Source organism: Plesiomonas sp. PI-19 (assembly GCF_021368255.1).
Lineage (GTDB): Bacteria > Pseudomonadota > Gammaproteobacteria > Enterobacterales > CAMTGL01 > Plesiomonas > Plesiomonas shigelloides.
The window spans coordinates 955,738-1,186,423 of record NZ_JAJNMQ010000001.1 but is presented as its reverse complement, the minus strand read 5'-3'; the positions used below and the strand labels follow the sequence as shown (position 1 = coordinate 1,186,423).

General features: G+C 50.7%; 191 protein-coding genes, 8 tRNA genes, 3 rRNA genes and 1 pseudogene (1 of these 203 cut by a window edge). 71 read left to right on the top strand and 132 right to left on the bottom strand.

The window, feature by feature from the left end; all coding sequences use genetic code 11:
* Nucleotides 1-177: 177 nt before the first annotated feature.
* Nucleotides 178-594, bottom strand: a complete 417-nt coding sequence (locus LQ901_RS05395) for an H-NS family nucleoid-associated regulatory protein (protein ID WP_010863794.1) — start codon at nucleotides 592-594, stop codon at nucleotides 178-180.
* 348 nt (nucleotides 595-942) lie between these two features.
* Nucleotides 943-2,064, bottom strand: coding sequence for a 23S rRNA (guanine(1835)-N(2))-methyltransferase RlmG (rlmG, locus tag LQ901_RS05390; RefSeq protein WP_112866942.1), 1,122 nt, complete (start codon nucleotides 2,062-2,064; stop codon nucleotides 943-945).
* 314 nt (nucleotides 2,065-2,378) lie between these two features.
* Between rlmG and LQ901_RS05385 the strand changes: the two genes are divergently transcribed.
* Nucleotides 2,379-3,701: a Na+/H+ antiporter family protein gene (locus tag LQ901_RS05385; protein ID WP_010863796.1), complete on the top strand. Its 1,323-nt coding sequence runs from the start codon at nucleotides 2,379-2,381 to the stop codon at nucleotides 3,699-3,701.
* A gap of 74 nt (nucleotides 3,702-3,775) precedes the next feature.
* Here LQ901_RS05385 and LQ901_RS05380 read toward each other — a convergent pair whose 3' ends face one another.
* From LQ901_RS05380 to LQ901_RS05345, 8 genes are all read right to left on the bottom strand, one after another.
* Nucleotides 3,776-4,372, bottom strand: coding sequence for an antibiotic biosynthesis monooxygenase (locus LQ901_RS05380; protein WP_152136218.1), 597 nt, complete (start codon nucleotides 4,370-4,372; stop codon nucleotides 3,776-3,778).
* Between the two features lie 114 nt (nucleotides 4,373-4,486).
* Nucleotides 4,487-6,067 (bottom strand): multicopper oxidase family protein, encoded by a 1,581-nt coding sequence (locus tag LQ901_RS05375; RefSeq protein WP_178088369.1) that lies wholly within the window; start codon nucleotides 6,065-6,067, stop codon nucleotides 4,487-4,489.
* Nucleotides 6,068-6,423: 356 nt separating this feature from the next.
* Complete coding sequence (locus LQ901_RS05370; RefSeq protein WP_112866967.1) at nucleotides 6,424-7,389, bottom strand: DUF808 domain-containing protein; 966 nt, start codon at nucleotides 7,387-7,389, stop codon at nucleotides 6,424-6,426.
* 373 nt (nucleotides 7,390-7,762) lie between these two features.
* Nucleotides 7,763-10,024 carry a response regulator gene (locus LQ901_RS05365; RefSeq protein ID WP_152136216.1) on the bottom strand — a complete coding sequence of 754 codons (2,262 nt, stop codon included), beginning with the start codon at nucleotides 10,022-10,024 and terminating at the stop codon, nucleotides 7,763-7,765.
* A gap of 16 nt (nucleotides 10,025-10,040) precedes the next feature.
* Nucleotides 10,041-10,568 (bottom strand): molybdopterin-dependent oxidoreductase, encoded by a 528-nt coding sequence (locus tag LQ901_RS05360; RefSeq protein ID WP_225624416.1) that lies wholly within the window; start codon nucleotides 10,566-10,568, stop codon nucleotides 10,041-10,043.
* Between the two features lie 26 nt (nucleotides 10,569-10,594).
* Nucleotides 10,595-10,969 (bottom strand): Hpt domain-containing protein, encoded by a 375-nt coding sequence (locus LQ901_RS05355; protein WP_052181210.1) that lies wholly within the window; start codon nucleotides 10,967-10,969, stop codon nucleotides 10,595-10,597.
* A gap of 375 nt (nucleotides 10,970-11,344) precedes the next feature.
* Nucleotides 11,345-12,580 (bottom strand): peptidase T, encoded by a 1,236-nt coding sequence (pepT, locus tag LQ901_RS05350; protein WP_152136214.1) that lies wholly within the window; start codon nucleotides 12,578-12,580, stop codon nucleotides 11,345-11,347.
* A 67-nt stretch (nucleotides 12,581-12,647) separates the two neighbouring features.
* Nucleotides 12,648-13,340 carry a DUF2987 domain-containing protein gene (locus tag LQ901_RS05345; protein ID WP_064977828.1) on the bottom strand — a complete coding sequence of 231 codons (693 nt, stop codon included), beginning with the start codon at nucleotides 13,338-13,340 and terminating at the stop codon, nucleotides 12,648-12,650.
* Between the two features lie 452 nt (nucleotides 13,341-13,792).
* Between LQ901_RS05345 and potA the strand changes: the two genes are divergently transcribed.
* From potA to potD, 4 genes are all read left to right on the top strand, one after another.
* The gene (gene potA / locus LQ901_RS05340; RefSeq protein ID WP_010863805.1) at nucleotides 13,793-14,911 is read left to right on the top strand and encodes a spermidine/putrescine ABC transporter ATP-binding protein PotA; all 1,119 of its coding nucleotides are present in this window, start codon (nucleotides 13,793-13,795) and stop codon (nucleotides 14,909-14,911) included.
* Nucleotides 14,895-15,752, top strand: a complete 858-nt coding sequence (gene potB / locus LQ901_RS05335) for a spermidine/putrescine ABC transporter permease PotB (RefSeq protein ID WP_010863806.1) — start codon at nucleotides 14,895-14,897, stop codon at nucleotides 15,750-15,752. The genes potA and potB overlap by 17 nt, the downstream gene beginning before the upstream one ends.
* On the top strand, nucleotides 15,749-16,522 hold the full coding sequence (potC, locus tag LQ901_RS05330; protein ID WP_010863807.1) for a spermidine/putrescine ABC transporter permease PotC: 774 nt from the start codon (nucleotides 15,749-15,751) through the stop codon (nucleotides 16,520-16,522). Before potB ends, potC begins: the two co-directional genes overlap by 4 nt.
* Before the next feature lie 114 nt (nucleotides 16,523-16,636).
* On the top strand, nucleotides 16,637-17,689 hold the full coding sequence (gene potD, locus LQ901_RS05325) for a spermidine/putrescine ABC transporter substrate-binding protein PotD (protein WP_010863808.1): 1,053 nt from the start codon (nucleotides 16,637-16,639) through the stop codon (nucleotides 17,687-17,689).
* A 199-nt stretch (nucleotides 17,690-17,888) separates the two neighbouring features.
* Here the strand turns inward: potD and cobB are convergent, their stop codons facing one another.
* The gene (gene cobB / locus LQ901_RS05320; RefSeq protein ID WP_010863809.1) at nucleotides 17,889-18,614 is read right to left on the bottom strand and encodes a Sir2 family NAD+-dependent deacetylase; all 726 of its coding nucleotides are present in this window, start codon (nucleotides 18,612-18,614) and stop codon (nucleotides 17,889-17,891) included.
* A gap of 458 nt (nucleotides 18,615-19,072) precedes the next feature.
* Nucleotides 19,073-19,984 (bottom strand): N-acetylglucosamine kinase, encoded by a 912-nt coding sequence (gene nagK, locus LQ901_RS05315; protein WP_010863810.1) that lies wholly within the window; start codon nucleotides 19,982-19,984, stop codon nucleotides 19,073-19,075.
* Between the two features lie 338 nt (nucleotides 19,985-20,322).
* On the opposite strand from nagK, the gene ribA reads away from it, so the two are divergent.
* Both ribA and LQ901_RS05305 read left to right on the top strand, forming a co-directional pair.
* Nucleotides 20,323-20,913: a GTP cyclohydrolase II gene (gene ribA / locus LQ901_RS05310; protein WP_010863811.1), complete on the top strand. Its 591-nt coding sequence runs from the start codon at nucleotides 20,323-20,325 to the stop codon at nucleotides 20,911-20,913.
* A 332-nt stretch (nucleotides 20,914-21,245) separates the two neighbouring features.
* Nucleotides 21,246-21,434 (top strand): hypothetical protein, encoded by a 189-nt coding sequence (locus LQ901_RS05305; protein ID WP_010863812.1) that lies wholly within the window; start codon nucleotides 21,246-21,248, stop codon nucleotides 21,432-21,434.
* A 409-nt stretch (nucleotides 21,435-21,843) separates the two neighbouring features.
* On the opposite strand, the gene LQ901_RS05300 is transcribed toward LQ901_RS05305, so the two are convergent.
* The 8 genes from LQ901_RS05300 to LQ901_RS05265 form a co-directional block, all read right to left on the bottom strand.
* Nucleotides 21,844-21,920, bottom strand: a tRNA-Met gene (locus LQ901_RS05300).
* 49 nt (nucleotides 21,921-21,969) lie between these two features.
* Nucleotides 21,970-22,046, bottom strand: a tRNA-Met gene (locus tag LQ901_RS05295).
* Nucleotides 22,047-22,095: 49 nt separating this feature from the next.
* Nucleotides 22,096-22,172 (bottom strand) — tRNA-Met (locus tag LQ901_RS05290).
* A gap of 44 nt (nucleotides 22,173-22,216) precedes the next feature.
* A tRNA-Met gene (locus LQ901_RS05285) sits at nucleotides 22,217-22,293 on the bottom strand.
* A gap of 49 nt (nucleotides 22,294-22,342) precedes the next feature.
* Nucleotides 22,343-22,419, bottom strand: a tRNA-Met gene (locus LQ901_RS05280).
* 47 nt (nucleotides 22,420-22,466) lie between these two features.
* A tRNA-Met gene (locus LQ901_RS05275) sits at nucleotides 22,467-22,543 on the bottom strand.
* Between the two features lie 28 nt (nucleotides 22,544-22,571).
* A tRNA-Cys gene (locus LQ901_RS05270) sits at nucleotides 22,572-22,645 on the bottom strand.
* A gap of 4 nt (nucleotides 22,646-22,649) precedes the next feature.
* Nucleotides 22,650-22,725: transfer RNA gene (locus tag LQ901_RS05265), tRNA-Gly, on the bottom strand.
* Between the two features lie 368 nt (nucleotides 22,726-23,093).
* Here LQ901_RS05265 and LQ901_RS05260 point away from each other — a divergent pair.
* Together LQ901_RS05260 and pfkB are read left to right on the top strand one after the other, a co-directional pair.
* Nucleotides 23,094-24,083 carry a VirK/YbjX family protein gene (locus LQ901_RS05260; protein ID WP_082935524.1) on the top strand — a complete coding sequence of 330 codons (990 nt, stop codon included), beginning with the start codon at nucleotides 23,094-23,096 and terminating at the stop codon, nucleotides 24,081-24,083.
* Between the two features lie 170 nt (nucleotides 24,084-24,253).
* A complete protein-coding gene (gene pfkB, locus LQ901_RS05255) occupies nucleotides 24,254-25,186 on the top strand; it encodes a 1-phosphofructokinase (RefSeq protein ID WP_064977831.1) in 933 nt (310 codons plus the stop codon).
* Nucleotides 25,187-25,356: 170 nt separating this feature from the next.
* Here the strand turns inward: pfkB and LQ901_RS05250 are convergent, their stop codons facing one another.
* Complete coding sequence (locus LQ901_RS05250) at nucleotides 25,357-27,012, bottom strand: ATP-dependent endonuclease (RefSeq protein ID WP_064977832.1); 1,656 nt, start codon at nucleotides 27,010-27,012, stop codon at nucleotides 25,357-25,359.
* Nucleotides 27,013-27,241: 229 nt separating this feature from the next.
* Here LQ901_RS05250 and LQ901_RS05245 point away from each other — a divergent pair, with 229 nt between their 5' ends.
* The 3 genes from LQ901_RS05245 (at nucleotide 27,242) to hcr (ending at nucleotide 31,367) form a co-directional block, all read left to right on the top strand.
* Nucleotides 27,242-28,141 (top strand): lysine exporter LysO family protein, encoded by a 900-nt coding sequence (locus LQ901_RS05245; RefSeq protein ID WP_064977833.1) that lies wholly within the window; start codon nucleotides 27,242-27,244, stop codon nucleotides 28,139-28,141.
* A gap of 328 nt (nucleotides 28,142-28,469) precedes the next feature.
* The gene (gene hcp, locus LQ901_RS05240; RefSeq protein WP_010863823.1) at nucleotides 28,470-30,128 is read left to right on the top strand and encodes a hydroxylamine reductase; all 1,659 of its coding nucleotides are present in this window, start codon (nucleotides 28,470-28,472) and stop codon (nucleotides 30,126-30,128) included.
* A 114-nt stretch (nucleotides 30,129-30,242) separates the two neighbouring features.
* Complete coding sequence (gene hcr / locus LQ901_RS05235; protein WP_255698156.1) at nucleotides 30,243-31,367, top strand: NADH oxidoreductase; 1,125 nt, start codon at nucleotides 30,243-30,245, stop codon at nucleotides 31,365-31,367.
* A gap of 165 nt (nucleotides 31,368-31,532) precedes the next feature.
* On the opposite strand, the gene kch is transcribed toward hcr, so the two are convergent.
* The 4 genes from kch to LQ901_RS05215 form a co-directional block, all read right to left on the bottom strand.
* Nucleotides 31,533-32,798, bottom strand: coding sequence for a voltage-gated potassium channel protein (kch, locus tag LQ901_RS05230; RefSeq protein WP_071849712.1), 1,266 nt, complete (start codon nucleotides 32,796-32,798; stop codon nucleotides 31,533-31,535).
* A 185-nt stretch (nucleotides 32,799-32,983) separates the two neighbouring features.
* On the bottom strand, nucleotides 32,984-33,436 hold the full coding sequence (locus tag LQ901_RS05225) for a nuclear transport factor 2 family protein (RefSeq protein ID WP_064977836.1): 453 nt from the start codon (nucleotides 33,434-33,436) through the stop codon (nucleotides 32,984-32,986).
* A 165-nt stretch (nucleotides 33,437-33,601) separates the two neighbouring features.
* On the bottom strand, nucleotides 33,602-34,852 hold the full coding sequence (locus LQ901_RS05220; RefSeq protein WP_039044817.1) for a uracil-xanthine permease family protein: 1,251 nt from the start codon (nucleotides 34,850-34,852) through the stop codon (nucleotides 33,602-33,604).
* Nucleotides 34,853-35,217: 365 nt separating this feature from the next.
* Nucleotides 35,218-35,559: a Grx4 family monothiol glutaredoxin gene (locus LQ901_RS05215; RefSeq protein WP_170919720.1), complete on the bottom strand. Its 342-nt coding sequence runs from the start codon at nucleotides 35,557-35,559 to the stop codon at nucleotides 35,218-35,220.
* 399 nt (nucleotides 35,560-35,958) lie between these two features.
* Here LQ901_RS05215 and sodB point away from each other — a divergent pair, with 399 nt between their 5' ends.
* The 3 genes from sodB to LQ901_RS05200 all read left to right on the top strand — a co-directional run bounded on the left by sodB (nucleotide 35,959) and on the right by LQ901_RS05200 (nucleotide 40,263).
* Nucleotides 35,959-36,540, top strand: coding sequence for a superoxide dismutase [Fe] (gene sodB / locus LQ901_RS05210; RefSeq protein ID WP_010863829.1), 582 nt, complete (start codon nucleotides 35,959-35,961; stop codon nucleotides 36,538-36,540).
* A 288-nt stretch (nucleotides 36,541-36,828) separates the two neighbouring features.
* Nucleotides 36,829-37,545, top strand: a complete 717-nt coding sequence (gene aphA, locus LQ901_RS05205; protein WP_010863830.1) for an acid phosphatase AphA — start codon at nucleotides 36,829-36,831, stop codon at nucleotides 37,543-37,545.
* Between the two features lie 540 nt (nucleotides 37,546-38,085).
* Complete coding sequence (locus tag LQ901_RS05200) at nucleotides 38,086-40,263, top strand: hypothetical protein (RefSeq protein WP_152136208.1); 2,178 nt, start codon at nucleotides 38,086-38,088, stop codon at nucleotides 40,261-40,263.
* A 111-nt stretch (nucleotides 40,264-40,374) separates the two neighbouring features.
* Here the strand turns inward: LQ901_RS05200 and pnuC are convergent, their stop codons facing one another.
* The 4 genes from pnuC to miaE form a co-directional block, all read right to left on the bottom strand.
* Nucleotides 40,375-41,103 (bottom strand): nicotinamide riboside transporter PnuC, encoded by a 729-nt coding sequence (gene pnuC / locus LQ901_RS05195; protein ID WP_152136207.1) that lies wholly within the window; start codon nucleotides 41,101-41,103, stop codon nucleotides 40,375-40,377.
* A complete protein-coding gene (locus LQ901_RS05190) occupies nucleotides 41,103-41,852 on the bottom strand; it encodes a nucleoside phosphorylase (RefSeq protein WP_152128310.1) in 750 nt (249 codons plus the stop codon). Before LQ901_RS05190 ends, pnuC begins: the two co-directional genes overlap by 1 nt.
* 127 nt (nucleotides 41,853-41,979) lie before the next feature.
* On the bottom strand, nucleotides 41,980-42,672 hold the full coding sequence (locus LQ901_RS05185; protein WP_081632875.1) for a Crp/Fnr family transcriptional regulator: 693 nt from the start codon (nucleotides 42,670-42,672) through the stop codon (nucleotides 41,980-41,982).
* Between the two features lie 458 nt (nucleotides 42,673-43,130).
* Nucleotides 43,131-43,895: a tRNA isopentenyl-2-thiomethyl-A-37 hydroxylase MiaE gene (gene miaE, locus LQ901_RS05180; protein WP_064977840.1), complete on the bottom strand. Its 765-nt coding sequence runs from the start codon at nucleotides 43,893-43,895 to the stop codon at nucleotides 43,131-43,133.
* Nucleotides 43,896-44,112: 217 nt separating this feature from the next.
* Between miaE and LQ901_RS05175 the strand changes: the two genes are divergently transcribed.
* The gene (locus tag LQ901_RS05175; RefSeq protein WP_064977841.1) at nucleotides 44,113-44,889 is read left to right on the top strand and encodes a hypothetical protein; all 777 of its coding nucleotides are present in this window, start codon (nucleotides 44,113-44,115) and stop codon (nucleotides 44,887-44,889) included.
* On the opposite strand, the gene catB is transcribed toward LQ901_RS05175, so the two are convergent.
* Nucleotides 44,841-45,494 (bottom strand): type B chloramphenicol O-acetyltransferase, encoded by a 654-nt coding sequence (catB, locus tag LQ901_RS05170; RefSeq protein ID WP_064977842.1) that lies wholly within the window; start codon nucleotides 45,492-45,494, stop codon nucleotides 44,841-44,843. The genes LQ901_RS05175 and catB overlap by 49 nt on opposite strands.
* 418 nt (nucleotides 45,495-45,912) lie before the next feature.
* On the opposite strand from catB, the gene LQ901_RS05165 reads away from it, so the two are divergent.
* The gene (locus tag LQ901_RS05165) at nucleotides 45,913-47,070 is read left to right on the top strand and encodes an iron-containing alcohol dehydrogenase (RefSeq protein ID WP_152136206.1); all 1,158 of its coding nucleotides are present in this window, start codon (nucleotides 45,913-45,915) and stop codon (nucleotides 47,068-47,070) included.
* A 313-nt stretch (nucleotides 47,071-47,383) separates the two neighbouring features.
* Nucleotides 47,384-48,106, top strand: coding sequence for a DUF3581 family protein (locus LQ901_RS05160; protein WP_039044826.1), 723 nt, complete (start codon nucleotides 47,384-47,386; stop codon nucleotides 48,104-48,106).
* Nucleotides 48,107-48,313: 207 nt separating this feature from the next.
* On the opposite strand, the gene LQ901_RS05155 is transcribed toward LQ901_RS05160, so the two are convergent.
* Nucleotides 48,314-48,733 carry a thioesterase family protein gene (locus LQ901_RS05155; protein ID WP_039044953.1) on the bottom strand — a complete coding sequence of 140 codons (420 nt, stop codon included), beginning with the start codon at nucleotides 48,731-48,733 and terminating at the stop codon, nucleotides 48,314-48,316.
* 190 nt (nucleotides 48,734-48,923) lie between these two features.
* Nucleotides 48,924-49,406, bottom strand: coding sequence for a hypothetical protein (locus tag LQ901_RS05150; protein ID WP_064977844.1), 483 nt, complete (start codon nucleotides 49,404-49,406; stop codon nucleotides 48,924-48,926).
* A gap of 598 nt (nucleotides 49,407-50,004) precedes the next feature.
* On the opposite strand from LQ901_RS05150, the gene ccoN reads away from it, so the two are divergent.
* From ccoN to uspE, 10 genes are all read left to right on the top strand, one after another.
* Nucleotides 50,005-51,447 carry a cytochrome-c oxidase, cbb3-type subunit I gene (ccoN, locus tag LQ901_RS05145; RefSeq protein WP_233672023.1) on the top strand — a complete coding sequence of 481 codons (1,443 nt, stop codon included), beginning with the start codon at nucleotides 50,005-50,007 and terminating at the stop codon, nucleotides 51,445-51,447.
* 15 nt (nucleotides 51,448-51,462) lie between these two features.
* The gene (ccoO, locus tag LQ901_RS05140; protein ID WP_010863843.1) at nucleotides 51,463-52,080 is read left to right on the top strand and encodes a cytochrome-c oxidase, cbb3-type subunit II; all 618 of its coding nucleotides are present in this window, start codon (nucleotides 51,463-51,465) and stop codon (nucleotides 52,078-52,080) included.
* A gap of 11 nt (nucleotides 52,081-52,091) precedes the next feature.
* On the top strand, nucleotides 52,092-52,277 hold the full coding sequence (locus LQ901_RS05135) for a CcoQ/FixQ family Cbb3-type cytochrome c oxidase assembly chaperone (protein ID WP_010863844.1): 186 nt from the start codon (nucleotides 52,092-52,094) through the stop codon (nucleotides 52,275-52,277).
* On the top strand, nucleotides 52,274-53,296 hold the full coding sequence (gene ccoP, locus LQ901_RS05130) for a cytochrome-c oxidase, cbb3-type subunit III (RefSeq protein ID WP_064977845.1): 1,023 nt from the start codon (nucleotides 52,274-52,276) through the stop codon (nucleotides 53,294-53,296). Before LQ901_RS05135 ends, ccoP begins: the two co-directional genes overlap by 4 nt.
* Before the next feature lie 185 nt (nucleotides 53,297-53,481).
* Nucleotides 53,482-53,970 carry a FixH family protein gene (locus tag LQ901_RS05125; protein ID WP_233672022.1) on the top strand — a complete coding sequence of 163 codons (489 nt, stop codon included), beginning with the start codon at nucleotides 53,482-53,484 and terminating at the stop codon, nucleotides 53,968-53,970.
* 18 nt (nucleotides 53,971-53,988) lie between these two features.
* Nucleotides 53,989-56,448, top strand: coding sequence for a heavy metal translocating P-type ATPase (locus tag LQ901_RS05120; RefSeq protein WP_233672021.1), 2,460 nt, complete (start codon nucleotides 53,989-53,991; stop codon nucleotides 56,446-56,448).
* Between the two features lie 6 nt (nucleotides 56,449-56,454).
* Nucleotides 56,455-56,679: a cbb3-type cytochrome oxidase assembly protein CcoS gene (gene ccoS / locus LQ901_RS05115; protein WP_010863848.1), complete on the top strand. Its 225-nt coding sequence runs from the start codon at nucleotides 56,455-56,457 to the stop codon at nucleotides 56,677-56,679.
* Nucleotides 56,676-57,359, top strand: a complete 684-nt coding sequence (locus LQ901_RS05110; protein ID WP_233672020.1) for a sulfite exporter TauE/SafE family protein — start codon at nucleotides 56,676-56,678, stop codon at nucleotides 57,357-57,359. Before ccoS ends, LQ901_RS05110 begins: the two co-directional genes overlap by 4 nt.
* Nucleotides 57,360-57,424: 65 nt before the next feature.
* A complete protein-coding gene (locus LQ901_RS05105; protein ID WP_010863850.1) occupies nucleotides 57,425-58,174 on the top strand; it encodes an FNR family transcription factor in 750 nt (249 codons plus the stop codon).
* A 142-nt stretch (nucleotides 58,175-58,316) separates the two neighbouring features.
* Nucleotides 58,317-59,264 (top strand): universal stress protein UspE, encoded by a 948-nt coding sequence (gene uspE, locus LQ901_RS05100; RefSeq protein ID WP_010863851.1) that lies wholly within the window; start codon nucleotides 58,317-58,319, stop codon nucleotides 59,262-59,264.
* A 146-nt stretch (nucleotides 59,265-59,410) separates the two neighbouring features.
* Here uspE and LQ901_RS05095 read toward each other — a convergent pair whose 3' ends face one another.
* Entirely contained in the window at nucleotides 59,411-60,331 is a 921-nt protein-coding gene (locus tag LQ901_RS05095; protein WP_255698148.1) for a cation diffusion facilitator family transporter, read from the bottom strand.
* A gap of 530 nt (nucleotides 60,332-60,861) precedes the next feature.
* Nucleotides 60,862-61,578: an SIMPL domain-containing protein gene (locus LQ901_RS05090; protein ID WP_233672018.1), complete on the bottom strand. Its 717-nt coding sequence runs from the start codon at nucleotides 61,576-61,578 to the stop codon at nucleotides 60,862-60,864.
* A 481-nt stretch (nucleotides 61,579-62,059) separates the two neighbouring features.
* Between LQ901_RS05090 and ttcA the strand changes: the two genes are divergently transcribed.
* Nucleotides 62,060-62,992, top strand: a complete 933-nt coding sequence (gene ttcA, locus LQ901_RS05085; protein ID WP_010863854.1) for a tRNA 2-thiocytidine(32) synthetase TtcA — start codon at nucleotides 62,060-62,062, stop codon at nucleotides 62,990-62,992.
* 99 nt (nucleotides 62,993-63,091) lie between these two features.
* Here ttcA and efp read toward each other — a convergent pair whose 3' ends face one another.
* Both efp and earP read right to left on the bottom strand, forming a co-directional pair.
* Complete coding sequence (gene efp / locus LQ901_RS05080; RefSeq protein ID WP_233672017.1) at nucleotides 63,092-63,661, bottom strand: elongation factor P; 570 nt, start codon at nucleotides 63,659-63,661, stop codon at nucleotides 63,092-63,094.
* A 44-nt stretch (nucleotides 63,662-63,705) separates the two neighbouring features.
* Nucleotides 63,706-64,851, bottom strand: a complete 1,146-nt coding sequence (gene earP / locus LQ901_RS05075) for an elongation factor P maturation arginine rhamnosyltransferase EarP (protein WP_064977849.1) — start codon at nucleotides 64,849-64,851, stop codon at nucleotides 63,706-63,708.
* Between the two features lie 233 nt (nucleotides 64,852-65,084).
* Here earP and LQ901_RS05070 point away from each other — a divergent pair, with 233 nt between their 5' ends.
* Nucleotides 65,085-66,680, top strand: a complete 1,596-nt coding sequence (locus LQ901_RS05070; RefSeq protein ID WP_039044833.1) for an ABC-F family ATPase — start codon at nucleotides 65,085-65,087, stop codon at nucleotides 66,678-66,680.
* A 64-nt stretch (nucleotides 66,681-66,744) separates the two neighbouring features.
* Here LQ901_RS05070 and LQ901_RS05065 read toward each other — a convergent pair whose 3' ends face one another.
* The 7 genes from LQ901_RS05065 to lolC all read right to left on the bottom strand — a co-directional run bounded on the left by LQ901_RS05065 (nucleotide 66,745) and on the right by lolC (nucleotide 74,450).
* Nucleotides 66,745-68,772, bottom strand: a complete 2,028-nt coding sequence (locus LQ901_RS05065) for an EAL domain-containing protein (RefSeq protein WP_178090352.1) — start codon at nucleotides 68,770-68,772, stop codon at nucleotides 66,745-66,747.
* Nucleotides 68,773-69,096: 324 nt separating this feature from the next.
* Complete coding sequence (locus LQ901_RS05060) at nucleotides 69,097-69,633, bottom strand: YaeQ family protein (protein ID WP_010863866.1); 537 nt, start codon at nucleotides 69,631-69,633, stop codon at nucleotides 69,097-69,099.
* Nucleotides 69,634-69,821: 188 nt separating this feature from the next.
* Nucleotides 69,822-70,280: an NfeD family protein gene (locus tag LQ901_RS05055; RefSeq protein WP_233672016.1), complete on the bottom strand. Its 459-nt coding sequence runs from the start codon at nucleotides 70,278-70,280 to the stop codon at nucleotides 69,822-69,824.
* On the bottom strand, nucleotides 70,277-71,185 hold the full coding sequence (locus LQ901_RS05050) for an SPFH domain-containing protein (RefSeq protein WP_369795339.1): 909 nt from the start codon (nucleotides 71,183-71,185) through the stop codon (nucleotides 70,277-70,279). The genes LQ901_RS05055 and LQ901_RS05050 overlap by 4 nt, the downstream gene beginning before the upstream one ends.
* A 118-nt stretch (nucleotides 71,186-71,303) precedes the next feature.
* Nucleotides 71,304-72,548: a lipoprotein-releasing ABC transporter permease subunit LolE gene (gene lolE, locus LQ901_RS05045; protein ID WP_039044835.1), complete on the bottom strand. Its 1,245-nt coding sequence runs from the start codon at nucleotides 72,546-72,548 to the stop codon at nucleotides 71,304-71,306.
* Nucleotides 72,548-73,252 (bottom strand): lipoprotein-releasing ABC transporter ATP-binding protein LolD, encoded by a 705-nt coding sequence (gene lolD, locus LQ901_RS05040; RefSeq protein WP_010863870.1) that lies wholly within the window; start codon nucleotides 73,250-73,252, stop codon nucleotides 72,548-72,550. The genes lolE and lolD overlap by 1 nt, the downstream gene beginning before the upstream one ends.
* Nucleotides 73,245-74,450, bottom strand: a complete 1,206-nt coding sequence (gene lolC / locus LQ901_RS05035; RefSeq protein WP_064977891.1) for a lipoprotein-releasing ABC transporter permease subunit LolC — start codon at nucleotides 74,448-74,450, stop codon at nucleotides 73,245-73,247. Before lolC ends, lolD begins: the two co-directional genes overlap by 8 nt.
* 289 nt (nucleotides 74,451-74,739) lie before the next feature.
* Between lolC and LQ901_RS05030 the strand changes: the two genes are divergently transcribed.
* On the top strand, nucleotides 74,740-75,306 hold the full coding sequence (locus tag LQ901_RS05030; RefSeq protein WP_064977892.1) for a PilZ domain-containing protein: 567 nt from the start codon (nucleotides 74,740-74,742) through the stop codon (nucleotides 75,304-75,306).
* 3 nt (nucleotides 75,307-75,309) lie between these two features.
* The gene (gene mfd / locus LQ901_RS05025; RefSeq protein ID WP_064977893.1) at nucleotides 75,310-78,780 is read left to right on the top strand and encodes a transcription-repair coupling factor; all 3,471 of its coding nucleotides are present in this window, start codon (nucleotides 75,310-75,312) and stop codon (nucleotides 78,778-78,780) included.
* Nucleotides 78,781-78,967: 187 nt separating this feature from the next.
* Here mfd and LQ901_RS05020 read toward each other — a convergent pair whose 3' ends face one another.
* From LQ901_RS05020 to hinT, 9 genes are all read right to left on the bottom strand, one after another.
* The gene (locus LQ901_RS05020; RefSeq protein WP_064977894.1) at nucleotides 78,968-80,260 is read right to left on the bottom strand and encodes an NAD(P)/FAD-dependent oxidoreductase; all 1,293 of its coding nucleotides are present in this window, start codon (nucleotides 80,258-80,260) and stop codon (nucleotides 78,968-78,970) included.
* Nucleotides 80,261-80,391: 131 nt separating this feature from the next.
* Nucleotides 80,392-80,934 (bottom strand): alpha/beta hydrolase YcfP, encoded by a 543-nt coding sequence (ycfP, locus tag LQ901_RS05015; RefSeq protein WP_010863875.1) that lies wholly within the window; start codon nucleotides 80,932-80,934, stop codon nucleotides 80,392-80,394.
* 362 nt (nucleotides 80,935-81,296) lie between these two features.
* Nucleotides 81,297-82,148 (bottom strand): glyoxalase III HchA, encoded by an 852-nt coding sequence (gene hchA / locus LQ901_RS05010; RefSeq protein ID WP_064977895.1) that lies wholly within the window; start codon nucleotides 82,146-82,148, stop codon nucleotides 81,297-81,299.
* A gap of 344 nt (nucleotides 82,149-82,492) precedes the next feature.
* Nucleotides 82,493-83,101 carry a sugar O-acetyltransferase gene (locus tag LQ901_RS05005; protein ID WP_010863877.1) on the bottom strand — a complete coding sequence of 203 codons (609 nt, stop codon included), beginning with the start codon at nucleotides 83,099-83,101 and terminating at the stop codon, nucleotides 82,493-82,495.
* Nucleotides 83,102-83,158: 57 nt separating this feature from the next.
* A complete protein-coding gene (locus LQ901_RS05000; protein WP_064977896.1) occupies nucleotides 83,159-84,685 on the bottom strand; it encodes an EAL domain-containing protein in 1,527 nt (508 codons plus the stop codon).
* Between the two features lie 524 nt (nucleotides 84,686-85,209).
* Entirely contained in the window at nucleotides 85,210-86,241 is a 1,032-nt protein-coding gene (gene nagZ, locus LQ901_RS04995) for a beta-N-acetylhexosaminidase (protein WP_064977897.1), read from the bottom strand.
* 185 nt (nucleotides 86,242-86,426) lie between these two features.
* Entirely contained in the window at nucleotides 86,427-87,365 is a 939-nt protein-coding gene (locus LQ901_RS04990; RefSeq protein ID WP_064977898.1) for a phosphotransferase, read from the bottom strand.
* On the bottom strand, nucleotides 87,362-87,811 hold the full coding sequence (locus tag LQ901_RS04985; RefSeq protein WP_178088367.1) for a YcfL family protein: 450 nt from the start codon (nucleotides 87,809-87,811) through the stop codon (nucleotides 87,362-87,364). Before LQ901_RS04985 ends, LQ901_RS04990 begins: the two co-directional genes overlap by 4 nt.
* Before the next feature lie 153 nt (nucleotides 87,812-87,964).
* On the bottom strand, nucleotides 87,965-88,315 hold the full coding sequence (gene hinT, locus LQ901_RS04980) for a purine nucleoside phosphoramidase (protein WP_010863882.1): 351 nt from the start codon (nucleotides 88,313-88,315) through the stop codon (nucleotides 87,965-87,967).
* A 308-nt stretch (nucleotides 88,316-88,623) separates the two neighbouring features.
* Between hinT and LQ901_RS04975 the strand changes: the two genes are divergently transcribed.
* Nucleotides 88,624-90,621, top strand: a complete 1,998-nt coding sequence (locus LQ901_RS04975) for a methyl-accepting chemotaxis protein (protein ID WP_167550136.1) — start codon at nucleotides 88,624-88,626, stop codon at nucleotides 90,619-90,621.
* Nucleotides 90,622-90,908: 287 nt separating this feature from the next.
* Nucleotides 90,909-92,258, top strand: a complete 1,350-nt coding sequence (locus LQ901_RS04970) for a dihydroorotase (protein WP_233672015.1) — start codon at nucleotides 90,909-90,911, stop codon at nucleotides 92,256-92,258.
* 168 nt (nucleotides 92,259-92,426) lie between these two features.
* Here the strand turns inward: LQ901_RS04970 and ptsG are convergent, their stop codons facing one another.
* The 14 genes from ptsG to yceD form a co-directional block, all read right to left on the bottom strand.
* Complete coding sequence (gene ptsG / locus LQ901_RS04965; protein ID WP_010863885.1) at nucleotides 92,427-93,884, bottom strand: PTS glucose transporter subunit IIBC; 1,458 nt, start codon at nucleotides 93,882-93,884, stop codon at nucleotides 92,427-92,429.
* 942 nt (nucleotides 93,885-94,826) lie between these two features.
* On the bottom strand, nucleotides 94,827-95,615 hold the full coding sequence (locus tag LQ901_RS04960) for a YchF/TatD family DNA exonuclease (protein ID WP_064977901.1): 789 nt from the start codon (nucleotides 95,613-95,615) through the stop codon (nucleotides 94,827-94,829).
* A 10-nt stretch (nucleotides 95,616-95,625) separates the two neighbouring features.
* A complete protein-coding gene (gene holB, locus LQ901_RS04955; protein WP_233672014.1) occupies nucleotides 95,626-96,606 on the bottom strand; it encodes a DNA polymerase III subunit delta' in 981 nt (326 codons plus the stop codon).
* A 1-nt stretch (nucleotide 96,607) separates the two neighbouring features.
* Nucleotides 96,608-97,243 (bottom strand): dTMP kinase, encoded by a 636-nt coding sequence (gene tmk, locus LQ901_RS04950; RefSeq protein ID WP_112865763.1) that lies wholly within the window; start codon nucleotides 97,241-97,243, stop codon nucleotides 96,608-96,610.
* Entirely contained in the window at nucleotides 97,240-98,256 is a 1,017-nt protein-coding gene (mltG, locus tag LQ901_RS04945; protein WP_064977903.1) for an endolytic transglycosylase MltG, read from the bottom strand. Before mltG ends, tmk begins: the two co-directional genes overlap by 4 nt.
* Nucleotides 98,256-99,065, bottom strand: coding sequence for an aminodeoxychorismate lyase (gene pabC / locus LQ901_RS04940; protein WP_370635677.1), 810 nt, complete (start codon nucleotides 99,063-99,065; stop codon nucleotides 98,256-98,258). Before pabC ends, mltG begins: the two co-directional genes overlap by 1 nt.
* Nucleotides 99,066-99,251: 186 nt before the next feature.
* On the bottom strand, nucleotides 99,252-100,490 hold the full coding sequence (gene fabF / locus LQ901_RS04935; RefSeq protein WP_010863891.1) for a beta-ketoacyl-ACP synthase II: 1,239 nt from the start codon (nucleotides 100,488-100,490) through the stop codon (nucleotides 99,252-99,254).
* Nucleotides 100,491-100,569: 79 nt separating this feature from the next.
* Complete coding sequence (gene acpP, locus LQ901_RS04930) at nucleotides 100,570-100,803, bottom strand: acyl carrier protein (protein ID WP_010863892.1); 234 nt, start codon at nucleotides 100,801-100,803, stop codon at nucleotides 100,570-100,572.
* 158 nt (nucleotides 100,804-100,961) lie between these two features.
* Nucleotides 100,962-101,696: a 3-oxoacyl-ACP reductase FabG gene (fabG, locus tag LQ901_RS04925; RefSeq protein WP_010863893.1), complete on the bottom strand. Its 735-nt coding sequence runs from the start codon at nucleotides 101,694-101,696 to the stop codon at nucleotides 100,962-100,964.
* 67 nt (nucleotides 101,697-101,763) lie between these two features.
* Entirely contained in the window at nucleotides 101,764-102,693 is a 930-nt protein-coding gene (gene fabD / locus LQ901_RS04920; RefSeq protein ID WP_233672012.1) for an ACP S-malonyltransferase, read from the bottom strand.
* A gap of 219 nt (nucleotides 102,694-102,912) precedes the next feature.
* Nucleotides 102,913-103,872, bottom strand: coding sequence for a beta-ketoacyl-ACP synthase III (locus tag LQ901_RS04915; protein WP_010863895.1), 960 nt, complete (start codon nucleotides 103,870-103,872; stop codon nucleotides 102,913-102,915).
* A 6-nt stretch (nucleotides 103,873-103,878) separates the two neighbouring features.
* Complete coding sequence (gene plsX, locus LQ901_RS04910) at nucleotides 103,879-104,904, bottom strand: phosphate acyltransferase PlsX (RefSeq protein ID WP_233672011.1); 1,026 nt, start codon at nucleotides 104,902-104,904, stop codon at nucleotides 103,879-103,881.
* A gap of 16 nt (nucleotides 104,905-104,920) precedes the next feature.
* A complete protein-coding gene (gene rpmF / locus LQ901_RS04905; RefSeq protein ID WP_010863897.1) occupies nucleotides 104,921-105,088 on the bottom strand; it encodes a 50S ribosomal protein L32 in 168 nt (55 codons plus the stop codon).
* A 19-nt stretch (nucleotides 105,089-105,107) separates the two neighbouring features.
* Nucleotides 105,108-105,629: a 23S rRNA accumulation protein YceD gene (gene yceD / locus LQ901_RS04900; protein ID WP_010863898.1), complete on the bottom strand. Its 522-nt coding sequence runs from the start codon at nucleotides 105,627-105,629 to the stop codon at nucleotides 105,108-105,110.
* A 155-nt stretch (nucleotides 105,630-105,784) separates the two neighbouring features.
* Here yceD and LQ901_RS04895 point away from each other — a divergent pair, with 155 nt between their 5' ends.
* Entirely contained in the window at nucleotides 105,785-106,372 is a 588-nt protein-coding gene (locus LQ901_RS04895) for a nucleoside triphosphate pyrophosphatase (protein ID WP_233672010.1), read from the top strand.
* 208 nt (nucleotides 106,373-106,580) lie between these two features.
* On the opposite strand, the gene rluC is transcribed toward LQ901_RS04895, so the two are convergent.
* Nucleotides 106,581-107,543, bottom strand: coding sequence for a 23S rRNA pseudouridine(955/2504/2580) synthase RluC (gene rluC / locus LQ901_RS04890; RefSeq protein WP_047709051.1), 963 nt, complete (start codon nucleotides 107,541-107,543; stop codon nucleotides 106,581-106,583).
* A gap of 489 nt (nucleotides 107,544-108,032) precedes the next feature.
* Between rluC and rne the strand changes: the two genes are divergently transcribed.
* Nucleotides 108,033-111,551, top strand: coding sequence for a ribonuclease E (gene rne / locus LQ901_RS04885; RefSeq protein WP_233672009.1), 3,519 nt, complete (start codon nucleotides 108,033-108,035; stop codon nucleotides 111,549-111,551).
* A 198-nt stretch (nucleotides 111,552-111,749) separates the two neighbouring features.
* On the opposite strand, the gene LQ901_RS04880 is transcribed toward rne, so the two are convergent.
* The 6 genes from LQ901_RS04880 to apbC form a co-directional block, all read right to left on the bottom strand.
* Nucleotides 111,750-112,553 (bottom strand): hypothetical protein, encoded by an 804-nt coding sequence (locus LQ901_RS04880; protein ID WP_064977909.1) that lies wholly within the window; start codon nucleotides 112,551-112,553, stop codon nucleotides 111,750-111,752.
* Nucleotides 112,554-112,759: 206 nt separating this feature from the next.
* Nucleotides 112,760-113,851 (bottom strand): anhydro-N-acetylmuramic acid kinase, encoded by a 1,092-nt coding sequence (locus tag LQ901_RS04875; protein ID WP_233672008.1) that lies wholly within the window; start codon nucleotides 113,849-113,851, stop codon nucleotides 112,760-112,762.
* A 116-nt stretch (nucleotides 113,852-113,967) separates the two neighbouring features.
* Nucleotides 113,968-115,944 (bottom strand): AsmA family protein, encoded by a 1,977-nt coding sequence (locus LQ901_RS04870; RefSeq protein WP_233672007.1) that lies wholly within the window; start codon nucleotides 115,942-115,944, stop codon nucleotides 113,968-113,970.
* Nucleotides 115,945-116,004: 60 nt separating this feature from the next.
* Nucleotides 116,005-116,586, bottom strand: coding sequence for a dCTP deaminase (dcd, locus tag LQ901_RS04865; protein WP_039044857.1), 582 nt, complete (start codon nucleotides 116,584-116,586; stop codon nucleotides 116,005-116,007).
* Nucleotides 116,587-116,751: 165 nt separating this feature from the next.
* Nucleotides 116,752-117,396 carry a uridine kinase gene (gene udk / locus LQ901_RS04860; RefSeq protein WP_010863906.1) on the bottom strand — a complete coding sequence of 215 codons (645 nt, stop codon included), beginning with the start codon at nucleotides 117,394-117,396 and terminating at the stop codon, nucleotides 116,752-116,754.
* Nucleotides 117,397-117,480: 84 nt separating this feature from the next.
* A complete protein-coding gene (gene apbC, locus LQ901_RS04855; protein WP_233672006.1) occupies nucleotides 117,481-118,593 on the bottom strand; it encodes an iron-sulfur cluster carrier protein ApbC in 1,113 nt (370 codons plus the stop codon).
* Between the two features lie 265 nt (nucleotides 118,594-118,858).
* On the opposite strand from apbC, the gene metG reads away from it, so the two are divergent.
* Nucleotides 118,859-120,904, top strand: coding sequence for a methionine--tRNA ligase (gene metG, locus LQ901_RS04850; protein WP_233672005.1), 2,046 nt, complete (start codon nucleotides 118,859-118,861; stop codon nucleotides 120,902-120,904).
* A gap of 109 nt (nucleotides 120,905-121,013) precedes the next feature.
* On the opposite strand, the gene LQ901_RS04845 is transcribed toward metG, so the two are convergent.
* The 16 genes and pseudogenes from LQ901_RS04845 to ylqF form a co-directional block, all read right to left on the bottom strand.
* Complete coding sequence (locus tag LQ901_RS04845) at nucleotides 121,014-121,976, bottom strand: D-2-hydroxyacid dehydrogenase (protein ID WP_233672004.1); 963 nt, start codon at nucleotides 121,974-121,976, stop codon at nucleotides 121,014-121,016.
* 191 nt (nucleotides 121,977-122,167) lie between these two features.
* Complete coding sequence (gene hybE / locus LQ901_RS04840; protein WP_010863910.1) at nucleotides 122,168-122,701, bottom strand: [NiFe]-hydrogenase assembly chaperone HybE; 534 nt, start codon at nucleotides 122,699-122,701, stop codon at nucleotides 122,168-122,170.
* Between the two features lie 30 nt (nucleotides 122,702-122,731).
* Nucleotides 122,732-122,932 carry a rubredoxin gene (locus LQ901_RS04835; RefSeq protein WP_010863911.1) on the bottom strand — a complete coding sequence of 67 codons (201 nt, stop codon included), beginning with the start codon at nucleotides 122,930-122,932 and terminating at the stop codon, nucleotides 122,732-122,734.
* Nucleotides 122,925-123,785: a hydrogenase expression/formation protein gene (locus tag LQ901_RS04830; protein WP_233672003.1), complete on the bottom strand. Its 861-nt coding sequence runs from the start codon at nucleotides 123,783-123,785 to the stop codon at nucleotides 122,925-122,927. The genes LQ901_RS04835 and LQ901_RS04830 overlap by 8 nt, the downstream gene beginning before the upstream one ends.
* Entirely contained in the window at nucleotides 123,778-124,212 is a 435-nt protein-coding gene (locus LQ901_RS04825) for a hydrogenase-1 operon protein HyaE (RefSeq protein WP_233672002.1), read from the bottom strand. The genes LQ901_RS04830 and LQ901_RS04825 overlap by 8 nt, the downstream gene beginning before the upstream one ends.
* Nucleotides 124,199-124,840 carry a hydrogenase 1 maturation protease gene (hyaD, locus tag LQ901_RS04820; RefSeq protein WP_072033075.1) on the bottom strand — a complete coding sequence of 214 codons (642 nt, stop codon included), beginning with the start codon at nucleotides 124,838-124,840 and terminating at the stop codon, nucleotides 124,199-124,201. The genes LQ901_RS04825 and hyaD overlap by 14 nt, the downstream gene beginning before the upstream one ends.
* A 113-nt stretch (nucleotides 124,841-124,953) precedes the next feature.
* Nucleotides 124,954-125,694, bottom strand: a pseudogene (gene cybH, locus LQ901_RS04815) (Ni/Fe-hydrogenase, b-type cytochrome subunit); the annotation flags it as partial.
* Between the two features lie 29 nt (nucleotides 125,695-125,723).
* On the bottom strand, nucleotides 125,724-127,517 hold the full coding sequence (gene hyaB / locus LQ901_RS04810) for a Ni/Fe-hydrogenase large subunit (RefSeq protein WP_233672001.1): 1,794 nt from the start codon (nucleotides 127,515-127,517) through the stop codon (nucleotides 125,724-125,726).
* A gap of 11 nt (nucleotides 127,518-127,528) precedes the next feature.
* Nucleotides 127,529-128,656, bottom strand: coding sequence for a hydrogenase small subunit (locus LQ901_RS04805; RefSeq protein WP_233672000.1), 1,128 nt, complete (start codon nucleotides 128,654-128,656; stop codon nucleotides 127,529-127,531).
* A gap of 210 nt (nucleotides 128,657-128,866) precedes the next feature.
* Nucleotides 128,867-129,898, bottom strand: coding sequence for a lipoate--protein ligase (locus LQ901_RS04800; RefSeq protein ID WP_233671999.1), 1,032 nt, complete (start codon nucleotides 129,896-129,898; stop codon nucleotides 128,867-128,869).
* 150 nt (nucleotides 129,899-130,048) lie between these two features.
* Complete coding sequence (gene hdhA, locus LQ901_RS04795; RefSeq protein WP_010863919.1) at nucleotides 130,049-130,816, bottom strand: 7-alpha-hydroxysteroid dehydrogenase; 768 nt, start codon at nucleotides 130,814-130,816, stop codon at nucleotides 130,049-130,051.
* Between the two features lie 98 nt (nucleotides 130,817-130,914).
* The gene (locus tag LQ901_RS04790) at nucleotides 130,915-131,478 is read right to left on the bottom strand and encodes an ABC-type transport auxiliary lipoprotein family protein (RefSeq protein WP_233671998.1); all 564 of its coding nucleotides are present in this window, start codon (nucleotides 131,476-131,478) and stop codon (nucleotides 130,915-130,917) included.
* 15 nt (nucleotides 131,479-131,493) lie between these two features.
* Nucleotides 131,494-133,131 carry an intermembrane transport protein PqiB gene (pqiB, locus tag LQ901_RS04785; RefSeq protein ID WP_152128274.1) on the bottom strand — a complete coding sequence of 546 codons (1,638 nt, stop codon included), beginning with the start codon at nucleotides 133,129-133,131 and terminating at the stop codon, nucleotides 131,494-131,496.
* Nucleotides 133,121-134,350 (bottom strand): PqiA/YebS family transporter subunit, encoded by a 1,230-nt coding sequence (locus tag LQ901_RS04780; protein ID WP_233671997.1) that lies wholly within the window; start codon nucleotides 134,348-134,350, stop codon nucleotides 133,121-133,123. The genes pqiB and LQ901_RS04780 overlap by 11 nt, the downstream gene beginning before the upstream one ends.
* Before the next feature lie 367 nt (nucleotides 134,351-134,717).
* A complete protein-coding gene (locus LQ901_RS04775) occupies nucleotides 134,718-136,292 on the bottom strand; it encodes a lytic polysaccharide monooxygenase (protein WP_233671996.1) in 1,575 nt (524 codons plus the stop codon).
* 440 nt (nucleotides 136,293-136,732) lie between these two features.
* Entirely contained in the window at nucleotides 136,733-137,653 is a 921-nt protein-coding gene (ylqF, locus tag LQ901_RS04770; RefSeq protein WP_233671995.1) for a ribosome biogenesis GTPase YlqF, read from the bottom strand.
* Between the two features lie 481 nt (nucleotides 137,654-138,134).
* Here ylqF and LQ901_RS04765 point away from each other — a divergent pair, with 481 nt between their 5' ends.
* Both LQ901_RS04765 and pykF read left to right on the top strand, forming a co-directional pair.
* Nucleotides 138,135-138,308: a hypothetical protein gene (locus tag LQ901_RS04765; protein ID WP_156121220.1), complete on the top strand. Its 174-nt coding sequence runs from the start codon at nucleotides 138,135-138,137 to the stop codon at nucleotides 138,306-138,308.
* Between the two features lie 567 nt (nucleotides 138,309-138,875).
* Nucleotides 138,876-140,288: a pyruvate kinase PykF gene (gene pykF, locus LQ901_RS04760; RefSeq protein WP_039044867.1), complete on the top strand. Its 1,413-nt coding sequence runs from the start codon at nucleotides 138,876-138,878 to the stop codon at nucleotides 140,286-140,288.
* Between the two features lie 119 nt (nucleotides 140,289-140,407).
* On the opposite strand, the gene LQ901_RS04755 is transcribed toward pykF, so the two are convergent.
* Nucleotides 140,408-140,794 carry a hypothetical protein gene (locus LQ901_RS04755; RefSeq protein ID WP_010863926.1) on the bottom strand — a complete coding sequence of 129 codons (387 nt, stop codon included), beginning with the start codon at nucleotides 140,792-140,794 and terminating at the stop codon, nucleotides 140,408-140,410.
* A 472-nt stretch (nucleotides 140,795-141,266) separates the two neighbouring features.
* Here LQ901_RS04755 and LQ901_RS04750 point away from each other — a divergent pair, with 472 nt between their 5' ends.
* Nucleotides 141,267-142,601: an NCS2 family permease gene (locus tag LQ901_RS04750; protein WP_036769848.1), complete on the top strand. Its 1,335-nt coding sequence runs from the start codon at nucleotides 141,267-141,269 to the stop codon at nucleotides 142,599-142,601.
* Between the two features lie 122 nt (nucleotides 142,602-142,723).
* Here the strand turns inward: LQ901_RS04750 and LQ901_RS04745 are convergent, their stop codons facing one another.
* Complete coding sequence (locus tag LQ901_RS04745) at nucleotides 142,724-142,981, bottom strand: YoaH family protein (RefSeq protein ID WP_064977921.1); 258 nt, start codon at nucleotides 142,979-142,981, stop codon at nucleotides 142,724-142,726.
* Nucleotides 142,982-143,142: 161 nt separating this feature from the next.
* Complete coding sequence (locus LQ901_RS04740) at nucleotides 143,143-144,657, bottom strand: fumarate hydratase (RefSeq protein ID WP_152137078.1); 1,515 nt, start codon at nucleotides 144,655-144,657, stop codon at nucleotides 143,143-143,145.
* A 203-nt stretch (nucleotides 144,658-144,860) separates the two neighbouring features.
* Here LQ901_RS04740 and pabB point away from each other — a divergent pair, with 203 nt between their 5' ends.
* From pabB to LQ901_RS04720, 4 genes are all read left to right on the top strand, one after another.
* The gene (gene pabB / locus LQ901_RS04735) at nucleotides 144,861-146,414 is read left to right on the top strand and encodes an aminodeoxychorismate synthase component 1 (RefSeq protein ID WP_064977923.1); all 1,554 of its coding nucleotides are present in this window, start codon (nucleotides 144,861-144,863) and stop codon (nucleotides 146,412-146,414) included.
* On the top strand, nucleotides 146,380-146,952 hold the full coding sequence (locus LQ901_RS04730) for a CoA pyrophosphatase (RefSeq protein ID WP_064977924.1): 573 nt from the start codon (nucleotides 146,380-146,382) through the stop codon (nucleotides 146,950-146,952). The genes pabB and LQ901_RS04730 overlap by 35 nt, the downstream gene beginning before the upstream one ends.
* 200 nt (nucleotides 146,953-147,152) lie before the next feature.
* Nucleotides 147,153-148,427 carry an HAAAP family serine/threonine permease gene (locus LQ901_RS04725; protein WP_039044871.1) on the top strand — a complete coding sequence of 425 codons (1,275 nt, stop codon included), beginning with the start codon at nucleotides 147,153-147,155 and terminating at the stop codon, nucleotides 148,425-148,427.
* Nucleotides 148,428-148,606: 179 nt separating this feature from the next.
* Nucleotides 148,607-149,974 carry an L-serine ammonia-lyase gene (locus LQ901_RS04720; protein WP_010863933.1) on the top strand — a complete coding sequence of 456 codons (1,368 nt, stop codon included), beginning with the start codon at nucleotides 148,607-148,609 and terminating at the stop codon, nucleotides 149,972-149,974.
* Nucleotides 149,975-150,094: 120 nt separating this feature from the next.
* Here the strand turns inward: LQ901_RS04720 and LQ901_RS04715 are convergent, their stop codons facing one another.
* Nucleotides 150,095-151,330: a methyltransferase gene (locus LQ901_RS04715; protein WP_064977925.1), complete on the bottom strand. Its 1,236-nt coding sequence runs from the start codon at nucleotides 151,328-151,330 to the stop codon at nucleotides 150,095-150,097.
* Between the two features lie 393 nt (nucleotides 151,331-151,723).
* The gene (gene cysB, locus LQ901_RS04710) at nucleotides 151,724-152,698 is read right to left on the bottom strand and encodes an HTH-type transcriptional regulator CysB (RefSeq protein ID WP_010863935.1); all 975 of its coding nucleotides are present in this window, start codon (nucleotides 152,696-152,698) and stop codon (nucleotides 151,724-151,726) included.
* Nucleotides 152,699-152,989: 291 nt separating this feature from the next.
* Between cysB and LQ901_RS04705 the strand changes: the two genes are divergently transcribed.
* Complete coding sequence (locus LQ901_RS04705) at nucleotides 152,990-153,751, top strand: hypothetical protein (RefSeq protein WP_010863936.1); 762 nt, start codon at nucleotides 152,990-152,992, stop codon at nucleotides 153,749-153,751.
* Between the two features lie 574 nt (nucleotides 153,752-154,325).
* Here the strand turns inward: LQ901_RS04705 and topA are convergent.
* The gene (gene topA, locus LQ901_RS04700; RefSeq protein ID WP_039044872.1) at nucleotides 154,326-156,941 is read right to left on the bottom strand and encodes a type I DNA topoisomerase; all 2,616 of its coding nucleotides are present in this window, start codon (nucleotides 156,939-156,941) and stop codon (nucleotides 154,326-154,328) included.
* A 292-nt stretch (nucleotides 156,942-157,233) separates the two neighbouring features.
* On the opposite strand from topA, the gene astB reads away from it, so the two are divergent.
* Both astB and LQ901_RS04690 read left to right on the top strand, forming a co-directional pair.
* Nucleotides 157,234-158,607, top strand: a complete 1,374-nt coding sequence (gene astB, locus LQ901_RS04695; RefSeq protein ID WP_064977926.1) for an N-succinylarginine dihydrolase — start codon at nucleotides 157,234-157,236, stop codon at nucleotides 158,605-158,607.
* A 109-nt stretch (nucleotides 158,608-158,716) separates the two neighbouring features.
* Complete coding sequence (locus LQ901_RS04690; RefSeq protein ID WP_039044963.1) at nucleotides 158,717-158,983, top strand: YciN family protein; 267 nt, start codon at nucleotides 158,717-158,719, stop codon at nucleotides 158,981-158,983.
* Nucleotides 158,984-159,093: 110 nt separating this feature from the next.
* Here LQ901_RS04690 and LQ901_RS04685 read toward each other — a convergent pair whose 3' ends face one another.
* Entirely contained in the window at nucleotides 159,094-159,516 is a 423-nt protein-coding gene (locus LQ901_RS04685) for a DUF805 domain-containing protein (RefSeq protein ID WP_255698126.1), read from the bottom strand.
* Nucleotides 159,517-159,710: 194 nt separating this feature from the next.
* Nucleotides 159,711-160,775, bottom strand: coding sequence for a protease SohB (gene sohB / locus LQ901_RS04680; RefSeq protein ID WP_064977927.1), 1,065 nt, complete (start codon nucleotides 160,773-160,775; stop codon nucleotides 159,711-159,713).
* A gap of 145 nt (nucleotides 160,776-160,920) precedes the next feature.
* Between sohB and LQ901_RS04675 the strand changes: the two genes are divergently transcribed.
* On the top strand, nucleotides 160,921-161,682 hold the full coding sequence (locus LQ901_RS04675; protein ID WP_230403001.1) for a YciK family oxidoreductase: 762 nt from the start codon (nucleotides 160,921-160,923) through the stop codon (nucleotides 161,680-161,682).
* Nucleotides 161,683-161,903: 221 nt separating this feature from the next.
* The gene (locus LQ901_RS04670; protein ID WP_064977929.1) at nucleotides 161,904-162,476 is read left to right on the top strand and encodes a hypothetical protein; all 573 of its coding nucleotides are present in this window, start codon (nucleotides 161,904-161,906) and stop codon (nucleotides 162,474-162,476) included.
* Nucleotides 162,477-162,568: 92 nt separating this feature from the next.
* Here LQ901_RS04670 and rluB read toward each other — a convergent pair whose 3' ends face one another.
* The 3 genes from rluB to LQ901_RS04655 all read right to left on the bottom strand — a co-directional run bounded on the left by rluB (nucleotide 162,569) and on the right by LQ901_RS04655 (nucleotide 165,114).
* Nucleotides 162,569-163,438 carry a 23S rRNA pseudouridine(2605) synthase RluB gene (gene rluB, locus LQ901_RS04665; RefSeq protein ID WP_064977930.1) on the bottom strand — a complete coding sequence of 290 codons (870 nt, stop codon included), beginning with the start codon at nucleotides 163,436-163,438 and terminating at the stop codon, nucleotides 162,569-162,571.
* Nucleotides 163,439-163,568: 130 nt separating this feature from the next.
* The gene (locus LQ901_RS04660) at nucleotides 163,569-164,189 is read right to left on the bottom strand and encodes an L-threonylcarbamoyladenylate synthase (RefSeq protein ID WP_010863945.1); all 621 of its coding nucleotides are present in this window, start codon (nucleotides 164,187-164,189) and stop codon (nucleotides 163,569-163,571) included.
* Between the two features lies 1 nt (nucleotide 164,190).
* Complete coding sequence (locus tag LQ901_RS04655; RefSeq protein ID WP_082935536.1) at nucleotides 164,191-165,114, bottom strand: PHP domain-containing protein; 924 nt, start codon at nucleotides 165,112-165,114, stop codon at nucleotides 164,191-164,193.
* A gap of 541 nt (nucleotides 165,115-165,655) precedes the next feature.
* Here LQ901_RS04655 and LQ901_RS04650 point away from each other — a divergent pair.
* From LQ901_RS04650 to LQ901_RS04615, 8 genes are all read left to right on the top strand, one after another.
* Nucleotides 165,656-167,284: an anthranilate synthase component 1 gene (locus tag LQ901_RS04650; RefSeq protein ID WP_152136174.1), complete on the top strand. Its 1,629-nt coding sequence runs from the start codon at nucleotides 165,656-165,658 to the stop codon at nucleotides 167,282-167,284.
* Nucleotides 167,278-167,946: an aminodeoxychorismate/anthranilate synthase component II gene (locus tag LQ901_RS04645; protein WP_304610495.1), complete on the top strand. Its 669-nt coding sequence runs from the start codon at nucleotides 167,278-167,280 to the stop codon at nucleotides 167,944-167,946. Before LQ901_RS04650 ends, LQ901_RS04645 begins: the two co-directional genes overlap by 7 nt.
* Nucleotides 167,947-168,012: 66 nt before the next feature.
* Nucleotides 168,013-169,011, top strand: coding sequence for an anthranilate phosphoribosyltransferase (trpD, locus tag LQ901_RS04640; RefSeq protein ID WP_064977932.1), 999 nt, complete (start codon nucleotides 168,013-168,015; stop codon nucleotides 169,009-169,011).
* A gap of 2 nt (nucleotides 169,012-169,013) precedes the next feature.
* A complete protein-coding gene (trpCF, locus tag LQ901_RS04635) occupies nucleotides 169,014-170,399 on the top strand; it encodes a bifunctional indole-3-glycerol-phosphate synthase TrpC/phosphoribosylanthranilate isomerase TrpF (RefSeq protein WP_064977933.1) in 1,386 nt (461 codons plus the stop codon).
* A complete protein-coding gene (trpB, locus tag LQ901_RS04630) occupies nucleotides 170,396-171,589 on the top strand; it encodes a tryptophan synthase subunit beta (RefSeq protein WP_064977934.1) in 1,194 nt (397 codons plus the stop codon). Before trpCF ends, trpB begins: the two co-directional genes overlap by 4 nt.
* Complete coding sequence (gene trpA, locus LQ901_RS04625) at nucleotides 171,586-172,395, top strand: tryptophan synthase subunit alpha (RefSeq protein WP_064977935.1); 810 nt, start codon at nucleotides 171,586-171,588, stop codon at nucleotides 172,393-172,395. Before trpB ends, trpA begins: the two co-directional genes overlap by 4 nt.
* Before the next feature lie 347 nt (nucleotides 172,396-172,742).
* Nucleotides 172,743-173,120 (top strand): YkgJ family cysteine cluster protein, encoded by a 378-nt coding sequence (locus LQ901_RS04620; protein ID WP_010863953.1) that lies wholly within the window; start codon nucleotides 172,743-172,745, stop codon nucleotides 173,118-173,120.
* Between the two features lie 150 nt (nucleotides 173,121-173,270).
* Complete coding sequence (locus LQ901_RS04615; RefSeq protein WP_064977936.1) at nucleotides 173,271-173,996, top strand: YciC family protein; 726 nt, start codon at nucleotides 173,271-173,273, stop codon at nucleotides 173,994-173,996.
* A 173-nt stretch (nucleotides 173,997-174,169) separates the two neighbouring features.
* Here the strand turns inward: LQ901_RS04615 and LQ901_RS04610 are convergent, their stop codons facing one another.
* Together LQ901_RS04610 and LQ901_RS04605 are read right to left on the bottom strand one after the other, a co-directional pair.
* Nucleotides 174,170-175,888 carry a SulP family inorganic anion transporter gene (locus tag LQ901_RS04610; RefSeq protein ID WP_064977937.1) on the bottom strand — a complete coding sequence of 573 codons (1,719 nt, stop codon included), beginning with the start codon at nucleotides 175,886-175,888 and terminating at the stop codon, nucleotides 174,170-174,172.
* A gap of 240 nt (nucleotides 175,889-176,128) precedes the next feature.
* Complete coding sequence (locus tag LQ901_RS04605; protein WP_167550137.1) at nucleotides 176,129-178,177, bottom strand: S9 family peptidase; 2,049 nt, start codon at nucleotides 178,175-178,177, stop codon at nucleotides 176,129-176,131.
* A 95-nt stretch (nucleotides 178,178-178,272) separates the two neighbouring features.
* Here LQ901_RS04605 and LQ901_RS04600 point away from each other — a divergent pair, with 95 nt between their 5' ends.
* The 5 genes from LQ901_RS04600 to LQ901_RS04580 all read left to right on the top strand — a co-directional run bounded on the left by LQ901_RS04600 (nucleotide 178,273) and on the right by LQ901_RS04580 (nucleotide 183,433).
* On the top strand, nucleotides 178,273-179,148 hold the full coding sequence (locus LQ901_RS04600) for an NAD(P)-dependent oxidoreductase (protein WP_064977938.1): 876 nt from the start codon (nucleotides 178,273-178,275) through the stop codon (nucleotides 179,146-179,148).
* 122 nt (nucleotides 179,149-179,270) lie between these two features.
* Nucleotides 179,271-179,840, top strand: a complete 570-nt coding sequence (locus tag LQ901_RS04595; protein ID WP_064977939.1) for a septation protein A — start codon at nucleotides 179,271-179,273, stop codon at nucleotides 179,838-179,840.
* Nucleotides 179,841-179,950: 110 nt separating this feature from the next.
* Nucleotides 179,951-180,391, top strand: a complete 441-nt coding sequence (gene yciA / locus LQ901_RS04590; protein ID WP_010863959.1) for an acyl-CoA thioester hydrolase YciA — start codon at nucleotides 179,951-179,953, stop codon at nucleotides 180,389-180,391.
* A 236-nt stretch (nucleotides 180,392-180,627) separates the two neighbouring features.
* Nucleotides 180,628-181,029, top strand: coding sequence for a MerR family DNA-binding transcriptional regulator (locus LQ901_RS04585; RefSeq protein WP_010863960.1), 402 nt, complete (start codon nucleotides 180,628-180,630; stop codon nucleotides 181,027-181,029).
* Nucleotides 181,030-181,540: 511 nt separating this feature from the next.
* Complete coding sequence (locus LQ901_RS04580; protein WP_039044884.1) at nucleotides 181,541-183,433, top strand: methyl-accepting chemotaxis protein; 1,893 nt, start codon at nucleotides 181,541-181,543, stop codon at nucleotides 183,431-183,433.
* 180 nt (nucleotides 183,434-183,613) lie between these two features.
* On the opposite strand, the gene nuoN is transcribed toward LQ901_RS04580, so the two are convergent.
* The 14 genes from nuoN to LQ901_RS04510 all read right to left on the bottom strand — a co-directional run bounded on the left by nuoN (nucleotide 183,614) and on the right by LQ901_RS04510 (nucleotide 199,474).
* Nucleotides 183,614-185,077 carry an NADH-quinone oxidoreductase subunit NuoN gene (gene nuoN / locus LQ901_RS04575; protein ID WP_152136171.1) on the bottom strand — a complete coding sequence of 488 codons (1,464 nt, stop codon included), beginning with the start codon at nucleotides 185,075-185,077 and terminating at the stop codon, nucleotides 183,614-183,616.
* A gap of 4 nt (nucleotides 185,078-185,081) precedes the next feature.
* Nucleotides 185,082-186,599 carry an NADH-quinone oxidoreductase subunit M gene (nuoM, locus tag LQ901_RS04570; RefSeq protein WP_152136170.1) on the bottom strand — a complete coding sequence of 506 codons (1,518 nt, stop codon included), beginning with the start codon at nucleotides 186,597-186,599 and terminating at the stop codon, nucleotides 185,082-185,084.
* A gap of 21 nt (nucleotides 186,600-186,620) precedes the next feature.
* Complete coding sequence (gene nuoL / locus LQ901_RS04565; RefSeq protein WP_115149841.1) at nucleotides 186,621-188,462, bottom strand: NADH-quinone oxidoreductase subunit L; 1,842 nt, start codon at nucleotides 188,460-188,462, stop codon at nucleotides 186,621-186,623.
* Nucleotides 188,459-188,776 carry an NADH-quinone oxidoreductase subunit NuoK gene (nuoK, locus tag LQ901_RS04560; protein WP_010863965.1) on the bottom strand — a complete coding sequence of 106 codons (318 nt, stop codon included), beginning with the start codon at nucleotides 188,774-188,776 and terminating at the stop codon, nucleotides 188,459-188,461. Before nuoK ends, nuoL begins: the two co-directional genes overlap by 4 nt.
* Complete coding sequence (gene nuoJ / locus LQ901_RS04555; RefSeq protein WP_010863966.1) at nucleotides 188,773-189,294, bottom strand: NADH-quinone oxidoreductase subunit J; 522 nt, start codon at nucleotides 189,292-189,294, stop codon at nucleotides 188,773-188,775. The genes nuoK and nuoJ overlap by 4 nt, the downstream gene beginning before the upstream one ends.
* 10 nt (nucleotides 189,295-189,304) lie before the next feature.
* The gene (gene nuoI, locus LQ901_RS04550) at nucleotides 189,305-189,844 is read right to left on the bottom strand and encodes an NADH-quinone oxidoreductase subunit NuoI (RefSeq protein ID WP_010863967.1); all 540 of its coding nucleotides are present in this window, start codon (nucleotides 189,842-189,844) and stop codon (nucleotides 189,305-189,307) included.
* 23 nt (nucleotides 189,845-189,867) lie between these two features.
* Entirely contained in the window at nucleotides 189,868-190,845 is a 978-nt protein-coding gene (gene nuoH, locus LQ901_RS04545) for an NADH-quinone oxidoreductase subunit NuoH (RefSeq protein ID WP_116546484.1), read from the bottom strand.
* A complete protein-coding gene (gene nuoG / locus LQ901_RS04540) occupies nucleotides 190,842-193,568 on the bottom strand; it encodes an NADH-quinone oxidoreductase subunit NuoG (RefSeq protein WP_233671993.1) in 2,727 nt (908 codons plus the stop codon). Before nuoG ends, nuoH begins: the two co-directional genes overlap by 4 nt.
* A gap of 99 nt (nucleotides 193,569-193,667) precedes the next feature.
* Nucleotides 193,668-195,008: an NADH-quinone oxidoreductase subunit NuoF gene (nuoF, locus tag LQ901_RS04535; RefSeq protein ID WP_115149844.1), complete on the bottom strand. Its 1,341-nt coding sequence runs from the start codon at nucleotides 195,006-195,008 to the stop codon at nucleotides 193,668-193,670.
* Nucleotides 195,005-195,505 carry an NADH-quinone oxidoreductase subunit NuoE gene (nuoE, locus tag LQ901_RS04530; RefSeq protein ID WP_152136168.1) on the bottom strand — a complete coding sequence of 167 codons (501 nt, stop codon included), beginning with the start codon at nucleotides 195,503-195,505 and terminating at the stop codon, nucleotides 195,005-195,007. Before nuoE ends, nuoF begins: the two co-directional genes overlap by 4 nt.
* A gap of 2 nt (nucleotides 195,506-195,507) precedes the next feature.
* Nucleotides 195,508-197,304 (bottom strand): NADH-quinone oxidoreductase subunit C/D, encoded by a 1,797-nt coding sequence (gene nuoC / locus LQ901_RS04525; RefSeq protein ID WP_152137084.1) that lies wholly within the window; start codon nucleotides 197,302-197,304, stop codon nucleotides 195,508-195,510.
* 26 nt (nucleotides 197,305-197,330) lie between these two features.
* Nucleotides 197,331-198,005: an NADH-quinone oxidoreductase subunit B family protein gene (locus LQ901_RS04520; RefSeq protein WP_010863973.1), complete on the bottom strand. Its 675-nt coding sequence runs from the start codon at nucleotides 198,003-198,005 to the stop codon at nucleotides 197,331-197,333.
* Between the two features lie 16 nt (nucleotides 198,006-198,021).
* The gene (locus LQ901_RS04515) at nucleotides 198,022-198,438 is read right to left on the bottom strand and encodes an NADH-quinone oxidoreductase subunit A (protein ID WP_064977949.1); all 417 of its coding nucleotides are present in this window, start codon (nucleotides 198,436-198,438) and stop codon (nucleotides 198,022-198,024) included.
* A 406-nt stretch (nucleotides 198,439-198,844) separates the two neighbouring features.
* On the bottom strand, nucleotides 198,845-199,474 hold the full coding sequence (locus LQ901_RS04510; protein ID WP_010863975.1) for a TfoX/Sxy family DNA transformation protein: 630 nt from the start codon (nucleotides 199,472-199,474) through the stop codon (nucleotides 198,845-198,847).
* Nucleotides 199,475-200,145: 671 nt separating this feature from the next.
* Here LQ901_RS04510 and ompA point away from each other — a divergent pair.
* On the top strand, nucleotides 200,146-201,207 hold the full coding sequence (gene ompA, locus LQ901_RS04505; RefSeq protein ID WP_139799983.1) for a porin OmpA: 1,062 nt from the start codon (nucleotides 200,146-200,148) through the stop codon (nucleotides 201,205-201,207).
* Between the two features lie 40 nt (nucleotides 201,208-201,247).
* Here ompA and matP read toward each other — a convergent pair whose 3' ends face one another.
* A complete protein-coding gene (gene matP, locus LQ901_RS04500) occupies nucleotides 201,248-201,697 on the bottom strand; it encodes a macrodomain Ter protein MatP (protein WP_152144607.1) in 450 nt (149 codons plus the stop codon).
* 140 nt (nucleotides 201,698-201,837) lie between these two features.
* On the opposite strand from matP, the gene LQ901_RS04495 reads away from it, so the two are divergent.
* A complete protein-coding gene (locus tag LQ901_RS04495) occupies nucleotides 201,838-203,601 on the top strand; it encodes a Lon protease family protein (protein WP_233671992.1) in 1,764 nt (587 codons plus the stop codon).
* Nucleotides 203,602-203,669: 68 nt separating this feature from the next.
* Nucleotides 203,670-204,188 (top strand): bifunctional 3-hydroxydecanoyl-ACP dehydratase/trans-2-decenoyl-ACP isomerase, encoded by a 519-nt coding sequence (gene fabA / locus LQ901_RS04490; RefSeq protein ID WP_152137083.1) that lies wholly within the window; start codon nucleotides 203,670-203,672, stop codon nucleotides 204,186-204,188.
* Between the two features lie 356 nt (nucleotides 204,189-204,544).
* On the opposite strand, the gene rrf is transcribed toward fabA, so the two are convergent.
* The 3 genes from rrf to LQ901_RS04475 all read right to left on the bottom strand — a co-directional run bounded on the left by rrf (nucleotide 204,545) and on the right by LQ901_RS04475 (nucleotide 209,438).
* Nucleotides 204,545-204,660 (bottom strand): 5S ribosomal RNA (gene rrf, locus LQ901_RS04485).
* A 141-nt stretch (nucleotides 204,661-204,801) separates the two neighbouring features.
* Nucleotides 204,802-207,705: ribosomal RNA gene (locus LQ901_RS04480) — 23S ribosomal RNA — on the bottom strand.
* 191 nt (nucleotides 207,706-207,896) lie between these two features.
* Nucleotides 207,897-209,438, bottom strand: a 16S ribosomal RNA gene (locus LQ901_RS04475).
* The 16S, 23S and 5S rRNA genes sit together here, the layout of an rRNA operon.
* A gap of 677 nt (nucleotides 209,439-210,115) precedes the next feature.
* On the opposite strand from LQ901_RS04475, the gene LQ901_RS04470 reads away from it, so the two are divergent.
* Together LQ901_RS04470 and LQ901_RS04465 are read left to right on the top strand one after the other, a co-directional pair.
* Nucleotides 210,116-210,784: a VWA domain-containing protein gene (locus LQ901_RS04470; protein WP_010863980.1), complete on the top strand. Its 669-nt coding sequence runs from the start codon at nucleotides 210,116-210,118 to the stop codon at nucleotides 210,782-210,784.
* On the top strand, nucleotides 210,781-211,863 hold the full coding sequence (locus LQ901_RS04465) for a hypothetical protein (RefSeq protein ID WP_064977952.1): 1,083 nt from the start codon (nucleotides 210,781-210,783) through the stop codon (nucleotides 211,861-211,863). Before LQ901_RS04470 ends, LQ901_RS04465 begins: the two co-directional genes overlap by 4 nt.
* Nucleotides 211,864-212,013: 150 nt before the next feature.
* Here the strand turns inward: LQ901_RS04465 and LQ901_RS04460 are convergent, their stop codons facing one another.
* The 6 genes from LQ901_RS04460 to LQ901_RS04440 form a co-directional block, all read right to left on the bottom strand.
* Nucleotides 212,014-212,553: a DUF1097 domain-containing protein gene (locus LQ901_RS04460; RefSeq protein WP_010863982.1), complete on the bottom strand. Its 540-nt coding sequence runs from the start codon at nucleotides 212,551-212,553 to the stop codon at nucleotides 212,014-212,016.
* 170 nt (nucleotides 212,554-212,723) lie between these two features.
* Nucleotides 212,724-213,266, bottom strand: coding sequence for a cell division protein ZapC (locus LQ901_RS04455; protein WP_010863983.1), 543 nt, complete (start codon nucleotides 213,264-213,266; stop codon nucleotides 212,724-212,726).
* Between the two features lie 123 nt (nucleotides 213,267-213,389).
* A complete protein-coding gene (gene pyrD / locus LQ901_RS04450; protein WP_064977953.1) occupies nucleotides 213,390-214,400 on the bottom strand; it encodes a quinone-dependent dihydroorotate dehydrogenase in 1,011 nt (336 codons plus the stop codon).
* Between the two features lie 219 nt (nucleotides 214,401-214,619).
* On the bottom strand, nucleotides 214,620-214,835 hold the full coding sequence (locus tag LQ901_RS16875; RefSeq protein WP_010863985.1) for a DUF2835 family protein: 216 nt from the start codon (nucleotides 214,833-214,835) through the stop codon (nucleotides 214,620-214,622).
* A gap of 85 nt (nucleotides 214,836-214,920) precedes the next feature.
* Nucleotides 214,921-217,527 (bottom strand): aminopeptidase N, encoded by a 2,607-nt coding sequence (pepN, locus tag LQ901_RS04445; RefSeq protein ID WP_370635676.1) that lies wholly within the window; start codon nucleotides 217,525-217,527, stop codon nucleotides 214,921-214,923.
* A gap of 189 nt (nucleotides 217,528-217,716) precedes the next feature.
* Nucleotides 217,717-218,268: an NUDIX hydrolase gene (locus LQ901_RS04440; RefSeq protein ID WP_039046725.1), complete on the bottom strand. Its 552-nt coding sequence runs from the start codon at nucleotides 218,266-218,268 to the stop codon at nucleotides 217,717-217,719.
* A 225-nt stretch (nucleotides 218,269-218,493) separates the two neighbouring features.
* Between LQ901_RS04440 and pncB the strand changes: the two genes are divergently transcribed.
* Together pncB and LQ901_RS04430 are read left to right on the top strand one after the other, a co-directional pair.
* Nucleotides 218,494-219,699 (top strand): nicotinate phosphoribosyltransferase, encoded by a 1,206-nt coding sequence (gene pncB / locus LQ901_RS04435; RefSeq protein ID WP_152136307.1) that lies wholly within the window; start codon nucleotides 218,494-218,496, stop codon nucleotides 219,697-219,699.
* A 141-nt stretch (nucleotides 219,700-219,840) separates the two neighbouring features.
* A complete protein-coding gene (locus LQ901_RS04430; protein ID WP_178088378.1) occupies nucleotides 219,841-221,184 on the top strand; it encodes a DEAD/DEAH box helicase in 1,344 nt (447 codons plus the stop codon).
* Between the two features lie 147 nt (nucleotides 221,185-221,331).
* Here LQ901_RS04430 and pntB read toward each other — a convergent pair whose 3' ends face one another.
* From pntB to LQ901_RS04400, 6 genes are all read right to left on the bottom strand, one after another.
* A complete protein-coding gene (gene pntB, locus LQ901_RS04425) occupies nucleotides 221,332-222,708 on the bottom strand; it encodes a Re/Si-specific NAD(P)(+) transhydrogenase subunit beta (RefSeq protein ID WP_010863990.1) in 1,377 nt (458 codons plus the stop codon).
* Between the two features lie 10 nt (nucleotides 222,709-222,718).
* Nucleotides 222,719-224,254, bottom strand: a complete 1,536-nt coding sequence (gene pntA, locus LQ901_RS04420; protein WP_010863991.1) for a Re/Si-specific NAD(P)(+) transhydrogenase subunit alpha — start codon at nucleotides 224,252-224,254, stop codon at nucleotides 222,719-222,721.
* 434 nt (nucleotides 224,255-224,688) lie between these two features.
* A complete protein-coding gene (locus LQ901_RS04415; RefSeq protein WP_010863992.1) occupies nucleotides 224,689-225,360 on the bottom strand; it encodes a hypothetical protein in 672 nt (223 codons plus the stop codon).
* Between the two features lie 362 nt (nucleotides 225,361-225,722).
* Nucleotides 225,723-227,744 (bottom strand): carboxy terminal-processing peptidase, encoded by a 2,022-nt coding sequence (gene prc / locus LQ901_RS04410; protein ID WP_039046728.1) that lies wholly within the window; start codon nucleotides 227,742-227,744, stop codon nucleotides 225,723-225,725.
* Nucleotides 227,745-227,764: 20 nt separating this feature from the next.
* Nucleotides 227,765-228,436 (bottom strand): RNA chaperone ProQ, encoded by a 672-nt coding sequence (gene proQ / locus LQ901_RS04405; protein ID WP_010863994.1) that lies wholly within the window; start codon nucleotides 228,434-228,436, stop codon nucleotides 227,765-227,767.
* An 80-nt stretch (nucleotides 228,437-228,516) separates the two neighbouring features.
* The gene (locus LQ901_RS04400) at nucleotides 228,517-228,987 is read right to left on the bottom strand and encodes a GAF domain-containing protein (protein ID WP_010863995.1); all 471 of its coding nucleotides are present in this window, start codon (nucleotides 228,985-228,987) and stop codon (nucleotides 228,517-228,519) included.
* Nucleotides 228,988-229,159: 172 nt separating this feature from the next.
* Between LQ901_RS04400 and yebS the strand changes: the two genes are divergently transcribed.
* On the top strand, nucleotides 229,160-230,398 hold the full coding sequence (yebS, locus tag LQ901_RS04395) for a membrane integrity lipid transport subunit YebS (RefSeq protein ID WP_064977958.1): 1,239 nt from the start codon (nucleotides 229,160-229,162) through the stop codon (nucleotides 230,396-230,398).
* Nucleotides 230,370-230,686: the start of a PqiB family protein gene (locus LQ901_RS04390; protein ID WP_064977959.1), read on the top strand. Its footprint extends 2,332 nt past the window's final position; only the first 317 of its 2,649 coding nucleotides appear in the window; it begins with the start codon at nucleotides 230,370-230,372; its stop codon lies off the right edge, out of view. The genes yebS and LQ901_RS04390 overlap by 29 nt, the downstream gene beginning before the upstream one ends.

Genomic DNA, 230,686 nt, shown 5'->3' with positions numbered 1-230,686 from the left:
ATGACGAACGGATGGGGAGACTGTTGCCAGCACCGCAGCTAACACTACATTACCGCGCACCACATTACCGCGATTTAGCGCTATGGCTTACTTAGTCATAGCTCTCTGCGGTAGTCAGGTACGTTTAACCCAGCCATTCGCCACTGAAACATTATCCGTTTGCAGACGCGGTCAAACTTACAGAGTTTTGATCAGGAAAGTATCCAGAGACTCACCTTTCTCCAGCGCTTTAGCAATTACGCTCGGAGTACGGCCTTGGCCAGTCCAGGTTTTAACTTCGCCGTTTTCATCCAAGTATTCGTACTTAGGTGCACGTGGCGCGCGCTTACCCTGCTTCTTCGCTGGCTCTTTTGCCACGATATCCAGCAGATCGTTCAGATCAATACCGTCTTCTTTCAGCATTTCGCGGTATTGTTCCAGCTTACGCGCACGCTCTTCTTCTTGCGCTTTCAGCGTGGACAGCTCTTCACGACGTTCTTCAACAACGACGGTCAGCTTTTCCAGTACAGATTCTAAAGTTTCCAGATCCACTTCGCGAGCAAATGCACGCAGAGAACGAATGTTTTTAAATAAGCTAATAATTTCTTGTGACATAATGAATGCAACTAACAGATATTGTTCTAATAGTAAGCCATCATAGATAATGATGACTGCGAGACTTCTATAATAGAACGAATTTCAGCATCTGCCAATATATACCGTCGATTAAATTGCAATTCACCCATTCAGATAACCCTGATGAATATCAGGAATTGAAAATATCTACGATATTTCGACGGCAATCATCGTTTAAATGCCGCAGTGCACTCATCCGATCAGCATTAACAAATGCACGACATTTGATCAGGCGCAAAGTATCACGCCACAAAAACCAAACAAATACGGCGCTGCTCACGCAACGCCGTACCGATTTAGCTCTAGCATCATCCGACAAGCCGTCTTTTATTTCTCTGACTGCAGGATGACAAATTTCTTATTTCCAGCCACTGTCGTGCACTGATTAAACAGACGACGTAATTTCAGATGGTATGCCAGATGACGGTTACCAATAATGCGCAACCAGCCCCCTTTTTTCAGACAACGACGCGCATCGCGAAACATCTGCCATGCAATATGATCCGTAATTGACTGTAATTGGTGGAATGGTGGGTTACATAATATCAACTGAATCGAATTAGCAGGAATATCTTCCAGACTATTTCCGACAATAAAACGACAGCGTGACATAAATTCCGGGTGGTTTTCCTGAATATTTATCCGGCTGGACTGCACCGCCATATAAGATTCATCAATGAAAATAACATCCGCATCTGGATTTTGCTTTAATGCGGTGAGGCCAATCACGCCATTGCCGCAACCCAAGTCCACCAGCGTACCGCTCATGCCTGAAGGAATATGTTGCATGAAAAAACGCGCCCCAATATCCAGTGATGCGCGAGAAAACACGTTTGCATGATTATGAATGCGCTCGCCGCTGCCTTCCAAGGTCCACACCGTTGGATAAGGCGATACCGGCGCACTCAGAGCCAGATCTGGCGTGGCGTACACGAGGCGTGCTTTTTTCCATGCCAAACTGGTACGCGTAGGGCCAATAATGCGCTCAAACAGCTTCAAGGTAGAGGTATGAATATCGCGCGCTTTCGCTGCCGCCAAAATCTGCGTCTGTGGCCCCATCACCGCCTTTAGCATCAATAATTGATGCTCTAGTAAGGCTAAGGTTTTCGGGATCTTAATCACCACCAACGCTGGATTTTCCGGTAGGGCCTGCAAGGTATCTTGCCAAGTCACACAATCAGCTGGCAGCTCATTACGAACCAGATTGCGCAGCAAAGCCTGTTGGCTAATATAGGAGTCGCCAATACTGATCGGATGATGCGAATGCAAAGCACAAGTCAGTGCGCCAAACTGATCATTAAAAATCAGTACCGGCCCATCCGGTTGCACGCCCTCTAATTCCTGCAACAGATATTCATCCGCCGCTTCCCAGGCCTGTAACTCGGCAGACTCCTCTTCCGGATAACGCTCCAGCTGCAAGCTTACGTTGCCCGACACAAAATGGCCCATTCGATCTCCGCCCATTCAAAACAAGAAAAGTACTGCATTTTAGCCTGAATTCAGCGCAATGTATTGAGATTGATTCTGCTGCGCGGCCAAGAATCGCGATAGTGATGCAAAAAAAGGCAATTATAAAAAACAAACCTTAAAATACAGTTAGTTAGATATTGGCTTTTTGCAAACAGTAGGCGATTGCGACAGCAAAAATCACGACTTGCCTCAATATAACTACTCGGATGTCAAAATTTATGCTCGACAAATGCCAGTGAATACGGAATCTTAACCGGTATTCTACAACTTCACTGAATGATATCCTTTCTCCTATGAATGCTGTTGTTATTGCCGTCAGTATTATGCTCTTGCTGAGCCTGATGCGGGTAAACGTCGTGATTGCGCTGACATTTTCAGCCATTATCGGCGGCCTGCTAAGTGGCATGAGTCTGACACAAACAGTTGAAACGTTTACCGGTGGTCTGGGTGGTGGTGCTGAAATTGCCCTGAGCTACGCCATGCTGGGTACGTTTGCTGTCGCGATTTCCCGCTCCGGTATTACCGATGTTTTGGCACAATATGTCATCAAACGTCTTGGCCGTGAAGCCAGCGCCAATAAGGTGTTCTGGTTCAAGTATATGCTGCTGCTGGCCATTACCCTGATTGCGATTTCTTCGCAAAACGCCATCCCTATCCACATTGCGTTTATCCCTATTCTGATCCCGCCGTTGCTGCATGTGATGGCACAGTTGAAGTTAGATCGCCGCGCTGTGGCTTGTGCCATTACCTTTGGTTTGACCGCGCCGTACATGATCTTGCCGGTGGGTTTTGGCGGTATTTTCCTCAACAACATTTTGCTGCAAAACCTGAATAACAATGGCCTGAGTGTTACTGCAGCTCAAGTTCCTAGCGCGATGGCGCTGCCCGTTGCCGGTATGGTGGTAGGTTTGTTCACCGCGCTGTTCATCAGCTACCGCAAGCCTCGTCATTATGATGTTGAGAAAATTCTGGCTGCCGAGCCTGAGAAAAAAGAAATCCAAACGCGTCATTTGTGGGTTGCTGGCGTTGCGATTTTAGGTGCCCTGAGTGTGCAGCTGTACACGAACTCCATCATTCTGGGTGCGCTGATGGGCTTTATCGTGTTCATCGTTGGCGGTGTGATCAACTGGCGTGACACACAGGATGTGTTTAGCCGTGGCGTACAGATGATGGCGATGATTGGCTTTATCATGATCACCGCATCTGGCTTTGCCGCTGTCATGAAAGCCACCGGTAGCGTGGAAACACTGGTGCATTCCATTACCGATGTGATTGGTCATAACCGCGCGCTGGGTGCGTTCCTGATGCTGGTTGTAGGTTTACTGATCACTATGGGGATCGGCTCCTCTTTCTCGACCGTACCGATTATTGCCACTATCTATGTGCCACTGTGCATTTCGTTTGGCTTTTCGCCAATGGCGACTATCGCGTTGGTAGGTGTGGCAGGCGCACTGGGCGATGCAGGTTCACCGGCCTCTGATTCCACATTGGGCCCAACATCTGGCTTGAACATGGATGATCAGCACGACCACATCTGGGATACCGTGGTGCCAACCTTTATTCACTACAACATCCCGCTGCTGATTTTCGGCTGGATTGCCGCCATGATTTTGTAATTACGAAGACATTAATTACGACGATCATGCAAGATAAGGCCGCTAATATGCCAAGTGTTAGCGGCCTTTTTAGATCATGGCTTCTGCTGCGCGCTGTTATGTGACAGTTGTTTGCCCTGCGCCGTAGGCCTAGGCCACAGCCAAAATTTGAACAACCGCGTATACCAAGGCAACAGTAGGTATGAAACGAACAGTACCGTTAATCCGGTAATAAACAAAAAGATCACCGGAGTGACCCAGTGCAGATGCAAACTGTGGATCAAATACGAAAAAATCTGTACTGAGGGATAAATCGCCAGCCACGTTAAGAACACCATTTTGTGCCGGTTCGGTGGTCTACTGGAAGTCAGCGCGGGAAGCGTAAACCAGATCTCTTGCCCACGCTGAATCTCCACTTCACTGCCTGTACTCAATTTTTCCATAGGCACAGTCCAGCGGCGACGTAATCCCGAATTAAGCCACGCCTCATACTGTTCGCGCGAAGCAAAGTTAAACGTCACTTTAAACTCAGGCTGCGCTTGATCTGGACGTACGACCCTCGCGCCCAGAAATCCAGCAAATGACTGCGTATCATGCAGTAAATGCTCCACCAATTTTTCAAATGCAAACTCATTCCCGGGGATCACTTTATGACTGATCACCGAGGAGATAATGTGATGATTTTCTTCCACATGTCACCCGTGGTACTTGATGTGCACCAAGCCTGTTACAACAGATAAAAGGCCACTGCACACCGGTGACCTTTTATTTTCCTCTCACCGCAACCTATTATTCTTTCAGCGGTTTTACTCAGTAGCGCGATACTGGATCACCCGCAACATACCGGACACCATGTGGTACATGTTATGGCAATGGAACACCCAACGCCCCGGATTATCCGAATAAAACTCCAACGCCACCTTGGCCATTGGCGGTACCGAGATGGTGTCCATCAAGGCCGAATGATTGGCATCCCGCATATGTGGATCCAATACGCGGAAGAAGTGACCATGCAAATGCATCGGGTGATACATCATGGTTTCGTTGATCACTTCCAAGACCACGCGCCGTTTCTGAGAAATATCAACCGGCGCAGCATCAGGATAATATTCTCCGTTGATACTCCAATGGTAGGTTTTCATATCACCATTGAGCCGCATAGCAATTCGCTCTTGCGGTACATCTGGCATAGTTGTCGGTAACATGGAACGGATCACCCACGCATTAGCTAACCGTAATTGAGCGCGTGTTGCGATGCTATCTGCCGGCGTTGGCGCTGCAAACTCTGCCGGCAACGCCACATCACCAACCCGTAAGATCGCCAACGCGCCGGTTGTTTGCCCGACCGCCTCGCCCACAATCCGATAAATTCCCGGTTTACCAGCGGTGATCAGCGCATCATAGCGTTCAGCCGTCGCCATCAAGATGGCATCCGACGCCAGTGGCTGCACAATGTTGCCATCTTTAGCAATCACCTGCAGTTCATGCCCCTGCACCGACAAGCAAAAATAAGAAGATGAAGAGCCGTTGATAACACGCAGCCGGATACGCTCACCGGGCTTCGCCTCCACGATAAATGGCTTTTCTGGCAAGCAGCCATTAAGAGGGAAACGGGTATATTGCACATCCACACCAAATTTTTTGCCGCCCGGGTACGGAAAAACGGCTTCTTTCGGCGGTAATGTTGGCGCTATGGCCGCCTCTGGCGCTGGCTTATGCTGTAACGCATCCAGCACTTGATACGGATCAGCGGATAATCGGTCTTCCATAAACAGCACCGCTTCTTTGTCGTAAACAAACGGCTCATCAGGATCTTCCAAAATCAACGGGCCCGCTAAGCCCTGCTGATCTTGCAAGCCAAAATGCGAGTGATACCAGTAGGTACCTCCCTGCACTACCGGCCAGCTGTAGGTGGTCTCTACACCTTGCGGGAGCGGCACTTGCGAAACATTCGGCACCCCATCCATCAAGTTAGGCACTAAAATGCCATGCCAATGCACGGTGGTCGGCTCTTTCATCCGGTTACGCACGGTGGTGTAAAAGATATCCCCTTTTTTGAGCCGAATTTCCGGTCCACATGGCTGATCATTAATCTGAATCAACTGGCAGCCTTGCGGCATTTTTGGCCCGTAGGCGATATCCAAGCTAAATTGCTGCCATGGGAAATGGCCGGATAACGGCGTCGGGATCGCCGCTTTTCCCTCACCCGCAGGCGCTGAAGATGGCATGCATGCCGCTCTAACACTTGACGACAAAGCCAATAGCGGCTGTGCCGCCAGCATTGCGCCTGTCACCCCTAACAGCTTACGACGAGTCAAATTGCAGGTGCCTGACTCCTGCGTTGAGGCCGTTGCACTGGTACGATGGAAAATAGATTTGATATTCATCTGGACAACCAAAAATACAGTCAATATTGTCATGCTGCGCCACACAGCTAACTGCATATAAATCCATCAGATAGTGAGCTAGCGGCGTGCAGCATCGTTGTTGGTAGGATAACGCTGAGGGATTTGTCGGGTTATCAGGCTATGTAAGCAAAAACCGCAAACCGTATTGGCAATTACAACTGGCAATATCCGGTATTCATCCGCTACAACCCGCAATATCAAGGCCCGTAATCAAGGAGTTACAACGAACTAGGTGAGACTGTAAGTAAAAATCGCAGAAAGGAAGGGTATAGCAACACAAACAAAAAAGCCGAAGAGCACCACGCACTCTCCGGCCTGTATTCAGGGAGTTTTCGTTAGAATAAGCGTTTTTTAATCTGCCCCAACGCGCTCACTACCACAAAAACCACCATGCCGACCAATACACCAAACAGTGCATTCAGGAACATTGGCATCAGCGCTGTTAATACGCTCCCCATAGAGCCCATCAATGTCAGTGACGCAGTCAAATCCAACATAGCCACCGACACAAAATGCAAGCCGTGCGCCACAATGCCGCCACCGACCATAAACATGGCGACGGTACCAATCACCGTCAGCGAACGCATCAAATACGGTGCTGCCATCAAAATGCCATAGCCCACTTTGTGCAATACCCGTACCGGTAAACTGTTACCGGGGATGCGCGCCAGATACAAACCACCATCATCCAGCTTCACAATCACCGCCACAATGCCATACACCCCAACGGTCATGACAATCGCTACTGCCGCCAATACCGAGAACTGCACAGTCAAAGAGTAAGCAGCCACCGTACCAAGAGCTATCGCGATGATCTCAGCCGATAAGATGAAATCGGTAGTAATCGCGCCTTTCACTTTTTGCTGTTCAAAACGCCGACGCCCTTCATCACTGGCCGCAGCTTGTAATAAAGCAGCATTTTCATCTTCTGCATCAGCATGCCCAGCATTGTCCGCGTCTGCTGTATGTGTCAGTGAGTGCCAGATTTTTTCAAACCCTTCAAAACACAAAAACATACCGCCCAACATCAACAGCGGCGTAATAGCCCAAGGGATAATGGCGCTGATCAATAATGCGGCCGGCACCAAAATTAACTTATTACGAAACGAACCTTTTGCAACTGCCCACACAACCGGTAGTTCACGATCAGCATTCACTCCGGAAACTTGTTGCGCATTCAGCGCCAAGTCGTCACCCAATACACCGGCGGTTTTCTTCGCCGCCACTTTAGTCATGGCAGCGACATCATCCAAAATACCTGCAATATCATCCAGCAATGCGAAAAAACTTGCTCCAGCCAAGGGAAACCCCGCTTTCATCTCAAAAAATAATAAAAGGCGATCCCGCACGAGATCACCTAACACCCTCGGTAGTGGCTACGTACTCACTGATATTCTCCATTTTCATCTGGTTTTTCATGTAAATAGGCAGCGCTGCCATGTACATAATGTGAAAAATGAGCTGTTGAGCACCGCGGACAATACGCCAGCCGACAGATTAATTATGGTGATGGTTATTTGTCGGCTGCACGACCAAGGTCACAGAAAGTATAACGGGAATCCACCATTGATTCATATGATAAAAATCAGAGTGTCGCTATATTAAGGTTGATGTAAAAACTGTTGGCATAAAGAGCTTGCCGCAAACGAAGCAGTTAAGACGCAAACGAAGCAGTTAAGACGCAATCGCTGAGTCTTTCAATAAAGTCCGGTTAATCGTGTCATTCAAACGGCTCATCGTCAGGGGTTTGGTGCAGTAATCAACCATCCCAGCGCTCAGGCAATCATTGCGCACCCCAATCGTGGCATCCGCCGTCAGCGCAATGATGCGCGGTGCAGTGCTACCCAATTCGCGGATAATGATTTGAGTGGTTTCAATACCGCCCATGCCGGGCATGTGTAAATCCATAAACACAATATCGTAGTGTTTTTGTCGCACCTTCTCACAGGCTTCTTCGCCACTGGTGGCGGTATCCACCTCATGCCCCATTTTACGAAGCATCGACTTCACCACCATCAGGTTCACTTTGTTATCATCAACCACCAGCAGCTGTTTAGCACTGTAGATTTTCTCGATTTCCGCACTTTCATGCGGAGCGCAATGATATTCACGAGCATCAAAGTGCTTAGCGATAACCGCTTGTAAACCTTGTGCTTTCAGCGGTTTAGTCAGGTAGTCATCCATCCCAGCCGCCAAATACATTTCACGTGAATCTTCCATCGCATCGGCGGTCAGAGCGATGATCACTACTTTTTCACCACGCTCATTTTTCATTTTGCGGATCACGGCAGCCGCCTCTAGGCCGCTCATCAGTGGCATTTGAATATCCATCAAAATCAGATCAAAGACTTCGTCGCGCACTTTATCGATAGCAATGCAGCCATTCTCCGCAGTTTGGACCTTATGACCGTGACTGATCAGCAGCGTAGAGATAAATTTGCGGTTGGCGGCGCTGTCATCCACCAGCAAGATCCGGATTTGCGGGATGCACTGCTCACAGGCCATGTTTTTGCACTTCTCGTTAGGCGGCGACATATCCTGTTTCGGGGCATCTCTAGTAATAAACGAGAATGTAAAACAGCTCCCTTTGCCAAGCTCACTGGTGAGGGTGATATTCCCTTTCATCAATTTGGCAAGACTCTTGGAAATCTCAAGCCCTAAACCCGAACCGCCATAAAAACGGTTGGTGGACAGCTCTGCTTGTGAAAAACGCTGAAAGAGTTTGGGGATCACATCGGGGGCGATACCGATACCGCTGTCAGTTACGGCAATATCAATGCGGTAATTACCGCCACTGATCGCCTTACTACGCACATCCATGCGGATAAAGCCTTTTTCGGTAAACTTGACGGCATTACTGAGCAAGTTCATTACAATTTGCCGGATCCGGATCGGATCCACTTCAACCCAAGTCGGTAAATCCGGTTGCAGATTTAAGGTGAACTCCAACCCTTTCTGGCTTGCGGCATTGAATACCAAGCGATGAGCATTAATCAGTAAGCTCGACAGCGAACAGGCCGACACATCAAGCCGGACATGCCCCGCTTCCAACTTAGACACATCCAGAATATCGTTCAGTAATCCCAGCAAATGCTCGGCGGAGTCGCGCGCTGTTGCCAAATAATCGGCTTGTTGAGAATTCAGAGTGCTATCTTCCAGCAAAGAAATCATGCCAATCACCCCATTCATTGGGGTTCGGATCTCGTGGCTCATATTAGCCAAAAATACACTCTTCGCTCGGTTACCGGCTTCTGCTTGGAAACGGGATTCTTCCAGTTTTTCGGTTAGGCGTAACAACTCCAAATTGTGCTTTTTACTGCGCTGCAATTGACGCCAGGCCAATAAGGCAAACGCAATAATCAGCACAAACTGCAAGGAGGCAATCGCAGTAGTGGTGACAATCTGGTTACTGACGGTCTGATTACGGCTTTCATCGAAATCCGTAAACGAGACATTCACTTGCAAGATGGTTTTTTGAATCAGTGGGTGCAAACGCGCCAATGCCAGCTCTAGCTGTTTAAAGCGCACCGGATCATATTGCACGTCAACATCCGGCCCTAAAATAGTGTCGGCATAGGCAATAAATTCCGGTAGTTCATGTTTGATTTGCTGATAAATCGGCTGGCCATTGAGAATTTCACGGCTATCACTGCCATGCAACGCCAAATTGATGCGGCTAACAAAGGTGTCATAGCGAAGCTGTAATGCCTGCATGGCATCCGGACTGCCCTGTTCATTTTGTACTTTCAGTAACTGGTACTGCAGACGATAAAACTCATTCTGCAACTGAAAGTAGGTCCACATCAGGTTATCGTCACCAATACTGGCAGTCCGTTTCAGATCATCAAACTGCCGATACTGGATAAAGGCGATGCTGAAGAAACTCCCCAGCAGCACCAAGCAAATCACGACCAGCAGCCGATAATTGGTTCTCATGCAGGCATACTCTACACTACTCGACCTTCATGGATGTCACTTGCCACGCGCAGCGACTGTAATAAGACTTGGTTTTCAACTCAGGATTGGCATCAAACGGATAAATCACAAACAGTGGGCCTTTGTCGCGCACACTGAGCATTTTGCCATCAATTTTGCGCGCTAAAATCACATTGTATTTGGCTAAATCCGACACGGGCAGTGTCGACTCATAGTCATTCAATGCGGTAAAGGTCAGCGTTTTTCCTGATGCCTGCACCGCAGCCAACACATCTTTAATTAGCGGCCCTTCGAAAGTTTTCTCACCTTCATACCATGGTGTGGTGGTGGTAATGGTGTACTGCGGCAACGCATCTAACAGTGCATTATCAAAAACGGCGCTATCACCCACATTGGTTTTAGCAATAGAGCCGGAAACCGTCAGGACCGGATCGCCCGTCACCGCCTCAAGCGCTTGTGCCGAAGTCGACACAGTGCTGGAAACAAGGCCGGTCACAGCCATCAGCCCGGCCAACAACCATGAACGCAACATAATCACACTCATCAGGATTTCCCCCTTGGGAGTAATGGCTAGTTTTCTAGGTACGCCAGCAACGCATCGCGCGTTGGTCCAGCAAAATCCAAAAAGTTGTCGTAATCCGGCACGCACTGCTCCCCTGCACCTTTGCGGCACAGCGTTTCAACACTTAAAGCAGCTTGATACAAACGCAACGCGCCTAATGAACCGGAGCTGCTTTTAATGCAATGCGCTAACTTGCCCAACGCTACCCAATCATTTTGATGACGAGCCTGCTGCATCTGCTCGACATGTTCACCCAGCTCAGTGAGATAAACCTCAATCACTTCTTTCAGCACATCGGCTCCGATTTCGTGTTTCAGCTCACCCAGCACCTGTAAATCTATCCATTCAGCGTCTGCCAGTTCTGATTTTTGCAGCTGCATCATATTCTCTCCCACCTGCTGTCGCGCCATCCGTATCACATGTCTGTATTGATGTGTCTGCCATGTGAACCGATGCAAATATATTCTCTATATCTCTTCTCTGCGCCTGCCTGTCGGCTGATTCCATGCGCCTAACACCTCAACTCAGTCGTAGGCTTAGCACCTTAATAGGATTGTATTAAGTATTGCTGCTTTAACTAACAAGATAGCATTGGATAACAAAATATTCACACTGTCACGATGTAGAAATGCGCGGTAACGCCGGCTAAATAAATACCAGAGAGTATTGGGAAATCGAGCTTGATGGGCGCTGGATGCACCAAAGAAAAAGCCGCTGAAATCAGCGGCTTTAGAGACGAAAAAGGATATGTAGCTCGCTTATGCGTTACGCGCACGCTCAGCAGTCAACGCCGCAATTCGGGCGATCACGTCAACAGCGCTTTCCATGCCTTCAACCGTCACAAACTCATGTTTACTGTGGAAATTATAACCACCGGTGAAGATATTCGGGCATGGTAACCCGCGATACGAAAGCTGCGCACCATCGGTACCACCGCGGATAGGTTTTTCGCATACGGTAACGCCACACTCTTGCATCGCTTGACGCGCAATGTCGATGATGTGCGGATGCTTAAGCACCTTGTCACGCATGTTGCGGTAGGCATCGCTAAAGCTGATAGTGGCGTGGCAGCCGTTTCGCATACCTGCATTTAAACTGTCAACTTTGTCTTGCAGCAGACGCTTACGCGCCGCGAAATTATCGCTATCGAAATCGCGAATGATGTAATGCAGCTCCGCTTTTTCCACAGTGCCTTTAAATTGATTCAGATGGAAAAAGCCTTCATAGCCTTCGGTATGCTCTGGCGTTTCTTCTACCGGCATGCTGGCATGAAACTGAGCGGCTAATGTTAGTGCATTGACCATCACATCTTTGGCTGAGCCTGGGTGAACGTTGTTACCTTGAATATGGATCACTGCGCTGGCGGCATTGAAGTTTTCATACTCCAACTCACCAACCGCACCGCCATCAATGGTATAAGCCCAATCAGCCGCAAAACGTTTAACGTCGAAATACTGCGCGCCACGGCCAATCTCTTCATCAGGGATGAAGCCCACACGAATATCGCCGTGCGGAATATTGCTCTCTTTCAGACGCATAATGGCAGTCATGATTTCAGCAATACCGGCTTTATCGTCTGCACCCAGCAAAGTTTTGCCGTCAGTGGTGATCAGCGTTTTACCATGCAGCTCGTGCAAAACAGGGAACATCACCGGCGAGAGGATCTCGTCACCGATGCCCAGAGCAATGTCGCCGCCACGGTAGTTATCCACGATTTGCGGGTTAACGTTTTTGCCAGAAAAATCGGGCGAGGTATCCAGATGCGCAATAAAGCCGATGGTCGGCACCTTCCAATCCACATTGGTCGGCAACGTAGCCATCAGGCAACCGTGTTCATCCAAATGAATATCTGTTAGCCCCATCTCCTGCAATTCGTCCTGCAGCGCATGCGCCAATTTCATCTGCCCTTCGGTGCTGGGAACATGCCGGCTACTGGCTTTAGATTGCGTATCGAAAGAAACGTAAAAGAAAAATCTGTCTAACAGTCTATCCATCTTTGTCTGTGCCTCGTATTTAGTCCCTCTATTATGCAAAGAGCGCACAGGCAAGAATTGCGGCAAGTCAGTTTTTTGTCGAATGCTGCTGAATAAACGGTGTTATTTTTTCTGGAATGGCCGGAAATGTAAGTAAATCTGTCTCTATATTTACCATTTGTTCCGTATTCAGGGTCAAAATATGATTTTTTATATAAAGCGGATTTTTTGATGTAGTTCCAAGAACTTTGCCATCCGCCACCGAAAAGTGCAGCACTAACCCCGAGACATGCGGCATATAACGGCGGGTGACAAAAGTGCCAAGGCGTTGATAAACCTCGTTCATATCTTTTACCAATGCGGCCAGTTGCTTACCTTCTATCTGCGTCGTCATCGGCAACGTGCTAACCACTTGTACAGACAAACTGCACGGCTGCTCCGCGTTGATATCCATCGTCAAATTTGGGTTAAGGCTGCGCAAATTGGTATCCAGCGGGATTTTGATCTCCTGATCTGCACCGGGCTGCAACACTTCCTGATGCCGACCGGATGACATCACAATCTGGCGAATCTGGCAGGTTTGGCCGTTTTGCGGGTTAACCAGGAAATACGCAAGACGCGCTTGCAGCGCGGGCTTATCTGCCGCCGCTATACGCATTGGGTCGTCATAAAAATTCTTATATTCAAAGACCTGCGTGACAGCTTGCACAGCAGTACAGGGTAACAACGTTAATGCAGCAGCCACATATGCGGTCATTCGCGCAGAAAAGAAGAATGCCATCAGTCCCTTTACTCCCTTGTCAGTATGACTTCCTTGTATACGGCATAATAACAGAGCGAACGGTTTTCCACCGCTCTTCCTGCGTTTTCTAAGTGATAGCCGAATAAGTCATAGTTGTGTAAGTGATGGTTGTATCGTGATAGGTAAAACCCATGTAACACGTAATCAATGAGTTACACGTCAAGTTGAAAATGGCGGTGACATCACGTGGCACTGCAAGGTGCCGGTTTGTACCGCGAAACGTCCAATGGCAAATTTATGGGCGCAAACTATCATTTGAGCTTTCGCAGTGAAAAGAGGAAAATTGCGCCGATAAGGGGAAAACGCCTTTTATTTCTGGGCAGTTACCATTATCATTCGCGCTCTTTTTTATATCCAGTGGCGTCTTTGGTTAACAGTCTTTTCCAAAGACGGTTCTATCTGTACACATTAAGGATAGAGTAAGAAACTAAATGACTGAACAACGCTCTCGTACGCCGGTAGTAGAACTCCGAGCAATTTGTAAGGGATTCGACGGCAGGGACATCATCTCGAATCTCGATCTCACCATCAACCATGGTGAATTTCTGACCATTCTCGGTCCTTCCGGTTGTGGTAAAACCACCGTACTCCGCCTGATTGCGGGTCTGGAAGACGCCGACTCCGGCCACATTATTCTCGATAACCAGGACATCACCGACATTCCGGCGGAACACCGTCACGTGAATACGGTTTTTCAAAGCTATGCCCTGTTCCCGCACATGTCGGTATTTGAGAACGTGGCTTTTGGTCTGCGGATGCAAAAAGTCCCTGCTGCGGAGATCGAGCCTCGGGTGATGGACGCCCTGCGCATGGTTCAGCTGGATGAATTTGCCGATCGTAGTCCGCATCAGCTTTCTGGTGGTCAACAGCAACGTGTGGCAATTGCCCGCGCGGTGGTGAACAAGCCAAAAGTACTGCTGCTGGATGAATCACTTTCCGCACTGGATTACAAACTGCGTAAGCAGATGCAAAACGAATTGAAAGCCCTGCAGCGTAAGCTGGGGATCACCTTCATTTTCGTTACCCATGATCAGGAAGAAGCCCTGACCATGTCAGATCGTATCATCGTGATGCGTGATGGCCGTATTGAACAAGACGGTACGCCACGTGAGATTTACGAAGAGCCACGCAACCTGTTTGTGGCGCGCTTTATCGGTGAAATCAACGTGTTCGACGCGCAGATTATCCGCCGTGTGGATGACGAGCGTGTACTGGCCAACGTTGAAGGCCGTGAATGTCATATTCATAACGTGATGATGGATGTACAGGCGGGTGACAAAGTGCACGTGCTGCTGCGCCCAGAAGATTTGCGTATCGAAGAGATCCACGACAGCGAACAAATCGATGGCATCATAGGCTATGTACGCGAGCGTAACTATAAAGGCATGACACTGGACTCAACCGTCGAGCTGGAAAGCGGTAAGTCAGTGATGGTCAGCGAGTTCTTCAACGAAGACGATCCAGATGTGGATCACTCCCTTGACCAGAAAGTGGCCGTGACCTGGGTAGAGAGCTGGGAGGTGGTACTCGCCGATGAAGACGACGCGTAAGTTTCAGAATTTCGTCATTGCGACGATCGTCGGCTGGCTGACTATTTTTGTCTTTATTCCCAACCTGATGATCATCGCCACCAGTTTTCTGGTGCGGGATGACGCAAACCTGATCCAGCTGACCTTTACGCTGGATAACTATACCCGTTTGTTCGATCCGCTGTATGCGGAGGTCATGTGGCACTCGCTTTCTATGGCGATGCTGGCCACGGCCTTGTGTCTGATCATCGGTTACCCGTTTGCGTATATTATTGCCAAAATGAAGCCGAAGTGGCGTCCGATCATGCTGTTTTTGGTGATTGTTCCTTTTTGGACCAACTCCCTGATCCGGACCTACGGGCTGAAAATTTTTATCGGCACCAAAGGGCTGCTGAACACCATTTTGCTCTCCATTGGCTTGATTGATAAACCGCTGAAGCTGATGTACACCGAACAGGCCGTGATCATGGGTCTGGTGTATATCCTGTTGCCGTTTATGATCCTGCCGCTCTACTCCAGCATCGAAAAGCTGGATCATGCTTATATCGAAGCGGCCAAAGATCTGGGTGCCAGCAAGTTCCAGACCTTTATCCGCGTGATTTTGCCATTGACCATGCCAGGCATTGTTGCCGGTTGCGTATTGGTACTGTTGCCTGCGATGGGCATGTTCTACGTTTCTGACCTGCTGGGCGGAGCCAAGAACTTGTTGATCGGTAACGTGATCAAAAGCCAGTTCCTCAACATCCGTGACTGGCCGTTTGGCGCAGCAACCAGCGTAACGCTGACGGTATTGATGGGCTTGCTACTGCTGGTGTATTACCGCGTTGGTAAGCTGCTGAACAGAAAAGGTGAGTTAGAATGATCGGTCGACTGCTACGTGGCAGCTTTATGGTGACGGTCTATGCCTATCTGTATATCCCGATTGGCATTCTGATCGCGAACTCGTTTAACAGCTCGAAATACGGCATTAAATGGGAAGGTTTCAGCCTTAACTGGTATGAGCGCCTGTTTAACAATGACAGCTTAATTCAGGCCGCGAGCCACTCGCTGACTATCTCTATTTTGTCGGCAACCTGCTCAACCCTGATTGGCGCGATGACTGCGGTGGCGCTGTTTCGCTATCGTTTTCGCGGCAAGCCGTTTGTCAGCGGCATGCTGTTTGTGGTGATGATGTCGCCAGATATCGTGATGGCCATTTCACTGTTAGCACTGTTTGTGGTAGTTGGCGTATCACTGGGCTTTTGGTCACTGCTGTTCGCCCACATCACATTCTGCTTGCCGTTTGTGGTGGTTACCGTGTATTCGCGTCTGAAAGGCTTTGATGTGCGGATGTTGGAAGCGGCCAAAGACTTAGGCGCCAGTGAAACCGTGATCTTACGTAAGATCTTGCTACCACTGGCAATGCCTGCGGTAGCTGCCGGTTGGTTGCTGAGCTTTACCCTATCGTTAGATGACGTGGTGGTCTCTTCATTTGTAACCGGCCCAACCTATGAAATCTTGCCATTGAAAATTTACTCAATGGTGAAGGTAGGCGTGTCACCGGAAGTGAATGCGTTGGCGACACTGATGCTGGGCGGCTCGTTGATTTTGATTATCACCAGCCAGCTGTTACTGCGTAAAAAACATGCCTGATCTGCGGATGCAGATTAAGCTGTAAACAGGCGATACCTGTTACTTATCCATATCTGCGGGGGGAGAAATGGCTCTACCCCGCTTTTTTAACCTTAACTTATAGGAGAGTCTTGAATGAAACGATGGTCACGTCTTCTTGCTGTGGGGATGATGGCGCTCGGCATTCAAGTTGCGAATGCGGCAGACAACGACAATAACGTAGTGTACTTCTACAACTGGTCGGAATATATCCCATCTGGTCTGTTGGAAGAGTTCACTCAGGAAACGGGGATCAAGGTGATCTATTCCACCTATGAATCCAACGAAACCATGTATGCCAAGCTGAAAACGCTGAATAAAGAAAACGCATACGATTTGGTCGTGCCGTCTACCTATTATGTCGATAAAATGCGCAAAGAAGGCATGCTGCAAAAGATCGACAAGAGCCAGCTGCCAAACTATAAGAACTTGGATCCCGCTCTGCTGAACAAGCCGTTTGACCCGAATAACGATTACTCCATTCCTTATATTTGGGGTGCGACCGGTATCGGCGTGAATACGGATGCAATTGATCCGAAAACCGTGACATCTTGGGCCGATCTGTGGAAGCCGGAATACGCCGGTAGCCTGCTGATGATGGATGATGCGCGTGAGTTCTTCCACGTTGCACTGCGCAAGCTGGGCTACTCTGCTAACACCACAGATCCAAAGCAGATTGAAGAAGCCTACCATGAGCTGCAAAAGCTGATGCCAAACGTGCTGACCTTCAACTCTGACTTCCCTGCGAATCCTTATATCGCCGGTGAAGTGAATCTGGGTATGCTGTGGAACGGCTCTGCCTATATGGCGCGCCAAGAAGGCACCCCAGTACAGATCGTATGGCCAAAAGAAGGCGCTATCTTCTGGATGGACAGCTTGGCTATCCCTGCTGACGCCCGTAACAAAGAAGGAGCACTGAAGCTGATCAACTTCCTGATGCGTCCTGATGTAGCGGCAAAAGTCGCGAAAGAAATTGGTTATCCAACACCAGTCAAAGCTGCCCAGCCTCTGCTGCCAAAAGAGATGGTAGAAGACAAAACCATTTACCCTGATGAAAAAACCATCATGGCTGGTGAGTGGCAAAGTGATGTGGGTTCAGCCAACGAACTGTACGAAACCTATTTCCAGAAGCTGAAAGCTGGTCGTTAATCGTCTGATTTCAGTTCACTGATTTAGCTATGACTAAAAAACCGAGCTCTGCTCGGTTTTTTTATCTGCCCTACTCGCATCCCTTCACGAAAATGTGATTCGTGTTTTACGGACGCTTCGCCGATTTTTGGCAAAAGCGGACATTTGGCGAAAGCGGATGTTGTGCAAAAAATTGCCCCAACTCACCCCGCTCTTGCTATTAGCGATATTCGCCCGCCAATAGCTGATTCACAAAAGCTGGCACCACGTCACTGGCTTTGCCATACAGCTTCTCAGCAAACTCATTTTCCACAAGGCTCGGCTCTAAATTTAGCTCAACGGTGTGCGCACCCGCCAAGCGCGCCTCATGCACAAACCCCGCAGCCGGATACACATTGCCCGACGTGCCAATCGCAATAAACAAGTCAGCCTGCGCTAACGCGGTGTAAATCTTATCCATCCCAATTGGCATCTCACCAAACCACACCACGTGTGGACGTAGCGGTGAAGGAATTTGGCAACAGTGACAATGATCATCGGTATGTAAATCACCGCGCCACTCAATGGTTTGCCCTGACTCCGGACAACGCGCTTTGAGCAATTCACCGTGCATATGGATAATCCGGCGATTTCCAGCACGTTCGTGCAAGTTATCGATGTTTTGCGTCACTAGCAGGAAGTTATCCCCCAGCGCCGCTTCCAAAGTCGCCAGCGCCACGTGCGCAGGATTTGGCTCTAAGTCTTCCGACAACAGCTCTTGACGACGTAGGTTGTAAAAATGCTGCACCTGCTCTGGATCGCGCAAATAACCTTCAGGAGTGGCGACATCTTCAATCCGATGGTTTTCCCACAACCCATTTTGATCGCGAAAAGTCCGGATCCCGGATTCGGCGGAAATCCCGGCGCCAGTCAATACGACAACCTTGCCGATATGCTGATGCTGCATAATTTTACTCCCTAGATTCATTTCACCGTGCGTGTCACCGCATTCCCCGCGGCCAAGATTACAAGACGAACGACGCTGACATTGAAACTGCCAGAGATGCCGCCGCCGACGGACGCGTGTTGTCATCAGGTGTGTCATTTACATTCAGTACCACGAGTATCTTGCGTGCCGTTTGTTGTTCTACCATCAAGATGCGCAAACCACGGCCGCAATAAGTAGAGCTATTACCATGTCACTGTTAGGGATAAAAATAAAGTTCGCCTTTAGTCCATAATAAATCTGCACACACTCGGTAACCCATCCGCAGACAAAGAAAAACCCGAACACACACCAAGGTCAGTATTCGGGTTTGAGTCGTGCGAAAAACGGCCAAGCCGCAACGATATTTACACAGAACGTGTAGTTCTGCTGACGTTACCGATGTAATGCCAAGCTCGTCGCTTACCGTGACTACGCTATTAGGCCAAATTTAAGAAAGCGGCCCCGCGCACGCCCCCCGCGTCACCGTGACGTGCTTTAATGATTTTTGGCAACTTAGCCACATGCAACAGGTGCGCTGGTAAACGCTTTGGCAACTCTTGGTAAATTAGCTCAAAATTAGACAAACCGCCGCCTAGCACCACCACATGTGGGTCAAGGCAGGTAAAGATGTTCGCCAAGCAAATCGCCAACAGCTCCATGAACCGCTCAACGTGCTGCACGGCGCGGCGCTCACCTTGTTCATAGTGAGCTATGATTTCAGGGGCAGACAGTTTTTCTGAGAAATAGTGGTCATACAGCTGCTCAAAACCGCGCCCAGACAGGTAGTTGTCAATACAACCGCTGTTTTTACAGCCGCACGGGAAAATCGGCGCATTTTCCATACCGAGCAATTTCAATGCATCGTATGGCAAACGGGTATGCCCAATTTCACCCGCAATATTGGCGCGACCAGAGTGCACCTTGCCATTGAAAATCAACCCGCCCCCAACTCCGGTACCCAAAATCAGTCCCAATACGGACGGCTCACCGCGCAGATCTTCATCCCACGCTTCGGATAATGCGAAGCAGTTGGCATCATTTTCAATTTTTACCGGACGCTGCAAGCGCTCTTCCAGATCGCGTTGCAGAGTGTGCCCCATCGCCGCCGGAATATTGGAGGTAAGAAGCTTACCGGTTTCGACATCCGCAATCCCTGGGATCCCAATTCCAACCGTACCTTTGACGCCAAACTCGGCATCAGCATTGTTCACCAGCGTCACAATAGCGTCCAGAAAAGCGGCATAGCTTTCGGTTGGCGTTGCCACGCGCTCACGCGCAACCCGTACCAAATCTGCATCAAAAGCGCCAAACTCAATTTTGGTGCCGCCGATATCAAAGCCGTAATACATTGCTCCACTCCCTTTTTTACACAGCATTGTATGCGCTGCTGCCGTCCGTGTTTGTTAGCGGTTTACGGCATATCCCCTGAAAAAATGCAACGCATGATCCATTAATAATCAATAGGTTAATTATTGCATAAAATCTGATTATCTTACGTAAGAAACTCACTGCAACATCCAATATCATGCTCTGTTTCGCAATTTATTCCATGCCCTGCGTAGAAGAGAAAGTCAGGGTATGGCATGCCGCACAGGATCTTTGAGAATCTTCAGGACGTTACATTAAATGCTGGTCAAGCACCGCAACTGACAGTAGGATCTAAAAGATAATATTGCAGGAGTCCAACATGAAGTTAAAACGGGTGGCGGAAGCCGTATTACCGACGCCTTGGGGCGATTTTCAGATGATTGGCTTTGAAGAGCTGGCAACCGGCAAAGATCATCTGGCACTGGTTTTCGGTGACATTTCGGGTGATGAGCCAGTTCTGGCCCGTGTGCACTCCGAATGTCTGACGGGCGATGCGCTGTTCAGTTTGCGTTGCGATTGTGGTTTTCAGCTGCACGCCGCTCTAACACAAATTGCCGAAGCCGGACGTGGCGTTCTGATTTATCACCGTCAGGAAGGCCGTGGCATTGGTCTGCTGAATAAAGTGCGCGCGTATGCACTGCAAGATCAAGGAGCCGACACGGTAGAAGCCAACCATCAACTCGGCTTCGCTGCTGATGAGCGTGACTTCACGTTATGCGCCGATATGTTTACCCTGTTGGGTGTACAGCATGTGCGTTTGCTGACCAATAATCCGAAGAAAGTGAATATCCTCACTGAAACCGGTATTGATATTGTTGAGCGAGTTCCGCTGCTGGTGGGGAAAAACCCGAAAAACGAACACTATCTGGCGACCAAAGCCCTGAAAATGGGTCATATGCTCGATCGCTAATACCGCCTATCCTGCTGCAGGATAATGTTTTATTACTATACGCTATGTTATTTACACTGGCTCTCAGCGAACATAGCGGTTATCCTGCATCGGCAGCAGCACGTTTTGTCAAAATCACCTCAGCGTATCATCGCGTTCTCAACCGTGAACCTGAGATGAGTAGCATTGGCACTATTTGAATACGTAAACCCCTTACGAAATGTCGTCGTGCTGCACCGCTTAACGCTATACACATGCATTGCTAGGCATCACGAGATATCGATTGTTATAGCTGCATTTTGCCCTTTTCTTTTCGACTTTCAGACACCATCATGCGGGTGTGAGACTAATTTATGACAGCTAAGTTTTTGATACTGTTATTTATTTTTTTCTGTTTTCTGCTGATAGCCAATATAGTGCAACGCAAAAAAAAGAAACAAGACTTGATCCGGAAAATGCGTATGAAACAGCAAATGCGCCAAGATCAACTCAATGAGCAAAAGCGAAAATGGGATCGGATGATGGGGCGTGAAAAGCGCTGATCACGGTAGGATCATTCGTGCATTGCCTTCCGTCACTTTCGTCATAAGCGAAAAGTAATCTCGCAGTGACGGATGATCCACTCGACTATTCTCAAACAAATACTAAAGTGACAGACAGTTCGATTTAAACCAAAGCACAAATGATAGCTGATTGTTGTTTGTTATACAGCAATATCCATGCATTAAGAAATCACAATAACTTATCTCGAAGGGAAGTCTCGCAGACAAGCAACCTCCTTGCAGCTCTCTTACTTTTCTCTTCTCCATTTGTTCTCTATCCACAGGCTTAGCGATCTTGGCGATAAACGAAAATTTCGCATCTTTACACGAAAGACACCTTATTAGCCTCGCAGGATATACGAAAAACAAATACAAAAAAGCCCACTGAGTTTTCAGTGGGCTTTAAATGTGGTTGCGGGAGCTGGATTTGAACCAACGACCTTCGGGTTATGAGCCCGACGAGCTACCAAACTGCTCCATCCCGCGCCAAATTCTTTCTTTTTCTTGTCTATCACCCATCGGTGACGCATAAAACTGGTTGCGGGAGCTGGATTTGAACCAACGACCTTCGGGTTATGAGCCCGACGAGCTACCAAGCTGCTCCATCCCGCGCCAAATTCTTTCTTTTTCTTGTCTGCCACCCATCGGTGGCACATAAAACTGGTTGCGGGGGCTGGATTTGAACCAACGACCTTCGGGTTATGAGCCCGACGAGCTACCAAACTGCTCCACCCCGCGACAGATTCTTTCTTCGCGTGTCACCCATCGGTGACTGATAAAATTGGTTGCGGGAGCTGGATTTGAACCAACGACCTTCGGGTTATGAGCCCGACGAGCTACCAAACTGCTCCATCCCGCGCCAAATTCTTTCTTTTTCTTGTCTGTCACCCATCAGTGACACATAAAACTGGTTGCGGGGGCTGGATTTGAACCAACGACCTTCGGGTTATGAGCCCGACGAGCTACCAAACTGCTCCACCCCGCGACAGATTCTTTCTTCGCGACAAACCGCTAGTGCGTTTTGTTTAAAACTGGTTGCGGGAGCTGGATTTGAACCAACGACCTTCGGGTTATGAGCCCGACGAGCTACCAAGCTGCTCCATCCCGCGACTGATGTAAAACTATGATGAGAGAAATTGGAGGCGCGTTCCGGAGTCGAACCGGACTAGGCGGATTTGCAATCCGCTACATAACCGCTTTGTTAACGCGCCTTTTTGGAGCGGGAAACGAGACTCGAACTCGCGACCCCGACCTTGGCAAGGTCGTGCTCTACCAACTGAGCTATTCCCGCATATCGCTTTCAATTACCACTTTTTATTTTCCCTTTAACATCAAAACGTTATGTTTTCATGTCCCCGGGAACGGATGCAGATACTACCTGATTCCTGCGTTATGTCAACACCCGAAACCAGAATTAACGGCCATCTGGCTGACATTCATGCACAATGTGCAGTTTTCAAGCAAAAAAGTCTAGAAGAGCGGTAAAAATCACATTAATCGTGTTTTGTGACGACTTTTATCTCTTTCTATACCGCTATCGCATGCGGTGTCTATCTGATTGTTCAGATATGCAACAAACCTCAGTTCAGTTGTCCTACCGTTTAGGTGACAGCGCGTATATATGGCGCCATTGTTCCACGGCTATACGACAGAGACGTTATGAACCACCTGCTTTTTTCACCTGAACTTTGCCCTTCCCTACGTAATACTGATACCCCAATAACGTCTGCCGGTGTGCGGATGCTGTTTAACCTCAGTAGTGGTCGCCTGACTCAGCAAGGTTGTTTGCATCATCCTAAAAATCGGATCAAGTTTTTCCTGCGCTCATTGCTCACCTTTCCGTGGACGCTACGCTGGCTGAGTACGATTGGCCAAACCGATGCGCTGTGCTCGTTGGCGCAAAAAGAGCCGTCGGTTGCCTTACGTTTGCATCGCCCTTACTTAAGCCGAGGCTTGAATCTGAGCCAGCGCCTAAATTTACTCAGCCAGCACTATCAACTGCTGCTAAATCATCTGCCAAGTGATGTGGTACAAGCGTGCTTGTCCAATGAGGGTTTTACGCTGGCAGAGCTGGAAGGCAAATCAGGGGAGTTTTATCCGGTACAGATCTCCGCGCTGCACTCATTTGATAAAGAAGGCGAGCTATCTTTACGCTTATACAACCCGCAGGGACAAGTACTAGTCACCGTCACCTTCAATTTGATTGAGCTGGAAGGTCGCCCGGCTATCTATATTGGTGGCTTACAGGGACCGCGCCAAAGTACGCCTCATGAAGTGATCAAAGTCGCAACCAAAGATTTACACGGTTTGTTCCCGAAAAAATTGGCGATTGATGCCCTCGCAGCCTTTGTCATGGCTCTGGATGGTCAGCAAATTATCGCCACCAGCAACCAGACGCATATCTACCGTTCACTGCGCTATCGCAAGACCATTCAAGCGGATTACGACAGTTTCTGGGAAACGTTTGCCGGCGAAGCACTCAACTCCGGCCATTACCGATTGGCACTGCCTCTGCCGCGCAAAGCACTGCAAGATGTGGTGAGTAAAAAACGCGGCGAATATCAGCGCCGTTATGCACTAATAGATCACATGAGTAACGAAATTACTCTAAAAATGCATAATAAATCTGCTATTATCCGCACGCCCTGAGCGCAAGGCTAAAAAAGCGATTGCGCGCATTATAATCAGCTAGTGCTGATTCGGTTCAGCCTGTACTATAATAAAGAACTGAACAACTGGCGGTATTACATTGATTGCGGAACATCAGTGACAGTGCTGTGACGTTGTCACTGATTTTTACTTTTTAGGAGTCATCGCGGATGCAGCGCGTCATTGCGGTAACGTTAAATCCGGCTATCGACCTCACCGGTAACATTGATGAATTACACCCGGGTGAGCTGAATCTGGTTAATGATTTCAGCCGTCACTGTGCGGGCAAAGGGATCAATGTCGCTCGTATTTTGGCCGATCTGGGTGCCGACGTTACAGTCACCGGCTTTCTCGGCAATAACAACCAGATGGGATTTGAGAGCCTGTTTGAGCAAAAAGGACTGAAAGATCAGTTCTTGCGCGTCGACGGCCGAACTCGAGTCAACATTAAGCTGGCTGAAAGTAATACCCGCACAACCGAGATTAACTTTCCCGGCTTCCATGTTGATACGGCCATTCAGCAACGTTTGTTCGATCAGCTGCGCCATCAGGCGGGCCCTGACTCGTTGTTTATCCTCAGTGGCAGCCTGCCACAAGGTGTCGAGCCGTGGTTCTATGCCGAATTGATCCGCGCCCTGCGTGCCAAAGGCGCGACGGTTTACTTCGACTCCAGTTCAGCCGCGCTGACGGAGGGGGTAAAAGCCGGTCCACATTTGATCAAACCGAACCTGAAAGAGCTGTCGCACTGGTGCGGTAAAGAGATCACCACCTTAGAACAAGCTCTGCCATTCGCTCATCAGTTACACCAAAACGGTGTAGCGCAGGTGGTGATTTCGGCCAGCTGTCAGGGGGCGATCACGGTCAGTGGACAAGGCGTCTTCCGTAGCATGCCGCCGAAGGTCAATGTGGTCTCTGAAGTGGGTGCCGGTGATACTTTGGTAGCCGGTCTGGCTTGGGCGGCCATTAAAGGCTGGGATATTGCCCAAGGGCTGCGTTTTGCCACTGCGCTGGCAAGCTGGACGGTTTCCGATCATGGCGTGCATGTTCCGTCTATGGAAGCGCTGGACTATGTGCTGAACAACACGCAAGTCGAATCGCTCTAAGGCTATGCGATCTTAAGATTTAGCGCCTAAGCCGTGCGGAATTATCCATAGACAATCCGTGACCGACGATACAAAACAGGAGACCTGAGGTCTCCTGTTTTATTTTGCGCGCCTTATCTTTTACTTCACGACGTTTTGCCGCTAGTTTTGCCTTACGCAGTGCCTCGCGCTTAACCGGCTCGTCCGCGTGATAACCAAACCACCCGTGAGAACATCTGTCGCAACAGACGTGGCACAGAATCGGCTCCGCGCTGCTCCGCCGCTTCCACAATCGCCAGTGCCAAATCTGGTTTCGAGCTTTTGTGGATCGCTTTATCGATCACTCGCCTTGGAGACATCGGAATGCCCTGTGGAATTTGCGCTACTTGGTGAAAAACGCTAGCAAATCCTTCCCGATATAGATACATCTCCATATCCGACACCGGTAAGAAGGTTAACCGCTCTCGCTCAGTGTCATTGTTACGCAGCGCGCCTCGCACCGTTGCGGCATATTTTTTCCCCGCATCATCACCATCGGTCAGCACGTGCCATTCAATCCCCATCCCGCGGGCAAATTTGATCAGCGGCTTTAAGCCACACTGCGCAAACTCGATGATTTTGATCCCTTCCGAATGGAAATGATAACCAGACAAGCTCGCCAGCTGAGTCAGCAACCACACCTCCGTCTCCCCTTCCACCAACAGCCAACTGCGTGCAAATAAAGAAGCTGCGCGGTTAAAGCAGATATGGAAAGCGATGCGGCGGCTGTCCTCACGACTGAGCATGCCAGGGAATACCCGATACGCTGAAACCTTGTTGGAGTTACGCACTAGGCGGCAAATACGCTCCACCGGCACATAGGAAAGCAGCTCACCCGAGTTGGTGGTAGTCAGACGCTGCAACGGCAATTCAGATAGCACGCCCCATGCCACCGACAACATGATCGGGTGCAATCGGGTTTCTGGATCTTCGATGATCAGCAGTGGCCTTGCCTCTGGCGCAAGCGCGTCGATGCCGCGCGAATGCAGTAAGCTGGCAAACATACCCAAAAACAGCAGACGAATATTGCGATTTTCTGGCCGTTTCGCCAATCCACGCAAAATCTCCAATGATTGCCATGAGTTATGCTGCGTTAAATCAGGAATACGGCGCCGTTTTTGCGGCAAAGGGGCTGAGTCATGAATGGCAAAATAGTGCTCTAACAGTTGGCGCGCGGCCTCCAAGCCTTCACGGATCTCACGGTTGGTAATATTTTCTGGGCATTCACTTAAGCTGTGCGCTAACCGGTCGGTTATCTCAGAAAAACCTTCAAGCGGAACCCCGTTCTCGGTCAACTCCTGCGCCCGATGGCGCACCTGCCGCGCATCGCGTAAACGCAGAACCGGATGCAAGCGGATCAGTTGCCGGATCAGCACATCAATATTAGCCACGTGAATCGAACGCCCTGCAGCATCGATGAAATTGCGCCACGTCGCGACGCTACCGTCTTCGCACCACTCGCCTTCGAGGCGAAAGTGGATCCGGTGCAGGTTATCGACCCCGAGCATACACACTGGGCTAAATAGCTGGTATTTGTCCGCAGACCAATGCCCCACGGTGTGCTCGCAAAAGGTCAGTACAATGTGCAGATGACGCTCTTTGGCCGTCTCTTCTCCCGGCGGGTGATAAAAATCACTGACCTGAAAACGATACAACTCTTGCGCAGGCGAAAGGATCAGGCGCAAGGCATCCAACAAACTGGATTTACCCCATGCGTTTTCCCCGATTAGCACCGTGTTGTCATCCAGCTGCAGTGACAGGCGGTTGATCCCACGAAACCCTACCATCTCAATCCGTTCGAGAAACATCACTCATCCCCATTGCCTGCAATGTAGTTAGCATTATAAGACAGCCTAGCTCGGTCAAGTCTTTTGGTATTTCATCCTGTGGCATCTCACAGATATTGGTAATAATTTGGCGACGTTCCCGCCAAGTGCGTTATAACATGCTATCTCTGACACATTTCTTTACACGAGTAACCGTTTGCTATAGCTTGGTACAGATATGTCTGTCTGATTTATGGTTAAGGGTTAAAGGATGTACTCCGGCCTTCTGATTGTAATTGTTCCGCTGTTAATCGGTTATTTGCTCCCCGTTCGTCATCCGCGTTTTGCCCCTTGGATCAGCAAAGTCTGTGGTTGGATGGTGTACATCATTCTGTTTTTGATGGGCGCCAGTCTCTCTTACTTGGATAATTTGACCAGTAACCTACAGCACATTTTTAGCACCGCTGTGGTCTTTTTTGTCTGCATCTGCGTTATCAATATGCTGGCGCTGTGCATCATGGATAAGCGCTGGGAATGGCGAGTCAAACTGCACCAGCAAAAACTGCCTTCGCGCCTGCGGATGGCGGTTGATTCTTTGCAACTGCTCGGGGTGGTCGCCGGCGGTTTTATTCTCGGTTTGCTGACGCAACCTTTACTGGCCAATGCCGGAAAAGCTAGTGAATATGCGCTGATATTCCTGCTCTGGCTGATCGGCATGCAACTGCGCAACAGTAATATGCCGCTGCGCCAAATCCTGCTTAATCGCCGTGGATTGGTGATTGCTGTAGTGGTGTTTTTCAGTTCATTAGGCGGTGGCGCACTGGCCGCTTGGTTACTGGGTCTACCTTGGAATACCGGTTTAGCGATCGCTTCCGGTTTTGGCTGGTATTCACTATCAGGCATTATGCTGACTGATGCGCTGGGGCCGGTGTTAGGCAGCGCAGCATTCTTTAATGATCTGCTGCGTGAGTTAGTCGCGATTATGCTGATCCCATCGTTGATACGCCGTTATACCTCCACTGCCGTAGGCATTGGTGGCGCTACTGCCATGGACTTCACCCTTCCGGTTATCCAGCGCGCAGGCAGCGTTGATTTAGTGCCCGCCGCGATTGTCAGTGGCTTTTTACTCAGCCTGAGCGCTCCGGTATTAATGGCGCTATTTGCGCTCTAATAATAAACGCCAAATCTACTGACTGAACTTATCAGCATAAACTTCAGGATGCCGTTATCTCTGCAAAATGCAGCAAAGTACAGCGGCTTCCTGAAGTTTACCTCACTCATCCTACCTTCCCTTTCGTTTATCTGCTTGTTTTTTCTTCTTTCTTCGCTTCACTACACTGATTACGCCAACGCTTGGTGATGTTTCACCGCATGCGATTTTTATCGGCTAAATTGATGTACATCAATTGACCATTAAGTTGCATTTGAAATGTAATTTTATTACCCCTATCCTCGCCCAATAAGAAGCATACTAAATACACCTTATAAAGGGGATAGCAATGTACTGCGTACAATGTGAGCAAACTATACGAACTCCAGCCGGCAATGGCTGCTCCTACGCACAGGGTATGTGCGGTAAAACCGCCGAAACCTCTGACCTGCAAGACTTGCTGGTTGCAGTGCTGGAAGGCTTGTCCGCTTGGGCCTTAAAAGCGCGTGAACTGAATATTATTGATGATGCTATCGATGCGTTTGTCCCAAAGGCATTTTTCTCTACCCTGACCAACGTTAACTTCGATTCTGCGCGTATCATCGAATACACCGAACAAGCCATTGCCATGCGTGAAGCATTAGCTGCACGTTGCCGACAGGTTGAACCGAATGCCCATGTTGAGCTGCCCGTTGCCGCAATTACTTTGAGCGATCTGAGCATGCCAGCGCTGCTGGCACAATCCGCTGACTATGCCCTGAACAAAGACAAAGCCGAATGTGGCGATGATATCCACGGCTTGCGCATGCTGTGCCTGTACGGCCTCAAAGGTGCGGCCGCCTATCTGGAGCATGCCCGCGTATTAGAACAACAAGATCGCGCTATTTACGCGCAGTTCCACGCGTTTATGGCGTGGTTAGGCAGCAATCCTACCGATGTCGGGACCCTGCTGGATAACGCCATGGCAATTGGCCGCATGAACTTTGATGTAATGGCGATGCTGGATACCGGTGAAACCGCACTGTACGGCAACCCAGTGCCAACGCAGGTAAACGTGCGTCCGGTAAAAGGCAAAGCGATTTTGATCTCCGGTCACGACCTCAAAGATCTCAAAGCCCTGCTGGAGCAAACCGAAGGCACCGGCATCAATGTGTACACCAACGGTGAAATGCTGCCAGCTCACGGTTATCCCGAGCTAAAAAAATACACTCATCTGGCCGGTAACTACGGTAGTGCTTGGCAAAACCAGCAAGCGGAATTTGCACGCTTCCCAGGCCCTATCATCATGACCTCCAACTGCATTATCGATCCGAATGTGGGTAACTATGCTGATCGTATCTGGACTCGCAGCATTGTCGGCTGGCCAGGTGTACAGCATTTGGAAGGCGAAGATTTCTCTGCCGTGATCGCGCAAGCGCAAGCCATGCCAGGCTTCCTGCATACCGAAATCGAACAGCTGATCACCGTGGGCTTTGGTCGGGAAACCCTGCTCGGTGCAGCCGATACCGTGATCGATATGGTCGCCGCCAAGCAACTGCGTCATGTTTTCTTGGTGGGAGGCTGTGATGGTAGCCGTGGTGAGCGCCATTACTACACCGATTTTGCCCGCGCCGTACCGCAAGATTGCCTGATCATGACGCTGGCATGCGGTAAATATCGCTTCAACACCTTGGATTTCGGCACCATCGGCGCGCTGCCGCGCTTGCTGGATGTCGGTCAGTGTAACGATGCCTACTCCGCCATCATGCTGGCCGTGCGTTTGGCTGAGAAGCTGGGCTGTGGCGTGAACGATCTGCCATTGACGTTGGTACTGTCATGGTTCGAGCAAAAAGCCATTGTGATCTTGCTGACTCTGCTGGCGCTCGGAGTGAAAAATATCTATACCGGCCCAACCGCGCCAGCATTCTTAACCGACAATTTGCTCGCCATTTTGAACGAAAAGTTTGGCATGCGCCCAATCACCACCGTGGAAGCTGACTTAGCCGAGATGCTGCCAACCGCCGGATAACCGTGCGCACAGGCTAGAATAACGGCTTATCTCTCGGCTTTTTCGCCAACGCCTCACAAAGGCCGCAATGCGGCCTTTATCATCTCTTTTGTTCATTTTGCCGGAATTAGTCCCATGACGTTGACTGAAACTCGCGCCCCTACCGCCTCGAACACCCATAATACATCCGCTGCCGATTTCAGCGCCGCAGTACAGGATCTGTGCCACCATCCAATGCAGGTGCTAGATATCCATCAAGAAACCCGAGATGTCTGGACTCTTAGCCTTCAACCAACAACGCCTTATGCCTATCAGCCCGGTCAATATACACTGGTGCGTATTGGCCATGAAAGTCATACCGTTCGCGCATACACCTTGTCTTCTTCGCCTGATGTTTCCACCAATTTAAGTATTACCGTGCGCCGTATTGCGAACGGGCAAGGCTCGACATGGCTTACCAATGAAGTGAACGTCGGAGATACGCTGTGGCTTAGTAATGCCCAAGGTGAGTTTACCTGTGCATCGCACCCTGACAATGCACACTATTTGATGTTGGGAGCCGGTTGCGGGATCACGCCGCTGATGTCAATGGCGCGCTGGCTGTTAGCGTTTCGCCCACAGACGCACATCACGTTGCTGTATCATGCCAGTGATGTTGAAGATCTGATTTTCGCCAACCATTGGCAGCAACTGGCCGCCCGCTTTCCACAGCAACTCACGGTTCATCTACTGGCCCGTCAGCCGTATTGGCCTGATGATCTGCGTTCACGGCTAAATCAAGCTACCTTGGAAATGCTGGTACCGGACATCCATAAGCGGATTGTGATGACTTGCGGCCCTGAGGGCTACATGCAAAGCGCGGTACAACTGGCTAAAACGTTAGGTGTACCGGCGGAGCAGATCCATCAAGAAGCCTTTTTCACTGCAACTGCCAGTGAAGCAGTCACTCTTACAGATAACGAAAACGCCTGTTCTTTTAATGAACACATCGCCGCCCCTAACACGGTGCGTATGCATATTCGCCATGCCTTGCGTGACATCGATGTGCCAGAGGGTACGTCACTCCTTGCCGCCATGGAGCAGCATAATCTACCGGTATTTGCCGCTTGTCGCGCCGGAGTTTGCGGCTCATGCAAAGTGCAAATTATCGAAGGCGAGGTCGACACCACCAGCCAAAGTGGACTGACGCAAGCAGAGATCGAGCAAGGTTATGTATTGGCGTGCAGCTGCCGAATTAGACAGAACATCACTTTGGCCTAAGTGAATATCTTACTGACATCTCACTAAGCCAATAAATAAGCCAAGTTATCCGCAGATTTTCTGCGCGGCACTCACCGTGAGCAAACCACCTTCGAGATCCCGTACAAAAAAACGGCCAACATTGTTGTTGGCCGTTTTCTTACGCAAACAGTAAAAGTATCCGTATTACTTTTTGTCGGATGGCTCACTGCTGGTAGCACTATCGTCACTGTTTTTGTCGCTGTCTTTATCAGTAAAGATACCGTGTCCTGAGTTGAGTAGCATCGAAACCAACATATTATTGTCGATTTCTTCACCGTTTAAGATCCGAGCTAGAATCTCGCTACCAAATAATTGCGGCGACAAAATGATATCTGGCTGAACTTTTTTAATCTTATTCAGGTTTTTGCTGTCACTGACCGCCAATACCGTTTTCACGTCTTTGCTCAAATCTTTGGCTGACAAGACCACAAACGCGTTATCGGCATCATTATCGCTCAAGGCCAAAATCGCTCGGCAGCTATCGATACCGGCTTTTTTCAGCACAGCGCTGTCATTACTGTCACCAGAGATAATATCGAACTTGCCACCTAAACGCTGCTCCAGTTGATTGGCTTCATCCTCCGACAAATTAGTGATAACGGTAACATTTTGACCACGTTGCTTGAGCTGCAAAATAGTATTGATCGCCAAAATGGAATGTCCGCAGACAATAAAGTGATCTTTACGATTCATAGTATGCTTGTTCCCTTTCACTAGTCGGTTCAGCCCTCCACTGATCAGTGGGCCGAAAATAGAAGTCATGGATGTCGCAAATACGGTAATGCCAGAAATGATGACCGAGATGGTAAATAATCGCGCCGCCTCAGATACCGGCACGATATCCCCGTAGCCCACGGTGGTCATGGTCTCTATCGAGAAATAAAATGCCGTCATCAGACTATGAATTTTAGGGTTAAATCCTTCCCCTAAATACAGCGAGCCATAGGTTGAGTAAAACAACAAAGTCGCAAAACTGATGAAGGCAAAAATACTACCGGCAGTAGCACTGCTATGGGAAAAATCTTTACGCAGTAAAACCAGCACCAGAATAGAAAAAATACAAAATCCGATACTGAATTTTAAATAAGGATAAAAATGAATAGTGTAGATCAGCGTGATCAATAGCAGAATAATACTAATAGCCCACGCAAGTTTGGCCCGAAATAGCAAACCTAACGAGTTCAGGACGAGGAATACCCCCAACATAAACAGCGGGGCATTTGCCAATAATGACAAATTCAAACCAGAGAAGGCATGGATATGGAAAATATCCAGCAGATTGACCGACATGCCATAGATGGTTTTAAAAATCAGCAACCCATTCAGCAACACGGCCAATGCCGCAATGTCATGCCGAACGGCCATCCACAAATTTACCGTTGTTCGTTTAAATACAGCCCAGTGACTCACTGATACCTCTGCAACCACAAATACTGTTTATCAATTTCTCGCCGATTCAGCACCGATCTGACTCGCCCGATGCCCGAAGCATGCGCGTTATACTAGATGAGGTTATCCGCAGCAATCAAAAGCTTTTCACTGGATTATGTAACGATTAATCACAAAATCATAGCTAACATTGAGGTCTAAATCCGTCAGTCATTACGGTTAAAACCCGCAATTTTCCCCTTCATATAATGCACTACACGGCTGATCAGCGGGATATGCTCATATAACATGGCTCCCATGTCATAGTAGTTACGCTGAAAAATGATCCGTTCGCCTTCCAATCGCAAGTGTGAAGCTCCTTCCACGGAAATATCATCCCCTTGCTCCAAATTGGCATGGGCGTAACTGAGCTCCCAGAGGATAAACACATCATTATCACTGCTAAAGGCACGAATAACTTTTACGCGGTGATAATAGGTTTGCTCAATGATGCGAAAAAAATAGACCTGCAGCTCTTGTACGCTGTAGATTTGCTGTACTGGGTCCATAAACACCACATCATCGGCATACAAATCAGGGAAATGCGCGATTTTCTCGGCAGTCAGTTCGGCATACGCGGCGCTGAATTTATCAATCATGGCTTGATGTTGCGCTAACATTCTCCCCTCCTGTTGATAACATCACCGTTAAAAGTATATGCCATCTCCCGCCAAGTGCCGTTAACCGCCAGACAAATCGCTCACCATACACAATAAAAACCACGCAATAAAAAACCGCCTCATGGGCGGCTTTTTATCTGACTCGTTTTGATTTATACCATCAGCTTACTTCACTTCCTCAATAGAGGAGTTATCCGAGCCTTCGGTATTCACTTGATGCGGTAAAATCAGGTTCAGTAACACCGCCACCAGCGATGCCAGACCTACACCTGCCAGCGCAAAGCTGCCGATTTTCAGCTCCAGCGAGCCAATACCGATCGTCAAGGTAATTGCTACGATGGCGATATTGCGGGAAGCGCCTAAATCCACTTTCGCATCAACCAGCGTTTTCAAACCAATTGCCGCGATAGAGCCGAACAGCAGCAGCATGATCCCGCCCATCACAGGCATCGGGATTGAGGTCAGCAGCGCATTGAACTTACCGAAGAATGCCAAGATGATGGCAAAAATCGCCGCCCACGTCATGGTACGCACATTGAAGTTACGGGTGATCATCACTGCACCAGTCACTTCCGCATAGGTGGTCACTGGTGGGCCACCAATCAGACCAGCAAAGCATACGCCCAAACCATCACCAAACAGCGTGCGGTGCAAGCCCGGAGTCTTGGTGTAATCCTTACCGGTTACGCCACCAATCGCCATGACGCCACCGATATGCTCGATACAAGGCGCAATCGCCACCGGTAACATGAAGAGCGCCGCCGCCCAGTTCACTTCCGGCGTAATAAAGGTTGGCACCGCCAACCATGCCGCGGATTGCAGACCGGTGAAATCCACCATGCCAGAGAATGATGCTACGGAATACCCCACCACGACACCGGATAAAATCGGCAGTAAGCGCAGCCAGCCTTTACAAAAGACTGCAGTAACCAGCGTGGTCGCCAGCGATACGCCAGCCAGCGCCAGTGCAGTATCCAACGGGATGATCTGCTCACCGTTCACACGGCCCATCGCCATGTTACAGGCCACTTGCGCCACTGATAGACCGATAACCATGATCACAGGCCCAATCACTACTGGCGGCAACAAGCGGTGCACAAAGCCCACCCCTTTGGAGCGGATAATGCCAGCAAACAGGAAGTACATCAGGCCGGCCATGCACAGGCCAAACATAGTGGATGGCACACCCCAGGTTTGGGTGGCATAGATAATCGGGGCAATAAAGGCAAAACTCGATCCCAGAAAGATCGGCACTTGATTACGCGTTGATAACTGAAATAACAGTGTTCCCACGCCGGCGCCCAACAGGGCCATTGAAGGGTTCAATCCCGTCAACAGAGGAACGAGCACCATAGCACCGAAGGCGACAAACAGAATTTGCAACCCGGCAATACTTTGCTTTATCTGGGAGAACATGCGGATCCTTAGCAACAACAATATAAGGCAATAACGTGACTTAACCCTCGGGGGTTACCGAGTGGATAAATCCGGATCCTGCTTGTAAAACGGTGTGATAGGAATAAAGGGTGCGAAAGGAATATCTCGATACCCAGTAAGGCACAAAACTCGCGATAGATCGCTCATTACACCTTACCGTGTTTCAGGATGTTACAGAGAAAACATCCACCGACACTCAATATCAGCAACACACAAGCATCGAGAATCAGATACTACTCGATTCAGCGGCAAATGGCAAACGTTTGCAGCAAAATAGAAAAAAACGGCACCTTGTAAGGCACCGTTTCCATAAAAATCGTGCTCATCACGACATACAGGCGTTTTTATTCTGCGCTGTCGTCTTTGTACTTCGCTGCGGTTTCTTTAATCAACGCTTGCAGTTCGCCCTTTTGCGCCATCTCCAGCATGATGTCGCAACCGCCAACCAATTCGCCTTCAACCCACAGCTGTGGGAAGGTTGGCCAGTTAGCAAATTTTGGCAATTCAGCACGAATATCTGGGTTTTGCAGGATATCAACGTAAGCAAAACGCTCACCACAAGCCATCAGCGCTTGCACGGCTTGGGCAGAAAAACCACAGCTCGGTAATTTTGGCGAGCCTTTCATGTACAAAATGATTGGGTTTTCAGCCAGTTGTTGCTTAATCTTTTCAATAGTTTCCATGATGCTCACTTCCGCATTGGTGTTCTGTTGGCTTGATTCTACCGACTCTGCGGCAAAATAAAAAATCACATATTTTGTGTGGTTTTGGAACAAACATCTGCTGTACACCGCAATAACACACTGATATATCAACCAGATGCATATTTATTCCACTGAACTCACTATGCATCCAGCTGCAGCACACTCTGGCAGTACCTTGTGCATAAAACCGGCGTATCGTCCGGATAACAGCAGATGATACACAGAAATTTAGTCTGCAGCCTTTTAATATAGAAAAAACTTGCTAAAATCCCAAACCATAACAGTTCAACAACAGCAAGCTGTGTCCAATCATCGCCAATAGGATGATTAGAGGAAGCAATTAAACCGGGCAAAGACCCAACAATAACGGAGATAACGGCAATGTCTTTTGAATTACCTGCACTGCCATATGCAAAAAATGCACTGGAACCACACCTGTCAGCTGAAACGCTGGAGTATCACTACGGTAAGCACCACAACACCTACGTGGTTAACCTGAACAATCTGGTTCCTGGCACTGAGTTCGAAGGCAAGTCTCTGGAAGATATCGTTAAAACCTCTTCCGGCCCGATCTTTAACAACGCCGCTCAAGTCTGGAACCACACTTTCTACTGGAACTGCCTGGCACCACAAGCGGGTGGCGAGCCTACCGGCGCACTGGCTGATGCAATCAATCAAGCATTCGGCTCTTTTGACGCGTTCAAAACTCAGTTCAACGACGCAGCAGTGAAGAACTTCGGCTCTGGCTGGACTTGGCTGGTGAAGAAAGCTGACGGCTCTCTGGCAATCGTGAACACCTCTAACGCTGGCTGCCCACTGACTGAAGGTCACACTCCACTGCTGACTGTGGACGTGTGGGAGCACGCTTACTACATCGATTACCGCAACGTACGTCCTAACTACCTGAATGGTTTCTGGGCGCTGGTAAACTGGAACTTCGTCGCTAAAAATCTGGCCGCGTAAGATCTTCGGCTCATCATCGGTGCCCGTCATATGCACCGAGAGCACGTAGACCTCGTTATCCCCTGCTCAGGCGGGGGATTTTTATATCCCACATCCAGCCTCACCTAGCCCAAATACAGGTTGTTTTTCTTCGTTTACACCATCCAACTCCGCAATCAGCAACGCTTTCCCTGAAAATATTTCACTCTGTAACAACCTGCGCAACATCACACTTTATCGTCATACATATCCCTATCATGCCCCTGCTTTTTAAAAACATCTTACCGATAAAGGGATATAACAATAAAAATGCGTAAATTGACATTACTTGCCAGCGCATTGGCGCTGAGCTTCTCGCTAAATACTGCCGTACACGCCGCTGAAACCGCCACCACCGCGCCGCTCTACAGCGGTGTCACCGTGGCCGAGCTGGCGCAAGAAAAACCCATTCATTGGGTCTCCGTAGAACAAATCGAACACAGCCTCAAAGGCAAAGCGCCGATGGCGGTAGGTTTTGATATTGATGATACCGTGCTGTTTTCCAGCCCTGGATTTTATCGCGGTAAGCAAATGTTCTCCCCTGATAGCTATGCTTACCTGAAAAACCCACAATTCTGGGAAAAAATGAATAACGGTTGGGATGAATTCAGCATTCCGAAGAAAGTGGGACATGACTTAATTGCGATGCACTTAAAACGTGGTGATCATATCTATTTCATCACCGGTCGCGATCAAACTAAAACCGAAACCGTGACCAAAACGCTGCAAAAAGATTTTGCGATCCCCGATAACGCATTAAATCCAGTTATTTTTGCCGGTGACAAACCAGGCCAAAATACCAAAATCAGCTGGATGAAAGCCAAAGACATCAAAATCTATTACGGTGACTCTGATGGCGATATCAAAGCTGCCATTGCGACTAATGCGCGCGGGATCCGTTTACTGAGAGCGTCTAACTCCACTTACCAGCCGCTGCCGCAAGCCGGCGCCATGGGCGAAGAGGTGATCATTAACTCGCAATATTAATTCAGATAATTTACCGCATCCTCATTCAAGCACGTAGGTGATCCGCTGCCCATCGCGGATCATCTACACCCATCAGTGTAAAGCGTTTTATTGCTCTTACTGTGTTGTACTTCTCTCTCGTGCTCTCTTTTTTATCGTTACTATTCTGTGCTTCTCTTTTCTGCGCTTATCTTTTGATGGCTCATCCCCGCATTTTCAAATAACGCCAGATATCTGACTTTCCTTACCTAAAAATGCCAGATTACTGACTAAGCGTAACTTAACCTACCGCACAGTTATGAAAAAAAGTGCATTAGAGGTTTGACCCACATCGCTGCACTTACGATTATGTCGCACAAAATTTTAAAACTTCAGGTTATTCACGCTCAGGATCGGGAAATGCGTGTTAAGCACACGACAGTGCACACGATTTCTTTTGCTGTGACGAAATAATGCCTAAGGCATCGCGGGAAAATGTCACTGGAATGACAATCTCTCGCTACACATCGTGGCATTATGGCTCTTCGGCAGCATCCGGCATCCAAAACGGAACAGATTATTATGGACAGCTCTACCACCAGCATGACACCGGATACGCCTACCGATAAAAATTTGATTGAGTGGTCATGCAAATACACGCCCCGCACGGGAATTAGCCCGGATACGACAGAATTCTATTACCAGCTCTTTGACGATCGATTGGAATATTCCACAATCCAATACAACGCATTAGCCAAATTCCTGTTCGGTGCTGGTGCGGTGATCATGATTGTATTTTTAACTTTCGGATTAGGGCTAGGTCCGGTAGCTGGATTTTTAGGCTTGTGTGCCGGTAAGTTAATCTACAGTGCGTTAATCCTCAATACGGGGCCTATTGCCATTGCGCGTGCGGACATCCGCTCACTGCAATTATCAGAAGACCACCGTAAACTGAATTTGACCTTGCATGATGACAGCCAAGTACTTATCCACACTGATCCGGATATTTACCCCACGCTCACTGAGCTGCTTATTGCCCAAGGCTGCACCGTTCACGGTGAAATGATTGCCGCAAGTGCAAATCACAACGATAAAATTGCCGATGCCGCGCCCCAGCCACATAAACGCACCATCATTATTGGATTAGTCGTGGTGTGGATTGGCGCGGCGGTCGTATTTAGCCAAATCGATGGTAATAGCGTTGCGAGCAGTCACATCGCATTAGAATCACCGACGTCAGACGCTGCATCATCGGTTAGCAATGAGCTATTCCAGATAGAAAAAGCCATTAATGCGGATGATAGAAATTATCTGGCCGAAAAAGTTCCTAACGTGAAAGCGCTCTACGCCAATGATGGCGCTTTTGCCGCCATCAAAAATGACGGTAGCCTGATCACTTGGGGCTTTAGCTTTCAAGGCGCTAATAGCAGCCCACAAGTTCAGGCACTACACAATATTAAAAGCGTGCTGCCCTTTAATGGTGGCTTGCATGGCATGCTCGAACAGCTCGGTTTTTTTGCTCTGACCGAAGATGATCGCTTAGTCACTTGGGGTGAAACACAAGCACCTGCGGAATTAGAGCCACGCTTAACCGAGGTAAAAGAAGTCCTTACCACCCGCCGGATGTACGGCTTTGCCAGTGCTTTTAGCATGATCGCCGTACTCAAAAATGACGGGAGCGTTGTCAGCTGGGCCCCACCACAAGAAAAGGACAGCGACGTCGGACAGGCCAACAGCCTGACCGATATTCAAAGCATCACCGACTCATATGGCTGCTTTATCGCGCTAGATAAGCAAGGTGCCACGCACGTATGGGGCTACAGCACATGCGAATCTGACTTAGCGCCCAAGCTGAGCAATCGGACATATAAGCGCATTCGCGCCTATGGCGACCAAATCCTGGCAGAAACCCTTGATGATACCGTTTTGGTGATTTCGAACCGCGCAGAAACACAACCGCGATACGTATTACCGCAATGGGCTGCCAATATCAGCGAGTTTTATGCCGGTCACCGCACCAATGCCGCGTTATTAACTGACGGCACGTTGATGTACTGGCAGCAGCCGACCGCTAGCGATCCTAAGCCTCGCGCATACAAGCAGCTAGATCAGGTACAGCAAGTACAATCAGTGGGCGTGTACACCGAACCCGATATCGGCTGGACCGATTTGCTGGCACTGACGACCGATGGCGAGGTGGTGAATATTGATGAATCAGAGAGTGCTTCAGAGCGCTTCTTTGAAAATTGTAATAACTTCAGCCAGATCCAAAAAATTATACCTCTGCCCAATCAACAACACGTGATGCTGTATGACCGTAATGAAAGCATTTATTTTTGTGGCGATGCGCCGTTAGAGCTGCGCAGCTATAACGGCACCGTGATCCCGCAGCTACAAAGTACCGAGTTGTTCTTACAATCTTACCTGTACCTGACTCAAGGTAGCGGACAAGTGTCCGTCCTGATGACAATGACAGATGCAGATTACGACAATTACGCGAAATTCTTCGCCGAAAACATGCAAAACAGTCAAACCCAAATCATCTCCAACGGTTCACTGCTGTCGCTCAACCAAGATCAAACCCTTAGTGCGCTCACACCACAAGATAAACCGGCGCTAAAAAATATTGGGAAAGTGCGTCAAGCCCTCGCCAATACCACCGGCTTTGCTGTACTGGATGATAACGGTACCCTCCATACGTGGCGCACCACAGGCTACATGGATGATGAGTTTATCTCAGTGCCGAAAGAAGAGCTGTAACGAGAACTCGCGCTGCGAGCCGCTTGCACCAACAAAAACACCGGCATTCGCCGGTGTTTTTTTCACTCCATCACGCATGCAATGGGCATGCGTGGGTATCTAAATGCGCAATTACAGCGATTCCGATGCCAACGGACGCGAACCATGACGCTCGGCACTGCGAATCCACGTCACCGAGCCCATCACCGCAATCGCGGTCAGCAAAATATACTCCAGTGACATCGCATACACGCCCTGCACGGCATAAATCACTACACTGATCAGGTCAATGACAATCCACAACAGCCAGTTCTCTACATATTTGCGAGTCATCAAAATCATCGCCGCAATCGACAGCACTAACATTGCCGAATCCCACAATGGGAAGGCATCCGGTTGCAGCTCAGGCATCGTCACGGCCAGCCCCATTCCCTGCATCAGGTCAATGGCGACGGTGGTCAAAAAGGCAAATACCGGATCGATAAACTGGCTCATCAGAATAATCGCCACCACGCACACACCGGTCAGCGTCAGCGCTTTACTGCGCGACAACCAACGAATTTTCAGCGCTGCTTCGTTGTCGGCGTTTTGTCGGCTCCACGCATACCAGCCATACACGTTGGCGACAAAGAAAAACACCTGTAACAGCAAACTTGCATACAGCTGAATTTGAAAGAAAATGGCTGCAAATAACGTCACATTGATGAGACCAAACAGATAGTTAATGATCTTCTCTTTGCTGGCAAACCAGATACACAGCAAACCAAAAATGGTGCCGATAGCTTCAATCCACGACAGAGCATAACCGCCTTCACCCAACGGAATATTCACCATCACATTGTTAATACTGAAAAAATCCATCACACATTCTCCTTATTATAATCTTGATAGATAGCGGCCAAGGCCAATTCAATCTCGCGCGCCTCACCCAGATGTCCGCAAGAGTCTGCCTCTTGATAGGCATTAATCCCTTGTTCTAACTCTCCGCTGCTCGTCACCACCACATTCAATACCGAAGCGGTGCGCATGCCACGCAGTGCGCCAATGACCATCAACGGCGCCGTTTCCATGTCCGCAGCCAAAATACCAAAGGCAGCCCACTTAGCGGTTAATTCAGCTTCGTGGTCGGTATAAAAGCTATCATGACTACGCACATAGCCGCTGTGGGTCGGGAACTGCAAACGCTGCGCTTGCGTTTGTAAGCAATGCACTAAGCCGGTGTCAGCGCATGCCGGATAGCCTGATGGTACATAAATCTGTGACGTGCCCTCATCCCGTACCGCGCCTGTCGCAATCACCAGATCACCAAGCTGCATCGGCGCTTGTAATGCCCCGCAACTGCCAATACGAATCAAGGTAGTAACGCCAATGCGCTGCAACTCTTCGATGGCTATTGCCGCTGACGGGCCACCAATGCCGGTCGACAATACCAACACCTCAATGCCCTGATACCAGCCACGCAAAGAGCGAAACTCGCGGTTATAGGCCAGTGGCTGTACGTCATCCAAAAAGCGGGCAACATGCTCAACTCGCTGCGGATCGCCAGGCAGCAACGCGTAACGCGCGCCAGTCATCGCTCGGCTTAAACGAATGTGTGGTTGCAATTCCATCATGGGGTACCTCACTTTGTTGCCTCGCCTCACTACCGCGCCATTACTATGGTCATGACTATGCCATTCGCGCAGATGCTCAAGGCAACACGGGTCAACGCCGATGCTTCACAGAAGACAATTCGGCTTACATACCGGCTTGCGCACGTAAACGTGGCGCATCCAGCAATCGAATTTGTTCACCATCCACCGCAATAATTTGCTGCTCTTTCAGCTCATGCAGGATCCGGTTAATACTGCGCGGCGCCGCCGCAAACTCATGGCTCAACTGCTGCTTATCCAGCATCGCGCAAGGGCTACCGTGAGTCTCAAATTGCTCCCACAACGCCAGCGCTACCCGCTGATGCAGCGTATACAAGTTATCGGCCCCCGCTTTTTGCGATAAGCGATAATATTGCTGGCTAAACGTACGTAACATGCTCTGATTAAAGTGATTATCGAGTGCTAGCCACTGGCTAAAATCATCACGTGATAAGCGCAATAAGCGCGTATCTTCTGTCGCTTCAACCGAGCAGATGTAAGGGCGCTGCTCAAAAATCTCCAACTCGCCCAGCATGTCGCCTTTGCCGTAATTGGCCTGCTGATAACGTCGCCCATCATCCGTTTCCAAGAACACATCCACCCGGCCTTGTAAAATCAGGTGAAAATGGCGACAAGGTTCATGCTGACGACAAATCAGTGTTCCACGAGTTACCTGCAGTAACCGCCAACGCCGCATCACGTCCAACGGACAATGTTTTACCAGTTCATACAGCGCCGGCTCATTGCTGATCAGCTCGACAATCGCCAGCCAATCGTCCGGATATAAGCTCTTTTTCATGCTGAACACTATAAAGTTTCCTCTGCAGGTAAAGACAGGACCGTAGTCCACCCAGCTAACAGCCTGCGCAGCGCAAAATGTCGCGAAGGTCTGATATTACACACCCAAGGCGGACAAATGTCCCACACCGCAACAACTGGCAAAATTTCGTGATGGCCATCACGCGTGACATCTCTTGCAGCAACGCTATACGCTCAGCGTGAAAAGCAAAAACCCTAAATAAACTAGGGATAAAAGCAAAAGCCCATAACAGAGCTACAAGAGGGAAAAGAGGGAAAAGAGGGAAAAGCACAATACGCTGTTACAGCGCAAACCAAAGCACACTGCCCATCTTTAGCGGCCAAGCAGCCTACCTCGTGCTCATCACATACCTATGGCAAAAAAGAACAATTCGTGGTGTTGATACCGTATAACTCACTCAGCATCAACCTCACACTACCGCCGCGCTGATTCGCTATTTAGTGCCAAACAGGCACACCACTGTGGAATTTAAACTCCGGATCCGGTGAGGTAATCAGCTCCGCTTCCACTGCTGCAAAGTAAGCGATACGCGCACTGATATCCTGCCCCGCCACGGCCTGAGCTAATGACAGATAATCTTGATAGTGACGCGCCTCCGAGCGCAGCAGCGACAGATAAAATCGCCCTAACTCCTCATCCAAGTAAGGAGCCAGCTTGGCAAAGCGCTCACACGAACGCGCCTCGATAAACGCGCCGATAATCAGCTTATCGACCAACGCATTCGGCTCAAAGTGCTGCACATGACGCATCATACTCTTCGCATACCGACTCGCGGGCAGCGGCTCATAGGGGATCTGCTTTTGCGCCATGATCTCCAGCACCTGATAAAAGTGATGCAGCTCTTCTTTGATCAGCAGCACCATCTTATCCACCAGCTCCGCACCATAACGGCAATCTGCACGCACAATCACCTGTTTCGATGCCGCACTTTTCCCACGCAGCGTCTCCACAGAGCCTAATCGGCGATACGCCAGATCCTCATAAGGCTGCAGCCACGCATTGAGCATCGCGGCACTTTCGGGCTCCACGGCATAGCGACGAATCAAAAACAGCGCACTTTGCGCCGCTTTTAGCTCGCACAACAGATGATCGCGTAAAATCACCGGCAAATTTTCGGGCTTTCTCGCCTCAGTGATCCAGCTATCGGGCGTCACCGCCTGTAAAAACTGGTACACAGGCTCAAGCAATTGTTCAACAGACATACCGTTCTAAAATAGCGTTATACAAGAGTGGTGGTTTACCATAACCTGATAATAACATTATGTTTGCGCCCTGCCATCAGGCCTACGCTCCCAAAACTCGGCATAGCAGCAATAACGCCTTGCCGTGCACAATGAGTAAGTCGCAATGGGCAATGGGCAATGGGCAATGGGCAATGGGCAAACACTCTCGACTGACCTCAATTGAAACCGAACTCAAATGCACAAGACACTTGTCGATTACCAAACTCGCATCGCCGCACTGCCAGATAAACCGAGCTATACGCGCAACGATCTACTGATTCCCGATTTTCTGCTAGAAAAATCCGGCACGTTGGAGATTTACTACGCGCCACACAACGAATACGCCAACTCACAAGCTCGCGTCTTTATCGTGGGGATCACGCCCGGCTTTCAGCAGATGTCACAAGCCTTTGTCACCGCGCATCGTGGGCTGGTAGCCGCAAAGTCACTGGCCACCATTCAATACGAATGCAAAGTGGCCGCTCGTTTTAGTGGCAGCATGCGCACCAATATCATCAACATGCTCGACAGCCTGCACCTAAACCAAGCGTTAGGTCTGGCCAGCTGCGCCGCCTTATTTGATGAACAAGATCATTGGTTACACACAGTGTCACTGATCCCCTATCCCGTTTTTGTCAAAGGCACCAACTACACCGGCCATACGCCCAAACTGGGTAAGACAGCGCTACTGATGAACTACGCACGTCACACCTTTGCGCACGAGTTCGGCCAGTTGCAGCACAAAGATCACGTCTTACTCATTCCGCTAGGCAAAGCTGTCGAAGAGGTTTTACAGCAACTGGCCAGCGAAGGCTGCGTGGATGCCTCACAAATTTTATCCGGTTTCCCGCATCCCTCCGGAGCCAACGTCAACCGTCTGAAGGAGTTGGAAAAACATCGCTCCGCATTAGAAACACAGATCCGTCAGTTTGCTACGGCAATTGCGCCACTTCGCACCTGCTCACACCAGTAAGCATATAAACCGGCTACGTCACCGGCACACAGTCGCGATACCGCAGGCGCAATCACTTCATCCGGCCACAGCCACCACTGCATCTCCTGCAACTGCGCAATGGCCGCCTCGTCAAAACGAAAACGGATATGCTTGGCCGGATGCCCACCGACAATCTCATACGGCGCGACATCCTTGGTCACCAAAGCTCGGCTAGCAATCACCGCGCCATTACCGACTTTAACCCCCGGCATGATCATCGCCTCAGTGCCAATCCACACGTCATGCCCAATTTCGGTGTCTCCTGCACGCACAAAGCCATCTTGCGCCGCAGAAAACAGCGGATTGTCCATATAGAAAAAAGGAAACGTTGATACCCAATCGGTCCGGTGCCCTTGGTTGCCCGCCATCATAAATACCGCCCCAGAGCCGATAGAGCAGAAATTGCCGATGCGCAGCTTATCGACATCATCCCTATCAGGACTTAGGTAGCGCGCACAGTCATCAAAACTATGACCATGGTAATAACCAGAATAATAGCTATGTCGACCTGCAATAATGTTCTTATTGGTAATTTGTTCTTGGAGCGATTTACCCGCAAACGGGCTGGAAAAATAATTTTGCATAATACTGTCGATACCTTACGTCGATGATGCCCACAGATATGTAACGTAAACCTTGTCAGCCAGCAAAACAAAACAGTGTCTAAAACGTCATAACTGCCACATCTATACCCAAACAACGTGAAGCTGCAGGTAGGCGGCAAGTGAGTGAATCCCCATGAGCATAGACAAACTATGTGATTGGGGTGAACGAACGTAGCCAACACCGCTGCAGCTTCAAGTAGGAAGGGGATATTGCAAAATACCGCCAAAGACAAAAAACCAGCAAAATAATGTCGCCACTTTACTTAGATAGACAGATAATCTTTCATTACAACCGGCAATCAATAAAAACATCACCGGTAGCCATTTTGGATTAGGCTGGAGCACATCTGATAGCAGGTCTCCCCGGCAGCATGTAGACATTTAAGGAGCTGATCTCATGGAGTCTTTTGTTTTTTATAACCCGACCGAAGTATTGTTCGGTCAGCAGCAAATTGCCCGGCTGGCCGAGCGTATTCCGGCCGATGCGCGGATCCTGATCACTTATGGTGGTGGCAGCGTGATCCGCTTTGGCACATTGGATGAAGTACGCCAAGTCCTGCACAAACACACATTCTTTGAATTCGGTGGCATCGAGCCGAATCCGTCTTACGAAACCTTGATGCAAGCTGTCGCGGCCGTTAAAGAGCATCAAATTGACTACCTGCTGGCTGTTGGTGGTGGATCTGTGGTGGATGGCACTAAATTCATTGCCGCTGCGGCCTGTTTTACCGGCGATGATCCGTGGGACATCCTGAGCAAGCAAGCACCGGTTGAGCGCGCACTGCCGCTGAGCTGCATTCTGACCCTGCCAGCCACCGGCTCAGAAACCAACTCCTTTGCCGTGATCAGCCGTAAATCCGATCACAGTAAACTGGCTTTCGCCAGCCCACGCGTCTATCCACAACACGCGGTACTTGACCCAACCAAAACCTATACCTTGCCAGAGCGGCAAATCAGTAACGGCGTTGTCGATGCGTTTATCCATATTCTGGAGCAATACCTGACCTATCCGGTCAATGCCAAAGTGCAAGATCGTTTTGCCGAAGGTCTGTTGCTGACCTTGCTGGAAGAAGGCCCACGCGCGCTGGCCACCCCAACAGATTACGACATCCGCGCCAACATCATGTGGAGTGCTACTATGGCACTGAACGGTTTGATTGGTGTGGGCGTGCCACAAGACTGGTCAACTCACGCCATTGGCCACGAGCTCACCGCGGCGTACGGTTTGGATCATGCGCAAACCTTGGCTATCGTTTTGCCTGTATTGCTGGATGTACAGCGCGAGCAGAAAAAGCAAAAACTGCTGCAATATGCCGAACGCATCTGGGGCTTGCGTGATGGTAAAGACGAGCATCGCATCAACAAAGCCATCGAGAAAACCCGCGAGTTTTTTGAAATGATGCGTGTAAAAACGCATCTGGCCGATTACGGTATCAATGCCAAAGATGCTGCGGAAAAAGTGGTTTCCTCACTCAAACGTCACCACATGACGGCACTGGGCGAGCACAAAGACATCACCCCTGAAGTGGTCGCGCGTATTTTGTTAATGGCTTAATTTTTCAGATGTTATGCGGGCTAGCGTAGCCACAAGGGCATGCTAGCTGTCGATAAAATCGATAAATATACCGCCCAAAAACCATACAATAAGAGGACACAGATAATGCATCTGATGTCCTCTTTCTCTCCTCATTTTTCATTCGTTTCTCCTCACACATCTCTGCCGCTCAAGTACTCGCAATTCGCTCATCACCGCACAACTGCGTTAGCCAGTAACAGGCCACACCTCCGATCACTTAACTGGCTAGACCATTTGACCACGAAAATTTAGCTACACTGCTGTCATGTTATTAATCAGAAGATCTGATGCCATGTTCCTTCAGCCGTATTACCAATCAGCCGCAGACAGCTTTCACTTCAGCCGCGAGCAGGCCAGTCACTTTGCCAAACGCATCGCCGGCGACTTCAACCCCATCCACGATCCCGATGCCAAGCGCTTTTGTGTACCGGGTGACCTGCTGTTTGCCCTGATCATGAGCAAAATCGGCCTGAGCCAACACATGCATTTTGATTTTGCCGGTATGGTTTCTGATGGTGTGACTCTTAGCCTCAATAGCGAAGATCAGCAGCTGTGGTGTGTAACCGATGACAGCGGTAAAAACTACCTCAATGTTGCCACATCAGGGGAGACGACCTTTGATAGCCACATCACCGAGCAAGTGATCCGCAGCTATGTGGCATTTTCCGGTATGAATTTCCCACATATCATGGTTCCGCTGATGGAACAAACCCAGCACATGATCCATCCAACGCGCCCGTTGGTGATTTATGAAAGCATGTCACTGGAGATGTCATCACTGGAGCTGGCGCGCCCAAGCGTACGCCTGAGCAATGCCAGTATGGATATCGAAGGGAAACGCGGCAATGTAACGCTAGAATTTGTCTTTACCGAAAATGGTAAAGAAGTGGGCATGGGACGCAAACGCATGGTCGCTAGCGGTCTGATCCCATATCAGCAAGATGCCGTCAACGACTTAGTCAGCCGCTTTGAGCAACGCAAACATGCCTTTTTAAATCAGGCTCTGGTCGCGTAAACCTACGAGTTACGGGACTATTGCTTAACAGAACCGTCTTAAAAGCCGCAGTTTGAATCATAACGACATCAAACTGCGGCTTAAAATAACATTCGAATTCAGACACAACCGCTAAACTACCGTTTCTTGCTATTACTGTTGATTGGCTGTTGCTAAGCCGCTGCGACTAAATCCAGCGCGACTAAACTGCTTAGCTTAAGTTATAGATCAGGTCGTTGCGCCACAACCACGGGCGAAGCCTTGCTCCAAACGCTCACGTAAATCACCCTCCAAGGCCAACACCTTTTGCGTTTTCATATCCACGCAGACAAAGGTGATCGCTGCATCAGCAATCAGATCACCACTTTCGACACATACAATGCGTTGTTGTAACACCCCACTGCGCTCCCCCAGACGCTCCAGATGACAATCGACGCTCAAATGCTGATTGAGCAGCGCCGGCTTGCGATAATTAATATTGATATTCGCAATCACAAAGCCAACACCACGCTGCATATACCAAGCTAAATCACCGCTGGTTTCCAGCCAATGCCAACGCGCCTCCTCCAAAAACTCCAGATACCGCGCATTATTCACATGCTGATAGGCATCCAGATGATAACCCCTAACCCGAATGCTAACCGGCAATATCGCCTTATTTCCATCGCTCATCGCTAACTCCTTGCTGGATCTTTCCTCGATCCTAACGGGATATCACGGAGGAACTGCTGATGCCTCGTGTTGTGTTATTGCACTGTTGAATTCCCTTTTACGCACTGATTTTCAAGATGTGCACTGCATGTTTGCATTACCGTAAGGCAATCACGCGCAGACTCATCTATTTAGCAACATCAAATAACAGCGGATAGCTCTCGCCTGCGGCTACCACATTCACCAGCCACACCATCTTGTCACTGGTGCAAGAACCCACTTGGAAAGAGGCAATCCAATCATCGCCTTGGCGAGTAAATACCAGCGGGATCACGCCCATATACATATCGCGCCCTTCAACCGTGCCTTGCGGTACTACCGTAGCCGGTAAGCCAGATAAACGTAACTGCAACTCACTTTCGGCCTGTGGCGGCAGTGGCGATAATTCCAAGGTTATCGCAGCACCAGCTTTACTTTCCAATGCGCAGCTCTGCAGATTTAAATTGCACAGCGTACTGGCTGATGGAGCACTGCCGTTCGTCATATCGGTTTGTTGTTGTGCGCGGGTTTCATAAAATGACCACGTCCGCCACGCCACTAACGCCAGAAAGATAATTAACACCACAATCAGCTGGATTAACCGTGCACGGGTGAGTTTCTCGGCAGCCACATTTACTCCTTTATTGCTATTACTGAATGTTCACGTCATTACGCATAACGCGCGTACCTAAATTGGCGATGATGCGATTGGCGCTGATACGCTCTCAACTCTCGCTCTATTGTACTGATTTATGGTGCTTTGGTTATCGGTGTTAATGCTAATTATTTCGCTGATATCGCTATTGTCAGCGATAAAAGTCAGCGAGTTAGCGCGTGTCATAACACCCGTATTGATCGCACCTCAGTGTGCTAAGTGGATTAACCCGCACACTTAGCTAGCAGCACCAGCTGTGGCAGCGCTATTTAGCCACTCAACCACACGAGCTGAATCACACAAGCTATATAAGCGCTTAGCACTATAAGTGCCTTACAACCTCATACACCGTTACGATACCCACAAATTTGTTATCTCACCGTAACAAATGTGTGCTTTTTTTGCTGCACTTCATGCATGACTCAAGTAGAATCGGAAACGGAAAATGCCGCGTTTACAGTAAGTAGCAAAAAAACCGGACAGAGCCTCTCTTCCGGACGCGGCAAAACAGAGATGTTCCTGCACAGGGATACATTAGTGTAGTTGATAGTGACAACAGCGGAAGCACGTCATCATGACCCAACAGATGAATACGCTTGAGCAAACTTACAACTATACAGTCGTGCGCCAATTCGCCATCATGACCTTGGTCTGGGGCATTGTGGGCATGTCTGTAGGTGTTCTGATTGCTGCGCAACTTATTTGGCCTCAGCTTAACTTCGAAACACCGTGGCTGACTTATAGCCACTTACGTCCGTTACATACCAATGCGGTCATCTTTGCCTTTGGAACCTCGGCGTTGATGGCAACATCGTTTTATGTTGTCCAACGAACATCGCAAACCGCTCTCTTTGCGCCCAAATTAGCGCAATTTGTGTTCTGGTGCTGGCAGTTAGTGATCCTGTGTGCAGCGATCTCGCTGCCGATGGGATTTACCACGTCCAAAGAGTACGCCGAGCTGGAATGGCCGATTGATATCCTGATCGCCATTGTGTGGGTGGCCTATGCTATCTGCTTCTTTGGCACCATCGCCAAGCGTAAAGTCTCCCATATCTATGTTGCCAACTGGTTCTTCGGTGCCTTTATCATCACCGTGGCCGTATTGCACATTGTTAACAGTATGGCGATCCCACTGACCCTGACCAAATCCTATTCGCTGTACTCCGGTGCAGTCGATGCAATGGTACAGTGGTGGTACGGGCACAACGCTGTAGGCTTCCTGCTGACCGCCGGTTTCCTCGGCATGATGTACTATTTCGTTCCGAAACAAGCGGGCCGTCCGGTGTATTCATACCGTCTGTCCATCGTGCACTTCTGGGCGCTGATCTCCTTGTATATCTGGGCCGGTCCGCACCATTTACACTACACCGCGCTGCCTGACTGGACGCAAACCCTCGGCATGGTGATGTCTGTGATCCTGTTCGTGCCTTCTTGGGGCGGTATGATCAATGGCATTATGACCCTGTCTGGTGCTTGGCATAAGCTGCGGGATGATCCGATACTGCGCTTTTTGGTGGTTTCCCTCTCCTTCTACGGGATGTCAACCTTCGAAGGCCCAATGATGGCGATCAAAACCGTCAACGCCCTGTCCCACTACACTGATTGGACCGTTGGTCACGTGCACTCTGGTGCGCTGGGCTGGGTAGCGTTGGTCACTATTGGCTCGCTGTATCACCTGATCCCAGCCTTGTTCCACCGCGAGAAGATGTACAGCACCCGTCTTATCAACGTGCACTTCTGGCTGGCGACCATTGGTACGGTGTTGTACATCGTGTCCATGTGGATCTCCGGTGTCATGCAAGGCCTGATGTGGCGTGCTGTCAATGCCGATGGCACCCTGACCTACTCATTTGTGGAAGCGTTACAGGCATCTTATCCGTTCTATTTCATCCGGTTTGTCGGCGGCTTATTCATCATCACCGGCATGTTTGTGATGGCCTATAACACCTATAAAACCATTACGGATAGCAGCACGGAACTCGATCCAGTGAACAAAGCTGCCGGTGAACCAGCCTGACAGGGAAGAATAACAATGAGCAGTCAGAACAACCGCCACGAGATCGTGGAAAAAAATATCGGCCTGTTAGCTATCCTGATCGTGGTTGCGATCAGCCTCGGCGGGCTGGTAGAGATTGTGCCGCTGATGTTCCAGAAAGAGACCACTCAACCGGTCTCCAACCTCAAGCCTTACACCGCCTTACAGATGGAAGGGCGCGATATTTATATTCGCGAAGGTTGCCACACCTGCCATAGCCAGATGGTGCGTCCGCTGCGCGCCGAAACCGAGCGTTACGGCCACTACTCTGTGGCCGGTGAATCGGTATGGGAGCACCCCTTCTTGTGGGGCTCTAAGCGTACGGGCCCGGATCTGGCGCGCGTTGGTGGCCGTTACTCCGATACTTGGCACCGTGAGCACCTGTTAGACCCGCGTTCCGTTGTACCGGAGTCCAACATGCCCGCTTTCCCATGGTTGGAAGAAAATGTGCTGACCGGTGAGCTCACCGGTAAGAAGCTGGCACTGTTTCGCGATAATTTCGGGGTTCCTTACACCGAAGCGCAAATTGCCTCTGCCGGTGCGGATGTAAAAGGTAAAACCGAAATGGATGCGCTGATTGCCTATCTGCAGTCCCTCGGTCTGGCGATGAAATAAGGAGTATGCAGATGGATTTCGGAGTCATTCACAGCATCTACACTGTGGTGGTCTTTGTCAGTTTCCTTGGCATCATCGTCTGGGCTTACAGCAAAAAACAGAAGGCCCGTTTTGACGAAGCCGCCAATCTGGTTTTTGCCGACGAGCAGACACCACCACAGGAATCACAGACGCCTGCAGGGAGTAAGCAAGCATGAGTCTTTTCTGGACACTTTGGATCACCATCATCACGCTGGCCACGATCTTTGGCTGCGGCGTCCTGTTGTGGTGGTGTACAAAAGATAAAATGGGCGTCGATGAAGGCTCTGACATGGGCCACAGCTACGACGGCATTAAAGAAATCAACAACCCGCTACCAAAATGGTGGCGCTACATGTTCTGGATGACCATCGTGTTTGCGTTGGGCTATCTGGTGCTGTATCCAGGCTTAGGTGCATGGGGTAACTTGCTCGGCTGGCACAGTGCTAACCAGAGCGTGTTGTCGTTGCAAGAGTCGAATGCCGCGGTCGAAAAAGCCAAGGCCGCTGGCCAATACGTGCAATACGACCAAGAAAAGGCTCAAGCCGACAAAACCTTCGGCGAAACCTTTAAAAAGCTGGCTTATCAGGCTGATGGCACAACCTTCCGTCCGTTGACCGAAGTGGCAAATGATCCGAACGCCATGAAAGTTGGGAAAGCGTTATTCTTGCAAAACTGCGCCCTGTGCCACGGGTCAGATGCGCGCGGACAAAAAGGCTTCCCGAACCTGACCGACAATGATTGGCTGTACGGCGGAGAGCCGGAAGTGATCAAAACCACCATTTTGCATGGTCGTATCGGTGCAATGCCAGCGTGGAAAGACACCTTAGGCCCAGATGGCGTTCGTGAAGTTGTCAGCTACGCCTTAAGTTTGTCCGGCCGTAAGGTCGACCCACGGGAAGCGGAAGCCGGCAAAAAACGTTTTGTGCTGTGTGCCGCTTGTCATGGTCCGGATGGTAAAGGTAACCCTGCTGTCGGTGCACCAAACCTGACTGACCAGATTTGGCTGTACGGCGGAACCCGTGCCAATGTCGAAGAAACGGTGAAATATGGCCGTAATGGACAGATGCCAGCATGGCAATCCATTCTGGGTGACGATAAAGTCCATCTGTTGGCCGCTTATGTGTTTAGCTTGAGCCAAAATAACGGCGGACAAGCCGGTATGGCAACCAATGAACCGGCAAAAGCCGCGCATTGATTAACCGTTACCCGCTAAAACATCGCTAAACGCAAACATAGCTAGACGTAACACAATGAAAACACGATTGCTGGACGACGCAGCACTGCTGTCCGTCCGGCAACCGTCTCAACAGGAACCAACTTGCGTGCGTTAATGAGCATGAAGCAATTTGGACGAAAAACTCACAGGGACGGATAAACACAATGACACAACAGGTCTGGTATAAGCAGTTCTGGCCTTGGTTTCTGATCCTGCTCCCCCTTGCCGCGGTTGCAGCCAGTTTTTACACCCTAAAATTGGCCATTACCCACCGTGACAGTTTGGTGGTAGATGATTATTACAACAAAGGCAAAGCCATCAACGAAGATATCAGCCGTTTGCAATTGGCTGAACAACTGCATATCCAAGGCGATTTGCTGATTGTCGGCGAGCAAGCGCGCTTGACGCTGAAAAAAGGTGAACTCCCCGCCTTCCCTGCTCTTAAGATCTATTTCTATCACCCGACCTTGCAAGATCATGATTTCAATCTGATGATCAACGCCGATTACAATGGGGTGTACCGCTTTGATCTGCCATCGGCGATCACCGGCAAGTGGCAAGTGAGTATCGAGCCGTTCGACTCGGGCTGGCGGCTACAAGAGTCCATCACATTGCCATCCAGCGCGCTATTTTCCTTCTCCGGGCACCGTTAATAATGGAAGTTGTATATTATGGATGCTGTTCATGCCTGCTATCACTGCGGGGAGCCGGTTCCACCCGGTAGCCGCTATGAGGTTATTCTGTTCAACGAGCCGCGCGCTATGTGCTGTCCCGGCTGCCAAGCCGTCGCTCAGACCATTGTCGACAGCGGACTGACATCCTATTACCAGTACCGTACAACGCCTGCATCACGAAGCGAGTTGGTTCCGGACGAGCTGAAAAATCTGCAACACTACGACTTGCCTGAAGTACAAGCCGAATTCGTGCACCAAAATAACCAAGGCAATGAAACTCGAAATGAAATCAGCCTATCGCTTGATGGCGTGACATGCGCAGCCTGCGCATGGCTGATTGAAAAACACCTTGGCCAAAGCGATGGCGTACTCAGTATTCAGGTCAATGCCACCGCACAGCGCGCATTGCTGCGTTGGGATCCGGCGCAAGTGCGCCTCAGCGAATTACTGGCGCGCCTGCGCCGCTTAGGTTACCAAGCCGCGCCGTTTGAAGTCGCCAGCCAAGAGCAGCAATACCGGCGCGAAATGAACAGCTACCTGCGTAAACTGGGGATCGCCGGTTTAGCCAGCATGCAGGTGATGATGGTCGCCGTTGCCCTGTATCTTGAAATGTTCAGTGATTTGGATGCGACCCAGCGTTGGTATTTTCGCTGGGTTAGCCTCATCATGTCGACGCCGGTGATCCTCTACGCTTCCCTGCCCTTCTATTACAGTGCTTGGCGCAGCCTCAAGGCTCGCACACTGAATATGGATGTTCCGGTTTCTTTTGCCTTAATTGGTGCCTACATTGCCAGTGCTTACGCCACTATCACCAATCAAGGCGAGGTGTACTTTGAATCCATCACCATGTTTGCCTTTTTCTTGTTACTGGGGCGTTTTCTGGAGATGCGCGTGCGGCGCTTAGCCACTGAGGCCACCAGCAATTTGCTTAAATTGGTGCCCAGCATCGCCACACGGGAAAACGGCGAACAAGTGGCGGCCAAAAGCCTCCGCCCGGGCGATCGGATTATCATCCGCCCCGGCGAGCGAGTCCCGGCCGATTCTTGTATTACCGATGGAATCAGTGACGTCAACGAATCCATGCTGACCGGTGAATACTTACCGGTCACTAAACAAAAACACGATCCAGTGTACGCCGGTACCGTTAACGGCGAAGGCAGCTTAACGGCGCAAGTCACCCACACCGGTGCCGACAGCCTGCTAGCATCCATTTTACGCCTGCAAGATCAAGCGCTGCAGACCAAACCGGCCATTGTGCTGATTGCCGATCGGATTGCCCGTTACTTTGTGTGGGCCTTGCTGCTGATTGCCGCCATGACATGGTTCGGCTGGCACCTGTATGAGCCCGAAAAAGCATTCTGGGTGACGCTTTCCGTATTGGTGGCTACCTGCCCGTGTGCATTAGCCCTAGCTACGCCGACCGCCGTTACATGCGTCATCTCGCGCCTAAGCCAAATGGGGCTGTTAGTCCGTAAAGGGCATGCGTTAGAGACCTTATGTCAGGTCAATCGGATCGTACTGGATAAAACCGGCACCATCACCGAAGGACGCATGTCACTGGTGCGCACTGATGTGCTAACAGCACAACGCTCAAGTGCCGACGTACTGGCTCTGGCCGCCGCACTGGAAGCGCACAGTGCCCACCCGATAGCGCGGGTATTTCAGCATCTCAGCAATACCTCCGTGAACTCCGGCTCACCGAGCGCGTACAGCGCCGAACAAGCAGAAATTGTCACCGGTAATGGTATCCGCGCCCGTATTAACGGCACGGTTTATCGTATCGGACACTATGATTTTGCTTGCGCAGCGTTGGCCAACACAAACGTTGCTACCACAGAGCAGGCTCACCGCCAGCCTAGCGATGTGCCGGCGGGAGTTTTGCCGGTCTATCTGGCAAATGAAACACAGCTGCTAGCCTGCTTCTGGCTGCAAGACCCATTACGTGACGATGCTCTGGCTAGCCTTACTCACCTAAATCAGCGCGGTATTCAACTTTCGCTGCTCACCGGCGATCGCTCCGGCGCCGCCGATTACATTGCCGCACAATTGCCGCTAGCTGATTGGCATAAAGGATTATCGCCACAAGACAAACTCAATTACCTACAACAACGTCAGCAACAAGGTGAGATAGTAATGATGGTCGGCGATGGCGTGAACGATGCGCCGGTCTTAGCCGGTGCGCACTTATCGGTGGCAATGGGTAGTGGAACCGACTTGGCGAAAAACGCTGCTGACATGGTTTTGCTGTCCGATAAACTGGATCGTTTACCGCAGGCGCTGCATTTGGCACGCCGAACTCGCCGAATTATCCGTGAAAACTTGGCGTGGTCACTCGGCTACAACTTGGTGATTTTACCCCTGGCGATCAGCGGCATGCTTCCTCCGTATCTGGCCGCTATCGGCATGTCGGCCAGCTCGCTGATTGTGGTGCTTAACTCGTTGCGTTTAATGAGGTAGCGCAAGATGGATATTATTTATGTACTGGTTCCGATCGCCATGTTGTTCGTGCTGGTGGCAGTACTGGTGTTTCTGTGGGCGGTGAAATCTGAGCAATTTGAAGATTTAAATCGCCAAGGGATGCAAATTCTGTTTGAGGAAGATGAGCAGCCTAGCGCTGCGCGTCCAGCAGCTAACAAGCCTGATAGCAAAACACAAACTAAAAACCCAGATCAGGGGCCATTAGCATGATCACATTGAGTGCCACCGGAGCAGTATTGGTCGGCTTAGCTGGCGCAGGCCACTGCTTAGGCATGTGTGGAGGCGTAGCCGCCGCCTTGACCTTTGCTTTACCGGATCAAAACTCGCTCTGGCGTAAAACGGGCTATCTGCTGCTGTACAATATCGGCCGTATTTTGGCTTATTCTTTAGCAGGCTTACTGCTCGGCGGGCTCTTTGCCTCACTGGCGGATCTCGCCGCCGGCAAAACCTTATTGCTGGTTTTACGCTTGCTGGCCGCCGTGATGATGATTGCGCTTGGCCTGTACATGGGGCAATGGTGGTTTGGGCTACAGCGTTTTGAAGCCCTCGGCCAACATGTGTGGAAACGCGTTAAACCGCTGGTTCAAGCGATGATCCCACTGAAAAATCCGTTTATGGCGTTGCCTCTTGGCTTTGTCTGGGGTTGGTTGCCGTGCGGATTGGTGTACTCCACTCTCACGTGGGCATCGGCATCCGGCAGTGCGCTGTCGGGCGCGGCCATCATGTTAGGCTTTGGTCTGGGCACCTTACCGGCCATGTTAGTGGTCGGACAAGCTGCGTCTCAGCTGCGAAATTTTCTCTCCGGGATGCTATTTAAACGCACATCTGCCGTGCTACTTTTGTTATATGGCGCACAAACTGCGTATATCGCTATTCAGCAGTTGACATAGTTAACAACTATGCGCTTAAACATGGTAAAATTGACCCATATCAATGTCAGGTAGTGTTATACGTTATGATCCCAGAGAAAAAGACGATACGACGCATTCAATCCGGTGGCTGTGCCATCCACTGTCAGGACTGCAGCATCAGTCAGTTATGTATTCCTTTCACGCTGAATGAAAGCGAACTGGATCAGCTCGATAACATTATTGAACGCAAGAAACCGATTCAAAAAGGTCAGGCGCTGTTCAAAGCAGGAGATGAGCTTAAATCCCTGTACGCGATCCGCTCCGGCACGATCAAGAGCTACACCATCACCGAACAAGGTGATGAGCAGATCACTGCCTTCCATCTGGCCGGCGATCTGGTGGGCTTTGACGCCATCAATAACATGGCGCACCCAAGCTTTGCTCAGGCACTGGAAACCTCGATGGTATGCGAAATTCCGTTCGAGATCCTCGATGACCTGTCGGGCAAGATGCCTAAACTGCGTCAGCAGATGATGCGTCTGATGAGCAGCGAAATCAAAGGCGATCAGGATATGATCCTGTTGCTGTCTAAGAAAAACGCGGAAGAGCGTTTGGCGGCGTTTATCTATAACCTGTCACGTCGTTTTGCGGCGCGCGGCTTCTCACCACGCGAATTTCGCCTGACTATGACCCGTGGTGATATCGGCAATTATCTGGGATTGACTGTCGAAACCATCAGCCGTCTGCTGGGCCGCTTCCAGAAGAGCAACATTCTGGCGGTGAAAGGTAAGTACATCACCATCAATGACATTGATGCTTTATCGGTGCTCGCCGGTAATAATAAACAAGCCTAAGCTCACACTTTGTTCTATCCGGGTCAAGGATGATCAAATTCTTGACCCGTATCTCCCCCTCCAGCTGTCTCTTCTGGTATCTATACATTACGCTTTAGTTATTGTTTTGTAGCGACGGATAACATCTGTGTGGGAGGTATCTATGATTAAATACCGCAACATTCTGGTCGCCATCGATCCTAATCAGGAAGCGCAACCGGCACTGAGCCGAGCTTTATACCTCGCCCAGCAAGAAGAAGGCGCGGAAATTACCGCCTTTTTATCCATTTATGACTTTTCCTACGAAATGACTTCGATGCTGTCTGCTGACGAGCGCCAAGCGATGCGTGATGGCGTGGTTGGGCAGCGGATCAATTGGGTTCGAGACTTACTCAAAGATTACACCGATACCAACGTGCCGATTCATATCAAAGTGGTATGGCACAACCGCCCTTTTGAAGCAATTATTCGCGAAGTTATTCAAGGTGGGCACGATCTGCTGATCAAAGCCACGCACCAGCATGATGGTCTGGAATCACTGATCTTTACCCCAACCGATTGGCACTTGCTGCGTAAGTGTCCGTGCCCAGTGCTGATGGTGAAAAACAATGAGTGGCGTGAATACAGCAAGCTGTTAGTAGCGGTGAACCTCTCGAGTGATGAAGAGTATCACCAGAGCCTGAACGAAAAGCTGATTTGCGAAGCGCAAAGTTTAAGCGTGGCGCTGCAACCCGGCGAAGTGCATTTGGTGAACTCATACCCGTCTACCCCAGTGAATATCTCGATTGATATTCCTGAGTTTGATCCAAAAGCCTATAACGATGCAATTCGCGGACACCACTTGTTAGGCATGAAGACACTGCGCCAGCAATACCATATCAGCGCCGAATGTACCCATGTGGTGGAGGGGTTGCCAGAGGAAGTGATCCCAGATGTTGCCGACAAGATTGATGCTGAGTTAGTTATTTTAGGCACCATTGGCCGTACCGGTATTTCAGCAGCGTTCATCGGTAATACCGCAGAGCATGTGATTGATCGCTTAACGTGTGATTTGTTGGCGGTGAAACCAGACGGGTTTGTTTGCCCAATTACAGACAGTTTAGCCAAATAGCCTCAAGCGCCTTTTAGCTCCGAGTTTGTTAACTGGCAAGTTTAGCTATACCTGTAATTGTATATACCTTAACGACCACTATCCCTTAGCTATCCCTTAAAGATAACCGCCGACACATCTGTCGGCGGTTTTTTATTAGTGTGTGGTTATAACCAGCGTGATTCACTGGTAAAACAGAGTGACAGCCAAGGGTCATTGCCCAGCTCGTCACCCAGCTCATCCCACAACTCTTTGCGGATATGATCCTGACGGTGGATCCCCCAGTCGCCATCGCGGGGCACTAAGATGTTCACTTCCACCTCGTAGCGCCGGCCTATTTTGGCCAGATGACTGGAATATTCGATAAATCCGTGGCGATTGGCAATCCGCGACAGGGTTTCATCCAAATGCGCCGAAAGCGGGCTACGCGGCGCAACTAATAATACTTCACAGAGATTACGGCGCAGTACGCTAATCGGGATAAACATCGCCACCAGCGCCAATGCGGCCACCATAACCGAGTCAATATACACGTTGACCCACGCCAAGCTGGTGCCTTCTAACACTTTAGCCAGCGCAAAACCCAGCAAAATCGTGCAGCTTAAAATGCCATCCACTAGCCACTCTTTCGCATCCACGCGTACCAGTTCGGAGTTTACTGAGCGTGCGACACGCAATTCAACGCTGTAAACACCAAAACAAAATATCGTCGAGACCAGTGCATACAACAGCGCACTGTCCAGATTGATGACATGGCCACCTTGGCGGATAGAAGAGATTGCATTTACGAATGCAAAAATACAGGTCAGTAAGATCACGCCTCCATTGACCACATTGATCAACGGCTCAAGGTGCGCATATCCATACTGAAAACGGTGATCATCGGGACGGGAAACCAGATAAGCAGTCAATAAGCCCAACCCGGTCATGCCCATGCTGAGCAAGGAGAACAAGCCATCCATAAAAATGGCGTTGGAGCCAACCAGCAAGCCATAACCAATGCCAAAGCCTGACATCACGATGGTGCCTGCTAACGACAATTTTAATGCTCTGCGTTCCCTAATAAGTGCATGGTTAAGATCAACCATAGATGTCCTCCACGTTGTGTGTTTAAAAAATATATGCCTGTAAAAAAGGCTGCTAAGCAGCCTTTTCTGATCGCCATTAGCCTACTAAAAGCACAAAACATTTCAATACTGCTGCGCAACAACTTGATAGTGCCAATTGTTATTACACACGCCGTTTTGAATGCAAAAAGCCATAACAGCATGCAAGAGATACCCGCACAGGCTCTACTGCATGCTGCGCTAATCCAGTTCTGACGCGGGTTTGCTGCTCTTCAGCGGTATACCAAACTGCATTGCAGATGAAGCGCACTGTCTAGTTGCTGTCACGTTCCTGCGGTATAGTCGTTACGTACCTGATTTGGGTACACCGTTATTTCAGGAGTAAGCCATGACTCGTGAAGAGTTACTTGAATGGGCTGCAATCGAAGCAGCCAAAGCCAACGGAGTGGCTGCCCTGAACAGTTTTCACGGAAAAGAATGACACCATCGCCCGCAGAAACTGCGGGCTTTTTTTTTGCGCGCGTAGCTTTCAACTTCTACTGAAGTAAGCATTAATCCACTAACTGATATTTAATGGTCGTGACAACGCGAATGGTTTTGTCGATTTGCTGATCTTCTTGCAGCATCGGCGCGTTATCACGAGGCAAAATCTGAAAGACGCCTTGATCGGCTACCAAAATACGCCCCAGACGACTTTGTGAATCATGGGCAAACTGCTGTGCTGCTTCACGAGCATTTTTAGTCGCTTCCGCAATCATGGCCGGCTTCAGCGTAGTCAGCCCGTTATACAGATAAACTGGATTACCCGACCCCACGCCTTCGTTACTTAAGATCACCCCACTGTCCACCAGCTGGCTACTTTGCTTGTAAGCCTCATCTATTTTGGCGACATCTTGAGTACGCAGCATGATGGTGCGGGTAATGATGAAGCGAAACGGCACATTGCCATCGCCATATTGCTGCGCATTGCGGTCAGTCACATCCATGCCACGAAAGGATACTGCATCCGCTAAGCCATTTTTCTGCAAAAAAGCCGTCACGGCCGTGTCATCGCGCTGGATCTCATCACGCACCTGCACCAAATCATTCCCCGCACGCACAAAGCGAATCGGCCATAACGCCAGATCAGCCTTTACATCCTGCTCTGCCAGCCCTTTCACGGTTACCGTGCGTACTGGTGCGCGACTTTTCTCTACCCCATAACCAGCTAGCCAACCACCGGCCGCCAAGCCCAGCGCTACCAGTAGCGCCATCACAATTCGATTCATCGTTTCGTATCCTTTTTTGTGATTATTTGTTCTGATTCTTGTCTTGCTTGGTCTTTCTACTGTCTTTGCTGTTCGCTCATCTCATCAGGTCACTTTATCGCTATGCTTAGCCTATCGGCGACGAATATAATACGCAACTTCGTGCGTTACAGCATGCTCAACAATAGGCGCAGTTGAAGGCATTGCGAATGCCAAGTCACTTGCCCGACATCTCGCCATCATGCTTGGTATCTGCGGGATATACGCTGAGTGTAGATGCGTATTCGGCGATTTTTCCACACGTTTTCTACCAGAGCGCAGGAAAACGCATTGGTATTCGCCGCAGAAAACCGTACCATACGCGGCACGCTTTATTGGTGCGTTTTATTGGCGTGTTTTGAGCGCAACCAGACAGACCCGATAACCGACGGCACGGTAGCGATTGTCTTTGACATCCCCCACCATACCGCCGATTACATACAGTTCGATACGATAGATGACTATGACTCAGCCACTGAACCAGAAACAACAGTACAACTTCAATAAACTGCAAAAGCGCCTGCGCCGTGAAATCGGCAATGCCATTGCTGACTTCAACATGATTGAAGAAGGTGATCGCATCATGGTGTGCCTGTCCGGCGGTAAGGATAGCTACACCCTGCTGGATATCCTGCGTAACCTGCAGCAAAGTGCACCGGTGAATTTTGAGCTGGTGGCTGTGAATTTGGATCAGAAGCAGCCAGGTTTCCCGGAAGATATTCTGCCGGCGTATCTGGAGAGCATTGGTGTCGAGTATAAGATTGTCCAAGAAGACACTTACTCCATCGTAAAAGACAAGATCCCAGAAGGTAAAACTACCTGCTCTCTGTGCTCACGTCTGCGCCGCGGTATTTTGTACCGTACCGCCACTGAGTTAGGCGCCACTAAGATTGCGCTGGGCCACCACCGTGATGACATTCTGGAGACCATGTTCCTGAACATGTTCTACGGCGGTAAACTCAAAGGCATGCCACCGAAGCTGGTGAGCGATGATGGTAAGCATGTGGTGATCCGCCCGCTGGCTTACTGCCGCGAGAAAGATATCGAGCGTTTCGCTGAAATTCGTGAGTTCCCAATCATTCCATGCAACCTGTGTGGTTCGCAGCCAAACCTGCAGCGTCAGGTAATCAAAGAAATGCTGCGTGATTGGGATAAGCGTTACCCTGGCCGCATTGAAACCATGTTCAGCGCAACCCAGAACATCGTGCCATCACACATGTGTGACAGTAAGCTGTTTGATTTCAAATCCATCAAATCCGGCAGTGAAGTGATTGATGGCGGTGATATCGCGTTTGACCGTCAGGATATTCCACTGCAACCGGTGGGATTGGAAGAGGAAGAAGACTACCAGCCGGTAAATGTGGGCGAGCGTCTGGATATCGTTGAGCTGAAATAAGCTTGCCTGATGGCCAAATGCCAGAGACAAAAAAAGAGAGCCGATTGGCTCTCTTTTTTATTCAGTGTCAGCACCCGCAAGCGGTATGCGACAGCACCATTACTTGTTGATACGGCGCTTGAATTCGTTGGTACGAGTGTCGATCTCGATCATGTCGCCGATCTGAACGAAGTCAGCAACAGACAGAGTGTAGTCAGTACCTTTCAGGGTAGCTGGCTTCATCACTTTACCAGAAGTATCACCACGAGCTGATGGCTCGGTGTAAGCAACTTCACGAACGATAGTCGTTGGCAGCTCTACGCTGATCGCTTTCTCGTTGAAGAAAGTTACCTGGCATATGTCTTCCATGCCGTCTACCATGTAGTTCAGCATGTCGCCCAGGTTTTCTTTCTCGATATCATACTGGTTGTATTCGCTGTCCATGAATACATACATTGGATCAGCAAAGTAAGAGTAGGTGCACTCTTTACGATCCAGAATGATGTCTTCCATTTTTTCATCTGCTTTGAAAACGGTTTCGGTACCGGCACCGGTCAGCAGACCTTTCAGTTTCATCTTACATACTGCTGCGTTACGACCGGATTTGTTAAATTCGGTTTTCAGCACGATCATTGGCTCGCCGCCAATCATTACTACGTTACCGGCACGGATTTCCTGAGCAACTTTCATTCGTATATCCTGTGTTCAACAAGAGTTTTAAAAAGCGCAGTATTCTAACTGCTTTCGGAGAAATTCACTAGCTGACAGGCTAAATCTTCTGTCTCAGCGAGTAAATCTGCCCATTCAATCGCGTTTTTTTTCAACAACTCACGCTGAATGAACAGTGAATTCCAGTCTGAGGCGCTGATTTTACCCTGATTATAGCCACGGCTAAAGCGGCGCATCAGGTCAGCACTGGCCTCATCCCAGCGCGCCAGGTAGCGTTCTAAAAACGCATCCAGCTTTTCCATGTGAGCCTCTTCTTCTTGTGGGTAGATATGCCAAATCACTGGCACCGCAGCCCACTGCGCGCGGACAAACGAGTCTTCCCCACGAATGAAGTTAAAATCGCAGCTCCACAGCAAGCGATCAAAGCCGCGCTGATCGGTAAACGGCAAGACCTGCAATGACAGATTACCGCGCTGCCAACAATCACCGGCTTTAGGCGGCACTTGGCTATAACGTGCAGCGATGTAATCAAGCGTGCGCCCTTGCGGCACCCACAAGCGAATTGGGTCTGGCGATTGCTCCCACGCCTCAAGTAGCGTAAAGAGCGCTGGATTTTCATAGGTAAACAGACTGATCCAGATCTCTTGCTGACGCTGACCGGCAGGAATACCAAACTCGGCCCAGTAAGCACTCTCTTCAGCACTGCCACGCCACTGATCACGCGCGGCAAATAGCCCCTGCTCACGCAGCAAGCCACCGGTTGCCGGTGTAAAGCCAGGGAAGAAAAAGTATTTAGTCAGCCCGTCTGGCTGCCATGATGGCAAGCGATGACAGCCTTCCACCCACTCTTCCGCACTCAGGTATTCCAGATTCAGCCACAGCGGTGCCGGTGACAGAGCTTTCATTTGCTGCCGAAACTCTGGCGGCAATTCACAAGCAAATGCTTCGATCACCCGATGCGCTGGCGTGACTTGCGCGGTAAACGGCGTATCCCAGCGACAAATGTGTACACCGTCATACATTTGGGATGTGAGCGTTGCATCCAACCCCGGGCAGATCCGCGCAGTAGACTGTAAATCATCCACCCACAGCCGCACCTGCTGCTGATAGTCATGGGCCAGCTGGCGGGCCAGACGCAGGGTTACCCCGATATCACCGAAGTTATCAACCACGGTGCAAAAGATATCCCAGTCATAACGTGTTGCTGTCATGGTTTGGTCCTTTATCAAGAAGGCGCTAGTGTACGGGATTTTTATCTACCGACGTAATATCTGCACGGTTAAAGTAGGTGCTTAAAGCCATTTTTGTGCTGTTTTGCCCCCCGATAACGGTGCAAAGAGACCATTTTGATAGGATTTTTTGCCCTTTCGGTTGCTCAAAAGCCGTTCAGGATGTAGTCTGCGCGCTGATTTATTTTCCATTCTTTTCTTTCAGGTACACTGCCTTGCTTTCCACCGCCAATATCACAATGCAATTCGGCGATAAGCCGTTGTTTGAAAATATCTCTGTTAAATTCGGAGAAGGTAACCGTTACGGTCTGATTGGAGCCAACGGTTGCGGTAAATCCACATTCATGAAAATTTTAAGCGGCGAGCTCGAGCAAACCGCCGGTAACGTGAGTCTGGACGTTAATGAGCGGATGGCAAAGCTGGGTCAGGATCAGTTTGCCTACGAAGAGTACACCGTCATAGATACGGTGATCATGGGCCACAAAGAGCTGTGGACCATCAAGCAAGAGCGTGACCGCATCTATAGCTTGCCGGAAATGAGCGAAGAAGACGGCATGAAAGTGGCCGATCTGGAAGTGCAATTTGCCGAGATGGATGGCTACTCCGCTGAAGCGCGTGCCGGTGAACTGCTGCTGGGCGTGGGCATTCCATTGGAGCAGCATTTCGGTCTGATGAGTGCGGTTGCTCCGGGCTGGAAACTGCGTGTGTTGCTGGCACAGGTTCTGTTTGCCGAGCCAGACATCATGCTGCTCGACGAACCAACCAACAACTTGGATATTAACACCATCCGCTGGTTGGAAGACGTGCTGAATCAGCGTAACTGCACCATGATCATCATTTCGCACGACCGTCACTTCCTGAACAGTGTCTGCACCCACATGGCCGATTTGGACTACGGTGAGCTGCGTCTGTACCCAGGTAACTATGACGAGTACATGATGGCCGCGACTCAAGCCCGTGAGCGTCTGCTGGCCGATAATGCCAAGAAGAAAGCACAACTGGCCGAACTGCAATCGTTCGTCAGCCGCTTCTCGGCTAACGCGTCTAAGGCGAAACAAGCCACCTCTCGTGCTCGTCAGATGGATAAGATCAAGCTGGAAGAAGTTAAAGCTTCTAGCCGTCAGAACCCGTTCATCCGTTTCGATCAGGAAAAACCGCTGTTCCGTAACGCGCTGGAAATTGAAAATCTGGCCCAAGGTTACGATGAGCTGCTGTTCTCCAAGTTGAACCTGATGGTTGAAGTCGGCGAGCGTGTGGCGATTATCGGTCAGAACGGTATCGGTAAATCGACCCTGCTGCACACGTTGGTCGGCAACATGGCGCCAAAACAAGGCATCATCAAGTGGTCCGAAAACGCCAACATCGGTTACTACGCGCAAGATCATGCCGATGAGTTTGACTGCGATCTGAACCTGTATGACTGGCTGGATCAGTGGAAGAAGCCGGGCGATGACGAGCAAGTGGTGCGTGGCATGCTGGGCCGGATGCTGTTCTCACAAAACGATATCCTGAAATCTGTCCGCGTGATTTCCGGTGGTGAGCAAGGCCGGATGCTGTTTGCCAAGCTGATGCTGCAAAAGCCGAACATTCTGGTAATGGATGAGCCGACTAACCACATGGATATGGAATCCATCGAGTCACTCAACCTGGCACTGGAAAACTACAAAGGCACCCTGTTCTTCGTCAGCCACGACCGTCAGTTTGTATCCTCACTGGCCACCCGTATTATCGAGCTGACCGCTGAGGGCATCGTTGACTTCAACGGTACTTACGATGAGTACCTGCGCCGTCAGGGCATTGAAAGCGCGTAATCGCGAACAAGACACAGCTGATTAGTCTGTAGATGAAAGAAACCGCTTCCTCTGGAGGCGGTTTTTATTTATGCCCATGGTTTTCCTCATTCACCATCGGCTGTACACCAAACCCTTGAAAGCCATTTACCCCCAGCGACATCAGATACTGACGCTGCACATCATTTTCAATACGCGTCGCGATCACCCACTCCGAACGCTGGCGAACTAAACGGCACAATGCCGAAATCACTTTGCTCACCGGCGCTTCTTCTGCCGTATGGCTATAGCCATAATCCAATTTCACATATTCAGGCGCAAAACGTGCCAGATATTCTGTGCCAGCATTGCTGCGTCCGACTTGATCCAATCCCCACCGCCAACCAATAGCCTCTAAGATGCGTATCAAATGTGCTGCCGCAACAGGCATTGCGAGCATTCCTGACTCAGCAATCTCCAACATCACTCCGTGTAACCCATGCGGTGTCTGCTGTGCCGCAAGATGTTGGATGCCATTGATAAAATCAGCACTCTGCAAACTACTATTGCTGATATTTACCGCCACCGGTGTCTCATACTGTTGTTGGATAATGTGGCGTAATACGGCCAAATCGATGGCAGCGCCTAATCCGAGCGCGTCAGCCATCGGTAGCCAATCTGCGGCGCTAACCCATTGCCCAGCAAGTTTTAACCGGACAAACGCCTCTTGATGTAACACCACGCCTGTTGCACTTAACACAGGCTGTAACACTACATGTAACGCGGCAGGATCAGCCAATGCGGCTAAAATAGCCGGTCGCCATGCCTGTTTACCTTGTAATACGGGCTCATAATCTCCGGTGTATAAGTAAAACGGCGGCATTTCTCTACGAGCGCGGTGCAATGCCATATCAGCCGTCGCTAAGAGACTGTTGGCGGTGATATGTCCGTTGCTGATAGCAGCGCCCAGATAAACGGGGATTTGCGCGTCCAAATCGCTCGATATAATTTGCTGTTTCAGCACCGCTAAAAGTTTAAGACCGATACTTTTCGATGGCTGCGCTTCCATCTCTAACTCCAAGCCCGGACACCAGAGCGCTAACTCCGTTAAGCGGGTGCGCGCCAATAGCGCGTGTGTATAGGCAGAAAATACATCACGCACGGCCCCAGCCAAGCGGCGAGCCAGCTGATCGGCAACATGGGGATCTGTTAACTGATAGCTGCGCCCCAATACTGCCAGCTCCAATAAAAACAGCGTTCCCGGCACATTTTCTGCGGCGGCCACATCAATCTGCTGGCGAAACCAACGCCGATTTGCCAATCCCGTGGTTACATCCTGATAGGCTTCGCGGTGTAATGCTGCCACGGTATCGTTTTGCGCTTGAAACGCTTGGCTAATCTCCCTTTCCATCAAGTTAAAAGCACGGGTTAATGCTCGCAGTTCCGATTCAGCGGGGAGCGAGAGCGGATCGGCGGAGAAATGGCGATGAGCGACCTGCTCCGCTCGCGCTTCTAATGCCGCCAAAGGGCGCAGGCGACGACGTAAAAGCGCAGCTTGCAGTGCCAGAGCGATAACGAGTATCCCCGCAATCACCGGGAAGACATGGCGACTCAAGCGCCAGAACGTGTGATACGACGGAATAGCCGCGCCTTGTAACGTCAAGTACCCATCGGGTAACCCAGCGGTACTCAGCCTCTGCTGTATCAGCAGTGGTTCAAATAAAGGCAAACGCAATAACCAGCGCGGAATCGGATGTTCCCGAGTATTTGCCACTTTAGAGGCCGGAGGCAGCATTACCATTATGGGAGAGCTGTTATCAAGATGCAGTTGCACTGCCGCATACCGCCCCTCGGCCAAAACGCGGCGCATAATGGTTTCAACGCCCATCAGATCGTAGCGTAATAAATACGGGCGCAAGGTGTCTTCCAATCGCAGCGCATCAACAGCCATGATGCTACGCTGCTGTTCTATGACGGTGGTGCGGATCACAGCTAACATTAATCCGCACAGCACTACGCAAAGGAAAAAAATCAGCAACATCTGCTGATGCAGCAAAATTCGCAATAAGGAGTGTCCAGCCGTAGGCTCTTCACTGAACAGGTGTTGCGGCGCAGTCACCTTTGCTTCGGCCATAAATAATCGCCATCCGTTATTATGCATCCATGCTAATCGCGAATATGAAGAGTACTTACCTTCATAATTGCTGTGCGTTTTTCGCTATTCAGATAAACGTTGTTTTAGTCTCTTTGAGTATTAATCCTGTTGGTTAAAGCCTCAAGCAAGAAGCGCATAACAGATGTCAGAAAAATTACGGATAATAAAAAGCCCACAATCTGCTGTGGGCTTTTAAGCAAAAATCAATGTGCACTAGGTCTGATGGCGGTGCGCCATCACGGCGTGATGTTATCGTGCTTACCTCATACCGGATACTGACTTAATATCACGCCAAGATTTCCATTACTGCCAAATTTCAGGCTGAATTTCTGCGTTATGTACTGCATCCGACAACCAAACTAGGCCATCTTGCAATGTGGCTTGCAGGTTCATAGTGCGGTTAACCAATTGGGTTAAACGGCTGACTTGCTCATCGGAAATGAAAAAGACGCGTACATTAGAATATTGACGGATTTTATTGCTGTTTTGCTCCCACCACACTTTGGCAGCGCGATCACCGTATGCGTATAGCACCACCTGCTCAGATTGATGCGAGGCTTTTTTCAACCGCTTTTCATCCGGCACGCCGACGTCAATCCACAGGTCGATTCCATCATGATAGTTTTTGAGCCAAATTTCCGGTTCATCATCGGCGCACAAACCTTTGGTGAACACCAAACGCTCATTGGCATGACGAACCCATGCCAGTAGACGAACCATCATGCGTTGTTCGGTTTCGGAAGGATGTTGTGCCAGCACCAAATCGGCACTCTGATAATAATGCCGATCCATATCAGCGATATTGATGTTTGCTTTATAGACTGTTGCTTTAAGTGCCATAAACGACTTCCGAAATCTCACATACTGACCGCAATCAACCGGTCATAGAACCCTAAAATAAGAGCCCCGACATCAGGTCGGGGCCAAACACGCATGCTATATACGCCATAACACGGGGCTTACGCCAGTGAAACTCACTAAGGCACAACAAACGCCCCGCAGCATAGCGCAATATATTCACTATTCATTTATCCAATATCTATCGGGCGCACGAGCAAAGTAATGCCTTGCACGTCCACCACTTCAACGGCAGTTCCTGCTGGCAAATCCTGCTCAACTTGTATCCGCCACGTGGTGTCGCCCAGATTCAAACGCCCCACGCCGTTTTCTGTCGCTTCGCTGAGGGTTGCTTGTCGGCCAATCAAGGTATTACGCCGTTGATTGAGCGAGGTGTGATCCTGATCTTGTCTATCTCGGGTGTGTTGCCAACGCCACCACAACAGCGAAGCCAGCAGCGCCAAGATGGCGAATAAGATCCACTGCCCGACAAATCCCAGCGGCCATAGCCAGAGTATTGCCGATACCAATAGCGCCGCGACACCAATCCATAGTAGATAACCGGCCGTGCCTAACATCTCGCAAGCCAGTAGCAGTAGGCCGAATACCAGCCAGTGCCACTCTGCCCAACCGGAAAATAGCGGCATCATGCCTGCTTCCCTTGGTCTGAATTTGGATTGTTCGTTTTGAGCAGCTCCGCAATGCCACCGACAGCGCCAATCAGGCTGCTGGCTTCCAATGGCATCAAGATCACTTTACCGTTTTGTGACTGCCCAATAGCTTGCAATGCTTCGGTGTATTTTTGCGCCACGAAGTAGTTAATGGCCTGCACATTACCGTCAGCGATAGCATCCGAAACCATTTTGGTCGCCCGCGCTTCCGCTTCTGCCGCCCGCTCTCGGGCTTCAGCTTGCAAGAATGCCGCTTGCCGCTCACCTTCAGCTTTGAGGATCTGCGATTGCTTTTCCCCTTCCGCGCGTAAAATCTCGGCCTGACGCACACCTTCCGCTTCCAGAATATCGGCACGCTTGTTCCGCTCGGCTTTCATCTGCGCATTCATTGAGGCAATCAGCTCTTGCGGCGGACGCACATCACGAATTTCGATACGGGTGATCTTCACGCCCCAGCTGTTAGTTGCTTCATCAATAATGCGCAGCAAACGGCTATTGATGGTATCGCGCTGCGACAACATCTCATCCAGCTCTAACGAGCCCAGCACGGTGCGGATGTTGGTCATGGTCAGGTTGCGTATCGCATCTTCCAGATCATTGACTTCATACGCGGCTTTGGCTGGATCGAATACTTGCACAAAACACACCGCATCAATGGTCACACTGGCGTTATCTTTGGAGATCACTTCCTGCGAAGGGATATCCAGAACCCGCTCCATCATGTTAATTTTTCTGCCCACACGATCGACAAATGGCACCACGAAGTTCAATCCGGGTGCTAACGTGTGGGTGTAACGCCCAAAGCGTTCGATGGTCCATTGATAGCCTTGCGGCACAATTTTGAACGCCGTGATAATCAACACTATCGCGACAACAACAATCATCAGAACTGGAGAAAACACACTGATATCCATATACATTGGCCATCCTCTGTGGTGTTCTTTCCCTGTGGCGGGAAATCATAAAACATACGGGCGCTGATGCGCCCGCGAGTTGAGTCGATTACTGTCCGCTAAGAACCCGAGCCGGATCGATGCGGGTCGCTCGCCATGCCGGATAGATACTGGCGAGCAAACTCAAGCCTACGGCGGTGAGCACCACCAGTATCACATCTTGTGCTTGCAATTCGCTGGGAAGAAAATCAACAAAATAGATATCGCCGGAAAGAAACTTATGTCCGATCAGCGTTTCGAGACCCCGAATAATCTGGGTCAAATTTAATGATAGCAAGATACCGGCGATCGTACCGAATACGCAGCCGACCATACCGGCCATCATGCCGTACCAGATAAAGATATTTCGCACCAGACGGTTATTCGCGCCCATGGTGCGCAAGACAGCAATGTCGCCTTGCTTATCTTTCACGGCCATTACCAGTGTGGAGACAATATTAAAGCTAGCCACACCGATAACCAGCACCATCGCCAGATACATGATCACGCGCACCATCTGGATATCGCGGTACATGTAGCCGTAAGTGCCCATCCAGCTGCGCACATAGCCATACACACCGGTCAAACGACCCGCATCACGGACAATTTTCGAGGCTTCGAAAACTTTATCCACTTTCATGGCCACGCCGCTGACGTTATTGCCCAAATCTAAATATTGCTGCGCATCGGCCAATGGCACCATGGCAAAGCTGTGATCCAGCTGACCATGCAATTGCAACAGCCCACTGACTTGTAAGCGAATGCGCTTGGGTTGACGCAGTTTCATTTCCGGATCAGGGTTTGGGATCATCAAAGTCAGCCAATCGCCAACCTTCAGCCCCAACGAATCCGCAACGCCCTTGCCTAAGATCAGCTGATTTTCACCGGCACGGAAATTTTTCCACGCATCGCCCAGCACAAACTGCGGCAAGGCACTGATTTTGGCTTCTGCCTGCGGGTCTACCCCTTTCACCTGAATCGCTTTCAGTTTAGTGCCTTGATCGGCCAGCGCGGTGAAAGACACATACGGCGCGGTAGCCACAATGCCTGGGTGGCGCTGTAAACGGGTTTGTACCAGCTTCCAATCAGATAAACTGCCTTCAACTGGGGTAATTTCACCGTGCGGTACTACTGCCAAAATACGGTTATTCAACTCACGCTGAAAGCCGTTCATGGCACTTAAGCCCACAATCAGTACCGCTACCCCCAATGCGATCCCTAAAGTAGAGATCACCGAGATAAACGACACCATGCCGCTGCGACGGGTCGCGCGGCTGTAACGTAAAGCCAGAAAAAGTGATAACGGGCGGAACATCAACGTCCTCCCGCACTTAAGGAGAGTTCACGGGTCAACAGACCATCACGCATTTCCAACTGACGACTCAAACGCGCCGCCAAGTTCAGATCGTGCGTCACTACCAAAAATGCCGTGCCGTGGCGGGCATTCAACTCGCCAAGCAGCTCAAAAATACCATCGGCGGTACGTTGGTCCAGATTACCGGTAGGCTCATCGGCCAGCACTAACGAAGGCTGATTGACCAGCGCGCGGGCGATGGCGATACGCTGGCGCTCACCACCAGACACTTCCGACGGGCGATGATGAATCCGGCGCGCCAAGCCGACTGCAGTCAGCATCTCTTGCGCACGTTGTGACGCAACGGACGGTTTTTCCCCTGCAATCAGCAGTGGCATCGCCACGTTTTCCAACGCGGTAAAATCAGCCAGCAGATGATGGAACTGATACACGAAGCCGATGTGCTCGTTACGCAGCTTTGCTTGCGCGCTGTTGCTCATGGCATACACATCTTGCCCTTGGAACAGCACACGGCCATCACTGGGTTTATCCAGACCGCCTAGCAAATGCAGCAGCGTACTTTTACCGGAGCCGGAGCTTCCGACAACCGCCACCAGCTCACCCTGCTCCAGCCCAAATGAGACACCGCGTAAAACCTCGGTTTCCATGTTGCCTTCGCGGTAAGTTTTGACCAGATTCTCACAGACTAATAAGGGCTTATTCATAACGTAATGCCTCGGCAGGTTTGACAGCTGATGCGCGCCAAGCAGGATATAAAGTAGACAGCAGTGCCACTAGCACCGCAAAAACAACAATCGCAGAAACTTGCCATACCGACACATCAACCGGCAAACGCGCGCCCTGCAACAGGTTCACGCCCAACAGGGACAATATCGGGTTGAGATACACGGCAATCAGGCTTCCTAAAATGCCGCCACACACAGCGCCAACCACACCGGCCGACGCTCCTTGCGTGATAAAAATCATCATGATCTGACGTGGTGTGAGGCCCAAAGTTTGCAAAATCGCCACTTCACCTTGTTTTTCCATCACCATCAGACTCAAAGAGGTAATGATGTTAAACGCCGCGACAGTGATGATCAGGCTCAGTAGCAAGCCCATCATGTTTTTTTCCATGCGCACCGCTTGGAACAGCTCGCCTTTACGGGCACGCCAATCCTGCCACACCAGCCCTTTCGGTAATGGGGCATCGGCGGCGGTGGCCACATCAAACGGATCTTGCATAAATAAGCGCCAGCCGCTGATATGCCCAGCCGGTAAGCGCAGTAAACGCGCCGCGTCTTGAATGTTGACCAGCACTTGGGATGAATCCACATCACTGCCCGCCGCAAACACACCGGATACCGTGAACAGACGCTGGCTTGGGATGCGGCCCATTGGGGTGAATTGTGACGCATCGGTAACCATCAAGCGCACTTTGTCACCCGGCAACACGCCGAGTTGACCGGCCAAGGTATCACCGAGGATCACGTGGTATTCGCCTGCTTTGAGCGAATCCAAGGAAGAGTCCACCAGATAAGGCGCTAACGGATCGCCATCTTTCGGATCAATGCCCAGCATGACACCAGCACCGATACTTTGGGCGCTTTGGATGATCACATCCCCCATCACCATCGGCGTGTGTCGCACGACATCGGGGATTTGACTTAAGCTGGAGAATGGCACCGCCTGCGGATCAATCGAACCGCTTTCAGATGTCACCAACGCTTGTGGCATCAAGCTCAGGGTGTTGTTTTTCAGTTCCTGTTCAAAGCCGTTCATCACGGAAAGAACAATAATCAGAGCCAATACCCCAAGGGTGATCCCGATGGTGGATAAACGGCTGACAAAGCGTCCGAACCGGTCGCCGGTACGTCCGCGCAGATAACGCACCCCGATAAAAACAGAAGCCGGATTAAACATAGGAATATGCTTGACCGTAAAAAATGAAAATTATATCAACCCGATGAAACAGAAAAGAATTTCCTTTTCGCATCCTGCGGATTAAACACGTAACCTGATAGAGTGATATTATTCACTATTTAAAGCAAAACTTACACAACTATACTTCCACAACGCGTTTTCATCGGACACAAAGCAAACAATATGGCACTTTTTGCCAAGCTTCGACTGTGTACCAGTCGCTCTGTCTTTCATCTGTCAGCATCTTCCCTGATAATGGAAGCAATACCGCATGAACCGGAGTATCGCTATGGAACAAGCGCAGTTTTTCTCTGTCCATCAACACCTGTCGGTCAACATTATTCCGCTCCGTGCCGATGAAACCTTGCCGGACGACGCCCGGTTTGATGAAGAAATTCCCCTGCCGTTTCGCATTGCCGCCGAAACCGCGCATCTGGATATCAGCAGTATCCGCTCGCTGCGCAATATTGGCAGTGCCGCCGATGATTTGATGGGATTTTTGCGCATTCAGCAGCAGAAAATCGATCTGGTCGTAAACTATATTCTGGCGCAAGAAGATCAACCGCACTTACGGCACCTGACACACTCTTTCAGTGCCGGTGGTTTTAGTTATTTTGCCGATACGCCGCCTGCCAGTGGCAGTATCATGCGTATTAAACTGTTTTTGAGTCAGCCTGCCGCCGCCGTGTATGCCTATGGCAAAGTGAGTGAAGTCAGCATTGAAGACGGTCGGCCGTTGGTGCAGATCCGTTTTATTCGCCTGCGCGACAAAGATCAGGACTTGCTGATTCGTGCCGCCCTGCACGAGCAGCAGCAGCAACTCAAGCAACGTGCCGAGCTCAGGGTCAAAGACTAATCCATGACGTTACCATTTCTGAATCTGAGCCTGCCAGATAAAGCAGGCGACCACCGCTATTTTGGTCAATTGCAGGGCGCTGCGCTGGCACTGGCCGCCGCGCAAATCAGTACGCAGCATCAAGGGCCGGTGCTACTGGTCACCAAAGACAGCCAGATGGCACTGCGTCTCGCCCAAGAAATTCGTGAGTTCAGCGCCCAGCCGCTGGAGTTATTCCCTGATTGGGAAACCCTGCCGTACGATAGCTTCTCACCACACCAAGATATCATCTCGGAACGTTTATCGACGCTGTATCGCTTGCCGACCTTGCAACAAGGGCTGCTGATCATGCCGGTCAATACCTTGATGCAGCGGGTATGTCCGCGCGAGTTTTTGCTGTCGCATGCCTTGGTGGTGAAAAAAGGTGAGCGCTTATCGCTGTCGAAACTACGCAGTCAGTTAGAGCAAGCCGGATATCGCCCAGCCGAGCAAGTGATGGAGCACGGTGAGTTTGCCACCCGTGGCGCGCTGCTGGATCTGTTCCCGATGGGCAGCCAGACACCGTTTCGTCTTGATTTTTTCGATGACGAAATTGACTCGATTCGCACCTTTGACCCTGACTCTCAGCGCACGCTGGAAGAAGTGGATCACATCAACTTGTTACCGGCGCGCGAATTTCCAACCGATAAAAATGCCATCGAAGGATTTCGCAGTCGCTGGCGCGAACAGTTTGAAATCCGTCGTGATCCGGAACACGTTTATCAGCAAGTCAGCAAAGGCACCCTGCCCGCAGGTATTGAATATTGGCAACCGCTGTTTTTCGAGCAGATGACCACCTTGTTCGACCATCTGCCAGGCAATACGCTGATTGTTAGCGTCGGCGATATTCAAGATGCGGCAACCCGCTTTTATGCCGATGCCGAACATCGTTACCACGATCGCGGCGTCGACCCGATGCGGCCGCTGCTGGCACCGCCGGTTCTCTGGCAACGTTTGGATGAGCTCAATGCCAACCTGAAAAGCTACCCCAATGTCCATCTGCAAAAAGACGCGGTAGAACCGCGCGCAGGACGCAGCAATTTGCCGCTTAGCGCGTTGCCGGATATCCGTTTACAACATCAACATAAAGAGCCACTGCAGGCTCTGCGCCGCTTCTTAGAAGAGTTTCGCGGCAATGTGGTGTTTTCGGTAGAAAGTGAAGGTCGGCGAGAAACGCTACTCGATTTGCTGACACCGCTGAAATTGCGTCCGCAAACGATCCAGAATTTGGCCGACAGCCGCACCGTCTCGCGGGCGCTAATGATAGGCGCGGCCGAGTCTGGATTTGTACTCTCGCCAGAAAGTGAGTCAGAGGCTGACGCAAGTAGCGCGCTGGCCTTTATCTGTGAAAGCGATCTGCTCGGTGCGCGCGTCAGCCAGCGCCGCCGTGATAACCGCAAAGCCATCAATACCGATACCATCATTCGCAACTTAGCCGAATTGCGTATTGGGCAGCCAGTGGTGCATCTGGAGCACGGGGTTGGTCGCTACGGTGGCCTCACCACGCTGGAAACCGGTGGGGTCACTGCGGAATACATGATCCTCACCTATGCCAATGACGCCAAGCTGTATGTGCCGGTGTCATCGCTGCATTTGATTAGCCGCTATAGCGGCGGCGCGGAAGAAAGCGCACCACTACACAAACTGGGCGGCGAAGCCTGGGCACGAGCGCGCGGTAAAGCCGCAGAGAAAGTGCGCGATGTGGCCGCCGAATTGCTCGATATCTACGCACGCCGCGCTATTAAGCCGGGTTTTGCGTTCAAGCACGATCGCGAGCAATATCGCCAGTTCTGCACCAGTTTCCCGTTTGATGAAACCGATGATCAGCTCAATGCAATCAACGCGGTGCTGACTGACATGACCCAACCGGTGGCGATGGATCGACTGGTTTGTGGTGATGTGGGCTTTGGTAAAACCGAAGTGGCGATGCGCGCCGCGTTTTTGTCGGTCATCAACCATCGCCAAGTCGCGGTATTAGTGCCAACCACCCTGCTGGCACAGCAGCACTTTGAAAACTTCCGTGACCGTTTTGCCAACTGGCCGGTACGCATTGAAGTGCTGTCTCGCTTCCGTACAGCCAAAGAGCAACAGCAAGTGCTGGAAGATGTGCGAGAAGGGAAAGTGGATATCCTCATCGGCACCCACAAACTGCTGCAGGGCGATGTGAAGTTTAAGCAGTTAGGTCTGCTGATCGTGGATGAAGAGCACCGCTTTGGGGTGCGTCAGAAAGAAAAAATCAAAGCGCTGCGCGCCGATGTGGATATTCTGACCCTCACCGCGACGCCGATTCCACGTACGCTGAATATGGCGATGAGTGGCATGCGCGATCTCTCCATCATCGCGACGCCACCGGCACGCCGGATGGCCGTGAAGACCTTCGTGCGAGAGCATGATGAGCGCACTATTCGCGAGGCCATTTTGCGTGAAGTACTGCGTGGTGGTCAGGTCTATTACCTGCACAACAGCGTAGAGACCATTGAGAAAACCGCAGAAAAACTGGCGGAGCTGGTACCGGAAGCACGTATCACCATCGGTCATGGCCAGATGCGTGAGCGCGATCTGGAGCGCGTGATGTCGGACTTCTACCACCAACGTTTCAACGTGCTGGTATGTACCACCATCATCGAAACGGGGATCGACGTACCGACTGCCAACACCATCATCATTGATGATGCTGACCACTTCGGTCTGGCACAGTTGCACCAGCTGCGTGGCCGCGTGGGTCGTTCACACCATCAGGCTTATGCGTACTTACTCACGCCACCACCGAAGCGCATGACCGACGATGCGCGTAAGCGCTTGGAAGCGATCGCCTCGCTGGAAGATTTGGGTGCGGGCTTTGCGTTAGCAACCCACGATCTGGAAATTCGCGGCGCAGGTGAGCTGCTGGGCGACGATCAAAGCGGTCAGATTGAGTCGGTCGGCTTTAGCCTGTATATGGAAATGCTGGAAAACGCCGTCGACGCGCTGAAGCATGGTCGCGAGCCGTCACTGGATGATCTGACGCGTGGTCAGACCGAAGTGGAGCTGCGTGTACCGGCTCTATTGCCGGATGACTATCTGCCTGACGTTAATATGCGCCTTTCCCTGTATAAGCGCATTGCCAGCGCTGAAGATGCCGCGCAATTGGATGAGCTGAAAGTCGAAATCATCGACCGCTTTGGCTTATTGCCAGATGCCACACGCAACTTGCTGCAAGTGGCGAAAATCCGCCTGCGCGCACATCAGCTGGGCATTCGCCGCATCGAAGGCTCTGATAATGGCGGTTATGTGGAGTTTAACGATCAGCCGAATATTAGCCCAGCGTATCTGATTTCCTTGCTGCATAACCCGCATGAGTTCCGACTTGAGGGGCCGAACAAGCTGAAGTTTTTCGGGATCTTCACCGATCGAGCTAAGCGCTTGGCCTATATCGAGCAGTTACTGAGTGGTTTTGAAGCCCACAAAATCAGCTAATCGCGCGTAACAGCGTACAGGCTCATAGCCAAAACGCTGGCATAAAAAAACACCGCTCATTGAGCGGTGTTTTTGCTTATCCGGTATGACTGCATGATCTTAACAATAATCACTGAAATTATGGCCAAGAAGTCATACGGCTATCCACACAGAGTAAGCATAGCCGTAGCCGCAGTAAAACGCGAAATCAGTGCAGTTTCAGTGTCGGGCGGATCACACGGTTGATACCGCCTACCAGCATCATCAAGCCGGTTTTCACGTAACCATGCAGCGCCATCTGGTGCATACGGTACAGTGAAATGTAAGCGATACGCGCGATACGGCCTTCAATCATCATTGAGCCGCGCATCAGGTTACCCATCAGGCTACCCACGGTACTGAATTTAGACAGGGAAACCAAAGAGCCTTTGTCGTTATAGACATAGTTCTTCAGGGTACGCCCTTCCATCAGTGCCACGATGTTCTGGTAGCACAGGCTAGCCATCTGGTGCGCTGCTTGCGCGCGTGGCGGTACAAAGGTACCGTCAGTTTGTGGACAGCTAGCACAGTCACCAATGGCGAAAATGTTGGAATCGCGCGAGGTTTGCAGTGTTGGCTCGACCACCAGCTGGTTGATACGGTTGGTTTCCAGACCCGCGATATCCTTCAGGAAATCCGGCGCCTTGATACCTGCAGCCCATACCATCAGCTCTGCTGGGATAAACTCACCATCTTTGGTATGCAGACCATTGCTTTCCGCTTTGGTCACCATAGTGTTGGTGCGCACATTCACGCCCAGCTTGGTCAGCTCCAGATGCGCCGCAGAAGAGATACGCACTGGCAGTGCTGGCAGAATACGCTCACCGGCTTCCACCAGCGTGACGTTCAGGTGACGGCTATCCAGCGCATCAAAGCCATAACGGTGCAGCTGTTTAACCGCATTGTGCAGCTCAGCCGACAGTTCAACGCCCGTCGCGCCACCGCCCACAATGGCAATGTTCACTTTTTCCTGCTTTTCTGGCTGTGCCGAGAACTTCATAAACAGATTCAGCATCTGCTCATGGAAGCGATTAGCCTGATCTGGGCTATCGAGGAAGATACAATTATCAGCCACACCTTCAGTGCGGAAGTCGTTGGATTTGCTGCCCAGCGCCATGACCAGAATATCAAAGAACAGCTCGCGCTCAGGCACCAGCAGTTCGTTGTCTTCATCACGGATTTCCGCCAGCTTGACCGAGCGACGCTCACGATCGATATCCACCAGAGTGCCCTGCTGGAACTGGAAGTGATGGTTACGAGCCTGAGCGCGGTAGCTCAGCGCATCAACGCCATCATCCATAGAGCCAGTGGCTACTTCGTGCAGCAGAGGTTTCCACAGGTGGGTCTGACTGCGGTCAATCAGAATGATTTCAGCTTTGCCCTTACGGCCCAGTTTATCGCCCAGACGGGTAACTAACTCAAGTCCCCCGGCGCCGCCGCCAACAACAATGATTCTTTTCAAGGCGTAGCCCTCGTTACAACTTATTTGGTCAGAATGAAAAAAACTTACACCAACCGCGCAAGGCTACCTGTTCTAACTGCATCACGTCTGAGTCACCGGAACGGGCATTTTTTACCGGTTCCGGTCGCCCCTCAATCCTGCAGCTTAAACGCCTTAATGCGCTGAAGGTGATGAGAAATGTTTTTAAATTTATGGGATTGCTTGTCATCCCAGACTATTTCGTAAAAATCGTTCAGCTCTTCCTGAGTAAGCCGATTATCCAACACTTCATCCTGAGTGGAAAGGATCACCAGACAATTTCCCTCATTTTTTTTACGGAAGTTTTCTACACACTTGGTCGCAATATCTTCATATTCTTCCGGCCGGTCAATCTTTCCGGTCATGTTTTGTTCGGGATGCAAATTCGGGTTAAACATCACCTGACGTAAGCCGCACAGGTAGCCAATTCGCTCAGCCCAATACCCCCCCAGCCCCACACCGCAAATCAGTGGTTTTTGATCACCGCACAGCTGTACTGCTTTGTGCACTTCTTTGAGCAGGTGCTGCATGTCATGCCGCGGGTGCAAAGTGCTGTAACTGATAAACCGCACATCCGGATCGATAAACTGCAATTGCAGTACTTTTTCGTGGTTACCCGGACTGGTTGAATCAAACCCGTGCAAATAGATGATCATGCTTGTTACTCCTTGTCTGATGCTTGCGGCCAGAAGGCTCTGTAGATACACCGCCTACTCTGACACTCTATCATTACAAGGGTTATAAAGTTTTGAGGAGAAAAGCAAATTTGCTATCGCTTATGGGGAGTAATTTGATGACATGTCATGTGCATAAACGTAACGCTTGCTCATAGTTCAGCATGACCGCTTCCCCGTCACACCGAGCCCCGCCGCTTAACCTGCTTGATAACCTGAATCACCCATAAAAAAGCCGGACAGCCCACCTATTATCAACGGGTGCACTCTCCGGCTTATTTTTCATTGGTGCCTATTGGGTCATTTGCCCGTATTTGGAATCAGTTTTCCAAATTACGAGAAACTTAGCCTACGTAAGCCTTGAGCAGCTCCTCGGCGGCCAGTTTACCCAATGCGTTGGCGGCAAATGGGCTGTCGCCAGTCAGCACTTTACGGTCTTTATGCACCATCCCGGTAATATCTTGGTTCATCAGCGTCAGCCCCATTTTCTGCAGCTGCTCACCAAAGAACCAGGTTAACTGCCCTGGCATATACCCGATATCGGGGGTTTGCTTATCGGCGGCATCTGGGAAGGCACAAATCGCGTAACCTTGCAGTGGGTTTGCGCCGTGCGACAACGCCAAAAATGCTGCTGGGCCATGGCAAAGAGAAATCACATAACGATCATTGGCCAATGCCCAACGCAGTGTTTCAGCCACCGCTTCACTGGCTGGCAAACCAATCAACGCGCCATGTCCACCAGGAATAAAGACCCCAGCATACTCGCTATCTGGCGTGAGCTGGCTGACCACATCCTGCAATTTACGCGGGCGCATAAACTGTGGCAGATAGTGGTTATACAAACCGACAATCGCCTCATCTTCGTTCGGCATCGCCCAATGTTCAAACTTGACCATCAAACCGGAGACCGTCGCGACCTCGAATTCAAAACCGGCCTGATGCAAGTGATACATCGGCAACAGCGTTTCGACTGGGTGGTTACCGGTTGAGAACAGCGCACCGGTATCGGTCGGCAAATAGCGCTCGTCGGCGCCTATCAGCAAGATCTTGTGCTTGCCGCGGTACGGTTTGGCGTAATCTGCCCCGCTGAGATCAGATTTAGAGCTGGTAAACTGACTTAACGAAAATGCTGAAGGGAAAAATGCATTGTGCTCAGCATTATCTGGAGTTGGTAACTTGCTAGGTTGCGTTGTCATATTTCCTCCACGCCCGTTTTCCGTGCGTTTGATATAGCCATTTCTGAGTTACTGTTTTGATTCCACGCGATACAGAAATCTTTCGCCTCGCGCTTGAGTTTTCTCAGCATAATCGTCACAACAGCGCCGACCATAGCGTTATATTGTTACGATTCGCTAACGCTTGCATAAAATGTAATCATCAAATCCAATCTATCAAGCATAGCCGTGCCATCGAGAGATAAAATCCCGCCTCACAAATGGCAGAAGACAAGCGAGAAAATGGGATGGAAGGAAGAAAACGAAACATACGCAGGCCAACCAACAACGTGCTGACCTGCGCGACAAGCTAAAAAGAGGGAAAATCAGGACAGCGGCAACGTTATCCGACGATCTTTATAGTAAAACTCACGATCGCGCTCACTGATCGGTCGCACCACAGCGCATGGGTTACCGAAAGCCACCACATTGGCCGGAATATCTCGCGTCACAATGCTGCCAGCACCAATCACGCTGTTTTCACCAATGGTAACCCCCGGCAACACCACGCAACCGGCACCAATCCAGACATTGTTCCCGATCCGCACCGGTAAGTTAAACTGCGCCAAGCGCTTGCGATACTCGGGATCAATCGGATGACCCGCTGTCGCCAGCGTCACATTCGGCCCAATCATCACGTGATCACCAATGTAGATATGGGTGTCATCCACCAGCGTCAGGTTAAAATTGGCATACACATGATGGCCAAGGTGGGTATGTCGCCCCCAGTTAGCCCGCAGCGGCGGTTCGATGTAACAATCGGTGCCCACTTCGGCCAATAACTGCTCAAGTAGCGCCTGACGCCGAGGCATCTCCGATGGGCGTGTCTGGTTAAAGTCATACAGAATTTCCAGACACTGTTGCTGTGCTTGCGCTAGCGCTTCATCAGTACAAAAATAGACGTCTTGGCTGTGCAGTATATCGGTAATGCTCATTGGCTCCTCGGCCGTTCACGGCAAATTAGTTCATCCACGATGATGCTTAATTTACCATTAGTGCCGTCTGGGTTCTGTGAGCCACACTTTTAAATGCTCAAAAGAGAGCGGCTTGGCATATATAAAGCCCTGAATCAAATGAATTCCACGCACCAGTAAATACGTGAGCTGCGTTTTGGTTTCTACCCCTTCTGCAATCACATCCATATGTGACTCTTTAGAAAAAGCAATAATCGAATCTAATACATCACGCTTAAGATCATCGACACCAATGGTATCGACAAACATTTTATCAATTTTTATTTCATCCACACCCAGTTTTTGAATATAGGAAAACCCACCATAACCCGTGCCAAAATCATCCAACTTAAATCGATAACCAAACAATTTTATTTTGGCTATTTCTCGCGCAGCAGTTTCAAAATCATCGACTTTAATGCGTTCAGTAATTTCAAAGCATAAGCGATTGCTATACGGCCAGCGATTTTTTGCCAACATCTTATACAGCGAACCATTTTCTATCTGCTCAGGCACCACATTGATACTCACCCACAAGCTGTCTGGGATGTTTTTCAAATCATCAATCACACGCTCCATCAATTGCTCAGTAATTGGCAGAATGATGCCTTTTTTCTCAGCATAATCAATGAAGGTGCTCGGGCAAATTGTATCGCCTTTATGCTGCCAGCGCAGTAAAGCCTCAAAACCGACAACCTTATCGGTGGAGGCATCCACAACAGGCTGATAAAAAGGCACAAACTCACGACGTTTTAGCCCTGTATGCAGTAATCCACTCAATGATTTTTGATAATTGAAAATGATGGCATAAAAGAAGCCCATTAACCCCAATACTATCACGATAAATAGATACACTATGCTCTGTATTTTGGCATAGGTATAATCCATTAACTCCTGCCCTGCATAGAGTTTATAGATCATGCCATTATATTCCCTTGCAACACTGAGTTGCTGCGCTTCCGGCTGCATTAAAATGCTATAATTGCCAGTTGAGAAAGAGAGCGCTTTATACTGCAATGATTTCGGATGATACTCCATATAAAAACAATCTTTGCATGGTGTCTGTAATTGCTCGTAAGTCCACGCACCGTTCAGCACCCAATAAACATAGTTACCGTTGATATTAGCAAAAATAACTTGCTCGCCATGCACGCCATAGCTTTGTGCTGTACTGGTTATCCCGATATTATAGTTATCCAGCTTATACATAGATTGCTGCATTCGCGACCGAGAAATAATATCCAGATCGGGGCCTAAACTAGAACAACCTGAGCCGTTAGCCAGCTTTATCCCTTGCACCCGAAATTGGCTATTATAGAGGTTCAAGTTACGCAATGTTTCAATGTCATCTTTACCGCAATCAAATTTAAGATCTGCAATATCCTGTATCATCGTATGCTTAATCAGCTGATCGCGTTTTAATGCCATGATCTCGAGCTTATCCATTTTCCAGATCAGTATATCTTTGGCAACCCGCTCATTGAGCAATGAGGGTAACAACAGGGAACTCAACAGCACAATAAAAATACACACGCAAATGCTGATATGTCTTTTTCCCCATTTCATTATGGATAGAACCCCAACAACCTGATTTTTCGATATCAGCCGATGGCTGAATAAATGATGACTTACGCCTGTAGCATGGTCGTTGATAATACAATTCAAACCATAAAAAAACCAGCGTGTCGGTAGATAAACATAGCGTTCAATATGATTTTTCTTCTTTTATATTAATTAGTTGAATAGTTATACAATCAGACGAATCACACACATACGCATAACCTGAAAACTAGGTTAATCAATAGCCAATTAAAAATGTGAAATGTTGCCCTATGCGGATAAATACGTATAGAAAGAAAATAAAATCAGCGCCGCATTACAATAAGGCTATGAGTTGAGGTTAATACAATCTTACTGTACACATAAAAACGGCAATTTATCTGCACACAATTGCGCAAGGCAAAGGTTGGAAATGTAAAATGCGTGCTTTTACTGGCAAATAGCTCAGGCCAGCTATCAAAAAAGCGCGGTTAAAAACCGCGCTCAATACGATTAACACAAATAAAGAATACGCATAAACAGGGTAACAATTAGCCGTTCATGTGTTCTTTATGCGCCTGCCAAGCAGCAGCCAGATTTTGTAAACGCTCATGGGCATTGATCCAACGAGCAGTGGCTTCCAATTCGCTGCGCGATGGAGCCGGCTTATGCAGCAGACGCGCTATACGCGCAGATGTTTGATGTGGCAAGGTATCGAGCACTTGTACCGCGCCCGCGCGATTATTGCACACCAACAGCATGTCACAGCCTGCGGCTAATGATGCCGCAGCGCGCTCGGCGTAGGAGCCCATGACCGCCGCGCCTTCCATCGACAAATCATCAGAGAAGATCACGCCATCAAATTGCAACTCTTTACGTAGCACATCCTGCAACCAGTATGATGAGCCGCTGGCTGGCCGTGGATCGCAATCGGTATAGATGACGTGTGCAGGCATCATCGCATCCAGACGCCCTTCTTGATTTAACTGACGGAACAATGACATATCGCGGCTAAAAATCTCCTCTTTCGAGCGATTATCGCGCGGCGTTTCTTTGTGTGAATCCGCCAATACCGCACCATGGCCAGGGAAGTGCTTACCGGTTACCGCCATCCCCGCACAGTGCATACCATCGATATAGCTTCGTGCCAGATCCAGCGCTTTTTTCGGGTCTTCATCAAACGCCCGATCACCGATCGCCGCACAGGTATGGCCCAAATCCAGCACTGGCGCAAAACTCAGATCGATATCCAGCGCCAATAATTCCGCCGCCATCATCCAGCCACTTTCAAACGCCAGCTCCAGCGCCTGTGGCCAGCTGTTTAACGCGGAAAATGCCTGTGGTGCAGGTAAACGCGTGAAGCCATCACGAAAACGCTGAACGCGCCCGCCTTCCTGATCCACCGCCAGTAACAGCGGACGCTGCACCGTGCGACGAATATCGCTAACCAATGCCTGCATCTGCTCACGATCATGGTAGTTACGGGCAAAGAAAATCACGCCCCCCACCAACGGGTGACGTAAAATTTCGCGCTCTTCGGCATCCAGCTCGTAACCGAGCACATCGAGCATTACCGGACCCACATTGTCTCTCCTTTCTTACCCATCGCTACGTGCCAGTCTATTCTTCGCACCGTTAGCAAAGGGGTTGTCCAATCTACTGACCGGCATGCCCCTAAATCGAGCACGCCCGTCATCGTTTAAAATCTATTCCGTTAGGAAGCGCTAACTATGAGAGCCAGCAGCCTATCGGGATAAACTCTTCGCCTTTACTCACGCTTGCCTAAAGATTGCTCAGCAGCTTTTAGATAATTATCGCGCCACACAGCGTACTGCGCATCATCAGTTTGCTCAAAGCGGATCGCACTCCACATCGCCATCAGCATTTCACACCACGGCTGCCAGCTGACGATATCCTGCTGTAACCGGTGTAACCAATCCTCCTGCGCAGTAGCCGATGAGCCAACGCACTCGCTATCAGCGGCATACACTGTCTCGGTAGGATAGACAGTCTCGGCGTAATAACGACAAAACTGCTGACGCTGCGCGCGATTAAACCCATTGGCCTCAAATAGCAAAATCAGCTCACAGGCTAAGGGGCTGCGCGCTGCATATTCCCAGTCAATCAGCGCCAGTGTAGCGCCATCAGACACTAAATTTCCGGGATGGATATCATGATGTGCCAGCACCGGAAACCACCAGCAGGGCGAGCGAAGAGACGCAAAACGCGCACACAGGGAAAACAGCGCTTCAGGTTGTTTTTCTGCGCTAAGTTGCTGACGATAAAATTGCAAACGGCTGGGAATATCTAGCTGCAGTTCGCTATCAATCGGATGGAAGCGGCGCATCAAGGTAACAAGATGGCGTTGTGCGCACGCATCGTCAGCCAGTGTATGCGGCCACGGCGAACCTTCTAGCCAGCTCACCACCAACCAACGGGCATTGTAAAACAGTACCAGCGGTAAAAAGTCCGAACTTGCAACCTGCTCGCCAATTGCACATAGCAGGTGCCGCTCGCGCTCACGACTGACACCTTGCATCTGCAGCTGCGCATTTTGGCTACGTGCAACATAGCGCCGCCCATCGCACAGCTCAATCAATAGACTACCACCGGATAACCCAGTTAACGGACGAATCGCCTGCACCGGCGCTGGCCAACACGGCAGTGACTTTAGCTCATGCACCAACGAGTCTTGCGCATCATTCATGGCGCAATATTGCCAGTTGGCAGCGATGCCGCTTTACTGAGTGGGCGCACATGCAAACGATAGGATGTGGCTTGCGGCTCTTGCGCGGTGATACGGGTCGTCCAGACCTGATGCGCGCTCAGCGTGACTTGCTGCCATGGCGTCGGATCATTATCCAGCTCAATGCCCTGCGCGTCATACCAGTACAAACGGTATTCCAGCGTCAGCGGCTGCGCCTGACGATTTTGCAGCTGTATGCCGACGCGTAGTGGCTGGCCAAATCCTTCACGATGGCTTTGCACGTTCACCTGCTCGCTCAAGGCGGCATCGGCCAACACTAATGGCTGCTGCGCGACCTCAAAGCCAGTAAATCCTCGGCTAGCACACCCAGAAAGCAGTGCGCACATAAACCAACCTACAATGGCTAGGGTGCGACGCGGATAAAAGTGCGAAATCTTTTGGCTCACAGTCACTGTTTGCTGCTCTTCTTGATACTTAATTGATACTTAAGCACTGAGACATACGCTCTGATACATAAGTCAGCGATACATCCCAATAATAACAGCGCCGGACATCGGCCGGCGCATTATGTTTTCCCTTAAGCCGCACGAATGCGTGCTTTAGCGGGCCAGCAGTGGCCCTAACGGACGGCCACCCAGCAGGTGCATGTGAATATGGAACACCTCCTGACCGGCGTGACGGTTACAGTTCATCACTAAACGGTAGCCATCTTCGGCAATGCCTTCTGCCGCTGCAATCTTGGCCGCGGCGGTGATCATACGACCCAAGGCCAGCTCATCTTGCGCCTGCACATCATTGGTGGTTGGGATCAGATGATTGGGCACAATCAGAATGTGAGTCGGCGCCTGTGGGCTAATATCACGAAATGCGGTCACCAGTTCATCTTGGTACACCACATCCGATGGGATCTCGCGGCGGATAATTTTACTGAAAATAGTTTCTTCTGGCATGACTCACTCCCCTCACTTTAGCCATAACGCTCAGTCATTCACAATGCCGGTTAGTATGGCTGACTTAGCCGGTGCATACAACGGTGTCACATTACTGCAAGTTGTCTGAAACGAGGTTGCAAATTCGTTATTTGTCTCGAAAAACCAACACGCCAGTTACCGTTACAATTCAACACGCTTGCCGCCCTGCCGATACCCGAATTAAAGAAGGTCAGGCAGACCCTCTTCTGTACTTACAGGCTATGTTTACCATAAACAGTAAGCATGATACCGGATGTCGCACATTCATATCTGTGATGTTGAATTCTATGGACAAGAAAAAAAACGCTTCTGTGATTCGCCATATGGTGATCGGTTTTGTGGTACTGGTAGCGGCATTCATTGCGGCTAACCTGTTTGCACTGAATGTCTCTGGCCAGATGAAATACAGTCTGGACGAAGTCACGCAAGAGGCTGTGCCGGTCACCGAGGTCGCTTCTGAGCTGACCTTGTCCTTACTCACCGCTGACAAATGGCTCAAATCGTTTGTCGCCAGCCGCGATCCTGCGCTGCTTTCTAGCAGCCAAAGCGCATTTGAGCAGGGAAATCGTGATTACCTGCAACAACTCGAAGAGTTCAAGCAACTCAATGCCGAGCATGAAAATATGCCGGTTTCCCAGTTGGCGGAGGTCGAAAAACACTACTTTGCGCCCGCGTTACAAACCTTCCAGCAATATGATGCGATTTTACGTGGTCGCCAGACCATCAGCGCGGCAGTGCAAAGCTTCCAAAATAAAAAGATGGAGCTGCAATACGGCCTGAAAACGCTGATTGATAACGGTGACAACGAAGTCATCAAACTCACCAGCGGCTCATTTTTCAATAGCTTACGCGAGATGGATCAAACCACCTCCGATGCACTGGCCAGCCAAGATCCGGCCGCCATCGAAAAAGCGATGAAAGCCAACAAAGTCAACATTGGCCGCCTTGGCTACGCCTTTAAAGGCTTAGTCGCGCAAGTCCCGATGCTGGGCGAGCGCTATGGTGAGATGTTTGAAGCCTTCCTGACCGATGCCGGACGCAAAAATGGCGTCTTACAACAGCACTACGATTTCATCTTGCAAGAACAGCAAGTCAATCAAGACATCGCGGCGCTATCTGCCGCCTTAGAGCAAGCGCTCGGCATGCTGCAAACGCTGCGCGACAACGCGAAAAATCATATGTCATTGCTGGCGGAACAAGCGGATACCAGCTACAAACGCAGTTTCTGGGTAGCCAGTGCGCTATCACTTGCTGTAGTGCTGATCGCTGTCATCACCGGCTGGTTACTGGCACGCTCAGTGCGCAAACCGGTTCAAGCCATCTTACAAACCTTGCGCAACATTGAGCGCGGTAACATGACCGAACGCGTGGCGGTCAGCAGTGATAACGAGTTTGGCTTGATTGCCGAGCACATCAACAAGATGGTGGCACAGCTGCACCATATCTTGGAGCAGATCTCTCACTCCTCAACCCAGCTAACCCATGTGACATTGCTGAATCAGGATAACGCTACGGTCGCCAAAGCCGCGGTGGAGTCACAGCGCGAACAAACCGCCAGTGTCGCCACGGCTATGTCACAGATGGAGCACTCGGTTAAAGAGATTGCCCGTAGCGTGAATCATACGCTGGATCAGGTCCTGCAACTGGAAGCCACCGTGACGCAAAGTGATGCGCTAGTACAGGAAAATGTGCATACCACCCAACAGCTCTCTGATCGCCTGCAAAGCACGGCAGCCGTGGTCAAAACCGTGGCGGGTATGAGTGAGAAGATTGGCTCCATCTTGGATGTGATCCGCAGCATTGCCGATCAGACCAACTTGCTGGCACTCAACGCCGCCATCGAAGCGGCACGCGCAGGTGATATGGGCCGCGGCTTTGCGGTGGTAGCCGACGAGGTGCGGGTCCTAGCTAAGCGCACCACAGATTCCACCGGCCAAATCGAGCAAATGATCTCCGAGCTGCAAAACGGCACCCGCTCGGCGCTCAATACGGTTGAAGGCTGCTTAAATGATATGGCGCTCAGCACCAGCCAGACCACCCAAACTGGCGCAGCGATGAAAGTGATCGCCGATGGTCTGGGCCAGATTAGCGATATGAACTCACAAATCGCCAATGCCGCGACCGAGCAAGAAGCCACCTCAACCGATATCGCCCGTAATCTGGAAGAGATCTCGCGGCTGGCCGACCAGAACTTTGCCAGCATCGAGCAAATGGCCGGTAACAGTACCCAACTGGAAAATCTGGCGGCATCCCAAGAAACCTTGGTACGTCAGTTCGTATTGTAACCTCTGTTAATCCCGCTAATTGTCGCGCCGGGCTTGCTCGGCGCTTTATTTAGGCAAACTCCGGCCTTATATCGCACAGCATTTAGCTATGCGCGCAAACATCTTCCCCTCGCTATCTCGCCACATAGCGAAAGCCTCCACGCTCAATCAGTTAGCTCGCTGGCAAGACCTTGTTTGCGATCCTGACCAAACGATTGCATATCCAGTAAACCAAGGCACAAATTACACTCCCCGCCCGATTTCAATTCCAGTATAGTTAGGCAAATTCTGCGGAAAGGATGTAAGCAATGACGACGTTATTGATAAAAAATGCCACCATGATCAACGAAGGCCGCCGTAGTGAAGGCGACATGCTGATTAAAGATGGCCGTATCAGTCACATCAGCAGCAGCATCAGTGCGGCGGACAATGCCGAAATCATTGATGCAAAAGGGAAGCTGCTTATTCCGGGGATGATTGATGACCAAGTGCATTTTCGTGAGCCTGGCTTCCCGCTAAAGGGCACCATTGCCAGCGAATCGCGCGCCGCTGTCGCCGGTGGCGTGACTTCCTACATGGAAATGCCGAACGTCAACCCGCAAACCACCAATCTGCAAGCGCTGGAAGATAAATACGCGCGGGCAGCAAGCTCTTCCGTGGCTAACTTCAGCTTCTACCTCGGGGCGACCAACGATAACCTGGATGAAATCCGTCGTTTATCAGTCGATCAGGCCTGTGGCGTGAAGATTTTCATGGGCGCATCTACCGGTAACATGCTGGTGGATAATGCCGATACCTTAGCCGCCATTTTTGCTGAAAGCCCCGTGCTGATCGCCACTCACTGCGAAGATACGCCATCGATCAAATTGCTGGAGGATGAGTATCGAGCGCGCTTCGGCGACGATGTGCCAGCCCGTGAACATGGCCGCATTCGCTCCGCTGCTGCGTGCTTGAAGTCATCACGTCTGGCTGTCGAGCTGGCGAAAAAGCACGGTACACGTCTGCACGTTTTGCACATCACCACCAAAGAAGAGCTGGCGCTGTTTGAGGCCGCGCCAACACTGGAAGATCTGCGTAAAAAGCAAATCACCGCCGAAGCCTGCGTACACCACCTGTTCTATAACGAAAATGATTATGACCGCTTAGGCCACTTGATTAAGTGCAACCCAGCGATTAAAGGCGTGGAAGACCAGCTGGCATTGCAAGAAGCGGTGCGTAATGGCGTGATTGATATTATCGCCACCGACCACGCGCCTCATACTTGGGATGAAAAGCAAAATACTTACTTCGGCGCGCCATCGGGTCTGCCGTTAGTACAGCATCCGTTGCTGGCACTGTTTGACTTGCATCGTCAAGGCGCGTTGTCACTGGAATTGCTGGTGCAAAAAACCAGTCATGCCGTAGCCGAACGTTTCCAACTGCAAGATCGCGGCTATCTGCGTGAAGGATACTGGGCGGATTTAACCTTTGTTGATCTGGACTCACCATTTACCGTCAACAAAGAAAACCTGTTCTATCAGTGCGGCTGGTCTCCGTTTGAAGGCCATACCTTCCCTGCGCGCATTGATACCACATTGGTTAACGGCGAAGTGGTGTTCCGCAATGCGGCTCACACTACCGCTCGTCCAGGGCAGCGTCTGCGCTTTAATCGTGGTTAATAATCGTGGCTAATCGCTTTTCACTCGTGACACTCTAATCTTCAGTCCCCTGCTTGCAGGGGATTTTTTTATCTCTCATCCCCCATCATTAAAAAAACAGCAAAACAAAAAAGGAGCCCTTAGGCTCCTTTTTCTTTCGCTTACGTGATTGCACATCACTGCGGGTAATTAGTTACCACGCATGTAGATGTCCATATCAGTTTTCAGGTTGTCAGACTTAGTACCGAAGATAGCCTGCACACCGGAGCCGGCAACAACCACGCCCGCAGCACCCAGTTTCTTCAGACCAGCTTGGTCAACCTTGGATACATCTGCCACACCCACACGCAGACGTGTGATACAGGCATCCAAGCTAGTGATGTTTTCTTTACCACCAAAGGCTTCAACCAGTGCTTTCGCCATTTCGGAGCCAGAAGCTTCGTTTGCATCAGCAGTTTCGTCTTCACGACCAGGCGTTTTCAGATCCAGCTTAACGATAGCTACACGGAATACGATGTAGTAAATCGCAGCATAGATAGGACCAACGATGAAGAACATCCAGCCATTAGTAGACAGGTGATAGAACAGACCGAAGTCGATCGCACCGTGGGAGAAAGTCATACCGTGCTTCATGCCCAGCAGGATCAGCAGGACGTATGCAGAGCCAGCCAGCAGTGCGTGGATGATATACAGCACTGGCGCTACGAACATGAACGCAAATTCGATTGGTTCGGTAATACCGGTCAGGAATGAAGTCAGCGCAGCTGAAATCATGATACCACCGATCTTAGCGCGGTTTTCTGGCTTAGCAGTGTGCCACATAGCGATAGCAGCAGCAGGCAGGCCCCACATTTTGAACATGTAGCCACCAGCCATGTTACCTGCAGTTGGGTCACCCATCAGGTAGCGCTGAATTTCACCAGTGATCCACTTACCACCTTCTGCCAGACACGCAGGCTCAGAGGTAATCGCTGCCACAACCTTACTGTTCACCACACAAGCTTCACCGGCTTGATAGAAGAACGGTACGTTCCAGATGTGGTGCAGACCGAATGGGATCAGAGAACGCTCAACCACGCCGTAGATACCGAACGCCATAGCAGGGTTCTGGTGCACAGCCCAGTTAGAGAACGCTTGGATACCGGCACCGATTGGAGGCCATACCACTGACAGCACTACGCCCAGTACGATACAGGTAAACGCAGTGATGATAGGTACGAAGCGCTTACCCGCAAAGAAGCCCAGATAATCTGGCAACTGAATGCGGTAGAAGCGGTTAAACATATAGCCTGCTAGGGCACCGGCGAGAATACCACCGAGAACCCCGGTATCGATCTTCTCAACGCCCATCACACCGGCCATTACGGTCAGTGTTGCAGCCATTACGCCGTAACCGACGGTCGCCGCCAGCGCAGCAACACCATCGTTATTGGTAAAGCCCAGAGCTACACCGATGGCGAACAGAAGAGGCATCTGGCCGAATACGGAACCACCAGCCTGCTCCATAATGTTAGAGACAATTTCCGGCAGCCAGCTGAAGTTAGCGGCACCGACACCGAGCAAAATACCAGCAACCGGCAGAACCGATACTGGCAGCATCAGTGCTTTACCTACCTTTTGTAGGCCAGCGAATGCATCCTTTATCATGTGAGTATGTGCTCCTGAGTGAGTATGTTACTAAGAGGTTTTTATTATTACAGTTATTACCAAGAACTCTGTTTGTAATTTAGTGACATAATAGAAAAATAAATGTCGATATTGTTTGACGGCTGTCATATTAAAATAAGCCGACAAATCACCAGTTCGCATTTCTTTTAGCTTGATCACATCTCAGTTTGGGTCCAAACAGCCGCTCCAAAAGCCTTCAAACTTCACAAATTAAATATTTCACGCCCTAAAGTAATTATTTTTAGCGAAAAAACTTTTTATAAAATGTTATGTTGTCAGGTTTGGTGCGATTCTCGCCCGCATACGCTGGCATATCTGTCACATTCAGCGATTGCGGTTTGAACACTAAAAGCTGAAAGTAAATGACATATTTTTTCTCAAAAAATAACATTCACTCACTGCCGATTTAATGTGCACCGATTTATTTTACGCCTAATAATAATAGATTATCGCTATTCCTGCTAATCCCGTTCTTCGACAAACGCTCCGACGTCACAATAATTTTACACCCAAAGAACAAAAATACCGGCCTAATGAGCAGTGCATGCTTAGCTATTAGCGCAATCGCTTCCGAACCGCCTATTTTTTCAGCGCAAAGACAAAAATACCGTTTCACGACGCGCAAATTGCGCATTAATCAATCGGCTATGCATCCAAACTCATGTCATTGGATGTAATAATCGGGCGCAATCAGGAGTAAAGCGCGAAACAACGCCTACGGTTGGCAAGCGATATAAGAAGGGAATGCTATTTATACAACACTCAGTCGTAAATAATGAGTGGCAGAGGACAACAGCAAAATAAAGATTAAAAAGACAAAAGACAAAAGACAAACTTTTGACGATAAAAAGGCAGGTAGCAAACTCCCGTTTGCCCCTGCCCTATCAGGCGCTCAAATGAGCACTGTGATAACAGCGGATATCAGCTACGCTCAACCTGCGCCGTAGCAAACAAGCGACAGAAGTTCTCCGTCGTTGCTTGCGCAAGGGTCTCCACAGAAACGCCTTTCAACACCGCCAGATACTCAGCCACGTCACGAACAAACGCCGGCTGATTTTCTTTACCACGGTGCGGTACTGGGGCCAAATACGGTGAGTCTGTCTCCACCAGTAAGCGCGCCAACGGCACTTCACGGATCGCTTCACGCAGCGCTTCCGCATTACGGAAGGTGATGATCCCTGACACCGAGATATAAAAGCCCAGCTCCATCGCCTGACGCGCAAAATCAGCATCTTCGGTAAAGCAGTGGATCACCCCACCGCATTCTTGCGCCTGCTCTTCACGCAAAATACGTAATGTATCCTCACGCGCATCACGGGTGTGGATAATCAGCGGCTTATTCACTGCCCGCGCAGTACGAATGTGCTCACGGAACACCTCTTGCTGCAAAGCAACGGTATCTTCGCTGTAAAAGTAGTCCAGACCGGTTTCGCCAATGGCTACAACTTGCGACTCTGCCGCCAGCTCACGAAACGCGACAGCATCAAACGGCTCATCCAGATCCAGTGGGTGTACGCCGCATGACAAAGAAACATCACGACGATGGCCGACCAGCGCTTTTAATGCCTGATAGCGGGTTAAGGTCACTCCGACACTCAAAAAATGCTGTACTCCACACTCGCGCGCTTTATCCAGTACCGCATCCACGTCCTTATGCAGATCGTTATAATTCAGCCCATCCAGATGGCAATGGGAATCGATCAGAAACAAGGGAAACTCCTCAGATATCACTACTCAGACGCAGCCACAAAGTGGTTAATAGCAATTCGCTATTCAAGCTGCCTGATGTCAATAATTCATGGCGCAGCGCAGTCAGCGCCTGTAGCCAATGCTGCAACGTCACCACATCAATTCGCTGCAGCAGTTGCTCCATCACCGGTTGCATATCTTGATTAATGCGCACCGTTTGGCTTCCCAATGCTAATCCACTGGTTTCCAGTAACAGGCTAATAATCCAACTCAAATTTTCGACTGGATTCTCTTTCACCAACTGCGCAATAAAGGTTGGCACATCCGATGTTTGCAAAAACAACAACAGCCCCTGCAACACATCTGCCCGGCGCTGCATATGATTACCGGCAAGCAAGTCTAGCGCCGCCAGTGGCGCACCGCGGCTCAAACGTAACGCTTGCAGTGCTTGCGCATGATTAAATCCACTCGCCTGCGGTTGCTGCTGCATCCAGCCAAGGGCTTGCAACTCGTTCGGCACCGTTAAACGCCAACGTTGGCAACGGCTCGCAATGGTCGGCAGCAAACTGGCCGATTCATCCAAACCAAGAATAAAAAATGTATTCGCCGGTGGCTCTTCCAGTGTTTTGAGCAGCGCATTGGCCGATGCTTCATTCAAACGTCCGGCATCCGGCATCCAAATCACTTTAGCGCCGCCTTGCTGGGCGTGGGTATAGAGCTTTTCGCAGACTTGCCGTACTCGCTCGATCCCTATCTGGCTTTTGCCGCTTTCCGGCTCAAGCTGATAAAAATCAGGATGATTACCCGCCGCCATTAACTGACAGCTATGACAATGCCCACACGGCTGCTCACCCACTGGCTGCATGCAGAGCAAGCGCACAGCTAACGCACGCGCCAGTGCATCCAAGCCCAGACCGGGTAAGGTGCGCAGCAACAGTGCATGGTGCCCCTGACCGCGCAGGTAACCGTGCATAATCTGCTGATAGTCAGCACTCAGCCACGGATAATACATCTCAGAGCCCCTGAGCATCGAGCCACTGGTTCAGTGTCGCTTCAATCGCCGCTGTCACCACGGGCAGCGCCTGACCCGCATCAATGATGCAAGTATTCGGATCATTTTTCGCCAGCTCAAGATAGCGGACACGGGTACGCTCAAAGAACGACAAGTCTTGCTGTTCAATCCGGTCCAATTCACCGCGCTGTCGTGCGCGCTGTAAACCAAGTGCAGGTGCAATATCCAAATACAAGGTCAGGTCTGGGCGAAAATCCCCCAGCACGGTATCGCGCAAGGTTTGCAACAGCACCGGATCAATCTGACGGCCACCGCCCTGATAGGCTTGAGAGGACAAATCATGGCGATCGCCAATAACCCACGCACCACGTGCCATTGCCGGTAAAATCACGTTCTCCACCAACTGAACGCGCGCGGCATACAGCATCAGCACCTCAGCTTTATCAGTCAACGGCTCGTCTGGATGACCTTCTTTGATCAAGCTACGCAAACGCTCCGCCAGCGGCGTCCCGCCCGGCTCACGGGTAAAGACCAAATCCGCAATACCACGAGCCCGTAAGGTCTGTATGACTGTGTTTTGTGCCGTGGTTTTGCCCGCGCCTTCCAGTCCTTCGATGACGATGAATTTACCGGTCACTGTTTTTTCTCTCTTAATTGTTTTACGTAATTACGTACAGCCTGATTATGCGCATTCAGGTTGGTGGAAAACTGATGGCCACCCGAGCCATCGGCCACAAAATACAGATACTGAGTGGTATCTGGATGCGCCGCCGCATTCAAAGAGGCTAATCCCGGCATGGCAATCGGCGTCGGCGGTAATCCATTAATGGTGTAGGTATTGTACGCCGTTGGCGTTTGTAAATCTTTACGGGTTATATTGCCGTTATACTGCTCCCCCATCCCGTAGATCACGGTCGGGTCAGTTTGCAAACGCATCCCCAAACGCAAGCGATTAACAAACACCGAGCTCACCCGTGTGCGTTCAGACTCAATCGCCGTCTCTTTTTCAATGATGGAAGCCAGCGTTAACATCTCATACGGCGACTGCAGCGGCAGACCTTTTTCTCGGCCATCCCATGCTACCGTCAGCTCTTTTTCCATCCGGCGATGCGCGCGGCGCAAGATATCCAAGGCTGAGGTGCCCGCTACATAATGATAGGTATCAGGGAATAACCAACCTTCCACCGAGCCTTGTTTGATGCCCAACTTTTGCGCAATTTCTGTGTTGGTCAGCCCTTGCAGATCATGCTCTAAATAAGGCGCTTGCTGCAAAATCGGTAACCACTCACTAAAGCGGGTGCCTTCGATAAAACGAATGCTGAACTGCGCCTCACGACCACTGACCAGCAATTGCATCAATTGACGCACCGTCATACCCGGCGTCAGGCGGTATGTGCCCGCCTTATAATGGGCCAAGGAAGGATCAACGCGTAATAGCCACGGCAGCCACTGCGCATCGGCCACTAATTTTTGCTCTTCCAGCAAGCTGGCCAGCGCGACACGCCCAGTACCGGGTTTAACAGTCAATAATTCTGCCGAATCAGGATTCAACGGCTGCTCAGCAAAACCGAGGATCCGAGAATACAACGAATAAGCCACTGCAGCTGCCAGCGCGACAACTATCAGGCCAGCAAGGGCGATTTTCTTCATCACAAACTATCGTCCAAAAAACGTTGGAGTTGCCGACATAACGTGAAGTCATGTAACTCACGTTGCCGGTAAATACGCACCGGAACCACCGGTAGTAGCGCATTGCATAATAAAATTTCGTCAGCCTCACCGAGGGCCGCACGTGTGGTATCCACTTCGAGACATGTCTGCCCGCAGGACGCGAGATACGCCATGATGGCCCCTCGCATGATCCCACTGACTCCCGCACGCTCAAGGCGTGGGGTAAAAACAGTATCACCACAGCGCCATAGCAGATTGGCCGCACAGCATTCCACCAGCCGCCCCTCAGTGTCAAGCACAGCGGCTTCATCCCAGCCCTGTTGGTCAATCTCGCGCCGGATCAAGACTTGCTCTAGGCGATTCAGGTGTTTGATCCCCGCCAGTAACGGCTGGCAAGACAGTGCAATACTGCTATCCCCCAGCACAATGCCGTGCGTTTGCCAGCTGGTATAATGCGCTGGCCATGCAGAGGTAAAAATAATGCGCTGCGTTTGGTGACAGCCTTGCGCGCTATAACCGCGTCCACCACTGCCACGGGTCAGTAATACTTTAAGCACACCCTCTTGCACCTGCTCGGCTTGCTGACGGATCTCACGCAGCAATAGCTCCCTCTCTGGCGGCGTCATAAACAGACGCTCACAAGCTAGCCACAATCGCTCTACGTGCGCTTGTTCGAGCTGCAAACGGCCGGCTCGCACTCGCCCAGTGGTAAAACAGCCATCACCGTATGCCAGCCCGCGATCGGTGGCCGCAATGCTCTCGACCGGATTGCCATTGATCAATATCACTTCTGCCTCCTGCTGCGGGTGAACGCCGATGATGGCGCTGCCAGAGACTGTTGCTAATGCACTAAACATAAACAGAACCCAGCAGACAAAAAAAGACCTGATACAGAGACTGCATCAGGTCTTATCATATCAGCTATCAGCGCTAAGCAATAATCGTCGACAGACGATGCACTACGTAGCCGCTAATCAGATTTTGCGAAACAGCAGTGAGCCGTTAGTACCACCAAAACCGAATGAGTTGCACAGGGCATATTCGAGTTTTGCCTGACGCGCTTCGTGCGGTACATAATCCAGATCACATTCGTCATCTGGATTATCCAGGTTGATGGTTGGCGCAATGGCCTGATCACGCAAAGACAGCACAGTGAAGATCGCTTCTACCGAGCCCGCCGCCCCTAACAGGTGACCGGTCATCGATTTGGTGGAGCTCACCATCACTTTGTGGGCGTAATCGCCAAACACGCTCTTCACAGCACGGGTTTCGGCCACGTCACCCGCAGGTGTCGAAGTACCGTGCGCGTTCACGTACTGGATGTCAGCAGCGCCAACACCGGCATCGTTCATTGCATTCAGCATCGCCAGTGCAGCACCAGAGCCGTCCGCTGGAGGCGAAGTCATGTGATACGCATCACCGCTCATGCCAAAGCCAACCAGCTCAGCATAGATTTTCGCGCCACGGGCTTTAGCATGCTCGTACTCTTCCAGCACCATCATGCCCGCGCCATCGCCCAGTACAAAACCGTCACGATCACGATCCCACGGGCGGCTCGCCTGTTGTGGTGCATCGTTACGTGTAGACAGCGCACGCGCGGCAGCAAAACCGCCCATCCCCATTGGGGTACTGGCTTTTTCAGCGCCACCGGCCAACATGGCGTCGGCATCACCGTAAGCGATCATGCGCGCAGCGTGACCGATGTTGTGTACCCCGGTAGAGCAAGCGGTAGAGATCGCAATGTTCGGACCACGCAGCCCACGCAGAATGGACAGATGACCGGCGATCATATTGACAATGGTAGACGGCACGAAGAATGGGCTGATTTTACGTGGGCCGCCATTGAGCAGCGCCGTGTGGTTTTCTTCAATCAGACCCAGACCACCGATACCGGAGCCAATGGCAACACCCATGCGGTGTGCGTTGGCTTCGGTGACTGTCAGGCCGGAATCATCCAGTGCCTGCAGACCGGCAGCAATACCGTATTGAATGAAGAGATCCATTTTGCGCGCGTCTTTGCGCGACAGATACTCTTCACAATTAAAATCTTTTACCAGCCCAGCAAAACGGGTTGCGAAAGCGGTAGTATCAAAGTGTTCGATCAGGCTGATGCCACTCTGGCCGGCGAGCAGGGCTTTCCAAGAAGCCTCAACTGTATTACCGACAGGAGATAACATGCCCATACCAGTCACAACGACTCGACGTTTAGACACGTTTGCTACTCCAAGGGGGGAAGCTGTTACGGGGTATAGAAAAACTTAGGCGGTCGATTGACCGCCTAGGTGTGTTCGATTACTGATTGTTCTGGATATAGTCGATAGCAGACTGAACAGTAGTGATCTTTTCAGCTTCTTCGTCTGGAATTTCGGTATCGAATTCTTCTTCCAGTGCCATTACCAGCTCAACGGTGTCAAGAGAATCTGCACCCAGGTCTTCAACGAAAGAAGCTTCTGGCTTCACTTCGTCTTCTTTAACGCCCAGTTGCTCGATGATGATTTTCTTAACGCGTTCTTCGATAGTGCTCATACTCTTAATTTTCCTATCAAACTCGCTCAATAGCGCGATGGTTTCCGTAGTGTATTCAATGACGCGAAAGTTGCAACCAATACCACGCTGGTCAAACCACGATTTTACGAAATTTGACCGTAAATTCACGGTATTAAGTCAAAACATTTGCAAATTTATTACACCATATACATGCCACCGTTGACATGAATTGTTTCACCGGTGATGTAAGCCGCACCGTCAGAGGCCAAAAATGCCACAACAGATGCAATCTCTTTTGCCTCACCCAGACGCCCTGCTGGCACCTGAGTCAGAATTCCTGCCCGCTGATCTTCATTCAGCGCACGGGTCATGTCTGTTTCAATAAAGCCCGGAGCTACCGCATTCACGGTAATGCCACGAGAGGCCACTTCACGGGCCAAGGACTTGGTAAAACCAACCAGACCGGCTTTCGCGGCGGCATAGTTAGTTTGTCCTGCGTTACCCATTGTACCAACAACTGAGCCGATACTGATAATACGACCGTGGCGTTTTTTCATCATGGCACGCAAAACGGCTTTCGACAAACGGAACACGGATGTCAGGTTAGTATCCATGATATCCTGCCATTCGTCATCTTTCATGCGCATCAGCAGATTATCACGGGTAATACCGGCATTATTCACCAGAATATCCACTTCGCCAAACTCTGCGCGAATGGTATCTAGGGTTGCTTCAATAGATGCAGGATCGGTCACATTCAGTGCCAGACCTTTGCCCTTGTCACCCAAGTAGCTGCTGATCGCTTCTGCACCGCTTTCGCTGGTTGCAGTACCGATCACACATGCCCCCTGAGCAACCAGTGCTTCGGCAATCGCACGACCAATACCACGGCTGGCACCGGTCACTAAGGCAATTTTCCCGTTAAGGCTCATCGTATTCCTCTTACTCGTTTATCGCTCGCGCGTTTATCGCCCGATGCTTATTGTGATTCTTTGCTGATTATTCGCCTAACGCTGCAGTCAGTGACGCCACATCATTCACGGCAGCGGCGGTCATGCTGTCAACGATACGCTTGGTCAGGCCGGTCAGAACTTTACCTGGCCCCATCTCCAGCAGGTGAGCAACACCTTGCGCTGACATGCTCTCTACGGTTTCCGTCCAGCGAACTGGGCTATACAGCTGGCGTACCAGCGCACTGCGGATAGCATCAGCATCAGATTCAGCCACCACATCCACGTTGTTGATAACAGGGATGCGTGGCGCATTGAAGGTGATCTCTTGCAGTGCCACCGCCAATTTATCGGCTGCTGGCTTCATCAGCGCACAGTGAGATGGCACGCTAACTGGCAATGGCAGCGCGCGCTTCGCGCCAGCGGCTTTACAAGCGGCGCCCGCACGTTCAACGGCTTCTTTGTTACCGGCAATCACTACCTGACCTGGTGAGTTGAAGTTAACCGGCGCAACCACCTGCCCTTCGGCAGACTCAGCACACGCTTTGGCGATAGAATCATTATCCAGACCGATAATGGCCGCCATCGCACCGGTGCCTTCCGGTACGGCTTCTTGCATCAACTTACCGCGCAGTTCAACCAAACGCACTGCGTCTTTAAAATCCATCACACCGGCACACACCAGTGCAGAATATTCACCCAAGCTATGGCCAGCCATCACAACCGGCATCGCACCGTTTTTCTCTTGCCATACGCGCCAGATAGCAACAGAAGCTGTCAGCAGCGCTGGCTGGGTTTGCCAGGTTTTATTCAGCTCTTCGGCTGGACCTTGCTGCACCAACGCCCACAGGTCATAACCCAATACGGCAGACGCTTCAGCAAAAGTCTGCTCAACAATCGGGAACTGCTGTGCCAAATCAGCCAGCATACCGACAGACTGAGAGCCTTGACCTGGGAATACCATCGCAAATGTTGTCATGTTCATTTCCTGTTGTTCTGGAGTACCTGCGGCTAACTGCCGCGATACTGAAGCTCTTGTTCAAGCACACGCCGGTAAACCCACTTCGTTGGCTCGAACAAGATCTCAAATCGTTGCACCGAAAAGAGCCGGAGGCTCAGTGTTGCGCTAGCGAGAAACGATTCAGGGCTAATCGCCGCAAAACGGCGATAAAGCGGTTATTAAAACAGCGATTAAAACCTAGAAGCGCACCAGCGCCGAGCCCCACGTGAAACCGCCGCCAAACGCTTCCAGCAGAATCAATTGTCCGCGCTGAATTCGGCCATCACGTACCGCTTCATCTAATGCAGTGGGCACAGAAGCAGAAGAGGTATTACCCTGTTTATCTAGCGTAATAACCACTTTATCCAGCCCCATGCCTAACTTGCGCGCAGTCGCATTGATGATGCGCAGGTTCGCTTGGTGTGGTACCAGCCAATCTAACTGCTCTTTTGGCACGTTGTTGGCTTGCAAAGTCTCTTCGACCAGATTAGCCAGCTCAGTCACCGCCACTTTAAAGACATCGTTGCCTTTCATGGTCAGGTAGCAGCTATCGCTCAGCTCAGGTTGTCCGCGCTCGCCGTATGGCAAAGACAGCAACTCACCGTAGCGGCCATCGGCATGCAGATGGGTAGACAAAATGCCCGCCTCTTCTGATGCGCCCACGACCACCGCACCGGCCGCGTCACCAAACAGGATCACGGTACCGCGATCTTGTGGATCCAGCGTGCGCGATAACAGATCCGAGCCGATCACTAATGCATTTTTCACTGCGCCAGTACGGACAAACTGATCCGCCACGCTCAGTGCGTAGGTAAACCCTGCGCACGCAGCAGCCAAATCAAATGCGGCCGCATCTTTAATACCCAGTATCGCTTGTACCTGACACGCAGCGCTTGGGAACGCATGCGTGGCAGACGCCGTTGCGACAATGATCAGACCGATATCATCTTTATCGATTCCGGCCATTTCGAGCGCATTACGTGCTGCTTCAGCCGCCATTGTGGATACGGTTTCGTCAGCGGCCGCAATACGGCGCTCACGAATGCCTGTACGGCTAACAATCCACTCATCGGTCGTTTCTACCATCTGCTCTAGATCAGCATTCGTGCGGATTTGGGCAGGCAGATAACTCCCCGTTCCTAGAATTCTTGTATACATGAACGATTAGTCACTCTTGAGTAATACTGCATCAAGCCGGGCAGCAATCCGCTCCGGTACAGACCGGTTCACTTCCTGCGCTGCCTGCTCAATGGCACAAACCAGTGCCTGTTGATTGGCCCCACCGTGGCTTTTCACGACAATACCGCGTAATCCTAACAGACTTGCGCCGTTATACTGGTCGGGGTTCAACTCCCCCATGCGTGAAAAGGCCTTTTTTAACAACCATCGCCCTAAAAAGCGCAGCAATCCGTTAGTTTGGGTTTTGCTACGCAGCTGGGATAAAAATAATCGGGCTACGCCTTCCATGGTTTTGAGCGTCACATTTCCCACAAAGCCATCGCACACAATCACGTCAGCTTTGCCGGTCAGAATATCATTGCCTTCGATATAGCCTTGATAGTTCAGCGCCGAGCACTGTTTTAAACGCTCGGCTGCCGCTCTGATTGTATCATTTCCTTTGACTTCCTCTTCACCGATATTCAGCAGCGCCACGCGCGGTGCTGGCATCGCGTATAATTCCTCAGCCAGTACGGCTCCCATAACGGCGAACTGGAACAGCATACTGGCTGAAGAGTCTACATTCGCACCTAAATCCAGTAACAAGGTTTTTCCGCGCAAGGTATTGGGCAACGCTGCAACCAGCGCCGGACGTTCGATACCCGGTAACGGTTTGAGGATCATTTTCGCCAGCCCCATCAATGCGCCGGTATTCCCAGCACTGACACACGCTTGCGCCACCCCCTCTTTCACCGCCTCCAGCGCAATACGCATAGAGGTATCACGACTATGACGAATAGCCTGCGATGGACGCATTTCATTAGGGATAACTTGGGCAGTGTGAATAATTTTGGTACGAAGACGTACGGAGTCTGACGCGGATTTAAGATACGAGAGAATGATTTGCTGATCGCCGATCAACAGCAAATGCAAAAAAGGATTGGATGTCAGAGCCTGCAAGGCAGCAGGAAGGGTGACACGGGGACCGAAGTCCCCGCCCATGACATCTAACGCTATGGTTAGACGAGTCAAAGTAGCACCTAAATAATTAGGCAACTACCTTGCGGCCACGGTAGAAACCGTCGGCAGTAACATGGTGACGCAGGTGAGTTTCACCGGAAACTTTGTCTACGGACACAGCTGCAGTAGTCAGTGCATCATGAGCACGACGAGTACCACGCTTTGCACGAGATTTTTTGTTCTGTTGTACGGCCATTGACCTTACTCCTCGAGAATTACTTTCGCTTTAAACTAGCTAGTACGGCGAATGGATTTGGTTTATCGGCCTCAGGAGGTAATTCGCCAAAAACCATCTCCGCTGTGGACACTTCACAGTGTTCGGGTTCATGCACCGGAACCTGTGGCAGAGCGAGGATGAATTCGTCTTCGACCAGACCCAGAAGGTCAATCTCGCCAAACTCATTGAACTCGACCGGCTCATAGATTTCCGGCAATGCTTCAACCTGTGCATCATTGGCAACTGGGCTGTAGCAAAACGTTACGTGTACAGTATCTTCGTAAGTCTTATTGCAGCGCTGACAGATCAAACGGACAGTTACCTCTGCCTGACCCTTAATCACCGTCAACTTCTGCTCATCTATCTCAAAAGACAGAGTGACTTGCGCGTCACTGAGCACGCCATCCGTTGCTTCGGCAACCCGTGTCAAAACGCTCTGAGGGTAGACACCTTCATAATCGAGACGTTTTAGCGCGGTTTTTACCGGATCAACCGATAGGGGTAATTTAACCTTTTGCATAGGATTTACCTTTTGCATAGGGCGCGCATATTAACTTTGTAATGCCTTGGAGTCAAAGAAAAAGGGAGGTTTTACGCCCCTTTCTCATTCACTCGCGATAAATTGCGCACAAGTCTAGAATAGGCCAACCACTTTATCCACTGACAGAGTGTAAAATGCAGCCAAAATTAATCCTTGCATCAACCTCTCCTTTCCGCAAGCAACTGCTGGAAAAACTAGGCATTCCGTTTCAATGCGCCAACCCTGACATTGATGAAACGGCCCGGCCCGATGAAAGCGCCGAGCAATTGGTTGTTCGTTTGGCACAGGAAAAAGCCCACGCCGTTGCCACCTTGTATCCTGAGCATCTGATTATCGGCTCTGATCAAGTGTGTGTACTCAATGGCCACATCACCGGTAAACCGTTAACCGTGGAGCGCGCCGAGGAGCAACTGAGCCTTGCCAGTGGCCAATGCATCACCTTTTATACCGGCTTATGCCTGTATGACAGCCGTAGCGGCCAATACCAGAGCCACTGCGAGCCCTTTCACGTACACTTTCGCTCGCTGTCTGCCGCTGAAATTCACGCCTATGTAGCCAAAGAACAGCCGTTATGGTGCGCAGGTAGCTTCAAGTGCGAAGGATTAGGCATTACCTTATTTGAACGCTTGGAAGGTGACGATCCCAATGCGCTCATTGGCCTGCCCTTAATCCGGCTAAATCAGATGCTGATCCAGCAAGGTTGTAATCCACTGCTAATCTAATCGCGGCCCTGACCACAGCCCAATACCGCATCAGCAGACCGTCACTATTCTATCAGTGGATTTATTGTCGCAAAATATTGCTATAAACAGAATAAGCGCCTATCGGCGCTTATTCATTCGAGCTTATCGTCTATTTCAGCAACACGTTATTTTAGCAACACGTGTAGTCACACTCACGTTGAGCAACAGACTCGTTTAACCGTGCCGTTCAGTATGAGCCGCGCTGATTGCGCAAATATTGCACGGTGCGTTTGAGTATGCCGTCTAGCGGCGCTTCAATCAGCATCTCTTGCCCTGTTTGCGGATGACGAAAACGGATTGCCGCCGCATGCAAGAACAGACGGTTTAGTCCACTCGCTGCAACCTGTGCATCAAAGTCACGATCGCCATACTTATCATCGAACGCAATCGGATGACCGGCATGCAAGGTGTGTACGCGGATCTGATGAGTACGGCCAGTCACAGGGCTCGCTTTTACCAAGGTTGCCTGCTCAAAACGCTCCACAACCTCAAAGCGTGTTTCTGACGGTTTGCCTTCCGCGCTCACCCGTACAATACGCTCGCCACTTTGCAGCACGTTTTTCATCAGCGGCGCTTGTACCACTTTACAGTGCTTCTGCCACTGACCACGCACTAAGGCCAAATAGTCTTTCTGCACGGTTTTAACACGCAGCTGCTCATGCAGATCGCGCAATACCGAACGTTTTTTGGCCACTAACAAGATACCGGATGTGTCTCGGTCCAAACGATGTACCAGCTCCAAAAAGCGCGCTTCTGGGCGCAGAGCACGTAAACCTTCAATCACACCAAAACTCAGCCCACTACCACCATGCACGGCAGTGCCTGACGGTTTATTGAGCACAATCAGACCGTCATCTTCATATAAGATGCAATCGGCTAACGCAGCAACACGTGTCAACTTGGCAGATACCGGCGCTTCTTCTTTTTCTGAAACCCGAATCGGCGGCACGCGCACTTCATCTCCGGCTTGTAATTTGTACTCCGGCTTGATGCGTTTTTTGTTTACCCGCACTTCCCCCTTACGCAGGATGCGGTACAGCAAACTTTTCGGAACGCCCTTCAAACGAGTGCGCAGATAATTATCAATTCGCTGACCCGCTTCATCATCGGCAACGGTCAGTATTTGTACTTTTGTATTAATTTCTTTCATATGAATGATTTTAGCATGAGGCCGATCTCAATTTCTGTAAAAAAGTAACCTTGCCTAACATACTTTATGAATGGGATAATGTCGTGATTTTCCACGATTGTATTTGTCGTTGCACGCAACCGATGGAATTTTAAAGTTTGCTTGCCTGCGATAACGCTGCAATGGCGTAAGACGTTAAGCATAACAAGCACTTAGTGAGTCACGGGTAGCAGCACTGCCGACTGTAGTAACCATTATACAGTCATACCTTGAAGAATGTGCACCCATCCCTGTGTCGTCGCTGAATCCTTGTCGTATGTAAAATGACCATACACGGACTCATCAGCGAAGGAGACGCAGGCTAAATTGCGCACCGCATTATCAATGCGCCCCATGCGTGTGACAGCCGGGAGGCTGACGTCCATGCTGTAGACTCGGGGTCGATAATGTCCGGCAGACTGGATTCGCCCGCTGGCTCTGATGCCAACGAAAGAATAATGAGTAAACTGCATGAAAAGAATGTTGATTAACGCGACTCAGAAGGAAGAGTTGCGGGTTGCCCTTGTTGATGGCCAAAAACTGTACGATCTGGATATTGAAAGTCCAGGCCACGAACAGAAAAAAGCTAATATTTACAAAGGTAAAATCACACGAATCGAGCCAAGTCTGGAAGCTGCCTTTGTTGATTACGGCGCTGAACGTCATGGTTTCCTGCCACTTAAAGAAGTTGCCCGCGAATATTTTCCAGCCAATTACTCCTACCACGGTCGTCCGAACATCAAAGATGTGCTGCGCGAAGGTCAGGAAGTTATTGTTCAGGTTGATAAAGAAGAGCGTGGTAACAAAGGCGCGGCCTTAACCACTTTCATCAGTTTGGCCGGTAGCTATCTGGTACTGATGCCAAACAACCCTCGTGCTGGCGGGATCTCTCGTCGTATCGAAGGTGAAGAGCGTACTGAACTGAAAGAAGCCCTGTCCGCGCTGGAACTGCCAGACGGTATGGGTCTGATTGTTCGTACTGCCGGTGTGGGTAAATCAGCTGAAGAACTGCAATGGGACCTGAAAGTTCTACTGCACCATTGGGAGTCTATTCGCCTGACTGCGGAGAGCCGCCCTGCGCCGTTCTTGGTGCACCAAGAAAGTGATGTGATTGTTCGCGCAATCCGTGACTATCTGCGCCGCGATATCGGTGAAATCCTGATTGATAACCCGAAAATCTTCGAGAAAGCCAAAGAACACATCAAACTGGTGCGTCCGGATTTCTTGAACCGCGTGAAGCTGTATCAAGGCGAAGTGCCGCTGTTCAGCCACTATCAAATCGAATCACAGATTGAATCAGCCTTCCAACGTGAAGTGCGTCTGCCGTCTGGTGGCTCTATCGTTATCGATACGACCGAGGCCCTGACCGCTATCGATATCAACTCCGCCCGTGCAACGCGCGGTGGCGATATCGAAGAAACCGCGCTGAACACCAACTTGGAAGCAGCGGATGAAATCGCACGCCAATTGCGTCTACGTGACTTGGGCGGCTTGATTGTTATCGACTTCATCGACATGACGCCAGTGCGTCACCAACGTGAAGTAGAAAACCGCATGCGTGATGCGGTGCGCCAAGATCGTGCTCGCGTACAGATCGGTCGCATCTCTCGCTTTGGTCTGCTGGAGATGTCGCGTCAGCGTCTGAGCCCATCTCTGGGTGAGTCTAGCCACCACGTGTGTCCACGTTGTAGCGGTACCGGTACTGTACGTGATAACGAATCACTGTCTCTGTCCATCCTGCGTTTGATGGAAGAAGAAGCCCTGAAAGACAATACCTCTCAGGTGCATGCCGTGGTTCCGGTTCAAATTGCGTCTTACCTGCTGAACGAAAAACGTAAGTCTATTGGGGTGATTGAATCACGCCATAACGTGCGTGTGGTCGTGGTACCTGATAACCGCATGGAAACGCCACACTTTAACGTTGTGCGTATTCGTGAAGGTGAAGAGAGCAACGCGCTGAGCTACCTGTTGCCACAAATTCACGAAGCGCAAGCGTTGGCTGAAGCGGAAGAGCAAGCCTCTGAACGCCGTAAGCCGGCAACTGTGGTAGAAACACCAGCGTTGTCTGGTCTGAGTGCACCTGCAGAAACGCCGGTGGCCTTAGTAACCCCAGCGATCCAAACTCCGGTGGCTCCGGCTCCAATACCACGCAAACCAGAAGCGGAAAAAACCTCCTTCATTGGCGGTATTGTGAAGTTCTTCAAGGCTATGTTCGGTGGCTCTTCTGCACAAGTCGAGCAAGAAAAAGCCGAGCCGGCGAAGAGCGAACAACGCGATCAACGTCGTAATCCGCGTAACAATCGTAACCGCGATGGCCGTCAGCCGCGTCGTGATCGTAATGAGCGCGCGGAACGTGGTGAGCGTAATGAGCGTGGTGATCGCCCAGAGCGTACTGAGCGTAACGAACGCACTGAACGTCAGGACAACGACAACCGCCGTAACCGTCGTAATCAGGACGATCGCAACCGCCAAACCGCCGATGACAAAGCACTGAACGAGCAGGACAAGTCTCAAGAGCGCCGCAAACCACGCGATAACCGTGAAGGCCGTGAAGACAACCAGCAGCAACCACGTCAAAACCGTGGTGAACGTCAGCAGCGTCGTCGTCAGGATGACAAGCGTCAATCCCAAGATGTGGTGGAAGCGAACGCAGTAGCTGAAAATGCTGCCGCGAACGTTGAAGTCGCCGACGATGAGAAGCAGCAGCAAGTAGCACAGCGCCGTCAGCGCCGTCAGCTGCGTCGTAAAGTCCGTATTTCGGATAACGACAACGCTAACAACGCCACTGAAAGTGTAAATGATGCTGCCGTTGCCACCTCTCCAGTGTCTGATGTAGCTATCGCCCCTGTAGCACCAAACGCGCCAGCCGTAGACATTAAGGTTGCGCCAGTGGCTACCGATGCGGCGACTGCCGATGCTGCTGCAACAGATGTGGCGAACAATGCTGCAGATGCCGAGCAAGAGCGTAACTTCGAAGGTCATCGCCGTTCACGTCGTTCACCACGCCACCTGCGAGTGAGTGGTCAACGTCGTCGTCGCTATCGTGATGATCGCCGTAACGCGCAATCACCAGTACCATTGGAAATGGCGGTGTTCTCACCAGAACTGGCCAGCGGTAAAGTCTGGATCCAGTATCCAGTGCAGGTTGCTGAGCGTCAGGTTGAGCACAATTTGGCTCCAGAAACTCCAGCGTTCGTACCAAACGAAGTGCTGCTGGAAAATCAGGCTGCGCAAGCTGCCGAACAGCAAGCCGCTGAGTCTGCTGCAATGGCCGAAACTGCAGCACCAGTAACTGAAACGCCAGTGACTCAAGCTGTAGTGACTGAAGCCTCTGCTGCTGTCACGCAAGCTGTCGAAACACAAGCGGCTGTAACGCCTGTGGTCGAAAGCGTGGTTAACACCGTCGTCGAGAACGCGGTTGCTCCAGCTGAAGCTGAAGTGCGCACAGCACCTCGCTCGGTACTGGTTGCACCAGTGCTGTCTGCAGAGCCAGCGTCAGTGGCCACAAGCCCTGTCGCATCTACAGCCAGTGTGGCGGAAGTTGCTCCGGTTTCTCAGCCTACTGAAGCAGTTGCTCCAGCAAGCAGCGCTGTGGAAAACGCTGTCACTGCGCCAATCACTACCGCGCCGGTTATCGACTCCGAGCCGGAAGTGCCAGCGATCATTGAAAAGCAGCCTGCGGCCACTCCAGTGGTTGAGACTGTGGTTGCCGAACCAATGAGCGCACACCACGAAGCTGGTGAGTGCGTTGTGCCTGCCGCCGTGTTGGAAGACGCTGTGATTGAAATCAATCCCGTTGAAGCGGCAGTACGTGGTCATGCACGCGCCGGTATGACTAAGGCTCCTGCTCCGGCTTATACGCCGTCAGAGCCTGTAGTTAGCACTTGGGTTCGTCCTGCGTATGAGTTCAGCGGTCGTGGTGCTGCCGGTAGCCAAGCGGCTACTCATCACGCCAGCGCTGCTGCAGCTAAGCCGCAGTCAGTCGAGTAAGTGGTAGTTCCGGGTATCCCTTTTTATGCAGGGATAACCGGTTTTACTGACCTTGTCTGTAGCTTGGAAGAACTTTCATCGGCTCGCTGTCAGTCAGATCTAATCATGACCAAAGCAACCGTAAGAAACCGAGTCAAAAAAGCCGCATTTATGCGGCTTTTTTATTGGCTCAATGCCAGCGACTTTTGTTTGAGCAAATTACGTTTGCTGCAATAAGCAATGTTTGAGACTAAGTAGCAACGCCGGTAAAGATAACGATTTGGGATGTCGGCAAGCAATTTGAAGTGTTAGCTCCGGTGATTCATTACCATTTAGGCTCAGTAACGACACTTCCACCATCCGCTGCAACACGACATTCATAATCGGCGCAATACGCTGTGTATGAATGCCGGCTGGTAAGGTCCACTCACACTCCAACCACTCTGCGTGCACTTGTTCGCGATGAAAACCATGCAAATCCGCCCAATGCCATACGGCAGGCAAAATAATGCTGTGGCTGTGCCGGATCAGCTCGTATTCGCTCCGCTCCAGATCGATCACACTTGAGCAGGTCGGCGACTCCGCCAGCGTATCATCCGCGGTGAGAAACTCATAAAACGGCAACTCATGCACCAAATTACTGTTCAGCGATACCAGCGATGAATTATAAATTTCCGCGACCTGACACAAGAGATCCAACACCTCTTGGCGACTGATGTACTGGCGCTGCCAAGTGATAATCAGCTGTAAGTGCTCCGGCTCTACATGAACAAACAGTGTTCGCAATCCGGCCGATGAAGGTCGATGCAACCACGCAGGTAAGCCCTGCTCAAGTTCAATCAGCGGAATATCATGCCCACACAGACTAAGCTGCTCCAGTTGTAGGGGCAAAAAGTGGCGAAAAGCCTGATGATAGGCTGCAATAAAGTGTTCGACATCCAAGTCGCCCAACAATACCCAACGCAGACTGTGCATCGGTATCAGGCTCGGATTGGAGATAACCGGTTGCTGTTCCGTCAGCATGGCTGAGACCCATCCTTAAATTTCATGTCAGCGCGAATGTCATGCCAGCGCATTAGTTTCGCAGAGAAACTTATTTCATATCAGTGAGTAATATTTCACCATAGCTACATTACACATCCGCGACACAGTTGGCAAAATATGCTGTATCGATGCAACAACCCATTGAAATATTAATGATTATAGATACACGCTAAACATGAATAAGATTAGGCGGGATAAATAGCCCCCAATACCGCCAACTGACTAGCCCCCGTCACCGCAGGCAAATTACCCGGTTGATGATGCATGCCACACCAAGCTAACCACGCAAAAGCCATCGCTTCCATATAATCAGGGTCTACGCCACGACTGGCCGTAGAAAGAACCGTGCTCGATGGTAGCAAGGCCTGTAACCGAGCCATTAAGAGAGGATTATTAACCCCGCCGCCGCACACGAGTACTTCCGACAAACCGCGATGCTGCAGCTGCTCGGCAATCGTCACGGCGGTGAGCTCTATCAGTGTAGCTTGCACATCGACAGCTGAGAGGTGTGCAAAAGCGTGCAACTTCGGTAACAACCACGCAGGATTAAAGAGTTCGCGCCCCGTGCTCTTTGGCGCTGGCTGGCTAAAATAAGGCTCTTGCAACAAACGCTGCAATAACGCCTCATTCACCTTCCCTTGCCGAGCAAATTCTGCATCACGATCAAATGACTGGCCGGTATGCTGCATAACCCAGTAATCCAACAGCACGTTACCCGGACCGGTATCAAATCCTAAGACGGGCCCTTGTGGCTGTAGCAAGGTAATGTTTGCCATACCGCCAATGTTCAGTACCGCTCGCGCGGAATGCGCGCCAAATAGTGCGGCATGAAAGGCCGGAACTAACGGCGCGCCTTGCCCACCGAGTGCCACATCCTTACGGCGAAAATCGGCCACGGTGCAAATTCCGGTACGCGCCGCAATGATATTGGCATCCCCCAGTTGTAGGGTGAAAGGATACGGACCTTGAGGATCATGAAAAACGGTCTGCCCATGACTGCCAATGGCACGAATTTGTGCCGCCTCAACCCCACTCTTTGCCAGTAACTGCTGCACGGCATTGGCGAAAAAGGTGCCGAGACGCCGATCTAACTGACCGATAGCCACCAGCGTGGTGCTTTGCCCATGACAGACATCCAACACCGCTTGTTTAAGCGCGGCGGGCATCGGCAAAAAATCATTGGCCAGCAACGTCACTTGCTGACCATCGGTTTCAATCAGGACACTATCCACACCATCGAGACTGGTGCCTGACATCAGGCCAATATACTTTTCCATCACTGACTCCGACTGCCCTACTTGCATACCGTTGTTCGGGTTGTAGATTATGGTTTAAGAACTATATGGTTTAAAAAAATAGATGGTTTAAGAAACATTGGCTAAGAACGCTTAACTCAGAGCTCACTCAGCGCTTTTTTCTCACTGTCAGAAAGTTTGTCGCTGCTTTGCAGCCTGTCGAGTAATCGCTGTTTATTCGCCCGCAATTGCTGTTTGAGGACATTGGCAGCATCGATGCGATAGCGCAGATCATTAAAGCTGCCATATACCTGCAGTGGAATGCTCAGTTGCGACCACTCAGGCCCTAAATCTAAGCGGTTATTAATCTGCAGCTGGCATTGCTTAGCCGCCCAATCCAGTGTACCGGTAGCATTCAACAGCAGTTTGTCATCCTGCGCATTCAAACGTGCGATTTTGATCTGGCCATTTTGCAAATTCAGATCTGCCAGTAAACGGTTAAGGTGGGTCGTGTAAGCCACGGGCTGACCGGAAAACTGTTTGCCACGTAACCGCTCAACAGTACTGCTTAGCAGATAAGATAGATTGATGCCGTCAAACGAGACATCCGAGGCTTGGAGAGTCAAAAAACCATGGCTGGTCTGCAGACTTGGCCAACCACTGAACTGCCAGCGCCCACTGGCGTTAAACATGCCACTGGCGTTAAATCCGGTATTCAGCCATGCCATCACCGATGACACCGGCATACTGCGGATCACCGGATTGAGGGAGAACTGCGTCGGCTCTGACAGCAGATTGATACGTCCGGTAGCGCTAACATCGCCGCCCAACCCCTGCATGCTAAATTGATCGATATCGACCACACCCTGCTGGACGGTGGCATCCAGTGACACTTGCTGGAATGGCTGCTGCCGCCAGCGGATCTGCTGAATGCGCAACGTGACAAAGCCGTCGACCTGATACAGATCGCGCAATGAACGCTCAGGCTTCTCTGCCGATAAGTCTGCTGGTGCTAATGAGATCTCATCGGCATCATCGGGATTATCGGCTGTCTGCGAGGCCATCGCAGGGTTATCCTTCTGATGACTGGTTGATGTTATTCGGGATGCAGTTTTATCGCCAGACAGGGACAGCTCACGCCACAACGGTAGCACCTCATCCAAATCCAGATATGGGCTATTCAGATTGATATCCACAAAGCCCGGCACCGGGCGAGATTTCAAAATAAGCTCTCCGCCCAATTTGACGATCGGTGAATCGATGCTGATGTTACTGAGCGCCAATCGCCCTTCACGGCGATCCAGCAATACACTAAAGCGGCTATCAATCAGCTGCGGCTCGCGCTCGGGTTGCAGTTTGGATTGCAGGCTCAAACGCAGTTGGTTTTCAGTCAGGCTCAGAACACTGATATCGTGATTGAGGCTCAGTTGCCCTTGGTAACTGAGCTGAATCAGATCGTCTGGCAGATGAATTTCGGAGGTGATCTCAACCGGATAACGCCCTTTGGCAGGCTCGCTCAACATCATATTCAGATGTTCGAAATCGACCTGATGCTCGCCTTTGCGCCAGATCAGTTTGCCGTCATTAATGCGAATGCTACGTAGCGAGACCTGCCAGCCATCGTGGCGCTCCGGCGCAGCAGATTTGGATGCGGGAGTTTCCGTATCAGAGCCAGATGTGCTCAGCAAGCCGTCAGCACTGTTTTCTGACGCCGCGTTATTGGAAGTGTCAGCCGCATCGGCCACCGGTTCAAGCAGCGCATCCCAGTTACTGACGCCATTGGCGGCTACTTCAATCGCGGTTTCTGCTTGATCGAATTGCACACGTTTGATGACCAAATCTTTGGTCAACAAAGCCGGTAAGCTGATATGCAGTGAAAGTTTTTTCGCTTGTAGGATGTAAGGATCACGATAGCCTGCCGGACTGCTAAGACGAGTCTCCCCCGCTTCCAGTTGCAGGCCATGATAAAACCCCCAGCGCAGAGGGCCGTCGATGTGTAACGTCTGGCCGGTACGGACTTTGACCTTATCGACCAGTAGCGTCTTTAATGCCCAAGTATCAATGGACAATATCAGCAGTGCTATGCCTAACCCAAAAACGGCGATAACACCGGCCACTAACGCCAGCTTTCTCATCCTTGCTCCGCGCTGCTCTGAGATTAAATATACTGAGATTAAAGTTACAAGTTCAGGGTATCAATCTTTATCGATACGGCTCGCGACCGCACCTTGTTGGCCTTTATATTTGGCATCAGCACGGCTGTTATATGGACGCGCAGCAGGACCAGTCAATGGCTCGAAGCTCAGGGCTCCAATCAACATTTTAGGACGCAGTGCCAGCGGCAATTTACCGGAGTTGTAGAACTCCAACACAATACGCCCCTGCCAACCCGGATCGATACGATGGGCGGTCACGTGTACCATCAATCCCAGACGGGCCAGCGATGAACGACCATCTAACCAGCCTACCACATCATCCGGTAAAGTAACCGATTCATGGGTAACGGCGAGAGCCAGCTCACCTGGGTGCAGGAAAAAGGGTTCATTTTCTTCCAGCACAATCTCGTCGCTCATCACACGTTCAAGAGCTGCGGTGACTTCATCTTTCGGCCCACTCAGATCGATAAACGCCGCTGTATGATCCCGGAATACGCGAAATTTATTGCCCAAACGGACATCCACGGTGGCTCCGTTAATGCGCTCAACTGGCGGACGAGGTTCTATCTGGATCCGCCCGGCATCCAACGCGGCTTCAATATCGGTATCACATAAACGCATGGTTGATCTTCTCCAAACTGGGCTGCCTTTTACAGCGGTTTCCTTTAAAAAACAGGCTGGTAGAACCAGCCTGTTTTTAAGCAACGTATCGACATGTCTAATCCGGTTTCTAACGCGATAACCTCGATACCGTTGCCGCGCACTATCTTGTTATCATCGTCAGGCTTAGTCGCTCAACATCTGAGTGATTTTGGCCTTGAGAATATCGATCGCAATCCGGTTTTTGCCGCCACGCGGTACAATGATGTCAGCGTACTGCTTGGATGGCTCGATAAATTGCAAGAACATTGGACGCACGGTTTTCTGATACTGCTCGAGAACCGATTCCATCGTCCGGCCACGCTCGGTTACGTCACGCTTCACACGGCGCAGCAGACAGATATCCAGCGGTGTATCGATGAAAATCGAGGCATGCATTTCGCCGCGCAGACGTGCATCCGTCAACAACAGAATCCCTTCCAGAATAATGACCTTCTTCGGCTCGAAGTGGATAGTTTCCTGCTTACGGGTATGTTCAACATAGCTGTACTGAGGAATTTCTACCGCTTCGCCGCGCTGTAACATCTGCAAATGCTGCAGCAGCAAATCGTGGTCCATGGCTTTTGGGTGGTCATAGTTGGTCTTGACCCGCTCTTCCATGGCCAGATGGCTCTGATCTTTGTAATAGCAGTCTTCAGAGATCACGCCGATCTGAGCGTCTCCCAGCTGTTCGCACAGCTCACGGTAAATAGTGCTAGCAATAAGACTCTTACCTGACGCCGAAGCGCCCGCAATACCGATGATGAGACACTGCTGAGATTGTTCTGTCATATGAAAAGCTCTGATTACTCTGGTGGCGTGAAAATAAACCTTATGATTATAAGAAATTTGACCCTTATCACGCCAGCGTTGTTTTTAACTTATGTTACGAACTGCAATCTCTGTGGCGATTGATTCGCCAGACCAGTACATTTTGGCGGCAATTTTGGCGGCCAACTGGCGATAAATCAGAGCAAACTCGCTTTCCGGCGCGGCCACAACGGTTGGGGTACCCTTATCCAAATCTTCACGCAAGCGAATATGCAGTGGGATTTTTGCCAGCAGTTCAGCGTGATATTTCTCTGCCAAGCGTGCTGCGCCGCCGGTACCAAAAATCGCTTCATGGTGACCACACTGACTGCAAATATGCATGCTCATGTTTTCCACCAAACCGAGCACCGGCACATGCACTTTTTCAAACATGGCGATGCCTTTGGCCGCATCCAGCAAGGCCACATCTTGCGGCGTCGTCACCACCAGTGCTGCGGTTACCGGTGTTTGCTGAGATAAGGTCAGCTGAATATCCCCGGTACCCGGCGGCATATCGATCACCAGATAATCCAAATCTGGCCACCAGGTTTCATTCAGCAATTGCCCCAGCGCGCGGCTAGCCATCGGCCCACGCCAAATCGTGGCACTATCTTGATCGACCAAATAGCCGATAGAGTTCGCCACAATACCGTGCGCACTGACCGGCACCATATGCTGACCATCGGGCGAGGTTGGACGCTGCTCTTCACTGCCGAGCATCAAGGGAATCGATGGGCCGTAGATATCCGCATCCAACAAACCGACTTTGGCGCCTTCGGCGGCCAGCGCCAATGCCAGATTGACGGAGGTGCTGGATTTGCCCACCCCGCCCTTACCGGAGCTCACCGCGATGATATTTTTGACGCCTTTAACGCCAGGCTGCTCATTCGCGCGTTTCAAGGTTGCGATTTGGTATTCCAGTACCCAGCGCACCTGACGCACGTCAGGCAATTGCAGCAACGCCGCATCAATGGCTTGTTGCAGGGCAATAAAGCCACTTTGCCACGCAAACGGCATTTGTAAGCGCACGGTCAGCTCGCCGCGACGCAATGAAGCTTGCTTAAGGGCATTCAGGCTGCTGAGTGGTTGTTGCAGTGTTGGGTGAGAAAAACCATCCAACAGCGGTAATACTTGCGCACTCAGATCAGTTTCGGAGCTAAAAAGTGATTTGAGACCCATCCCGTGTTCTCCTTTTTTGTTTGTCCGCTATCCCTGTAGGCCGTAATGGCGTGTGGTGTGCTCGCGTGGTTTGAAGCCACGCATCGACACCGTCATGACCACAAGGGATCGTCGGATCGGGTTTTGTTCTCATGACCGCCCAAGGTTGGGCGAATTTGACCGGCAAATCAACCCCATTGATTGCAGGGTGGTAGCGGTGTGCCGGATGATGGGGTAACATCACGGGATCCGTAAATCCAATGACAAGACAGCAGAACTAACCATTATGTCTCAAGATGCTAAGGCTCCTTCAGCGAGAAAACTTCTGGTAACGTGCGCTCTGCCGTACGCTAACGGCTCTATCCACCTCGGCCATATGCTGGAACACATTCAGGCAGATATCTGGGTTCGTTTCCAGCGCATGCGCGGCCATGAGGCTTATTTTGTCTGCGCCGATGACGCGCACGGCACGCCTATCATGCTGAAAGCCCAGCAGATGGGGATTGCACCGGAGCAGATGATTGCTGATGTGAGCGCCGAGCATCAGGCCGATTTCGCGGGCTTCAATATCAGCTTCGATAACTACCACTCTACGCACAGCGATGAAAACCGTGAACTGGCTAGCTTGATTTATGGCCGCCTGAAAGAGAACGGTTTTATCAAGAGTCGCACTATTTCCCAGCTGTTCGACCCAGAAAAGAGCATGTTCTTGCCTGATCGCTTCGTAAAAGGCACTTGTCCGAAGTGTAAAGCTGAAGATCAGTATGGCGATAACTGCGAAGTGTGTGGTGCAACCTACAGCCCAACCGAGCTGATTAACCCACGCTCAGCGGTATCCGGTGCCACTCCGGTGATGAAGGAAACCGAACACTTCTTCTTCGACCTGCCCTCTTTTGAAGGCATGCTGAAAGCGTGGATCCGCTCTGGCTCCCTGCAAGACGAAGTGGCGAACAAGATGCAGGAATGGTTTGAGTCTGGCCTGCAGCAGTGGGATATCACCCGTGATGCGCCATACTTCGGCTTCGAAATTCCTGATGCGCCGGGCAAATATTTCTACGTTTGGCTGGATGCGCCAATCGGCTACATGGGTTCATTCAAGAACCTGTGTGACAAGCGTGGCGACATCAACTTTGATGATTTCTGGAAAACCGATTCTGAGGCCGAGCTGTATCACTTCATCGGCAAAGACATCGTGTACTTCCACAGCCTGTTCTGGCCAGCAATGCTGGACGGCAGCCAATTCCGCAAGCCGACCAACGTCTTCGTGCATGGTTATGTGACCGTAAACGGTGCCAAGATGTCTAAGTCACGCGGCACCTTTATCAAAGCCGGTACTTACCTCAAGCACTTAGATCCAGATTGCCTGCGTTACTACTACGCCGCCAAGCTGTCTGCTCGTATCGACGATCTGGATTTGAATCTGGATGACTTCGTACAGCGCGTGAACGCCGATATCGTGAATAAGCTGGTTAACTTGGCTTCCCGTAACGCCGGTTTCATCACTAAGCGTTTTGACGGTAAGCTGGCCGACACGCTGGCTGATGCCGCGCTGTATCAGGAATTTACCGATGCCGCTGAGCTGATTGCCCAAGCCTACGAGAGCCGCGAATACGGTAAAGCCATTCGTGAAATCATGGCACTGGCTGACAAAGCTAACCGCTATGTTGATGAACAAGCTCCGTGGGTGGTGGCGAAGCAAGAAGGCCGCGATGCCGACCTGCAAGCCATCTGCTCAATGGGTATCAATCTGTTCCGTGTGCTGATGACTTACCTCAAGCCTGTCATGCCACAGCTGAGCGAGCGCGCGGAAGCGTTCTTAAACAGCGAACTGACATGGGATACGATCGCCACGCCACTGCTGGGCCATCAGGTCAATCCATTCAAAGCGCTGTTCAGCCGTATCGATACGGACAAAGTGAATGCTATGATTGAAGAGTCTAAAGAAGAGGCTGCAGCGGCTATGCCAGCGAAAGAGCCAACTGAACTGGATAAAAACCCAATCAGCGAAACCATCAGCATTGATGACTTCAGCAAAGTGGATCTGCGTGTTGCACTGATTGCGAAAGCAGAATCTGTGCCTGAAGCCGACAAACTGGTTAAGCTGACACTGGATCTGGGGGGGGAAACCCGTCAGGTATTTGCCGGTATCAAAGCTGCGTACAAGCCAGAAGATCTCGAAGGCCGTATGACCGTGATGGTCGCAAACTTAGCGCCACGTAAGATGCGCTTCGGTCTGTCTGAAGGGATGGTTCTGGCTGCCGGTGCCGGTGGTAGCGATCTGTTCATCCTGAGCCCAGATAGCGGTGCCAAACCAGGCCAACGCGTTAAGTAATCGGCTGTTGATTACTTGCTGTTAACTAAGCTGTTAATTAAGTAACTCTGAACAAAAAAGAGCACGCATTGCGTGCTCTTTTTATTGGTGTGAATTGCATATCGCTTTTTTATAGCGTCACCACATTCTGTGGCTTACGCGCCACATAGGCTTCGATATTGTGTACCACCTGCGCCAACACTTCGCGAATAGCCGAATCTGACGCCCACGCCACATGCGGCGTGATCAGTAAGTTGTTACGCTGCGCGGCAGCCACGAGCAGTGGATGATCTGCTTTCGGCGGCTCTTCACTGAGTACATCCAAAGCTGCACCACCTAAGTGACCGCTGTCCAGCACCCGCAGTAACGCCGCTTCGTCTACCAACGCACCTCGGCCGGTATTGATTAAGAGCGCCCCCGCTTTCATCGCACTGAGCGTCTTATCATTCATCAACTTGGCGGTTTGTTCGGTAAGCGGACAATGCAATGACAACACATCCGCCTGTGCCAGCACATCGCTAAACGCGGTGTAACCTTCACGCACGAACTCAGCATCTGGCCGTTCGGCATACAGCACCTGCATGCCCACCGCATGCGCTAACGCGCCGGTTGCACGCCCTAAAGAGCCTCGCCCCACAATCCCTAATGTGCTACCGCGTACATCAGTGATCGGATAGTTAAACGCACAAAACTGACGGCTGCTCGCCCAACGTTTTTGCTTCTGATCGGCTATCCAACCTGCCAAATTGCGCTTCAGGGCAAAAATGAAACTCAGCACATGTTCAGGCACGGTCACTTGCGCATAGTCACGCACATTGCACACCGTAATTCCGTGCGCGCTAGCGGCGGCCAAATCGATATTGTTTACGCCGGTAGCAGAAATGGCCACCATCTTCAGGCGCGGCGCTAAAGACAATGCCTCGGCATCCAGCATCACTTTATTGGTGATGATGATATCCGCATCGCCGATACGCTCGGGTAATTTGCTTTTAGGGGTATAGGAGTACTCATGCCACTGATGAGGCACTGCCGGACGAGGGATTTCAATATCGGCAGGAAAGGTTTCACGATCCAGAAAAACAATATTCAGCATGATGTTCAGCCATGATGGGGTGTGATCGCTAATCAGCGAGAAACAACCGTGCTAGCTGTTTCTCGCTGATGCCATGGAGCCTATCCTAATCGGCTAAATACTGACGCTCCATACTTGAGTATTTGCTATAGGATAGGCGCATAATGTGGCGATCAAATCACAGTTGACTCAACTTGCAAATAACGCGGTGATCAGTTTGCGCTGCCGAGCAAAAATAACCGGCGACGCTGCAGATCCATTCCCTCTTCGGACACGGGGAACAGCTGACGAATCACCTCTTCCCCCGTGGCTCTGGCCGCCATATGACTTTCAAACAAGCGCATGTCTGAAAAGAGCGAGCTTTGCCAAAATGCACCCGTCACCCCGACCGAGGAAGCCACAAACGGGAACCAACCTTGTGGCAAAGGATACTGCGACTCACTGCCTTTGCTGGCGTGAATACAACCCGCTTCACACGCGGGGATCAACAGCAGGTTCATGCTCCAAGGCGTCAGCATCATTCCACGCCAGAAATGCTGCCAGCGACCGACACCAATCAGCTCGATTTGAATCTGCCGATTGATAAATGGGATATCCTGCATCGATTTTTCATAAACCTGTCGGTATGCCTGCTCAAAAATACTGGCAGGGTTGGATTCATACCATCGCAGATTTTCATCATATACAGAGCGGTGTTCCGGACGACATAACTGTGCTTGGCTTTGCTTACCCAGTTCCTGAAACATGATCACTCCTTAAACTTGGTCCACCTCGGGTTATTCCTGCAACAAAAGAAACTGTGATTTAGGATTGTCACATTCCGGGCAACACCAGTGCTCAGGGAGCGCGCTAAACGCGGTCCCGGGAGGGATTTGCCAGACCGGGTCACCCCGCTCAGGGTGATACACCCAACCACAAATCTTGCACTCCAGCTGCGCGGAAGGCGTTAGCGCCTTGCGGTAACTGCCCTCAAACATGTGTCAGCTCCTTAAACCACAGATATGTATCACGCAGACGCTGGGCAGAATCTTCAATATCCTCCACCGACGCCAGTGCGACCTCTGGTATACAGCTCACTTCATATGTTTCCAGCAAAATGCCTTTTAATCCGTTCAAACAACGAATATTCCAGACATTTTTCAGTCCGGTGGAAACAATCAAACTTTCTCCGTAGCCACGCGTACGGATGCGCACGTTACCTTGTCCAGCAGTGTCAGCCAAGAAACTGCGATCATCATCGGTCAACGGTAAAGACGTTAGATTAATCACATGAGCCGGCTGTGGCGCTTTCCCTGCTTGGGATAACAGCTCATGGGCTAACGGCAACGCATTCATCAACTGACGCTGTCCAACCGGCGGCAATAACGCCGACTCGTGCGCATAAAGTTGCGCATGATAACAGACACAGGCCGGAATGGGACAAATCTCAATGCGATCGGCCACTCTCTGACCATGCTGGATTTCCCACACGCGCCAAAATCCACAAAAGATAGACTCCTGAATCTGAATTTCGGTCGTTTCATCCACCAGCACGACGATGGAGACTTCCCCTTCCCCGAGTAACACATCAAGAAAATGGCGGTTGTTATCATCCAGCGCGGTCACATCTGCCACAGGATAATGCACCGGATCGCCCTGATAATCTGTGCACTTGCCCAGCAAATATTCAATTAGTTGCAGAGCTTCTGTCACGTTATGGTACTGCTCTAACGTTGCCATTGGCGGTTCACTCGCTACCCCCACCGTAATCGGCAACGGGTTCATGGCAAAATCAGGATCATCTGGCTGGGAGCCTGGCCCGAGCAGGTGAAAATAGGTGTTGTCAGACATGTGAGATGTTTCCAATCTGAATGATGTCTTGCGCTGCAGGCTGTAGCAGCGCATGAAATTGATGGATGATCTCGCCCCAACCATGTACGCCGCACACTGCGCCCAGATAATGCCCGCACGCAAAGACCAGCACGGCAGGACGCTTGAGGATCTGATACTGATCCGAGAGCAATTCGCTGTTTTCCAAATCGGCAGTGGCAATTTGCCAATTAAGGTGAGCAAACTCCGCCAACACTTCCGGAATGATCACGACGTTGTCTGACACTTCCGGTACAGTCACCGGATCGGTGCTCAACAGCACCGCAACATACTCCTGACCTGCCACCCATGCATTGAGTGAATCGGCCGTTACCGGATGCATACCGCGCTGCATCATGCGCTGCCATAAGGTGGCAAAACGCGTTAACGCCGCCTCAGAGTAACGCATGCTTACGCTCCTCGTTCGGCGCGGTTTGAGGCTCTGCTTGCGGCGCTTGATACGGCGGCAAGCTGTATTGACGCGGACGCTCGCCTTCGTATTTTTCCATCGCTAAGCTAGCATCATTCAAGCGGCGCTGCGTCGTGGCCGGTTTAACCGGCACTTGCCAACGCGCTAACCAACCTAACGCTTGTTGCACAGCGGGCTCCAGTTGCGCCTTGACCGGCTCGGTCAAGCTACCACCGTAGTCATCCAGCAATACCGGCTGCACGCCAATCAGCACCACATGCTCTGGATAGGTATCTTTGATTTCCGCCAGCGCCAACACTTCCGAGAAGCTGCTTTGGTGCAAACTCATTTTCTTGGCGCTGAGGTAGGCTGGGATCGCCCGACCTTCATAGGTGTGCAACGAGGCCGGCTCATGGCCAAAATCAATGGCATCCAAGATGATGAGATGCGTGGCTCTGGCCACGTATTGCAGCAGGTTATAACCTTGCGTACCGCCGTCGACCACTTCCACATAGTCAGGCAAATCATACTCGGCATAAATTTTCTCTGCCGCCCGCACGCCGAATCCTTCATCGGCCCACAGAATGTTGCCCAGCCCCATAATCACAACCTGTTGCTGTGTCGTCATTCTGGATTTCCCTGTTTATCGGTTTTATTTTTTGTTGTGGCTGCCGCTTTGGATTCCGCAATATCTGACTGCGTTACCTGCATTTTGGCTACCTGGATTTTGCGGCGTTTAACTTTCGGCAAGCGATAACCGTTCACCATGGTGGAGATCATAGTATCGTTAGACATGATGTCTTCGCGAATGGCCAGATAGACGTGACCTAAGATAAACACACAGATCATCCACATACCTAAACGGTGCCAGCTGTGGATATCAATCGAGTTGCCGCCAGTCCAGTAGAAGAATTCCACCACCGCGCGAAACGGTTTGAAAATCGCATACTGAGTGTTTTCGCTGTACAGCGCCAAACCGGTCAACGCCATATAAATCGACAGCAAGATATAGCCAAACATGGCAGTTTGCGCGATCGGGTTATGGCCAATGGTCGAATGCGGTTTTTTCTCTAAAAACAGGTACCAGCGCACTTCGTAGAAGAAGCGATGCCACCAATCTTTTTCCCACACATGCGGCACAAACAGCTCACGGGAGTATTTGTTCCCGACAAACGCCCAGTAGATCCGAAACAGCAAACCGACAATAAACACTAATCCAGCCGCAAAATGCGCAAACCGGATGTAACCCATGTAAAACAGATAGGTCGCTTCCCCCTGTACGGACGGCAGAGGCTTGCCAATCCAGTAACCGGTCGGGATCAGCACCATCATGCACAGCACCATCCCCCAGTGCCAAATACGCACTGGGGCTTCAAAGACATAATGGCTCTGTACTTCAGCCGGCAAAGTCACCTCAACCGACTGCGCTGCTGCCCCTTCCCTGTTCTGTAGCGGCACGGAAGCTTCTTTTTCATGTTGCATGACAGACTCCTTCGCGTGATTGGCGATGATCAGCTGATTTTGACGCTGACCAGCTCGCTGCCATCGTCACCCAAAACGTGGGTAGAACAGGCCAGACACGGGTCGAAACTGTGCAAGGTGCGCAGGATCTCCAGTGGCTGCTCCGGAATGGCCATTTTGGTCCCAAGCAGCGCTGCCTCATACGGGCCAATCTGACCTTTCGGGTCACGCGGGCTGCCGTTCCAGGTGGTCGGCACTACGCACTGATACAAGTCCACTTTCTCATCTTTGATGATGGTCCAGTGCCCTAACGCACCGCGTGGCGCTTCGGTAAAGCCCAAACCACGGGCTTGGCGTGGCCAGGTAGACGGCTCCCACTTGCTGGTATTGGCAGTAGCAAAATCGCCGTTTTTCAGGTTGGTGATCAGCTTATCGAAGAAGTATTGCAGTTTACCGGCCGCCCACTGTGCTTCATGGGCTCGGCACAAAATCCGTCCCAGTGTTGATTGCATGCCAGACAGCGGCATTTTCAATGCTGACAACATGCGATCGACAGACTCTACAGTCGCGGCATCTTTCTTGTGATAGCCAATCAAGGTACGCGCCAATGGGCCCACTTCCATCGGATGACCACGCCAGCGCGGCGCTTTGATCCACGAATAACGGGCTTGTTCATCCAGCTGCAAGATATTAGTGTCAGTGCCTTTCGCCGCGCCAACGTTGAAGTATGGGTCAGTCAGACCATCAAATGGGTGACGCCCTTTGTGGTCATCCGGATATTGGTACCATGAGTGATCCACAAACTCCTGCACCTGCTCTGGATCGTACAGGTCAACCGGCAAGATATTGTTGAAATCACCGTTGATCACCGCGCCGCGCGGCAGTAACAAGCTACTATCACCAAAGTCATTGGCAATATCAGGGAATGCCCCGTAACTGAGCACCGATTGGTTGGATAAGCCGGTGCCTATTTTTGACCAATCTTTGTAGAAATGACCGATCGCCAGCGCATCAGGCATCAACACCTGATTGATAAATTCGGAGGTGCGAGTGATCACCGATTGCACCAGATTCAAACGCTCCATATTCACCGCGCCGACCGCACCACTGTCATCAATGTTAATCGCGCACGGCATCCCGCCCACAATCCAGTTCGGGTGCGGGTTTTTACCGCCAAACACGGCGTGAATTTTCACAATCTCTTTTTGGAAATCGAGCGCTTCCAGATAGTGGGCAAAGCCCATCAGGTTGGCTTCCGGCGGCATCTTGTATTCAGGGTTGCCCCAGTAGCCATTACGGAAGATCCCAAGTTGTCCGGATTCGACAAAACGCTTCAGGCGATTTTGCACATCAAAGAAATAACCTGGGGACGACATCGGCCAAGAGGAGAGGCTTTGCGCCAACTCGGAGGTTTTCTTCGGATCGGCTTGCAGCGCGGAGATAACATCAATCCAGTCCATCCCCGCCAGCTGATAGAAGTGCACCAAGTGGTCGTGACACCACAGGGTGGCCAGCATGATGTTACGGATGATGTTGGCGTTATCCGGCACATTGATTTTGAGCGCATCTTCAACCGCATACACCGAAGCCAGTGCGTGCACGCCGGTGCATACCCCGCAGATCCGCTCAATGAACGCCCACGCATCCCGCGGGTCACGGCCTTGCAAAATGATTTCCAGACCACGGAACATGGTGCCGCAAGACACCGCATTGGTGATCACATTATTGCTGTCGATATTCACTTCGCAGCGCATGTGGCCTTCAATACGGGTGATGGGGTCAACCACCAGCCGACGACCGGCATTGCTTAAGGTAAAACCCTGAGTCTGATATTCATAGGACATGCTGTGCTTCCTTATTCTTTATCCTGATTGTCAACGCTGTCCGATGACGATTTATTACGCATGGTTTGTTTAACGGCGCTGATGGCAGCATGAGCCGCTACACCGGCACCGGCTACACCCAGCACGCCCAGACCAATCTTGTCGGCATTTTCGTGGATCCCAAATTGCGGGATATCCACTACGCGATCATAGAAAGAACCGCGATCCCAGAAGCCGTTTTCGGCGCAGCCCAAGCAACCGTGACCAGATTGGATCGGGAAGGACACGCCGTTATTCCAACGGGTAGACGAACAGGCGTTATACGTGGTTGGCCCTTTACAACCCATCTTGTACAGGCAATAGCCTTTGCGCGCGGCGTCATCGTCCCACGATTGCACGAACTCACCGGCGTCAAAGTGGGCACGGCGATAGCATTTATCGTGAATACGCTGACCATAGAACATCAGTGGACGCCCCATGCGATCGACATCCGGCAGACGGTCAAACGTCACCATGTAAGTAATGATGGCGCTCATCACGTCAGGGATCGGTGGACAGCCTGGCACCTTGATGATGGGTTTATCGTGGATCACTTTATCAATCGGCGTGGCTTGGGTTGGATTAGGTCGCGCGGCCTGCACGCAGCCCCATGATGAACAGGTGCCCCAAGCAATAATCGCCTTAGCACCCGCCGCCGCGGTTTTGAGTTTCTCGATAAACGGTTTACCGCCGCTAATGCAGAACATGCCGTTAGCGCCCAGAGGTGGGTTACCTTCCACGGCCAGAATGTACTCGCCGTGGTGTTTTTCCATCAGCTCTTGCAGCAGGCTTTCTGCCTGCGCACCGGCGGCGGCCATTAAGGTGTCGTCATAATCCAATGAGATCAGCGATAAAATCACGTCTTTGGCGAGGGGGTGCGCTGAGCGGATAAACGCTTCGGTACAGCACGTACATTCCAGCCCGTGTATCCAAATAACCGGCACTCGTGGTTTATTTTCCAGTGCGTAGGCAATCTTAGGTGCAAAGCCAGAGCCAAGTCCGAGCGTAGTGGCGGCCAAGCTGCAAAATTTGAGAAAGCTGCGGCGGCTTACACCCTGCCGGCGCATGGCCTGATAGAAGGTTTCTTCTGTTTTATAACCTGAAGATAATGTGGCCGGCATGCGACCCTCCAACTATTTTGTGGGTTCGATGGGAATATTAACCATAAATATCAGAGGGGAATTATCTTGCGCGTGACCTGCATCACTGTATTACATTTCTTTGCATTTAAGTGATATAAGTTATTTTATTTTTATAAAAAGAAAATAAATGCTTACCAAGAGATACAGGCAAGCATTTAATAATGATTGAATATTTATTCGAAGCAGTGTTTAACTAAGTTCATTCTCTAACCACTGCGTGAACTGTTGCAGCTCAGTGCTATGGGTTGGAAATTGTGCGTTCAAGCTCGCCAAACGCTGCGTCACTTCCGCATGGTTGTAGATACAGCCCACTAAACACGTCTCTACCGCTTCAATCAGCTCCGGATACAGGCTATCGGTATAGCTTTTTACCTGACTAATATGGCCTTTATGCACATCAAAATGCAGCTCTACGCCACCCCAATCAAAACGCTGCTCAAGCAAATGGGTAAACTCGGGGGCTTTGCCAAAATTCCATTCCCAACTTTTTTGAATAGCATATTGCTCAGCAAACTTTGGTAAGTCTGGCATATTTTCTGGCGAGATATATTCAACGATTGGCATATCGGTATCATCCGAAGAATAATACGCAATAAAAGCATGCTGAATGGCTTCACATATTATTTCATGGTCAATATCGGCACGAATTTCATTTAAATTCGCGACACGAGAACGCACCGAGGCAATCCCTTTACTGGCTAATTTTTTCGGATCCGGATTAAGATAATTGGCTAAACGCGATAAATCTGCACTGAGCAATAACGTGCCATGATGAAATCCGCGATCTGGCGTTTCGCGATATGCTGAACCGGAAATTTTACGTTCGCCCTGTTCGGTCTGAACAATTAAATCATTGCGGCCAGAGGCACTGGCGTTAATGCCTAACGAGGCTAACGCGCGCAAAATAATGGCGGTCGATACGCTTTTATCATAACCCGGTTTACCGGCCATGAACGTGAAATTAGTGTTCCCCAGATCGTGGAATACTGCGCCGCCGCCACTTTGCCGACGCGCCAGCTTCACCTGATCGGCCTCCATACGCCGCGTATTGCACTCTTTCCACGGGTTTTGTCCACGCCCAATCACTACCGTATCAGCGTTACGCCACAGATACAGCACCTTCTGATTTGCCGGCATCTGCCGAAAAATGCACTCTTCAACCGCCAGATTGAACCAAGGGTCCGTGGATGCTGAAATAAAGATCCGCAATTGTTCAGTCATGTCTGTTCTTCTGTCGAAATAAGTCCGTGATTACACCCGCGCTATTATGACAGCCGTGAGACTCCGATGTCTCAATCTCGGCCATCAGAAACACAAAAACCACCGCAAGCGGTGGTTTTTATTTGATGAAACGGTGCTATCCGCCGTGGATCACTCCAGCTCTTGCGAGCCGCCACCGCTGACTGTCAGCACTTGACCGCTAATCCAAGAGGACGCAGGCGATGCTAAAAACAGCGCCGCATAGGCGATATCCGTTGGCAAGCCCAAACGACCAAGCGGCGTGTGCTTGAGCATCTGGAACTCGACTTCTTCGGTCAACACAGTCGACAGCGCATGAGTACGGATCGCACCCGGTGCAATGGCGTTAACTCGGATCCCGTGCGCGCCCAGATCAAACGCGATATTGCGAGTCAGATGGTTAACCGCAGCTTTAGAGGACGCATAGGACGCCATATTGCTGTTGCAGTTTTCACCGGCCATTGAGCTGATATTCACAATAGCGCCACTGCCGTTATCCGCCATGTGCGGCGCACACAGCTGACTCAAGCGAAATGCCGAATACACATTCAGTTTGTACGCCCATTCAAACTCTTGCATGGACATTTCAAACGGCTTTGGCCCACCGCCACCGGCGTTGTTGACCAAAATGGTCAGCTTGCCCCATGTAGACAAAGCACAATCAACCAGCGCTTGCAGTGAAGACTCATCCGTCACATCACACGCAATCGCGACAGCCTGACCACCGGCACGACAAATCTCGTCGGCCGTGGCCTGCGCAGCTTTCAGGTCACGGTCAGACACCACAACCGCTGCACCGGCGTCAGCAAATACGGTCGCAATAGAGTGCCCAATCCCTGCTCCGGCACCGGTCACGATGGCGACATCCCCTTCCAACCGGAAAATTTCTTCTATTGGCATACGCTTTTCACTCAGTTATTCGTGTACAGAAGGAAATAGTAGAATGCGCGCCCTCATCCCTATTAGGCCGAAGATGCGCATTCATTCGGTGATACCGGTTAGGATTGACCGGCTGCGATCTGAGTCACCTCACGGGCAATCGCGGCGGCTTGTTGCTGCCAGCCTGCGCCCATCACTCGCACCATCTCAGGATAACCATCCGCATTTTGTGGCAGTACCAGCTCGAAATTCTTCTGCCAGCGCTGGCCGCCGTGCGTCAGTAACCAGCGACCACTGATCACCACCTTGCCATCGTAGCGCCCTTGGAAGCGCTCGACTTGGGTATTCAACTGCCAGTCATTGGCACTGGCCGAGGTTGGCGTAACCTGCCAACCTGGCAGGTCATGGGTCAGGTTCGCGGTAAGAGTTCGCGTTAACTGCGAACCGAGGTTATCCACCCATTGGTTTTGCTGCGTCAGTACCATTTCCACATCATTGGTCTGATACGCCAGCCCCGTACCGGACAGGTAATCGGCGACAGACACCGGATTAACCACCAGCACTTGCTGCTGCTGCACAACCTGAGTGACTGCCGGCTGCGCCGGCAGTTGGTAATAAGAGACACCGGAAGTACTGCTGCATGCTGCCAGCAATAACGTACTGGCTAAAATCCACTTTTTCATCGTTACCGGCCTCACTTATTTTGCTTTTCGCGGCTCAGGATCGGTGCCTTGTGAGGCACCAAAGATCAGAGCATTCGGTTTACGGTTAATTTGCTGCATCACCGGCTGCGTATCGCGCAATACTTTATCCAGCGATTGCAAATTGTTGTTCAGACGCTCATAGACCGGTGAACCTGGGCTGACGCCATTAAGGGTAGCACGCAGCTCTTGCAGTGTTTCACGCAGCTCTTTTGGCAACTGCTGGCTGTCGGCTTGTACCGCCAGTTTATCCAACGTAGCCGCCAATTTCGCAGTCTCATGCAGCATCTTACGGGCTTCTTTGGAGGTCGCGGTCGTTTCCGTCAGCAATGGTTCAATCGGCAACTTATTCAGCTTATCCAGCACCTGCTGCACTTTGAGCTCAATAGAGCTAAAGCCACCCGCGATGGTCGGCATCACCTGAGTCCCTTCAATTTCGCGCATCTTCTTGACCTTCTTGGCGTTATCCACCATGTTCAGGTCAACAAACAACTGGCCAGTCAACAAGTTGCCGGTTTTCAGCATGGCTCGCATACCCTGCTGTACCGCAATTTCCATGTCTCGACGCAAATCTGCCACTGTCAGGCGATCTGGCAGACGACCGACTTCCAAACGGATCAGCACAGGAATGCTGCCATTTGTTTCGGAAATCGATAGCTTGTTATCAAAGTAGTACGGCACTTTCATCACTGTACCGATACGTACACCACGGTACTCGACCGGCGCGCCAGCACTTAAACCACGTACCGACTCATCGAAGAACAACACATACGGCACATACTTGTCATACAGCCCTTGAGTGATGCTCTGCTGGTTCGGATACAGATCAAACGAGGTATTTTGTGCAACCTTGCCGCCCATCTCCCAGCCATCGGGCACTTCAAAGCTGACACCGCCACTGATCAGAGAGCTCAATGATGCCATATCAACCCGCACACCTTGCGCCGACAAATCAACGGATACGCCGCTGGACTTCCAGAAACGGACATTGCTGGTGACTAAGCTGTCATACGGCGCATTGATGAACAGTTTGTAGCGCATCTTACGCGCTTTAAGGTCAAACTCGCTCTGCTCCACGGTACCCACGGTATAACCTCGGTACAGCACCACGTCGCCCACATTCAGGCTAGATGCATCATTACTCAGCAGTTCAATACGCAGCCCCGGCGCATCTGCCGGCGCAATAGGTGGCGCATCCAGCAAATTAAACGTGTCTTTGCGCGTATCGGTATTCCCCGGTTTCAGCTCAATGTAAACACCTGAAAGCAACGTACTTAATCCGGTCACCCCTTCACGGCCAATTTGCGGTTTTACTACCCAAAACTGGCTTTGCTCGTTAAGCATTTTTTCGGTGCCAGGATTAAAGCGCGCAGTGATGATCACGTGCTTCATGTCTGGTGCCAGTTTTACGGTTTGTACCGTACCGACCTGAACACTGCGGCTTTTGATTTCGGTTTTTCCCGCCACAATGCCTTCGGCGTTATTGGCAGTAAACGTAATCAATGGGCCTTGGTGACTAAAGGTGTAATACACCATCCACAGGCCAATCACTATCGCAACAATCGGTACTATCCACACCGGAGATAATTGCTTTATTTTTTTAACTTGAGCCTCAGACTCATTGTTATGACTCACGACTTAACTCCTGTGAATGAGAAGAGGAATCCCAAAATAATCTCGGGTCAAAGGCAAACGCCGACAGCATAGTGATGATCACTACGCCGGCAAACAACATTGCCCCCATACCGGGATAAATACTCATCAAACGTCCAATACGGACTAACGCAGCCAGAATTGAAATCACAAAGACATCCACCATTGACCAACGGCCGATGATCTCCACCATTTCATATAAAAAGTGCTGCGTTTTCTTGTGCGCGGTATCCGGCCGTGACGCCGTCCAACACAACCAAAACAGCACCAGCATCTTACTGAGCGGCACTAAAATACTGGCGATAAAGATCACCAAAGCCACCGGATACGATTTCATCCCCCACAACAAAATCACCCCTTCCATGATGGTGGAGTAAGAGACATTACCCAACGCCTCCGTGGCCATCATCGGCAAAATATTCGCGGGGATATAGAGCACCACGGCGGTGATCAACAGAGCCAATGTCATCTGCAAGCTATATGGGGTTCGGGCATGCACGCGCGCGTGGCAGCGTGGACAATGTTTTTCTGCCAGCGGCAATATATTCGAACAGCAGCGGCAAACCTTGGCGCCTTGTGCGATACCGGGCCTCCCCGCCTGCAACGGCATCCGAGAAGTCAGCGGTTGGATCTGATCCCATAACCACTCTTTATCCACTTGCTGGAAGGCACGAATTTGCAGCACGCAAAACAAGCAAAATGCCCAGAAGCTCATGTCTAAACTAATTTCGGCCAACGCCACCAGCTTAACGAAGCTAACCAAAATGGCGATGAGGAAAATTTCCACCATGCACCACGGTTTGAGCATAAACAGCAAGCGACAGAAAAAGACTTTGCCGGGTAATTTTTTAAAACGCGTCGCTATCGACAGATAAATCACCAGCAGCATGCAAAAGGCCGGAATGCCCTGAATACAGGCCAGAACAACCAGCGACAGCAGCTGATAGTGCTCATCAAATAGCACCGTACCTGCTTGGATAAATAACATAGTGTTACTGTTACCCACCGCCTGCATGGTGATAAACGGATACAAGTTCGCCATCAGCAACATAATCAGGCTGCTGATAGCAAATAATGCCGGACGCAATGCCGGCTCTGGGTGACGCGCTGTCAGCTCAGTGTGGCAGCGCGGGCAATCGCACCGCTGACCCACACTCAGCGGCGGAATATTCACCACCAGATCGCACTGCGGACAAAGCATTTGCGTGTTTGTACCGGCGCCTGTATCACCAGTAGCTGAAACTTTCACATATCTCACGGTATCAATGGCCAAACAGTCGAACAAAGGACTGATTATATATGAACTTCATTTTGAGTTTAGCGATATGTGCGTTTCGTCCCATTACCACGGAATTCTCTTGTGAATCATCAGCGGGAAAGGCGTGATTTTCTGCGCAATGACGCAGCGTTAAGCCACGCGCAGTTTTCGGTTTCAGCTTGTAACAAACAAGCCACCAGCCGCGGCTGATGGCTCATTATGAGGTTTTATTGGCGGCACTCGAGCACCGTAACGATACCTACGAGAGGCCAACTCGATGCCAACCGTGACGCCGACGAAACTATAGAGCCTACTGTTTCTGCCATACCGCAGAAGATGGTGGGATTTCGCCTTTCGTCCACCAACGGGCTTTATAGCTACTGCCTTGGTAAGTCACCAATTGCCCCGCCGTATAAGCAGTCTCTGATGACCACTCACCATTTTGCCCGCTGCCAGTGGATACCACTTTCAGCCAAACACTGCTGACGCCCGGCGTTTCACCTTTGGTCCACCACTGCGCCTTATATTGCACCCCGTTGTAAGTCACCACCGCATTCGCTTGGTAGGTGCTGTTTGCATCCCACGCTTGAGGTTGTTCCGGCGTGACCGCACCGCTGCCCTGCACTGTTACCGCTACCGGCGTGACCACACTATTAACACCATCACTGACCGTAATGTTAATGGTTACCGCGAGATTATTGCTCGACACCGGCGCACTGTACGTAACCGAGGCTTTATTACCACTGACCAATACGCTGCCGGCAGAGCTCGTAAAGGTCAACTTATCGCCCTCGGCATCAGTCGCCTGCACATCAAACAGCAGATTTTGTCCGCTTTTGACCGTCAGGGTCGCCGGAGCACTGACCACTGGCGCTGCATTGCTGGCACGCAGATCCAACTGATAGGTGTAATCTTTGTTTTTGGTATAAACCTGATTGCTGTACAAGTCCGCGCTGGAATACGCGACATTGCCACGACTATCCACGACGCCAACTTGGGCCAATGTGGCATACGCTGAATTCACTTTGTCCGCTAATTGCTGCGCCCATACAAATTCAGCCTCATTCGCGGTAGTCACCGGCAGTTTCTCAAACACTACCTCTTTACCTGACGCATCAAAAATCCGGAACCACACCGTTTCACCGGCACGCGCATCGAGGCCGGCTTTGACAAAGTTTCCTTTGTTTATCCAAGCCGTGGCCGTTGATGAACCGGTAAATGTAATATCACTACAGTTATAAAAACCTTCACCCGCTGGATCTACACGCTGCCAACGGGTATAGAGCACCGCATCACCGGTACGATCGGTGGGCAGTTGAATCTCCATCTGATAATACTTTTTGCCATCAAGCGTGGTCACCGCAACATCGTTGAAATTGGCAAGCAGCTCTAAATCCGCCCATGCCAATTTTTGTGTCGCAGCATCAAAGCCTGGTTTGGAAATGAAAAACTGCCAGAAACTGGGATTATGCGGCGTCGCAGCTAAGAAACGTACAGTCACTTTGCCGCCTTGGGTGACATCAATCAGGGTTTTCTTCCATGCCGCAGACGGCATATCGATGCCTGCTTTTTTAGTGTCACCCGCAGCACACAGCGTGCCATCTGGGATCGCCGCCTTTACCGCGGTTAACTCACGGTAATTACTGACCAAACGCGAAAACTCAGGCTTTTGTACGAAAGGATACCAACTGGACTGCTGATAGGCCTGACGACACGCTAAGTTGGGGATGGTCGAACCATCTTGCGAATCCCAATAGCCGCCATCTTTATCACAAATCTCTTGGCGGGCCGCCGGATATTCCACGTACCCATGCGCAGCAGCGAACTGCGGCACTGCCAATAATGTAACCAGTGACAGCCACGCTCCTGCCCCTGCATTAAACATAGCACCTCGTCGTATAGCCTTTTGTAACACAGCGTTTTGCGACATAGCTCTTCCTGACCCTGATAAACAATGCGAAAGAAACAGAACAAGGCCAACGCAGGGTAATTTGCATTCACCCCACACACCTTATCCAAATTGCATAAACGCCACGCACAGAACATTGCCCATGCGCAACTATGCACTCTTAATTTGTTTACGAGATGTTAATTGCGGGCAAGCCGATATTTTAGTTCTGCGAAATGCTGCGGAAGGTTAGGTGTAAATGGTTGAAACGCGCGTCATCATTAACCGCGAGATAAGCAAGTCAAACAGTTCGGCGAGGAATTTAGAGGAATTAATATAGAGGAATAAACGTATAAACACAGTGACAGAAAAAAGGAGCCTATCGGCTCCTCTTATTCATATCAAACACACAGTATTTGTTCGTTACGTAGATTGAGTTACTTACGTTTTTTCTTTTTCTTCTTTTTCAGCTCATCTTGCTCGGCTTTTTGTGCCAAGCGGATCGCTTCGGCTTCGCTTTCACGCACAATCATCTCTGGCGTTTCTAAGCTGATGCGGCCAATGGTCGCGGTACGAAATTCGTTGAGCAGCAAGGTCGCCACTTTATTCAAGTCCGCAATCCCACCGCGGCGCAGACAGCCGCGCTGACGGCCAATCTCATCCATCAGTTCTATATCACTTTCAGGCAACTCATCCAGTTGGAAACGTGCTTTGAGATACTCAGGATAAGCCTGCAAGAAATACTCCGCCGCAAACATCGCCACTTCTTCGTGATCGATCACCGTATCTTTGATTGCGCCGGTGATAGCCAAGCGGTAACCACACGCTTCCGGTGACAATTTCGGCCACAAAAATCCCGGGGTATCATGTAGCACAATATTGTTATCCAGCTTGATACGCTGCTGCATCTTAGTCACACCGGCTTCGTTGCCGGTTTTGGCAATCGTACGCCCAGCCAAGGTATTAATCAGCGTGGATTTACCGACGTTCGGGATCCCGAGGATCATCGCGCGCAGTGGCTTATCTGGCGTGGTACGGTTTGGCACCATCTGCACACACAAATCCAGCAAGGCGCGGATTTGCTCCGGCTGCTGCTGCGTTAATGCAATCGCTTTGATGCCTTTTTCTTTTTCCAGATGCGCCATCCACTGCTGAGTCACCACAGGATCGGCCAAATCCGATTTATTCAAAATTTTCAGGCACGGCGTATCACCACGCAAAGCCGGAACCAGCGGGTTTTCACTGCTGAACGGGATACGAGAGTCGAGCACTTCGATAATCAAATCGACATTTGGCATGGCTTCGGCGATTTCTTTACGCGCCTTGTGCATGTGCCCCGGAAACCAGTTAATGGCCATTTTCAGACTCCTTCGTCTCATTCCGCCGGATACCGTCGTGCGGCTGCGGGTTTTAGCTGTCAGTAACCTACGCCAGAAAGTGTACGCCAACGCTTATCAAAACGGCGCACTCTCTTGCAAAGGGGGCGATTGTAATCGCTCACTGGCAATAGACCAAGCCCTTCCCGCGCCTTGCTGCCACCTAAGTGCACTTAGCCAATAAATAGCCCTCAACCCGAGGTCTTAACCCTGAACCGCCAAGCACGGCATACGCCGCTTAAAAGCGTTAATGGGATAAAAAACAAAGAGCCAAGAGCGTCATTCCATGCTGAGTCACTGCCCACCTCACATTATCAGACAAATTGTTAACTTTATTCAGAAAACTCAGCGCAATAGCGGTTGTGTTCACCATCGAATTACACTACACATTAGATAAAACCGAGAGATGAAAAACGACCGACAGTGGTCAGCTCGAAATACCGCCATCTGATTAGGAGTGCATATGACCAAAAAAGTGTTGTATATCGCATTACTAATCTGGTGCGCACTTTACCTGCTCAACATCGTATTGAAGATCGTCTCACCGCCAGCGGTGTTGTGCGATCCCGATGTCATTCATGTAGAGAATGTCGATAAATATTTTGACGCCCTGTACCGTTGCAACATTTACGACTGATTCATCACACCTGAGTTTGTGAAGGCAATCGTAAAAGTCGCTTTACTGTATTTTTTTCGCGGTTAAAATAAAATCATGCTGTTACGTGCCACAACTGAATCGATTCAGATCGCTTGAAAATCCTCTTTTCCTGCCTATAATGGTCATCGCCGACGAAAGTGTGACCGTTATTTCACATACGCTCTACACTGATTTGATGAAACGTCAGCACATAACATGAGTGATTCCGTCGACCGGATCACCGCCCCACAGGTTGAACAATCAGGTATGTTATTTACGTCTTTATGATGATATTAACCGGTTATTCTCGCGTTCTTCAGGCCTTCCACGTGCACACATGCACGGCGACTGCCCCGCGAAAACCTGCCTATCATCTTTGTTCACCTCGTTTCTCTATTGTTCTTTTTTCCCGCTGTCAGGAATCACTTCTGGCTCTATTCAAGAAGTGTTCACATTCTTATGGCGATATAGCGTTATCAATCTGTTCTGTTAGCCGTCTGCATTTTCTGAGCACAGTGCAGATTGGTAACCCGAATCCATTCATTACTAGTCGCAGATAATTTGATCATGAAAAAAACTAAGATCGTTTGTACCATCGGCCCGAAAACCGAATCCAAAGAGATGCTGGGTAAGCTGCTGGATGCAGGCATGAATGTCATGCGCCTGAACTTCTCTCACGGTGACTATGAAGAGCATGGTAACCGTATCCGCAATCTGCGTGCAGTAATGGCAGAAACCGGCAAGCGTGCCGCTATCCTGCTGGACACCAAAGGTCCGGAAATCCGTACCATCAAACTGGAAGGCGGTAACGACGTTTCTCTGGTTGCCGGCCAAACCTTCACCTTCACCACTGACAAATCTGTCATCGGTAACAAAGACCGCGTAGCGGTAACTTACGAAGGTTTCGCAGCTGACCTGAAAGAAGGCGATACCGTTCTGGTTGATGACGGTCTGATCGGCATGAAAGTGACTGCGGTAACCGACAAAGAAGTTATCTGTACCGTTCTGAACAACGGCGATCTGGGCGAGAACAAAGGCGTTAACCTGCCAGGCGTTTCCATCCAGCTGCCAGCTCTGGCTGAAAAAGACAAGCGTGACCTGGTCTTCGGTTGCGAGCAAGGCGTAGACTTCGTTGCGGCTTCCTTCATCCGTAAGCGTGACGACGTACTGGCTATCCGTGAGCACCTGAAAGCACACGGCGGCGAGAAGATTCAGATCATCTCCAAGATCGAAAACCAAGAAGGTCTGGACAACTTCGACGAAATTCTGGAAGCCTCTGACGGCATCATGGTTGCACGTGGCGACCTGGGTGTTGAGATCCCAGTTGAAGAAGTTATCTTCGCGCAGAAGATGATGATCCAAAAATGTAACCGCGCACGTAAAGTGGTTATCACCGCGACTCAGATGCTGGATTCTATGATCAAGAACCCACGTCCAACTCGCGCAGAAGCGGGTGACGTTGCTAACGCCATCCTGGACGGTACCGATGCCGTTATGCTGTCTGGTGAGAGCGCCAAAGGTAAATACCCTCTGGAAGCAGTTACCATCATGGCGACCATCTGTGAGCGTACTGACCGTGTAATGCCAAGCAACCTGTCTGCTTCTAACGATAGCGCCAAGCTGCGTATCACCGAAGCCGTATGTAAAGGTGCGGTTGAGACTGCAGAAAAACTGCAAGCGCCACTGATCGTAGTTGCTACCGAAGGTGGTAAGTCAGCGAAGTCTGTTCGTAAGTACTTCCCACAGGCCAACATTCTGGCGCTGACCACTAACGAGAAAACTGCTCAGCAGCTGATCCTGAGCAAAGGCATCACTCCAATGGTAGTTCCAGTTATCGCGTCTACCGATGACTTCTACCGTCTGGGCAAAGAAGCCGCGATGGCTTCTGGTCTGGGTGAGAAAGGTGATGTGGTTGTTATGGTTTCCGGCGCGCTGGTACCAAGCGGCACAACTAACACTGCCTCTGTACACGTACTGTAATCCAGTATTGATACAGTGTGTACGCAGTTAAGACGTACACAACAAAAAAGCATGCCTCACGGCATGCTTTTTTTATAGGCGGACAACTCAACGTGCCGCGTAGAATAAACGCTTCGCTATTACGCTTTATCGCGATGACGATACTCTTGCGCCAAGCTCAGCGGGATGATGAACAGGCTCACGCCCGGGTAACGGCTGCTACCGTCTTCGTGCTCAAACTTATGCACCACATCCAGATACCGTGGGTTATTTTCATCCACCGGCACATCAATAAACAGCTCGCCCAGATACGGCACATCCGCATCGTTATCCGGCCATAAATCAAAACATTCACGGTAACCGATACCTTGTTGATCAAACCATGCCAGCGCCTTGTTACGCACCGCGCAGGTTGCGTAATCAAACTCATCGAGCTCAGATTCTTCTGGACGGAAAAACGTAACCATCAGCACATCTGACTGACGTTGGCGGGCAATCGCATCAATGGTGGTCCACTGTTCTGACATTTTGATTCCTGTTCTACGTAAAAAAATCTCCTGCTCATTGTGGATGCTCAGGCTGCTGATGTACATCTCGATTGTTTGGATTTTAAAACTGCCGCACACTCGTGCAATGCCCGATGAGCACAGATGGCCGCCAGATAAGTGTCAGCCTGCCAAATAACTGTTTCATCGCCTCACCACGCCGTGTATCCCCCTATCCGCACGCCATTAGCAAACATGTCGAGCAAGAGCTGCAAAATTTGCAAGATAGCTCACACTGCCATAGAGGCCGAGCGTTGCATATGCATGAAATTTATTACGCGGAGCAGGCACAAGCAAAAGATCTGGTATCAAACTATGTCACATCACATTTTTATGTAAAAATACGCAGAGTGTGATGCCTCTCACTGTCTGTCACTTCCCCCTCGGCGACGGCCACACCGCTTTTCGGAGAACAGAGCGCATACTTTTCTCTTATTTAAATTAAGACTGAGCAATGAATACTCACGTAGATACTGCAAGAAAAGATGGCTTGCTGGAAAAGTTTTTTCAGCTAAAAGCACACGGCACCAATCCTCAAAAGGAACTGGTCGCAGGAATAACCACCTTCCTGACCATGGTTTACATCATCTTCGTAAACCCGCAAATCCTCTCCAGTGCCGGTATGGATACCCAAGCTGTTTTCGTTACCACCTGTCTGATTGCTGCCTTGGGTAGTATCCTGATGGGGATATTTGCCAACCTGCCAATTGCACTGGCACCGGCCATGGGCCTGAATGCCTTCTTCGCCTACGTGGTGGTTGTAGGTATGGGTTACTCATGGCAAATCGGCATGGGCACCATTTTCTGGGGTGCGGTGGGCCTGTTATTGCTGACCATTTTCCGCGTCCGTTACTGGTTGATATCGAATATTCCAATGAGTCTGCGCATTGGTATCACCAGTGGTATCGGCCTGCTGATTGCCCTGCTCGGCCTGCATAATGCCGGGATCGTGGTGGCGAACCCTGCCACCATGGTCGCCGTGGGGGATCTGACCTCCATCCCGTGCGTACTGGGTGCCTTGGGCTTCTTCCTGATTGTTATCCTTGCTGCCCGTGGCGTTTATTCTGCGGTGCTGATCTCTATGGTGGTGACCACCACGTTGGGGATCTTGTTCGGTGATGTCAAATTCCAAGGTCTGGTTGCTCTGCCGCCAAGTATCGCGCCAGTATTTGGTCAGCTAGAGCTGGCAAAATCACTGGATATTGGTCTGGCCGGCATTATCTTCTCGTTCATGCTGGTTAACCTGTTTGACTCTTCCGGCACACTGATTGGCGTGACCAATAAAGCCGGTTTGACCGACGAAAAAGGCCGTTTCCCACGCATGCAACAAGCGCTGTATGTGGACAGTATCAGCTCCGTCAGTGGTGCTTTCATGGGCACGTCATCCGTGACTGCCTTCATCGAAAGCTCTTCAGGGGTTTCCGTGGGTGGCCGCACTGGTTTAACCGCGATCGTAACGGGTCTGCTGTTCCTGATGGCGATTTTCTTCTCGCCTCTGGCGGCGATGGTTCCGGCCTATGCCGCTTCCGGTGCGCTAATTTATGTGGGCGTGCTGATGACCGCCGATTTGGCGAAGGTGAAGTGGAGCGATCTGACTGAAGCGGCGCCAACGTTCATCACCACCATCATGATGCCGTTTAGCTTCTCGATCACCGAAGGTATTGCGACTGGCTTTATCTCCTACTGCGTACTGAAAGTGGGTACCGGTCGCTGGCGTGAACTGAACCCGTGCGTTGTGGCAGTTGCTGCCCTGTTCTTGATCAAATTTATTTGGGTCGATGCGCACTGATTGCAGCCAAATGATTTGATACCAAGAGATAAAAAAACCGGTGCTCGTCACCGGTTTTTTTATTGTCCTACACTGTTTGCCCAACAAAGGCTGACTCTCGGTGGAACACGACACGCATCAACTCAATAGCCGTGCTCGTCGTCTTCATCCGCATCATCGCGGTCGTCGTCGGCACGCTCATCCCATGCGTCGTGCTCTTCATCTTGTTCATCATCTTCAAACAGAACGCGTGTACTTTCCCCCTGACGACTGGCACGGATCTCGGCTGCAACCTGCGCAATCGCCTGTCCGCTGGATAATCCCTGAGCCATCAGCTCATGGATCCGCTCTGCCGCTTGCTGTTGTTCACTGTGGCTCAGCGCCGGCATATCTGCAAACATGATCTCTCCTCGCAATAGCGTTTGGTGTCACAACTGCGGCTGATTATAGGGGAAGTGGCGCAAAATACGATAAGCGCGATAAGAAAGAACACCAACAAAAAAGGCGCCGCTGCGCCTTTTTATTCATCATAGTGAACAACATGCCAAATATTGACGCCGTATCAGGCATTCATTTCAGCAATTTTCACTTTCCAGATATCCGGACCAATCTGGTGCACATTCGCACCGGTACTGTCGACTGCGACTGTAACTGGCATATCTTTCACATCAAATTCGTAGATGGCTTCCATCCCCAGATCGCCAAACGCTACCACGCGGGATTTCTTGATGGCTTTGGCCACCAGATAAGCAGCCCCACCCACAGCCATCAGATAGACAGCTTTATGCTTTTTGATGCTCTCGATAGCCGCCGGACCACGCTCAGACTTACCAATCATACCGATCAGACCGGTTTCACCCAGCATCATCTCGGTAAATTTGTCCATGCGGGTAGAGGTTGTCGGGCCAGCTGGGCCCACCACCTCATCACGTACTGGATCGACAGGGCCCACGTAGTAGATAAAGCGGTTGTTGAAATCCACGCCATCCGGCAAGCCTTGGCCGCTACGCAGCATGTCTTGAATGCGCTTGTGCGCCGCATCACGACCGGTGAGCATCTTGCCCGACAACAAAATGGTTTCGCCCACTTTCCAGCTCTGGATCTCTTCTTTAGTGATGGTATCCAGATTCACGCGACGCACGCTATCACCGGTTTCCCAGCTGATATCAGGCCACTCATCCAGTGATGGTGGAACCAGCTCCGCTGGACCATTACCATCCAACGTAAAGTGGATATGGCGAGTGGCTGCACAGTTCGGGATCATCACCACCGGCTTAGACGCCGCGTGCGTTGGCGCGGTTTTAATTTTCACATCCAGCACAGTCGTCAGACCGCCAAGGCCCTGAGCACCAATACCGAGTTTGTTGACGCGCTGGTAAATATCCAGACGCAGCTTTTCTTCTGCGGTTTGCGGGCCACGCTCAATCAGCTCTTGAATATCGCAGCTTTCCATCAAGGCTTCTTTGGCCATCACCGCTGCTTTTTCAGCCGTACCGCCGATCCCAATGCCCAGCATGCCTGGTGGACACCAGCCCGCGCCCATGCTTGGCAGGGTTTTCTCCACCCACTCAGCAATGTCATCGGAAGGGTTCAGCATGACCATCTTGGTTTTGTTTTCCGAGCCGCCGCCCTTAGCTGCAATCAGTACTTCAACTTTGTAACCAGGCACCATCTCGACATGTACCACCGCAGGGGTGTTGTCTTTGGTATTTTTACGCGCTCCGGCTGGATCGGCCACCACGGACGCCCGCAAGGTATTGTCAGGGCAGGTATAAGCGCGGCGGGTACCCTCATCAATCATTTCCTGTACGGTCATGTCAGAATCCCACTGCACCTGCATGCCGATTTTGACAAAACAGGTCACGATACCGGTATCCTGACAGATAGGCCGTTTACCCTCTGCACACATCCGCGAGTTAATCAGAATCTGGGCAATCGCATCCTTGGCGGCCGGATTCAGCTCTTTGTTGTAAGCGTTTTCCATCGCTTTAATAAAATCGAGCGGATGATAATAAGAAATGTACTGTAATGCGTCCGCGACACTGTCAATGAGGTCATCTTTGCGGATGATGGTCATTCGGTCGATCCTCTTGTCGTTTTAGGCTTCCAAAGTAAGCAGGGGTCATTGATAAGAATTTTTAGATTTAGAAGTAGAGTAGAAAGAGAGAACAACATCCTTATCGAATCCATCCCCTACAGCGTGAAGCTATGATACTCTTCCGAATATGACGTGACTATGTCCTGCCTCACACGCCAATTAACCTACATCACAAAACTGAGATGTTTATAAATAACAATAGCTTTCCCTCGTGTCTGGCTCTCGAATATCAGCACGATGCGTTACATAACCATTTCCGCAGCGTTGCGCATTTGCCATGGGCCATGTTACTGAGCTCAGGCCATGCTACGCATCCACACAGCCGCTACGATATTTTGGTGGCCGAGCCGCTGGCTACGTTGTGCACTACCGGTGAGCACACTTGCATTACGCAAGGTGAGGTGCAAACCACACATCAAGATGACCCACTGGCTTTATTGGCGCAGACACAAGCGGCGTTGCTGCCAAACTTACCGGCGCATCCTACCCTGCCGTTTTTAGGCGGCGCTCTGGGCCTGTTTGGCTATGATTTGGGGCGACGTTTTGAACAGCTACCAGAACATGCGGTCAGCGATATCAGTGTGCCGGATATGGCGGTGGGCATTTATGACTGGGCCTTAATTGCCGATCATCAGCAACAAACCCTGACGCTACTGAGCCACGGCGATATTTATGCGCGCTGGCATTGGCTGTTAGCCGCACAAAAAAGCTATGCCGACCGTGCAGCAGAAGAGATGCCGTTTACGCTGACCAGCGAGTGGCAAGCCAACATGAGCGCCGAGGAATACCGGCAAAAATTTGATCAGGTACAAGCCTATTTACATGCAGGTGATTGCTATCAGGTCAATCTGGCGCAGCGTTTTTCTGCCGACTATCAAGGTAGCGAATGGCAAGCGTTTGAGCGACTAAATGCCAGTAACCAAGCGCCTTTTTCGGCTTTCTTGCGTTTACCGCAAGGCAGCATTCTGAGCGTTTCGCCGGAGCGTTTTCTGGCCGTTGAACAGCAACAGGTCACCACTCGGCCAATTAAAGGCACCCGCCCACGGCATAGCGATCCGATTTCTGATCGTGCTGAGGCCGCCGCGCTGACCATGTCGGAAAAAGATCGTGCTGAGAATCTGATGATCGTCGATCTGATGCGTAATGATATCGGGCGCGTCGCGGTGCCCGGCAGCGTCAGCGTGCCAGAGTTGTTCATCGTAGAAAGTTTCCCTGCGGTGCACCATTTGGTCAGCACCGTGCAAGCGAGCTTGCCAGATACCTGTAGCAATACGGATTTGCTACGCGCCTGCTTCCCCGGCGGCTCAATTACCGGAGCGCCGAAAATTCGCTCGATGCAAATCATCGATGAGTTAGAGCCACAGCGGCGTAACGCCTATTGCGGCAGCATCGGCTATTTAAGCTGTTGCGGCCGGATGGATACCAGTATCACCATCCGCACCCTGATTGCGGCGCAGGGGCGTCTGCACTGTTGGGCCGGCGGCGGTCTGGTCGCTGACAGCCAGTGGGAGTCGGAATACCAAGAAACGCGGGATAAAGTCGCTAAGATTTTACCGATTCTGAGTGCGACTCCCTGTGAGCCCAGCGAGTCGAGCGCGATGGCGTCCAAGGCACAAGACGAATCGCAGACGGCGCATGAATCGGCACCGCAAGACAACACTTGCACACTGCACGGCGATAACAGCGGTGATGAGTCACGCCATGACGCACATACCGAGCCTCAGCAGCCTGCATAGCCGCTTTAACCTGACCCTGCCCGCTACGCATCCGACGATGCCGTGGCGGGGAGGCGCACAGGCGGCGGTGCTCATCCCGTTGGTTAATCGACCGGAGCCAACGCTTCTACTCACACAGCGGGCGCTGCATCTGCGCCATCATCCTGGACAAATCGCCTTTCCCGGCGGTCGTGCAGAAGCCCAAGACCACTCGCCAATTTGTACGGCGCTGCGCGAAGCACAAGAAGAAACCGGTTTGCCACCGGCCAATGCCGAAATCTGGGGATGCCTACCCGCACTGAGTACGGTCAGTGGTTATCAGGTGACGCCGGTGGTGGCACTGATCGAGCCGCCGTTTACGTTATCGGCTGATCATAATGAAGTTGCAGGCATCTTCGAGATCCCCCTCGCCGCCCTCATGAATCCCCACCACTATCAGGCGCTACGTTTTTGGCGCAAGCATAAACTGCACACCGTTTATGCGATCTCTGTTCAAAAAAAGTTCATTTGGGGCGCTACTGCCGCTATAATGCGCAACCTCATGCTACAGATTGCATAAGAAATCCGTTTTTTCCTTCGCCCAACCACTAGTTGTAGTTACGCAATCGGATACATAGTGATAAGAATCACACTAATTCATAAGACTATTCGGTCAGATCACAGAATGTGCGTGACGCCATATCTTTGACGATATAACTCTCTATACTCCCGCGCCAACTGACAAACAATATAGTTTTATCCTGCAAAGGTGGTAGCCAGATGAAATCAGACGTAAGCATCAATACAGCAGCAAACGCTGCCAGTATTCCCTGGAGTAAGCAAGACACCACATGGGTGCTGAGCCTGTTTGGTACCGCCGTAGGTGCCGGTATTTTGTTCCTGCCAATCAACGCCGGTATGGGTGGTTTTTGGCCGCTGGTCGTTATGGCGCTGATCGTAGGCCCAATGACTTTCCTGGCTCACCGTGGTATGTGCCGCTTTGTTCTGTCTTCTTCTAAGCCAGGCAGCGACATCACTGAAGTAGTAGAAGAGCACTTCGGTAAAACCGCAGGTAAACTGATCACTCTGCTGTACTTCTTTGCTATCTACCCAATCGTGCTGATTTACGGCGTAGGTATCACTAACACCGTGGATTCTTTCATGGTGAACCAGCTGGGCATGGAATCTCTGCCACGCGGCGTACTGTCTATCATCCTGATTCTGGGCATGATGTCTGTTATGATCGCCGGCGAACGCCTGATGCTGAAAGTAACTGAATTCTTGGTATACCCACTGGTTGGTATCCTTGCTTTCCTGTCCATCTACCTGATTCCGGACTGGAACACCTCGATGATCAGCGCGCCGTTGCCATCATTTGCTAGCTTCGGTTCAACTCTGTGGCTGACCATCCCAGTACTGATTTTTGCATTCAACCACTCGCCTGCTATCTCTGCCTTCTCTATGGCACAGGAGCGTTCTTACGGTAAAAATGCAGAACAACGTGCAAGCCAAATCCTGAAGCGCACTTCTATGATGCTGCTGGGCTTCGTAATGTTCTTCGTATTCAGCTGTGTACTGAGCCTGAGCCCAGCCGATCTGGCTGCTGCTAAGCAGCAGAACATCGCTGTTCTGTCTTACCTGGCTAACAAGCACGAAAGTCCATTTATCTCTTACTTAGGCCCATTGATTGCCTTCGTTGCTATCGTAAGTTCTTTCTTCGGCCACTACTTAGGTGCCCGTGAAGGTCTGAATGGCTTAATTATTAAGCAAATGCGTGCAAATGGTAAAACTCCTGATGTTAAGAAGATTGACCGTTTCACTGTAGTGTTTATGATTGCAACCCTGTGGATTGTTGCCACCATCAACCCAAGCATCCTGGGTATGATTGAGTCACTGGGCGGCCCGATTATTGCCATGATCCTGTTCATCATGCCAATGTATGCCATCCGTAAAGTACCTGCGATGCAGAAGTACCGTAGTGACAAGCTGAGCAATGCATTCGTAGTTCTGATGGGTTCTGTAGCGATTTCTGCGATTGTCTTCAGCCTCATCTGATTACTGAAAAAGACAAAACATCCATGGATGGAGGGGAGCTGGGTTACCGGCTCCCCTTTGTGGTTTGTAGATAACCACAGCAAGAAATTTTAGAAACTCACCTTTAATGCAGGATAATCTGCGTTAATAATTAAACCTGATTGACCAATTCGGCCGCAGGCCTGATTGAGGAGAACACCGTGATTAGCGTATTCGACATGTACAAAATCGGCATCGGCCCTTCCAGTTCGCACACCGTCGGACCGATGAAAGCCGGTAAACAATTCGTCGATGAGTTGGTAACCATGGGACGTCTCAAGGATGTGACTCGCATTGCCGTCGATGTGTACGGTTCGCTGTCCCTGACCGGTAAAGGTCACCATACTGATATCGCCATCATTATGGGTCTGGCGGGTAACATGCCAGATACGGTGGATATTGATTCTATCCCTGGCTTTATCAAAAACGTGGAAGCTAGCGAGCGTCTGCTGCTGGCTAAAGGCGCGCACGAGGTGGAATTCCCACGCGAAGGCGGCATGAATTTCCACAGCACTAACTTAGAGCTGCATGAAAATGGCATGCAAATCCATGCGTTTGCCGGTGACCAACTGGTACTGAGCAAGACCTACTTCTCTATCGGCGGCGGCTTCATCGTTGATGAAGAGCATTTCGGTAAAGCAGAAACTTCTTCTGTGGTAATGCCATACCCGTTCCAGCATGCTGCTGATCTGCTAGCGCATTGCCATGCGACCGGTCTGTCACTGTCTGGCCTGGTACTGAAAAACGAGCTGGCCATGCACAGCATGGAAGAGATCACTACGTACTTCAACGCTATCTGGAAAACCATGCATGACTGCATGGAGCGCGGCCTGAATACTGAAGGCTACCTGCCAGGTCCACTGCGTGTACCTCGCCGTGCGTCAGCCCTGCACCGCCTGCTGTCTACTTCTGACAAGCTGTCTAGCGATCCAATGAACGTGGTTGACTGGGTAAACATGTTCGCCCTGGCAGTGAGCGAAGAAAACGCCGCCGGTGGCCGTGTGGTAACCGCCCCAACCAACGGTGCATGTGGGATCATCCCTGCGGTACTGGCTTACTACAACCACTTCATCAAGCCAGTCACTGAAGAAGATTGCCGTCGTTACTTCCTGACTTCAGGTGTAATTGGTGCGCTGTACAAGATGAACGCTTCTATCTCTGGTGCCGAAGTTGGCTGTCAGGGCGAAGTGGGCGTGGCTTGTTCTATGGCCGCAGCTGGTCTGGCTGAGCTTCTGGGCGGCTCACCAGAGCAAGTGTGTGTAGCAGCCGAAATCGGTATGGAGCACAACTTGGGTCTGACCTGTGACCCAGTTGCCGGTCAGGTGCAAGTACCGTGCATCGAGCGTAACGCAATTGCTTCCATGAAAGCGATCAACGCAGCGCGTATGGCGATGCGCCGTAGCAGCGAGCCACGTGTATCTCTGGATAAAGTTATCGAAACCATGCTGGAAACCGGTAAGGACATGAACGCCAAATACCGTGAAACTTCCCGTGGTGGTCTGGCCATCAAAGTGGTTCACTGCGACTGATTTTCAGCGCTCAGTGCATCTCACTGACCAGTTATGCTCATAAAAAACCGGTGCCTAGCACCGGTTTTTTTATCTCTGCTTTATTAACTTTATTAACTCAATTAACTCTATTAACTATGCTTATTCATGAGTCCGGCTATTCACGATGAGCGAATCGCGCACGCAAGCATGCGGTGCTCGGCGCGCATGAATCATCACATTACGCGGCGTTAAGTGGCGTTCGCAAAACGTCCCCAAATGCACCTGATAACCATGCTCTTGCAGATACAATGCCCGATCCAGCACCAACCAGATCTCCAGTGGCCGCCGGAAAAGATGACGTACTAATTCGGTACGACTCACACACAGATAACGCTGTTCGCCGATGGCTTCCCAATGCGACCAATCCACTTGCTGCGGTAATGTGACACCACGCTTATCGGCAGCCCAATTACAAAAAGCTGCAAAGCCCTCGCCGAGCAGCGCTTTCGGCAGATTCGGTAGATTTAAGTACTCATCCACACCACGCACCATGCGCTGCAAAGCATCGAATCCTAACCGGTAGCTCACTTCCAAGCGGCGTAAACGGCGGATACGCTCACCGCCAGTCACCGATTCTTGCAAGCTCAGGCGCAAATCATGGCGACTTAGCTGCAGTGTTGACTGATTGGCCACCTGCGACATCGGCTGATAGTGGTCGGCACTGATTTTATGATAACAACACGGAGAGATCGTCATTGCCTCACAGGCAGCATGGATACCGTGGCGCAGCAACTGCATGTGTAGCTCGCCACAGGCATGGAGTCCCACCGCATGCAGTTCTGGACGGAAAAAGCGCTGCGCTGTCGGACAAAGTGCATCTTGCTGATGCAAAATCAGGCTAATCCCTTCGGCCTGCGCCAGCTGCGTACCGCTTGCGCACAACTCCGCTTGTAACTCGATGCCTTCCACCGGTTGCGTGGTATGTCGTGCCAGTGTGCGCGCCAAATGCCCCTTCCCTGCACACCACTCTAAGAGCGGCAACGGGTACGAGGGCAATACGGCAATGAAATCGTGGATCTGTTGCTGCTTGCGCTCTGATAACCTGGGCGCGGAACGCGCAGTCAGTTGCTGCTGCGCCGCCAATGCCGGCAGCACGCACAACGCCTCCAGCTCAGAGGCTGCAGGAATATGAGGCTGTAAAAAAGCACTGAGCGCAGCACTATCTGCATCAAGCCGGTCGATATCATCGAGGGTCAGCGCGTCTAACGCCGCCTGCAGTGCCGGAGCCTTATCGGCAAAATAGGCCGACGTATAGTGAAAAGGGGAAAACTGCCAGAACTCGCGTAACTGCCCTAGCAAGGTGTCTAACCTGTCAAACCGCTCATGCAACGTCATGGCCGAAGATTCGTATCCGCACAAAAGAATTTGCAAGAATGCGCAGTGAAATCTCATGTTCACCCGCGTCAAATACTAAAAGAAGGTATTCAAGGCTGATGCTATTCACGGCGCTGTGATGGAAAACGCGCGTATCTTAGTCGCTCGTTATCGGCTCGCCAATGACTATTTCACGCGACTGCTCTCTCACTCCGCACATAGCCTGATAACCGAGTAACAATGCGCACAAATCAACAATTGTCAGTAAGCAAAAATGAGCGTCAATGCGCGGAGGAGCCTAAGACAAAAGACAAAAATAAGACGTGAAGTTGGGATAAGAAAACGCCAACGCACAAGCGCCTATGACAGGCCACCTGTGCGTGCGTATTAGACGTGCGGTTTAGTGCTCGGTTCCTAGCGCACCGGCAGTTTGATATCTTCAAACATCTCTTCGATTTCTTCATTCGAGCGTAATGAAATCGCAGTATTAACCAGATCCTTGGTCAGGTGAGGAGCAAAACGCTGCATGAAATCGTACATATAGGTACGCAAGAAGGTGCCTTTACGGAACCCAATTTTAGTGGTGCTAGCATCGAAGATATGGCTCGCATCAATGGCGATCAGATCTTTATCCAGCGCGGGATCTACCGCCATCGAGGCAATGACACCGACCCCAATGCCTAAACGGACATAGGTTTTAATCACATCCGCATCGGTCGCGGTAAACACAATACGCGGCGTCAACCCAGCACGATTAAAAGCTGAGTCCAGCTCAGAGCGGCCCGTAAAACCAAAGATGTAAGTGACAAGCGGATACGCCGCCAGATCATGGATGGTAATTTGCGATTTATGCGCCAGTGGATGGTTCGGCGACACCACAATCGAACGATTCCAGTGATAGCATGGCAACATCACCAGATCGTGATACAGATGCAACGCTTCAGTGGCAATCGCGAAATCTGCCGCGCCTTTGGCCACCGCTTCAGAAATCTGCGCTGGCGTGCCCTGATGCATGTGCAAAGAGACTTTCGGATAGCGCTCGATAAACGCTTTAATCACTTTCGGCAGCGCATAGCGTGCTTGGGTATGAGTAGTGGAAATGTTGAGCGTTCCTCGCTCAGGATGAGTATGTTCACCCGCCACTGACTTGATACTTTCCACCTTGGCCAGAATATCGCGCGCAATACGGATAATGTCGCGTCCAGCAGGTGTTATCTGCGTCAGGTGTTTACCACTGCGCTCAAAAATCTGGATGCCCAGTTCGTCTTCCAACATCCGAACTTGTTTGCTGATCCCCGGCTGTGAGGTGTACAGCCCTTCTGCCGTAGAAGAGACATTCAGATTGTGGTTAACCACTTCTACAATATATCGAAGCTGTTGTAATTTCATAGCCAACTCAACCGTTATTCCTTTAACTCTATTGGCATTATTGCCGATACAACCTTTGCAAGTATGCCCAGTTCCCAACAGCGCATACTCTTGACATACAGTTTATTAATAAAAGCAAAAAATTGCCATGCGAATAGCGCATAAGCCTATACCAGATTTTGAGAATCTGATTTATCGCTTGTTTTTCTGTATGCATGTACAAGAATAGAAACACAACCACTATCATGAAATCCCATGATAGTGTATCTTTGACAGAGTTTTTACTAAAATTACAGATTCAGAGCACCGTCTATGAACTTAATGCTGTTTTTCGTCTTGCTTGGTGTTCTTTTACTCCTCGTTATTGGCTATAACGTTATTGTGCAAAACCGAGCAAGAATTGAACACGAAAAGAAAATTGAGTCACAAAAATTAAAAGCAATCATTGATGAGACAGACCAACTGCTCTCCCAAATCAATATCATTCCCTTCAGTAAAGACCTGCTACTTTGCTTGCAGGTTCGCAGTTTTACCGCCATTAAAGGCCTCGCTGCACTGGACAATAAGAATGCCGATTTGGCCCAACAAGTGATTGCCACGCAAAGTCAGATCGAACAATCAAAACAATCCTTTAAAGGTCAAGACTTAAGCAGCTTCACGCAACCAGAAAACGATAAGCAAGCGCTGGCATTACTTAAACTTATCCGTCGTCTGCGTGCCGTGATCCGCGCTGAGCATGGCTATGGCCGCATGGAAACGCGCTCATTTATCACGGAAAACCAGCGCTTAGAGCGTCTGCAGTTGATGATTAACATCGACAATCTGTACAAGCGCGCCCGTGAAGCCTTAACGGCCAATCAGTGGTCTAATGCCAAACAACTGCTGACTAAAGGTCTCAATGCACTGGCGAAATATGAAGATGATTACGCCGAGAAAATGACTTCGCGAATGCTGGCTGATATCGAAGAAATTAATCGTCATCAGAACGAAATAAAGAATAAGCTGGATAAACAAAACCGTCAGAAAGAAACCGATGAGTTAGATATATTGTTCCAGCCGAAGAAAAAATGGTAATTAGCGAATCGTAGTAGGGATATTTGCTACATAAGGATAAATTATCCGCACAGCAATCTATAAAGAGTCAGAATAATAACGCCATAATGACAATAATCTGACTTCCCTCACGACCTGTAATGTATTTTGTAAATTACCTCATCATTTAAAAAGCCGCTTTGCGGCTTTTTGCTTTCTTATTCCCACGTACACTGCCATCCCTGTATTCACGTATCCCAAGCGAGCATCGCGTGCAATCTGGCATTAACGCCTGCCGGTATATCACAGAAGATATTCTTATTGCCGCAATGAGGTTGTGTGCACAGGATTAGGCGAGTCATTGCATGGGAGAGAGTTATCGTGTTAAGCAAGTCTAGTGCCACGCGACCTCGTAAGGCTATAACACGCAGCTACACTGACCACCTTATGACATCATCCATGTACGAACCCACGGCCTCACACTCAATAGAAACCATAGAAACTAGAAGCCATAAAAACAACAATGGCCGGAAAACCGGCCATTATTTATACGAAGTGCGCGTTATCTAACGGTTGGGCTCTGTGCTGTATAGTAACTAGCTGCCCATCCGGATGATTACTTCTCTTTAGCAACCCACTTGCCGTCAACATAGAATGCTGACCAGCCGGTCGCTTTACCCTCTTTCTCGGATGCTACATACTGCTGCTTAGTCTTACGGCTAAAGCGCACGGTAGTCTTATTACCTTCCGGATCGGCTACTGGGGCATCGGCTAAATAGCGCAGTTTTTCCGGCAGACGCTCTTTAAAGCGGACTAACTCTTCCACCAGCGGAGCACGTGTTTCACGCGATTTCGGGAAGGTATTGGCCGCCAAGAACACACCAGCTGCACCATCACGCAGCACGAAATATGCATCCGATTTTTCACATGCCAGCTCTGGCAGCGGTACAGGATCTTCTTTCGGCGGCGCGATCTCACCGCTCTTCAAAATCTTACGGGTGTTCTTACAATCTGGGTTAGTACAACCCATATATTTACCGAAACGGCCCACTTTCAGGTGCATCTCAGCGCCACACTTGTCGCACTCAATCACCGGACCATCATAGCCTTTGAGACGGAACTCACCGGTTTCAATCTCATAGCCATCACAGCTTGGATTATTACCGCACACATGCAGTTTACGGGTGTTATCCAGCAGATAGCTATCCATCGCCGTGCCGCACTTAGCACAGCGGCGACGCGCCATCAGTGCGTTGGTCTCGGCCACGTCCCCTTCCAGAATGTTGAGCAGCTCAGCTTCTGGGATCAGGTTGATGGTGGTCTTGCAGCGCTCTTTCGGTGGCAGCGCATAGCCAGAGCAGCCCAGGAAAACGCCAGTGGTCGCCGTGCGGATCCCCATTTGACGGCCACATGTCGGGCAATCGATGTCCGTCAGCACCATTGGGTTAGCACGCATGCCACCTTCAGTTTCATCTTTTTCAGCCACTTCCAAGCGTGAAGTGAAATCTTTAAAGAAGCGATTCAGAACCTGACGCCACTCTTCTTTGCCGTTTGCCACATCATCCAGTTCACCTTCCATATGAGCAGTAAAATCGTAGCTCATCAGCTTGGTGAAGTTCTCTTCCAGACGATCGGAAACAATCTCACCCATCTTCTCGGCGTAGAAACGGCGGTTCTCAACACGCACATAACCACGATCTTGGATGGTAGAGATAATCGCTGCGTACGTTGACGGACGGCCAATACCACGCTTTTCCAGCTCTTTTACCAATGACGCTTCGCTAAAACGTGCTGGCGGCTTGGTAAAGTGTTGGCTTGGATCCAGTGCGATCATACTCAAGATCTGACCTTGCTCGACGTGCGGCAGAGTCTGATCTTCGTCGTTTTTACGCATCGCCGGTTGCACACGAGTCCAACCATCAAAACGCAGAGTACGGCCCTTAGCTTTCAAGGTGAATTCACCCGCCGACACCAGCAAAGTGGTGGAGTCATATTTGGCTGGCATCATCTGGCAAGCCACAAATTGACGCCAAATCAGCTGATACAGCTTCTGCGCGTCTTGCTCCATGTCTTTGAGCTGTTCAGCCAGCACATTGACATCAGATGGACGAATAGCTTCGTGCGCTTCCTGAGCGTTCTCTTTGCTTGAATACACCACCGGATTGGTTGGCAAGTATTTCTCACCAAACTCTGATTCGATGTAACCACGCACCATACCCAGCGCATCTTGGCTCAAGTTAGTAGAGTCAGTACGCATATAGGTGATGTGACCGGCTTCATACAGACGCTGCGCCAGCATCATGGTCTTTTTCACGCCATAGCCCAGACGTGTACTGGCTGCCTGCTGCAATGTTGACGTGATAAACGGTGCGGATGGCTTACTGGAGGTCGGGCGATCTTCACGCTCGGCCACCACGTATTGCGCACGTTGCAACAAAGAAACCGCGGCCGCAGTTTCTTCACCGGTAACCGGCTCGAAGGCTTTGCCGTTACGCTGCGTCACTTGCATGCGCAGTGGGGTTTCACCCACATTCAAATCAGCATGCAGCTCCCAGTACTCTTCTGGGATAAACGCTTTGATTTCGCGCTCACGCTCTACCACCAGACGCACCGCAACTGACTGCACACGACCTGCCGACAAACCACGCGCAACCTTTTTCCACAGCAGTGGCGAAACCATATAGCCCACCACGCGGTCGAGGAAACGACGCGCTTGCTGAGCATTAACGCGATCCAGATTTAGCTCAGACGGCGCTTCAAACGCCTGTTGAATCGCATTTTTGGTAATTTCGTTAAACACCACACGTTGATAACGTGTGTCATCGCCACCAATCACTTCCCGCAGGTGCCAAGCAATGGCTTCCCCTTCGCGGTCCAAGTCCGTTGCGAGGTAAATTTTATCGGCTTTTTCGGCCAAGGTTTTCAGTTCGGTAACCACCTTTTCCTTGCCTGGCAGGATCTCATAATGCGCCTTCCAGTCATGGTAGGGATCTATCCCCATGCGAGAGATCAGCGAATCACGCTCTTTTTTCTTGGTGACGATCGCTTTTTCTTCCGGCGACAGGCCCTTAGTGCTTACCGGCGCTTTTTTAGCGGCGGTCGAAGCCGAACCACTGGTCGGTAAATCGCGGATATGACCCACGCTGGACTTAACGATGAAATCGCTACCCAAATATTTGTTAATTGTTTTTGCTTTCGCAGGGGACTCTACGATAACGAGCGATTTACCCATAGTGGTGATTACCTAAATTTATCCTTTCCGACCGCATCGCTCACTGTAAGCTGCTGGCCCGTAAAAATGTCTCTTATTTATATTGCGGTACAAACTCAGGAGATCAACCTCTTTTTCGTTATCCACTGATTTGTTGTTTAGTACCTATACAATCCTGACCGTGCAACTTGCACAAAACCAAGACTGCTGTTATTCCTTCAAGAAGGCATGCCGCATCGCATGACACAGAACGAAAGCGCTTCCCTAGACGTTAATGTCCCTATGCTGGTTGTCACTGACAGGATGACTGCCTATGCCACGACCACGGAACACCAGTTGCGAAATCAACTTCGACGGATTAGTCGGCCCGACGCATAACTACGCCGGACTTTCTGCCGGTAACATCGCATCCACGCACTTTGCTCACCACCCTTCCAACCCGCGCCAAGCCGCGCTGCAAGGGCTAGAAAAGATGCGCCTGATGCTAAATCTAGGGTTGGCGCAAGGCATTTTGCCACCGCACGAGCGGCCATTACTGAGCGCGCTACGCCATTTAGGGTTTTCGGGTAGCCGAGCCCAAATCTTGGAGAAAGCCTATCAGTATAATCCGCGCTTGCTGGCCGCTGTGACCTCTGCCTCATCCATGTGGACGGCGAACGCTGCTACTGTTACGCCCAGCGCCGATAGCCATGATGGGAAAGTTCACTTTACCCCGGCCAATTTGCTGAATAAATTTCATCGGTCATTGGAATCAGAAACAACAGCGCGCATTCTGCGTGCCGTTTTTGCGGATGACAAGTACTTTACTCATCATCCCGCATTACCACCGCATGATATGTTCAGCGATGAAGGTGCGGCCAACCATACCCGAATATGCCCCACGCATGGAATGTCAGGTCTTCACATTTTTGTGTACGGGCGTTCTTTTTTTGATGAAAGCCGCACTTTCCCGCACCGTTTTCCTGCCAGACAAACGCTGGAGGCCTCGCAGGCCATTGCTCGCCAACACGGCTTAGATCATGATAATGCGATATTCATTCAGCAAAATCCGCAAGTCATTGATCAGGGTGTATTTCATAACGACGTTATTGCCGTGGGCAATGAAAGCGTCCTGTTTTACCACCAACAGGCCTTTTTGGCGACCGAAAGCCTAAAACAAGCGGTAACAGAACGTTTAAGCGCTGCAGATATCGCCTTTATCGAAGTTCCAGAACAACAAGTGAGCGTCACCGACGCGGTACAAAGTTATTTGTTTAACTCACAATTAGTGACCTTGCCGGACCAAAGCATGGCCCTGATCGCGCCTTACGAATGCCAAGAACATCCGGTCATCAGTGCCTATCTGCAAGCTTTGCCAGAGCGCTATCCGCGGCTCAGTCAGATCACTTATCTGGATTTGCGCCAAAGCATGCAAAATGGCGGAGGGCCCGCCTGCCTGCGCTTGCGCATAGTACTCACTGCCGATGAGATGGCTGCCGTTCAGCCCCATTGCCTACTTGATAACGCGAAAATCGATCAACTCACACATTGGGTGAACAAGCATTATCGCGACCGACTGACACTGTCAGATTTGCGCGATCCGGCCTTGCTTGACGAATCATGCCGCGCCCTAGACGAACTGACACAAATTCTGCACTTGGGCAGTCTCTATCGCTTTCAGCAAGTCGGACACTCTGCAGAGGAGTAATTGAATGGTGAAATAGTGGAATCATTAACGTCAGGCATGCGAGTGACCGCAGTCATGCTAGAATAGTGGCTGTTTGTGTTACACCGCTGTACAAGGAAATAAAATGACGATGTCTTCTGCTACTCATACTGACGAAAAACAACCAATCACCCGTGCTGCCATGCTGGAGCTGGCGAACAAGATGATTGCGGAACACGAAGATTTTATGCACGGCATGCATGCTGATGATGTAGAGCAGAAAAACGGCGTGCTAATTTTCCGTGGTAACTACTTTCTGGATGAGAAAGGCATGCCTACCGGAAAAAGCACCGCAGTATTCAACATGTTCAAGCATCTGGCGCACCGTCTGTCAGAGAAATACATTCTGATTGACTAAAGCGCCCTGCGGGATGACGCCGACATAACACCGGCTTAGCACATCCGGCCATCAGCGCCCCGCCAACAGCGCAGCGATATCACCATCGTGAGCCGCTGGCGGCGGGTTATTCACACGCGACGCTGTTGTAACGCATCCGTTGTAGCATCCGTTATAGATAGAGCGCTAGTTTGACTCACTGATGATGCAGAAATACCCGTCTGGCTCGCCGATGCAGGCACAGTGCCGCGAATTAGCACCACACACAGCAGCAATAATGTTCCACCGCCAGGCAACACATTCAGCCATAACCATGACGCACTCAACCCCGCATCGCGCAGTCGCTTAACCAGCAAGGCCAGTAAGGCGCAGACCATGAATACGGCCAAACTGGCATCCATCCAGTTTAAGTCCATCCCCGGCCATAGCAGCGTGACAAACCCGCCCAGACCGTGGAAAAACAGCATCACCCCAACGGCAAACCCTAACCCCAAACCAAATTGCATCCTTGAAATCCGGCCGCGAAACGACAACACCAACCACGCCCAGTACATCACGGTGACCTTTATTTCAATTAATCAATTGGATAAGTGCACAGCATGTTTTGATCCCGGCAGATTCAAGCCGGGGAAATGACTTCTGCACGCATATTCTTATGGATGCAGTAAACCACATCCCGCTCCGATATGGCAGTAGCCCATACCGGAACAGGTTAGCCACAACGCATTACATTTTGTCGTACGTTGTCTTACAGCAGTGGACGCTGTCCGCGTTGCATCCAGCGTAGCAGCAGGCGATCAGTGCCCTCTTCCACACTGTGGGCCAGTTTGTCTGTAAGCTTTTTCCGCAAAATATAGCGGACTTCTAGCACATCTTTTTCGGCAATTTCGCGCAGCAACACATCATCGCTCGTGGCAATTTCATCCACTAAGCCTTTATCCAGCGCCTGCTGGCCGAACCAGTGTTCACCGGTCGCCACACTGTTGATATCCAAAGAAGGGCGATATTGAGACACAAAGTCTTTGAACAGCTGATGGGTTTCTTCCAACTCTTGGCGGAACTTCTCTCGGCCTTTGTCGGTATTCTCACCCAACATGGTCAACGTACGTTTGTACTCACCCGCCGTCATCAGCTCCACATCCACATCATGTTTTTTCAGTAAACGATGGATGTTGGGGATCTGCGCCACCACGCCAATAGAGCCGATAATCGCAAAAGGTGCCGACACAATATGATCCGCGATACAGGCCATCATGTAACCGCCACTGGCAGCCACTTTATCCACGGCGACTGTAACTTTCAGCCCTTTGGCTTTCAACCGTGCCAACTGCGATGCAGCCAACCCATAACCATGCACCACACCGCCAGGGCTTTCCAAGCGTACTAGCACTTCATCGCGCTCAGAGGCAATCGCCAACACTGCGGTGACCTCTTCGCGTAATGACGCCACTTCATGGGCATCCATGCTGCCTTTAAAGTTCAGAACGTACACACAAGGCTTACCCTCTTCGCGCTCAGCGCCCTCTTTTTCAACGCTCTTTTCGGCCTTTTTACGTGCCTTTTCTTGCGCTTTTTCCTCTTTTTTCTGCTTTTTACGCTCAGTTTTCAGCGCATGCTCATCCAAGCGCATCTCTTTGAGCTCATCCACCAGTTCACGGTATTGCTGGCCTAGGTCGGTTACCTGCAACTCGCCGCGTTTGCCCGGTTTGCTTCGCTGCGCCAAACCAAACACCAGCAACAGTAATCCACCGATAACCGCAAATACGGTGAGTGATTTGGCCAGAAAAACACCGTATTGATAAAGAAATTCCACAGTTCACCTTATTTATTTGGCATATCCTGTGTACATCCTAACAAATGCTTGGCCAATGCCCAATGTCGCGATTACGTCACAATCAGGTTACAATGCGCAAATATTAACAATGCGTCATTGTCTGACTGTCAAAAGAGGGTATTACGTGGATTATCAAGCCCCTGAAAACTTACTGACTGACCGTATTATTCTGGTCAGTGGTGCCGGAGATGGGATCGGAAAGGAAGCCGCACTCACGTATGCCCGTCATGGTGCAACGGTGATCCTGCTGGGTAAAACGGTGCGCAAACTGGAAGCGACCTACGATGCTATTGTGGCGCAAGGCGGCCAAGAGCCCGCCATCATCGCACTGGATATGATGGGCGCGACCGGTCAGCATTATCAGCAGATTGCCGAGTCAATTCGCGAACAATTTGGTCGCCTTGATGGTGCGCTGCTGAACGCCGGTATTTTGGGGGTGCTGTCACCGCTTGCCCAATATGATGAGAAAACGTGGCGGGAAGTGATGCAAGTGAATGTCACGGCGCAGTTTTTACTGGCGCAAGCCTTGCTGCCACTGCTGCATGCGGCCCCGTCTGCTTCCTTGGTTTTCACCTCTTCGAGTGTCGGGAAAAAAGGCCGAGCGTTTTGGGGTGCCTACGCGGTATCCAAATTTGCAACCGAAGGGATGATGCAAGTGCTGGCCGATGAGCTGGAAAACACGCAAGTGCGTGTCAACTGCATCAATCCGGGCGGTACCCGTACCGGAATGCGCGCCAAAGCCTTCCCTGCGGAAAATCCAGAATTACTGAAAACCGCCGCCGAGATCATGCCGGTTTACCTCTACTTGATGGGCGATGACAGCAAACAAGAAAACGGCCAAAGTTTTGATGCGCAGCCTAATCGCTTACCGGGAATCGCGCGCTAAGAGCACGCGTATTTAGCGTATCACACCTGCGTTTTACAGCGCACATTCATCAACTAAGCATAACCGGCATCAAGGGAAGCGGTACCATGTAATACCGCTTCCCCATCAATTAGACAAATCAGCTTACATAATCACCGCACAAAATCCTGCCGCTACGGGAATCTCGGCCTAAAATGGTGGTCATAAATGACAGAACATCATAAAAGCCGTGAGGTTACTCTATGAACCGTCAGTTACTGATTGCTGTGTTGATGCTGTTCAGTGGCAGCATAGCAACCGCACATGCCGAAACCCTTTATCGTCAGTATGATCAGGCAGTAGCCACCTCTACCGAAGCACTGGAGCAAGCAGCGGATACCACTAAAGAGTGGGCAGGCAAAACCAGTGAGCAGCTAGAGCTGCCGCAAAAATACGATGCGGCGCGTAACTCGGTCGACAAGGCTGCCGAACAAGTCAAAACCGGCTGGGACAAAACCAGTGAAAAGCTGCAACTGCAGCAAAAGTATGACTCGGTGAAAAGCTCGGTAGACACCACCATTGGCAACGTGCAAAACACATGGAATGCACCGGAGAATAAAGCGGCCCGCGCAGAAGCAGAAAATCAGTTAAAATCGTCGTGGGATGGCATGATGCTGCAAGGCAAAAAAGTCTGGCAGAGCGTGACGAATCAACCCGCACAACCTGCGCAGAGTGAGAATGGCAGCACCAATGCCGCTTCACCCGCTCCGGCCAGTAACGCTCATCCTGCACAACAACTGGATGCCAGCGGTAACTATCCTGATCCCGCTCAGTAAGCACTGACCACAGATAATCGTTAATTAGTGCTGATAAAAAAATACCCGCCAATGGCGGGTATTTTTGTTGTTCGCTGTATTTGCACATCCAGTTAAGCAGGACGACGCGGACGACGCTGCTGCTGCTGTTGCTGAGTATGACGGCGCACTGCACGACGGATCTGGTTCGGATTCTTGGTCCGACGCTGATGTTCCACCGCCACTTTGGTCTGAGTCTCTTCCTTCAGACCCACCAGCTCACGCAAGTAGTTCACATCTTTCAGTTCCAGCTCTGCCCAGCCACCACGCGGCACCAGCTTAGGCAGCTTGATGTCACCGTAGCGCACACGGATCAGACGGCTCACCTGCACGCCCTGTGATTCCCACAGACGACGCACTTCACGGTTACGGCCTTCGGTCAGGGTGACGTTAAACCACTGGTTGATACCCTCACCGCCCTGGAACTTGATGGACTTAAAGGACGCCGGACCATCTTCCAACTGCACGCCCAGACGCAGACGTTGCAACATAGCATCATCCACCGCGCCAAACACACGTACAGAGTACTCACGTTCAACTTCTTGGCTTGGGTGCATCAGACGGTTCGCCAGTTCACCATCGGTCGTGAACAGCAGCAGACCTGAGGTATTCACGTCCAGACGACCTACGGCTATCCAACGCGCCCCTTTCATACGTGGCAGACGATCGAATACGGTAGGACGACCATCCGGGTCTTTACGCGTACAAAGCTCACCTTCCGGCTTGTAATACGCCAGAACGCGACAAATCACTTCGTCTTTTTCTTTGATGGAAACAATATGACCGTCAATACGCACTTTCAGCGGTTGGCGAGTATCAACACGATCACCGAGTGTCGCTACTTTGCCATCGACACTGACACGTCCCTGCTCGATCATTGCTTCAATTTCACGTCGGGAGCCGTGACCGGCACGGGCCAATACTTTTTGCAGTTTTTCGCTCATTGAGCCAACCTCTCATTGTCGCCTTCACAGGCGTCGCTAGTGTGTTTCGTTTCGGATTTCGTTTCGGTAAGCTGCCCGATTGAGGCTTTACCCAAAGGGGGCAGCATCATACCTGATGCACCGCCGCGCATCAATGAAATGGCGCGCTATCGGCAACCCCTTCACGCACGATAACCGGTGCATCTTCGGTCAAATCAATCACGGTGGTAGGCTGTTGGCCAAGGTAACCGCCATTGATGATCAAATCGACCTGATGTTCTAAATGATCGCGGATCTCTTCTGGATCAGACTCAGTAAAATCATTGCCCGGCAAAATCAGCGAGGTGGACATCAACGGCTCACCCAACGCCTCCAACAAAGCTTGCGCAATATTGTTATCCGGCACCCGCAGACCTATGGTTTTACGCTTTGGCGTCATCAAACGGCGCGGCACTTCTTTAGTCGCCTTCAAAATAAAGGTGTAAGCGCCCGGCGTGTTATTTTTGATCAAGCGAAAAGCGGAGTTACTGACCTGTGCGTACAACGAGATCTCAGACAGATCGCGGCACACCAAGGTAAAGTTATGCTCTGGGTCTAATTGACGGATGCGAACAATTCGATCCATCGCATGCTTATCGCCCAGCATACAGCCCATGGCATAGCCCGAATCGGTCGGATACACCACCACCGCGCCTTCGCGCAGCAAAGCCACCGCCTGATTAATCAGACGCGCTTGTGGGTTATCGGGATGAATGTAAAAAAACTGGCTCATATTATTCCTCCTGCCGTGTGTCAGGGTCAGGCCACTGATGCCACACCGGCGTGCAGTCTGCTGGTAGCCACAATTTCCGCCCCAGCTCGATCCACGAACAAGGCTGATGGAAATCAGATCCCTGTGAAACCAGCAGATTAAATTCTCTTGCATACGCCGCCAGTTGAGCCCGCTCCTGCGGGGCCTGCTGGCACTGTGCAATTTCCATGGCATCACCGCCGGCTTGCGAAAATGTCTCTAACAATTTTCGCAGCCATTTTGCCGATAAACCATAGCGCCCCGGATGAGCCAGCACGGCCTGTCCGCCGGCAGCGTGAATCACGCTAATTGCTTGATTTATTGTACACCATTGCGGGGGAACATATCCTATTTTCCCTTTTGCCAGATATTTCTTAAACACACCTTGCATGGTGGACGCTACGCCCAGTTCCATCAGGTAACGGGCAAAGTGGGCTCGAGTAATTGCACTGCCGCGTTGCACATATTTGCGCGCACCTGCCAAGGCATCAGGAATGCGGTGTTTTTCCAAACGGCGCGCCATCTCTTCCGAGCGTTCGGTACGTTTTTGCTGCTGCTCGCCAATCAATTGCTGCAATTCAGGATGCGTTGGCGCAATGCCCAAACCCACAATATGAATTTCGATATTTTCCCAACAGGTGGATATCTCAATGCCATTAATCAAACGCAGCGCAAGCGCATGCTGCACAATGGCGTGATGGGCCGCGTCTAACCCGCCCACCGTATCATGATCAGTCAACGCCAACACGGTAACGCCTTGCTCGGCTGCCCGTAGGACCAATTCTTCCGGCGATAAACTGCCATCAGAAGCCTGACTGTGGCTGTGTAAATCAAACAAAGGCACTAAGTTCTGTCCTGCGCTCTGTTCTGCACCCTGCTCTACGCCGCGTTCTGCGTTGTCGGTCATGACTCATTTCCGTTTTCCAAAAAATTAACAGCAGCCTTATAACACACATCCCTTACTCGCCGCCCAAACAAAATGATGTTCAAACGGTGCAATGCAAACGGATATTCGTTACCCCTGAGGTTGTGACACATCACGCAGCCAAACAGTAAAACAACCCGTCACTAACACCATCGCAGCGTTTTTATAATAAAAACTCACAATCAGGGATTGACAACACCCACTTGTATCAGCTTAATAGTACACAAGCCAAGCAAGTTTGGCATGCCGAATAACCGTGTAACACACCCGGCACCACACCCACTCTTGCTGCTGTGACCAATGAGGAGTCTGTTATGTCAACGCTGTTCGTCCGCCACTACCACACAACTATCTGCACTCTGCCTCTGGCAGGTTGGTGGCGTGATACCTATGCGGGCAGCGTTGTGGCACGTACCTGAGGTTAACTCAGCTCGTCACACCATCAAGCCCGCACTTTGCGGGTTTTTTTATGCGTGTTTATACGCGCCACGAGATAACAGAAGTATTAAAGGAATAAAACGATATGGCCTCACTGATTCAGATTTTACAGCGCGATGTTCCGTATCATCAGGATCCCACCCTGATTTTTCAGGCTCTGTGCGCCGAACAAGCGGCCTGCTTACTGCTGGATTCAGCTGAAATTGATAGCAAGGAAAACCTGAAAAGTTTGCTGCTGATTGATGCCGCATTGCGGATCGTTTGCCAAGGGAATCAGGTCAACGTGCAGGCGCACAGTGATAACGGACGCCGCCTGCTGGATGTGTTGCAACACAAGCTACCAGACAGCGTAGATGCCCTGCGTGAGTCTGCTGCGTTAACACTACGCTTTCCCGCAGGAGCCGCCCACTCTGCGACGGCGCAAGATGAAGATTCACGGCTGAAAAGTTTGTCAGTATTTGACAGTGTGCGCGCGTTACTGCACGGCTTGAGTTTTGACCCTCAGCACCCGCATGCCCTGTTTATCGGTGGACTGTTCGCCTACGATTTAGCGGCCCAATTCGAGCCAATGCCCGAGGTGGGAAGCCAGCAGCAATGCCCTGATTTTTGCCTTTATGTGGCCGAAACGTTGCTGATCATCGACCACCAGCACCGCCAAGCGCACCTGCAGGCGTCTTTATTTGCGCACTGCCAGCATGAGCAGCAGCGCTTAAGTGACCGCTTATTGCAGCTCAACCAACAACTGCACCACTTGCCAGCGCCGGCGCAGGCACCAGAAGCGAGCATCGCCCACTTGCACCTTAGCCAATCGGATGCGGAATTTTGTACCACCGTGCAAACGCTGAAGCAGCATATTTTGTGCGGCGATATTTTTCAGGTGGTGCCGTCTCGCCGTTTCAGCTTGCCGTGCCCACACCCGTTAGCGGCTTACCGCGAACTCAAGCGCAGTAACCCCAGCCCATACATGTTTTACCTGCAAGATCCGCTGTTCACGCTATTCGGGGCATCTCCGGAAAGTGCCTTGAAGTTCAGCGCCGATACACGCCAAGTCGAAATCTACCCCATCGCCGGCACCCGTCCTCGCGGTAAAACTGTACAGGGCGACATAGACCGCGATCTGGATAGCCGACTGGAGCTGGATTTACGGTTGGATAAAAAAGAGCTAGCCGAGCACATGATGCTGGTCGACTTGGCGCGCAATGACGTTGCCCGGATCAGCGAGCCGGGTAGCCGCTATGTGGCCGATCTGCTGCACGTCGACCGCTATTCCCACGTCATGCATTTAGTCTCACGCGTTGTTGGCACTCTGCGTAGTGATCTTGATGCCCTGCACGCCTATCAAGCCAGCATGAACATGGGCACCCTGACCGGCGCGCCCAAAATTCGCGCGATGCAGCTGATTTATCAAACCGAACAAACTCGCCGTGGCAGCTACGGTGGCGCAGTAGGTTACATGAATGGCCAAGGCGATCTGGATACTTGCATCGTGATCCGCTCAGCCTACGTCGAAAATGGTATCGCCTGTGTGCAAGCCGGTGCCGGTGTGGTGTACGACTCGGTACCACAAGCCGAAGCCGACGAAACCCGCGCTAAGGCACAAGCGGTGATCAGTGCTATCGCCCGCGCTCACCAATTTACGCTGCACGAATCCGTGCCTCAGAGCCAAGCGGCATTGCTCGGGCAAACCAACGTACAGGAGGCATCATCATGCTAAATTCATCGGCCACTGTATCCGGCACCATGATGTCCAACGTCAATACCGCTGCGATGCCGCATGTCGTGCTACTCGATAACTTTGACTCGTTCACCTATAACTTGGTCGACCAATTCCGCTTGCTCGGATGCCCGGTCACCGTATTTCGTAACAGTGTCGATGCCAAGCATATCGCCGCGCAATTACGTGAGCTAAACCAGCAATCGAGCGCCGTCTTAGTGCTCTCGCCAGGGCCAGGCGCACCGAGTGCGGCGGGCTGCATGCCAGCCTTGATTGCAGATATCAAAGGGCAAGTACCGATTATTGGCATCTGCCTTGGCCATCAAGCCCTGATCGAATCTTATGGCGGCACCGTCAGCACGGCCGGTGAGATTATTCACGGTAAAGCCTCCGCTATTAGCCATGATGGGCAAGCCATGTTCGCCGGCCTGCCACAACCACTGCCCGTGGCCCGTTACCACTCGCTAGCCGGTAGCAATCTACCGAGCACACTGACGGTCTGCGCGGAATATCAAGGGATCCCAATGGCCATTCGCCAAGATAGCGATCGCGTCTGTGGTTTCCAGTTCCATCCAGAGTCGATTCTCACCACACAAGGTGCTGTCTTGCTGGCGAATGCACTGCGTTGGGCCAGCGCCAAGAGCGCCATCCCAACAGCTTGAGGCTGGCTCAACAGCCCGAATCACGACACCGACCGAATACGGAACTGCTCGAAGAAGGAATAGACGATGCAAGCCATTCTGGACAAATTATTCCGCCGCGACAGCTTAACGCGCGACGAAAGCCACACTCTGTTTGACAGCATTATTCAAGGCGCTATGCCGCCAGAATTGCTGGCTGCAGTCTTGATCGCATTGAAAATGCGTGGCGAGACCCCGCAAGAGATCGCCGGCGCGGCTTCAGCGCTGCTGGCCCATGCCCAGCCGTTCCCACGCCCAGATTATCTGTTTGCCGATATCGTCGGCACTGGCGGCGATGGCAGTGGCAGCATCAATATCTCCACCGCCAGTGCATTTGTTGCCGCCTGCTGTGATGTTCGCATTGCCAAACATGGCAATCGCAGCGTATCGAGCTTAACCGGCTCTTCCGATGTATTAAGTGCTCTGGGTATTCGCATCGACTTACCGGCCGAGCAAGCGCGCGCAGCCATGAATGACTTAGGCGTGTGCTTTTTATTCGCGCCGCAATACCACGGCGGCGTGCGCCACGCCATGCCGGTGCGCCAGCAGCTAAAAACGCGCACCATCTTTAATGTGCTCGGCCCCTTGATTAATCCTGCGCGTCCGCCGTTGGAGTTGATGGGTGTCTATTCGCCAGAGCTGCTGTTACCGATTGCCGAAACACTGCGCGAATTGGGCTTTACGCGCGCCGCGGTCGTCCACGGTAGCGGCCTAGATGAAGTGGCACTGCACGGCCCTACCCAAGTAGCTGAGCTGCGCGACGGTGATATCCACAGCTATACCTTAACGCCGGACGATTTTGGTTTAACCGCCGCACCACTGGAAAGCTTACGCGGTGGCGATGCGGGTGAAAATGCGCGCATTCTCACGCAATTACTGCAAGGACAAGGCACTACCGCACAACGTCATGCCGTAGCAGCTAACGTTGCCTTACTGCTGCGGCTATTCGGGCACGAGGATCTCAAGCACAATGCAGAACAGGCATTAGCTGTGCTGGCCGGAGATCAGGCCCTGCGCAAAGTTCAACTTCTTGCAGCCCGAGGTTAAGGATGAAAGAGACTGTATTAAGTCGCATTGTCGCCGACAAACACCATTGGATTGCGCAGCAAAAAAGCGCGCAGCCATTGGAAAGCTTTATTCTGGATATTCACCCCAGCGATCGGGATTTTTATGCGGCGCTACGCCAAAACCGACCGGCATTTATTTTGGAATGCAAGAAAGCCTCCCCCTCTAAGGGGCTGATCCGCGCTGATTTTGATCCCGCAGCGATTGCTCGGATCTACGCACCTTATGCTTCGGTCATTTCGGTACTGACTGACGAAAAATACTTTCAGGGCAGCTTTTCGTTTTTACCGCAAGTCAGACAAGAAGTGCGCCAGCCCGTGTTGTGCAAAGATTTCATCATTGACCCATATCAGATTTATCTGGCACGCCATCATCAAGCCGATGCCATCTTACTGATGCTGTCTGTGCTCGATGATGAAACCTACCGCACACTGCACGCGGTGGCCGATCGCCTGCACATGGGCGTGCTGACTGAAGTGAGCAATCGAGAAGAAGCTGAACGAGCGGTGACTCTCGGGGCGCGAGTAGTTGGCATCAATAACCGCAATCTGCGGGATTTGAGCATTGATACCTCGCGCACGGTTGAATTAGCCGCCATGTTACCACCAGATGTGCTGGTGATCAGCGAATCCGGTATCCACCAACATCGCCAGATCCGTCAACTCGGGCAAGTCGCACATGGCTTTTTGATTGGTAGCGCCCTGATGGCCGAGCCTGATTTGAATCAAGCGGTGCGCCGCGTGCTGCTGGGGGAAAACAAAGTTTGTGGTTTGACGCGCCCTGAAGATGCCCTGGCCGCCTATCAAGCCGGCGCTTACTACGGCGGGCTGATCTTTGTTGGCAAATCGCCGCGCTATGTGGATATTGCCACAGCAAAAACCATTCAAGCCGCCGCACCGCTGCAATACGTTGGCGTGTTTCGCAACGCCAAACCAGAAACCATCGCACTGACCGTTGAGCGCCTAGGTTTACATGCGGTGCAACTCCACGGCAGTGAGGATGCGGCGTATATCCACGCCTTACGGCAAACATTACCAACCCAGTGCCAAATTTGGAAAGCACTGCCCGTGGGCGAGCACGTCCCTAAACTGGATCTGCCGGATGTCGATCGCTATGTGCTCGACAGCGAAGCACAAGGCCAGTTCGGCGGCACCGGGCGCACCTTTAACTGGGCGTTATTAGAAGGATTACCGCTCGATAACGTGTTGCTCGCCGGTGGTCTAAACCCCGATAACGCCGAATCAGCGCAGCACTTAGGTGCCGTCGGCCTCGATTTTAACTCCGGCTTAGAAAGTGCGCCGGGGATCAAAAGTCAGGACAAAATCAGTACCGTTTTCTCACGTTTACGTCAGCAGGGAGTTTCAGCATGACCAAGCTTAATCCGTATTTTGGTGAATTTGGCGGGATGTTCGTCCCCCAGATTTTGATCCCTGTCTTGCAGCAGCTGGAAGAAGCGTTCATTGAGGCTCGCCAAGATCCTGCGTTTCAAGCTGAACTGCACGACCTGTTGGTCAACTACGCCGGACGCCCGACCGCCTTGACCCTGTGCCGTAATCTCACCGCCGGCACGCGCACTAAGCTATACCTCAAGCGCGAAGATTTACTGCACGGCGGCGCGCACAAAACCAACCAAGTATTGGGACAAGCGCTGCTGGCGCGTCGCATGGGCAAAACCGAGATCATCGCAGAAACCGGTGCTGGGCAACACGGCGTCGCCACCGCGCTGGCCTGCGCGCTGCTCGGACTCAAATGCCGCATCTACATGGGCGCGAAAGATGTGGAGCGTCAATCGCCGAATGTGTTTCGCATGCGACTGATGGGCGCAGAGGTGATCCCGGTCACCTCAGGCTCGGCAACCTTAAAAGATGCTTGCAGCGAAGCAATGCGTGATTGGTCTGCCAGCTATGCCACCGCCCACTACTTATTGGGCACGGCAGCAGGCCCGCATCCCTTCCCCACCATTGTGCGTGAATTTCAGCGCATGATTGGTGAAGAAACCAAGCGCCAAATTATGGAAAAAGAAGGCCGACTGCCAGATGCCGTGATCGCCTGTGTCGGCGGAGGCTCCAACGCCATCGGCATGTTCGCGGACTTTATTGATGAAACCTCCGTGCGCCTCATCGGTGTCGAGCCTGGTGGACTCGGCATTGCGAGCGGCCAACATGGTGCGCCACTCAAGCATGGCAAAGTGGGGATCTTCTTTGGGATGAAAAGCCCCATAATGCAAGACGCAGAAGGACAAATTGAAGAGTCCTACTCCATCTCTGCCGGTCTCGATTTCCCCTCTGTGGGCCCGCAGCATGCACACCTGAATAGCATTGGCCGTGCGGATTATGTTTCGATCACCGATGACGAAGCGTTAGACGCATTCCAAGAAATTGCCCGTCACGAAGGGATCATTGCCGCGCTGGAATCCTCACATGCACTGGCGCATGCCCTGAAAATGGCGCGCGAAAATCCGCAGCAAGAGCAATTGCTGGTGGTTAACCTTTCCGGTCGTGGCGACAAAGATATTTTTACTGTTCACAAGATCTTGCAAGCGCGCGGGGTGATGCAATGAGCCGTTATCAAACACTGTTTCAGACACTGGCCGAACGCCATGAAGGCGCGTTTGTCCCCTTTGTTACGCTGGGCGACCCCAACCGTGAACAGTCTCTGGCCATTATCGACACCTTAATTGCAGCTGGTGCCGATGCTCTAGAGCTGGGCTTTCCGTTCTCGGATCCGTCTGCTGATGGCCCCACCATTCAAGGTGCCAATTTGCGCGCATTGCAATCTGGCATCACGCCAACTCAGTGCTTCGCCATGCTGAGCGAAATCCGCGCTCGCCATCCCAAAATCCCCATTGGGCTGCTGATGTACGCCAATTTGGTCTATGCCCGCGGCATTGATGCGTTTTACGCTGCGTGTGTACAAAGCGGCGTAGACTCCGTGTTAATTGCCGATGTGCCCGTTGAAGAATCACTGCCGTTTCGTGTGGCGGCGCAAGTGCACGGCATCGAAACTATCTTCATCTGCCCACCGAATGCGAACAGTGCCACCGTGCAAAGTGTGGCTGCGAGCTCACAAGGCTATACCTATCTGCTCTCGCGCGCCGGCGTAACCGGTGCTGAGCAAAAAGCCGTGATGCCACTGGAGCACATTATGGCGCAGCTTCGCGATCATAATGCGCCGCCAGCCCTGCTCGGCTTTGGAATTGCAGAGCCAGCTCAAGTCAAAGCAGCACTGGATGCCGGCGCGGCAGGCGCTATTTCCGGCTCAGCGGTGGTGAAAATCATCGAACAGTACCAAACCCAGCCAGAGCAGATGCTGCAACACTTGCATGCGTTTGTTCAGGCCATGAAAGCGGCCACTCAGCGCGGCTAATTCGCAGCATAACCGGGCGTAACCCCAATCCCCGATAACAGGTCGGCGCCACCGGCCTGTTTTTTCCACATCCAGAGGATTGAGCGCATCAGCTCTCACCATGCCCTATTTCACACCGCTGCCGCGGCAGTTAAACGCATACTTACGAGCTACATCCCGTCATCGCACTGATTTACAGCGATATTTATTGCCCCCTCTTGAAGAGCGGTAGCCGCCGCGCTATAAAACGCAGCAGTGAATTAGTTCGTTGAAAACACCCCTTTCGCCCGCCCGCTCATAGAAATGAGCATTGAGGCATACGAAAGGCGTGGTGGTCTGCTCCATAACAGTGAAGTTTGTGTGCAATCATGAGTGATGAGTTAAATCCCTGTGTCAGCTGCGGCGCGTGCTGCGCCTATTTCCGCGTTTCTTTCTACTGGGGCGAAACTACCGAAGGCGGTGGTTTAGTACCTGAACATCTCACTGAACAAGTGACCCCGCATCTGGTTTGCATGCAGGGCACCGGTCAACGCCCGGCGCGCTGTGTGGCGTTAACCGGTCAGATTGGCGAGTCGGTCAGTTGCAGTATGTATCATCAACGCTCCAGCACCTGTCGGCAATTTGCCATGTCCGGTGAAAACGGCGTCCACAACCCTGACTGCGATAAAGCCCGCGCCGCACATGGTTTACCGCCCTTACCGGTTCCCGTTTGGCAACCGTCTCTACCGGAGGCTGAACCGGCCTGAGCCTTAATCTAAGACTGAAATTTTCAGCAGAATTAGCCCACATCAGCGAACAAACACCGATTACCACACTGCAGCCCTTTCATTTGAGGGCTGCTACCCGCTACAATCAGCCCCCGAAACAGAATCTTGCATGAACTGTGGGGAGACTTCATGCCTATCACCGCTCAAACTTTATTACGCGACAGCGCTAACTTTATCCGTAATCACCTGAATACGGTGCTGCTGCTTTCACTGATCGTTGCTGTGATTGTGGTTCTGGCAGAATACCTGATGATAGGAACTCCAGACTCCATCGAACTGTCGCAAGACCAGATCATGATGCAAAGCATGCGCACACAAACTTTGCTGAACATCCTGACCACTCCGCTGTTTAGCGTCAGTCTGCTGAGTCTGGTATTGCTAAGCTCCCGTGGTTTTCAAGCTAACACCATGACCGCACTGAAAGCCGGTGTGCCGCTCTATTTCTCGATGTTAGGGCTGGAAGTATTATCTGGACTCGCGACCTTTGTCGGCTTTTTAGCGCTGATCCTGCCAGGGATTTATGTGGCGATCCGTCTGTCTTTCGCCCCTTGCTTTTTAGTTAGCGAACGTTTGCACATGCTAGATGCCATGAAAGCAAGCTGGGCCGGTGCGACACCGTGGATGCGTTTGGTCTTACAAGGCTATTTGTTTATCTACCTAGGTTTGCGTCTGCCATCGGTCTACATTTTGGGGCTGATTGATAATGCGCTGAACCTGTATCCATCATTGTTTGCTCTGCTGGTAAGCGTGGTCTACAACCTGACCAGCGCCCTGATGCTGATTTTCCTGTTCCGTCTGTATATGCTGAAATTAGCTCCACAACAGGAGCAAACCAGCACACCAAGCGTGGAGTAATAATCAATCGCTAGCACGAGCAAGTGCCTCGATAAAACGGCATTGCATCAAAAAACGGCAGAGAAATCTGCCGTTTTGCGTTTTTGTTCTCGGGATATTCGGGGATATTTGAGCGGACGAAGAGGTGATCTCTATTCCCTCTCTACACACAAATCCTACATGCAGTAATCAGATTACGCCGTACCACCACCATCCAGTGAACACTCCACACACTGCGCACTTTGTACTAGCCGTACCGCCAGATAAATATCCGGTACCAGCACCATGCCATCATCGCCACTTTGCAAATCGGAGTTTTTAATCCAACGCGAGATTTCCGTCGTACGCCCTGCCATGACTAAACGAGTACGCCGCTTACGCAGTTCATTTTTCAGCTCTTCCAACACCGCCATGACACTAACATCCGCGTGAGTAAAGCTAGAGACCGCATCCACCACCACCCAACGCACCGGCTCTTCGGCCTCATCCACCAGCTCCAGCACCCGCTTTTTAAAATAAGGCGCATTAAAGTAGGTGAGCGGTGAATTGAAACGGTACATTAATACCTCTGGCAGCGGTCGGATCCCATTACCGTTACCGCGCGAACGCACCAGCCCATTGCTATCAAGGCCCAATTGCTGTTCGGTCGGACGAAACACCGTTTTCATAAACTGCGCTAATGCCAGCAATACCGCCATCATGATGCCGGGGATCACGCCAATCACCAGTACGCTGATAAAAGTAAACACCGCCAGACCAAACGCGCCTTTATTGCGCTTACGCAGCGCCCATAACCCACGCAGATCCATCAGATAAAACGAGGAGTAAATCAGCACCACGCCCAGAGCGGCGGTGGGCACATACTGCAAAGGATTGGTCAGGAAAAACATCACAAACGCAATCATCAACGCCGCGACAATCGACACCAACTGCGATTTACCGCCATTGGCATCATTAACTGCGGTACGCGAACTTGCGCCACTAATCGCAAAGCCTTGGGAAAACGCCGACGCCAAATTGATAATACCGAGCGCGCGAAACTCCTGATCGGCATCGATATCATAGCCATTACGAGCAGCAAAACTGCGCGCTGTCAGCATCATGCTGACAAAACTGACCACCGCCAAGTTCAGGGCCGGCATCACCATATTGCGCAGTAACTCAGGTGGAAACACCGGCCATTGCACAACCGGCAATCCGGCCTGCACATAACCAATGGTCGCAACACCCTGCTGCCCCAAATTGAGCAACCAAACCGCCGCTGCCGCAACAATCATCGCCACCAGCGCATTAGGCCACCGTGGGCGCAAACGCCGGCACACCAAAATGGTCGCTAACGTTAGGATACTGAGCGCAGTCGTCACCACATGTGAATGCTGCAAATACTGCGCCCCAGCCAGTACCCGCTCAATCAAACCGCGCTGCTCATAGGTAAAACCAAACACTTTACTGAACTGACCGACGATAATGGTTACCGCCACGCCGTTGAGTAAGCCGGCCAAAATCGGACGCGAAAGAAAATCGGCCAACATCCCTAAGCGAAAACGGCTGGCAATCAAACACCAGATGCCGGTCATCACCGTCATCATGACCACCAACTGCCAATAACGCTCGCTATCACCCATCGCCAGAGGCGCGACTGTCGCCGCCACCACTGCGCACGTTGCCGCATCCGGCCCCACAATCAGCTGGCGGGATGAACCAAACACGGCATACGCCAGCATCGGCAAAATACAAGAATAAAGCCCTGCCGCCGCCGGAACCCCGACCAAACTGGAATACGCAATAGCGACCGGCAACGCAACCGCCGCCACCGAGATGCCGGAAAGGATGTCCGTGCGTAACCACTCCTTTTGATACTGGCCTAATGCGGCCAAGCCGGGAAACCAGCGAGCCATGACCTTACGGAACATCGGTGACACTCCTTGTATAAATGCAGTAGCCTGCCACGCCTAAGCTATACCCACGCGCTCAGCAACTTTACTTTAATAGCAATAGCGCAATATTTACTCCGCCCTATAAAGTTACGTTAGCAGATCCCAGCACAGATCGCTCACGTCCTCCGCTACATTACCGTGCTTTATTTATCTGCCGTTGAGCGCGTTATCAGCGAATCAAGCGGCCATAAATACTGTCGCCATTACGTTTACGAATTACGCGCCTGAAACTTGCGGTTCGGTCTTGGCCTGCAAAAAGCGAATTAAAAACGCATCAATCAAGGCCACTTCCTCAATCCAGCCATAGCGACCCGATGCTCCACCGTGCCCCGCTTCGGTTTCGGTGCGACACAACAGCGGCGCGTTGCCCTGCTGCATATCGCGCAGCTTGGCAATCCACTTTAACGGCTCCCAATAGGTTACGCGCGTATCGTGCAGTCCAGCCGTAGCCAAAACCGGAGGAAAATCATTCGGCTGCAGATTGTCATACGGGGAATAGGCGCGGATCCACTGATACGCTTCCTCCTCTTCTGGACAGCCCCACTCATCATATTCCAAGCAGGTCAGCGGTAAAGAAGGGTCCAGCATGGTAGTCAACGTATCGACAAACGGCACAGCTGCCACCACTGCCCCAAACAGCTCTGGGCGCAAATTCAACGCCGCCGCCACCAACAAACCACCCGCGCTACCACCTGAAATACCGACCATCCCTGCGCGGGTGTAGCCTTGTGCAATCAGGTATTCGGTGCAGGCAATCAGATCGCGGAAACTGTTTTGTTTATGGGCAAGTTTACCTTGCTCATACCAATCACGCCCCAACGTCGCCGAACCGCGCACGTGTGCTTGCACACAAATCATGCCGCGCTCCAGCAATGGCAACCAGCTACGTGCCAGCCCCAAGTCATCCACTTCGCCATACGCACCATAACCGCACAGCACCAGTGGCGCCGCCCCAGTTACACGCGTTGGCTTCACCATGGTCAGGGGAATTTTCACCCCATCATGACCAGTGGCCCACAAACGCAAGATCTCATACTGCTGCGGATCAAATCCCGGCAAAGGATATTGCTGTAACAAGGTCGTCTCACCGCTATCCACATCGTATTCCGAGATAGCCACTGGCTGTACGAGTGTCGAGTAGCTATAACGCAAACGGCGAGTCATAAAATCAGGATTGGAGCCAAACCCGCACTCCCAAGCCGCATCGGCAAACTGCAATTGCTGCTCGGGCCGATCCTCAAACCAGACATACAACGCACTTAAGCCTTCACGTACCGCGCTATAAGCCACAAACCCAGCAAAGCAAGAGACACTATCCAGCAGCCGCTCATCACTGCCCGCGATCACCGTCTGCCAATGCTCCGCCGATGGGGTGGCAACCGCAGTACGAGCAATTCGGAAATTCGGGTGCTCATCGTTGGTCAACAGCCAAAACTCGCCAAGGCGGTGGTCAACGTAATACTCCACGCCTTCGCGCAGTGGGCTCACCAACTGCGGCTGCGCCTGCGGATTATCCGCCGGCAAATACCAGCACTGGCTGCAACTCGAACCACCGGCTGTAATAATCAGATATTGGTTGTCGCGCGTGCGCTCAACCGATAAAAACAGATCGCCATCTGGCAAATCCAACAAGCACACATCTTCAGCTTGTGTGGTTCCTAAACGGTGGCGCCACGCCGAAAGCGGCCGGTTTTGCTCATCTAAACGGATATAGACAAAATGTCGATTATCATTAAACCAGCAGAAACTGCCAGAGCATGCCGCCAGCGTCAGCGGTAAATCCGCCTCTAACGTCAAGTCACGTAAATGCAGGGAAAACTGCTCATCCCCTTGCTCATCGGCTGCCCATAATAGCAACCGATGATCGGGGCTCACCTCAACACCGGCCACATCAAAATAGGCTTTGTCCTGCGCATACTCAGGTTCATTGAGACACACTTCCTCAGCGCCATGCTCACCTTGACGACGACAAAACAGCGGATACTCCGCCCCTTGGGTGTAACGCGAATAATATTGGTAAGGCCCATCGCTCACTGGCACCGAGCACCACTCTTCGCGGATCCGACTGCGGATCTCATGAGCAATCTGCGTCTGTAGCGTCGCCGTCGTCGACATCACATGCGCACAATACGCATTTTCCGCCTCAATGTGCACCATCACCGCGGGTGAGGTGTCCAACTCTCGCATCCAGTAATAGGGATCATGGCGGACTTCACCATGTTTGACGTGGGTACAGGGGATTTTTTTCGCTTTCGGTGCCTGCAAAACGTTTTCCTCAAAAAGCTGATCGATGCTGGTGTTGTATACCCTACTCCCCTCATAATGCGAATACACCAGAAAACACACAAGGAGTTGATAGCATGGCAAACGTGAGTTTTATCGGGCTGGGCGTAATGGGATACCCAATGGCCGCTCATTTATTAAAAGCCGGACATCAGGTGACCGTGTATAACCGTACCGCAGCTAAAGCTGCGCAATGGGTCGCTGAGCACGGTGGTAAAGCGGCTGCCACACCACGCGAAGCCGCGCAAGATGCCGATTTTATCATGACCTGTGTGGGCAACGATCAGGATGTTCGCTCCGTCTATTTCGGTGACGACGGTATTTTTGCCGGCGCCAAAACCGGTGCAACCTTAATTGACCACACTACCGCCTCGGCAGATTTAGCCCGTGAGCTGGCCGAATACGCCACCGCTCATCAGCTGATTTTCATCGATGCGCCAGTCTCTGGCGGCCAAGCTGGCGCTGAAAATGGCGCGCTGACTATCATGTGTGGTGGTGACGCCAATCATTTTGCGCCCGCACAGCAAGTGATGACCGCCTATGGCAAAGCCGTGACACTGATGGGTCCTGCCGGCAGTGGTCAGCTGTGCAAAATGGTCAACCAAATCTGCATCGCAGGTGTACTGGCCGGATTATCCGAAGGCGTGCGTTTTGCGCAAAATGCCGGCTTAGATGTCGAGCAAGTGCGCGATGTGATTAAATTGGGCGCCGCCGGCTCTTGGCAGATGGAAAACCGCGCCGCCACCATGGCCGCCAATCAGTTTAATTTTGGTTTTGCTATCGACTGGATGCGTAAAGACTTGGCCATTTGTTTTGACGAAGCCGCGCGTAATCAAAGCCAGCTGCCGATCACCCGTCAAGTAGACCACGCGTATGCCGCACTGCAAGACGCCGGCTATGGCCGCTGCGACACCTCCGTACTGATTCGCGCGCTCGATAAGCTCGATAAGTAAGTCAGGTGCGTTCATCAGCCCGACATCGAACAATTAAGGGCAATTTATCCCTGACACGGATTTATCTTGCCCCACATCATGGAGTATAGTTTGCCCTCCATTACAACCAAGAGACGGATTTAATGAAGCAGCTGTTAGATTTCATTCCTCTGATCGTCTTTTTTGCGGTCTATAAACTTTATGACATCTACGCCGCCACGGGTGCGCTGATTGTTGCAACCGCCGTGCAGATTATCCTGACATGGTTCTTGCTGCGTAAAGTGGAAAAGATGCAGCTGATTACGTTTGGCCTCGTCACCGTGTTTGGCGGCTTGACCATGGTCTTGCATGATCCGGTATTCATCAAATGGAAGGTTACCGCCGTATACGCCTTGTTTGCGGTTGCATTACTGATCAGCCAGTGGATGACCAAAACAACACTGGTACAACGCATGTTTGGCAAGGAAATTACCCTGCCTGACGCCATTTGGAAGAAGTTGAATCTGGCGTGGGCGTTATTCTTTACCACCTGCGGACTGGTCAACATCTATGTGGCGTTCTATCTGCCGTTATCGGTCTGGGTTAACTTCAAAGTGTTTGGCCTGTTACTGCTGACACTGGCCTTTACCCTCCTCAGCGGAGTCTATATCTACCGCCATATTCCGCAGACAGAACAATCTGACAATTCGGCCTCCAACGATAAGCAGCCGTAGTCAGCCACGCCGTTGTAAGCGATAATTACCCATTAACCTGAATAAAAGACCTCCCTTGTGGAGGTCTTTGCTGATGTCCGGGCCTGCCCGTTAGCATTTGAGATCTCTGTATGACTGAACAACCTCGCAAACCTGAAGGCATCTTATTGCTGCGCACCCTTGCCATGCCAGCAGATACCAATCCAAACGGCGATATCTTCGGTGGCTGGATCATGTCCCAAATGGATATTGGTGGTGCCATTTTGGCGAAAGAAATTGCTCACGGACGAGTGGTTACCGTCGCTGTTGATGGTATTACCTTCCTCAAGCCGGTCGCTGTTGGCGATGTCGTGTGCTGCTATGGTAAAGCCGTCCATGTCGGTAACAGCTCCATGAAAGTGCGCATGGAAGTCTGGGTGAAAAAAGTGGCCAGCGAGCCTATCGGCCAGCGTTATTGCGTCACCGAAGCCACCTTCACCTATGTAGCCGTTGACCCTGAAGGTCGCGCACGTCCAGTGCCAAAAACGGACAATCCGGAATATGAATTAGCCATGTCCGGAATCCAAGCCTAATCTGCGGCGCTCCGCTCTGCCTATTGTTCTGGCAGAGCGGCCCCTGACTCTTCCCCCTCGAACCTGCGCATCTCCACTCTTCCTGAACCGATTCGTGCCTTTTTGTATGACCAGCGTCACAAGCAAGCGGTGAGATAACCGACACAAATTTACCGCTATTTCGCGCAATTCGTTGAAATAAAGGGAGATCTCGTTTATCTATAAAGCAACCGTTTATCTTGCAAGGATCGCAGGTTATGCCGGACTCCATCCACTACAGTATCTCCGAACTGGCTAATGAGTTTGAGATCACTACCCGCAGCATCCGTTTTTATGAGGATGAAGGCCTGCTGTCGCCTCGGCGCAAAGGCAATACCCGTATTTATGGCAAACAAGATCGCATCCGTCTGCAGCTGATCCTGCGTGGCAAGCGCCTTGGTTTTACCCTCGCGGAAATCAAAATTTTGTTTGATTGGTACGACTCAGAGCGGGATAACCGCGCGCAAATCCGCAGCATGCAAAATCTCATCGAAGATAAACGCATCCAACTGCAGCAACAAATCGAAGATGCCCATTTGGTTCTCAGCGAATTAAATGCAGCCGATAAGCTGTGTGATATGGCATTGAAGAAAATGGAAGATCGGCGCTTAAAAAAATAAGAGCTTAAACGTTTATTTACGCGTTATTATTGTTGCTGTTGTTAATATTCACTCGTATGTTATTCAAAATATACATCCCATGTAATTAATAAACTCCGATAAAAATATACAGAGGGATAATCAAACCAAGCAGAAACAGAACAAATACAATAAAAACAGGTGATACTGATAGAAAGCCAATCATTCACGCAGCAGATATCACAACACGCCTCAATCTCAGAATATGAAACACAGGGCATCAAATGCTTGCGCCACCATCACGCTATTTACTTCAGCAAAAACCATCCAGAGCGTCAAAAACAAATCACCCTGCCATTTAAATGACGCACCTTTGACTATTTCATGTATAAATACTCCATTAAGGCCATTTTGATAGTAAAGCAAACAGCCCACACGGGCCTATTTCTTGTGATCCTATTCAAAGATAAAACCCGCTTAATTACTTACACTGCCCATATTATTCCTGCCCGCCGTTTTACGGAAAATAACCCTATACATAACGGAGTATATTATGCGCCTTTCGCTTAAAGCGAGGCTGCTTATTTGCAGTCTCGCTGCAGTTATTATTACCGCGTTATCTTTATCGCTGATCTCCAACAAAACGGTAACAGACGATGCTCTAAACAATGCCTATATCGAAGTGAACCGTCTGGGAAAAACCTACTCACAAAGTGTCACCGATTGGATAGCCGATCGGCAAAATGCGCTGTCCGCCTTAAAGTACCATCTGGAGAAAACGCCGCCCGCCGATATGGTTCCCGCATTACTGCAAACCCATCAAGCCGCTAACTTCAGCCTGACCTACTACGGCACCGCCGATGGCAAGATGTACCGCCAAGACCCGTCGTTAAACCGTGCCGGTTACGATCCGCGTGAACGCCCTTGGTATAAATCTGCCATCAGCGCAGGACAACTGACCACCACCGCGCCTTACATCAGCGCTACCCAGCAAGTTATGGTTGTCACCATGGCGGAGCCAGTAAAAGAAAATGGTCAAATTATTGGCGTCGTGGGCGCAGATTTATCTTTGCAGCAGCTGGTCGACGAAGTGATTAACATGGACGTGCCGGGTAATGGCTATGCCATTTTAGTCAGCAACGATGGCTCTATCGTGGCCCACCCGCAAAAAGAGATGTGGCAGAAGAATATCAACGCCATCAGCAGCGTCTTTACCCCGGATTATATTCATCAACTCGACAGCACGCATGCTCTCACCACACTGATGCTCGGCGATGATGAAAAATTGATTTATGCCACCCCGATTAAAAAAACTGACTGGTCCATGATTTATATTATGGATAAAGACGCCATTCTCGCTCATGCCAATAATTTGATCTTATTGCAAAGCGCGATCGCATTGGGCATTTTGATCGTCTTTAGTATTTTCCTCGTGATCTTTTTCCGTAGCCAATTTAAAGATCTCGAACGCGTTGCTACCGCTCTTAATGACATTTCGGAAGGTGAAGGCGATCTCACCGTTCGCATCAATACTCAACATCCACACGATGAAATCGGGGTGCTCGCCGCCGGATTTAACCGCTTTACTGAGCGTTTGCACGCCATGGTCAGCCGCTTGAGTCAGATCTCCGATGAGCTGACAAATCAGTCCAGTGCGGCCTTTAATATTGCCAATAGCAACAATGTGGCCATCTCTACCCAGCAAGACGAAATCACCATGGTCGCCACAGCCGTCACCGAGATGGCCAGCGCCACCCAAGAGATCGCTAACCATGCCGAGGAAACCGCCCACACATCGCAAAATGCGGTATCTCTGTGTCAACAAGGCCAAACGCAAGTTCAACAAAGCCAAAGCTCAATTCGCGATCTGGCTGCCGAGGTCGCCAGTGCTAGTCAAATCATTAGCGAGCTGAATCAGCATGCGCATGCCATTAGCTCGATTTTGGCTACCATTACGGGAATTGCAGAGCAGACCAATTTGTTGGCGTTGAATGCGGCCATCGAAGCAGCGCGTGCTGGCGAACAAGGTCGTGGCTTTGCGGTCGTGGCTGATGAAGTGCGCGTTCTGTCGCAGCGCACTCATGCCTCTACTCAAGAAATTCAAACCATGATTGAAACGCTGCAAAACACCACCAACCGCGCGGTGAGCACCATGACCACCAGCCATGAGTTAGCGAATACCAGCGTTCATGATGCCGATTTGGCCAGTGAGAATCTGCAATCCATTGGCGGTGCCATTACCAAAATCTCCGACATGGCGAGCCATATTGCTACTGCGGCAGAAGAGCAAACCTCGGTAACGGCAGAGATCAACACCAATACGGAATCCATCCGTGAAGTCTCCGCTATGTTGGCGCAAGAAGCGCAGCACTCCGCCACGCAAGCGGAGCACCTGGCCACTCTGACCCGTCAGCTGCAACAGGAAGTGGGTCAATTTAAACTGTAAGCCGTTTAAACTCTGGGAAGACAGCCGCTCACCGTAATGGTTGAGAAACGCAATGCCTAATCAGTTTAGTGTAATAGCACGAAGAGCAAGGATACCGGATAAACACTAAGCGCCCCTTCTGGGGCGCTTAGTGTCTTTAACATGCCAGCATAGGCACATGCTTACCGCGCAGGATGACAATTACAGCAGCGGCAAAATCCGTACCATAGCAACCAGCGATAACAGCGGTTGTGGGTACACCCCCAACAACAGCACCAATGCTGCTGACAGCAACAGCACCACCCCGCCAGCGGTACGCGCCCAATTATCCTGAATATCACGCACGCGCTGCACTTGCGGCGCCAGATATAACGCAACCATCACACGCAAGTAATAGTACAAACCTATGGCACTACCCAGCACCACCGCCAACGTTAATCCCCATAGCTCGGACTGCACACCGGCCGCAATCACATAAAACTTACCGATAAAGCCCAGCGTCAAAGGGATACCGGCCAAGGCCAACATCATCACGGTTAACACTGCAGCGAGTACCGGACGATGCCAAAACAAACCCCGATAGCTATACAAAGAATCCACATCGCGCCCTTTGTAAGGGCTAGACATTAAACTCACTACGCCAAACGCACCCAGCGCCGTGAACATGTACGCCACCAAATACACGCTAACGGCCTCTTGTGGCAGACGCAACGTATCGGCAGCGATCAATGCCACCAACACATAACCAAAGTGCGCAATCGAGGAGTAACCGAGCAGTCGCTTGATATTGTTCTGGTTCAACGCCAACAAGTTACCGAACAGGATAGACAATACCGCCAACACACCCAGAACTTGCTGCAATACGCCATTATCGGCTACCGGAGTGGTCAGTAAAAACCGCACCAGTACGGCAAAAATCGCCACTTTACTGGCGGTCGCGATAAACGTTGCCACCGGAGCCGGCGCACCTTCATACACATCTGGCGTCCACAGGTGAAACGGCGCTAAAGAGAGCTTAAAACCAAAGCCAACCAACATCATGCCAAGCCCGGCCAGCAACACCGGCATAAAGAGCTCTTTGTTTTGCAGCAGAGCGCCGATTGCACCGAAGACCAAGGTTCCGGTCTCGGCGTACAACAATGCCATGCCAAACAAAATAAACGCCGACGCCGCCGCAGACAGCACCATGTATTTGATACTGGCTTCAAGAGAGCGTTTTTGTCGATAGGCATAACCAATCAGGCCAAATAGCGGCACCGACATCAACTCGATACCGATAAACAGTGCCGCCAGATGCCTCGCCCCCGCCAAGACCAAGCCACCACAACAGCCAATTAACAGCAGCAGGTAAAACTCTTCTCGATTGTCGGGATAATCTTGCAGCCACAAGTAAGCAAACGTGCAACAGGCCAAGGTAGCAATTAGCACCAACGCGGAGAAAAACAGGGTATAGCCATCCACCTGTAAAAGTGTCGTTACCTGCACCGGGATCACTTGCGCACAAATAAACAGCGATAACAGTGCCAGATTTAGCCCCACCACAGACACTGTGGCAACCAGCAAGTGATGACGCTGCCATGCAATCAGCAACATCAATAACACCACGGTGAGACCGGTAATAATCAATGGCAACTCGGCGACTAACGACTGTAATGACAATGCCATATTCTTACACCTTACTCAGAGACAAAGGCACAAACCACTGCTGCACACTCAGCATCACGGTATTCGTGGTATCCAAAATCGGTTGAGGATACACGCCCAGCAACACCAGTAATACCGCCAGCAGCAAGACAATAAACAACTCGCGTGAACTCATCGCCGGTAATGTTGACGCTTCTTTGGCCGGCCCGAAAAAGGCGCGTTGCACCATAATCAAGGAATAGACCGAGGCCAACACCAAGCCAAACGTTGCCACTACCGCCACTTTAGGTAACAACTGGAACGTACCCAGTAAAATCAAAAACTCACCGACAAAGTTACCGGTTCCCGGTAGCCCCAACGACGCCGCCGCAAAAAACAGCGATATCGCAGGCAAGAACTTAATCCGCCCCCACAAACCGCCCATCTGGCGCATATCTCGGGTATGCAAGCGCTCATACAGCTGACCACACAGAATAAACATCCCCGCCGCCGATAAGCCGTGGGCAATCATCTGCACCACCGCCCCTTGCAGTGCTTGCTGACTGCCCGAATAAATCGCAATCAACACAAATCCCATGTGGGAAATACTGGTGTACGCCACTAACCGCTTGATATCGGTCTGTGCAAAAGCCAATAACGCGCCGTAGAAAATCCCGACAATCCCCAGCGCCATCGCCACCGGAGCAAATTCAATGGAGGCTTCTGGAAATAACGGGAGCCCAAAACGCAGCAAGCCGTAGGCGGCGGTTTTCAATAAAATCCCCGCCAAATCGACCGAGCCCGCGGTCGGAGCCTGGCTGTGCGCATCAGGTAACCAGCCATGCAATGGCACTACCGGCATCTTGACGGCAAAAGCAATGAAGAAGCCGAGCATCAACACAAACTCGACACTCTTGCTCATCGGCGTATTGAGTAAATCGGCATAGTTAAAGGTCAACATGCCAGTGGCGGAATAATGCACAAACACCAGCGCCAAAATAGCCACCAGCATCAGCAAGCCACTTGCTTGGGTATAGATAAAAAACTTGGTCGCCGCCGTGATCCGCGTTTTCCCGTCAGACGCTTTGTGTCCCCAAAGCGCAATCAGGAAATACATCGGTACCAACATCATTTCCCAGAAAAAGAAGAACAAAAACAGATCGACGGCCAAAAACACCCCGATCACGCCACCGAGGATCCACAGCAAATTCAGATGGAAAAAGCCCAGATGACGCTGAATCTCACGCCAGGAACATAAAATAGCCAACACCCCAAGCAAACCGGTCAGGATCACCATCAAGAGCGATAGGCCATCAAGGGCCAGATGAAAGGAGATCCCTAATTGCGGGATCCACGGCATTTGAAATTCCAACTGCCATTGTGGAGTGCCGGCCGTTTGTGGCAGCGAATAATCACCACTGAACCACAATTGTAATGCCAACCCCAAAACCAGCGTCATCGACGCCAGCGCAATCCAGCGCGGAACTCTGGATTGATCCCGCTCAGTCAGCCAGCAAAGAAACCCGCCGGCAAAGGGGATAAGAATAAGCCACAGTAGTGTCATAGCTGAGAGAATCCATTCTAATTAAAACAACACCAGCAACGCCAAAATGAACAGCGCACCGAATCCCACGGACGTTGCATACCAGCGCAATTGTCCGGTCTCAGTAAACACCACCAGTCGGTTCGCCTGACGCACCGCACTGGCGACAATATTCAAGGTTCGGTTAAACGGATCGCCACCTAACAAACGCGTCAGCCACAGATACGGTTGGACAAACACCTTGTCATACAACCAATCAAAGCCCCACGCATGCAGCCAGATTTGCACCAACGTTTTACCTCCGGCGGTTTGTGCCATCCGCGATACCCAGCGCCGCTCACCCAAGAACAACCACGCAGCAATCAAGATCCCACCGATAGAAATCAGGCCTGATATCAACTCCAGATAATGCTTGGCCGATAATTCCCCCTCGGCACCCGCAGGTAATACCCCGTGTAACGGCGGTACAATTAATGCGCCGATAAAGGTCGATAACAGGGCCAACACCACCAACGGCACGCTATACGCCAATCCATGACCGGCATGCGCCTGCGTTTGCACAGGGCCATGAAACACCACAAAAATCAGACGGAAGGTATAGATGGATGTCAACACGGCGCCCACTAACCCCGCAGCCAGCAATTCGGGATGCCCAGATGCCAGCGCCTGCCACAAAATCTCATCTTTACTGTAGAAACCGGCAGTAATAAACGGTAAGGCCGCCAGCGCGCCACCACCTATCAAAAAGCAGACATACACTAACGGTAGCGATTTACGTAAACCGCCCATGCGGAAAATGTTCTGCTCATGATGACAGGCCACAATCACCGCCCCTGCAGACAAGAACAGCAAGGCTTTAAAGAAGGCGTGAGTCATCAGGTGGAATATAGCCGCATCCCACGCACTGACGCCAAGCGCCAGAAACATATAACCAATCTGGCTCATGGTGGAATAGGCTAAAATGCGCTTGATATCGGTCTGCACCAACGCGGCAAAACCGGACAGTAACAAGGTCACTGCACCGATAAAGCCCACTAGATACAAAACATCCGGCGCCAAGGTAAAAATCACATGGGTCCTAGCAATCAGGTACACCCCTGCGGTCACCATGGTCGCCGCATGGATCAGCGCCGATACCGGTGTTGGACCGGCCATCGCATCCGCCAACCAAGTTTGTAACGGCAATTGCGCCGATTTACCTACCGCACCGCCCAGTAACATCAAGGCCGCCAACGTCACCGGCCAAGAGCCTGCGGCCATTTTCTCAGGCGCTAACGTTAAAATCGTTTGGATATTCAACGTACCGAGCTGCTGATATAAAATAAACAACCCGATAGCGAGGAACACATCGCCCACGCGCGTGACAATAAAGGCTTTCATTGCGGCGGCGCCATTTTTAGACTGCTGGTAATAAAAACCAATCAGCAAATAGCTACACAGCCCCACGCCTTCCCAGCCTAAATAAACAAACAACAAATCATTACCCAGCACTAAGAACAGCATGCTGGCGATAAACAGGTTGGTATACGCAAAAAAGCGTGAATAGCCTTCTTCACCGCGCATGTACCACGAGGCAAACAGGTGGATAAAAAAGCCAACGCCGGTGACTACCGACAGCATGGTCAGCGATAACCCATCCAGATATAAGGATAAGTTAACCTGCAAATCTCCCACCGCCATCCACGTCCATAGTGGCTGAGTGTAGGTGTTTTGCGGATGCAGAACTAAAAAGTCATAACCAATATAAGCAGTGAGCAACGCCGATAAACCCACGCTTCCCACACCAATCAACGCACTGGTGTTTTCACTCCAGCGCCCAGCCGAGAATGCCAGCAGCAGGTAACCGAGCAGTGGCAGCAAAATCGTCAAAAAGAGTAGGCTCATCCGTGCATCTCACTCACAACGTCCACGTCTAAGGTGTGGTGCCGCCGGTACATCTGCAGCAACAACGCCAACCCGATACTGGCTTCTGCCGCCGCCAGCGTCACGATGAAGATATACATGACTTGGCCATCGGCTTGTCCCCAGTGACTTCCCGCCACCACAAAGGCCAAGCCTGCCGCACTCATCATGATCTCAAGGCTCATCAAGATAAACAGCAAGTTACGCCGGATCATCACGCCTGTCAGGCCCAGCGCAAACAGCGCTGCTGCCAACAACAATCCATGCTCCATAGGAATAGCACTGACAGCATTCATCGCTTATCTCCTTGTGCCTTATGATTTTCCGGTTTGTTTTCGCGGCCAAGATGGTAAGCCGATACCATACCGGCCAGCAGTAATAACGAGGCGAGTTCTACCCCTAAAACGTAAGGGCCAAACAGCGCAATACCGACAGCTTTTGACGGCACATCTTGTAAACCAGCCCCGCCCGCCGACACGCCCATTAACGCAAAGGCCAATACCGCAAACAATAACGCAGAAAGTAGCGCTGGCCCTGCCCACACCCGAGGCGTTAACCACTGCTGCTCTTGCTTTGGCGCTGAGCCTAAGTTAAGCATCATCACCACAAAGACAAACAGCACCAAAATGGCACCCGCGTAGACAATTATCTGGATGGCTCCTGCAAATTCAGCGCCTAGGGAGAAAAACACCATCGCCACCGAAAGCAGTGAAACAATCAGGTACAACAACGCGTGCATCGGGTTGCGATTGCTGATCACGCGAAACGTTGCCAGCAATGCCACCAGCGCCGATAAATAAAATGCCCAGCTCATGACCGACTCCTTATGGTAATAAGCCCTTGGTATCGATAGGTAAGGCTTCATCCTGCGCCGTCCCTTTTTGTTTACCGGCAATCGCCAAACCGGATACCCGATAAAAGTTGTAATCGGGGTATTTACCGGGGCCCGAAATCAACAAATCCTCTTTCTCGTACACCAGATCTTGGCGACGGTACTCTCCCATCTCAAAATCTGGGGTCAATTGGATAGCGGTGGTTGGACACGCCTCTTCACACAAACCGCAGAAAATGCAGCGCGAGAAGTTAATCCGGAAAAACTCCGGATACCAACGGCCATCTTCCTGCTCCGCTTTTTGTAATGAGATACAGCCAACCGGACAGGCGACAGCACACAAGTTGCACGCCACACAGCGCTCTTCGCCATCAGGATCTCGGGTTAACACTATCCGACCACGGTAGCGTGGCGGCAGGTAAACCTGCTCTTCAGGATATTGCAGCGTATCGCGCTTGCGCCAAGCATGGGTAAACACCATCCATAAACTGCGCAGCTGGGTTCCTGTTCCTATGAGAATTTCTTTTAACATCGCCATCATCCTTGCAATACCCGTTACTGGGCGTTGTACAGCACAACTACGCCCGTTACGATCAAATTGAATAACGTCAACGGCAGGCAAAACTTCCAGCCGAATGCCATCACTTGGTCATATCGGGGCCGGGGCAATGAAGCCCGGAGCAGGATAAAAAACATCACAAAAAAACCCGTTTTCAACACAAACCAGACTATCGGCGGCAATACTGGCCCCAGCCAGCCACCAAAAAACAAAGTGACTAGCAGTGCTGAAATTAAGACAATACCTATGTATTCGCCCACAAAGAACATGCCCCACTTCATCCCGGCATATTCAATGTGATAACCATCAGCCAGCTCTTGCTCTGCCTCCGGTTGGTCAAAAGGATGACGGTGAGTCACTGCAATCGCCGCCACCAAAAAGGTGACAAATCCTAAAAATTGCGGCACGACAAACCAAACCTGCTCCTGCGCTGCGACGATGTCGCGCATATTAAATGAGCCGGTGATTGCCACTATCCCCATGAGGGACAGCCCCATAAAAACCTCATAACTCAAGGTTTGGGCCGACGCACGTAAGCTACCCAGCAGTGAATATTTGTTATTACTCGACCAGCCAGCAAAGAGCACCGCATAAACAGCGAGCCCAGCCATGGCAAAGAAAAACAGAATACCGATATTCAGATCCGCAACGCCCCAAGTCGGGGTAATCGGAATAATGGCGAAGGTCAGCAAAAACGCGCCCATCGCAATCAGTGGTGCCAACATGAAAATCAATTTGTCGGCAAATGGCGGGATCCAGTCTTCCTTGAAAAACATCTTGATCATGTCAGCGGCCAGCTGCAGGATGCCAAACGGCCCAACGCGGTTCGGGCCATAACGGTCTTGCCATAGTCCTAGCAGCCGCCGTTCGATATAACTCATAAAAGCACCACAGCTGACCACCACCAATAAGATCACGATGGCTTTGGCTACGTCAGTGAGGATCAACCACGTAGTTGGCGACAATGCGCTCATAACACCGCCTCCTGCATATCTGTGATCACCTGTCCCAACAAGCCCAGCGGGATCCCAGCAAAACCAACCGGTAACGCAACCACGCCCGCCATCAGGTGCTTGTCGATACGCACCGGCAAACGGAAGTAATTCTTATCCCAACTAAAGCTGAGCAGCGTTCCTTCATTCACTGCCAGTTTTTGTGCATCCGCCTCACTGAGCCCAATCGTGGCCACTGGAGTGCGCGACTGGATCACTCCTGCGCGCTGTGACAGCTCTTCACTACCAAAAATGTGGTACTGACCCACCACTTGATAACCCTGACTTTCCGCAACCACCTCGACCTTTTGGTGAGGATACGGATGCAAGTGAGCAGGCTCATGCACTTGTGGTGTGATAAGACGCAGGCCAGGATCACCGGCTTTTAATCGTCCCCCCACTTTATCTTGGTACTTATTCCAAGCTTGCGGTGAGTTCCAACCGGGCGACCAGACAAACGGAATATCGGGATACAGCTCTTTCGAGCCAGAGTACCCTTCCATAGAAAATGCAAATGGAGTGTCAACATCCTGTGGCACACGTGGCTCGTGCACACTGATATTGGCACGCAACGCGGTACGACCGCTGTAACGGTGCGGAGAGCGCGCCAGTTTTAAACTGCGAATACGAAAATCCGCCTTCGGTGCGACGGCGGTCAAATTTGCCAACGCCGGGATCGTCTGCGCACATTGCTTGGACACCACATCAAAATGCGTCCACTCCGATTGCCGAGTCGCCGTATGGCTTTGCAATGCGGTTAACCACTGCCAGCTTTCTGCGACATGGTTATTTTCCGCATAGTAAGATGGCGCGTAGACCTGATAAAAACGCTGCGCTCGCCCTTCATGGTTGATCACTGTCCCATCGGCTTCTGCAAAACTGGCTGCTGGCAGCAGTAGAGTCGCTTTATCCGTCGTCGCAGTGTGCTGATGATCAAGCACAATCAGGTGAGGTACTGACGACAGCGCATGACTCACACTTGCCGCCGAGGCATGTCGGTATAAGTCCGCCTCCATCACGATCGCGACATCGGCTTGCGCTAAACGCGCTAAAGCCGGTTGCAGCGGCTGCGCGCCCAACATCACCAGACCTAAACTATTAACATCGGGAACAACCAGACTTAAACCTACCGCTGACTGACGCGCCTTTAATGCCAAAGCGATATTGGCAGCCGCTTTTAGCAACGCCTCTGAGCCGGCCGAGGAGCCAGAAATAATCAGTGGCTTTTTCGCTTGTAATAAGTAAGACGCTATTTGCTGGGCGACATCAGTAGTAGACTCACTACCGACCGACTCATGCCCTGCGCCCTGAATACAATCAGCAACGTTAAACGCTAACTCAGCTTGCTGCTCAGGATGAGCAAACCACGTCACTGACGCGATGTCATCGAGGCGCGTCGGAGCCAACGCGGTGATCATTACGGGATGACGGGCATGTTGCCCTATATTTTGAATCGCGGCAGTTTGCCAGCTATCGACACGTAACGCGGCCGCCATCTCGCGCGCTTTGCCTTTCGCCGCTTGACGCACCGATAAAGCAATACGCGGGGCAGTTTGGGTAATGTCTTCGCCTAACACCAAAACCGCATCATACTCTTCAATATCACGCAATGAAGGCAGTTCAATATTGGCGGTGTGCAGGATATCCAAAATTAACTGCTGACGCTGCCACTCAGCCTCATCAACCGCAGCATAAAAATTATTTTCCCCGACCAGTGAGCGCAATGCGAAATTGCTTTCCACGCTGGCGCGGGCAGAGCCAATACCGATAACCTGTTTGGCATGGCGCAGCGTATCGGCGGCCAAATTCAAGGCATGCTCTTGGCTTAGCGTGACAAAGCCTTCACCGGTATTCAGCTGCGCTTGTACCGGACGATCTTTGGCATTAACGAAACCGTAACCAAAACGGCCACGATCGCATAAGAAGTAGTGGTTCACCGCACCGTTATAGCGGTTCTCAATACGGCGCAATTCGCCATAGCGCTCACCCGGACTAATATTGCAACCGACACTGCAATGCTGGCAGATGCTCGGGGCAAACTGCATATCCCATTTACGGTTATAACGCTGAGAGTGGGTTTGGTCGGTAAATACACCGGTAGGACAAATTTCGATTAAGTTGCCGGAGAACTCACTTTCCAACGCCCCGTCTTCAACTCGCCCAAAATAGACATTATCGTGCGCGCCATACACGCCCAGATCAGTGCCATCCGCATAATCTTTGTAATAACGAACGCAGCGATAACAAGCTATACACCGGTTCATCTCATGAGCAATAAACGGGCCTAAATCCTGATTCTTATGCGTGCGCTTAGTAAAGCGATAACGGCGGGTATTGTGGCCGGTCATCACCGTCATATCCTGCAGGTGGCAAGCGCCGCCCTCCTCACAGACTGGACAATCATGGGGATGGTTGAGCATCAGCCATTCAACGACGCTTTTACGAAACGCTTTAGCCTCTTCATCTTCAATCGAGATGTAAGTACCATCTGTCGCCGGTGTCATACAAGACATCACCAAGCGGCCGCGTTTATCATCGGCATTCTGATATTGTTTCACCGCACATTGCCGACAAGCACCCACACTTCCCAGTGCCGGATGCCAACAGAAATACGGGATATCGAGTCCTAATGAGAGGCACGCCTGCAGGAGATTATCTGCACCATTGACCTCGAAATCCTTTCCATCAATGTGAATCGTCGCCATACCTAACAATCTTATTTTATGCCCACACGAACTGAGCTGGTGGTTAATACAGCAGGTGTTGCTAACCTCGCACGACTGACCTGCTTTCCGACATACGGCTTACCAAGTTTGCTTGAGTAAATTCGGTTGTATCCCCGCCACCTGACGCAGCGCCCCGTGAATATCACGGCTGATCCCAGCTTCAAATTCAGACCGAAAATATTTAAGTGCGCTTTGTAATGGCTCTACGGCTCCCGGAGCATGTGCGCAAAACGTTTTCCCTGGGCCTAAAAAGCTGCACAGCTGCTCAAGAATTTCGATATCTCCGGGCTGACCTTGGCCTTGCTCCAGCGCACGCAAGATCTTCACACTCCATGGCAATCCATCGCGGCACGGCGTACACCAACCACAAGATTCGCGCGCAAAAAACTCTTCCAGATTGCGCACCAAGCCAACCATGTTAATGCTGTCATCCACCGCCATCGCCAGCCCGGTTCCTAAACGGCTTCCGGCTTTGGCAATAGAGTCAAAATCCATCGGCAAATCAAGGTGCTCTTCCATTAAGAAGTCCGTACCCGCACCACCCGGTTGCCACGCTTTAAAGCGATAGCCCTCTAACATGCCACCGGCATACTCTTCCAATAGCTCACGCGCGGTGGTGCCAAACGGTACTTCCCATACACCAGGGCGGCGAACGCGGCCAGAGAACCCCATTAATTTGGTGCCTGCATCACTGCTTTTCCCAGCAGACAAGCCTTTATACCAATCACTGCCAAAATGCAGAATGTAAGGGATATTGTTGAGCGTCTCGACGTTATTTACACAGGTCGGTTTACCCCACGCCCCTGCAATCGCGGGAAATGGCGGTTTTGCTCTAGGATTGGCACGCCGACCTTCCAATGAGTTAATCAGCGCGGTCTCTTCACCACAGATATAACGCCCAGCGCCAGTGTGCACAAACAGCTCAAAATTAAATCCGGAGCCTAAAATATTGTTGCCAAGAAACCCCGCCGCCTTGGCTTCCTTGATCGCACGTCGCAGACGCTCGGCAGCCTCAACATACTCGCCGCGCAAGAAGATATAGCCTCGATAGGCACCTAGCGCATAGGCCGATAAGATCATGCCCTCAACGAGCTGATGCGGTAGCTGCTCCATCAGCAAACGGTCTTTATAAGTACCCGGCTCCATCTCATCGGCGTTACATAAAAGATATTTGCGATCGAACTTGCTGTCTGTGGGCATCAAGCCCCATTTGATGCCGGTAGAAAAACCTGCGCCACCACGGCCACGCAAACCGGAGTTTTTCACCACTGTAATGACATCTGAGGCTGACATGCTAGTCAGCGTTTTCTCGACAGCGGCATAGCCATCTTTCTTACGATACTCATCAATCCAAACCGGCTGTAAATCGGGGCGAATACGCCAAGTTAAAGGATGCGAATCTGCGCTCAAAATACTCATTCATATTTCTCCAGCAGCAAATCAACACTTTCGGGCGAGACATGGCTGTGCGTATCATCGTCAATCATGAGTGTCGGACTTTTATCGCAGTTACCTAAACAACACACCGGCAAAAGCGTAAAACGCTGATCTGATGTGGTTTGCCCTGGTTTGATGCCTAAACGGGTCTCTAATTTTTTCTGTATCGCTTGATAACCGGTGATATAGCACACCACACTGTCACAATAGCGAATTACATGACGCCCCACTGGACGGCGGAAAATTTGACTATAAAAGGTTGCCACGCCTTCAACATCGCTCGCGGGGATAGACAACACCTCAGCAATAGCTTCAATGGCCTCATCACAAACCCAACCGAAATGTTTTTGCACTAATTTCAACGCTTCAATGGATGCCGCGCGTGGATCTTCATAATGCGACATCTCATGCTGGATCTCGGCTTTTAGCGCCGCCGGCAAGACAAACTGTTGTGGTGAATGTTCTGCTTGATTGTCCATAATCACCGATCCACATCCGACATAACAAAATCAATACTGCCCAGATAAACAATCAGATCTGATACAAGGCTGCCACGGATCACACTCGGAATTTGCTGCAAATGCGCAAAGCTTGGAGTACGAATGCGGGTACGGTAGCTCATCGTGCTACCATCGCTAGTTAAGTAATAGCTGTTAGCGCCCTTGGTCGCCTCAATCATCTGAAACGACTCATTAGCAGGCATAATCGGCCCCCACGAGACTTGTAAGAAGTGGTTGATAAGCGTTTCGATATGCTGCAAAGCGCGCTCTTTTGGCGGTGGTGTGGTCAGCGGATGATCGGCTTTATACGGCCCCTCCGGCATGTTGTTCAGACATTGATCCACAATACGCAGGCTCTGGCGGATCTCCTCGACTCGCACTAATGCCCTATCGTAAGCATCACCATTGCTACCGGTTGGCACCTCAAAATCAAAGTTCTGATAACCGGAATAAGGCCGCCACTTGCGGATATCTAATCCTAACCCCGTGGCCCGTAAGCCTGCGCCCGTCACCCCCCACTCCAACGCTTGCTGGGTGTTGTAAGCCGCCACCCCAATGGTACGTCCACGCAAAATGCTATTACGCAGCGCTGCGGTAACATAACTTTCTAAGCGTTTTGGTAACCAGTCCAAAAACTCGCGCACCAGACGCTGCCAGCCTTGTGGTAAATCATGTGCAACGCCACCAATGCGAAACCACGCCGGATGCATGCGCGCACCCGTGATCGCTTCAATGATGTTGTAAATGCGCTGCCGATCGGAAAATGCATAGAACACCGGCGTCATCGCGCCGACATCCTGAATATAGGTGCCGAGAAACAGTAGATGGCTGTTGATTCGAAACAGCTCGGCAAGCATCACCCGGATCACTTCTACTTTGGCAGGGACGTGGATCCCAGCCAGTTTTTCAACCGCCAATACATAAGGCAGGTTATTCATCACCCCGCCTAAGTATTCGACGCGATCGGTATACGGAATATAGCTATGCCAAGACTGACGCTCGGCCATTTTCTCCGCACCGCGGTGGTGGTAGCCAATATCGGGGACACAATCGACTATTTCTTCGCCATCGAGCTGTAAAACAATGCGAAATGCGCCGTGTGCCGATGGATGATTAGGGCCAAGGTTCAAGAACATGAAGTCTTCGTTATCGGTGCCCTTGCGCATCCCCCAGTCTTCGGGTTTAAAACGCAGCGCCTCTTGTTCTAAATCTTGTTTAGCCACATCCAATGCAAACGGGTCGAATTCGGTTGCTCGCGCAGGGAAATCTTTGCGCAGAGGATGACCTTGCCAAGACTTTGGCATCATGATGCGAGTCAGATGAGGATGGCCGGTAAAAGTGATACCAAATAAATCCCAAACCTCACGCTCATACCAGTTAGCGTTACTGAAAATTGAAGTGATACTTGGGAGAGTGAGACTTTTTTCCGACAATGCCACTTTGAGTAAAACATCACTGTTTCGCTCAACCGACAATAAATGATAGAAAACCGTAAAATCCTGCGCGACCAGCTGTTCACGATGTGTGCGTAACCGCTCATCGACAGCATGCAAGTCATACAGCATGTTATAAGGCTTAGGAATTTTTTTTAAAAAGGAAATAACATCCACTAATGCCGATTTAGGCAACCAAATAACCGGCATGCCTGTTTTGCTCGTTTGTAACGTGAACATCTCACGGCCAAAACGAGAAATAAGCTCACCGATCACCGGATTATCCTGATGATTTTGAGCCGGCCAGCCATCGACCTGTGGCTGTATTTGAGAGTGCAATTCCATGGTCATTTCAGAGCAACTCCTGCTCGTTATACTTCATCAGGTGTGCGCAGATTTTTTATCTGAATTCGTTCTTCGCGCTTAAGATCTTTTTCCGGTGTCATTTGTGCTCGGTAAATACCTTGGTCACCGACAACCCATGACAACGGGCGTCTTTCCTTGCCAATCGATTCTTGTAATAACATCAAGGCTTGTAAAAACGCTTCCGGACGCGGAGGGCAACCCGGGATATACACATCCACCGGCAAAAACTTATCGACACCTTGCACTACCGAGTAGATGTCATACATGCCACCGGAATTAGCACATGCCCCCATGGATATCACCCACTTCGGCTCAAGCATTTGCTCATACAGGCGTTGAATAACAGGGGCCATTTTAATAAAACAGGTTCCCGCCACGACCATGAAATCAGCTTGACGCGGAGATGCCCTGATCACTTCGGCACCAAAACGAGCCACATCATGCGGAGAAGTAAACGCCGTCGTCATTTCCACATAACAGCATGACAAGCCGAAGTTGTAAGGCCATAAGGAGTTCTTACGCCCCCAATTCACCGTTGAATGCAAAACATCCTCCAGCTTGCCCATAAAAACACTGCGGTTAATCTGCTCCGATAAAGGATCTTCGACAGTTTCTTTTTTCTCCATCGGATAGCGGGCAGGTAAAGCATCCGGATCTATGCGGGTTAATGTGTACTTCATACAACAATCCTTGTAATTACTGCTTATGTGAAGCGCTCTGACTTACACCGCGCTTTGACTTTTCAGGGGTCCAATCCAGTGCCCCAATCCGCCACAGGTAAAACAAACCTATGAGCAGCACGACAATAAAGACGGATGCCTCAATTAATCCCAACCAACCACTCTCCCTGACGGAAACAGACCAGGCAAACAGGTATAAGGCCTCAACATCAAAGATCACGAAAATCATGGCCACCAAATAGAATTTGGCTGAGAAACGCAGGCGAGCACTACCGACAGAATCGACTCCGGATTCAAACGGCTGATTCTTAGAACGACCCCATGCCTTCCCCCCCAGCAATGAGGCAGTTCCAACCATAAATAAGCACAGAGCAATAATCGCCAGTACGAAGATTGCAAAAGACCAATGATGAGCAAGGACTTCCGATGTCATCCTCTTACCTTCAATAGCATTCAGATAGGAGAGTATTCACGGGTAATACCGGTGAATAGATATGTAGTTTTTAATCACTCCAACATCCCATCATGATTAAAAACATTATTCACATATTTTTTACACCAAAAGGTAACATAAAGTCAATGAGGACAAACGGTAGAAGCAACTTCATCAGCCACGAACACAATGAGATAAAACCTATCAATTTCAATGATGTAAATTAGATGCACACTGAAAATGATGATACAGCTGTAACTTAATTTGGTTGGGATTCGTTATCGATACGCAACAAAAAAGAGAGCAATGCCTAAGCACTGCTCTCTTTTTTAACTCCCAGACTAACAAGATAAGGTTTTATGCATTAAAACCTTTATAATGAAGCTGTTATGGTAAATATCTGATTTCAGCGAGTAACTACAGTGAAGCCGTAATTTTCACGTAGCGTGTTGGCCAGTTGTTCTTTCACTAACGGAGGTAACGCTGCAGCATGACATCCTTCCAAGGCACCAGCCAGCGCCCACAACAATTTTTCTGTCACATCACTGCACTGAGATTTAACTTGGATATAAGCAGCAACAGCCCCCAAGGCTTGCAATTCACTGATTGTACTAATGCCTGCTTTTCTAAGTAAACGCTCAGTTGATAGCCCCATATTTGGCAGGTCTTTTAACCGCTTTGCTAAACCACCACGTTTTTCTTCTTTATCTGCTCGCGCACCATTCAAAGCATGTGTTGCCATTGCGATCAATTGCTCTACGTTATCCCATGTTGCTTGTTCGACTTTGTAATAACGCAACATAACTGGACGACCACGTTTGGTATAAACAAAAGGCGTCATTCCTCGTGCAATAAAGCGGGCTTCCAACCCCGTACATGCACGCAGATAAAGATGATCCTCTGAAACCACGGCAAACATCACATCCCCTTGATATAAGCCGAAGCCGCCAAACATAGAGCGTGATTTAACTTCACCAAAACAACCAGAGAATACTTCACACGCTTTCTTGATCAGATTCTTATCTACAGTGTTCATGGCTCCCCTCCATAACTGCTTGCTTCGAGCTCTTAAACAAGAGTGATAACAAGCTCTCCCTTTAATTTGTAACACGCAATAATTTGTAAAATCGCAATAAGTTTCAGAAGCGGATCTCATCACTATGAAATCGAAGCTATCTTCGCGATTTTTGACACATTAAGCAACACCAGCCGTCACATTATTGACGCAATTATATACATCAGAAATCTCATCCGCCTATTTTTTATCCATGTGAGATATTTCATTTTCGCGTTAATAACCTGCTCAGATACCGGAAAAACTCTTTTTTTGTGACAAAAAACAAAATAATTATGCAACCAATTAAGCAACTTTAGATAGGTTTATCGATCTTTTTTTGTACAAAGACGCAAATCTAGTCTATTTATTTATATTAAAAAACAACAACTAAATGTTTTTGTGATTAAAAATCAACACGATATGTTATTCATTTTCTTTACCCGTTCGTTTACATGTGTAACTGTTTGCGAACTTAATCACGTTAGTCTTGTATCTTTTAAAACTCTCGGTAGACTTATTACTAAGAATGGAACATTTGGGCAGGTATTTTAATACTTGCTAACAAAGGAATGTTCATTCAAGAATGACGAAAGACCTGTGAGTTTTTCGCGCAAAATTTATGCCTTTCATTGATGATAACGAGGCGCAAGATGAAAAAAACTGCAATCGCTCTGGCTCTGGCCGGTATGGCATTCGCTGCTTCTACTCAAGCAGCTCCACAAGACGGTACTTGGTACACCGGTGCTAAACTGGGTTGGTCTAACTACTTCAATACTGAAAGTGGTCAAGACTTCTTCGGTTCAGACGGCGTCCTGAGCCGCTCAACTAACTTCACTAAAAACTCTCTGGGTGGTGGTGTATTTGGTGGTTACCAAGTAAACCCATGGTTCGCAGTTGAAATGGGTTACGACTACCTGAACAAGCTGAAAAGCGACAATGGCGACCTGCGTACTCAAGGCATTCAACTGAGCGGTAAGTTCAGCTACCCAGTAATGCAAGATCTGGATCTGTACACCCGTCTGGGTGCTATGGGCTACCGTGCCGACATGAAGGGTAACGCTAACGAAGATTATAACCGTCACGAAACTGGTATTCGTGGTCTGGCCGCCGTTGGTGCAGAATACGCATTCAACGACAACTGGGCTGGCCGTCTGGAATACCAATACACCAACAAACTGGGTAACAGCAACCAAGTTGGCACCTCTGCTGACAACGGCCTGCTGACCTTCGGTGTATCTTACCGTTTCGGTCAAACTGTAGAAGCAGCCCCTGCTCCAGTTCCAGCTCCAGCTCCAGAAATCGAAACCAAGCGTTTCACTCTGACTTCTGACGTTCTGTTCAACTTCGGTAAAGCAACTCTGAAGCCAGAAGGTCAGCAAGCTCTGCAGAAGATGTACGCTGAAATCCAGAACATGGGTCTGAAAGACAAGACTGCTGTTATCATCGGTTACACTGACCGTATCGGTTCCGATGCTTTCAACATGAAGCTGTCTCAAGAGCGTGCTCAATCTGTTGCTAGCTACCTGGAAAGCCTGGGTGCTCCAGCTAACATGCTGACTGTAGAAGGTCGCGGTAAAGCTGATCCAGTAACTGGTAACAAGTGTGACGGTATCAAGAACCGTAACGCTCTGATTTCTTGCCTGGCTCCAGACCGCCGTGTAGAAATCGAAGTTCAAGGTGTTAAAGAGCAAGTTGTTGAAGCTCAGCAGTAATACTTGAACTCTGAATAAAATAAACCCCGCATTGCGGGGTTTATTTTTTGAGTAGCTCAACCAAATCTTTTCTTACTTCGTCAACTTGACTCTGATAACGCTTTTTCGTGCTCGACTCGTCCAAAAGATGCGTAATGGTCGCTGACAATGTCATTCCAAGTTCATTTGCACGCTCTGAAAGTTTCTTCCACACCGCATATTCCAAATCGATTGATTTTTTTCTCGTTGCCGTTTTTTCAGCATCGAAATAGCGCTTACGGGTCGCTCTAACTACTTGCTTAAGTTTGATATCCAGCGCCGGATTGAGATTAGCAGCAATCCATGCAGAGATCGCTTCTGGATTATTCGCACACTCTTGTAAACGCAAAACGGCATCTTCCACCGCACTGTTTTCTGTGTAGTGCGTGATATTTTCACCTGCCTGCGCTTTTTTGACCAAGTATTTCCATTTCCAACCACTTTCTAAATTGTCAAGTTGTTGATATTTCATTGTTAAAATCTCAGCGGGCGGTATATTCTAAACGAAAATCATGATAGCAAATGCAGACACAGTGCGCTTACATACAAGCGCCGTATCATAGGGTAAATTTGTTATAATCTCACTCTCAATTCATTATGCAGTGTACGAACTTGACTAAACAAGAACTCGAATGGCAGCAACTTTTGCCGAATACTGAACAGTACATGCCGCTATTTTCCAGCGCGGATGAACAACCACCTTACTCATTCCTCGATATTCAGCCAAGACTTGCCGACAGTCTGGATCGTTTTTGTCGTCTTCGCACTAATCCATCGTTCCTGCTAGTGAAAGGCAAAGAGAACCAACGCTACCTTTCTCTGCTTGCCGAAGCGGTACGTGAGCGTGTACCGCCTCTAGAAGACACAATCGGCTTTCATTATCAGTTTGATAGCCATTCGTTACGCGTTAATGGTGCACCTGCGACATCCGATGCCGATAATTTCGCCGCAAATACGGTCTGTGCCTATGCTGAATGGGTCTCGTGGGAGCAGTTATTCGGTAGCGTTAAAGAGTTCAATAACCAGATTATTATGGAGCCAGGACTTATCCATAAAGCTAATGGTGGTTATTTAGTTCTTCCTCTTCGCACACTGCTCATTCAGCCCGAAATCTGGTTACAACTGCGAAAAACCCTGCTAAGTAAACAATTTCAGTGGTGTAATGCAAACGACAGCAAACCATTACCGCTACCTATTCCTTCCATGCCACTTGATCTGCGCCTAATTTTAGTCGGCGATCGTTTCAGCATGGCTGAATTCGGCGAGCTTGAGCCGGATCTGGATACTCTTTCAATGTACACGGAGATTGAAGATGATCTGGAAATCGACTCAGATGAAACACTCTCTGCTTGGCTAGGTTATGTCAACAGCCTTGCCAATGAACTGGAACTTCCATCATTAAAGCAAGACGCATGGCCAATTTTGTTACATGCCGGCGCGAGAGAAACGAACGACCAACAACGCTTGCCACTGTGCCCGCTCTGGCTCGAGGCGCTGCTGGCCGAAGCCAGCCTTGAATCGGATGACGAGCCGATCAGCGCAGAGGCATTATCAAATGCTATTCATGCTCGTCGTGACCGCGCTGGATATTTGCCAGAGAGAGCAATGGATGATATTCACCGCGGACAGGTCTTTATTGACACCGAAGGCGCTCAGATTGGCCAAGTCAATGGCTTATCAGTCCTCGAATATCCTGGTCATCCTTTTGCTTTTGGCGAGCCTTCTCGCATCAGTTGTGTTGTGCATCTGGGTGATGGTGACATTTCTGACGTGGAGCGTAAAGTTGAGCTCGGCGGTAATATTCACGCCAAAGGCATGATGATCATGCAAGCCTACTTAGCATCAGAGCTAGCCTTGGAGCAACAGCTGCCTTTCTCTGCCTCGCTAGTTTTTGAGCAGTCCTACGGTGAGGTTGACGGTGATAGCGCGTCTTTGGCTGAATTATGTGCCTTAGTTAGCGCTCTGTCGTTACAGCCGGTCTCGCAATCGATCGCCATCACGGGTGCCGTCGACCAATTTGGCCGTGTCCAACCGGTTGGTGGCATCAATGAAAAAATTGAAGGCTTCTTTGCCGTATGTGAAAACCGCGGATTAACTGGCGAACAAGGCATCATTTTACCCGCCAGCAATCTTCGTCATCTGTGTTTGTCTGACGATGTCGTTGAAGCAGTAAAAGATGGAACCTTCCACGTTTATGCTGTTGAGCATGCCTCAGAGGCGCTATCGCTATTAACGGGTCTGCCATTTGACAGTGATGATGAGAAACAGCCGTCCCTGTTAGGATTGATTGAGCAGAGAATTGAACAGCTTAATCAGACCGAACAGCAAACGACTCCTTGGTGGTTGCGGTGGACTAACTGGTTCAACCACAGCTGATCGGAGTTGTTCAGCGTACAAGTGTTCGCTAAGTTAGTGGCAGAATTCACTACCAGACGTTGTACGCTATGTTGATGAAACGTTTTTCATATTCCAAGGAAGAGCTGCTGGCCTCCAGCCGCGGTGAGTTATTCGGTGAAACCGGTCCACAATTACCAGCACCTAATATGCTGATGATGGATCGCATCGTCAAAATGTCTGAAACCGAAGGTAACTTTGGTAAAGGCTATATCGAAGCCGAACTGGATATCAATCCAGATCTTTGGTTCTTTGCGTGCCACTTCCCTGGCGATCCAGTAATGCCTGGCTGCTTAGGACTGGATGCCATGTGGCAGCTGGTTGGCTTCTTCCTAGGCTGGACTGGTGGTGAAGGCAAAGGCCGCGCATTAGGTGTAGGTGAAGTGAAATTCACTGGTCAGATCCTACCTACAGCCAAGAAAGTAGTTTACCGCATCCATATCAAGCGCCTGATTAATCGTAAGTTGATTATGGGTATGGCGGATGGTGAAGTTGAAGTCGATGGCCGCGTCATCTATACCGCGACAGATCTGAAAGTCGGTTTGTTTAAAGACACCTCAGGCTTTTAATACACGAGTAATATCAAGACCCCAAAGACCAGCTTTCGAGCTGGTTTTTTATTGCTATGTAAACCTAACAGCTTATCCACTCAGATAATAACGATCGTGATTGATAGGATACTGTCGCGCTAACAAACGCGAGTTGAACTGAACGAGTCGGGAAAAGGGCTAAATACAGCGTTTATATATGTGCATGAGATAGTTCGCTGAAGCAACGCTCAAGCAGCGCAGAAAAGAGAACACTCTCAGGCATACGAACAACTAGCTAAATCCAAATCAAAGCACCCTAAAGATAACAAACGAAATCTGGGTAACCCCAAACGCAAAAAGCCCATCCTAACGGATGGGCTCTTCACTTATTTGATGCCTAGCAGTTCCCTACTCTCGCATGGGGAGACCCCACACTACCATCGGCGCTACGGCGTTTCACTTCTGAGTTCGGCATGGGGTCAGGTGGGACCACCGCGCTATCGCCGCCAGGCAAATTCTGTTTCTCTATCGCGTACACATCTTGTTGTGTCTCGCGCCAGAGTTAAAATCTAAAAACAAGCTGTATAACTGATATGTTGTTCTTTGAACAAGTAACTGTGACTTCATTCATCCAACATCACTTTGGCGTTGTATGGTTAAGCCTCACGGGCAATTAGTACAGGTTAGCTCAACGTATCGCTACGCTTACACACCCTGCCTATCTACGTCGTAGTCTCCAACAACCCTTTAGGAGGCTTTAAGCCTCAGGGATGACTCATCTCGGGGCAAGTTTCGCGCTTAGATGCTTTCAGCGCTTATCTCTTCCGCATTTAGCTACCCGGCAATGCCACTGGCGTGACAACCGGAACACCAGAGATGCGTCCACTCCGGTCCTCTCGTACTAGGAGCAGCCCCCCTCAATCATCCAACGCCCACGACAGATAGGGACCGAACTGTCTCACGACGTTCTAAACCCAGCTCGCGTACCACTTTAAATGGCGAACAGCCATACCCTTGGGACCAACTTCAGCCCCAGGATGTGATGAGCCGACATCGAGGTGCCAAACACCGCCGTCGATATGAACTCTTGGGCGGTATCAGCCTGTTATCCCCGGAGTACCTTTTATCCGTTGAGCGATGGCCCTTCCATTCAGAACCACCGGATCACTAAGACCTACTTTCGTATCTGCTCGACCTGTCCGTCTCGCAGTTAAGCTAGCTTCTGCCTTTGCACTAACCGCATGATGTCCGACCATGCTTAGCTAACCTTCGTGCTCCTCCGTTACTCTTTAGGAGGAGACCGCCCCAGTCAAACTACCCACCAGACACTGTCCGTATCCCGGATTACGGGACAACGTTAGAACATCAAACATTAAAGGGTGGTATTTCAAGGTCGGCTCCACGCAAACTGGCGTTCACGTTTCAATGCCTCCCACCTATCCTACACATCAAGGCTCAATGTTCAGTGTCAAGCTATAGTAAAGGTTCACGGGGTCTTTCCGTCTTGCCGCGGGTACACTGCATCTTCACAGCGATTTCAATTTCACTGAGTCTCGGGTGGAGACAGCCTGGCCATCATTACGCCATTCGTGCAGGTCGGAACTTACCCGACAAGGAATTTCGCTACCTTAGGACCGTTATAGTTACGGCCGCCGTTTACCGGGGCTTCGATCAAGAGCTTCGCTTTCGCTAACCCCATCAATTAACCTTCCGGCACCGGGCAGGCGTCACACCGTATACGTCCACTTTCGTGTTTGCACAGTGCTGTGTTTTTAATAAACAGTTGCAGCCAGCTGGTATCTTCGACTGAGTTCAGCTCCATCCGCAAGGGACTTCACCTACCATCAGCGTGCCTTCTCCCGAAGTTACGGCACCATTTTGCCTAGTTCCTTCACCCGAGTTCTCTCAAGCGCCTGAGTATTCTCTACCTGACCACCTGTGTCGGTTTGGGGTACGATTTCTGGTAACCTGATGCTTAGAGGCTTTTCCTGGAAGCGTAGTATCAGCTACTTCAGCACCGTAGTGCTTCGTCATCACGCCTCAGTGTTAATGAAAGACCGGATTTGCCTAGTCTCTCCACCTTCACGCTTAAACCGGGACAACCGTCGCCCGGATAGCCTAACTTTCTCCGTCCCCCCTTCGCAGTTACCACAAGTACGGGAATATTAACCCGTTTCCCATCGACTACGCTTTTCAGCCTCGCCTTAGGGGTCGACTCACCCTGCTCCGATTAACGTTGAACAGGAACCCTTGGTCTTCCGGCGAGCGGGCTTTTCACCCGCTTTATCGTTACTTATGTCAGCATTCGCACTTCTGATACGTCCAGCATACCTCACAGTACACCTTCAACCGCTTACAGAACGCTCCCCTACCCAATAACACCTAAATGTCATTGCCGCAGCTTCGGTGCATGGTTTAGCCCCGTTACATCTTCCGCGCAGGCCGACTCGACTAGTGAGCTATTACGCTTTCTTTAAATGATGGCTGCTTCTAAGCCAACATCCTAGCTGTCTAAGCCTTCCCACATCGTTTCCCACTTAACCATGACTTTGGGACCTTAGCTGGCGGTCTGGGTTGTTTCCCTCTTCACGACGGACGTTAGCACCCGCCGTGTGTCTCCCGGATAGCACTCTACGGTATTCGGAGTTTGCAAAGGGTTGGTAAGTCGGGATGACCCCCTAGCCTTAACAGTGCTCTACCCCCGTAGGTGTTCGTCCGAGGCGCTACCTAAATAGCTTTCGGGGAGAACCAGCTATCTCCCGGTTTGATTGGCCTTTCACCCCCAGCCACAAGTCATCCGCTAATTTTTCAACATTAGTCGGTTCGGTCCTCCAGTTAGTGTTACCCAACCTTCAACCTGCCCATGGCTAGATCACCGGGTTTCGGGTCTACACCTTGCAACTAATTCGCCCTATTAAGACTCGGTTTCCCTACGGCTCCCCTATTCGGTTAACCTCGCTACAAAATGTAAGTCGCTGACCCATTATACAAAAGGTACGCAGTCACACCACGAAGGTGCTCCCACTGCTTGTACGTACACGGTTTCAGGTTCTATTTCACTCCCCTCACAGGGGTTCTTTTCGCCTTTCCCTCACGGTACTGGTTCGCTATCGGTCAGTCAGGAGTATTTAGCCTTGGAGGATGGTCCCCCCATCTTCAAACAGGATACCACGTGTCCCGTCCTACTCATCGAGCTCACAGCAATGCGTCTTCGTGTACGGGGCTATCACCCTGTATCGCCGGACTTTCCAATCCGTTCCACTAACGCATCCACTGATTCAGACTCTGGGCTGCTCCGCGTTCGCTCGCCGCTACTAACGGAATCTCGGTTGATTTCTTTTCCTCGGGGTACTTAGATGTTTCAGTTCTCCCGGTTCGCCTCGTTAAGCTATGGATTCACTTAACGATACCTAAGTTATCTTAGGTGGGTTTCCCCATTCGGACATGGTTGGCTATAGCGCTCCATCCCAGCTCACCAACCCTTTTCGCAGGGTAGCACGTCCTTCATCGCCTCTGACTGCCAAGGCATCCACCGTGTACGCTTAGTCACTTAACCATACAACCCAAAATAATGTCGGGCTGAATGCTAGTCACTAAACTGGTCGTTGCCAGTTTCTCAAGTCGCTTGTTCTCAAGAACTTCAGTTATTTTTCAGCTTGTTTTCAAATTTTTAAAGAGCAGTTGTGCATCCGAAGACACATCAAACAATCTGTGTGAACACTCAGCTTAAGCGCCAAATATCTCAGGTAAGGAGGTGATCCAACCGCAGGTTCCCCTACGGTTACCTTGTTACGACTTCACCCCAGTCATGAATCACAAAGTGGTAAGCGCCCTCCCGAAGGTTAAGCTACCTACTTCTTTTGCAACCCACTCCCATGGTGTGACGGGCGGTGTGTACAAGGCCCGGGAACGTATTCACCGCGGCATTCTGATCCGCGATTACTAGCGATTCCGACTTCATGGAGTCGAGTTGCAGACTCCAATCCGGACTACGACATACTTTATGGGATTCGCTCACTATCGCTAGCTTGCCGCCCTTTGTATATGCCATTGTAGCACGTGTGTAGCCCTACTCGTAAGGGCCATGATGACTTGACGTCATCCCCACCTTCCTCCGGTTTATCACCGGCAGTCTCCTTTGAGTTCCCGACCGAATCGCTGGCAACAAAGGATAAGGGTTGCGCTCGTTGCGGGACTTAACCCAACATTTCACAACACGAGCTGACGACAGCCATGCAGCACCTGTCTCAGAGTTCCCGAAGGCACCAATCCATCTCTGGAAAGTTCTCTGGATGTCAAGAGTAGGTAAGGTTCTTCGCGTTGCATCGAATTAAACCACATGCTCCACCGCTTGTGCGGGCCCCCGTCAATTCATTTGAGTTTTAACCTTGCGGCCGTACTCCCCAGGCGGTCGATTTAACGCGTTAGCTCCGGAAGCCACGCCTCAAGGGCACAACCTCCAAATCGACATCGTTTACAGCGTGGACTACCAGGGTATCTAATCCTGTTTGCTCCCCACGCTTTCGCACCTGAGCGTCAGTCTTTGTCCAGGGGGCCGCCTTCGCCACCGGTATTCCTCCAGATCTCTACGCATTTCACCGCTACACCTGGAATTCTACCCCCCTCTACAAGACTCTAGCTTGCCAGTTTCAAATGCAGTTCCCAAGTTGAGCTCGGGGATTTCACATCTGACTTAACAAACCGCCTGCGTGCGCTTTACGCCCAGTAATTCCGATTAACGCTTGCACCCTCCGTATTACCGCGGCTGCTGGCACGGAGTTAGCCGGTGCTTCTTCTGCGAGTAACGTCAATGCCACTAGGTATTAACTAGTGACCCTTCCTCCCCGCTGAAAGTGCTTTACAACCCGAAGGCCTTCTTCACACACGCGGCATGGCTGCATCAGGCTTGCGCCCATTGTGCAATATTCCCCACTGCTGCCTCCCGTAGGAGTCTGGACCGTGTCTCAGTTCCAGTGTGACTGGTCATTCTCTCAAACCAGTTAGAGATCGTCGCCTTGGTGAGCCATTACCTCACCAACTAGCTAATCCCACCTGGGTTCATCCGATAGCATGAGGTCCGAAGAGCCCCCACTTTGGTCCGTAGACGTTATGCGGTATTAGCTACAGTTTCCCGTAGTTATCCCCCTCTATCGGGCAGATCCCCAGGCATTACTCACCCGTCCGCCGCTCGTCACCCAAGGAGCAAGCTCCTCTGTGTTACCGCTCGACTTGCATGTGTTAGGCCTGCCGCCAGCGTTCAATCTGAGCCATGATCAAACTCTTCAATTTAAAGTTTGTCGCTCGAATAAACTGGCAAATAAATTGTTCAGTCACTCGTTTAACTTAATATCTTTTGGATATCAGCATTCTCAAACGAGTGCCCACACAGATTGTCTGATTAACTTTTTAAAGAGCAATGTCGCTTCACGTCCGATTTGCTTTCGCGTTTCGTTCCGTGCCGACAGGGAGCGCATTATAGGGCGGCGCCGAAAAGACGCAAGGGCTAATTCACCCTTTTTATCGAAAAACACTTCAAGCGCGCAAACATTGAACTAAATCACGTTTTTTGTGTATTTAACCACCGATCTATAGCCAATACCTCATACCTCTGGAGTCTCATTTCGCTCGAGAAGGACGATTTCCCGCACTTGTTCTCGTTTTTCATCTCTACACATACATAAAGCTCACGGATAAAGCTCCCCCTACGCAGCGTTAATGAGTGTAGATGCATAACTGAACTTTTACCGCCTTTCCTTATCATTCATTTTCGAACGCAAAAATGAGTGCTTAGACTCGGATGCATCACTCAACAACGGGGGTTTGTAATAAATGACTGGTTTATCGCAAAATCCTTCAGGATACGTTTAATAAATGGCGTAATCATGACGCTTATATCCAGCAATTACCGATCATTTCGCCTGCCGCGCTGCATGCGCTCTCAGGCCCGTTGAAAGAACACACCATCAATGACCAAGCCGCTACAGTCTTATTACGATCTGATTGATAACCCTTCGCACCGCTGCCCCTGCATCTTGGTGCTGGATACGTCCTACAGTATGTACGACATTGCTATCCGCGAGCTAAATCAGGGGTTGCAGCAATTCATTCAAGCGGTGAAGCATGATGATTATGCGGGGCAATCAGTGGAAGTGGGCGTGGTGACGTTTGGTCATCGAGTGATCCCGCAACTGCCGCTGACACCCGTTCGACAAATTGAGAACGTAGATAACTTTGTTGCCAGTGGTGATAGCCCGATGGGCGCCGCAGTACATGCCGGTTTGGATATCTTGGAAGCGCGTAAACGTGCCTATCAAAAAGCGGGAGTGGCTTACCACCAGCCGTGGCTGATTTTGATGACAGATGGAGTGCCTACTGATGAATGGCGCTCAGCAGCTGTACGTTGTCAGACTCTGGCCGATCAGAAAAAACTCTCGGTGTATTCGATTGCCATGGGCCCAGATGCGGATTTAAATGTGTTAACGCACTTTGGTGAGCGTAAACCGATGCGCCTACGTGGACTGCGTTTTCGCGAGTTTTTCCAATGGCTGTCCGCCAGCATGGAGCGCCTGAGCCAATCCCATCCGGATATGCCAGATACCGAAGAAGTTGATACCTTAGGTTGGGAAGCGCTGTGAATCCGGGCGATAAAATTCTGGATATTCACGGTCATTTTCGCCGTTTAGGGGCATACATTGGCCGCGGCGGTGAAGGCACGGTATTTGCCCTGCAGCACCAACCTGACATTCTCATCAAATGTTACCACGCTGGGCGTAGAGCGCTGCCCGCTTACAGTAAAGAGCAACGAGCGAAAATCACCCAACAGATCAGCATGTCTGCTGCGCTGCGTACGTTGCCGTTAGCCTGGCCGCGGGTACTGATTTTTGATGAGATGCAAAACTGGCTGGGCTATGCCATGTACCATGCCCGTGGATTTCCGCTGGCCAAGCTGATTCATCCTAATTTGTATCATCAGCATGCGCCGGCACTCAATCGCATCGAGTTAGTGGGCTATCTGCTCAATCTACTGGCCACGCTGGATGCTTTGCATCAGCAAAATATTTTTGTCGGGGATCTTAATCCGCACAATTTGTTGTGCGACCCACATACCGGCACAGTCACATTGCTCGATTGCGACAGTTTTCAAATCCCACATTCTGATGAGCAAGTTTTTGCCTGTACCGTTGGTCACCCAAGCCTGCTACCGCCCGAATTTCGGGGGAAATCACTGAAAGAGACGCGACGTAATGCTGCCTCCGATTGTTACGCCGTGGCGATGATCACCTTTATGACGTTAATGATGGGGCGACACCCGTTTGATCATCAAGGAGGGGAAAGCTTAGCGGATAATATGACGAAGGGCTTTTTCCCTTATGCGCGTTGTAACATTAGTGCCGATGGCCAGCACCATATCCCTCTGGGTGAATGGTACTTATTGTGGCAAATGATCCCTGATACATTGCAGCAACTGTTTGAGCGCTGCTTTATTGAAGGCCTGCACCAGCCAGAAAAGCGCCCCACTCTGACGGAATTCCGGCAACATTTGCAGCATTACCACGGCCAGCTGGTCAATGGCGAGAAAGCACCATGTTTAGGGATCCCTCGGCGCATGGCGCTTGAGGCACCCTCTTCAAGCGAATCTAAGCCAGTCATGCTGCGCAGGGCCACACCTGAGCGAGATGTAGTAAGCCGAGTGGTTGAAAGCATCGTTATCTAAGCGATGTATAGCACTAAACAGGCAGCTATAAAGAAAACGATAAGTAGCATGCAAAACATCATGCTACTTAGTCTAATAAGCGTTATTTAAGATAAACGATGTGCTATTCAGGGAAGGCTATGTGCCCCTAGCAGACTACTGCCATGGGCATCACGCAGACTGTACCGATTTCTCTGCACTTTTTTCTTCGACACCTTCTTGTATCGTCACGTGCTGTTCTGACTGCATATTTTTCTTCTGCGCTAATTTGCCATGCAGCCAAACACCGCTGGCTTTCATGCTGTAACCAAATACCGCACCTAACACCAGCGATGGCACAACCACCTGCCATTGGCCGTTAGCTGCAAAAGTCGCACAGCAGCCAATGAATGTCCCTGGAATGAATTTCAGCCAGTTTTGCTTGGCTTGGATACACATAAAGAAAGAGACGACGGCGGTCAGCATATAACCGGCAATTTCCAGATGCGGAGTTAATGCGCTGCCATGCAGGATAACCATCGCCCAGAAAACACCGCTCAGATTAGTCAGCACGCTAAGCAGCAAGCCACGTAACCCATCGACTGGAGACGCAAAATAGGTGGTGCAGCCGAGGAAACCCGCCCAACTGAGCAAACCGAGACTAACCGCAACCCAAGCCCAAAGACCAGATAGAAGACCGGTAGTCAGTGCGATTGCCATAAGAATGCTCATACTTTTGCGCTCCGTAGTATAGAAGGAGCGAAGTATAAGGATCTGACTATTGTCAGATAAAGAGGTGCATCAAACTTTTATGCAAATACTCAGCGTGAAAATCACCGTAAAGTGACTTACATCACACAATTTATGTATTTCACATACTCAGCCATGCTGATGAAACGCGATTAACCCGCACACGCATACGCCCCGTAGGCCAGCGTAGAGGCAGGAGACAGGCGATCATTCATCACCTTAATCGGCTCGCCAAGAGCCAGAGGACGATCATTGAGGATCATCTGAGGCTGGGCAACTAAGCACAAACTGGCGTTACCGCTATTTTCCACCACAAACAGCAATACTTTTTCTTCGCTATCAACCAATTGTACTTGAACCAATTCACCCATTTCCGGTGAATAGCCATGATTGATTTGGGCAAAATACCAGCTCTTTGGCATTACTGGTTTTAAAAAGCGTTGCGCGGCAACGGCGTTTAAAACTAATTCCGCTTTCTGTGCCGATGTCAGTGGGCTAGCGTGTAAGCCATCCATATAATCATAATATTGCGCTGTATCTTCGACCGTAAATGCACAGCCAGAAAAAATATCCGCAATCAAAAAACGACCCGCGAGCCGGGAGCGAAATACCATTCCATTGGCAAGATCGAGCATTAAACGGTCAAACTCGGCGTCAAAATACCATTTCCAGCGATCGTCCGGCTTGATTTTCATTATCAGACCTAATGTATTTTATCAGTGTAGACAGTGTGTTTTATAAAACGGCAAGGTACAGGATAAATGTAAACCAGACAGGCGTTATTGCAAACCCCTGTCTGGCCTTTTATGCAGAAATAATCAGAGATGGGACACAATATCTTTAATTAAACGCGGACCATGATAAATAAAGCCAGAATAAATCTGCACCAGTGATGCTCCCGCAGCCATTTTCTCACGCGCGGCAATGGCTGAATCAATCCCGCCGACACCGATTATCGGTAACTGTCCTTTCAGCTCAGCGGATAATTTACGGATCACTTCAGTACTGCGATGCTGTAACGGTCGGCCACTTAATCCCCCCGCTTCTTCGGCATGCTTATATCCTTGTACCAAACTGCGGTCTAATGTGGTGTTAGTGGCAATGACACCATCAATTTTATAACGCACCAAGCTATCGGCAATTTGGATTAACTCTTCATCGGTTAAATCTGGTGCAATTTTCACCGCAACCGGTACATAACGGCCATGCTTTTTATGCAGCTCTTCTTGGCGCAATTTTACGCTTTGCAGCAAATCATCCAACGCTTCGCCATATTGTAATGTACGCAGGCCCGGCGTATTTGGAGAGGAAATATTGATCGCAATATAACCGGCATGCTCGTACACTTTATCCATACAAATCAGGTAATCATCTTTACCCTTCTCTACCGGCGTATCTTTGTTTTTACCAATATTGATACCGATGATGCCATCGTATTTCGCCTGTTTTACATTCTCGACCAGATAATCGACACCCATATTATTAAAGCCCATCCGGTTGATGATCCCTTCGGCTTCCAAAATGCGGAATAGACGTGGCTTGTCATTACCCGGTTGCGGACGTGGCGTTACGGTACCGACTTCGATAAATCCAAATCCCATCGCACCCAATGCATCGAGGCAATCAGCGTTTTTATCCAGACCCGCGGCTAAACCCACTGGATTTTTAAAGCTCAAACCCATGCAGCTGACAGACTTATTGGGGATATTTTGACGGATGACGTATTCGAGGGGAGTGCCGGTGATCAGCTTAAGATTATGAATGGTTAAATCATGAGCGCGTTCTGGCTCAAATTGAAAAATGGCTTGTCGGGCTAAACGGTAAAGCATGATACCTCTCCTGATAAACGCGCGGTCACGAATCCTGCGCATCAACGGGAGGGCTACACAGCAGAGGGAGAAAAAAGCAGTACCGGTCTGTGTGTTTCCTCACCCGGAACTGCGCAATCATCAAGCATAAACGAGCTGAATGCCCCGGTCAGAAACCGGAGTCGCATTATGGTCAAGTTGATCGGCTTTGTCATTGTGTTTCGTCAATTTTTGTCACTTTCAGCAGCGTTGCAGACTAACAATGCTGTTTTGCGCATTTATTTCCAGTCGAAAGCGACCATTAACACCGTTATGTAGCAAAAATGTACGAAAACGGGCCGCCGGTAAACTCAGCCGCTTTCCCTCTTCAGACCAGACCAAAATTTGCCGAGCTTGACCATGGTAGTGGTGTAAAAAGGTTTGATAATCAATTGAAAGGGAAAAATGGAAGATCATCGCAAACAATACGGCAGGTTGCCCTGCCGTATCCGGTTAAACAGACAAATATGCTGAAAAGTAGGATTTTATCCCCTCAGCAGGCTTAGCCTAAAGACTTGGTGATTTTTTCAAACAAATCACGTGCCAAATTGTCCAGTTTTTGTAAACGTAACAGCTGCTCGCGCATCAATTGCTGACGTTCGGCGTCATAACGCCCTAAGCGGATCAACGGCTCAATCAACCGTGACGCCACCTGAGGATTACGGCTATTCAGCTCCACCAGCACATCGGTCAGGAAGCGATAAGCTGAGCCATCTTTAGCATGGAAGGCCGATGGATTACCCGATGCAAAAGCACCTATCAGGGAGCGCGTACGGTTCGGGTTCGCCAAGCTGAATGACGGATGCTGCATCAACGCTTTCACGTTTTCCAGCACATTGGCCGCCGGACTGGTTGCCTGCAACATGAACCACTTATCCATCACCAAACCATCGTGCTGCCATTTATCCGCAAAGTGCTGCATCAGGTTGTCACGGCATGGCAACTCGGCACTGACAGCAGCAGACAGCGCGGCTAGCGTATCAGTCATGTTATCGGCCTGCTCGTATTGACGACGCACCAGTGCGTCAGCCCCTTCAGCAAAGGCCAAATAACTGAGGCAAGTATTACGCAGCGCACGACGTGCGATATCGGCATGCTCAACACGATATTCTGGCAAAACATGCGCTTGATACACGGCGCGCAGTTCATCGTTTAATTCCAACACCAGCTCATCACGGATAAATTCACGCACCGCGCGGATCGCATCTGGATCAATCAGATCGAACAATTCCGCCAGCTCGGTCTCTTTCGGCAATGTCAGGATCAAGGCCGCCAAGGCCGGATCGAGCTGCTCATCCAGCAATACTGCTCGGAATGCATCCACTACCTCAATCGGCAACTCCAGCGCATTACCGTCCTGCCAGTTAGCAACATTCAAGCGCACATATTTACCAATCAGCATTTGCGCCGCATCCCAACGTGCAAAGTCATTGCGAGCATGCGCCATCAGGAAAGTCAGCTGCTTATCGGTGTACGGGTAATCCAGTTTCACTGGCGCAGAAAACTCACGCAGCAGTGAGATAACCGGCGCTTGCGGCACCTGTTCAAAGACGAACGTTTGCTCCGGCTCAGTGACATTCAGCACCGAATTCACCGCCTGACCACCACTTTGCAGCGGGATCACCGCACCATCTTCGGCATAAAGCTCAATATCTAGTGGGATATGCAGAGCCTGTTTTTCAGTTTGCTCTGGCGTTGGTGGCGTGCTTTGGCGCACATGCAGACGATAAACCTGCTGCTTAGCATCATATTCGTCACGCACCTGCAACTGTGGCGTACCGGCTTGGCTGTACCAACGGCGGAATTGGGTCAAATCGATACCCGAGGCATCTTCCATCGCTTTGACAAAATCTTCACAGGTTGCCGCACTGCCGTCATGACGCTCGAAATACAAGCGCATCCCCGCTTGAAACGCCTCTTCACCCAGCAAGGTGTGCATCATGCGAATGACTTCAGAGCCTTTCTCATACACGGTCACGGTATAGAAGTTATTCATCTCGATAACTTTATCCGGACGGATCGGGTGCGCCATAGGGCTCGCATCTTCAGCGAACTGCGCACCACGCATCACCCGCACATTATTGATGCGGTTAACCGCACGTGAACCCAGATCGGAGCTGAACTCTTGATCGCGGAACACGGTCAGCCCTTCTTTTAGACTGAGCTGGAACCAGTCGCGGCAGGTCACGCGGTTACCGGTCCAGTTGTGGAAATATTCATGCCCGATCACCCGTTCGATATCCAGATAATCGGTATCAGTGGCGGTTTCGGCTTTTGCCAGCACAAACTTGGAGTTAAAGACGTTCAGCCCTTTGTTCTCCATCGCGCCCATATTGAAGAAGTCCACCGCAACGATCATGTAGATATCCAGATCGTATTCCAGACCAAAACGGTTTTCATCCCAGCGCATCGATTGCTTCAAGGATTCCATCGCCCAATCGGCGCGATCCAGATTGCCGCGATCGACATACAGCTCCAGCGCGACATCACGACCCGAGCGCGTGGTGAAAGTATCACGCAATACATCAAAATCGCCCGCCACCAGCGCGAACAGATACGATGGTTTCGGGAATGGATCAGACCACTGCATCCAGTGACGTCCATCCGCCAACTCTCCGCTTGCAACACGGTTCCCGTTAGACAGCAGGTACGGATAACGCGCCTTATCGGCGGTGATTTTGGTCTGATAACGCGCCAACACATCTGGGCGGTCAAGGAAATAGGTGATACGACGGAACCCTTCCGCTTCACACTGGGTACACAGTGCCTCACTGGATTGATACAAACCCGACAGCGCCGTATTTTTCGCTGGGCTAAAACGCGTGATGATGGTTAACTCACACTCCGCCGGCAAACCGTTGATGGTCAGACTATGGCTATCTTGCTGATAATCCGTCACTGGCTGGCCATTCACGGCCACGGAAACCAGCGTCAGCCCCTCACCGTTAAGTACCAACGGCTGGGCATGCTCACTCTGACGAACCAGATGGCTAACGGCAGTCACCACGGTATCATCGGCGGATAAATCAAAATCCAGCGCCACATCAGTAATGGTGTAATCTGGCGCTCGGTAATCCTTGCGATATTTAGCTTGCGGCTCGGTCTGCATTTGTTGCGTCATTATTCTTCTTCCCTCTGCAGTATTTAGGCTGTTTTCATCTTCAACACGCGCAGTAACTCATGTTGTGACTCGCACTCTCATTGAAATTAAAAGCGTGAGATTCATAGTGCGATAAACATATTGTGCGATGAATTACTTGCAGCCTGTCATAAAAATAAGGTTGTGGTCAAACACCGTTTATAAGCCAAAACGGCTTCGTTCCGCAGCCAGACACAAAATACCCATAATAGTATAACCATCGGTAATTATGCCGCTTTTCACCATCTGCAAAACATCATCAAACGGATGGCGCTCTACCGTAATATCTTCCGACTCTTCCAAAGCCTGTTCCGCTTGGCTTAAGCCGGTAGCCACAAACAGCGCACCGGTCTCATTGGTGATGGAATTCGAGACATGGAAGCCCAGCAGTAAAGGCTCAATGGCCTCCGCCAGTAGGCCAGTCTCTTCTTGCAGTTCGCGGCGCGCGGTATCAAACCAGTTCTCACCGTGCGGACAACCGCCTTCCGGCAGCTCCAACGAGCTGTTGCAGCCGGTTGCATAGCGGGTTTGCCGCACCAAGGTGATAGAGCCATCCGCATGCAAAGGCACGATACCTACGCCACGGTTTTTGAACTCCACAACCCCGTACAGCGCCGGATTACCGGCCGGATTAATGACCTGATCTTCCCGCACCCGCATCCACGGGTTTTCATAAACAGTTTTGCTTTCAATGGTTTGCCAAGAGGACATATCTTGCCGCCTGTCTTAATTCGTTCCGACTGAACACGAGGTCTATTGTATGCAAGCTGGCAGAGGATGGCGCAAAAATAAAGAATAAATACAGAGACAAAACATTACATACGGTATGTTTGTCTGCTTTGCAGTAAATAAACTTGACGGATGTCATACTGTTCTGAGGTATACTTGCCGCAGTGGTTAACAGCCAGTGTTTATAAAGGATATTGTACGGTAATTATGACTCAATCCGTAATCACGCCGATTTTGTCGTCACTGCTCGACACTGATGCTTATAAGCTGCATATGCAGCAAGCGGTTTACCTGCTCTACCCGGATACTCCGGTGGTAGCGGAGTTCCGCTGCCGTGGCGCGCACGCGCTGAGCCGCTATGCGCATGAAATTGCAGCCCAGATTGATCTGATGGCCGATCTGTCGCTGAGCGACGAAGAATACCGGTACTTATCCGGCCTGCCGTTTTTCCGTGCCGACTACCTAAACTGGCTCAAGAATTATCGCTACAAGCCTGAGCAAGTCACCGTGAATGTGGTGCAAGGGCAACTGGCGCTGCATATTGAAGGCCCATGGCACGAAGTGATCATGTGGGAGGTTCCGCTGTTGGCATTGATCAGTGAGATCAGCCAGCGTCACCGCTATCCGCATATCACAACTGAGCAAGCGGTCAGTCATCTGCGCAACAAGCTGGCGATTTTTGAAGCCAACTCAGCAGATCTGAATATGGATCAGTTCCGTTTGGTCGACTTCGGTACTCGTCGCCGTTTCTCTGCCGATGTGCAACACGCCGTTATCAGTACATTGCAGCAAGAGTTCCCCGGCTTTTGTGGCACCAGTAACTACCACTTAGCGCGGCAGTTGAACCTGACTCCGGTCGGTACCCAAGCCCATGAATGGTTCCAAGCGCACCAGCAACTGAGTCCAGCGCTGGCACAAAGTCAGCGCGCCGCACTGGATGCATGGCTTAAGGTGTATCCAGACTCACTCGGCATTGCGCTGACAGACTGCATCACCATGGATGCGTTCTTGCGCGATTTCGATTTGCGTTTTGCCACCCGCTACCAAGGTTTGCGCCACGACTCTGGTGATGCCATCGCGTGGGGTGAAAAAGCCATTGCGCACTATCAAGCACTTGGTATCGATCCGCAGAGCAAAACGCTGGTCTTTTCCGACAATCTGGATTTGGATAAAGCCTTGGGCTTGTATCGCCACTTCCACCATCGGATTAACATCACATTCGGCATTGGTACTCGCCTGACTTGCGATATTCCTGGGGTTGAGCCACTGAACATTGTGATCAAATTGACTGAATGCAACGGTAAGCCCGTGGCCAAGCTGTCTGACAGCCCGGGGAAAACCATCTGTCAGGATCCACAATTTGTTGCCGATTTATGCAAGGCCTTCTCCCTACCACTGGCCTGCAACGGCTAAACTGACAGTAATCGCCTATCACAACAGGGAATATCCCTATTGCGATCAAGGCTACAGCTGCCATATTCAGCATTATCGAATTAACATGGACGGAGCCTCTGCTCCGTCTTGTGTATAGAACATCTTTTCGGAGTAACAACCTTGCGTTTTGACGAGCTTTCTCTCGACTCACGTCTGATCAACACCATTAATAACCTCGGTTATGAACAACCAACCGAGATCCAGCAAATGTGTATTCCAGCCGCCATTACGGGGCGCGACATCATCGCGTCATCGCAAACCGGCTCAGGTAAGACCATGGCGTTTTTGCTGCCTATGATGCAACGCCTGCTGCGTGAGCGTGCCCGTCAAAAGCGCGATCCACGCGCGGTGATCCTCGCGCCAACCCGCGAACTGGCACGTCAGGTTTATGCTCAACTGCGTTTTTTGCTGGCCGGTAAAAATCTCGATGCCGCACTGCTGCTGGGCGGCGAAAACTTTAACGACCAAATTCGTGCGCTGCGTAAAAATCCACATATCATCATCGCGACACCGGGTCGTTTGGCGAACCATCTGAAAGAGCGCAGCATCTACCTGAACGGGGTAGAAATGCTGATTATGGATGAAGCCGACCGGATGCTGGATTTGGGTTTTGCTGAAGAGCTGAAAGCCATTAACCAATCGGCCGATCATCGCCATCGTCAGACGTTGATGTTCTCCGCAACCATTACGCCTGACGTGGAAGCGTTGGCATTTGCCGCGCTGAAAAATCCACGCCGTATTGCAGTGGGTGATGCGATGGCGCAGCACGCTGACATCACGCAGCGTTTCTATCTGGCCGATCATCTGGATCACAAGCAAGCCCTGCTCTCACACTTGCTGAGCCACGAAGAGTATCAGCAGGTGATCATTTTCACCGCCACCCGCTCTGATACCGAGCGTCTGGCCGACATGCTCAATCAGCAAGGTCTCAAAGCCATTGGCCTGAGCGGTGAGCACAGCCAAAGTGCCCGTAACAAAATCATGGATGACTTCAGCCGTGGCTGTTACAAAGTGCTGGTAACCACCGATGTGGCCTCCCGAGGTCTGGATCTGCTGAATGTCTCTTTGGTGATCAACTTTGATATGCCAAAACAGCCGGAAGAGTACATCCACCGTATTGGTCGTACCGGTCGTGCAGGCAGCAAAGGCAATGCGGTATCGCTGGTCGGTCCGAAAGACTGGGAAAGCTATGAGCGCGTGAAAGCGGCGGTCAACCAACCGCTGGACTTCTCCATCATTGAAGGCCTGACCGGTAAGTTCCAAGGTTTACGTAAGAAAGTTGCTAAGCCGCAGATGAAGAAAACGGCTAAGCCAACCAAAGCGTCAGACAATAAACCGGTGAAAGCCAAACCACGCGCGGCGCGTAAATTCACCGCCGGCGCTGATGCGGGTATGACGATGATGAAGCGTAAACCAAAGCAGCTGATTGTAGAGCGCGCCGATCCGGATCTACCAGAAGAGTAAGCCTTTTACTTTACTGACCACACCTCTCGCGGGAATACGGTACAACGGCTACCGCGCGATGATGGATACACATACAGAAAAGCCCCGCCAAATTGGCGGGGCTTTTTATTCGCTGCGAGCTACGCGATGATTGCTATCTGTAAGCGCTTACAGCGCGCGCAAAATAGCATCCACGCTATCTTTGGCATCGCCAAACAGCATCTGAGTGTTTTCTTTGAAGAACAGTGGGTTTTGCACGCCGGCATAGCCGGTGTTCATGGAGCGCTTAAACGCCACCACGTTCTGTGCTTTCCACACTTCCAGAACCGGCATGCCCGCAATCGGACTGTTCGGATCTTCCAGCGCGGCAGGGTTCACGGTGTCATTGGCACCGATCACCAACACCACATCGGTATCAGGGAAGTCTTCGTTGATCTCATCCATTTCCAGCACGATGTCGTACGGCACTTTCGCTTCCGCCAGCAGAACGTTCATGTGTCCTGGCAAACGGCCGGCAACTGGGTGAATACCAAAACGCACCTGTACGCCTTTTTCACGCAATTTCTGCGTGATTTCCGCCACTGGATACTGCGCTTGAGCAACCGCCATACCGTATCCCGGAGTAATGATGACTGAGCCTGCGCTCTTGATCAGCTCCGCCACTTCTTCAGCGGTCGTTTCACGGTACTCGCCCATCTCTTCATCACCACTGGAAACTGCACCATCGGTACCGAAACCACCGGCAATTACGCTGATGAAAGAGCGGTTCATCGCCTTACACATGATGTAAGACAGAATCGCACCCGAAGAGCCAACCAGCGCACCGGTTACGATCAGCAGATCGTTCGCCAGCATGAAGCCCGCTGCGGCAGCTGCCCAACCGGAGTAGGAGTTCAGCATGGAAACCACCACCGGCATGTCCGCACCACCGATAGAAGCCACCAGATGCCAACCAAACGCCAGCGCAATCAGGGTCATCAGCACCAGAACGAACGTACCACCACCAGCGTTCAAGAACACCAACAGCAGCAGGAACGATACCACCAGCGCCGCCAGATTCAATTTATGGCGATGCGGCAGCATCAGCGGTTTAGAGCTGATTTTGCCACGCAGTTTACCAAATGCCACGATTGAACCAGTGAAGGTCACGGCACCAATGAAGATCCCCAAGAACACTTCGGTCAGGTGGATATTCAGCAGCACGCCTTCGGTCGCGCCGTGGTCAAAGTAGCTGTTAAAGCCCACCAGAACCGCCGCCAGCCCCACGAAGCTGTGCAGTACCGCAACCAGCTCAGGCATCTCGGTCATTTCAACGCGCTGAGCCAGACGGATCCCGATCGCACCACCGATAATCATCGCCAGCAAAATCCAAGCAACACCGGCTGAGTGCGGACCTAAAATGGTCGCCACCAGCGCGATTGCCATACCGGTAATACCATACCAGTTACCGGCTTTAGCCGTTTCATGCTTGGACAGACCGGCCAGACTCATAATAAACAGCACCGCAGCCACAATATAAGCTGCTTGTACCAATCCTTCAGACATGTGCTACCCCTCAGTCCCTTCTGAACATCTTCAGCATACGCTGGGTGACGGTGAAGCCACCGAAAATATTAATACTGGCGATCAATACCGCGATAAAGGCCAAGAACGACACAAAGCCGTGCCCTTGCCCAATTTGCAGCAGCGCACCGACCACAATGATGCCGGAAATGGCGTTGGTAACAGACATCAGCGGGGTATGCAGAGCATGACTGACGTTCCACACCACGTAGTAACCTACGACGCAAGCCAGAACAAATACGGTGAAGTGAGACAAGAAGGCCGCTGGCGCCGCGTTAGCGATCCAACCAAACAGCACAATACCTGCAGCCATCAGACCGTATTTCTTGGCCGGAGACGCCGGTTTCTCTTCTACTTTCGCCGCTTGCGGTTTGGCAGCCGCTTGCTGTTGTGGCTGAGCCGAGACTTTGATCGCCGGAGGTGGCCAAGTGACATCCCCCTCTTTAATCACGGTCACGCCGCGCAGCACCACATCCTCGAAATCGATATTGATGGTGCCATCTTTTTCTTTGCACAGCAGCTTAAGCAGGTTAACCAAGTTGGTACCGTACAGCTGAGAAGACTGTGTCGGCAGACGGCTTGGTAAATCGGTATAACCGATAATCTTGACCTGATTGTCAGTGACAACCACTTTGTCTGCTTCGGTCAGCTCACAGTTACCGCCGGTTGCCGCAGCCAGATCCACAATCACGCTGCCTGGCTTCATGCTGGCTACCATTTCGGTCGTGATCAGTTTTGGTGCTGGGCGGCCTGGGATCAGCGCCGTGGTAATAATGATGTCCACTTCTTTGGCTTGCGCCGCAAACAGCGCCATCTCAGCTTTAATGAAAGCTTCTGACATCACTTTGGCGTAACCATCGCCACTGCCCGCTTCTTCTTCAAAATCCAGCTCGAGGAACTCAGCCCCCATACTCTGAACTTGTTCTTTTACTTCCGGACGGGTGTCAAACGCACGCACAATCGCGCCCAGACTGCCCGCAGCACCGATAGCAGCCAAACCGGCCACACCAGCGCCAATGACCATCACCTTGGCTGGTGGTACTTTACCCGCGGCGGTGATCTGACCGGTGAAGAATGAACCGAACTCATGCGCGGCTTCAACCACGGCACGATAACCGGCAATGTTAGCCATCGAGCTTAACGCATCCAGTGATTGGGCGCGGGAGATACGTGGTACCGCATCCATCGCCATCACATTGATTTTACGCTCAGCCAATTTGGCCATCAGCTCCGCATTCTGGGCTGGCCAGATAAAGCTGATTAACGATGCACCTTCTTTCAACAGAGGAATTTCCGCATCCTCAGGCGCATTCACTTTTAAAATAATGTCAGCGTTCCAGACATCCGAAGTCGGGACAACTTGCGCGCCGGCAGCGACATAGGCTGCATCATCAAAGCTAGCAAGGTGACCGGCTCCCTGTTCAATGACAACACTGAACCCCAATTTCAGCAGTTGTTCCACCGTTTTCGGTGTGGCAGCTACCCGCGATTCATTCGCAAGTCGTTCCTTTGGTACACCAATCTGCATAGTTATTCCTTCAATTGGCATCAGTTAGCGAAAAAAATAATCCGCACCAGTGCCTGAGTCCTGTCACTGGTGTTGTACGCTATCACATCCCCGAAAGGGATTGCCTGCGTTGCTGCAGTTACCCACAGCTCCCCTGCATAGATGTGTCCTCCTTAACCCATAACAACAATAACGTAAGCAATGACAAATAAAATTTCCGAAAGATTATTGCGCAAAAGCTGTAACCACAACGCAACGTCATTCAAAATTTAGAAAATAAACTACTGAAATTATCCGAAGGGATCTACTAATAACAGGTCGAATCAGAAGTTACTGATTAAATTCACAACGAAATGGGGGAAAAGCAACAAAAAAGTGGGCAAATACTCGGCAGTTACATCTTCTGCGCCGGTATCTGACCACTTAGAGAAAAGGAATAAGCACTTTCTTGCAGGTTAGCGTTTAACAAGTTCTATGTGACTATCGAACAAGTTATCGTTCAAAATCAGTTCATTATTTTGCTGTGAGATGTTCAATGACTGACGGCCATTCGGGTAAAACAGCACGACTTCGTGATTTTCATAAATATACAAACCACGGTTTGTCTGTAATTTTCCATCTTTTCCCACACTCTGCGCTTCAAACTGAAAGTCCGGCAGGAAGTTAACTTCAAAACTATGCAAGTGGGATGTCACATCACTGCCAGTGATTTCTGCACTACGCCAAGCGCCGAGCAATTCCGCTGGCGGGAGTTTTGAAAACATCACATTGCCCATCACAAACTGATTTTGACTCAGTTGGAATTGCAGCATCTGCGGTTGATCCCCTTGCGGATACAACGTCAGGTATTCACTGGTAATGTCATACCGCCCCTGCCAGACATCATGGTTACCGTCATCACGCTGCAACACAAAGATAAAATGGTTTTTCGAATCAAAGCGAATCGACATCATACGATAGCTAAATTCGCCCAGTGGGATGGCTTGATTGTCTGGCGCACGCCAGATCCAGTCACCGACGATGTACGGCTCGTCAAATGAGTTGAGAGATTGATCCAGCTCGGCCCGAGCCGGTACAGAAAAACTCATACTGGCACACAGCATCAACATCATCAGTGATCGGAGCATAAGCCCTCCGGTAAGCGCATGGCTGCATAATAGAGACCCTGATATATTGACGTTAGTCACAGATAACTTTTTTCACCGTGCATATTAAAGATATTTTTTGCGAAGGCGGTTTCACCGAGCCGCGCTCACGTCTTTTCTCCGCCTCATCACGCAGCAAATCACACTCATTGGGCAAATCAGGCTGCAAGCAAGCTAAGAAAAACATAAAAGACTGAGGGAAAAGGAAAAAGAACAGAAAAGAAAAACGCCGGATAGCACCGGCGTTTTCGGGTTTACAGCACAACTCTCATCTCTGGCCAGATTAGAGACTTGTCTCTCTACTGGCGGATGTGTCTGTCGGCTTATCTCGTTTGTCTGACGACTTAGGATTTTGCCGGTTGCGCCTTGGCTTGATCTTTAGCCAGATCCAGCGTGATCTTCACGGTTTCATCCATGTACGGATCCGGATCTTCATAATCTTTCGGAATCGCATCCAAGGTCTTCACCGCCGGTTTACCCGCACGTGCCAAACGCTCATTTACACGCTTGAGTCGCAGGGCATCTTCTTCCTGATTTTCTTTCTGCCGCTCAGCCAGATTCAATGAGATCTTATTCTCTTTGGCTTTCAGCGCCTTATATTGGGCAATATCAGCCTGAATATAGCCAAATTCTGGATCTTTGGTGATACGCGACTGATGCTGCTTGGTCAGCTCAGGGACAAACTGCGTTGGCGTACCCGATTTGTCATACGGAGCTGGCTCAATGCTATCCCACGGCAAGGCGTTATCTTCAAACGCTTCGCCAGTGTCCGCCGGATCAACACCGGTAGGCATCACGATATCTGGGATCACCCCTTTGTGCTGAGTACTGCCACCATTAATTCGGTAGAACTTCTGGATGGTGTACTGCACATGACCAAGCGGTTTATCAAACAGATCGTAGATATGGTTCAGTGAACGGTGCTGCTGCACAGTCCCTTTACCAAAGGTCTGCTCACCAACGATCAATGCACGGCCATAATCTTGCATCGCAGCAGCAAAGATTTCTGATGCCGATGCACTAAAACGGTCAACCAATACGGTGAGTGGACCATCATAGTAAGAAACGCCATCAGTGTCCGCATTGACCTTAATACGACCATAGCTGTCACGTACCTGCACCACTGGGCCTTGTGGGATAAACAAGCCACTGAGCGCAGTCGCTTCGGTCAGTGCGCCACCGCCATTACCACGCAGGTCGATGACGATGCCGGATACTTTCTGATCGCGCAGCTCTTGCAGGCGCGCTTTCACATCTTCACTCAAACCCACGTAGAAGCTTGGGATCTCCAGAACACCGATTTTCTGTCCGTTAACTTCTTTGACGGACGCTTTCGCAGCGCGGTCTTCTAAGCGAATTTTATCGCGTACTAGCACCACTTCACGGGCTTTGCTGTCTTTACCCGCAGGCAAAATCTGCAGACGGACTTTGCTGCCTTTCGGGCCTTTAATGAGATCGACTACGTCATCTAAACGCCAGCCAATCACATCCACCATCTCTTTACCTTCTTGACCGACCCCAATAATGCGATCGCCCACGGCAATATTCTTGCTGGACGAGGCAGGGCCTCCGGCCACCAGCGAACGGATCACGGTGTAGTCATCATCGGCTTGCAGCACCGCACCAATGCCTTCCAACGACAAGTTCATCTCGTTGTTAAACTGCTCGGCATTACGTGGGGACAGATAGCTGGTATGCGGATCGATTTCGCGTGAGAACGCATTCATGAACAGTGAGAACACATCTTCACTGTTGGTTTGCGCCAAACGGCGGATGGCAAAGTTATAACGCTTGGTCAGCGTTTCCTGAATGGCAGGCCAATCTTTACCGGCCAGCTTCAGACTTAGTGCATCAAATTTGACCTTTTCGTACCACAGCTTATCCAGCTCGGCTGTGGTGGTTGGCCACGGCGCTTTGGAGCGGTCGAGATCATAGGTCTCGTTGCTGGTAAAGGTCATTGGTTTGTCGAGCAAAGACAGCGCATAGGCGTAGCGCTCATAGCGGCGTTTTTGCGACAAATTAAACAGCGCATACGCGGTATCTAGCTTTCCCTCTTTAAGTTCTTTATCGAGGTTATCGCGCTGTTTGGAGAATTGGTCGATGTCTGATTTAAGGAATACGTTGTGGTTGTAATCCAGCATTTTCAGGTAACGATCGAAGATCTTTTCTGAAAATTCGCTATTGAGATCGAACTGACGATAGTGGGAACGGGTGAAACGGGCTGTAATGCGCTTTTCCGCGGTGGGATGCTGCATTTCAGGGCCAAGCTGGGGAATGCTGCTCAGCGGATACTTAGGCTCAGCAGCGTGCGCCCAGCAGGCCAGCATAAAGCTGGCCGCTAATGTTACTCGAAACAAATTTTTCATGCCTTGCTTCTGTCTCCGCCTCAGGCGAGCAAATGCTCAGCCCGAACAATCATTGCCAAACCGGAGGCCAGCTGGACACGAGCACCGTCTTTGGCTACTTCCAAAACAGTGGCATCCATCAGACCTTTACCGGCACGCACTTTAATCGCCTGACCCACGCTGAGTTGGGCAATTTCGACGCTTTGTACTGGTGTTTCGCTGATTTGCTTCTTCGGCTCTGCCGCAGAGACAGTACGTGAAGATTTAGCTTTACGCGCGGTAGCTGCACGCGCCGGGGTACGCGCTTCGGTGCGCTTCTCCTGACGTGGACGGCGAGGCGCTTTATCACCCTCTTCTTTCTTTGCAGCTGCACGCTTGGCTTTCACCCGTGCTTTCGCTTCTTCCAGTTGCTGGCGGGCATGGTCGATATGCTGTTGATCCAGCTCACCGCAAGCATTGCCGTCTAAGTCAATGCGGCTTGCGCCCGCTTTGACACCATGCAGATAGCGCCAACTGGAGGTATATTGACGCAGAGCTGAACGCAGCTGAGTTTTGCTTACTCGAGCATCTTCACCTAAACGTTCTACTACGTCTTGGAAGATACCAATTTTCAGAGGGCGCGCTTCACCTTCGAGGGTAAAGCATTGAGGGAAACACTCTGCCAGATATGCAATAACTTCTTTGCTGCTGGTCAGCTTCTGTTGATTTTCCATGAAAAGTCCTGAATTACTACTTTTACGCCGACAGGCGCAGGCATGAACAGGCTGTATTATAGTGACCTGCTCCATAAAAGCTACGCATCAGCGTCTAAGAGTAGGCCTAAATCAATCACTATTTTTTCTAAGCCCTGTTGATCCTCTGCACTGAACCGTCCTAATGAGGGGCTGTCAATATCCAAAACCCCACAATACTGCCCGTTAACTTTTAATGGGATCACAATTTCGGAACGACTGCGGCTATCACACGCAATGTGTCCGTCAAAGGTATGCACATCGTCTACCCGCAACGTTTTTTGCTCGGCCAGAGCCGTTCCGCATACGCCTTTCCCTACTGGAATACGGGTACAGGCGATTTCCCCTTGAAACGGCCCTAAGACCAGCTGTTCGCCGTCCAATAGATAGAAGCCAACCCAGTTGATGTCATCCAGCCGACTGTTTAGCAATGCGCCGGCATTCGCCAAAATCGCGATCAGGTTAGTTTCCCCGTGCAGTAATGCACTCATATCCCGCTGTAATTCAGCGTAAAACGCGCTCTTTTCTGACATTGTAGACCTTTGTTAACAACACGTAACGTATAATGCTACGTTATACGAAAATTTATCTGTTAATCAATCCGTAATCGCCTTTTTATGTATCTGTACGCTGCCGAATGACCTACGCAATATTCTTTGACAAATCATCGCCAGCGGGCGGTTGACTCGGTTAAACTAGTCAGCCATGCCAAAACATCATTTATCTCAGCTACGCGTGGCCCGCTGTGGCTATTGCGATTGCCTGCTGCAGATTCCGCCGTTGATGCGCAATCAAAATGCAGAATGTCCACGCTGTATGTCGGTCACCGCATACGGGCGGGATTGGTCATTGAACCGGTTAGCAGCGATTGCACTGGCGGCGTTGATTCTGATGCCGCTGGCCTATACCGAACCGTTACTCAAAATCAATTTGTTCGGGGTCAACATCAATGCCTCCTTATGGGAAGGCTTATGGCAAATGGCCTGGCAAGGTTTTCCGGTCACCGCCACCTTGGTGCTGCTATGCGCAGTTGCCGCGCCCGCGCTATTCGCCGGAGGAATTTTCTATCTCTGGATTGCGCGGCGTTTTCGCTGGTCTTTACGCCCTTGCCTGCTGATCTTAGAAAAGCTCAAAGAGTGGGTGATGCTGGATGTCTATCTGCTGGCGCTCGGGGTAACCGCATTCAAAATTCGTGATTACGCGCTACTCAATGGTGGATTTGGCTTAATTCCGCTGTTTTTGCTCACCCTGCTGATGACGCTGCTGATGATCCACTTTAATCCAGCGCAGCTTTGGCAGCGTTACTATCCACTACCGGTTCCCTCCTCCAACACTCCGCCAGAGCAAATTTTGCACTGCCCACACTGCCATTATTCTGGGCAGCCGAACGTGGCAGGGCGTTGCCCGCGCTGTTTGATGAAAATGCGTTCGCGTTATCAGCAGAGCCTACAAAAAACTTGGGCGGCAGTGCTGGCAGCCATTGTGATGCTGTTACCAGCAAACTTGCTGCCTATCTCTATTTTGTATGTGCGTGGCGTGCGTGCAGAAGACACCATCATGTCTGGGATTTTATCGCTGGTACAAAACAACAATGTGCCGATTGCCATTATTGTGTTTGTCGCCAGTATTTTGGTACCGCTAGTAAAAATTGTAGTGATGCTGGCGCTACTGATTTCAGTGCAATTTCGCATTGGCTGGCAGCGACGCTGGCAATTGAATCTCTTTCGTTTTGTTTCAATCATCGGCCGCTGGTCAATGCTGGATCTGTTTGTTCTGGCGTTGATGATGTCACTGGTCGATAGGGATCAGATCCTGTCATTTACTCTGGGGCCGGCGGCGTTCTTTTTCTGCGCCGCCGTTTATCTGACCATGCTGGCTGCAGAATGGTTTGATACGCGTTTAATCTGGGATGTCCATGCCAAACCAACAACCTCACGCACCTGAACAGCCGCCGATCGCGGCAAAAATCAAAACCAAACGCCGGATTTCACCGTTTTGGATATTACCTGTGATTGCGGTGGCAATCGCCCTGAGTCTGGTGTACTACACGCTACGCGAGCAAGGTGAACAGATTTCAATTCACTTTAACTCGGCCACCGGTATCGTGCCAAACCGTACCCCCATTCGCTTCCAAGGGTTAGAAGTGGGGATGGTGCGTAAAGTCTCGTTGGGCCCTAACCTGCAAGGCGTAACGGTTACAGCCGATATTTACAGCCAAGCGGTGGATACGCT

What these genes read in the sequence shown, in the direction of transcription:
- LQ901_RS05305 (WP_010863812.1), top strand. Translation starts at nt 21,246, where the DNA reads ATGACAGCTAAGTTTTTGATACTGTTATTTATTTTTTTCTGTTTTCTG.
- LQ901_RS05105 (WP_010863850.1), top strand. Translation starts at nt 57,425, where the DNA reads ATGATCCCAGAGAAAAAGACGATACGACGCATTCAATCCGGTGGCTGT.
- LQ901_RS05125 (WP_233672022.1), top strand. Translation starts at nt 53,482, where the DNA reads ATGACACAACAGGTCTGGTATAAGCAGTTCTGGCCTTGGTTTCTGATC.
- LQ901_RS04750 (WP_036769848.1), top strand. Translation starts at nt 141,267, where the DNA reads ATGAATACTCACGTAGATACTGCAAGAAAAGATGGCTTGCTGGAAAAG.
- catB (WP_064977842.1), bottom strand. Translation starts at nt 45,494, where the DNA reads ATGCAAAATTATTTTTCCAGCCCGTTTGCGGGTAAATCGCTCCAAGAA.
- LQ901_RS04470 (WP_010863980.1), top strand. Translation starts at nt 210,116, where the DNA reads ATGACCAAGCCGCTACAGTCTTATTACGATCTGATTGATAACCCTTCG.
- LQ901_RS04510 (WP_010863975.1), bottom strand. Translation starts at nt 199,474, where the DNA reads ATGAACACTGTAGATAAGAATCTGATCAAGAAAGCGTGTGAAGTATTC.
- LQ901_RS05225 (WP_064977836.1), bottom strand. Translation starts at nt 33,436, where the DNA reads ATGTTAGCGCAACATCAAGCCATGATTGATAAATTCAGCGCCGCGTAT.
- proQ (WP_010863994.1), bottom strand. Translation starts at nt 228,436, where the DNA reads ATGGAAAATCAACAGAAGCTGACCAGCAGCAAAGAAGTTATTGCATAT.
- LQ901_RS04620 (WP_010863953.1), top strand. Translation starts at nt 172,743, where the DNA reads ATGAGTGATGAGTTAAATCCCTGTGTCAGCTGCGGCGCGTGCTGCGCC.
- LQ901_RS04595 (WP_064977939.1), top strand. Translation starts at nt 179,271, where the DNA reads ATGAAGCAGCTGTTAGATTTCATTCCTCTGATCGTCTTTTTTGCGGTC.
- nuoM (WP_152136170.1), bottom strand. Translation starts at nt 186,599, where the DNA reads ATGACACTACTGTGGCTTATTCTTATCCCCTTTGCCGGCGGGTTTCTT.
- LQ901_RS04870 (WP_233672007.1), bottom strand. Translation starts at nt 115,944, where the DNA reads ATGAGAAAGCTGGCGTTAGTGGCCGGTGTTATCGCCGTTTTTGGGTTA.
- astB (WP_064977926.1), top strand. Translation starts at nt 157,234, where the DNA reads ATGCCACGACCACGGAACACCAGTTGCGAAATCAACTTCGACGGATTA.
- LQ901_RS05095 (WP_255698148.1), bottom strand. Translation starts at nt 60,331, where the DNA reads ATGGTTGATCTTAACCATGCACTTATTAGGGAACGCAGAGCATTAAAA.
- fabA (WP_152137083.1), top strand. Translation starts at nt 203,670, where the DNA reads ATGTTGATGAAACGTTTTTCATATTCCAAGGAAGAGCTGCTGGCCTCC.
- LQ901_RS04400 (WP_010863995.1), bottom strand. Translation starts at nt 228,987, where the DNA reads ATGTCAGAAAAGAGCGCGTTTTACGCTGAATTACAGCGGGATATGAGT.
- holB (WP_233672014.1), bottom strand. Translation starts at nt 96,606, where the DNA reads ATGTATTATCCGTGGCTGAGTGCTGACTATCAGCAGATTATGCACGGT.
- pabB (WP_064977923.1), top strand. Translation starts at nt 144,861, where the DNA reads ATGTTTATAAATAACAATAGCTTTCCCTCGTGTCTGGCTCTCGAATAT.
- LQ901_RS04440 (WP_039046725.1), bottom strand. Translation starts at nt 218,268, where the DNA reads ATGTCCTCTTGGCAAACCATTGAAAGCAAAACTGTTTATGAAAACCCG.
- rlmG (WP_112866942.1), bottom strand. Translation starts at nt 2,064, where the DNA reads ATGGGCCATTTTGTGTCGGGCAACGTAAGCTTGCAGCTGGAGCGTTAT.
- LQ901_RS04455 (WP_010863983.1), bottom strand. Translation starts at nt 213,266, where the DNA reads ATGAAAATCAAGCCGGACGATCGCTGGAAATGGTATTTTGACGCCGAG.
- aphA (WP_010863830.1), top strand. Translation starts at nt 36,829, where the DNA reads ATGCGTAAATTGACATTACTTGCCAGCGCATTGGCGCTGAGCTTCTCG.
- trpA (WP_064977935.1), top strand. Translation starts at nt 171,586, where the DNA reads ATGAGCCGTTATCAAACACTGTTTCAGACACTGGCCGAACGCCATGAA.
- LQ901_RS05110 (WP_233672020.1), top strand. Translation starts at nt 56,676, where the DNA reads ATGATCACATTGAGTGCCACCGGAGCAGTATTGGTCGGCTTAGCTGGC.
- LQ901_RS04715 (WP_064977925.1), bottom strand. Translation starts at nt 151,330, where the DNA reads ATGACGTTGCATGAGCGGTTTGACAGGTTAGACACCTTGCTAGGGCAG.
- cysB (WP_010863935.1), bottom strand. Translation starts at nt 152,698, where the DNA reads ATGAAATTACAACAGCTTCGATATATTGTAGAAGTGGTTAACCACAAT.
- pnuC (WP_152136207.1), bottom strand. Translation starts at nt 41,103, where the DNA reads ATGGATTTTTTCAGTATTAACAATGTGATGGTGAATATTCCGTTGGGT.
- nuoN (WP_152136171.1), bottom strand. Translation starts at nt 185,077, where the DNA reads ATGGCATTGTCATTACAGTCGTTAGTCGCCGAGTTGCCATTGATTATT.
- LQ901_RS04705 (WP_010863936.1), top strand. Translation starts at nt 152,990, where the DNA reads ATGAACTTAATGCTGTTTTTCGTCTTGCTTGGTGTTCTTTTACTCCTC.
- nagK (WP_010863810.1), bottom strand. Translation starts at nt 19,984, where the DNA reads ATGTATTACGGCTTTGATATCGGCGGCACCAAAATTGAGTTTGGCGCT.
- efp (WP_233672017.1), bottom strand. Translation starts at nt 63,661, where the DNA reads ATGAAAGTTGCTCAGGAAATCCGTGCCGGTAACGTAGTAATGATTGGC.
- nuoL (WP_115149841.1), bottom strand. Translation starts at nt 188,462, where the DNA reads ATGAGCCTACTCTTTTTGACGATTTTGCTGCCACTGCTCGGTTACCTG.
- LQ901_RS05385 (WP_010863796.1), top strand. Translation starts at nt 2,379, where the DNA reads ATGAATGCTGTTGTTATTGCCGTCAGTATTATGCTCTTGCTGAGCCTG.
- potA (WP_010863805.1), top strand. Translation starts at nt 13,793, where the DNA reads ATGACTGAACAACGCTCTCGTACGCCGGTAGTAGAACTCCGAGCAATT.
- LQ901_RS04685 (WP_255698126.1), bottom strand. Translation starts at nt 159,516, where the DNA reads ATGTACTGGGCGTGGTTGGTGTTGTCGTTTCGCGGCCGGATTTCAAGG.
- LQ901_RS04690 (WP_039044963.1), top strand. Translation starts at nt 158,717, where the DNA reads ATGTCTTCTGCTACTCATACTGACGAAAAACAACCAATCACCCGTGCT.
- LQ901_RS04845 (WP_233672004.1), bottom strand. Translation starts at nt 121,976, where the DNA reads ATGCTGAATATTGTTTTTCTGGATCGTGAAACCTTTCCTGCCGATATT.
- LQ901_RS04660 (WP_010863945.1), bottom strand. Translation starts at nt 164,189, where the DNA reads ATGAGCCAGTTTTTTTACATTCATCCCGATAACCCACAAGCGCGTCTG.
- fabD (WP_233672012.1), bottom strand. Translation starts at nt 102,693, where the DNA reads ATGACAACATTTGCGATGGTATTCCCAGGTCAAGGCTCTCAGTCTGTC.
- cobB (WP_010863809.1), bottom strand. Translation starts at nt 18,614, where the DNA reads ATGCAGCATCAGCATATCGGCAAGGTTGTCGTATTGACTGGCGCCGGG.
- LQ901_RS05050 (WP_369795339.1), bottom strand. Translation starts at nt 71,185, where the DNA reads ATGATTGTTGTTGTCGCGATAGTGTTGATTATCACGGCGTTCAAAATT.
- hchA (WP_064977895.1), bottom strand. Translation starts at nt 82,148, where the DNA reads ATGACAACGCAACCTAGCAAGTTACCAACTCCAGATAATGCTGAGCAC.
- lolD (WP_010863870.1), bottom strand. Translation starts at nt 73,252, where the DNA reads ATGAATAAGCCCTTATTAGTCTGTGAGAATCTGGTCAAAACTTACCGC.
- potC (WP_010863807.1), top strand. Translation starts at nt 15,749, where the DNA reads ATGATCGGTCGACTGCTACGTGGCAGCTTTATGGTGACGGTCTATGCC.
- hybE (WP_010863910.1), bottom strand. Translation starts at nt 122,701, where the DNA reads ATGTTTCAGGAACTGGGTAAGCAAAGCCAAGCACAGTTATGTCGTCCG.
- nuoK (WP_010863965.1), bottom strand. Translation starts at nt 188,776, where the DNA reads ATGAATGCTGTCAGTGCTATTCCTATGGAGCATGGATTGTTGTTGGCA.
- LQ901_RS04655 (WP_082935536.1), bottom strand. Translation starts at nt 165,114, where the DNA reads ATGACCGACAACGCAGAACGCGGCGTAGAGCAGGGTGCAGAACAGAGC.
- LQ901_RS05250 (WP_064977832.1), bottom strand. Translation starts at nt 27,012, where the DNA reads ATGTTTCTCGAACGGATTGAGATGGTAGGGTTTCGTGGGATCAACCGC.
- LQ901_RS04600 (WP_064977938.1), top strand. Translation starts at nt 178,273, where the DNA reads ATGGCAAACGTGAGTTTTATCGGGCTGGGCGTAATGGGATACCCAATG.
- ribA (WP_010863811.1), top strand. Translation starts at nt 20,323, where the DNA reads ATGAAGTTAAAACGGGTGGCGGAAGCCGTATTACCGACGCCTTGGGGC.
- matP (WP_152144607.1), bottom strand. Translation starts at nt 201,697, where the DNA reads ATGAAATATCAACAACTTGACAATTTAGAAAGTGGTTGGAAATGGAAA.
- LQ901_RS04765 (WP_156121220.1), top strand. Translation starts at nt 138,135, where the DNA reads ATGACCAAAAAAGTGTTGTATATCGCATTACTAATCTGGTGCGCACTT.
- nuoH (WP_116546484.1), bottom strand. Translation starts at nt 190,845, where the DNA reads ATGAGCGCATTGTCGCCAACTACGTGGTTGATCCTCACTGACGTAGCC.
- LQ901_RS04915 (WP_010863895.1), bottom strand. Translation starts at nt 103,872, where the DNA reads ATGTATACAAGAATTCTAGGAACGGGGAGTTATCTGCCTGCCCAAATC.
- uspE (WP_010863851.1), top strand. Translation starts at nt 58,317, where the DNA reads ATGATTAAATACCGCAACATTCTGGTCGCCATCGATCCTAATCAGGAA.
- ccoN (WP_233672023.1), top strand. Translation starts at nt 50,005, where the DNA reads ATGACCCAACAGATGAATACGCTTGAGCAAACTTACAACTATACAGTC.
- nuoJ (WP_010863966.1), bottom strand. Translation starts at nt 189,294, where the DNA reads ATGAGCTGGGCATTTTATTTATCGGCGCTGGTGGCATTGCTGGCAACG.
- LQ901_RS05005 (WP_010863877.1), bottom strand. Translation starts at nt 83,101, where the DNA reads ATGAGCATTACCGATATACTGCACAGCCAAGACGTCTATTTTTGTACT.
- LQ901_RS05135 (WP_010863844.1), top strand. Translation starts at nt 52,092, where the DNA reads ATGGATTTCGGAGTCATTCACAGCATCTACACTGTGGTGGTCTTTGTC.
- ccoP (WP_064977845.1), top strand. Translation starts at nt 52,274, where the DNA reads ATGAGTCTTTTCTGGACACTTTGGATCACCATCATCACGCTGGCCACG.
- rpmF (WP_010863897.1), bottom strand. Translation starts at nt 105,088, where the DNA reads ATGGCCGTACAACAGAACAAAAAATCTCGTGCAAAGCGTGGTACTCGT.
- mfd (WP_064977893.1), top strand. Translation starts at nt 75,310, where the DNA reads ATGACGTTACCATTTCTGAATCTGAGCCTGCCAGATAAAGCAGGCGAC.
- LQ901_RS04610 (WP_064977937.1), bottom strand. Translation starts at nt 175,888, where the DNA reads ATGTTCCGTAAGGTCATGGCTCGCTGGTTTCCCGGCTTGGCCGCATTA.
- LQ901_RS04875 (WP_233672008.1), bottom strand. Translation starts at nt 113,851, where the DNA reads ATGGAAAAGTATATTGGCCTGATGTCAGGCACCAGTCTCGATGGTGTG.
- LQ901_RS04970 (WP_233672015.1), top strand. Translation starts at nt 90,909, where the DNA reads ATGACGACGTTATTGATAAAAAATGCCACCATGATCAACGAAGGCCGC.
- LQ901_RS05175 (WP_064977841.1), top strand. Translation starts at nt 44,113, where the DNA reads ATGCACAAGACACTTGTCGATTACCAAACTCGCATCGCCGCACTGCCA.
- LQ901_RS04825 (WP_233672002.1), bottom strand. Translation starts at nt 124,212, where the DNA reads ATGCGTTACTCTGAGGCGGCGTTAACGCGTTTTGCCACCTTATGGCAG.
- nuoG (WP_233671993.1), bottom strand. Translation starts at nt 193,568, where the DNA reads ATGGCGACGATTCACATTGATGGAAAGGATTTCGAGGTCAATGGTGCA.
- udk (WP_010863906.1), bottom strand. Translation starts at nt 117,396, where the DNA reads ATGACAGAACAATCTCAGCAGTGTCTCATCATCGGTATTGCGGGCGCT.
- nuoE (WP_152136168.1), bottom strand. Translation starts at nt 195,505, where the DNA reads ATGGACAATCAAGCAGAACATTCACCACAACAGTTTGTCTTGCCGGCG.
- trpD (WP_064977932.1), top strand. Translation starts at nt 168,013, where the DNA reads ATGCAAGCCATTCTGGACAAATTATTCCGCCGCGACAGCTTAACGCGC.
- dcd (WP_039044857.1), bottom strand. Translation starts at nt 116,586, where the DNA reads ATGCGTTTATGTGATACCGATATTGAAGCCGCGTTGGATGCCGGGCGG.
- LQ901_RS05185 (WP_081632875.1), bottom strand. Translation starts at nt 42,672, where the DNA reads ATGAAAAAGAGCTTATATCCGGACGATTGGCTGGCGATTGTCGAGCTG.
- LQ901_RS04800 (WP_233671999.1), bottom strand. Translation starts at nt 129,898, where the DNA reads ATGACTGAACAATTGCGGATCTTTATTTCAGCATCCACGGACCCTTGG.
- apbC (WP_233672006.1), bottom strand. Translation starts at nt 118,593, where the DNA reads ATGGGTCTCAAATCACTTTTTAGCTCCGAAACTGATCTGAGTGCGCAA.
- potD (WP_010863808.1), top strand. Translation starts at nt 16,637, where the DNA reads ATGAAACGATGGTCACGTCTTCTTGCTGTGGGGATGATGGCGCTCGGC.
- LQ901_RS05365 (WP_152136216.1), bottom strand. Translation starts at nt 10,024, where the DNA reads ATGAGAACCAATTATCGGCTGCTGGTCGTGATTTGCTTGGTGCTGCTG.
- LQ901_RS04830 (WP_233672003.1), bottom strand. Translation starts at nt 123,785, where the DNA reads ATGTCTGACAACACCTATTTTCACCTGCTCGGGCCAGGCTCCCAGCCA.
- LQ901_RS05055 (WP_233672016.1), bottom strand. Translation starts at nt 70,280, where the DNA reads ATGATGCCGCTATTTTCCGGTTGGGCAGAGTGGCACTGGCTGGTATTC.
- LQ901_RS05245 (WP_064977833.1), top strand. Translation starts at nt 27,242, where the DNA reads ATGTACTCCGGCCTTCTGATTGTAATTGTTCCGCTGTTAATCGGTTAT.
- hyaD (WP_072033075.1), bottom strand. Translation starts at nt 124,840, where the DNA reads ATGACGACACAGCAACAGGTTGTGATTATGGGGCTGGGCAACATTCTG.
- nuoI (WP_010863967.1), bottom strand. Translation starts at nt 189,844, where the DNA reads ATGTTAAAAGAAATTCTCATAGGAACAGGAACCCAGCTGCGCAGTTTA.
- pepN (WP_370635676.1), bottom strand. Translation starts at nt 217,527, where the DNA reads ATGCAGACCGAGCCGCAAGCTAAATATCGCAAGGATTACCGAGCGCCA.
- rluC (WP_047709051.1), bottom strand. Translation starts at nt 107,543, where the DNA reads ATGAAAGAAATTAATACAAAAGTACAAATACTGACCGTTGCCGATGAT.
- lolE (WP_039044835.1), bottom strand. Translation starts at nt 72,548, where the DNA reads ATGTTCCGCCCGTTATCACTTTTTCTGGCTTTACGTTACAGCCGCGCG.
- yebS (WP_064977958.1), top strand. Translation starts at nt 229,160, where the DNA reads ATGCCAAAACATCATTTATCTCAGCTACGCGTGGCCCGCTGTGGCTAT.
- topA (WP_039044872.1), bottom strand. Translation starts at nt 156,941, where the DNA reads ATGGGTAAATCGCTCGTTATCGTAGAGTCCCCTGCGAAAGCAAAAACA.
- hcr (WP_255698156.1), top strand. Translation starts at nt 30,243, where the DNA reads ATGACGTTGACTGAAACTCGCGCCCCTACCGCCTCGAACACCCATAAT.
- LQ901_RS04460 (WP_010863982.1), bottom strand. Translation starts at nt 212,553, where the DNA reads ATGAGCATTCTTATGGCAATCGCACTGACTACCGGTCTTCTATCTGGT.
- trpCF (WP_064977933.1), top strand. Translation starts at nt 169,014, where the DNA reads ATGAAAGAGACTGTATTAAGTCGCATTGTCGCCGACAAACACCATTGG.
- yciA (WP_010863959.1), top strand. Translation starts at nt 179,951, where the DNA reads ATGACTGAACAACCTCGCAAACCTGAAGGCATCTTATTGCTGCGCACC.
- LQ901_RS04780 (WP_233671997.1), bottom strand. Translation starts at nt 134,350, where the DNA reads ATGCTTTGTCCGCAGTGCGATCTGGTGGTGAATATTCCGCCGCTGAGT.
- prc (WP_039046728.1), bottom strand. Translation starts at nt 227,744, where the DNA reads ATGAAAAATTTGTTTCGAGTAACATTAGCGGCCAGCTTTATGCTGGCC.
- acpP (WP_010863892.1), bottom strand. Translation starts at nt 100,803, where the DNA reads ATGAGCACTATCGAAGAACGCGTTAAGAAAATCATCATCGAGCAACTG.
- LQ901_RS05160 (WP_039044826.1), top strand. Translation starts at nt 47,384, where the DNA reads ATGTTCCTTCAGCCGTATTACCAATCAGCCGCAGACAGCTTTCACTTC.
- pntB (WP_010863990.1), bottom strand. Translation starts at nt 222,708, where the DNA reads ATGTCTGAAGGATTGGTACAAGCAGCTTATATTGTGGCTGCGGTGCTG.
- rluB (WP_064977930.1), bottom strand. Translation starts at nt 163,438, where the DNA reads ATGAGCGAAAAACTGCAAAAAGTATTGGCCCGTGCCGGTCACGGCTCC.
- ycfP (WP_010863875.1), bottom strand. Translation starts at nt 80,934, where the DNA reads ATGATCATCTATTTGCACGGGTTTGATTCAACCAGTCCGGGTAACCAC.
- LQ901_RS05165 (WP_152136206.1), top strand. Translation starts at nt 45,913, where the DNA reads ATGGAGTCTTTTGTTTTTTATAACCCGACCGAAGTATTGTTCGGTCAG.
- LQ901_RS05120 (WP_233672021.1), top strand. Translation starts at nt 53,989, where the DNA reads ATGGATGCTGTTCATGCCTGCTATCACTGCGGGGAGCCGGTTCCACCC.
- pepT (WP_152136214.1), bottom strand. Translation starts at nt 12,580, where the DNA reads ATGGATAGACTGTTAGACAGATTTTTCTTTTACGTTTCTTTCGATACG.
- LQ901_RS04615 (WP_064977936.1), top strand. Translation starts at nt 173,271, where the DNA reads ATGCCTATCACCGCTCAAACTTTATTACGCGACAGCGCTAACTTTATC.
- LQ901_RS04520 (WP_010863973.1), bottom strand. Translation starts at nt 198,005, where the DNA reads ATGAAGTACACATTAACCCGCATAGATCCGGATGCTTTACCTGCCCGC.
- ccoS (WP_010863848.1), top strand. Translation starts at nt 56,455, where the DNA reads ATGGATATTATTTATGTACTGGTTCCGATCGCCATGTTGTTCGTGCTG.
- fabG (WP_010863893.1), bottom strand. Translation starts at nt 101,696, where the DNA reads ATGAGCCTTAACGGGAAAATTGCCTTAGTGACCGGTGCCAGCCGTGGT.
- hdhA (WP_010863919.1), bottom strand. Translation starts at nt 130,816, where the DNA reads ATGCCAATAGAAGAAATTTTCCGGTTGGAAGGGGATGTCGCCATCGTG.
- pncB (WP_152136307.1), top strand. Translation starts at nt 218,494, where the DNA reads ATGACTCAATCCGTAATCACGCCGATTTTGTCGTCACTGCTCGACACT.
- LQ901_RS05030 (WP_064977892.1), top strand. Translation starts at nt 74,740, where the DNA reads ATGGAACAAGCGCAGTTTTTCTCTGTCCATCAACACCTGTCGGTCAAC.
- ptsG (WP_010863885.1), bottom strand. Translation starts at nt 93,884, where the DNA reads ATGATAAAGGATGCATTCGCTGGCCTACAAAAGGTAGGTAAAGCACTG.
- LQ901_RS04990 (WP_064977898.1), bottom strand. Translation starts at nt 87,365, where the DNA reads ATGAATGATGCGCAAGACTCGTTGGTGCATGAGCTAAAGTCACTGCCG.
- LQ901_RS05200 (WP_152136208.1), top strand. Translation starts at nt 38,086, where the DNA reads ATGGACAGCTCTACCACCAGCATGACACCGGATACGCCTACCGATAAA.
- LQ901_RS16875 (WP_010863985.1), bottom strand. Translation starts at nt 214,835, where the DNA reads ATGATCTTCCATTTTTCCCTTTCAATTGATTATCAAACCTTTTTACAC.
- LQ901_RS04805 (WP_233672000.1), bottom strand. Translation starts at nt 128,656, where the DNA reads ATGCCGGCCACATTATCTTCAGGTTATAAAACAGAAGAAACCTTCTAT.
- LQ901_RS04725 (WP_039044871.1), top strand. Translation starts at nt 147,153, where the DNA reads ATGAAATCAGACGTAAGCATCAATACAGCAGCAAACGCTGCCAGTATT.
- LQ901_RS04895 (WP_233672010.1), top strand. Translation starts at nt 105,785, where the DNA reads ATGCAGCCAAAATTAATCCTTGCATCAACCTCTCCTTTCCGCAAGCAA.
- hyaB (WP_233672001.1), bottom strand. Translation starts at nt 127,517, where the DNA reads ATGTCCTATGAATATCAGACTCAGGGTTTTACCTTAAGCAATGCCGGT.
- ylqF (WP_233671995.1), bottom strand. Translation starts at nt 137,653, where the DNA reads ATGGCCATTAACTGGTTTCCGGGGCACATGCACAAGGCGCGTAAAGAA.
- LQ901_RS04740 (WP_152137078.1), bottom strand. Translation starts at nt 144,657, where the DNA reads ATGACCATCATCCGCAAAGATGACCTCATTGACAGTGTCGCGGACGCA.
- pntA (WP_010863991.1), bottom strand. Translation starts at nt 224,254, where the DNA reads ATGCAGATTGGTGTACCAAAGGAACGACTTGCGAATGAATCGCGGGTA.
- LQ901_RS04645 (WP_304610495.1), top strand. Translation starts at nt 167,278, where the DNA reads ATGCTAAATTCATCGGCCACTGTATCCGGCACCATGATGTCCAACGTC.
- LQ901_RS05220 (WP_039044817.1), bottom strand. Translation starts at nt 34,852, where the DNA reads ATGTTCTCCCAGATAAAGCAAAGTATTGCCGGGTTGCAAATTCTGTTT.
- LQ901_RS05060 (WP_010863866.1), bottom strand. Translation starts at nt 69,633, where the DNA reads ATGGCACTTAAAGCAACAGTCTATAAAGCAAACATCAATATCGCTGAT.
- LQ901_RS05395 (WP_010863794.1), bottom strand. Translation starts at nt 594, where the DNA reads ATGTCACAAGAAATTATTAGCTTATTTAAAAACATTCGTTCTCTGCGT.
- ccoO (WP_010863843.1), top strand. Translation starts at nt 51,463, where the DNA reads ATGAGCAGTCAGAACAACCGCCACGAGATCGTGGAAAAAAATATCGGC.
- LQ901_RS04730 (WP_064977924.1), top strand. Translation starts at nt 146,380, where the DNA reads ATGACGCACATACCGAGCCTCAGCAGCCTGCATAGCCGCTTTAACCTG.
- nuoF (WP_115149844.1), bottom strand. Translation starts at nt 195,008, where the DNA reads ATGAGTATTTTGAGCGCAGATTCGCATCCTTTAACTTGGCGTATTCGC.
- LQ901_RS04755 (WP_010863926.1), bottom strand. Translation starts at nt 140,794, where the DNA reads ATGTCAGAACAGTGGACCACCATTGATGCGATTGCCCGCCAACGTCAG.
- LQ901_RS05375 (WP_178088369.1), bottom strand. Translation starts at nt 6,067, where the DNA reads ATGAATATCAAATCTATTTTCCATCGTACCAGTGCAACGGCCTCAACG.
- LQ901_RS05190 (WP_152128310.1), bottom strand. Translation starts at nt 41,852, where the DNA reads ATGGAATTGCAACCACACATTCGTTTAAGCCGAGCGATGACTGGCGCG.
- LQ901_RS05000 (WP_064977896.1), bottom strand. Translation starts at nt 84,685, where the DNA reads ATGAAATGGGGAAAAAGACATATCAGCATTTGCGTGTGTATTTTTATT.
- mltG (WP_064977903.1), bottom strand. Translation starts at nt 98,256, where the DNA reads ATGAAGAAAATCGCCCTTGCTGGCCTGATAGTTGTCGCGCTGGCAGCT.
- LQ901_RS04835 (WP_010863911.1), bottom strand. Translation starts at nt 122,932, where the DNA reads ATGTTTGAGGGCAGTTACCGCAAGGCGCTAACGCCTTCCGCGCAGCTG.
- LQ901_RS05355 (WP_052181210.1), bottom strand. Translation starts at nt 10,969, where the DNA reads ATGATGCAGCTGCAAAAATCAGAACTGGCAGACGCTGAATGGATAGAT.
- LQ901_RS04580 (WP_039044884.1), top strand. Translation starts at nt 181,541, where the DNA reads ATGCGCCTTTCGCTTAAAGCGAGGCTGCTTATTTGCAGTCTCGCTGCA.
- ompA (WP_139799983.1), top strand. Translation starts at nt 200,146, where the DNA reads ATGAAAAAAACTGCAATCGCTCTGGCTCTGGCCGGTATGGCATTCGCT.
- LQ901_RS04585 (WP_010863960.1), top strand. Translation starts at nt 180,628, where the DNA reads ATGCCGGACTCCATCCACTACAGTATCTCCGAACTGGCTAATGAGTTT.
- LQ901_RS05360 (WP_225624416.1), bottom strand. Translation starts at nt 10,568, where the DNA reads ATGAGTGTGATTATGTTGCGTTCATGGTTGTTGGCCGGGCTGATGGCT.
- LQ901_RS04975 (WP_167550136.1), top strand. Translation starts at nt 88,624, where the DNA reads ATGGACAAGAAAAAAAACGCTTCTGTGATTCGCCATATGGTGATCGGT.
- trpB (WP_064977934.1), top strand. Translation starts at nt 170,396, where the DNA reads ATGACCAAGCTTAATCCGTATTTTGGTGAATTTGGCGGGATGTTCGTC.
- pykF (WP_039044867.1), top strand. Translation starts at nt 138,876, where the DNA reads ATGAAAAAAACTAAGATCGTTTGTACCATCGGCCCGAAAACCGAATCC.
- LQ901_RS04775 (WP_233671996.1), bottom strand. Translation starts at nt 136,292, where the DNA reads ATGTTTAATGCAGGGGCAGGAGCGTGGCTGTCACTGGTTACATTATTG.
- miaE (WP_064977840.1), bottom strand. Translation starts at nt 43,895, where the DNA reads ATGTCTGTTGAACAATTGCTTGAGCCTGTGTACCAGTTTTTACAGGCG.
- LQ901_RS04670 (WP_064977929.1), top strand. Translation starts at nt 161,904, where the DNA reads ATGAACCGTCAGTTACTGATTGCTGTGTTGATGCTGTTCAGTGGCAGC.
- yceD (WP_010863898.1), bottom strand. Translation starts at nt 105,629, where the DNA reads ATGCAAAAGGTTAAATTACCCCTATCGGTTGATCCGGTAAAAACCGCG.
- pyrD (WP_064977953.1), bottom strand. Translation starts at nt 214,400, where the DNA reads ATGCTTTACCGTTTAGCCCGACAAGCCATTTTTCAATTTGAGCCAGAA.
- LQ901_RS04415 (WP_010863992.1), bottom strand. Translation starts at nt 225,360, where the DNA reads ATGCTCCGATCACTGATGATGTTGATGCTGTGTGCCAGTATGAGTTTT.
- metG (WP_233672005.1), top strand. Translation starts at nt 118,859, where the DNA reads ATGTCTCAAGATGCTAAGGCTCCTTCAGCGAGAAAACTTCTGGTAACG.
- LQ901_RS05065 (WP_178090352.1), bottom strand. Translation starts at nt 68,772, where the DNA reads ATGGCCGAAGCAAAGGTGACTGCGCCGCAACACCTGTTCAGTGAAGAG.
- sodB (WP_010863829.1), top strand. Translation starts at nt 35,959, where the DNA reads ATGTCTTTTGAATTACCTGCACTGCCATATGCAAAAAATGCACTGGAA.
- LQ901_RS04880 (WP_064977909.1), bottom strand. Translation starts at nt 112,553, where the DNA reads ATGCTGACGGAACAGCAACCGGTTATCTCCAATCCGAGCCTGATACCG.
- LQ901_RS05260 (WP_082935524.1), top strand. Translation starts at nt 23,094, where the DNA reads ATGAACCACCTGCTTTTTTCACCTGAACTTTGCCCTTCCCTACGTAAT.
- LQ901_RS05345 (WP_064977828.1), bottom strand. Translation starts at nt 13,340, where the DNA reads ATGGCATTCTTCTTTTCTGCGCGAATGACCGCATATGTGGCTGCTGCA.
- nuoC (WP_152137084.1), bottom strand. Translation starts at nt 197,304, where the DNA reads ATGGAATTGCACTCTCAAATACAGCCACAGGTCGATGGCTGGCCGGCT.
- earP (WP_064977849.1), bottom strand. Translation starts at nt 64,851, where the DNA reads ATGACAGCAACACGTTATGACTGGGATATCTTTTGCACCGTGGTTGAT.
- ttcA (WP_010863854.1), top strand. Translation starts at nt 62,060, where the DNA reads ATGACTCAGCCACTGAACCAGAAACAACAGTACAACTTCAATAAACTG.
- hcp (WP_010863823.1), top strand. Translation starts at nt 28,470, where the DNA reads ATGTACTGCGTACAATGTGAGCAAACTATACGAACTCCAGCCGGCAAT.
- potB (WP_010863806.1), top strand. Translation starts at nt 14,895, where the DNA reads ATGAAGACGACGCGTAAGTTTCAGAATTTCGTCATTGCGACGATCGTC.
- LQ901_RS05090 (WP_233672018.1), bottom strand. Translation starts at nt 61,578, where the DNA reads ATGAATCGAATTGTGATGGCGCTACTGGTAGCGCTGGGCTTGGCGGCC.
- lolC (WP_064977891.1), bottom strand. Translation starts at nt 74,450, where the DNA reads ATGTTTAATCCGGCTTCTGTTTTTATCGGGGTGCGTTATCTGCGCGGA.
- LQ901_RS04745 (WP_064977921.1), bottom strand. Translation starts at nt 142,981, where the DNA reads ATGTTTGCAGATATGCCGGCGCTGAGCCACAGTGAACAACAGCAAGCG.
- pfkB (WP_064977831.1), top strand. Translation starts at nt 24,254, where the DNA reads ATGCAGCGCGTCATTGCGGTAACGTTAAATCCGGCTATCGACCTCACC.
- rne (WP_233672009.1), top strand. Translation starts at nt 108,033, where the DNA reads ATGAAAAGAATGTTGATTAACGCGACTCAGAAGGAAGAGTTGCGGGTT.
- LQ901_RS04515 (WP_064977949.1), bottom strand. Translation starts at nt 198,438, where the DNA reads ATGACATCGGAAGTCCTTGCTCATCATTGGTCTTTTGCAATCTTCGTA.
- LQ901_RS04650 (WP_152136174.1), top strand. Translation starts at nt 165,656, where the DNA reads ATGGCCTCACTGATTCAGATTTTACAGCGCGATGTTCCGTATCATCAG.
- LQ901_RS04790 (WP_233671998.1), bottom strand. Translation starts at nt 131,478, where the DNA reads ATGAAAAAGTGGATTTTAGCCAGTACGTTATTGCTGGCAGCATGCAGC.
- hinT (WP_010863882.1), bottom strand. Translation starts at nt 88,315, where the DNA reads ATGCCAGAAGAAACTATTTTCAGTAAAATTATCCGCCGCGAGATCCCA.